Genomic DNA, 199,480 nt, shown 5'->3' with positions numbered 1-199,480 from the left:
GTATTTTCTGTACCATCAATTTCAAAAACATTATCACTATCAATACCCATTGCTACATAAGCATTAGTAATTGTTCCTGAATAAGCTTGATCAATATCGATTGCATCATCAATTTGATTATAAATTAAAATATTAGTTACATCTACATTTCCTCCAAATAATTCAATTCCATCATCATTATTAGATATAATTTCAATATTTTCTATAATTGTTCCATTACCAACTCCACCTAATGTAAGTCCGTTAATTTCATTTCCTGCAGCAACTGTTGCTCCTCCATGACGAATTGAAATATATTTTAAAACTCCTGAGTTGTCATCAGTTTTGTTACCTCCATATACAGCCCAATCATTTCCTGCTCCAATACCTTCTATTGTTGCTGTACCATCGTTTGCACCAACTACATTGTCTCCTAATAAAATAAGACCACCCCATTGACCTCTTAAATCTAAACTAAATGAAGAAGAAAAATAAGTTCCTGCTGCTACATCTGAAGCTTCTAAAGGATCTATAGACGTTGTAAAAATAATAGGCAACTTCGCAGTACCTTCTGCCATAAGTTTTCCTCCTTTTGCAACTACTAATGCAGATGCATTTGAAGGATCTGCTTTTGCAACAGCTTTTATTACTGTACCTGGCTCAATAGTTAATGTTACACCATTATCTACTACTACTTTTCCATCTATAGTAACATCTCCAGACCAATTGGTGTCTGATGTTAATACTTGAACTTGGCTAAATGCCATTGTGCTTAAAAATAAAGCACCTAAAAGTAAAATTTTTTTCATAATTTAAGAATAATATATTGATTATATTTTGAGGCAAAATTAACTTACAAGTAGAAACCTTGTGTTAACTGTTGGTTAAGCATTTGTATAAAAACTTTACTTTTATGTTAAATCAAAATCTTAAATAAATTTATCTTTTAAACTTTTATACTAACAGGTTTAGCAATTATATTCGCAAAATTATTGTGTGTATTATTAATTTCTTTTTTTTAACAAAACACTATATTTATCAATAATTTTAACATTAATTAAATAAAACATAATATGTCTAGTAACATCATTAAATTTATCTTTTAAAACATCAAATATTATTAATAAAATTGTTTTTTTTCTTTAAAAAAAGAACTGCTAATTTCATAACATTAAGATAACATTATCAATATGCTGTGTTTTTAACTTTGCTTTCTTAAATTTATAATATAAAATGGAAGATCCTTATATTTTAATGTTAATAGCTTTAGCTGTTTTAGCTATTGTTGATTTAGTTGTTGGTGTTAGTAACGACGCAGTAAATTTTTTAAATTCTGCAATTGGTTCTAAAGCAATATCTATTAGAAACATTATGATTATTGCTAGTGTGGGTGTTTTTTTTGGTGCAGTTTCCTCTAGTGGAATGATGGAAGTTGCTCGTAAAGGAATATTTAACCCTAACATGTTTGTGTTTCAAGATGTAATGTACATCTTTATGGCTGTTATGATTACTGACATCTTATTGTTAGATGTTTTTAACTCATTAGGTATGCCAACATCTACCACAGTTTCTATTGTTTTTGAGCTTTTAGGCTCTGCTGTTGTTATTGCAATGGTTAAAATTTCACAAAATGATGCAGAAAGTGTTTCTGCCATTTGGAACTATATAAATTACAATACAGCTACAGATATTATTTTAGGAATTTTACTTTCTGTTATTGTTGCTTTTACAGTTGGTGCCATTGTACAATACTTTTCTAGAATTATTTATTCTTTTAATTTTGAAAGTAGACCTATTTACATAAACTCTCTATTTGGTGGTTTTGCAATTACTGCAATTACTTATTTTATTATTATTAAAGGTTTAAAAGGAACTCAGTTTTACGATAGTTTAAAAGGATATTTAGAAGGGAACACACTACAAATTGTTGCTGCAAGTTTTGTGATTTGGTCTGCTATATCTTATTTAATTATAAAAATATTTAAGCAAAATATTTTAGTTATTATTATTGGTGTTGGTACGTTTTCTTTAGCTATGGCTTTTGCTGGTAATGATTTAGTTAATTTTATTGGAGTACCAATTGCAGCTTTAAACTCTTATGAAGCTTGGAATATTTCTGGTGTAAGCCCAGAAGTTTTCTCTATGGGTAGTTTGGCTAAAAAAGTACCTTCTAACATTTGGCTTTTACTTTTAGCTGGTGGAATAATGGTGGTTACTTTATGGACATCTTCTAAAGCAAAATCAGTTATAGAAACTGGTATTAATTTATCTAGACAAGGAGAAGGTCATGAAAAATTTCAACCAAACAATTTATCTAGAGTTGTGGTACGTTTTGCAATGGTTTTAAATACAGGTATAAATTATTTATTTCCACAAAAAACGCAAGATTTTATTAATGCTAAGTTTGAAAAACCAGTTATAAAACTACCAAAAGATAAAACTTTTGAAATGCCAGCTTTTGATTTAGTTCGTGCTTCTGTAAACCTTATTATGGCTAGTGTTTTAATATCTATAGCAACATCTATGAAATTACCATTGTCTACAACCTATGTAACTTTTATGGTTGCAATGGGTACTTCTTTAGCTGATAGAGCTTGGGGACGTGAAAGTGCTGTATATAGAGTTGCTGGAGTTTTAAATGTTATTGGTGGTTGGTTTTTAACAGCTCTAATTGCCTTTATTGCTGCAGGTATTGTAGCATATTTTATTAATTTACATATTGCATTTATTCCTGTTTTATTGCTTTTAGTTGCTTTTTTAATCACTAAAAACTCTATGGCACATAGAAAAAGAGCAAAAGAAGTAAAAAGAAAAAACCATATAGAAAGATCTGAATTAATTACTATTAATGGTGTTATAGAAGAAAGTTCTGATCATATTTCTGGTGTTGCAGACAGAATAAATAAATTGTACACAAATGTTGTAGATGATTTAGCTAATCACGATTTAAATAAACTTCGTAAAACAGATAAACACGTAGAAAAATTAAATGAAGAAATAGATGAACTAAAAGACAACGTTTTTTATTTTATTAAATCTTTAGATGAAACTTCTGTGCAAGCAAGTAGATTTTATATATCTGTTTTAGGCTATTTACAAGATGCTGCTCAGTCTATTAGTTATATTTCTAGAGCAAGTTTTAAACACGTAAATAACAATCATAAAAACTTAAAAAAGGGTCAATTAAAAGATTTAAAAGGTATTAACAACCAACTTACAGAAATTTTAAACAATGTAAGCGACGTTTTTAAATCTAGAGAATTTGATAGTTTAAATCCTATTTTAATAGAAAAACGTGAGTTGCTAAAGAACGTCTCATTATCTGTAGAAAAACAAGTTAGTAGAATTAGAACAGATGAAACTAGCCCTAAAAACTCTACACTTTACTTTAGTATTCTTCTAGAAACCAAAGATTTAATGAAAGCTTTAATGAATCTATTAGAAATTTACGAAGAGTTTTATTTGAGTACTAAATAAAAGTTTATCATTATTTAAAAATGATTAAAACCAGAATCCTAAATTAAACAACCAATAGCGATCTCTATGATCTGGAGACCAACTGTACTTTAATTCTATAGGACCTATTAGGCTATCAAAACTATAACCTAATGCATAACCAGATTTAATGTCTTTAAAAATATCTATATCTTTAAAGACATTATTATCTAAACGTGCATAATTAGCAATAAAACTTGCATAATGCTTATCTAAAAAAGCATATCTTAAATGGAACTCTGTTTTTAAGAACGAAACATCTGAAAGCTCACCAAAATCATAACCATAAAAAGGCACAAACGTGTTAATAAAGTTTTGGTTATAACCACCTAAATAAAATTCAAAAATACCAGTTTCATTAGTATTAAAAGTAAAACCAGCTTCATTAGTATTTTGAAAAGTTATTTTATCTGATAAAGGTGTTGCAAAACCTAAAGTACCTTGTGCTTGTGCAAAACTTTTAAAATTGTTATTAAAATCGGTTGAGTTTAAATACCATTTTAAATTTAAATCAGCAAAATATCCTTTTGTTACAAAATACTTTTTATCGTAAGTATCTAACTTTAAATAGGCAAAAGCGTTGTAATATTCGCTATTATCAATATTAGTTTCATTGTTATTATTAGTTATAGTTTCTGTACTAGCTTTTAAATATTTATGCTCAACACCTAGTCCTAAAGCAAATTTTCTATCGAAAGTTGTTTGTAAGTATAGCTGATTTGTAATATCTGTGTATTTAATATTTACACTGCTAATATTAGGAAATTGAGAAATAATAGGGCCGTATTTAGAATTTGCCCTAAAGTGATTATATCTAGATTTAAAACCCACACTCAAATAAAACCCATTATCTACAAAATAGTTTAAATCATATCTTAAATTATCGCCTAAAACTAAATCTAAAGAAAGTAAATCATTACTAAAAAAAGCGTGCTTGTGACTGTAATTTACTAAAACTCCAGATTTGTATAAATCATCATAATGTGCACCTAAACTTAAAGTAGCATTCTCTATAGATTCTTTTATAATAAAGTTTAAATGATAAGAATTATCCCTCTGCTTTATTAAAGCATAATCTATTCTATCATAGTTTTTAGTGGCAGATAATAGACCTATTCTTTTGGTAATTTCTTGCCTAGAAATACTATCTCCTTCTCTAATATCTAACTTACCTAAAACATAGGCAATTGTATAGTTTTCTGATCTTTTTACATCAATCTTAGAAATATATTTTTTTTGAGTATCTATCTTTAAAAATGTTCTCTTTTTATTATTGATCTGTTTTGCTGCTAATTCTTTAAAAACTTCTCTAAACTTTTTAGCTTCAATTTCTCCTTTTTCAATAATTTCATCCTTTTTATCAAAATCTACAACAGTGTAATTAAATATTTCTGGATGCAAATAAACATCTAACTTTTCTTTTTCTTCTTTACTTTGATCGTACATTTGATAACTAACAATCTGATTTAAAATAGCAATTGCAGAAGTTAACTTATCTCTATCAATTAACTTACCTTCTACATCTACACCAATAACAATATCTATTCCTTTTGATTTCATAAAAGTTACAGGAAAATTATTTGCTATACCTCCATCAACTAATAATTTATCGTTTAAAACAACTGGATTTAATAAGGTTGGGAAAGAGCCACTTGCTCTTAAAGCTGCTGGTAATGAACCGCTTTCTATCATAACTCCCTTACCTGTTTCTACATCTGTAGCAATACAAAAAAATGGAATTGTTAATCTGGAGAAATCTTCTATTTCTTCTGAAGAACCAATAAGTTCGTACAATAAATTTAATACATTCTGCCCTTTAGAAATACCTTTAGGCAAACCCAATTTACCTTTAGAAACAGGTAAAGTTAACTTGGTTTTTTCGGCATTTTCTTTATCAAAAAAAGGAGAAGAACTTCGTGGTAATTTATCTCTTAATAAAGACATAAAATCGGTATTTTTTACAATTTTTTCTATTTCAATACCAGAATAACCTAAAGCATACAAACCACCTACAATAGCTCCCATACTTGTACCACCAATATAATCTAACTGTATACCTGCTGCATCTATTTCTTTTAAAACACCTATATGCGCAAAACCTTTAGCCCCACCACCACTTAAAACTAAACCAATTTTTGGCTGCTTTTGTTGCCCAAAAACAAACAAAGGAAACATTAAAATTAGAAGAAAAATTTTACTTTTCATTTTTTATTTGTTTATGAAAATATTGATGCACTTTTACAGCTCTTGCATTACCAATTGCTTCTTTTAAATCTGTCAAAGAAGCTTCTTTAACTCGTTTTGCCGACTTAAATTTACGTAATAAAGTTGTAATTGTTTGTTTACCAACATCAGGAATTTGCTCTAACTCACTTTGTATGGCACTTTTACTACGCTTGTTTCTGTGAAATGTAATACCAAATCTATGTGCTTCGTTTCTTAAATATTGTGTAATCTTTAAAGTTTCTGACTTTTTATCTAAATACAAAGGTATAGGATCATCTGGATAATAGATTTCTTCTAAACGTTTTGCAATACCAATTATTGCAATTTTACCTCGTAAACCTAAAATATCTAAACTTTTTAATGCTGATGATAATTGCCCTTTACCACCATCAATAATTATTAATTGAGGTAAAGATTGGCCTTCAAAAAGTAGGCGTTTGTATCTTCTATACACTACTTCTTCCATAGACGCAAAATCATCTGGACCTTCTACAGTTTTAATGTTATAATGTCTGTAATCTTTTTTACTTGGCTTACCATCTTTAAAAACTACACAAGCTGCAACTGGGTTTGTACCTTGAATGTTAGAGTTATCAAAACACTCTATATGCCTTGGTTCTTCTTTTAAACGCAAATCTTTTTTCATTTGCGCCATAATTCGTTTTACATGCCTGTCTGGATCTACAATTTTTATTTGCTTAAACTGCTCTTGTCTGTAATACTTTGCATTTCTTTCAGAGAGTTCTACAATTCGTTTTTTATCACCTAATTTAGGAATGGTTACTTTTATATTCTCGCCAATATCAACTTTAAAAGGCACATAAATTTCTGGCGATTGCGAATCGAAACGTTGCCTAATTTCTACAATAAAAAGTTCTAGTAATTCTTTGTCTGTTTCATCTAACTTTTTCTTTATTTCTGTAGTGTGCGATTGAATAATAGATCCATTAGAAATTTTTAAGAAATTTGCATAACCATGTGTTTCATCAGAAATAATAGTAAACACGTCTACATTATTAATAGACGGATTTATAATGGTAGATTTTGCTTGATAATTACCTAATAAATCTAATTTTTCTTTAATTTTTTGCGCTTCTTCAAACTCCATTTTTGTTGCAAAATCCATCATCATTTTATTAAATTTCTCTAAACTTTCTTTAAAGTTTCCTTTAATAATATTTCGAATTTCTTTGATAGATTCGTTGTAATGTGCTTCAGTTTCTAAAGCTTCACAAGGCCCTTTACAGTTTTTTAAATGATATTCTAAACAGACTTTATATTTGCCTTCGCTAATATTTTGCGGACTTAAATCGTAATTGCAGGTTCTTAATTGGTAGAGTTCTTTAATTAAATCTAACAAAACCCTTACTGTTCTTACAGAAGTATAAGGTCCAAAATATTCTGAGCCATCTTTAATAACTCTTCTTGTCATAAAAATTCTCGGAAAACGTTCTTTTTTAATACACAACCAAGGATAACTTTTATCGTCTTTTAAAAGCACATTGTAACGTGGTTTGTATTTTTTAATAAGGTTATTTTCTAATAATAACGCGTCTGTTTCTGTATTTACAACAATGTGTTTTATACGAACTATTTTTTTTACTAAAACACGAGTTTTACCATTTTCATGTGTTTTTGTAAAATAAGAAGCAACTCTTTTTTTTAAGTTTTTAGCTTTACCAACATATATAATTACATCCTCTTTATCAAAATATTGATAAACTCCTGGTGAATTTGGTAAGGTTTTTATTTGAAGTTCTAAAGAAGTTGGCATTCTCAAAAATATTTTTTTTGTATGATTTTAGTTAATCTAATTGCTTGTCTAATGCCGATAAAAAATCAGATTTTGTATTATCTACAACTTGCCAACCATATATGGCTGATAACTGATAAATCTTAGAAATTTCTTCGAAAAAACGTGTTTTTGCATCTTTTTTTAAGTCAGTTAAACCAATGGTTTCTTTAATTTTATCGATACTTTTTTCGTTAATTTTATTCAACTCTTCTTTAGAGAATGTGTTAAATTGACTCTGTTTTAAATCGAAATACTTTACATCTGGTGCAATAGAAATGGTTTCTTTAGGTATTTTATTAATGATGACTTTTTTACCAACAGAATCTATTTGTATTTCTAATTTAGATAAATCATACCCAACCTCAACATTAGCGTTTACTGTAACAATTGCTTCTTTATCAAAAGAAACATAATCATAAAAATATTTTTTTGAATCTTTAAAATTGTAAACTTCAGAGAAACTAGCACTTGAAACAACCAGCTTACTCATGTTTTTAATGGAGTTTAAAACAACTTTTATTTCTTCTTTTTGCTGATGTTTATTGTCTTTTTGATACCAAAATTTGGCAATAAAAAAACCAATAAAAAAAATGAGAATATATCTTGAAATCTTCATACTTATGCAAGTTAGAAATTTAACTCTAAACCCAACACAAGTTAGTAAAAAATACGATAGTTTATTTTAAGAAATTTTAAAGTTCTGAAAAAGTTTCTGTTATTTTCTTGTCAGATTTTTTGTCTTCTTTAGGAAAAGCTTGTTTGCTAAAAATAAAAAGAATTGCTACACCAATGGTTATGTAAGAGTCTGCAGGGTTAAATATATATTGAAAAAAAGTAAATAAATCTCCACCTACAAACGGAATCCATTCTGGTAAATTACCAGACCAAATAGGAAAATAAAACATATCTACTACTTTACCATAAAACAGCTCTCCATAAGGTTTGTCTGCAAAAAGCGTGGCTACTTTATGCTCTGAAGAATCAAAAATAACTCCGTAAAAAATTGAATCTATAATATTACCAACAGCACCAGAAAAAATTAAAGAAATACCAATAATTACTGCATTGTGTACTTTACGTTTTATATTACCTGCCAACCAATAAATAATGGCGCCAACTGCAACAATTCTAAAAAGAGTTAAAAACAACTTACCAGCTTTACCACCAAATTCAAAACCCATTGCCATTCCGTTATTTTCTACAAAATGAATTTTAAACCAACTAAAAACCTCAAAACCATCACCTAAAATATAGTTTGTTTTAATGTATATTTTTATAACTTGATCTAAAATAATTGCTATTAAAATAGTAAGAATTGCAATGTTCTTTTTTGACATTTTTTTAATTTTGAAGTCACAAAAATAAGAATATTATTGTGTTTAATTACTTGATAGATAAATATTAGCTTTTATAGAGTTTATTGAGAGTTTTTTATTTGAATTTTCTAACTCTCTTTTATGTTTTTCTTCATAAAAATCATCATCAATTTTAATTTTACCATTTTTAGAAACTAAGTCTAAATTTGTGCCTTTTACAGATGCATATACATTACCAGAATACAGTTTTAAGATTGTATTTACCTGTATTTTATTTAGTTTTACAATTCCGTTTTCTATATAAATAGCCAATTCATTTTTAAGGTTTTTTGCTTCTAAATCTACATTTTCTCCAAAAACGAATACTTTTTTTCCTTTCGGAATTTTTACAATAACATTGGCTCTTTGTAGTCTTTTGGTAATAAATTTTCTAAACACAACTTCTCTTGTTTGTGTACCTTCGAACGCAAATTTTATGTTTACTTCTTTGCTTTTTTCATCAATAATAATCAATTGATCATCGTAACTTTCTGCATACAAATACACTTCTACAAAGTTAGAGTTTGAGTTTTCTAACACCAAATTATCTAAACCTGATGTAAAAATATTAACCTCATTTGCAAATGTTTGAAATTGCTTAGACACTTTTTTTTGAGCAAAAAGAACCACTGAATTCATTAAAAAAAATAAAACAAACTTATACTTCATTGTTCTTATTACTGAATAATTATTTTCTTTGTAAAAGTACTATTATCTTTCTCAACAACAACCACATAAACTCCTTTATAAAAATCATTTACAGCAACTTTATCTTGATTTTTGTTTAACTTTTTAAGTAATATTAATTTGCCATTTATATCATAAACCTTGATTAAACTTGGTACAGAATTCAAATTTTGAATCTTAATTTCATCATCTAAAACATATAAACCAATTTTATTAAAAACAGGATTTAATATACTTAGTACTTCTGATGATGTATGTAAAAAAAATCGGCCAGAACCGTTTAAAGATTCAGTTGTTGTTACTTGATAAGTACTGTTTTCATCATGTAAAAGTGTAAATGTGTCCAACTGTTTATCCTCTAAATAAACGTTTAAATCTGCAGGTATATTTTTGGTATTTACACTAATTTCTAAATCGGAATTTTTATCAGCAAAAATACCTACAGGAATAATTGTAGAAAAATCTGTTGGTATAGATTGTATGGCTAGTTTTTTATCATTATCGCCAGTGATAAGTTGTGTATAAACTTCAAAATTTGATGAGCTATCTGCATATAAAGAACTGTCATAACCATTATCAAAATTAGTTGTAGCAGAAGCTATGTAAAAAATATCTGTGTATTTTTCTTGCGTTCCGTTTTTACAAAAAAGTCTTATTTCTGGTCTCGATTGCTGCTTTAAAAAAGTTTCTGATTGATGTTTTTGTAAATTTTCTGTAAAAGTTGCAGAACCTCCTTCTGAATTAGAAATCACAAAAAATGCTTGACCTGGAGCTAAATTTACAGCAGAAGAAGCTTGGTTTTTGGTTTCATAATCGCTTCCATTCCAAACATAAATGGTCTTTTCTTCTAAAACAGTTTCATTTTCGTTTAAAAAGTTATTTGAAAAATCGGCAGTTTCATTTATTGCTAAATATGATGGAAATGGGTTTCCTAATAAATTGTAAGAAGTTGCTGAGCCTTTATCAATAGTAACATTTACAGTTTCTGTTGCTACATCACCCAAAAAGATATAATTTCCTGCAGTGGTTCTTTTTATAGAAAAACCTTTACCCACAGTAAAATTTTCTGAATCATTTACCTGCATATATTCCCAATTACCAGAATCATTATTATAAGTTCCAATAGCTCTAGAGTTTGGATTCACTGAACTAGATTGAATGGAGTTTTCAGCAACCCAATCATTATCATACACATCATTTAATAAAGGCGCACTTTTTAAATGCCAATTATTAGAAGCATACCTATTATAAGTAATTTTTCCTGTGGATGTTCCTTTAACTATTAAACTTCCTGAGGTTGCTAAAGTTGAGTTTATGGTAAACGCCCCTTGATTTGTACAATTCTCTTCGATTGTTAAGGCTCCAGATTCTGTAATTAATAAATTCGCATTTTCATCAATAGAAATATTTGCTACAGAAACAGTTGTGTTAATAATTGGATGATTTGAAGTTGTAGGTATTTTAACATCAACAGCATTTGTTGGTAAACCATTAGACCAATTATTTACATTTGTAAAGTCTGAATCTATAGTACCCAACCAAGTTGTTAAATCATTACCTTTAAATTGACCAGTATAAAAACCTCTACCAAAAGTACTTGCTAAAATGGTATTATCTGCAGTTCTTAAACTAAAAGAAGTAACCACAACATTAGACATGCCATTGTAAGATTGTTGCCAATTTGGTGATGGATCTTTAAAGTTTGAAGTATTCCAAACACCTAATTCTGAACCCACAATAACCTCATCATTATTTAAAGGATTCATTAAAATGCAGCGTACATTTATATCAGGAAAATTACCTTCTTTATTTGCCCAAGTTGTTCCTCCATTATCTGTATACCAAATACTTTCTACTCCAAAATTGTAAAAAGTAACCATAATTTCATTTTCTGATACTCCAAATTCTATGGATGAAATATTCCCTAAAAATGATGATGAAGAAATGTCTGTAATTGTAGGATTTTCTGTATTTGCGTTTTCAACTTTTATCAATTTACCAGATCTTGTACCTAAAAACACTTTTGAGGATGTTGTTGTAAAGGGCGATACTTTTAGAGCAGAAATATTGGTTATTAATGGATCTGAAATATCTGTTCTTGTAGATGATGCAGTTGTTATATTTGTAAATCTTGTTAAATAACCAATTTCATTTTCAGCATCGTAACCATTTGTATATAAAACATCTAAATAATCGTCTAAAGCCATGGCATTTACAAAAGTACCAGAATCACTATCTGATGAAATTGAAACGCCAGAACCAGTATAAGGTAAATTATACCTAGTGATGTTATTGTACAAATTAGAGATAATCATATAAGAACCTTCTTTGTCTATAAAACAATGTGTACCATCTCCTCTATTAGTTTTTATTGCTGAATTTATTCCACTTGAAGCTTCATCAAAAAATAGATTTCCATTATCTTGAGTACCACCAATAATATATTCTGGATCTGTAGTTTGACTAATTGCAGCATTGTAAAACTGAATTGTATTATAATCTTTGTTTCTTTCTTCTATTGCTGATGAACTTGAGGAAGCTGCTGACAGTGAGTTGGCATAAAACACACCTCCATCACAACCTAAAACTGCAATATTTGCATCTGTTGGATGAAAAGTCCAACTCTGTTGATCTGAATGCACATAAGAAACAGTTATGCCTGGCAAACTGCCTGTTGGTGAATTCTTTGAAATTTGCTGCCAAGAAACTCCACTATCTGTAGTTCTAAATAAATTTATACCTCCTACATAAGCAATTGCATCATTTGTCGGATCTACTTCTACTACTAAATCGTAAAATGCTTGACCTCTTGTAAAATCTTCTGCAGGAATACTACTTGTTGCATCATTTGGTAAAGAAAGTACTGTTGGTGTTGTTGTAAAAGCATCATCCGTTTTTAAAAGTGATATAAAAGGAGCCACTAAATTAGACCCACTTAATGTACCAATTTCTCCCAAAACATAAACTGTGTTTGCATTTGTTTTAGAAACTGCAATTTCTGTTCTTCTGCCATTTGTAATGGTATGTTTTAATGTAAACGATGTTCCATCTGAACTGCTATAAATTCTGCCTCCACCATCTGAATAAGCGTTTCTTGTTGTACTTAACCAAAGTGTATTGTCTGTACCTAATTCAAAATCATTTGGCGCTACTGAATTGCCATTAACATCTAAAGCTAATTTAGACCAGTTAGAACCTTCATCCGTAGATTTATAAATCCCATAATTATTTAAACCAATCCAAGTACTAATAGGGTTAGAACTGTAAAAACTACCCCCAATTGCTGCAAAAACTTCAGAATCGTTTGTTGTAGCTGAATTTCCATCTTTATCTCTAACAATTATATCTGTCATAAAATAGGTTCCAGGAACATTAATGTAACTTGTTACAGAAGTTGTACCTTTTATTTGATAAACATTATTCCAAGTTGCACCACCATCAGTAGATTTCCAGATTCCATTTCCTAAGGCTTGTTGTGGGCTATACAATTCTCCTGTACCTAAATACATTATTTGCGAATTGTTAGGATCTACTGCCATACAAGTTACAGCAAGATTATCTGATATACCAACTTGAATCCAAGATGAATTTTCATCAGTAATATCATCATTTACCCAAAGACCTCCACTTACTCCACCTGCAAAAACACGTTTGTGAGTAACATCATTTGGATCGAACATTACCATACGAGTTCTACCACCAACATTATTGGGGCCTCTTTCTACCCAATTATTATCAATTGCATCTCCAGGAGTTCTTTGTAGATTTGCTCTTTTTTTCTTTAATTCTTGCTGAAGGTTATAAATATTTTCAGGGTGTGTTCTTCCTGTATGTGGGTTTATATTTAGTAAGTATTGATCTGCAAAATATGCATTTGGTGGCAAATCAGCAGATATTCTTTCTTCTTTTGAAAGATGTTTTTTTGTATTAAATGGATGGTCTTTTACTAACTTAGAATGATGTTCTTGTATTTTCTCAATTTCAAGTTTCTTAAAAAAAGAATGGTAAATTAAAAAACCTAAAACAAAGAAAATAAACAAATAGTTAATCTTTTTCATAAAATCAAAAATAAGAAAATCATCTTGTTTAATAGAAGATAAGAAGTATAGAAAAAGAAAGTCCGAATTTTAATACTAAAAATATTAAAATCCGGACTCTTTATTTTGTTTGGGCAGAAGTTTATTGCTTACGCTTTGCTTCTATACTTAAAGTAGCATGAGGCACTAATTTTAAACGCTCTTTTTGAATTAACTTACCTGTAACTCTACAAACACCATACGTACCATTTTCTATACGCATTAAAGCATTTTTAAGATCTCTTATAAATTTTTCTTGTCTTATTGCTAATTGAACGTTTGCTTCTTTACTCATTACTTCAGAACCTTCATCAAAAGATTTAAAAGATGACAGAGTATCGTCTGTACCATTGTTTGCATCATTTTTATAAGATGCTTCCAATAAAGCTAAATCTTCTTTAGCTCTAGCTATTTTTTTTTCGATTATCGCTTTAAACTCTTGTAAATCTTCTTCTGTATATTTTACCTTAACTTCTGACATAGTACTACACTTTTTCTATAAATATTTTACTTTTAATGGTGTCGAATTCAATTTCTGTTCCATTGGTTAATTTATCAACAAAAACCAATTCTTTGGTTAATGTTTCACTCATTATGTAGTCTTTATTATCTGAGATAGATTGTTGTAAGTTCTCGAATTTTAAAACAGTTAACTTAATCTTGTCTGTTACTTCTAAGCCTGTGTCTTTACGTGCGTTCTGAATTCTGTTTACCAATTCTCTAGCAACACCTTCTTTACGTAAATCTTCAGTAATAGTAACATCTAAAGCAACTGTTATAGAACCCTCATTAGCCACTAACCAACCTTCTATATCCTTAGATGATATCTCTACATCTTCGAGCCCCAAAATAATATTTTTTCCATTAATTTCAACAGAAATGTTTTTATCTTTTTCTATTTTGTTAATATCTTCTTGATTAAACCCTTTAACTGCTGCTGCAATAAAACGCATATCTTTACCAAACTTAGGCCCTAAAGTTTTAAAATTAGGCTTAATTTGTTTAATTAATATGTCTGAAGCATCTTCCATTAATTGGATTTCTTTAATATTTACTTCATGCTTAATTAAATCTGACACTGCTAAAATTTCTTCTTTTTGCTGAGGATTATCAACAGGAATCATAATTTTTTGTAATGGCTGACGCACTTTTATCTTTTCTTTAGCCCTTAATGACAACACTAAAGATGATATGGTTTGTGCATTTTCCATTTTGCGTTCTAGACTCTGATCAACAAAACTTTTATCAAATTTTGGGAATTCTGATAAATGAATACTTTCTGATGTTTCTTTACCAGTTACAGCATTTAAATCTTGGTACAACCTGTCCATAAAAAATGGCGCAATTGGCGATGCTAACTTTGCAATGGTAACCATACACGTATACAAAGTTTGGTATGCAGAAATTTTATCAGTTTGATAATCTCCTTTCCAAAAACGTCTTCTACTTAAACGTACATACCAGTTACTTAAATACTCTTGTGTAAAATCTGATATGGCTCTTGCAGCTCTTGTTGGTTCATACTCTTCATAAAATTTATCTACTTTGTTGATTAAAGTATGTAATTCTGATAAAATCCATCTGTCTAATTCTGGTCTTTCGTTTTGAGGAATATCTGCTTCATCATAAGAAAAACCATCAATATTTGTATATAAACTAAAGAAAGAATACGTGTTGTATAGTGTACCAAAAAACTTACGTTTTACTTCTTCTATACCTTCTAAATCGAATTTTAAATTATCCCAAGGATTGGCATTAGAAATCATATACCATCTTGTGGCATCTGCTCCATACTTAGACAACGTTATAAAAGGATCTACAGCATTACCTAAACGTTTAGACATTTTATGTCCGTTTTTATCTAAAACTAAACCATTAGAAACTACGTTTTTATAGGCAACAGAATCAAAAACCATAGTTGCAATTGCATGTAAAGTATAAAACCAACCACGAGTTTGGTCTACTCCTTCTGCAATAAAATCTGCTGGATAAGATTCGTTTCCATCAATTTTCTGCTTATTTTCGAACGGATAATGCCATTGTGCATAAGGCATAGAACCAGAATCGAACCAAACATCAATTAAATCTGATTCACGTTTCATGGGTTGTCCTGTAGATGAAACTAAAGTAATTTCATCAACAATATTTTTATGCAAATCTAATTTTGCATAATTTTCATCAGAATTGTTATCAACCTCAAAATCTTCGAAAATATCTTTTGCTAAAACACCAGCTTCTACAGCTTTTGCCATTTCTTGCTTTAATTCTTTAACAGAACCAATGCAAATTTCTTCTTTACCATCTTCTGTTCTCCAGATTGGTAATGGAATTCCCCAATAACGTGAACGTGATAAATTCCAGTCGTTTGCATTTGCTAACCAGTTTCCAAAACGTCCAGTACCTGTAGATTCTGGTTTCCAGTTTATGGTTTTGTTTAAAGAATGCATTTTATCTTTTACATCAGTTACTTTAATAAACCAAGAATCTAATGGATAATATAAAATTGGTTTATCTGTTCTCCAACAATTTGGATAACTATGCTTGTATTTTTCTACTTTAAAAGCCTTGTTTTCTATTTTAAGTTTGATGGCAATTTCTACATCAACCGATTTTTCTGGAGCTTCACCATCAGCATAATATTCGTTCTTTACATATTTACCTGCAAACTCAGTAACTTCTGGTCTAAATTTACCTTGTAAATCTACTAAAGGCACTAAATTATCATTGGCATCTTTTACCAACATTGGCGGAATTTCTGGACTTGCTTGTTTTGCAACCAAAGCATCATCTGCTCCAAAAGTTGGTGCTGTATGTACGATTCCTGTTCCATCTTCTGTAGTTACAAAATCTCCAGAAATTACTCTAAAAGCATCTTGAGGATTATCGTTAGGTAAAACATAATCTAACAATTGCTCGTATTTAATACCAACTAAATCTGTTCCTTTACATTCTGTACAGATTAAATATGGTATTTTTTTATCACCTTTATTATAAGCACTTAATTCTTCTACAGATTCTGCTTGAACATTGTTTTTTCCACCAAATTGTTTACCAACTAAGTTTTTAGCTAAAATAACGTGAATTGGCTCAAAAGTATATTGATTATAAGTTGCTACAACAACATAATCTATTTTTGGTCCAACTGTTAAAGCTGTGTTACTTGGCAATGTCCAAGGTGTTGTTGTCCAAGCTATAAAGTTTAAATGATCAAATTTTTGTAAAAATTCTGGCAATGTACTTTCAATTGCTTTAAACTGAGCAACAATTGTAGTGTCTGTTACGTCTTGATAAGTACCTGGTTGATTAAGCTCGTGAGAACTTAAACCTGTACCTGCTTTTGGTGAATATGGCTGAATTGTATAGCCTTTGTAAATTAATTCTTTGTTATAAATCTGTTTTAATAACCACCAAACTGACTCCATATATTTTGGTTCGTAAGTAATATATGGATCATCCATATCTACCCAATAACCCATTTTCTGAGTTAAATCGTTCCAAATATCTGTATATCGCATTACCGCTTTTCTACAAGCTGCATTATAATCTTCTACAGAAATTGTTTTACCAATATCTTCTTTGGTTATACCTAATTCTTTTTCTACACCTAATTCTATTGGTAAACCATGAGTATCCCAACCAGCTTTACGTTTTACTTGGTATCCTTTCATCGTTTTATAACGAGGAAAAATATCTTTAATAGCTCTTGCTAAAACGTGGTGTACTCCTGGAAGTCCGTTTGCAGAAGGTGGGCCTTCGAAAAACACAAATGGTTTAGCACCTTCTCTAGAAGTTACACTTTTTTCGAAAATGTTATTTTCTTGCCAATAATTTAGAATTTCTTCTGCTACTTTTGGTAAATCAAGTCCTTTATATTCAGGAAATTTCATCTGGATTTTTTTAATTTAAATTAATGGTCAGATGTAAACTTTAACTTTTAAAAGAGTTTTTATTTTGCAATATATAATCCTCTAAAAATTAAAGTTTTCGCTTACATTTTATCACTTTTCTGATAAGATTGCGAAATTAAGGATTTTCTTGATTTTAGCCATAAAAAAAGTAATTTCAATTCTTTAAAGGATTTTCTCTTGTAAATAAATAGAAACTACCTATATCTTGTTGTTGCTTTTATTTCATCAATATTCTGAATTACAAAAGATGTTCTTCTATTGGCTTGGTGCTGGTTTTCTGAACAATACACTCTGTTAAAATGAAAATCGTTGTCTACACATTTATTGGTTAATCTAGATTCTCCATAACCTTTACCAGTAATTCTATCTGGACTTATACCTCTATAAATTATATAATCTACAGTAGCATCTGCCCTTTTTTGCGACAATGATTTATTATAAAAAGAGGTACCTCTTGCATCTGTATGAGAAGTAGAAGTAACTTTTAAACTCGGATACTTATTCATAACAGCAATAATATGATCTAGTTCTCTTGCTGCATCTGGTCTTATATTCCATTTATTGTAATCGAAATAAATATCATTTATTTTAATAATAATTTCTTTGTTTAGATTGTATACAAAATCGTCTACAATTTCTAAATTTAGATCTATAATTAAAGCTTCTTTGGTTTTAAAGTTCTTAGTATCTGGCTTGTAATATTCTTTAGAACCTGTAATTACATAACTTTGATTGCAAGGTAACTCTAACGAAAATTTACCAAATTCATCTGCTTTTGTGTTTTTTATGGTATTACCATTTACATCTTTTAAAACTAAATTAGCAAAAGAAATATATTTTTGAAATTTTAAATTTCTTACAGTTCCAGTAACGATTTCATTACATTTTTCTGGTACTTGTTCTGGCATATTTTCATAAACTCTTTCAAAACTATAAATATCATCATCTCCTTTACCTCCTACTCTATTAGATGATAAATACCCTCTTTGAGTGCTTTGATTGATAGAAAAAGCAAAATCGTCTGCCTTTGAATTTATTGGAGCTTCTAAATTTACTGGAGTTTGAAATTGTTGATACACCATCTTACTTTCAAAAACATCTAAATTTCCTGCTCCTTTGTGTCCATCAGAAGAAAAATATAAAGTATTATCATCTGCAATAAAAGGAAACATTTCTCTACCTTTTGTATTTATGGTATTTCCTAAATTTCTTGGCATACCAAAGCTACCATTTGCATTTATATTTACTACATAAAGGTCTGTTGCACCTATACTTCCTGGCATATCAGACACAAAATATAAAAGCTTACCATCTTTACTAACAGAGGGATGACCCACAGAATAATTATCACTACAAAAAGGTAATTCTACAATGTTTTGCCATCTACTATTTATAAATTCTGCTTTGTAAATCTTAAGGTTAATATAACCTCTACCATCAACTTTATAATTACCGTAATTATAATTATTTCTAGTAAAATACATCACCTTATAATTTGGTGAAAAAGAAATAGAAGATTCATGAAACTTCTCATTTACCAAGTTAGAAAAGCGTTGTTTTTTTCCTTCTGAAAAAATATCAGCTTTGTTAACTTGATAAATGTCTAAAAAATTGGCTTTGTTACTTTCGTCAACATCCGTAGAAATTGCTTTTAATTTTCTTGGTGATGAAAACAATATTGTATTTTGATATTCTGTAACTCCAAAATCTGAAAAAGGTGTATTTAAATAATATAAATTCTGTAAAGTAAATCTAGATGATCCACTAAAAACGCCAACATTTCTTGGGTTGTTTTGTGAAGCAATATTTTCTTTTGATGGTCTATTTTCACTTACAAATATTTCTTGAGCTGAATCTGTTAAGTTATTATCAGAATGGTTTGCTGGGTTAGCTTCTTTGTTTGTTTTCTGATATTTTTCCATCCAATACAAAGCATCTGCATACCTGCCAATACTTTTTAAAGATTGCGAATATTTAAAAATATATTCTTGGTCTTTAATGTTATATAGCGTAAAAAGCCTAGCATAAGTTACTGCTGCTTCTTTCATTCTTAAACTTGCATAATAACTATCTGCTAACCTTTTTAAAACATATTCATTTGGGTTTCTGTCTGCTAAAATTTTATATTCTTGAATTGCATTTACGTAAGATAAGTTCTCAAAATAGCTGTCTGCTAATCTTGTTTCATTAGATTGCCCAAAAAGAGTAATTGAGCTAAGCAAAAACAAAAAAGTTAATTGTTGTAATTTTTTCATAATCATCTTTTTTTTATGCTAGAAAAATCTAGGAGATTTAATTCTATTTCTTTCTGAATTAATATTAAATAGCAAGAAAATTTCGTGACTACCTGAATTAAAATCACCTAAACTGGTAAGTGTATGATCGTAAGCATACCCAATTCTTAAATTATCTCTAGCTTTAATGTTGATTAGGGCAGATAAAGATTCGCTTAATCTATAAGACAACCCAAATTCTACTTTTTCATTAACCAATGCATTTGCAGAAAAATCGACAGATAATGGGGCACCTTGTGTTCCTTTTACCATTATTGATGGTTTTAGTTTTACATTTCTAGAAACATCAAACACATAACCTGTGTTTAAAAAATAATGTGTTTTCTCTGAACCATTTGTTACTTGATTACCTGTTTTTTCGAAATGATACGTTTCTAATAAATTAGGCATTGCAAAACCTAAATAAAATGAGTCTGTATAATAGAAAAGACCTGCTCCAATATTTGGCAAAGTTTTATTTGCACTTCTATTTAAAAATTCTGAAGTTTCTGGGTCTGTAGAATTTAAACAAGACATACAAAGATTAAAAGCAGTAACACCACCTTTTAAACCAAATGCTAATTTTGAATTATTATTAAGATCTATTGTATAAGAAATATCTGCATAAATATTTTGTTCTTGTACTGGGCCAATTTTATCTACAATAACAGATAAACCTAAACCTAGATTATTTCTTAAAGCTTTATGGGCACCTACTGTAATAGTTTGTGGTGCGCCATCTATACCCACCCATTGTGTTCTTGCTAAAAAATTTAAAGTTAAACCATCTAAAGAACCAGCATAAGCAGGGTTTATAACATTCATGTTATACACATACTGTGTGTATTGAGGATTTTGTTGCGATTTTGCAGAAACTGTACATAAAATAACTGCAATAATTAGTATAATATTTTTCATCTTTTATTGCATTATCTATTTAAATATACCCAACCTTGTATTGGTTCTTTTACATCATCATTAAAATATATGATATAATAATAGGTGGCAATTGGTAAAGGTTTATCACTATTTAAAGTAAGTCTTCCATCAGAATAACCATCCCACCAAAGTGGATTTACATTACCATTATTACTATAATCATGTACTTTATTACCCCATCTATTAAATATTTCTATTTTAAAATTTGGATAATTTAATAAGGCAGGGATCTCAAATACATCATTTGTACCATCTCCATTTGGTGTAAATGTATTGGGGATAAAATCTGAAACTGGTGGTTCTATAATACCACAATCTGAACTATCTTGATAATCTGGTATATTATCTGAGTCGCAATCTAAACTATTAGAACAATCTTGACCTTCTATATCTGAAATTAACTCTAAAGGAATTACTCCAAAAACTTCGGATGTTGTAGCATCAAAAGTCTCTTTAACACCTTCTGAGTTTACTTCTATCTCAAAAGTTATATTATTAATAGCTATTTCTTTTATTGTTGATCCAGAAACTGGAATTTTATATTCTACTTCTATCCATTTACCAGCATCTAAATCTGTTGTTTGTGCTATTGATAATAATTGATCTACAGAAAAAGCACCAGCAGAAACCGTATTTATTGTAGCTCTAATGGGCAAATCATAATCACCAGAAAAATCTCTTCTATTATCAAATAAATAAGCTTTAAATGTTATAAATTCATATACATTTATAACATAAGGATCTCTAACATTAAACACCATTTTTGCTTGACCTCCTATAGGATCAAAACCTGTTAAAAACAATAAATTATCTGGTGATTCTTCTCCACCAATTCTATCTACATAATTAATGTTTGTAGAATATACTAAGTTTACATCTGTATCATCTGTAGTATCTATACCACCATCTGCAAAGTGTATTTTTTGATATGTATTAGAAACTTGTGCTGTACAGCCTTCGCTAACATCAGAAAAGCCATCATTATCATCATCATCATCACAACTATCAGGTATACCATCAGAATCGTTATCTAAAGTATCATCAAAATTATTACATATGTCATCAGAATCTAAAACTCCATCCCCATCACTATCTCCATTTACTACTATAATAATTAGTGCTTCTTCGCAATTTGCTGGTTCTCCATTTTCACATATTTGATAGGTTACTGTAAAAACTCTAGAAGGTGTACCTGCAGGTACATTTACATTTCCATTAGCAGAAATAGTTACACCTGCTAAATTACCATCTAAAACTATTGATGGAATTACTAAAGTTGATGTTGCAGTAGCTCCATCTGAAGTATCATTTGCAAAAACGTTACCTGGTACACCACCAATTAAACCATTAATTACTGTAGATGAAAAATCGTCGTTATTTGCTACTAAATTTACTGTTAATGAAGTGAATATACTTTCTTTTATAGAAGGCTTATTATGAACTGCAAAACTTGTAGTTGATATATTTATTAAAATTAAAAAAGTGAAAATTACTTTTCTAATTATATGTTTATTATAATTCTTATACATTTTTATTTTTTTTAATAAGTTTCACTTAATAGCTATTGCTAATTAAAAAATTAGCTTTCTAGATGAATACTATAAAATTACTTTAGAAAAATCTACCAATATTATTTAGGCTTTTTTCTAAAACCTTTTAGAGTTACTATTGGAATTAATAATTAAGTGAATATTTTTTTCCATAGTCAGTTCTTGTTACAATAACAGATAATGCAGTATTGTAAGAACTAACTAGTTTAAAAAATTGTTTGTTTACTAAAAAAGAATGAAAATGTTTTCTTTCTTGGAAGAAATGCAGGTATAAATCGTATGCAATACATAGCAACGAATTATGATTTTTTTGGGGGGACATCATAATAAGATTTTTATATTATGCTATAAATATAGAAGAAGTTTTATAATAATAAAATTTTTTAACAAAAAAATTACCCTAAATACTTAATTTTTAAGAATCAGCAGTAAAAAAAATGTTAAAACCTTATTAAAACCTAAAGATCTCTTTCGCTTTTTATTTTTTCGTAAGCGTCTTGAATGCTTTGAAATTTTTCTTTTGCACCTTTTAAATGCTCTTCACCTAGATCTCTTAATTTGTCTGGATGATATTTTTTTACCATTTTTCTATAAGCTGCTTTTACATCATCATTAGAAGCAGATTTATCTATTTCTAAGATTTTATATGCATTACCAGATGCATCATAAAACATGGCCTTTATAGATTCATAATCATTTTGATTAATGTATAAATAACCTGCTATTTTTTTAATTTCATCTACTTCACTTTGTGAAACAAATTCATCTGCTTTTGCTATGCCAAAAAGAAAATGTAGCAATTGTAAACGAGAAGCGTGAGACATATGTTCTCTAATCTGAATACAAACTTGACGTGCAGAAACATCTTTTTTTACAATACCTTTAAATAACTTAAAAGCATTATTAGCACGCTCTTTACCATACATACTTAAAAATTGAGAACGCACAAAGTTTAACTCACGTTGATCTATTTTACCATCTGATTTTATAACAACAGATGCCAAAACCAATAAACTCATTTCAAAATCGCCAGATTGTGTATTAGAATTCTCTGAATTATTATTAGTTCTATCTCTATTATAATCTATCTGTTCTTGTTTAAAAACATCTGCCTCAAATCCGTCTACAAAACTTCCAATGGCAAAACCAATTGCAGCACCTATTGGACCTCCGAATGTAAAACCCAAGCCTGCACCTAACCATTTGGTAAAATTCCCCATATAAAATATATAATTTAAGCTTCAAATATAAGAAATCATCGCGATTTTTAGCTGAATATAAAATATCAATTTTATTGATATATCTATCAATACTTGTATCTGTAATGAAATTGAAATTTGTATTATTATAGTTATATTTGCAACCTAAATAATAGATTATTATGTATCCAGAAGAATTAGTAAAACCAATGCGTAATCAGTTAATTGATGCTGGTTTTGAAGCATTATATACTGCAGAAGATGTAGAAAAAGCAATGGCTAAAGAAGGCACAACTTTAGTAATGGTAAATTCAGTTTGTGGTTGTGCTGCAGGTACTGCAAGACCAGGAGCAATTGCTTCTTTAGGTGCAGAGAAAACACCTACAAACTTAACCACTGTTTTTGCTGGTGTAGAAAAAGAATCTACACAAAAAGCAAGAGAGTTTATGATTCCTTTTCCACCTTCATCACCAGCAATAGCTTTATTTAAAGATGGAAATTTAGTACATATGTTAGAGCGTCATCATATTGAAGGTCGTTCTGCACAGATGATTGCACAGAACTTGGCTGCTGCTTATGATGAGCACTGTTAAAAAATTATCTAAAATCCTTTTAAAGTAAAAGACTTTTTAAAATCCACTTTTTAAGTGGATTTTTTTATATTTAATTTCTTTTGATTAAACTTAGAAATATTAAAAAGTGATAGAAATATTTATAAATCAGTAAACAAATATGGCATTTAAACCAACTCCTTATACAAAAGAAGAACTTATTAAAAAATTGAAAACACAACACAAACTATCTCTTTTTCATGGCTGTATAATTGTTTTACTATTTATAGTAGCATTTTATAAAACCTATCAAGAAGGCTTTTCTTTTGGGTCTTTATTACCTTTATTTTTTATTCCTATGCAAGTTTTTTTCTTTTTAGATATTAAAAAATTGAAAAAACAAATTGCCTCAAAAAAATAATTATGAATCCAGAAAAAATTATAGAGAATACAATTGCATTTGTAAAAGAAGAATTAAAAGGTGCAGAAGGTGGCCATGATTGGTTTCATATAGAGCGTGTTTTTAAAAACACTTTATTAATAGCTAAAGAAGAGCAAGTAGATCTATTTGTAGTTTCTTTAGCTGCTTTATTACATGATATTGCAGATCCTAAATTTAATAATGGTAATGAAAAGTTAGGCCCTAAAAAGGCAAGAGATTTTTTAATTGCTCAAAAAGTATCTAAAGAAATAGGCATACATGTTGTAAATATTATTAAACATCTTTCTTTTAAAAATTCTTTGGATAAAGATGGGAAAAAATTTACATCTAAAGAACTAGAGGTTGTACAAGATGCAGATCGTTTAGATGCTATTGGTGCTATTGGTATTGCTCGTTGTTTTAATTATGGTGGTTTTAAAAACAGGGCTTTGTATGACCCTGAAGTTTTACCCAATTTAAACATGACCAAAGAAGAATATAAAAGTTCTAAATCGCCTACTATAAATCACTTTTACGAAAAACTATTTTTATTAAAAGATAAAATGAATACTGAAACTGGTAAAAAAATTGCAGAAAGTAGACATCAATTTATGGAACTTTATTTAAAACAATTTTATGATGAGTGGAATGGTAAACTTTAAAATTACCTTTTAAAAAGGTGATATAAACAAAAACTCCTTAACAAATACAATAATTTGTTAAGGAGTTTTTTTGTGTTTAAATTTTGAGGTATGTTATTTAATATTGAGTCTATTGTATTAAATCTTTTAACTCACTCCTATATACAGATGCACTTTTACCTGTAAACTCTTTAAATAATTTATTAAAATGAGAAAAATTATTAAAACCGCACTCAAAACTAATTTCTGCAATATTCATATTGCTTTCTGCTAATAATTTTGTTGCATGTACAACTCTATATTCATTTACTAATTTAGTAAAAGTTTTACCTGTAGATTTTTTAAAATATCTACAAAAAGCGGGCACAGTCATACTCACTAACTCAGAAACTTCATCTAAACTAATATGATCTTTAAAATTCTCGTTAATATGTTTATATATAACCTCTATCTTATTACTATCTTGATGGGCACTTTCAAAAGCAAATCCGTTTGCATTTAACAACGTATAATCGTCTGTTGTAGCTAAATCATATAATATTTCTATAAAAGATGTTATTCTATGTGGGCCTTCTAATTCCACCAATCTTTCTATTTTAGCTCCAATTCTTTGCTTAATTTCTATATTAAAACGAATTCCTTTTTTAGCTCGCTCAAAAAGAGCATCTATAGCTGCCATTTCTGGAATTTTAAAAAATTGTTTTCCTAAAAAATCTGGTAAAAACTGAATTAATGTTTCTGAACCATTGGTTGTTAAACGATCTAAATAACCAATATGAGGTAAATTAGAACCTATTAATACCAATTGACTATTGTTAAAATAACTGATATGATTACCAATATGCCTTTTTCCCTTACCTTTATTAACGTACACCAATTCTATTTCTGGATGAAAATGCCAAAAAGGTCTGTTTGTTTTTAAAAACTCTACGTGCTTTTTTAATAAAAAAGAACTTCCAAAATTGGGGGTGATTTTTTCTAGAGTTGGTTTTTTCTGTATCATGGTGCAAAAATACGACATAGAAATAATACTATCTATATAAAATTATCATCTTTATATTCTAAATTAACCCTGCTAAAACACAAGCCCCCTCAAAGTGTTAATTTAGCACATAAATTAACCAATTCTGTTGTTTTTAAACCTTCTTTTCATGTATAACTTTGCAGTGTGCTAATAAAGTATTGATAAATAAAAAGCACACTTTATATTAAACAATTGATATAAAGTTTTTTACAAATAAATTTATCAATTTAGAAAAAAGTATATAAATAAAGAGTAATGAATATAATTAAAAAAACAGTATTAGTAGCAAGTTTAATGTTAGGTACATTTACAAACTATGCAAACAACACAACATCAGAAAACACATTAGATGCTAGCAAAGTAAAAGTAGTTTTTAATGAAGTAAAAAAAGGACAAAAACTAACTATTAAAAATATTAATGGTACTGTACTTTATTCTGAGAATGTTGCTCAAGCTGGTAAATTTATAAAAACTTTTGATTTTTCTTTACTTAAAGATGGTAACTATACTTTAGAATTAGAAAAAGATTTTCAAATTATAGTTAAGTCTTTAAAAATAGAAGATAATAAAGTAATTTTTGCTGAAGACACTAAAAAGGTAATATTAAAACCTGTAATAAGAAAAAAAGAAAACTTAATAATGATTACCAAAATTGCTTTTGATAACCAACCATTAGAAGTTGATCTTTATTACAATAATGAAATTATTTTATCTGAAACTTTAGAAGGAGAAGAAATTTTAAACAGAGTATATAAATTAGATATTAATGAAAAAGGTGACTATAAAGTTGTGGTAAAAAACAATGGTAGAAATTATAGTAATGAGTTTAAAATATAATAAAGTATTGTTTATAGTTAATTAATAGATTTTTATGTTTAAATCTATAAAACGAGTCTTAACAGACTCGTTTTTTTTTGCTCTAATTTTAAATATTGGTGAAAATTGATTTTTAGGAAGTATGTAAAATTGCTCTAAATATATACTAAATTAACACGCTAAATATTACCTTAATACATAACAGTTAAAATAACACATAAAGTTGCCAATTGTGTTGTTTTCAGAACATAACTTCTAACATACCTTTGCAGCATAAATCTTAAAGAGATTATATTATGATAACGATTAAAAGACAAGTATTAGTAGTGGTTTTTATGTTAGCAACTTTATTAAATTATGCTAACAATACAGATAGTAAAAATGTATTAAACACTAAAAATGTAAAAGTTGTTTTTAACGAGGTTAAGAAAGGACAACAGTTAACTATAAAAGATATTGATGGAGTTATACTTTATACTGAAAATGTAGACAAAGAAGGTAAACTTATTAAAACATTCGATTTCTCTCAGCTTTTAGATGGTAGTTATACTTTAGAATTAGAAAAAGATTTTCAAATTGTTGTAAAATCAATAAAAATTGAAGCAGGAAAAGTATTTTTAAATGATGCTTCTGAAAAAGTAATTTTAAAACCAGTGGTTAGAAATGAAGATAATTTATTAATGATTACAAAAATTGCTTTCGATAATGAACCTTTAGATGTTGCTTTATATTATAACAATGAAATCATTTATTCTGATACTATAGAAGGAGATACTATTTTAAACAGAGTTTATAAATTAGACGAAGAACTTAAAGGTAATTACAAAGTTGTTATACAAAACAATGGTAGAAGTTACAGTAACGAATTTAAAATATAAAAGATAGTTTTTAGTTAATTATCAGATTTAGAAATAAATCTAGAAAACGAACCTTAATTGGTTCGTTTTTTTTTGCGTTAAAAACTAAATTTAGAATAAATCACACTTTTTGAAAAGTATATAAAATTAGTATAAATATATACTATATTAACTCTATAAAAATTTAGTGTATTTTAACTTGATAATATAGAATATAAATGTGCCAATTATGTTGTTTTATAAACTAAAGTTCTGCTATAACTTTGCAGTATAAATCTTAAAAAATTTATATTATGAAAACAATTAAAAAAACAGTATTAGTAGTAGTTTTTATGTTCGGAACATTAGTAAACTACGCCAACAATTCAGAATTGAAAAATGTATTAAATGCTAACAAAACAAAAGTAGTATTTAAAGGAGCAAAGAAAGGACAACAATTAACAATAAAAGATGAAAACGGAGTTGTTCTTCATTTCGAAAATATAAACAAAGCAGGTAATCTTGTAAAGTTTTTTAATTTCTCTAAATTAAATGATGGTAATTATACTTTAGAATTAGAAAAGGATTTTGAAATTGTAATTAAAACATTAACTGTAAAAGGTGATTCTGTAACATTTAATGAAGATTCTAAGAAAGTAATTTTTAAGCCAGTTATTAGAAACAAAGAAAACAAATTAATGATTTCTAAAATTGCTTTTGATAAAAAACCATCAGAAATTTATATCTATTTTAATGATGAGATTATTTTTTCAGAAACTGTAAAAGGTGACGACATTCTAAATAGAGTTTACAGTTTAGACCAAGATGTAAAAGGAAGTTATACTGTTGTTTTACGCAATAATGGTAGAAGCTTTAGCAACGATTTTGAAATTTAAAAAAGTTTAACCCAATTAAGATTTAAATCTAAAAAGAAAACGAGCCTTAATAGGCTCGTTTTTTTATTTATTAATGTTTTTAATTACCTGGAAAATCTGGTCTTCTTTTTTCTAAAAAAGCTGTTGTTCCTTCACTAAAATCATCTGTACCAAAACAAGCTCCAAAACCTTTAACTTCTACATCAAAACCATTTACACCATCTTTAAAACTAGCATTTACAGCTTTTATTGCAGTAGCAATAGCCACAGATGAATTACGCATAATTTTACCTGCCAATTTTTCTGCTAAAGGCAATAAATCTTCTTGTTCTGTTACATGGTTTACCAAACCAAAACTTTTAGCTTCGTCTGCAGAAATCATTCCAGCAGTCATAATCATTTCCATTGCTTTACCTTTACCAACTAATTGTGGCAAACGTTGTGTGCCTCCATAACCAGGTATTACACCTAAAGAAACTTCTGGCAATCCCATTTTTGCATTGTTAGATGCTACTCTAAAATGGCAAGACATTGCTAATTCTAAACCACCACCTAAAGCAAAACCATTTACAGCAGCAATTACAGGGATAGATAAATTTTCTACTAAATCAAACAAAATTTCTTGGCCTTTTTTTGCTAAAGATTGGCCTTCATCAATAGAAAAATGAGCAAATTCAGAAATATCTGCACCAGCAACAAATGCTTTTTCTCCAGAACCTGTTAATATTATTACTTTAACAACTTCATCTTCTTCTAAAAGTTTAAAAGCATTACTTAATTCAGTAATAGTTTCTTTATTTAAAGCATTTAATTTTTTAGGTCTGTTGATCGTTATTTGTGCTAAAGCATCACTTTTTTCTACTAATATGTTATTAAATTTCATTTTTTATAATTTTAAATTCATGTTTTTTACTGATAAAAACAGCATAAAACATAAAACGTAATGTTCTATTCTTTTGGTAAAACTACAGTAAAAACAGTACCTATTCCTTCTTTAGAACTAAAAGAAATAATACCATCATAAGCCTCTATAATATTTTTTATCATTGGTAAACCTAAGCCCATTCCACTAGATTTTGTCGTAAATTTTGGTTCAAAGATTAAATCTTTTACTTCTTTAGATATTCCTTTACCATTATCAGAAACTGTAATTTTTATATTATTTTTTTCTGATACAACTTTAACATCAATTACAGGGTTTTCTTCTTTTTCTGTTGCTTGTAATGCATTTTTTACCAGATTTGTTACAATTCTAATCAATTGTGTTTTATCTAAAGTTGCAAATAGCTCTGCAGACTCTGTTGTGTAAGAAATAAAATCTTCATTAAAAATATCTAACGCTAATTTTACCACACTAATTACATCTATTTTTTCTCTTTTTTGGGTTGGCATTTTTGCAAAATCTGAAAAAGCAGAAGCAATAGAACTCATAACATCTATTTGCTGAATTAAAGTTTGACTATATTCTGCCAACTTTTCTTTAATTTTTTCATCCTCAGGATTAAATTTACGCTCAAAACTTTGTACTGTTAAACGCATTGGTGTTAGCGGATTTTTAATTTCATGCGCCACTTGTTTTGCCATTTCTCGCCAAGCTTGCTCACGTTCGCTTTTCGCTAATTTAACAGCACTTTCTTCTAGCTGATCTATCATACTATTGTAGGCTTCTACTAGAATTTCAATTTCAGAACTTGCAGAATTTAGCATAATTTTTTCATTACGCTCGTTAATTCTAGTTTGTTGCATTTTATCAGAAATTGTTTTTATAGAGCGTGTAATATAACTCGATAAAAAATACGCCATTGCAATTGCAATAAATAGCATTAACAAATACACTAAACCTAATCTAGAAATAAATTCTTTTAGCTCATGCTCTACTTCTGAATTGTCTTGCGTAAACTGTAGCTCTAAAATACCAATTCGTTTAAATTTAGGATCGTTTATATAGGTGTAAGAAGTTTGGTAACCCATTCCATTTTTTACAACCGGAATTAAAATTCTGTGATTAGAATTTTGTGCCAAATCATTTAAAATATCATAAGGCAAAGGCTCTATTTCTGTAGTTTCGAAAGCATTTGTTTTAGATGACACTAATAAGTTACCATGTAAATCAAAAATTGAAATATTTAATTTATTGATTGATGATATTTCATAAATACGTTCTTGAAATATTTTTGATAAATTATCTGTCTTTACAGGATATGTAGTTTTTATATTTAACTCTAAATCTATTGTTAATCTTGTGGTAGCTTCTTTACGCTCAAAACGCTGAATATTATAATCTTTAGTTTGCTCATCATATTGATAAACAGTAACCACTAAAATTAATATTGATGCTAAAATCACCAACACAATCATAGATAAAAAGATACGTATTCGTAAGGATATTTTTTTAAAGTTAACCAATTTTTAATCTAATTTAATACGTTTCGTTTTCATGGTTAAGGCATCATCAAATTCGCCATCATTATCCCAATCAAAATTGCTTTTACCAATAAAACCTTCATTGGTTTTTGTAATGTGATAACTTATTTTCATATTCCTACCAACATAAAAAAACTCTACAAAAAGAGAATCATTTTCTACATGCCATTTTCCTTCAGAATCAGAAATTCTTTTATTTTCTTTATTGATAAACCAAGCGTTAAAAGTACCATCTGCATTGTATTTAGACTGGGCAATTAACTCAGGGTTATTATCAAATTTATCTTCAAAAACTTCAAGAGAATCAGATTTTTCATAAGTTGGCATTTCTATTTTTAAATATGTAGTTTGCCAAGAATCTATCATATATTCTTGTAAAGTTTTTTCTTTTGTACAAGCAACAATAAGTATTCCAAAACAGCTAATAAAGAAAATATATTTTAATTTCATTTTTTTAGTGATTTAAGATTTACAAGATAAGTAAATAATAAAGCGTCTACAAAAGAGATGCTAAGAATTAGCAAGTGGCAAAAACTGATTTCTAAACTTAATAATTAACGGAATTCCTCTGGCTAAAATCCAAAGTGTAAAAGCAATCCAAATGGCAATTAACTTGTAATCTAACCAATCAAAAAATAGTAAGGTTGGTATAAAAACCAATCCAGTAGATAGAATTAATACGTTTCGCAAATACTTCATAAAACCCATACCTTTAAACATACCATCAAAAATAAAAGTAATCGCATTTATAGGTTGAGTAATAATAACGATCCAAAAAACTTGATAAAACTTTTCTAAAACCAAAGTTTCTTTTGTAAATATTGTGCCAATTGCATTGTAAAAAAGAAAACCAACAATTGCAATTATAACACCAGTAAACAAACCATATTTGGTTAATTTATTACTTAAAATTATTAGCTTTTTATATTCTTTTGCACCTAATAATTTACCCGCCAAAATATTACCTGCACTAGAATAACCATCTACCATAAAAGCGCCCAACAACCAAATATTTAAACAAATTGTATATGCAGCAATATAAGCAGCTCCATAATCTGTAGCATAAGAAGTAGCAAAATATAAAGCTGTATTTAATGCAATGGTTCTAATAAAAAGATTACCAATCATCCCTAATAATTTTGGTATTTCTGGATGTAATGGAAAGCTAATTTTTAATGATATATCTGTTTTTTTTATCAACAGAATTAAAGCTATTATGGCCATTGTAAATTGTGCAATTACACTTGCATAAGCAGCACCTTCAATATACATTGCTGGTATGTAACCATCAACTCCATAAACAAAAACATAGTCTAAGACAATATTAAGCAAGGCTCCAATTATGGCAATTATCATTGGATAATAAGTGTTTTGTAAACCCCTAAAAACTCCGAAAATGGCAAATACAAAAAGTGAAAATGGAAAACCAAAAATTCTAATTTTAAAATAAGCAATACAGTATTCTAAAACACTACCAGATGCATTATAAAACTGAAAAATCTGTTTTGCAAACGGATAAGAAATTGCCAAAACTAAAAAACTACCACCAACAACAATTGCAATAGCTTGTGCAGGTAACGATTTAATTTCGTCTATTTTATTTGCACCCACATATTGAGAAACAATAGAAGAAATTGCACTTCTTATTTGTCCAAAAACCCAAATTAACATAGAAATAAATGCGCCAACAATACCAACTGCTGCCAAACTTTCTGTTGCATTTTCGTTTATATTACCAATAATAGCAGTGTCTGTTATAGACAATAAAGGTTCTGCAATACCAGCAATTAAAGCAGGGATTGCTAATTTATTAATGTGCTTAAAACTGATGTCATTTTTCAATGAATTCTCTTTTTTACAAAGGTAAGTATCTTAACAAGCTCAACAATTATTACTTTATTAAAAAATAGTAACTTTGCAACTTAAATTTCACCTACTATGCAACACATTTTAGTACCAATTGGATCTACAGAAAGCGCAGCAAACACTTTACAATACGCTATTGATTTTGCTGATGAAATTAATGCAAAAGTTTTTGTTTTTAGAGCTTACAGTGCTCAATCTAAAGCAGGAACTATGATTAATATTAATAGGATTATTGAACGTGAAACAAATTTATATTTGCGTACAATTGTTAAGTCTGTAGATAATAAAAATGTAGATGTAAATTTAATCTCTGCAAAAGGTACTGTTGTAGATAGCGTTTTGGCAATTGATGAAGAATTAGGTATAGATTTAATTATTGTTGGTGCTAAAAGTAACTCTATTAAAGAAGAAGTGTTTTTAGGAAAAACTGCTGGTAGCTTAGTAAAACAAACAGATATTACTATTTTAACAGTACCTGAAAACTACAAATACAAACCCGTTAAAAGTATTTTAATGGCTTTTAAATCTGGAAATGTAAAAAGCAAAACTGCTTTAAAACCTTTAGAATTTATTGTTGATAAATTTGAAACAACTGTAAATTTACTTTTAGTAAAAACGCCTAGTTATTCTGAAGAAGATTTAGTAATAAATAAAGATTTAGAAAAATTAAAAAGCACTTTAACAGTAACCGAAAATGCAACTACTTTTCAAGGAGTTTTAGAACATTTTCAGACACACAACCCAGATATGTTATGTGTTTTTAGACGTAAACGAGGCTTTTTCAAAAAACTTTGGGAAAAAAACACAGTTCTTAAACAAGAATTCCATACAAGTTTACCTTTATTGATTTTAAAAGGGAAGTAATTTATTTTATTTCTTTGAAGGATAATGGGCCAGATGACCAGCCACCAATAAAACAAGTTGTTCTTGAATGGCTAGTTATGGTGTTATACTCTAAATCTGCAACTATTTCTGCTAAAGGAACTAAAGCAAAAATTAAAATAAGAAAAACACACATTATTCTAACGCTGTTAGATTCTTTGTCTGTTGCTGAATATTCAATATTAATTTGGTCGTGTTTGTACTCCATTTTATAAAGATAAAGAATAAATATTAAAAATTTCTCAACTCAATTTCTTTCTATTTGAAATGATATAAAACCTAATACTTCAAATCAGCAGGTTCTATAAAATCGATTTCTGGATTGTAAATCTCTTGAATGTATGTTTTTAATTCCTCAATAAATTCTTCTAATTTTTCTTGGGTAATATTGGTGTCAGGGTTTCTATAATTTGATGAAAAATTGATACTCAAAAAACCTGAGTTTAGATTCTTAAAAGAATAAATTCCGCCTTTTAAATTCTTAGAAAAATCGAACTTTTTACTTTTTGTGAATAGATAACCATACAATAAAACCTGAATGGCTTTGTATTGTTCTTTAGCTCTTAATTCTTCAAAATCTAATACTTTTAATTCAGAAGATTTTACCATTCCAGATTTGTAGTCAATAATTCTTAATTCTCCATTTAACTCATCAACCCTATCTACATTTCCGTGCAATTTTATGGGGAAATCAATTCCGTCGATTTCTATTTCTGCAGATAAATTTTCTTCTGTGGCAATAATTTTTAGTTGATTATTTTCATCCTTTAAAACTCTTTTTTCTGATGCTAAAAAATTAACCACAAAACGATTGGCAACTTCAAAAATTAAACGGTTTTTACCTGTAGAAATATCTCCATTTTTAAAATGGATTTTAAAATGTTTTACCACCAAATCTTTGGCAGATTTTTCCATTACTACAACATCATCAAACTTTAAAAATTTACCCATAAATGGCTTGTACAACTCATCTAAAGTTTCGTGAACTACAGTACCCAAAGTGTTGTAAGCAACTGTTTCTTCTACATCATCAAATTCTTTAATTCTTAAAATTTTCTGTTTATAAAACGAAACAGGGTTGTGCAAATAATTGGTTAATGATGATGGAGAAAAGCCTTGTTTTGCTAGCTCTTTTAACCGATCAAAAACCAAATCATTTTTTTCAATTTCTTTTAATTCAGTTTTTTGAGAAACAATTTTGGGCGATACTAATTTCTGCACAATATCTGTTTTCATCATTTCTAGTTGTGTTACAAATCGGCTTTTTTCTCCACTTCCAAAAACGTCATGTTCTGTATTGTATAAAATAAAAACGTTTTTTGCTCTTTGTAATAATCTAAAAAAGTGATACGAAAAAATAGCATCTTTTTCTCTATAAGTTGGTAAACCGAATTCAACTTTTACATCAAAAGGAATAAAAGAATTTTGCTGACTACTTGCAGGTAAAACACCTTCGTTTGCAGAAGCTAAAATAATGTTTTCAAAATCTAAAACACGTGTTTCTAACATCCCCATTAATTGTAAACCTTTTAAAGGTTCACCTTGAAAAGACAAACTTTCTGAAGAAATTAATTGTCTAAAAAACTGCGATAAAGTTTTTAAATCTGTAAAATATTCAAACTCATTTTGCAATGTTTTTAATTGTGTAAAAGCGGTATAAAAACGAAATAAATATTCTTTTTCTAGTGTATTAACTTCTTCTTTTAAAAGGTTAATTAAGTCTAAAATATAATCTATAAAAATAGCAACAGAACTAAAAGGTTTAAAGAAATTTAAGATTACAGTTTTAACTGCTTCTTTTTCTTCTTTTAAAAACTCTTGAATAAGACCTTCTGATATAAATGTCTGATTTTCTTTAGCAATTTGAGTTGTAAAAACATCAATATTATCTAATAATCCATAAATATTTTGGTGCTTTAAAAAGCGAATTACATCTTTATAATAAAACTCATTAACAATATTTTTTTGAAGTTTTTCTTGAGAAATATACAATTGAAAAACAGCAAATAACAAACTTGTTGTAGGCACATCTTTTAAAGGATAACCCATTGTAATATTAATTGCATTAATGTTTTTAGGCAAAGAATTTAAAGTTATTGGCAACAAAGTTTCGTCTGCTAAAACTAAAGCTGTATTTTTAAAATTGGTAGATTTTTCTAATATTTCACCAATATATTTTATTTGTGTTGTATTTTTTGCTGCACCAATTACCTCAATATTTTTAGGTTGGGTAAACGAATTTGTTAAAGATTTAAGTTGATTTTTTTCGTAATACTTCCATTCGCTTTTATACCTTCTAATAAATTTACCTGCTTGATGATTGGAGTTGTAAAAGGCCTCATCAATATCCCAATAAATTTCGGAATTGCCTCTTTCTAAAATTTTCTGAAACAATAATTCTTCTGCATTGTTTAACGCATTAAAGCCAATAAAAAAGAACTTTTTATTACTATTTTCATCTAAAAAATCATCTATTTTTTTAGAAGCTTCTTTATACATTAAACCCTGATAACCAATATTTTTATTCAATAAAAATTGATAAAAAGAATCGTAATAATTATTTAGTTTTTCTAAAAACGAATTATGATCTTTAATTAATTCTGTCTCTTTAAAAGTACCTTTTACAGACCATTTTCTTAAACGTTCTATATCTCTTAAATAGATAAAAATGTCTTTAGTGTTTACCAAATGTTGATCAATTTCATTAAAATCTTGCAAAACTGTTATTGCCCAAGAAGAAAAAATATCAAAAGAATCCGGATTTTTTTCTACGCTTTTATAAATTCCGTAAAAATGAAACAAAAGCTGGATGCTTTCTGCTTTTTGCACTCCAGAAATTCGCTGAATAAATTGCTCTATATTTAGCATTTCTGGTAAAAAACCAACGCTAATTTTATCTTTAAACTCTTGCTTTACAAAAACCTTTGCTCTTTGTGAAGGCAGTATAAAAACCACATTTTCAAATGATTTTGTGGTCTGTAAAATATCATCTAAAGTTTCTGAAATAAAAGATTGCATCGTTAATTTTTGGTTTTCTAAATTACAAAAACTTACATTTATACCTCTTTAATCTTTAATTTTATTTTGATGAAAAACGAATTGCGAGTTGTTGGTATTCAAGCAGATTTGGTTTGGGAAAATCCAACTAAAAATCTTGCCTTTTTTGATGAAAAAATTAGAAGTCTACCTAAAGAAACAGATCTAGTGGTTTTACCAGAAATGTTTACCACTGGTTTTACAATGGAACCCAAAAATGTAGCTGAAAAAATGAATGGGAAAACTATTTCTTGGATGCTAAAAATGGCTAAAGAAAATGATTTAGCTATTACTGGAAGCTTAGTAATTGAAGATGACTTAAAATATTATAATCGTTTAGTTTTTGTTAAACCTTCTGGTAAAATAGAAACTTATGATAAAAGACACTCTTTTTCTTTGGCTGGTGAAGATAAAGAATACACTTCTGGAAATAAAAAATTAATTGTAACATATAAAGGATGGAAAATCTGTCCTTTGATTTGTTATGATTTACGTTTTCCTGTTTGGACTAGAAACACAGAAAATTACGATGTTTTAATTTATGTGGCAAATTGGCCAATAAAAAGAATTAAAGCTTGGAATACGCTTTTAAAAGCACGTGCCATAGAAAATATAAGCTATACAATTGGTGTAAATAGAACTGGTACTGATGCCAATAATTATGCCTATTCTGGAAATTCTGTAATTATTGATTGTTTGGGTGATGAAATTTCTAATCTCCCTAAAAATGAAATCGGAATAATTGAAGCGACTTTAATAAAAAGCAATCAGCAAAAAATTAGAGAACAATTGGGATTTTTGAATGATAAAGATGATTTTAATATTCTTCTTTAAAATGATAGAATAACTTAAATAGTTTATAAAAAAAAGACCCTTCAGGTTTTGGAAACCTGAAGGGTCTTTAAATTTTTGTTTTTTTAATTCTTTCCTGACTAAAAAATAAATATTGTTTTCTGAGACTAACTAGGTTGTAACATCCATTTAAACTGAAAGTCTGTGTCTGGCACTTTAATTCTTTCTGTAATTCTATACATTCTGTCTGGAAGTTTCATTAAATAATCGCGTGCTTTTTCTGCTTCTGGAGTTAGATTTGTTATTTTATCAATCTCCCACATTGTGTTCAATTTCTTTAAAATATCTACATAATCGAAACCTGTATAAACGCCAATTCTTTGTGCAACTGTAGAGAAATCGTCGAACAAACTTCCTTTTTCGCCAAAAGATTCTCTTAAGTGCATGGCAGGCATTACAATTTTATGTTTCATCATATGTTGAAAAGCCAACATCATTTCACTGGCATCTATTTGAAAAATTTCTTTTACAAAATGTGCATAAGCTTGGTGATGACGCATTTCGTCTCCTGCAATAATTTTAGACATTTTTGCCAAGGCTTTGTGTCCTTTTTTACGTGCAATTTTAGCTACATTGTTATGAGAAACATAAGTAGCCAACTCTTGAAATGTAGTATATACAAAGTTTTTATATGGATCTGTAGATGTACCAATATCAAAACCATCTGCAATTAAATGCTGTGTAGAAATTTCTACTTCTCGCATATTTACACGCCCAGATAAATACAAGTATTTGTTTAAAACATCTCCATGTCTGTTTTCTTCGGCTGTCCAAGTTCTTACCCATTTTGCCCAACTATTGTCTGGGTCTTGAGTAACACCATCTAAATCTAACAACCAAGATTCGTAAGTTGGTAATGCTTCTTCTGTAATTGTATCTCCTACTAAAACCACCCAAAAATCGTCATGTAATTCTTTAGATATTTCTCTAATTTCTTCTACTTCTGTTATAAAAGAATTGCTCTGAGAATTAGGTAAAAAATCGGTTGGCTGCCAAATTTTTTCAGCAGGTATTAAATAGGTTTCCATGAAGCTCTGCATCTTTTGTTCTAAAGTTAGCATAACTTCTTTTCTTACATTTTTTATAGACATAATTTTATTTTATATGAGCTGTAATAACTGACTCTGTTTTTACTAACAATTCTTTAAATGGCATTGCATCTATCTTTATAGGTTCATGTACAGTTATTGTAATAGGACTGCCTAAACCTAATGGAAACTTACCATATTTAAAAACTTTCCAAGAATTATTGATGGTTAAAGGTACAACATATCCTTCTTTATTATACTTTGTAAGTATATTTAAGCCATTTGGTGCAAATTTTTTAGGTTTACCTGTTTTACTTCTTGTACCTTCTGGAAAAATTGTTGCAGACCAATTATTTTTATTGATGTTTTTTGCAAAATTAATCAATTCTGTTATGGCTTGTTTTGGATCTTTTCTATCAATTAATGCTGCACCACCATTTCTTAGATTAAATGAGATACTTGGTATGCCTTTACTGAGTTCCTTTTTTGACACAAATTTTGGAATATGTTTTCTAAAATACCAAATTATTGGTGAAATATCAAACATACTTTGATGATTAGATACAAAAATGATGGTTTTACCCTCTGGAATTTTATAATTATTATTAACTTTTACTGGTACACCTAATATTAGTAAGCTTTTTACTAAAAACCAATTCATAATATTTACTACACTTTGGTGGCCATTAAACCCACCTAATTTTAAACCTAACCATTGTATAGGATGAAAAATTAACAATAGTAAAAAGAATACTAAAGTAAATATTGATGATAAAAAATAACTTAAAATTTTCATTAATTAGATCCAGTTACTCCAAGGAATTCTTGAAAGAATTATTAATAATGCCAAACCATAAAATATTGCAAATGTTTTAAATTTAGCAGAATCTTCTGTTTTTTTCTTGTGTTTAGACCAACCTATGGTAATTAATACAATTGCAATAATCATCATTATAGGATGTTCTACTGCTAATAATCTTGCTGTTTTATCTGCCATAACTTCACCTGCATCGCTTTTTAACGCTTTGTACCAAGGAGACATAAAATACCACCCTAAACCTATTAATAATTGAATATGAGAAACAATTAAACTAAATAAACCAATTCGTAAATCTTTATCTGTAAATTGTTTTTTTTGTACTAAACCAATTATTGCGTTTAAAACAGCAAAAATTAAAATAAGTAACACTAAATAAGCCCAATAAGAGTGAACATTTTTCATCATAATACGTATCGTTTAATGCTGTAAAGTTACAATTTTATGTATAAAAAAACCACCTCTGTTGAGGTGGTTTTAAAATATTTATAATTTAAAGAATTAGTCGTTTCTTACGTAAACACCACCTTCTAAAATATAATTGATTACTATGTTATGAGAAGAACCATCATATACATAAACAGTAATTGCAAATTTTTGACCTTCTTCCATACCTGGATAATTGCTAACTATAACTGTATTTAATGCAGCATCTATTTGCTCTTCTGTCCAGTTAAAAGTACTAATATTACCATAAGCTTCAAGGTTTTGAACTGAAGTTTCATAACCTGCTACAGTTTTATAAGTACTTATAATTAATGCATAATCATCTGCATTTAATTCGTGTTTAATTGTATTATCTGGTACCCAAGAAGAACCATCATGTGCCAATTGTAAAGATGCAGTAATTGTAGATTCGAAACTAGACCAAACTCCTGATTCTTTTGTATATAAATCTCCACGAACTTGAGCTCCACTTGAACTTGAAACATAATCATAAACTACATCTAAAGTTGTACCTTCTTGTGCATAAGGAAATTTTAGATTTAAGAATGCTGGTAAATAGTCATCTGCAGAAGTAGAACTTCCAAAAGACGTAATTCCCATAGATGTAAAATCTGCTTCTGTAACAGCATAATAATCACTAGTTGGTAAAACCCAATCAGTACCATCAAATGTATATATTACATTAGATTCAACTTTACCTCCAACTACTTCATCAGCTAAAACATCATTAGTCATAAGTGCAGACCAAGTATTTGCAATACGTATTCCATCAAAAACACCAGTTGGTCCTCCACCACCTTGACGAATAGAAACACCAGAAACAATTGCTCCAGAAGTACCAGAACTTGAAGCCTCTGGAGTAACTGGTTGAGTTGTTTCTACTGATGGTAAAATATATAAGTTAGCTTCACCATTTTCAATATTATAAGATGATACTAAAAGATATGTAGTATTTAATGCGTAAGGCGTAGTTCCGTAAGTTAAAGTACTTGAACTTGCTCCAATACCAAACAAGATATTTCCAGAACCATCATCTTTAGCACCAACTCTTGCTACATATCCTACTGCGAAATCGCTATCTCTTAAATGAAAAGTATACGTTCCGTCATTTACTTCACTTAAATTAACTAAAGTACTTGCGTAAACAATTCCTGAAGATATTTCTGTGAAATATCTTGTTACATCTTCAGAACCAGAACTATCAACTGTTAAAGATCCTCCTATATCTGAAGAAGGATAATCTGTCATTGATAAACTAGTTGTATCAAATCCAATAGGACCATTTCCAGCACCTGAATGCGCTTCCCAATCACCACTACTTATAGTTGTTAAATCACCTGCTGTTGTTCCATAATCAAAATTTTCATCAAAAGAAATTGTAGGAGTAACTGTGTAAGTTGAACCAGTGAATTGGAAATATGAAGCTGCTACATAATCTCCTTCATTTGGAGAACTAAAATTATCGCTAATGATATCTGCTAGATAATCTGATGGAGTTGAAGTAGATTCAAAACCTAATAAATCACTTCCACTAAAAGTATAATCATCTTGATCTAAATTATAATTATCTAAATCAAAAGCGTTACCAATATATAATTGATATTCGATTAATGCAGAAGAACCTTTTCCCCAAACTGGGTATTTGTCTGCTAAGAACGCTGGTAAAGCTGCTTTAGCATCATCTTCTGAGCTAAAACTACCATAAGATAATTCTAATTCTTCGTAATCATCATCGGTTAATGTATAAACTACGTCTCCTACTACAGCATTAGATTCTGCATCTACTTCTGTATAGATATCTTCTAATGGATCACAAGAAGTGAAAACCATTGAAAAAACTGTTAATAATAAAAGTATTTTTTTCATTTTGTATATTATTTGTTATCTAAAATTTAACTTTTAATCCTAAACTAAATGTTCTTCCTGCACCATAATAAACTTGAGCAGTATCATAGCTTGAATTAGAACCGTTATTAGCATCTGAAATATATTCTACATTAAATATGTTGTTTACATTACCAGATACTGTAGATTGTAAACCTGCAATTTCGAAACCATGTCTAATACCAAAATCAAATAAGTGATAGTTAGGTAATTTCCAAGTATCAACACCTGCATCTTCTTCATCTGTTCTTGAAGTAACATTCATAGTAGCGTAGTTATCACCTGCATAGTTATAGTCTAAAGAAATATTTGTTCTTTCTAATAAATCATACTGAACACCAAATGCAAAAGTAGTTTGTGCAGCATCAGATACTTTTAAATCTTTAGCATATACTGTTGATGTTGCAATAATTTCACCTGTTGTCTCATTAAAAGTACTTGCAGACGCGTTATCTTTCCATCTCCAGTTACCTAAAGAAGCCATACCTGTAATAGATAATTTTTCTATTGGTTTAAACAAGAAGTCTATTTCTAAACCTTGGTGTAATGCATCTAATCCTGTAACGTTAGAAGTAATAAACTCACCATCTGCTCCTGGTAAAGAAAATGTCATAAATCTATCTATCCAAGCTGTGTGATATAAGTTAACATTTGCAGAAAATACTTGAGTTTTAAAACCATAACCTAACTCTACACTAAATACTTTTTCGTTTAAAGCTCCTTCGTATAAATCTACATCGTAATCGCTGTTAAATACGTTGTCTGCAATAGGTGCTCTTGAGAAGTAACCAATATTTGCAAATACGTTTTGTGTATCTGAGTAGTTGTAATTTGCCCCTCCTTTAATACTGTATCCATAAAAATTAGCAGTTTCTGATTCTCTTGTTTCATCACCAAAAGACATTCTGTCTACTTTGCTATATATTGAGTTTGACACAGAAGAAGAAACGAATAAAGATAAATCGTCTTTACTATATTCTAACTGACCAAATACACCATATCTACCAACTTTACCATCGTAATCTTTATTAAAACGATCTCCTACTTTTAAAGCTTGACCTCCTGTTCTTTCATCTAAATCTGAGTTATAGTAGTATTCACCACCTAAAAGATCTGTAACTTCATACCAGTGAGAACCTATATAATATCTTGCATCAAGACCACCTGAGAATGTTAAAGTTTCTGATAAATCAGTTTTTAATGTGGATAAAACACCATACCATTCGTGAGAGTTTTTAGAAGCTGCAAAAATATCTGTTGCACCATTTGCTCCATTTGCAATATTTTCATCAACTATTTGATCAAAATCAATTGGTTGATCAATATCTCCTAATCTGTAAGAATCATTTGCAAACTTAGTACCTTGAGTTCTTCTTCCTCCTCCTGATCCAAAAGAAACATATGCAGAAGTGGTTAAAAATGTAGCATCAGAAATAATCCAATCATGATTTAAAGAAATCTGTGGTTTATGATAAAAATTAAAAGAAGAGTTTTCTATCTTACCATTTCTAAAACCCCAATCTGGATTAAATCTCTGACCACCTTGTTCTGTTGCTCTATATTGTTCTATAGTTCTTCTATTAAACCTTTGACCATGTTCTTGTATTGTACCAATTGCATTGAAAGATAATTTATGACTATCGTTAACTTGGTTAGAAACATTTAAAAAATAGTTAAAACCTTCAAATTGTAATCCGTTTACATATCCTTCTCCAGAAATTTTTGAAGCAGAAGCAGTAACAGCAAATCCATTATCCATTAAACCTGTAGATAATGTCATACCATATTTTTGATAACCATCATTACCAGTACTCATCATTATAGAACCACCTTTAGTAGCATCTGTAGATTTAGAGATAATGTTAATTGTACCTCCAATAGATGGTACAGCAACTTTAGATGCTCCTAAACCTCTTTGTACTTGCATTGCAGAAGTTACATCTGATAAACCAGCCCAGTTAGACCAATAAACAGCTCCGTTTTCCATATCATTAACTGGAATACCGTTAATCATTACAGCAATATTCTGAGTTCTAAATCCACGTAAATTAATTTCTCCATCTCCATAACCACCACCAGATTTAGTAGCATATACACCAGGAGTTGATTTTAAAATTTCTGGAAATTCTTGAAGACCTAATTTAGCTTCAATATCTGCAGATTTTACAGTAGAAACTGCAACAGGAGTTTTTCTACCAATTGCAAAAGATGTAGCTGTTAAAACTATTTCATCTAAAATAGCATCTTCTACTAATTTAATAGTACCTAGCTCTGTTTTTGCTGAAGTAAACGATACTTCTTTTGTTTTGTAACCAATAAAAGAGATTACAAGAGTACCTGCATTAGATTTAGCGTTTAATGTAAAATTACCATCAAAATCTGTTGACACTCCATTTGTTGTTCCTTTTTCAAGAACACTTGCTCCAGGTAAAGGTTGGTTTGTTTCATCAACAATTACTCCTGTAATTTTAGTTTGTCCTAGAATTGTAGCAGACACTAAAAGTAAAGCTACGAATAATAAGTTTTTAAAATTTCTCATTGTTTAATTTGTTTATTAAATGTTTTGCAAAATTGAATTTTTCTTTGCATTCTAATGTTAATTTAAGATTAACATTTAACACAAATTTAAGGTATTATCTTAGTAAAAAAAAGCGATTAAGACACTAATAAACAGTGTTTTAATCGCTTTTTTAATTATTGGTAATTGTTAATTTTTTATGTTAAAAAATTAACAAAATCTTAAAAAGTATGCCCTCTTTTTATTTACCTAAAAGTTTTTTAGCTAATTCCTTACCTAATTCAACTCCAAACTGGTCATAACTATAGATATTCCATAAAATTCCTTGTGCGTAAATCTTATGTTCATATAAGGCAACTAACTTCCCTAAAGACTTAGGTGTAAGTTTATCGAAAAGTATTGCATTACTTGGTCTATTACCTTCAAAAACTTTAAAAGGAAGTAGTTTGTTAATTTTATCTTCATCACCAGAAAATTGCAATTCTAAATGCACCTCTTCTTTTGTTTTACCAAAAGCCAAAGCTTCCATTTGCCCATAGTAATTTGCCATTAATTTTTTATGATGATCAGACAAACCATATAATGACTCTTTATAACCAATAAAATCTGCAGGAATTAACTTTGTACCTTGGTGTACCAATTGCATAAATGCATGTTGCATATTTGTACCTGTACTACCCCAAACAATTGTACCTGTTTGGTAATCTATTTTATCGCCATTTCTATCTACACCTTTACCATTACTTTCCATAACTGCCTGCTGTAAATAATCTGGTAGTTTCTTTAAGTATTGAGAATATGGTAAAACTGCTTCTGTTTCTGCTAAATAAAAATTATTGTACCAAATGCTGATTAAAGCTAAAATTACAGGAACATTATTCTCAAATTCTTCATTTCTAAAATGAATATCCATTTCTTCTGCACCATCTAATAAAGCTCTGTAATTATCAAAACCAACAGATAAACTAATTGATAAACCTACTGCAGACCATAAAGAAAAACGACCACCAACCCAGTTCCACATTGGGAAAACATTATTTTTATCAATACCAAAACTATCTACTGCTTCTAAATTTGTAGAAACTGCTACAAAGTGTTTAGGAATATCAAAAATAGTAGCAGATTTTAAAAACCAATTCTTAATAGTTTCTGCATTAGATATTGTTTCTTGTGTTGTAAATGTTTTTGACACAATTACAAAAAGTGTAGTTTCTGGATTTAAGTTTTTTATAATTTCTGATACATGATCTCCATCTACATTAGATACAAAGTGTGTATTTAATTGATTTTTGTAGAACTTTAAAGATTCAACAATCATATCTGGGCCTAAATCAGAACCACCAATACCAATATTTACAACATCTGTAATAGATTTACCTGTATACCCTTTCCATTTACCAGAAATTACTTTGTTAGAAAAACTTTTAATTTTTCTTAATGCGGTTTGTATTTGTGGTTTTATATTTTTACCTTCAACCAAAACTGGTTCATCAGAAGTGCTTCTTAAAGCAGTATGCATAACTGCTCTACCCTCTGTAACATTGATTTCTTCTCCATTAAACTGACATTCGATTGCTTCTTTTAAACCAACTTCTTTAGCCAATTCTACTAATAAATCAATAGTTTCTTTTGTAATTCTATTTTTAGAAAAATCTACTAATAAATCATCGAATTCTAAAGAAAAATCTGATACTCTATTTTCATCTTTATACAAATCTTTTATGGTGATGTTTTTAATATCATTAAAATGATTTGTAAGTTTTTGCCACGAAACTGTCTTTGTTGGATTGTTGTTTGGTAAAGCCATTTTTTTAATTTTGTGCTATTATTTCTTTAACTACTTCTGGTTCTTGTACAGGAACCCTTTTATAATCTAATTGATATTTTAACATTTTTATGTAATCAAAAAAGGCTGGTTTCACCTCTTTTTTCATTGGTTCTGCTGCTGGTAATTTTTCTCTTAACGGATCTACTTGTTTACCATATTTCCAGAAACGATAGCAAACGTGTGGACCTCCAGTATTACCTGTCATACCTACATAACCAATAACATCACCTTGTTTTACATATTGCCCTTTTTTTACTGCTTGATTACTCATGTGTAAATACTGAGTAGAATAAGTGCTGTTGTGTTTAATTTTTACAAATTTTCCATTACCACCTCTTCTTGTAGATTCTACAACAGTACCACTTGCTGTAGCTATAATTGGTGTACCTATTTTTGCAGCAAAATCTGTACCTCTGTGTGGTTTTATTTTATTACCATAATAAGCAATTCTTCTTCTTAAGTTATATCTTGATGATATTCTGTATTGAAACTTTATAGGAGATTTTAAAAACTGACTTCTTAACATCTTTGCATTTTCATCATAATATTCGTGAATGTTTAATGTAGAATCTGCCAAGAATCGAAAAGCGTATAAATCTCTTCCATTGTGATTAAAAACCGCTGATTTTACTTTACCATAGCCAGCAAAAGTAGAATCGTCTATAAATTTTTCTTCGTAAACTATTTTAAACTTATCGCCTTTTTGTAATCTTAAAAAATCTAAGGTCCAAGCGTAAATATCTGCAACTTTATAAGTTAAATTTGGTTTTAAACCTAAACTATCCATAGAATACGTAAAATTAGCACTGATTACACCATTTGCTACTTTTTCTACTATTTTAATTGGTTTTTGGTATTGTTTTGCAGTAATTAACGAATCTTTAAAATCTAAAATTGTAGCGTTTATTTTATCGTGCTTATAAATAAATACCTGTGCTTTTTCTGTAGAATCTTTGCTTGCTAAAATTGTGTAAGGTTTGCCTGCACGCACTCTTCTTACATCAAAAGTGTCTTTTACAACAGCTGCAATTTGGTTAATTTTAGGATACATTACATGATGCCTGTCTAAAATTATCCCAAAACTTTCTCCACTTTTAATGGTATCATGAATCACTTTATAATCATCTACATTATAACCAAATTTAATAACTGGTTTTGGTTCTTCTTTTACAATTACAACTGGTTTTACTTCTTCTTTTTTACAAGATAAAAATGATATAATAAGGGCGAAAAGGATGAATACTTTTTTCAAGAAAAATATGCTGTTTTAGATAAGAATCAAAAGTACAAATAAAAATGATTCCTTTTTAATCTAAAAGAATAACTTCCGAAAACGATTTTTATTACTTTAGTAAAAAAATTACTAAAAATGAAATCAAAAAAAATATATCTTACTTTCCTTTGTTTTTTATGTTATAACTTTATTTTTTCTCAAAGTATTAGTTACAAAAGAAACGATGACAAATCCATTACATTTAATTATTCTTCTGATGTTCCTGGAAGTGTTTTAATAATTTTAACTTTTACGAACTTAGAAAATGCTTCTGCAAGTGTAATAAAGAAAACTTTAAAAGGTTATGGTGGTCAAATTTACACGCTAAACCCCTTAAATAGTGATGAAAACATTAATTTTTCTTATAGATCTAAAATATTTTATGGTGATGTAAAATCTGAACCAGAAGAAACTTTTAAGTATATTTTACCTTTTAAAAAAGGCGAAAAAGTTAAAGTACGTAATCTTAATTTTTTAGGGAAAAAATTCGGGAATTCAGCACCTAAAAACTGGAAACCATGGCAATTCTTAACAAAACTTAATGATACTGTTTTAGCTATAAGAAAAGGTGTAGTTCTTAGTGTTTCTGATGAAGAAAAATCAGATAATACAAAAAAATATGGCTATAAATCTAAATCCAATTCTATTAAAATAGAACATAAAGATGGAACTATAGCTACTTATAGTGTTTTAAAAGAAAATAGTATTATGGTAAATGTGGGAGATATCGTTTATCCTTCTACACCTATTGCACTAGCAGGTTCTTATGATTCTGCTGAAAACAGTCAAGTTAGATTATCAATTTATTATTTAGATAAAAAAATCTTGAATTATGACTTTAACAAAAGAAAAGACGAAAATTTAAAAAATAGAACACATTTATATTCCTATATAAATCCTTATTTCTACACTTTAGATGGTAACAGCACAAAACTTGAAGCAAATACATTTTACACAGGATCTTTTGACAATACAATTATTGAATTAGAAATGACAAAAAGAGAAAAAAGAAAATGGAAAAAGAATGGTTTGCTTATTAAAAAGAGGTAGATTTTCTAATTCTATTTTCCAAAATCATTGGCTAAACCTTTATATTGTTCTAATTCTGCTCTTAAAGATCCCACAGCTAAATCTGCTTTCATTTTAATAGGTATTTTATTAAAATCATCAGTAATCCAAATCGTTACACTTTCTTGAGCTTTAAAAACCCTACCTGATTGCACTAAAGGCCTAAAAATTAATGTTTTTACTTTACCAAACTTAGTTTTTAAAACCTCACGACCTAAAAAACGTAACTTAAAAGGATAAATTTGAGAATCCATAAACATATCCAATTTAATTTCATCTCCATTTTTTAATTTTGATACGTCTTTATTTCTTAAATAATAAAACGAAGACAGCATATCTTGTACTTTAGAAAATGCAACTGTAGTATCTTTTTGCAAAGAAAAATCCTGAATATAAGCAGTATTATAATCGTAATTAAAAGCAGTTATTCTGTGTTTTTTATAACCACCCTCATCAATTTTTCTTTTAAATAAATAGGGTTTAACAGAATCTTTATCAAAAAAAGATTCGTACTTATCATCTACTTCAAAAAACCATTTAATCATTCCAGAAGTCCAACCTGTACCTTTGGTATGAAATACTTTTTTACCATTAAATTCTTTTTCTTCTACTTCTAAAATTGCTGACCCCGCTCTTAGAAAACCACTGTAGCTCATTTTATAACGCAACCATTCTCCACTTTTAAAGGCAACAGGTTTTTCTTGACAAAAAGTTATTGTGGTAAAAAATAAAACGAATAATAAAAGAATATACTTTTTCATATAAATCAAACATATAAAAAAGTAATGACAATTACCGTTCCAAAATTAAAAAAAGTGATTCACTAACAATTTGTAAACACCTTTTTAACTATTTATTTAGATTACTGATACACAAAAAATTGGAAATAATATTCACATATTATAAAATCCATCAATCTAAAATTTTCAAATAAAAATATTGTTTTTCGATTTAAAATGTTCCCCAATTTTCTAATTCTTCTTTACTCCATAAATACGGATAAAAAATTCTTCTTTGATATTTTGGATGCATATATTTACGCCAATTGCTGCCTCCAGTAGCTTTTAATTCAGAATCGCTACCACCAATATATTTACTTGCAGCATTATAATGAGCCATTACCCATTTTACATTTACAGTATAATCGTAATGACGCATTGCTTTTACTAAAGCTTCATTTTGTTGATCTTCTATAGGCAATTGTTTAAATTTTAATGAAAGGTTTATATCATTATAATCTTCCATAAAATCAATGAATTCTCCTTTATATTTCTTCTCAAAAAGGTTTAATAAAGTTGATTTTTGACCTGTAGTATAATTTTTACCTGCTGCTTGCCAATACAAATGATTATAAGCATTTCTAAACGAAGAATGCCTATTGATGGTTTCTCTGTAATTCGCATCAATTAAATTAATAAGCTCTGTTGATGCAAATTCAATTTTACGATATTGAGCTGATTGAAAACCACTTGCAGGCGTTAATGTATTTCTAAATTTAAGATATTGCTCTCTTTCCATACCTTCTGTCATTACATTAAAAGAGTTACAAAGCATATCAAAATAACGACTGACTCTATTTAAATGCATTGAGAATTTTTCTGTGGATATTTCAATTGGTTTCGCAACTTGCTCAATTTCCCACAAAATCATTTTAAACAACAATTCATTTACTTGATGATACATAATAAACACCATTTCATCTGGCTGATTTGTTCTTGGAGTTTGTAAGCCCAACAATGCATCTGTCTGAATATAATCCCAATAAGTTATTGGTGTACTATGAAGTAAACCCTCTAACATAGCATCTACAGGAACACCTAATTTTTCGTATTTTTCTTCTATTGCTTTTAAAATTTCGTCTCTTTTCATTTTAATAAAATCTAAGTAAAAACAAAGAAACAAGATTTTTTTCAAAACCTTGTTTCTTTAATTTAATTTCTAAAATTCATTAACTTCTATTTTAAAAAGTAACAGAACTATTCTTTAATAATTTTAATAGTTTTTGTAGTATTTTCTATTAATATTTTCATCAAATAAATTCCTTTTGATAAATTTGAAATATCAACAACATCTTCTTTGAGTTCACTTTTATTAATAGTTGTAACCTTTTTACCTAAAAGATTATAAATTGTAACTTTAGTTGGTTTTTCATCAGATTTTATATTGATAAAACCTTTTGTAGGATTTGGAAAAATACTAACATTTTTCAACTCATTAGTTTCTATTGATAGTGCAGGGTTACTCTCTGTAGTAAAGCTCCAAGTTTCAGAACCTACTGCCTCACCTCCAACATTTTTAGCAACAATTTTCCAATAATAAGTGGTTGAATATGCCATACCTGTAATACCAACACTTAAATTACCTGTTGATCCTAATAAAGATAATGCATCTGAAGCGTCTCCTAAATACACATCATATGAAGTAGCAGCATCTCCTGTTGTTGCAGCCAACCAACTAAAATCTACTCTATTATCTGGATCAGTATCATCATCTGAACCATCTGTAGCATCTATTGAAATATCTACTGCTTTATTAGCTGGCATTGGTGTAATTACCGGATTTGGAGCAGTAGCATTTGGCACTAAATCTACAGTATCTAAAACCCATGCATCTCCATTATTATTAGTCATAACAAAAGCAACATAAACATCAGAACCAATATATTCAGATAAATCTACGCTGAAATTTTGAAATACACTTGCAGTTATTATATCACTTTCTAAAATAGTTGTTTTTGTGGTAAAATCTGAAATAGTTGTCTGACTTTCTTTAGTTGATACTCTTACTGATATATCAGAACCATATTCTCCTTCATTTAAATCAGTTAATAGAAATGTTAAAACTGAATTACTTGAACTAACATTAAATTTGGGTGTAACCAACCAGTTTTCTGCTGTACCTCCATTAGTATCCTCATCCCAAAGCACAAGCATATATTCGTAAGTACTATACTCCCAAGTTCTTGTAGCACCTAAGCCATTATCTCCAAGAAAAACTGCCCAAGATGTAGGTAACTCTTTATCAAAAGTTTCAGGAAATTGAGCAAATCCTGAAAATGCTGACAACATTAAAATTAAAAATGTAATTTTTTTCATATTTTTTCGTTTTTTATTAAAATATATTCAATGAATTACGAAAAATAGTAAAAAAAATTTAATGATTTAGCTAATTTAACAAAAAAACTACAAAGTTCCTCTTTTTGCTTGTTCTCTTTCTATAGATTCAAACAAAGCTTTAAAGTTTCCTGCTCCAAAACCTTTGGCTCCCATTCTTTGAATAATTTCAAAAAACAATGTAGGCCTGTCTTCTATTGGCTTTGTAAAAATTTGTAATAAATAACCTTCTTCATCTGCATCTATCATAATACCCAAACTTTTTAATTTTTCAATATCTTCTCTTAATTCATGGCTAAACTCCTCTAATCTTCCTGGAACAGCTTTGTAATATTCTTCTGGTGGAGTTGACAAAAATTCGATTCCATTAGAACGTAATTGAGTTACTGTTTTTATAATATTATCTGTTGCTACTGCAATATGCTGTACACCTGCACCTTCGTAAAAATCTAAATATTCTTCTATTTGAGAACGTTTTTTTCCTTCTGCTGGTTCGTTTATTGGGAATTTGATGCGTCCATTTCCATTAGACATTACTTTACTCATTAATGCTGAATATTCTGTATGGATTTGTTTGTCATCAAAAGACAAAAAGTTTTCGAACCCCATAACATCTTCATACCATTTTACCCAAACATCCATTTGATTCCAACCAACATTACCAACCATATGATCTATGTATTTTAAACCAGCAATTGGCGGATTGTAATCTGATTCCCATTTTTGAAAACCTGGTAAAAATGCACCATTGTAGTTTTTACGCTCTACAAACATGTGTACAGTTTCTCCATAGGTGTAAATTCCAGCTCTAACTACTTCTCCATGTTCATCTGTTTCTACTGTGGGCTCCATGTAAGATTTTGCGCCTCTAGAGGTTGTTTCTTTATAAGCTTGCCTTGCATCTTCTACCCAAAATGCTACTACTTTTACTCCATCTCCATGTTTTACTATATGATCGTTTACAGGTGATTTACTGTTTAGTGGAGTAGTTAACATTAACTTTATTTTATCTTGCGTTAATACATAACTCACAGCATCTTTTGCGCCAGTTTCTAATCCACGATAAGCATGTGACTGAAAACCAAATGCAGTTTTATAAAAATGTGCTGCTTGTTTTGCATTACCTACATAAAACTCCACATAATCTGTACCTAGCAATGGAAGGAAATCTTGTGCGCCTTCGAATATTTTTTCTAATCCGTAATTTACTGATTTTATATCTTTTGCCATCTTTTTGATGTTTTTTGTATTTTGTTATAGCTAATAGTTAGCAAATAAGTTTAGCCCTGATTGAAGCATTTGTTTGAGCTCTTTTTTGTTTTTCACAAAAAAAGCGAGTGCGAAAAGCAGGAAATAGCTTCTAATAATTCTTTTACTCCAACCAACTCTTATAATAATCTTCATCAGCAATTTTCATAGCTTCTTCTGTTACCATTAAAGGTTTAAAAGTGTCTACCATAACCGCTAATTCTTCGGTTTTTGTTTTACCTATACTTTTTTCTGTGGTTCCTGGATGTGGACCATGAGGAATACCTGCTGGATGCAAGGAAATATGACCTCGATCAATATCGTTTCTGCTCATAAAATCGCCATCTACATAATATAAAACCTCATCTGAATCTATATTACTATGGTTATAAGGTGCAGGAATTGAATTTGGATGATAATCGTATAAACGAGGTACAAAACTGCAAATTACAAAGGCATTGGTTTCGAAAGTTTGATGCACAGGAGGTGGTTGATGAATACGACCTGTAATTGGCTCAAAATCGTGAATTGAAAATGCATACGGAAAATTATAACCATCGTAACCAATCACATCAAAAGGATGAGAAGCATAGACCATTTCTATAATTTCGCCTTGTTTTTTAACTTTGATTAAAAATTCGCCTAACTCATTATAGGTTTCTAATTCGTGTGGTCTTCTTAAATCTCGTTCGCAAAAAGGTGCATGTTCTAATAATTGACCAAACCAGTTTCTGTAACGTTTTGGTGTATAAACTGGACTGTAAGATTCTACTATAAAAAGACGGTTATTCTCATCATCGAAATCTAATTTGTAGATAATTCCACGTGGAATTACTAAATAATCTCCGTATTTAAAATCGAGATTTCCAAGATGTGTTCTTAGTTTTCCTGATCCTTTATGGATAAAAATAACCTCATCTGCATCTGTATTTTTATAAAAATAATCTTTTGTTGATTGTTTTGGTGCTGATAAAATAATATTACAATCAGAATTTGTTAAAACAATTTTTCTACTTTGTAAATAATCGTTTTCTGACGGAACTTGAAATCCGCGAAAGCGATACGATTGAATATTATTTGCTTTGGCTATTTTTGGTTTTACAGAATATTGTTTTCTGATTTCTTTGACCATTGTTGGTCTGTGCTCATGATATGAGTTGGTAGACATACCATCAAAACCAATGGTACCAAACAATTGTTCGTAATATAAACTACCGTCTTTTTTACGGAATTGGGTGTGTCTTTTGGGTGGAATTTTTCCTAATTTATGATAAAAAGGCATATTTTTATTATTTATATTTCTTGCTTTTACCTATTAACGATAATAAACTATAGCAGAAATTTTGTTAATAATTATTCTTTTCTAATTTAAGATTACTGCATACGCAGGATTTACAAAAAGAAGCCTTATTCTGGATTGCGTTTTATTAAGAATTTTAAAAAAGTTAGTAAGTCTATATACATTTTAATCGATTTCGCAATAAACCAAAGATACAAAAATCGATTCATATTTTTTTTTAATAAAAACACTCTAATATAAAAAAGCCAAAACAAGTATTTGTTTTGGCTTTTTTATTTTGTTTTAGACTTATGTTACTCTGTAGGCAATCTTTCGTCTATCATTTTTAATGGCATACCTTCCATTAAATCGAATACATCTAGAATACTTCTAACAGTATCTTCTTCTTCTATTTGCTCATTTACAAACCATTGTAAAAACACTTCTGATGCAAAATCGTCTGCATTTCTTGCAGATTTAAAACATTTGTAAATAGATTGTGTTACTGCTATTTCTTGATCTAAAGATTTTTCGTAAATTTCTCTTAAACTTTCAAAATCGTTATTAACTTCTGGTATAGAAGGTGATATTGCTGCACCACCAGTTTCGTTTATAAAGTTGAAAATTTTCATTCCATGTGCTCTTTCCTCTTCAGCTTGCTTGTAAAAAAAAGCTTTACTATTTAGTAACTCTCTCTGATCACACCAAGAAGCCATTGCTAAATAAGAGGCAGAAGCGTGCATTTCTAATGCTATTTGACCATTTAAAGCATCCATTACATCAGGATTAATAGTCATTTGTCTTCTTATTGCTGTTTTCATAAATTGTGTATTTCTAATCAAAGATACAACAAATACAAAGCTGCATTACTGCAACAACTAAATTTAAAAGTAATCTAAATAAAAGGGAACTTAAATTAGTAACTATTAAAACAAAGAGAAATTTCTTGTTGTAAGTCTAATAATTTAGGTATTTCTAAAAAAACCAAGTGTTTTCTATCAGCAATAAATAACAACACAAAATTTTCGTTTTGAATAATTTGCTCTAGGTTTTCTGGAGAAGTAATTTCATTAATTTTATTACGTAATTGTAATAATTGAGGAAAAGTGAGTTGCATACTTTTATCATCTATCATTAACTGATAATTACAAAAAGTTATTTGCTGTAACTTTATATTAAATTGTATGTCTGTAAAAATACTCACGCAACAAAAATAAGTATTTATTTAGAATAAATAAAAATAAAATTACAAAAAATATCCTGTCCCTAATAATTTATAAACTGGTGTAAAGATAACAACTGCAATTATTAAGCATATCATTAAGCTTATACCCGTTGATGTTCTCTTTTCTGGAACTAAATAATTTGCTTCGTTTAGCTTAGCTTGAAATAAAACATCTTTTGATTGATAAATTGGATTTTGAAGATCAGATTTTATTCTATTACTTTCTGGAATTCTATTGTAGTAAAGGCCTAAAATTATAATTAAGATAAAAGACCCAAGGCCAAACATAAGTAAGTCGTAAGCGTCTGGGAATTGTTTATACCCCAAACAATTTATAACTATTAAAATATTCTTTAAAATCATAATTGTAAACTTTTAACCAAAATACAACAATCTTTGAATTAAATAATTGAAAATAACAACAAAAAACACAATTTCTGGTACTGTTTTAGAGTTTTTTAAAATAAAAAAAAAAGGTTAAAAAATTGAAAAACAATTAATTAACCCTTTATTATTGTACTCAAGGTGGGAATCGAACCCACACTCTCGAAAGAACTGGATTTTGAATCCAGCGCGTCTACCAATTCCGCCACTTGAGCAAAGCTTGAAAATGAGTTTGCAAATCTACTAAATATTTTTAGTTTTTAAATAGAAAAATTAATTTCAAACTCAACAAATAATATCTACTTTTGTATACTTACAACAACACAACAAAAAATCTTATTTCATGGTAAATAGTCAACTTGCACCAAAGCTATTTGGTTGTAGACAAAGTACAGTTTTAGCAGAAAAAATCGCAAAGGAATATAACACAGATTTAGGAAATGTAATCATTACACACTTTAGTGATGGAGAATTTCAACCCGCTTTTGAAGAATCAGTTCGTGGAAGACGTATTTTTATTATTGGTTCTACTTTTCCGAATGCAGACAACTTAATGGAAATGTTACTAATGTTAGATGCTGCAAAAAGAGCATCAGCAAGACATATTACTGCTGTTATGCCTTATTTTGGATGGGCAAGACAAGACAGAAAAGACAAACCAAGAGTTGCAATTGGTGCTAAATTAGTTGCAAAACTTTTAGAATCTGCAGGGGCAACAAGAATTATGACAATGGATTTACACGCAGATCAAATTCAGGGTTTCTTCGAAAAACCAGTAGATCATTTATTTGCATCTTCTATATTTCTACCTTACATAGAAAGCTTACAGTTAGACAACTTAACAATTGCTTCTCCAGATATGGGAGGTTCTAAAAGAGCTTACGCATATTCTAAACACTTATTGTCTGAAGTAGTAATCTGTTACAAACAACGTAAAAAGGCAAATGTAATTGGTCATATGGAATTAATTGGTGATGTAGAAGGTAAAAATGTTATTTTAATTGATGACATGATAGATACAGGAGGAACACTAGCTCATGCAGCCAATTTAATGAAAGAAAAAGGAGCTTTAAGCGTACGTGCTATTTGTACTCACCCAATTTTATCTGGTGGTGCTTATGAAAAAATAGAAAACTCTGCTTTAACAGAGTTAATTGTTTCTGACACAATACCGTTAAAAAAGGCTACATCTAAAATAAAAGTAGTATCTTGCGCCCCATTATTTGCGAATGTTATGCACAAAGTGCAAGATAACACTTCAATTAGTGGACAATTTTTAATGTAAATTTTTAATAAAAAGTAATGAAATCAATTACAATTAAAGGATCAAAAAGAGAAAGCGTGGGTAAAGTAGCTACTAAAGCCTTACGTAATGCTGGTATGGTTCCTTGCGTTATATACGGAGGAGAAACACCAATACACTTTTCAGCAGAAGAAAAAGCGTTTAAAAACTTGGTTTATACTCCAAATGTATACACTGCAAGTATTAATGTTGATGGACAAAAAATTAGCGCAATTTTACAAGACATTCAGTTTCACCCAGTAACTGATAAAATTTTACACATCGATTTCTATCAATTATTTGATGATAAAGAAATTACAATGAACATTCCTGTAAAATTAACAGGTACTTCTCCTGGTGTATTAAATGGTGGTGCTTTACGTTTTACAAACCGTAAATTAAAAGTAAAAGCTTTACCAGTAAACTTACCAGACTTTGTAACAGCAGATATTTCTAAATTAAAAATTGGAAATAAATTATTTGTAACGTCTTTAGCTAATGATGATTATACATTCATGCATCCAGACAACACAGTTATTGTACAAGTAAGAACTTCTCGTAACGCAACTGTTGGTGAAGATGAAGAAGAAGAAACTGAAGCAGCTGCAGAATAAATTTCTGTAAATAGAATATAATTTAAAGCGTTACAGAAATGTAACGCTTTTTTCTTGTCTTTAACTTATTTCAAGAACTTATACTATTTTTGTAAAATGAATTTTAAAAACTTCTTTTTTAAATTATTAAACTTTAAAAAAGAAACTAAAGAAGAATTAATGAAAAAGTTTTTAATTGTTGGTTTAGGAAATATTGGCGACAAATACACTAACACTCGTCATAATATTGGTTTTAAAATTGTTGATGAAGTTGCTGAAGAACATAATGTTACTTTCGAAACCGAAAAATTAGGCGATGTTGCTACATTTCGTTTTAAAGGCAGAACTTTTATACTACTAAAGCCTAGTACTTACATGAATTTAAGTGGTAAAGCACTTAAATATTGGATGCAAAAAGAAAAAATTGAAATCGATAATATATTAGTTGTTACTGATGATTTAAATATCGATTTTGGTACTATTAGAATTAAAGCAAAAGGTAGTGATGGTGGTCACAATGGCCTTAAAGACATCCAAGAGAAATTAGGTACCAATAAGTACCCTAGATTTCGTTTTGGTGTAGGTGCTAATTACTCTAAAGGAAGGCAAGTAGATTTTGTACTTGGTGAATGGGATAAAGAAGAAACAAGCCAATTGATAGAGCGTTTACCAACATCAGCCAAAGTAATTACTTCTTTTGGTACTGCTGGTTTAGTAAATACAATGAATACTTTTAACGGAAAATAATTGTCTAAAATCAACTAAAAATCAGAAAAACTATACAGATAACTTTTCTGATTTTTTATGTTATTTGTTACTCGTTTCTAGTAAAACCTATATTTAGCGTTTTATAAATAGTATTAGAACCTTCAGCTGTTTCGCTATCTTGTGTAATACTTATTATATTCTCGGTAAAGGTTTCAATATTAAATGTACCTTCTAAAAAATCTCCAGTAGTTGGAATAAAATTAATGGTATTGTTTAAAGTATTTATTTGATATGTACCTTCTGAATCTATAGTTAAAAGCTCTTCGTCTGTTGTGGTTGCTCCTCCATTTGGTGTGGTCGTTTTTATCTCTCTGAACAACCCACTAACTTCATAAGTTCCGCTTGCTGTAATATCAAAAGAAATTTGAAAGTTTGCACCAACAATTGTTGATGTAGCTAAATCTACAACAGCTCCAGAAGAGGAAGTTGCAGTTTCGCTTTCGTTACCAGTTAAACTACTTACTTCGTAAGTCCCTGCAATATTTGCATTCGATAATAAATATTGTGGTTCATTATCAGTATCACTACAACTTAAAATTGTTGCAGATAAAAAAAGTAATAAAATATATTTTACATTTTTCATAAGAATAAATTTTTGTCAAATATAACGTGTAAATCCTAACACTATTGTGTTATAATGTTACTAATATGCTAAAACTAGTTTTCGCTAGCAAACCATTCTGCAAAACTAGTATCTGTTTCTTGCAGTTTTATAGAATGTAATTTTATGTTTTCTGGCAATCGTTTCTTAATTTTCTTTGCAAAATCAATCACCATCATTTCACTAGTTGGCTGATAATCTACTAAAATAACATGATGCCCTCTCTTTTGCAATTCATGTGCTAATTCTACATGAGGTGTGTTTTTATTAAAAACAGTTGCATGATCAAAAAGATCTACAATTTCTTCATTTACAATCTTTTTTAAATCTCCAAAATCGATAACCATACCAAATTTTACATTTGTATTATCATCTATTGGTGTACCAGTAACAGTAACAGAAAGTTTATAAGAATGGCCATGCACGTTTTTACACTTTCCATCATAACCATATAATGCGTGCCCTGTTTCAAAATTAAACTGTTTTGTAATTCTAATTGTACTCATTAACGTCTGCTTCTAAATTTGTTGTAAAAATATGCAATAACTAGAAATACTGCTAATCCTATAAATAAATAATCTCCTCCCATTTTTTTAATTCTTTAAAAAACCTTGTAAAACATCAGCAATTTTTCTGTTATCAGATAATTGCGGAATCTTATTCTGGCCACCAAATTTACCAATAGATTTCATGTAATTATGAAAACCTCCTTTTTTTACTTTTCTAATGATTAAAGGACGTAATACTTTACCTTCAATCAAATCAAAATAATAAATATTTTGCTCTTGCATAGAAGCATCAACCTTTAATGCAAAATCTTCTATATCTTCTGGCTCATTTTCAAACTCAATAAACCATTCGTGAAAAGGCAAACCACTTTCTGGATTTACTTGTGGAGCCACAGTAAACTCACTAATATTAATGTTAGTTCCTAAAATAGAATCATTTAATGCTTTTTCTACTTCTTTACCTATAACGTGTTCGCCAAAGGCGGATATAAAATGCTTTATACGACCTGTAACTTTAATTCTATAAGGTTTTGTTGATGTAAATTCTACAGTATCACCAATATTATAACCCCACAAACCAGCAGTTGTATTTAAAATGATAACATAATTTACACCCATTTTTACATCTTTGATGGATATTCTTGTAGGGTTTTCATCAAAAAATTCAGTTGCAGGTATAAATTCGTAAAACATACCTGAGTTTAATTGCAGCAACATTCCTTTTTCTGTTTGCGAATCTTGATATGCAATAAAACCTTCTGATGCAGGATACAATTCTATATAATCGATCTTTTTACCAATTAAACTTTCAAACTTGTTTTTATAAGGTTCAAAATTTACGCCTCCATAAATAAAGAAGTTAAAATTCGGGAATAATTCAGAAACCTTTTTACCTGTTTTCTCAATCAGTTTTTCGAAATACATTTGTACCCAAGAAGGAATTCCACTAATTACAGACATATCTTCATTAATAGTTTCTTCTACAATTGCATTTACTTTGGTGTCCCAATCTTCAATACAGTTGGTTTCCCAACTTGGCAATCTATTTTTAAGCAAATATTTAGGCACATAATGTGCTACAATTCCACTAAGTCTACCTAATTTTACTCCATTTTTATCAGTTAAAACTGGGCTACCTTGTAAAAATATCATTTTACCATTTACAAAACTAGCATCATTTTTTTCTACGATATAAAACAACAAAGCGTTTCTTGCAGCTTTAATATGCGTTGGCATAGAATCTTTTGTAATAGGTATATATTTTGCCCCAGAAGTTGTACCTGAAGTTTTTGCAAAATATAAGGGTTTACCTGGCCAAAGCACATCAGGTTCACCTTCTACAATTCGATCTACATACCCTCTTAAACCTTCGTAATCTGAAACTTTTACACGTTTTTTAAAATCATCATAAGATGTAATATTTTCAAAATCGTGATCTTTACCAAAGGCTGTGTTCTTAGCTTTTGATATTAACTTTTTAAAAACTTTATCTTGAGTTTTATAAGGGTTATTTGCCCATTTATAAACTCTTTTTATAGAAATTTTAGCAAACGGAATTGCAAATACAGATTTTATACTCATTATCTAAAATCAATTAAATTTGTAGGATTTACTGCATAACCACCACTCCAAAGTTCAAAGTGTAAATGTGGACCAGTAGATAGTTCTCCTGTAGAACCCACGCTTGCGATTACCTCACCAGATTTTACAAAATCTCCTTGTTGTTTCAATAAATTTCCATTGTGTTTGTATACAGACATATAATCATGATCGTGTTTTAAGATAAGAACATAACCAGTTTCTGTGGTCCAACCAGAAAAAATTACAGTACCATCTGCAGTAGCTTTTACTGGTGCATTTTTTGGTGCAGTAATATCTACAGCTAAATGTTTAGTATTAGGGTCGAAACTTTGAGAAATAATACCATTCAATGGCGCAAAAAACACAATTTCTACGTTAGTATCTGCATTATTTTGAATAGGAAAACGATCTTGACTTTCTATTTTTTCTCTAAAAATAGAATCTTCTCTTGTAGCATGCAATAAGCTATCTTTAATTTCTACTTTACCTAAAGAAAAGGCAACAGAATCTATAATTTCTGGTTCAATTTCTCCATTTAAAATAGGTTGTAAAGCTTTTGTGTAGTCGTTTATAATATCTAGTTTTCTTTTTAAAGAATCTGTTTGAAAAGCCAATTTAGTAGCTTTAATTTTTAATTCTGTAGAAGAATAACCCGGAATATATTCTTTAATAGGCGTAAAAGTGATGATAAATGTAGTAACTAAAATCAATAAAAAAGATAAAACACCACCCAATACAAATACATTTAAACGAGATAGTTTTAAAGAAAAACGTTCTTCAAAAGTATTTTCGTTTAAAACTACTAATCTGTATTTGTCAGTTAGTTTTTGTTTTAGTTTCCCTTTTTTTTTGGCTTTTTTATCCACTAAAATATATTAGTATTTATGAGTTAAACGTAAAAATAACGAAACTATTTTTTATAAAAATTCATTTCATCTATATATTCCCAAACTTCTTTGGTTAACATTGGTTTTATGTTCTTTTTATCCTTAATTCCGTTTCTAATCATTGTTGATGACAATTGAATAATTGGTGCATCTACCTTATGAATTTTAGTACTATTTTTAAATTGATGATCTACTGTGCCTTCTGCAATTCTTGGATACACATAAATATGATGATGCTCTAAAATGGTTTCATAGTTTTTCCATTTATGGAAACTTTTTAAATTGTCTTCGCCCATAATTAAACAAAACTCTTTATCAGCATATTTGTCTGATATATGTGCTAAAGTATGCACTGTATAGTTGGGTTGTGGTAATTTAAACTCAATATCAGATGGTTTTATCTTCGAATAATTTTCGGTTGCTCTATACACCAACTCATATCTATGATAATTATCTAATAAAGAACTTTTCTTTTTAAATGGATTATGAGGTGTAACAACCATCCAAATTTCGTCTAAATCTGAATTTTCTACCATATAATTTGCAATAATCAAATGCCCAACATGTATAGGATTGAATGTACCAAAATATAAACCAATTTTCATTTTACTTAAGATGATAGAAAAAAAGCATTGAGAATAGATGCTCTTCTTTATTCTTGTTTTTTTATTTTAACTCTAAAAACTCGCCAACTAATTCTTCTGCTTCTTTTAAAGCAACATCTAGCTCATAGTTTTTAATAATTTTATCAAACTGAGGTGCTGTTGCCAACTCTACAGAAGCTTTTGCAATTCGCATATTAATCTTGTCTTCACTTTCTGTAGATCGTTTTTTTAAACGTATTTTAAGTTCATCTACACTTGGTGGTTTTACAAAAACAGATAAAGTTTCTTCTGGAAATTTCTTTTTAATTCTTAAGCCACCAACAACATCAATATCAAAAATAACATGTTTTTTTAAAGCCCAAATACGCTCTATTTCTGTTTTTAAAGTACCATAAAAATTATCTCTATAAACTTCTTCCCACTCTAAAAAATCATCATTTTTAATATGAGTTTTAAATTCTTTAAGGTCTATAAAATAATAGTCTACCCCGTCTTTTTCCTCACCTCTTGGCGCTCTAGAAGTTGCTGAAATAGAAAACTCTAAATTAAATTTTTCTTGTTTTAGTAAATGACGAACAATAGTAGTTTTACCAGAACCAGAAGGTGCTGAAAACACGAATAACTTTCCTTTAAAATCTGACATAAATTTTGTTTTTAGTTGCTAATTTTTGGTTGATGGGTTTTACTACTAACTAAAACCATCAACTAAAAACCAATTAAAGCACATTTAAAATTTGTTCTTTAATCTGTTCTAATTCATTTTTCATTTGAATTACCGCTTTTTGCATTGGTGCAAAATTAGCTTTAGAACCTGTTGTGTTTATTTCACGACCCATTTCTTGTACAATAAACCCTAATTTTTTTCCATTAGAATCTGGTGTAGCTAATGTTTCTAAAAAATAATCTAAATGATTTGCTAAACGCACTTTTTCTTCATTAATATCTAGTTTTTCTAGATAATAAATTAGTTCTTGCTCAAAACGATTTTCATCTGTATCTACTTTTAAATCGTTAATTGCTTTTTGTAAACGCGTTTTTACGTTTTCTATTCTATCTGCATCTAAAGCTTTAACTTCTTCTAAATATTTTTTAATATTATCAATCCTTTCTTTAAAATCTATTTCTAAAGAAGCAGCTTCATCAGTTCTATATTGTACAATTTCTTTAACAGCTTCGTCTATACTTGTATCAATCAGATTCCACTCATTTTCATCTAACTCTTCACGTTCAGTTTTTAAAGCATCTGGCATTGTAACTGCCATTTTTAGCAATTCTACATCATATTCAGAATCAATAACAAGTGTATTTCTTAACTGTTCTATGTATTTTTTAACAACGCTATTATTTACAGTTGTAGATGTTTCATCTGCAGTCATTTCAACAAAAATTGAAAAATCTACTTTACCTCTTATTAAAGATTTTGCTAATTTTTTACGAACAGCTAATTCTTTTTCTTTGTAGTAAGAAGGTATTCTAACGTTTAAATCTAAGTTTTTACTGTTTAAAGATTTTATTTCTATGGTTACTTTTTTAGTTGGCAATTGCAACACAGATTTCCCATAACCAGTCATAGATTGAATCATACAAACTTCATTTTAAATGAACTGCAAATATAAGTTTTATTTGGTTGCTTTATCAACCTCTTTTGTAACTAAAAACACACCTAAAAAGATAATAATTGTAGCTACTATTTTAACAAAATTTAAAGAATCACTACCAACAATTAATGCATAAATTGTTGCAATTACTGGCTGTAAGTATATAAAAACACTAACTGTTGTAGGTTTTAATTTTGATAAGCCATATAAATTAAAAAGATAGGTAATACAAGAGGTAAAGACAATTACAAAACCAATATTCCAATAAATATTTGTAGGTATATCTTGCCAAACTACCTCTTTTAGCTCATTAAAAGAAAAAGGAACTACAAAAAACAGCCCAAATAAATACAACCATTTTACAAATACTATTGGATGATATTTTAAAATTAAATCTTTTGCCAACACTAAATACAAACCATAAGATGCAGCATTTACAAAGACCAAAAAATTACCAAAATTACTATTGGCTGCATTTGCACTTGAAGAGTTACCATAAGTTATTAATAAAATAGCACCTGCTAAACCTATAAAAATTCCTAAAATTCTTTGTAAACCAATTGCTTTTTTTATTATAATACTCGAAAAAACAAGCACCATTATTGGTGAAGTTACCATTATTACAGAAGCACTAATTGGCGCTGTTAAACTTAGTCCTTTAAAAAAAGCTAGCATATTTAATGCTGTGCCAAAAAAGGCTGCTAAAACTATTTTTTTATAATCTGCTTTTTCTATTTTTTGTTGTTTAATAAACAAACCAGCAAACCAAAAAAGCAATGTACCACCAGCAACTCTTAATAAAATAAAAGCAAAAGGCTTTATATAAACAGGCATAACTTCTTTTGCAATTGTATAGTTTACACCATAAATTAATGTAGCTATAGAAACGGCTATTAATGCTAATATTCTTTTATTCATACAACAAATAAATTCATAAAAATTAAGTTTCAAAATTGAGGATAATAATATAAAAAAGCATTACAAATTACTTTAATAATTCAATTTTTAAAAGTTTTAGAGAAATACAAATATCAAAAGAAAACTTTAGTAGTAATAAATTATATTTGTTTTTAAGATTTACAAGAAATGCACATACATTATATTGGCGAAAATAATTCTGTATTAAACACTTTTATATCAGAATTAAGAGATAAAAAGATACAAAAAGATGCTTTACGTTTTCGTAGAAACATAGAAAGAGTAGGCGAAATTTTAGGTTATGAATTAAGTAAAAATCTTTCTTATTCTGGTGTTTATATAGAAACACCTTTAGGTAAAAAGAAGGTTCAATTATCTTATAATGATTTGGTTTTATGTTCAATTTTAAGAGCAGGATTACCTTTACATCAAGGTTTACTAAATTATTTTGATAAAGCAGAAAATGCTTTTATTTCTGCCTATAGACATCATCCAAAAAATGATGCTGATTTTGAAATTGTTGTTGAGTATTTTGCATCACCAGAAATAAAAAACAAAACATTATTACTAGCAGACCCAATGTTAGCAACTGGACAATCTTTAGTTGCAGTTTATGAAGCGATTAAAAAACATGGAATTCCTAAAGAGATTCATATTGTTGTTGTAATTGGCTCTAGAGAAGGTGTAGACTTTATTGAAAAACATTTTCCAGAAAACACTCATTTATGGATTGCTGCTATAGATGAAGAATTAAACAATAAAGGTTATATAGTACCAGGTTTAGGTGATGCTGGAGATTTGGCTTTTGGTGAAAAATTATAGTAAAAAACAAACAATACTACTCACTAGAAAAAAATAAAACACCATATTTTTAAATATGTTTTTCTGAATTAACTCAATACCATTTGCCAAAATAATTGCTGTAGGAAACAAGATAAATATTAGTTCAGAACCATTTTTTTCTGGTAGAAACATCAAGAAAAGAATTAAAACAAAGAAATTATAGATTAATAAAATCCAACTTCTTTTAAATTTATTGTTAACTGATAGCGTATTTATCGATTTTAAAAATATTGCAAAAACTGCAAATATTAAGGTGCTATATAAAATCCACAGATATTTTATTTTACTATAAAACTGAACATCAAAATTTATATTAAAATTAAAAAGGTCTGTAAACTCATCAATTTTATCAAACCAAAAAAAGTAAGCAAAATAAACTAATAATGGTGCTAAAAAACCAATAATTGGAGCTAAAAGTGTATGTATCGTAATTTTATTATGCACATAAATAGCTACATAAACCAAAATAAATAGTAAAGCTGAAAGTGGTTCTAAAACAAAAAAAACACCCAACCAAAACCCGCTATCAAAAAGCTTTTCTAATATTCTTTTAGCTGTATGTAAACTGTATATTTTTCTTAAAAAAAGTAAATAAATAACTGTTAAAATTAAAGTTTTATAACCAATTAATTCTGGTAAAATCATAACAATTAATCCTGTAAATAGAAAATAAGCATAAGAATTATCGAATGTTAAATTATTTTTAGAATTAATAAAATTGAAAAGAAAAAAAATTATTAAAAAGAAAAGAAGTATTGCTCCACTTTTTAATAAATTATCAAAAAGAAAAGCATTAGTAAAAAAAGCGGTATAAATACTAAAAACAAACCCAATAAAAAAGAAAATTAAGAAAACAATAAAATTGATTGGCTTAGATTTGTTTAAAAAATTGGCTAGCATTATTTCTTTTGTTATTTTTGCAGCGTAAAGATAATTAAGTTATGATAGCAAGCAATATATTTAGATGGATTGGTAGTTTATTTACTGATATTTTATTCTTACCTTTTAAAAAATTACGACTAGATGTTGCTACATCAGATTATGGTTGGTGGTTGTCTAATGGCATAAACTGGTTATTTTTAGTAGTACTTTTAGTTCTACTTTACTATTGGATGAGCCAATCTAGAAAGTTTTTAAAAGAAGGTACAGAAGACAGAGCATAATTCTACAACTTGGGAAGCAAAAATAAATTAAAACGTTTCAAAGAAAATGAAACGTTCAAAAATGTCATTCAGCCAACAAGAGAAGAAGTTTTAAATAACTTTTCTCATAAAGGTAAATGGCATTCTTTTTTTAACAACAATAATCCTATTGTTGTTGAAATGGGTTGTGGTAAAGGTGAATACACTATTGCTTTAGCTCGTAAAAACCCGAATAAAAACTACATTGGTATAGACATTAAAGGCGCTCGTTTTTGGAGAGGTGCCAAAACTGCTATCGAAGAAAATTTAGACAATGTAGCTTTTGTTAGAACACAAATTGAATTGGTCGATTTTATTTTTGCTGAAAATGAAATTTCAGAAATTTGGATTACTTTTCCAGATCCGCAAATAAAATTTCAACGTACCAAACATAGAATGACAAACACGAAGTTTTTAAAGAAATACCACACCATTTTAAACCAAGATGGTATTATGAATTTAAAAACTGATTCTGAGTTTATGCATGGTTATACTTTAGGTTTATTACATGGTGAAGGCCATGAAATTATATACGCAAACCATAATGTGTATAATAACGAAGGCGCACCAAAAGAAGTAACAGAAACGCAAACTTTTTACGAAAATCAATATTTAGAAGTTGGTAAAATGATAACTTATATCAAGTTTAAATTAAATTATTAGAGATTTATTTTTTGATTGATAAAATATCTGTACCTAAATATTTATTGTCTTTGTTATAATACCAAGCTCTAATTTTAGGCATTTTTACCTGATTAATTGTTTCTAAACCAGACAATAAAATATATTCGCCACTATCTTTTGCTTCTTTAAAAAACTGATATACTTCCATTGCATAAGTATCTGGATTAAAATAAAAATACCAAGTATCTTTACCCACTTCTTTATTATAAGTTGCTTTTAGCACCAAATAATCTTTTCCTTTAAACTGACGTTTTTCTACTTTTTGATGAATGACAGTACCATCATCTTTCAATTTCATTGGTAAACCATATAAATACGTGTAATAATTTTTATACAAATTTGCGCGCTCACAGTTTAAGCTAAACTTTTTCTTTATTTCTGCTGATAAATTTTGTTTTCCATTTAAGCTGAAACTACAGCTATCTTTATCAACAATAAATTCAGTGATAATTGTATCTCTTTTAGCTACAACAGAAAAATATTGTTTGGGTAAATCAATATTTATTTTACTCTTTCTTTCACCATTTTTAGGAGTTTCCATAATTACAAACAACTCGCCTTTAAAGGTTTCCCAATTTCCATTTGGGTCGTGAAATTGAATGGCTTTCGTTAATAATTCATCACCAGTAATTTCTTGAGAGAATAATGTTATCGAAACAAATAATACTAAAAATGTAAGTAGGTTTTTCATATTTTAAAAGTACTAAAAATTGTTAAACGAAAAAACCCTATAGTTTATAAATAACTATAGGGTTTTCTTTTATATTGAAATATTTTACTCTTGTATATCTAGTTTTAAACTCAACTCTTGCAATTGCTCATCATCAATAAAAGCAGGTGCATCAATCATAACATCTCTACCAGAATTATTTTTTGGGAAAGCAATAAAATCTCTAATAGTTTCTTGACCTCCTAAAATAGCAACCAATCTATCTAAACCAAAAGCCAAACCTCCATGAGGTGGTGCTCCATACTCAAAAGCATCCATTAAGAAACCAAATTGTGCTTTTGCTTCTTCTTCAGAAAAACCTAGGTGTTTTAACATTGTTGCCTGAATTTGTTTGTCATGAATTCTAATTGATCCACCACCAATTTCATTTCCGTTTAAAACTAAATCGTACGCATTTGCTTTAACATCTCCAGGGTTTGTATCTAATAATTCTAATTGACCAGGTTTTGGTGATGTAAATGGATGGTGCATTGCATGGTAATGACCAGTTTCTTCATCTAACTCTAATAAAGGGAAATCTATTACCCAAAGAGGAGCAAATACTTTAGGATCTCTTAACCCTAAACGTTCTGCTAATTCCATACGTAATGCAGACATTTGTGCTCTAACTTTATTCGTTTCTCCAGATAAAACACAAACTAAATCTCCAGGTTTTGCACCTGTAACTTCAACCCATTTTGCTAAATCTTCTTGATCGTAAAATTTATCTACAGATGATTTAAAAGTACCATCTTCGTTAACTCTACAATAAATCATTCCAAGAGCTCCAACTTGTGGTCTTTTTACCCATTTAATAATGTTGTCTATTTCTTTTCTTGTGTAAGCATTTCCACCAGGAACAGCAATTCCAATCACTAATTCAGCATTATTAAAAACTCCAAAATCTTTGTGTTGTGTAACTGCATTTAACTCGCCAAATTCCATTCCAAAACGGATATCTGGTTTGTCATTTCCATACAAACGCATGGCATCATCATACAACATTCTAGGGAATTTCTCCACCTCAACATTATTTACTTCTTTTAGTAAATGTCTGGTTAATCCTTCAAAAATATTTAAGATATCTTCTTGCTCTACAAATGCCATTTCACAGTCTATTTGTGTAAATTCTGGCTGTCTGTCTGCCCGTAAATCTTCGTCTCTAAAACACTTTACAATCTGAAAATATTTATCCATTCCACCAACCATCAGCAATTGCTTAAAAGTTTGAGGCGATTGTGGCAATGCATAAAACTGACCTTCATTCATTCTAGAAGGCACCACAAAATCTCTTGCGCCTTCTGGAGTAGATTTTATTAAATACGGAGTTTCTACTTCTATAAATTCTTGATCAGACAAGTATTTACGAACTTCCATAGCTACTTTATGACGAAAAATTAAACTGTCTTTTACAGGATTTCTTCTAATATCTAAGTATCTATATTTCATTCTGATGTCTTCTCCTCCATCAGTTTTGTCTTCTATTGTAAAAGGTGGCAATTTTGCTGCGTTTAAAATCTCTAACTCAGAAACTAAAACCTCAACCTCACCAGTTGCAATATTTTTGTTTTTAGATTCACGCTCAATAACAGTACCTTTTACTTGAATCACAAATTCTCTACCAAGAGATTTTGCTTTTTCAATCATTGCTGCTGGCGTGCGCTCTTCATCAAAAATTAACTGTGTAATTCCATATCTATCTCGCAAGTCTACCCAAACCATAAAACCTTTGTCTCTTGATTTTTGTACCCAACCTGCTAGTGTAACTTCTGTATTTATGTGTGATGCTCTTAACTCACCACAAGAATGACTTCTGTACATTTCTTTTGAAATTTTTATTTCTAACATTCTTACCTAAGCAAGAATCTTTATTTTGATGTGCAAAATTACACATTTTATCCATTAAAATCTTTGTAAATTTGTTTTTATGAGCGTAGTAAACATTCAAGAGAAATTCAATTTATTTGAAGATAAATGGACTCCTAAAAAAATAGGTGAATTAAATGGACAACAAATTTTATTAGCCAAAGTTAAAGGTGAGTTTGTATTTCATAAACACGACAATGAAGATGAATTATTTTTAGTGAAAAAAGGAGTTTTAGAAATGCATTTACGTGATAAAATTATCACCATAAATGAAGGCGAATTTTACATTGTGCCAAAAGGTATAGAACACAAACCTGTTGCCAAAGAAGAAGTACATATTTTACTTTTTGAACCTCTTTCTACAAATCATACAGGAAATGTTGTTGCAGACATTACTGTAGAAACTTATGAATCTATATAATAAGTTATGAATTATGTGTTTTGAATGATGAGTTAACTAAACACTAATCACTTAAAACTAAAAACTATAATCAATGAGTAAACTATTTTTAGTACCTACACCAATTGGTAATTTAGAGGATATGACTTTTAGAGCCATTCGTGTTTTAAAAGAAGCTGATTTTATTTTAGCAGAAGACACACGTACAAGTGGAAAATTGTTAAAACATTTTGAAATAGCCACTCAAATGCATAGTCATCATATGCACAATGAACATAAATCAATTGAAGGGATTTTAAATAGAATTAAAAGCGGAGAAACTTGCGCTGTTATTTCTGATGCTGGAACTCCTGCAATTTCAGATCCTGGGTTTTTATTAACTAGAGCTTGCGTAGAAAATGATATTGATGTAGAATGTTTACCAGGTGCAACTGCTTTTGTGCCAGCTTTGGTAAATTCTGGTTTACCTAATGATAAATTTGTTTTTGAAGGTTTTTTACCTGTAAAAAAAGGAAGACAAACACGTTTTTTACTCTTAGCTGAAGAAACAAGAACCATGATTTTTTACGAATCACCTCATAAATTGGTAAAAACTTTAGGACACTTTATTGAATATTTTGGTGCAGACAGAAAAGTTTCTGTTTCTAGAGAACTCACAAAAATGTTTGAAGAAACTGTAAGAGGAACTGCCACAGAAGTTTTGGCCCATTTTACTAAAAAACCACCAAAAGGTGAAATTGTTGTTGTTCTTGAGGGGAAAAAGTAAATAAAAACTCCCAATAAATAGATTATTACTTATTGGGAATTAAGTTTTTAAATTATTTACTATTTCTTAGTAGTAATTACAATTACTCCATGTTTCGCTTTGTATTTTTTCATTGCTTGTTCTCCTTTAAAAATTTCCATTTTTTCAATTTTTTCTGGAGTTAAAATATCTAAAGATTTTTTGGTTGAAACCTTTCCATCAATTATAATCATTGGTGCAGGGTTACCTTCTTTTAAATCTCCATTTTCTCTTATTTTCGCATCAGAAAAGTCTAATTTTTTTAAAGCTTTTGTTGTTATTAAAATAGCACCATTTGGTGCATTATATTTTTTTATTGCTTCTTTACCTTTAATCACATTAATAGACGCTATTTTACTTTGATCTATTAATTCCATTGGAAAATCAAACTTTTTACCATCAATAAAAATTACAGGTTTTTTGCCATCTTTTACTTTTACATAAATATTTTCTTCCGATTTTTTCTCTTCTTTATCTTGTGCATTAACTACAGAAATAGAGCACATTAATAAAAAAGCGGCAAATAATAATTTTTTCATTTTTATATATTTAATAGTTAATAATCTTATTTAGATTGAAATTTATTTAGTTTTAGAATAAACGACTACCAAATCACTTTCTAATATAATTCGATGTTGATTTTCTGATGAATTTACATCAGAAAACATATTTTTCGCTTCATTTAATAAAGCTTGTTTTTCGCTAATAGATAATTTATTTTGATGATCTATATTGATGTAAAAGGTAACCAATAATGCAATAGATGCTGCTGCAGAAAATATCCCAATTTTTAGTCTCTTTGATTTTGACCTTCTTTTTTCAAAGGATCCCCATAATTTATCATTTAGATTATTTGGAGCAGTAATTCTGTTATTTTGAATAAAAGTAGCCACTGATTTCATTTCAGGGTTTGACTCATCTACAGCATCAAATAAAAGTTTTTCTTCTTCTAAAGAACTTTCACCAGCCTTGTATCTTTTTATCAAGTTATTAATATGTTCCTCGCTCATAATCGTAATTTTTTTCTAATGCAATCCCTATTTGTTTTCTTGCTCTAGAGAGTAAAACTCTAACATGTTCTATTTTAAGACTCAAAGCTGCTGCTATTTCTGTAAATTCATAACCATCTACATCTCTCATTAAAAAAACCTCTTTTTGTTGTTTAGGCAATTGTTCTAAAATTTTAAAGATGATATTATTTAATTCTTTCCATTCAAGATTTTCAATATCACTTGTTGATTTTAAAACCTTTAATTCGGATGTTGAATCCTCTAAAACCAACGTTTTTTTTCTTAACAAATCAATACAATAATTACGTGCAGTTAAGATTACAAATCCGTTTATATTTGGATGATTTTCTATCTTTTTTCTTTTCTGCCACAATTTTAGCATAATTTCTTGTATAGCATCTTCTGCTTTAGAATTGCTACCCAACAAACGAGCAACCATAGGAAACAATCGTTCTGACAAAGAAAATACTTGAAGCTTAAAATCTTGTTTGGTCATTCTATTTATATAACGTAAAAACTGGAAGGTTTATAACAGAGAGTGTTACTTTTATTTTAAATTTGATTTAATTTGTGCAAATTACTCAAAAACATAATATGTCTATCTTAGAATTCAAAACCAAATTAAAAGAAAACCCAGAATCAATTTTATTTGCAGAAACCATGCAAATAATAGAAGAGAATTACAACTTTACACCAACTGCATTTACAAATGGTGAAATCAAAAATAAAGCCGAAGAAAATTCTGGTTCTTGTAAATTATTTGCTTTTGCTACACATCAACAATTATCAAAAGAAGAGACATTGGCTTGTTTTGGCGAACATTATAGAGGTGTTTTAGAGTATAAAGATGGAACATCACACCAAAATATTAGAAACTTTATGAAAACCGGTTTTAGTGGTTTGTCTTTTGATGGTGATGCTTTAGAACTAAAATAGTATATGCAAAACCTTTTATCAGAAATAAAAAAATGCACGCTTTGTGAACCGCATTTAGATTTAGGAGCAAATCCTGTAGTTTCTACTCACCTAAATTCTAAAATTGTAATTGTGGGGCAAGCTCCAGGTACAAAAGTTCACAAATCTAGCATTCCTTGGGATGATGCAAGTGGAAAACAATTACGTAAATGGCTCAATGTTTCTGATGAAAATTTTTACAATAAAGTAAAATTTGCAATTGTGCCTATGGGTTTTTGTTACCCAGGAAAAGGGAAAAGTGGAGACAAACCACCAAGAAAAGAATGCGCTCCTAAATGGCATCAGCAATTATTTGATAGAATGCCAAATTTAGAGTTAATCATTTTAATAGGAATGTATGCGCAAAACTATTACTTAAAAAACAAAGCAAAAAGAACACTTACAGAAACTGTAGATAATTATCCAGCATATTTACCTAAATATTTTACATTACCTCATCCATCACCAAGAAACCGTTTTTGGTTGACAGAAAAATCCATGGTTTGAAAAAAATGTAATTCCTGAATTACAGAAAAGAGTTGCAGAAATTTTGAATTAAAAAAACTACTTTTATAACTTCTAAAACCAGGTTATGTTCAAAAAATTAAGTTACTTTTTATGCATTACAATAGTATTTATCAACTGTACAAATAATAACCCAAAACTATTAAATACATCAAATTATGCTGATGTAATCAATGAAGAATTTACTGGAGATTTAGCTTATGAAACTACTTCTTTTGTAGAAAAATACTGGAGAGTTGTTGGTAATTCTGGTTTTAATAAAAGCATCTATAAAATTGAAGAAGCACTTGTAAAAGCGGGTTATGTTTTAGAAGAAAATGCCACAGAAAATGATGTTTTAACTTATAGAATTGAAAAACGACCGCTAAAAAAACCTACTTGGGAATCTGTGAATGCAATTGTTGAATTTGAAGGCAGTAAAGAAGAGCCACTTTTATCTCATACTGCAAACAGAAATATGATTGCTTTAAATTCTTACAGCACTCCAAAAGAAGGAATCTCTGCTGAAGTTGTACATATAAAAGATTTTAAAAACATAGCTAATATTGATGTGAAAGGCAAAATTGTTTTTGCAGAAACCAGTCCTTATCGAATTTATAAAACTGCAATTGTAGATGGTAAAGCAGCAGGAATTATCACATACAATAATCCAAAGTATTTACAGCCAGAAAAAAATTCAACCTCAATTCAGTTTCGATCAATTCCTCAAGATACGATCCACAAACCGTGGGCAATTGCATTGTCTTTTGCTGCAAAAGAACGGTTAAAAAAGGCTTTAGAAAAAGGCAAAGTTACTTTAAATGTAAAAATTGAAACCAACATTTATCCATCAGAAGAATTAACAATTATTGCAGAAGTTAAAGGAACAGAAAAACCAAAAGAACGTTTGGTTTTTAGTGCTCATGTGCAAGAACCTGGTGCAAACGATAATGCAACTGGAGTTGGTGTAGCATTAGAAATGGCTGCATTGACTGCAAAATTTATCCATCAAAAACAATATCAGCCTAAAAGAACATTAACCTTTTTATGGGGAGATGAAATTGTATCTACTAGAAGGTATGTGCAAGAAGATTCTATTAGAGCTAAAGATATTAAATGGGGAGTTTCTTTAGATATGGTTGGTGAAGACACTGAAAAAACAGGAGGAACTTTCTTGATAGAAAAAATGCCAGACCCAAGTGCCATTTGGACACGTGGAAAAGACCAACACACAGAATGGGGTGGTTCTAAAATGAACTTAAAACAAATGAAACCTCATTATTTAAACGATTTTTTAATTGATAAATTCAAAGCGCAAGGCAAAAGAGCAAATTGGGTTGTTAGCACAAATCCGTTTGAAGGAGGAAGTGATCACGTACCTTTTTTAAGGGAAAACATACCAAGTGTTTTGTTTTGGCATTTTACAGATCAGTTTTACCATACAGATAATGACAGAATAGATAAAGTGTCTAAAACAACTTTAAAAAATGTAGGAACAACTGCTTTAATTGCTGCATACACTTTATTAAATGCTGATAAAAATACTGCAAAAACTATTTTATCTGACTTAGAAAAAGCTGCTGTAAGTCGTTTAAACGATGAGTTAAAACAAAGTAAAATAGCTATTAATAAAGGAGACTCTTTAAACACTCAAATACAAATTATTGAGGCTTGGAAAGGTTGGTATCAAAAATCTTTTAAAACCGTAAATGATATGGTTTCTAACAAGAAAATAATTAACAAAGAGATTCAAAATTCTGAGAAATTAATTGATTCAATTTCTATAGACATCATAGAAAAACTTCAAAATAAAGATTAGTATTATGATAAAAGAGTCAGATAATTTTTTTGAAAAAGTGTATACAGTTGCTCGAAAAATTCCTTTTGGTAGAGTTACAAGCTATGGAGCTATTGCCATTTATTTAGGAGCAGCAAGATCTGCAAGAATGGTTGGTTGGGCTATGAATAAAGCCCATAATTTAGAAGATGTTCCTGCACACAGAGTAGTAAACAAAAAAGGATTATTAACAGGCAAACATCATTTTGATGGTACAAACTTAATGCAACAATTATTAGAAAACGAAGGCATTGTTGTAATTGATAATCAAATTCAAGATTTAGAAAAAGTTTTTTGGAATCCTTCAGAACATTTATCCTAATTTTTCAAAAATCAGGAAATTAGGTGCAAAAAACAGATCATCTCTTTTTATACTATTTACTTTATAATAGCAACCTATCAATCCATAGACAAACATAATTTATTTACTTTATTTTATAATTTGTAAGGCGTATCTTTGTATGGTAGACTAAGTAAAAACTAAAAGTTACTTATAACTTTAGTTATAAGCCAAAAGCGAAGAAATGAGTTTTAAAAAACAAGATATATACAACGCATTAGAAACAATTACAGCTCCTGGAGAGGGTAAAAGTTTAATAGAAAATAACAATGTAAAAAATGTTGTTATTTTTGGTGATGAAGTAAATGTAGATGTTACCATTAGCAACCCAACTTTACAAGCAAAAAAGAAAGTTGAAGCTGAAATTACCAAAGCCATTAAAACTAATGTTGATGAAAAAATTGACGTAAAAATCAATTTAAAAGTAGAGAAAACTGCGCCAAAAGAAGACCCGAATTTAATTCGTGGTAAAGAAATACCAAATATTAAAAACATTATTGCAATTGCTTCTGGTAAAGGAGGTGTTGGTAAATCTACAGTAACCTCTAATTTAGCAGTTTCTTTAGCTAAAATGGGCTTTAGTGTTGGTGTTTTAGATGCAGATGTTTATGGGCCATCGCAACATATTATGTTCGATGTAGAAAAAGAGAAACCACTTTCTGTAAATGTAGATGGTCGTTCTAAAATGAAACCAATTGAAAATTATGGAGTTAAATTATTGTCTTTAGGTTTTTTTACAAATCCAGATCAGGCTGTAATTTGGAGAGGACCAATGGCATCTAAAGCTTTAAAACAATTAATTTTTGATGCTGCTTGGGGCGAATTAGATTTTCTTTTAATAGATTTACCTCCAGGAACAGGAGATGTACATTTGTCTATTGTACAAGCCTTACCAATTAATGGAGCTGTTGTAGTTTCTACACCACAAAACATTGCATTGGCAGATGCTAAAAAAGGAGTTGCAATGTTTCAGCAAGACAGCATAAAAGTTCCTGTTTTAGGAATCATAGAAAATATGGCATATTTTACGCCAGAAGAATTACCTAACAATAAATATTATATCTTTGGTAAAGATGGTGCAAAAAACCTTGCAGAAGATATAAATACAACCTTTTTAGGAGAAATACCTTTAGTACAAAGTATTCGTGAAGCTGGAGATGTTGGGCATCCAGTAGCTTTACAAGAAGATACTGTTTTAGAAAAATCATTTAGCGATATTACCAAAGAAATGGTAGCTCAATTATTAAAAAGAAATGCAAATTTACCACCAACAGAAGTTGTTAGAATTACAACAATGAGTGGTTGCAGTTCAGTAAAAAACTAGATTTATGACAGCACAAGAAACACATAATAATGTAGAAAAGGCTTTAGATGAAATTCGTCCTTTTTTAATAAGCGATGGTGGTAACATAAAGTTACTTTCTATAGAAGACGCCATTGTAAAAGTACAATTAGAAGGCGCTTGCACAGGATGTTCTGTAAATCAAATGACCTTAAAAAATGGTGTAGAAGCCACTATTAAAAAGTACGCTCCAGAAATACAAGAAGTAATAAACGTTGCTTAAAAAAATATTTTGGGCGTTACTTTATGCAGCAAGCAAGCTGCATTAAAGTCAGGCTTTCAGCACTCGCTTTTTTGTTTTGCTGAATAAAAATTCAGCAAAACAAAAAGAGCTTAAACAAATGCTTCAATCCTTAACGCGCTTATCAAACTCAATAAAAAGCACGAAAAAGTATTTAAATTTATTAATAATAAACTTCTAAAACTTTAGCGTTTTCTGCTTTTAACTGAATCGTTTTTATAGCAGCTGGCAACAATAAAGTTTCACCAGTATTAATCGTGTAAGTTTTTTCTTCAGAAATTAAATCCACAGAACCCTCTACACACATATAAATTACAAAAGAATCTATTTCTGAGTAATCTTTATCTATTGTGGTATTAATATCTAAAATATTTGTTCTAAAATATGGAGAATACACCAATTTATTCGAAACATTTTTTTCTAAATTGTACTCTGTTTTATAATTCTCATGAACTTCATAATCTAAAACATCCATAGCCATATCACTATGCAACTCTCTTTTTTCTCCAGTTTTAGCATCTACTCTATCATAATCATAAATACGATACGTAATATTAGAGGTCTGCTGAATTTCGGCTAACAAAACTCCAGCTCCAATTGCATGCACACGACCTGTTGGTATGTAAAAAGTATCACCTTTATTTACAATTTCATGATGCATTACTTCTAAAATAGTATTATTCGCTAAATGCGATTTATAACCTTCTGCATCTATTTTTTCATCAAAACCAACAATTAGCTCAGCATCTTCATCAGCTTGCATTACGTACCACATTTCATTTTTACCAAATGAGTTATGGCGTTCTTTAGCAACTTCATTATTAGGATGCACCTGAATAGATAAAGGCGTTTTAGCATCTATAAACTTTATTAATAGCGGGAATTCTTCCCCGAATTTTTCATAAACTGCATTACCAACAAAATCACCTTTGAATTCATTTGTTAAATCTCTCAGAGATTTACCTTCTAAATCACCTTTAGCAACAACAGTTTCATCACCAGAAACATCAGAAATTTCCCAAGACTCACCAATATTCTCTTCTGTATAATTTTTATTTAATTCCGTTTTTAGTTTTTCTCCACCCCAAATTCTATACTTGTAAAGTGGTGCAAATTTTAAAGGATATAATTTCATAATATATTTTTTTAAAATCAAGTATCAAATTTAAATATATAATTTTAATTGATGTAAAACTAACATTAAATTGAAAATCGACCTCATAAAAACTAAGTGAAAAAGAGAAAACCTACATTTCTAAAATAAATTATAAAAAAAATGAAAAAGTATTTGCCAGATCTATAAAACTTACTATATTTGCACCGCTCTAATAATTTAGAGTTTATGTTCTTTAAAAAACAAGACTGCGAAAGTAGCTCAGGGGTAGAGCATCACCTTGCCAAGGTGAGGGTCGCGGGTTCAAATCCCGTCTTTCGCTCTAAACCTTTTATAAAATTTCATGCTGAAGTGGTGGAATTGGTAGACACGCTGGACTTAAAATCCAGTGAGCAGTAATGCTCGTATGGGTTCAAGTCCCATCTTCAGTACAAGAACCGTAACATTTATTTGTTACGGTTTTTTTGTTTTCTTTAAATTTTAACAAAACCTATAAGGTTTAACTTAAATTTTGATTTAATTCGCTTACAGTTTTTAATATCTTTGGTTTTCATTAATTCAAATTTTAAAAATGGAAGATTTTATTCTTTACTTTAAAATGGGTCTAAATCACGTTTTAGACTTCTCTGCTTACGATCATATTATATTTTTAATTGTTTTAGCTGTAGTTTTTACTTATTACGAAATAAAAAAAGTAATTTGGTTAGTTACATTATTTACACTTGGACACTCAATAACACTAGCGTTATCTGCTTATAAAATAGTAAACATCAGTATAGAATTAATAGAGTTTTTAATTCCATTAACCATTTTTATTACAGGTTTTGTAAATATTTTAAATTCTAAGAATTCATCCTCTAAAAAAAACAATACAAACTTAATTTTTGCTTTATTTTTTGGATTAATTCACGGTTTAGGGTTTTCTAATTATTTTAGAATGATGATTGGTCAAGAAGAAAATAAACTTATGCCTTTAGTTGAATTTGCTTTCGGAATTGAAGTTGCACAAATAATTATAGTTTTAGGTATTTTAATTCTAGGAACTATATTTCAACATCCATTAAAAGTAGATAAAAGAGATTGGATTTTAGTCTGTTCATCGATTGTAATTGGTTTTGCTATACAAATGATGGTAGACAGAGTGTTTTGGTAAAAAAATTGTCTAATTATTAACGGCTTAATCCTTTAAATCTTTTTAATTTCGTTTTTTATGAATGAAAAGAAGCAACTAAAATACGATATGGCCTATTTAAAGATGGCTCGTGAATGGGGGAAACTATCCCATTGTAAAAGAAAACAAGTTGGTGCTTTAATTGTAAAAGAAAGAATGATTATTTCTGATGGTTTTAACGGAACCCCAACTGGTTTTGATAATTGCTGCGAAGATGGAGAAGGAAAAACTAAATGGGAAGTTTTACACGCGGAAGCAAATGCTATTTTAAAAGTAGCATCCTCTACACAATCTGCAAAAAATGCTACTTTATACATAACTTTGTCTCCTTGTACAGATTGCAGCAAACTGATACATCAAGCAGGAATTAAAAGAGTTGTTTATGCAAATGCATACAAAGACCCAGCAGGATTAGAATTTTTAGAAAAAGCTGGTGTAGAAATTAAGTACTTACCTTATGAATAAAAATAATTTACCTATATATTTTGCAATTGCAGTGGTTTTAGGCATTTTAATTGGCGTGTTTTTCGGAGGAAATTCAGACAATTTATTATCGCTCTCTAAAAACCAATCGCAAGAACAAAAAATTAAAAAACTTATTAATTTTATTGAACAAGATTATGTAGATGATGTAAATACAGAAGATCTTTTAGATGGAGCAATTACACAAATGTTGGGTAAATTAGATCCACATTCTATATACATACCAAAAGAAAACCAGCAAGCCAACATAGAAAATATGCAAGGTAATTTTGTTGGTATTGGAGTTCAGTTTAGAATGATAAAAGACTCTATTACAGTAGTACAACCCATTAAAGGAGGGCCAAGTATAAAAGCTGGTATAAAAGCTGGAGACAGAATTTTAATGGCAGATAATGATACTTTATATGGTAAAAATTTTAAAACAGGTATTGTACCAAAATACTTAAAAGGGAAACCAGAAACCAAAGTAGCACTTCAAATTTATAGAAAAAGCAACGATTCTTTATTTACAGTAGATATTACTCGCGGAAAAGTAAATATTAAAAGTGTAGATTTAGCTTATATGATAAACGATTCTATTGGTTATATAAAATTAGATCGTTTTGCTAGAAATACGTACAGAGAATTTAAATCATCACTTAATAGTTTAATTGATGATGGAATGACAGATCTCGTTTTAGATCTACGTGGAAATGGTGGTGGTTTTATAGATATTGCTAACAGAATTATTGATGAGTTTTTAGAAGATGACAAACTAATGGTCTTCACTAAAAACAACAAAGAACAAATTGATGAGTTTTTTGCAACCTCAATTGGTTCTTTTGAAAAAGGTGGCTTATATGTTTTAATTGATGAAAACTCAGCTTCTGCTTCAGAAATTGTGGCTGGTGCTTTGCAAGACAATGACAAAGGTACAATTATAGGTCGTAGATCTTTTGGTAAAGGCTTAGTGCAAATAGAAATGGATTTAGGTGATGGCTCTGCTGTACGTTTAACAACTGCAAGATATTATACACCTACTGGACGTTCTATACAAAAACCATATGCTAAAAATGGTGATAAAGATTACAGAAAAGATTATCAAAATAGAATTGCAAACGGAGAATTATTAAGTAAAGACAGTATTAAAGTAATTGATTCTTTACAATTTAAAACACCAAAAGGTAAAATAGTTTATGGTGGTGGAGGTATAATTCCTGATGTTTTTGTGGCCATAGATACTACTTCTTATATGTCTAATTTCTATTACAACACTGTAAATAATTTTGCTTTTGATTATGTTGATAATAACAGAACTTTATTATCAAAATGGACAATTGATACTTTTTCTGAGGGTTTTGATACAAACGATGTTGTTTTTGATACTTATTTATCAAAAATAAAAGACAGAGCAAATCCTTCTTTTAAAACCAAAACAAGCTTAAAAAAATACTTAAACGCATCTATTGCAAATGTACTTTTTGGTGATGTTGGTTTTTATAGAATTATACATAAAGATGACAAAATGCTACAAAAAGTTTTGGAGTTGGAAAGTAAAGAGGAATAGCTTTTCTTTGCAAAGATGATTAAAATTAACACTACTAAAAATAAGAAAGTCTATTTTGCTTCAGACCAACATTTAGGTGCTCCTACTCCTGAAAAAAGTTTTCCTCGCGAAAAGAAATTTGTAGCTTGGTTAAACTTGATAAAAGAAGATGCAGAAGCCATTTTTTTAGTTGGTGATTTGTTCGATTTTTGGTTCGAATACGACACTGTAGTTCCTAAAGGATTTGTTAGAGTTTTAGGGAAATTAGCAGAAATTAGAGATTCTGGAATACCTATTTATTTTTTTGCAGGCAATCATGATCTTTGGATGAACGACTATTTTGAAAAAGAACTAAACATACCTGTTTATCATAAACCACAAATTTTTTTAATCAACAATAAAAAAGTATTTATTGGTCATGGTGATGGTTTAGGTCCAGGAGACAAAGGTTTTAAACGAATGAAAAAAGTGTTTACGTTTCCTTTATTTAAATGGATGTTTAAATGGTTACACCCAGATTTAGGTGTAAAACTAGGTCAATTTATGTCTGTTAAAAACAAAATGATTTCTGGAGATGAAGACTTTAAATTTTTGGGTGAAGAAAAAGAATGGTTAGTACAATATTGCAAACGCAAGTTAGAAACAAATCATTACGATTATTTTGTTTTTGGTCACAGACATTTGCCATTAGAAATTCAACTAAATGAAAATAGTAAATACATTAATCTTGGAGATTGGATTAACTACTTTACTTACGGCGAATTCAGTAACGAATTTAAATTATTAAAATATCAAAAATAAAAAAAGACGACTATATAAATAGTCGCCTTTTTTATAAAAAAATTTGTAATTATTTTAAGTTAAAACTTAGTCTAGCAAATAAAAATCTACCACTAATACCAAATTGTTGTGCTCTTCTAGACCAATCAAAACGTCCAGAACTTCTGTTACCATAAGCAGCATCTGCCATATCTGGATAAACATCTAACAAGTTATTTGCACCAATAGTTAAAGTTAAATCTTCTGACGCTTTATAACCAAAAGACAAATCAGTAACCACTTTAGAACTAAATACTTGTTGATTTGCAACAACTGTTGTAGCTTCTGTTACCTCACCAAAATATACATTTCTTAAAAAGATATTAAATTTACCAGAAGTAAAGTTATTTGTTAAGTTAAATTTAGTTCTAGGTACAGCTTCTTCTAAATAAACTCTACTATCTTCAGGAAAATAAGTGCTTTCTAAACCTGCATTCTTTAAAACTTCAGAAGATTTTATATCACCAACTTGCTCTGTTTTAGATAAAGTAGCAGATAAATCTGATGTTAATCTAGAGTTTGAACCAATATCAGCTTTATGTGTAATTACAAAATCTAAACCTTTAGACTGAGTATCTATTGCGTTTGCAAAGAAAGATGCTGCAGAAGCATTTGCTTGCGCTAAAAGATTATCTAATTCTGTTCCTGTTCCTGGACCTTGAAATTGCCCTGTATAAACAACTCTATCATCTATATTAACAACATAACCATCTAGAGTAAATGTAATATTTGACTCTGGTAATTTAGCAGTAAAACCTGCACTAAAACTACTAGATGTTTCTTCTTTTAACTGAGGGATACCCAATAATTTTGCTGCTCTACTATCATTAGCAAAAGTACCAACTTCTTGCGGATCTCCATTTTGATCGAAAATAGTAGAAGTTGCATTATAATTTAATTGATGTAAAGATGGCGCTCTAAAACCTGTATTAAAAGAAGCTCTAATTCTAAAATTATCAGAAACTTTATAAATTGATGCCAACTTAAAATTAACTGTAGATCCAAAATCTGAATAATTTTCAAAACGAGTAGCTGCAGTTAAAGAAAATTGCTCAGATAAAGTAGCATCTAAATCTACATAACCTGCAACACTATTTCTACCTCTATTTAACTCGTTACTTGGACTAAAACCAGGAAATACTTGAGAACCACCAGGTCTACTTGCTCCAAAGAAGTCTGTTAAAGGTACTTGTGTAGAAGTTGTTATAGCTTCACCATTAGCTGTATATTGTGAGTAAGAAGCTGTTTCACCAGCAATAATTTCGTAGTTTTCTAATCTATACTCAGCACCAAAAGCAACACCTAAACCTTCAAACGTATTTTCGAAAAATTTATTTAAATCTAAATTTACTGTGTTTTGAGAGAAAGCAAATCCACCTGCATCAAAAGTTGTTGGAGAAGAGTTACCCATAGATGCATTATAAGTGTTACCAATAATATAATCGAATGAATTTTTACCAAAAGTATTCGAAAAATCTACATTCCATTCACCGATTTTACCTTTAATACCTACAGCTAAAGACTTATCTGTAATTGTAGAATTAATTTCTGGTAAAAACCCATTAATATAAGCAGGTGTATATGTTCTACTTTGGTTTGGTAATCTGTAAAAACCAGCTGAGTTACCATCTCTAGAACCTAAACCAGCAAAAGAATAGATTTCAGTTCCATTATCATCTAAAGGTAATTTAAAGTTGGCAAAAAATCTACCTCCACGAACTTTAGATTGCCCTACTCTCATGTTAAAATCTTTACGCTCTAAACCCCTTGCTGCTAATTCTGCAGTAGTATTATCTGCAGATAAAACTGTTTGTAAGTCTGCTTTTGTAGAAGCTCCATTTAAATTAATACCAGCTGCATTTGCATACTGAATTACATCACTTACATCATCGTCTAATAATTGAGATAAATCATAACCATCATTACTAGCAAATCTTTCTACAGTATTGTAAAGGTTAAAAATATCTCCTTCCCATTCTTTCATTCTACTGTAATCTTCTCTAAAATCAAAATCTCCAGTAAAGTTTATAAAACCTCCATTTTCGCCAATAGGTAAACCATAATTTGCACTAATATTAATAGTTTCACCATCTACACCACCAGTTTGTCCGTTTGCATTTTTACTAAAATTAGCACCTGTGGTTACATTTAAAGAAAGTTCATTTACAGTTTCATTTAAAACAATATTTATAACCCCAGCAATTGCATCAGAACCATATTGTGCAGCAGCACCATCTCTTAAAACTTCAATTCTTTTAATTGATGCAGCAGGTATAGCATTTAAATCTGTACCTACACTACCTCTACCAAAAGTACCATTTACATTTACTAAAGAAGAAGTATGTCTTCTTTTTCCATTGATTAAAACTAATACTTGATCTGGCCCTAAACCTCTTAAAGATGCAGGATCTATATGATCTGTTCCATCAGAAATTGTTTGTGTATTTGATGTGAAAGATGGCGCTACAAAATTTAAAATTTGATTTAAATTTACTTGAGGTGAACTCAATGCTAATTCTTTTACATTTACAATATCTATAGGCACAGGTGAGTCTACAGCTGTTCTATTTGGGTTTCTTGAACCAATTACAACAACTTCTTCTAAAGCATTATCATCTTCAACAATAATGGTTAAGTATTTAGTTGATGTAACTTTTACAACCTTAGTTGCAAACCCCATAGAAGACACTACTAATGTTGTTGGTAAACTTTTAACGTTAACGCTAAACTCTCCATTATCGTCTGTTACAGTTCCATTTGTAGTTCCTTTTACTAATACATTCATGTAAGGTAAAACGCCTCCTGATGCATCAGTTACTTTCCCTTTTATAGTTTGTGCTATTAATCCAATAGGAAGCATAAACATAAAAGTAATCGTCATTAATTTTAAAAGATACTTTTGTTTCATAAATAAGTAATTTGATTGTTAAATAAAATTTAAACACCCCTAATTTGTAGATTACAAGATAAGAGCTGTTTTATTTAAGAAGACAAAAAAAGAAAAAGTATACTCTAAAAAAATTAATTTTTTTTAAAGAAATTAATAAAACTGTATTAACTATTTAATATTTATAGATTTATATTGAATTTTAAATAATAAAAAGCACCATTAGCTCCCATTTGTGTAGCATCCCATTTACCACCACTATCTGTAAAATTATCTTGCTCTGTTGGATAAACATTAAACAAGTTATTTGCACCTGCTTGCAGATTTAAAGCTTTATTTAATTGATATCCTAAATGCAAATCTGTAGTAACTTTAGCTTTATAAGTATCTGTAGCTGCAGTTAATCTTTCTGAAACTGAGTTATTGTAATCTGCTAAATCATTAGTTATTTGCCAATCAATTAGCTTAACCTCACTAAATCTGGTTATTTTTAAAGCGGTAGTTATTTTTTTAAGTTGATAATTAGCCCCAAAACTAAATTTATTTTTAGGAGCTGATGCTAATAAAAATTGTTGTTCTCTTTGCCCAAAGAAAATTTCTTCTGCTAACATTTTGTTATTAATTTCATCAATAACCATGTGATTTATATTACCAGCAAAATCAAAAGAAAGTAATCCTTTTGTTAATTTTTTTTGCCAATTTAAAACTAAATCTACTCCTTTAGTTTTAGTGTTTACACCATTTGCAAAAAATTGAACATTATCTATATTTCCTCCTAAAATACTTGCATCAAAATTACCACTTAATATAATTCTATCTTTAATTGCCACATAATAAGCATCTATAGCCATATTAAAATTTGAACTTAATTTTGATGTAAACCCTAAACTAAAATTCTTAGCTTTTTCTTCTTTTAATTTATCAATATTAAACCTTCTAGCAATTGCACTATTATTTGCAACTAGTAAAGATTCTGTTGCTGCATTACCAATAAAATTTGTAAAGGTTAAATTGTAATAAATTTGAGCTAAAGATGGCGCTCTAAACCCTGTACTAAAAGAGGTTCTTGCACTAAATTTATTATTTAGTTTTATTCTAGAAGCAAGTTTATAATTTAAAGTACTTCCAAAATCGCTGTAATACTCATATCGTAAAGCACCAGCAATCATAAATTTTTTAGAAAAATCAACTTCTGTATCTACATAAACACCAAGATTAGAACGCTCTCTATCTACTTCATTTTCTATAGCATAACCAGGAAAACCTTGAGAACCACCAGGTCTAATTACTCCATTAAACATTTGGTATTCTGAAAATTGAGTGTCTGGGGTTATAAAATTTCCATTAATATCATAAGACTCATAAGAAGCTTCTTCACCTGCAAATATTTTATATTTATCAAGCCTATGCTCTACTCCTAAAGCAATATTAAATCCATATTTATCCTTTAGGAAATATTTAGAAAAATCAATACTTGTTGTGTTTTGCATCAATTGATGACCACCAGCATCAAAATCTGTTGGGGAGTTTTCGACTAAAGTTGCGTTTAAAGTATTTTTAATAAAATATTGAAAATTGTTTCTACCAAAAGTGTTGTTGGCATCAATATTCCAATCTTTAAAACTTGTAATCAATCCAAAGGAAAAAGAATTATCTACAATTTGTGATGTTATTAATGGATTAAATCCATCAGGATAAATTTCGAGCACATTTCTTTCGCTATTAGCCTTGCGTGTAAATGCAAAAGCCTCTGTATTTTTATAGTTAAAACCGCCATTTGCATAAAACTTAGCGTTATTATGAATTGGTATTTCTGAATTAAAAAATAGACTTACATTTTTTATACCTGCTTGCCCATAATTCTCTCTAATTTCTGTACCTTTTCTATAAGTTTTTTCAGAAGAAAGTGCTTCTGCAGTAATATTTACAAAACCACCCTCATTTATTTTTGTTCCGTAATTTAAGGCTAATTTGTAGAGAAATCCATCTGTTTTATTTGGCAATATACTTTCTGTATCTGCATTGTAAAAACCAATTGTAGAACCAACATTTAATTCGTTGTCTGAATCTTTTAAAACAATATTTAAAACACCTGCAATAGCATCAGAACCATATTGTGCAGATGCTCCATCTCTTAAAAGCTCTATTCTTTTAATTGCAGAAATTGGTATTGTATTTAAATCTGTACCTGAATTCCCTCTACCTCTTGTACCATATAAATTTACTAATGATGCTTGATGTCTTCTTTTACCGTTAATTAAAACCAAGGTTTGGTCTGGCCCTAAACCTCTTATGGTTGCAGGATCTATATGATCTGCGCCATCTGCACCAGATTGTTTTGTTGCATTAAATGAAGGAATTACATATTGCAAAAATTGATTTACTTCTACTTGACTGTTCTTAGAAGCTGTTTTTTTTAAATCTATAAAATCTATGGCAAAAGGAGAGTCATTTGCTACTCTATTTTTATTTCTAGAACCAACAATCTGCACCTCTTCTAATTCTTGACCTGCTAATAATGTTATTGTATGAAACTTATTTGCGGTAAGTGTTAGCTTTTTAGATTCGTGTCCTAAAAAACTAACTTTAATTAAATTATTTTTTGGAATATCGAATTCAAAGATTCCGTCTTTATTAGTAGTAATACCAACTAAAGAATACTCTTCTTGCAAAGTTGCTCCAGTAAGTGGTGTATTATCCGAACTTAAAACAATGCCTTTTACTTTAATTTTTTGCTCTTTATAAATGGTATCTACAGATACATTTTTTCTTAAAATAAGTTTGTTTTTTTCTCTACTCTTTACACTTTCTGCATCTTTTTTGTAGTATACAACATAATAGTTATTACCTAAATCATCGATAACAAATGGAGTTATTTTTTCTAATAAAGAAATAGATTGTTCTAAAGAAAGATCTTTAAAACCCTCTTCATAAATGAATTTATTTAAAAGTAAGTTTACGTTATAAGTAAAAAATATTTTATGTTTATTACTAATTTTATTTAGTAATACAGATAAAGGAATTTGTTTTTGCTCTTGGTTTTGCCCAGTTATTTTAAAGCAGATAAATAGTATTAATAAAAATGATAAAAGAGTTTTATGAACATTTATTTTTATCATCTAATAAGATAAAGTTACACCTATTTTTTGCTAATAATTAAACTATTGTCTTTTTTAATAATAGTTACATCTACCGATTTTTCTATAGCCTCAATACAAATATCTATATTTGTTAAAGGCACAGCTCCTGTAATTAAAGTATTTTTAGCTTTATCATCTTTAAAAACTACAGAATAGCCATAAGATTCTTCTATTTTTTCCATAGCTTTTTCCAAAGATAACTTTTCAAAAAGCAAAGTACCATCTTTCCAGGAAGTTTTTAGCGAAGAATTATCTATATCCTTATCTTCTAAAACTCTATTTTCTTTGGCAGAATAAGAAATATAATTACCTGGAAGCATTTGTTTTGTCTCACCATTTTTAAGCGACAACCAAATATCGCCTTCTTCTAAAAAAACATCTGTTTTTTTCTTTTTGGTACTTACATTAAAAGCTGTACCATATACTTGTATAGATAAATCTTGGGTTATAACCCAAAACTTTGCGTTGGTAGCTTTCTTTTTATCAACCTTAAAAAAAGCTTCTCCAGATAACCAGACTTTTCTACTTTCATTTTTATAATAAGACAAACTAGAATTGGAGTTTAAAGTAACGTCACTACCATCTTGTAGTTTTACTTTTAAAATTTCTCCATAATGAGTTTTATGTGTAATCTTTGAGTTTCTATTTAAAAAATAGAACCCAGTTGTTACAATTATTAAGATTGTAGCAGCAACACTAAATTTTTTTAATAATATAACTTTTTGCTTAGGTTTTGCTTCTTTATCCTTAATTTTAGATTGTAACTTTTGCCATTCTAATGCTACTTTTTCTTCAGAAACATTATTATTTTTAAAAGATATACCCAAAATTAAATCTTTAGCAGAGTTTACTAAATCACTTTTATCTGGGTTATTGGCTATCCAAAATTCCCAAAAGTTAATATCTGTACCATTTTTTTGATATACCCAGTTTTCAAAAGACTCATCTTCTAAAAAATCATTTATATCATTGTATTTTCTTTTAGTCATCTTAATAACAATCCATTGTAACCATAATATCCTTCATAATTATAATAAGACTACTTTTGTTTTTTTATACTCTTTAATTTCTGTTAAAGGCTAGTTAAATAATTTTGCAATAGAAACATCCTCTTTTAAACTCTTAATACCTTTATGCAACAAATTTACTACACTTTGGTAATTTATATTCATAATTTCGGATATTTCTCTTGCTTTTAAACCACTATAATACTTTAAATAAATTGCTTCTTTTTGTCTTTTAGGCAAGTTGTTTAATAACTTCGTTAAATTTGCATTATTAAACGCTACAATTTCTTGATTTGTTATTAATTCATCAGCAGTAAACTCTAAATCAACAACATTTTCATTAGAAATATCTGAATATTTAAATCTTGATTTTTTTTTCATCATTCTCATTAAAAAGCGTTTATATGATAAAAAAAGGTAAGGTGCAATAGTTTCTAAATCGCTTAAATTCTCTCTATGTTCATAAACATACAAGAAAAAATCTTGTAAAGAATCTTCTGTAAGAGTCTCGTTTTTTGAAATTTTTAAGCCATAATTATAAAGTTTTGAATAATAACTTTCAAAAAGAACTGAAAACGCATTTAAATCTCCTTTTTTTAAGGATTTCCAAATATATTTATCAGTTAATTTTTTCATATCACGTTTAATAATAACCTCTAATGTAAAAAAAAATAACGAATTATCTTTAACCTTGTTTTAACAGATTAATTTTGTTAAAATTGTAGCTTTGTTTATCTGAAAAATTTAATATTAAATTATTACACACAATGGATGTAGATGTTAGAGCTATTAACGAGAAAATAGAGAGAGAAAGTGCTTTTATAGATATTCTTACTCTAGAAATGAGTAAGGTTATTGTTGGGCAAAAACAAATGATAGAAAGTTTGTTAATTGGTTTGTTAGGTAATGGACATATTTTATTAGAAGGTGTACCTGGTTTAGCAAAAACACTAGCTATCAACACCTTATCTAAAGCAGTACAAGGTTCTTTTAGTAGAGTTCAATTTACACCAGATTTATTACCTGCAGATGTTGTTGGAACAATGATTTACAATATGCAAAAAAATAGCTTCGAAATTAAAAAGGGGCCAATTTTTGCAAATTTTGTTTTGGCTGATGAGATTAACAGAGCACCAGCAAAAGTACAATCTGCACTTTTAGAAGCAATGCAAGAACGCCAAACCACAATTGGTGATACTACCTTTAAATTAGACGAACCATTTTTAGTAATGGCAACTCAAAACCCTGTAGAACAAGAAGGTACTTACCCTTTACCAGAAGCACAAGTAGATCGTTTTATGTTAAAGGTAATTATTGATTACCCTAAATTATTAGACGAGCAAATTATAATGCGTCAGAATTTATCTGGTAGTTTTGCTAAAGTAAATCCTGTAATTTCTGTTGAAGAAATTAATAGAGCAAGAGAAGTTGTAAATGAAGTTTATATGGATGAGAAAATCGAAAAATATATCTTAGATATTATTTTTGCAACTCGTTATCCAGAGAAATATAACTTAGCAGATTTAAAAGACTTAATTAGTTTTGGAGCTTCACCTAGGGGAAGTATCAATTTAGCTAAAGCTGCAAAATGTTATGCATTTATTAAAAGAAGAGGTTATGTAATTCCTGAGGATGTAAGAGCTGTTGTTTTTGATGTTTTACGTCATAGAATTGGTATTACTTATGAAGCTGAAGCAGAAAATGTAACTTCTGTAGAAATAATTAACTTAATTATAAACGAAGTAGAAGTACCATAGAAATTTTCAGTTAAATCCGTTTTTAAAAGGTAAAACCTGCTTAAAACTGATTTTTTTTGATTGTAAACTGAAGACTGCAAACTGCATACTTACAAAAATGGATACTAAAGAAATACTTAAAAAAGTTCGTAAAATAGAAATTAAGACAAAACGCTTGTCTAATGATATTTTTGGAGGTGAATATCATTCATCTTTCAAAGGACGAGGTATGACTTTTTCTGAAGTACGCCAATATCAATTTGGTGATGATATTAGAACTATAGACTGGAATGTTACAGCACGTTACAATGAACCTTATGTTAAGGTTTTTGAAGAAGAACGTGAATTAACTATGATGTTAATGGTAGATATTTCTGGGTCAGAATTATTTGGTACATCAACCCAATTTAAAAAAGATACTATTACAGAAATTGCTGCAACACTTGCTTTTTCTGCAACTCAAAATAACGATAAAGTAGGTTTAGTTTTATTTTCTGATGATGTAGAACTTTTTATTCCGCCAAAAAAAGGAAAAAGTCACGTTTTACGAATTATTAGAGAGTTAATTGAGTTTAAACCAAAAAGTAAAAAAACAAATATTGATGCTGCTTTAAAGTTTTTATCTAGTGTTTTAAAGAAAAGAGCAATCGTTTTTATGTTATCTGATTTTATGGATGATGATTACGAAAAAAGCGCAAAAATTGCAGGTAGTAAACACGATTTAACAGGAATTAGAGTCTATGACAAACACGATGAGGAAATTCCGAATTTAGGTGTAGTACCAATGTTAGATGCAGAAACTGGAGAAGTACAATTGATAAACACATCCTCTAAAACCATCAGAACAAATTATAAAGCCAACGCTTTACGATTAACAAATTATTACACCAGTACTTTTAGAAAAAGTGGTGCAGGTACCATAAACACAAGAGTAGACGAAAGTTACGTGAAAAAATTATTAGGATATTTTAAACATAAAGGAAGATAATGAGAAAATACATTTTACATATTTTTTTGTTGATTTCAGCAGTTGCCTTTGCCCAAGACCCAATTGTAAAAGCGCAAATAGAAACTTCTAATATTAGAATTGGTGAACAGTTTAATTTACGAATTACAGTTAAAGATGTAGATAACGTAATTCTACCAAAACTACAATTAAAAGGTTTAGAGGTAATAGACTCTGCAAAAGTAGATACGCTTAACTATATGTTAATTCAAAAATATGTTTTAACAGGTTTTGATAGTGGTGCATTTTACATACCTCAGCAACAAGTTTTTGTTAGAAATCAAGCCTATTTAACAGATTCTCTATTAGTAAATGTAGCTACAGTTGCTGTAGATACAACAGTTGTAAAAAAATATCCAATAAAATCGATTAAAAAAGAACCTTTAGTTTTCGATGATTATAAATTGTACATCTATTTATTAATTGCAGCTTTATTAATTATTGGTTTCTGGATTTACTGGTTTGTTATCAGAAAAAGAAAAGTTGAAGAAGAAGACCCAACTTATGTTGCATTGGCTCCTTATGAAGAAGCTATGTACAAATTGAATGAGTTAGACGAAAAATTACTTTGGCAAAACAATCAAGTAAAACAATATTATAGCGAATTAACAGACATTATTCGTGGTTATATAGAACGTGAATTAAAAGTACCTGCTTTAGAAAAAACTTCTGATGAAATTATAGAAGTATTAAATGATTTTCATGATGCAGATACCATAAATACAACTAAAGAAAACATTAAAAAACTTAAAGAATTATTTAAAGAAGCAGATTTAGTGAAATTTGCAAAATCTAAGCCTATGGCTTTAGAAATTGAAGAAGATAGAAAAGATGCAGAAGAAGTTGTACATAATTTAAAACCAAAACCAATAAGCAAAGATGAGGAATTGGAATAATTTTGAATTTTTAAATCCAGAGTTTCTTTGGTTGTTAGTGTTAATTCCACTTTTAGCCATTTGGTATTTTTTTGCCAGAAAAAAAGATGCTGCAATATTAACAGTGCCTAGCATAAAAGGTTTTAAAGCAAAGTCGTCGCTTTTATCAAAATTAAAACCAATTTTATATGTGTTAAGATTGTTAGCTTTAGCAGCAATTATAGTTGCACTAGCAAGACCTAGAAATGTTTCTGTTAGCAAAAGAACAAAAACCAATAAAGGTATAGATATTGTTATGGCAATTGATGTTTCTGCAAGTATGTTAGCTAGAGATTTAAAACCAAATAGATTAGAAGCACTAAAAAAAGTAGCAGTTACTTTTGTAAATAAAAGACCTAATGACAGAATTGGAATTGTAGTTTATGCAGGAGAAAGCTTTACACAAACACCAATTACTAGCGATAAAGGTATTGTAAAAAGAACTATAGATCGTTTGCAGTGGGGCCAATTAGATGGAGGAACAGCAATAGGAATGGGTTTAGGTTCTGGTGTAAACAGACTAAAAGAAAGTAAAGCCAAAAGTAAAATTATTATTTTATTGACTGATGGTGTAAACAATTCAGGAAATATAGACCCAAGAACTGCAACAGAATTAGCCAAAGAATTAGGTATAAAAGTATATACTATTGGAATTGGTACAAATGGAATGGCAGATTTTCCTTGGAGTAAAGACCCAAGAACAGGTCAGTTGAATTTTAGAAAACAACAAGTAGAAATTGATGAAGCTCTGTTAAAAGAGATTGCATCAGAAACTAATGGGAAATATTTTAGAGCAACCAATAACGATAAATTAGCAGAAATTTATGACGAAATTGACAAGCTCGAAAAAACTAAAATAGAAGAATTTAAATATTATAATTACCAAGAAATGTATAGAGATTTAGTCTTTTTAGCAATTGGTTTATTAATCTTAGAATTCTTGTTAAGAAATACGTTATTTAAGAGTTTTATTTAGATTGATAAATATCTAAAAACGCAAAATAAGTAGTTAAAAAAGTTACAAAATACAACAATTACACACTTTTATGTATCGTTTAGAAGAACCAATTTATTTTTATGCCTTAGCAATCATTCCTATAATGATTGTTATTTACTTGTTGGTTTTTTGGTGGAAGAAAAGAACACAACGTAAATTTTCTAATACTGAGTTATTAAAGAAAATAGCACCAAATTCATCAGTATTTAAAAACACCCTAAAACTGGTAATGCTAATTTTAGGTATCGCTTTTCTAGTTATTTCATTAGTAAACCCTAAAATGGGATCTAAACTAAAAACTGTTAAAAGAGAAGGTGTAGATGTTGTTTTTGCTTTAGACGTTTCTAAAAGTATGTTAGCAGAAGATATTGCACCTAACAGATTAGAAAAAGCAAAACAGATAATCTCTAAAATTATAGATCAATTAGGCTCAGATAGAGTTGGTGTAATTATTTATGCAGGTAATTCTTATCCGCTTTTACCAATTACTACAGATCATGCAGCAGCAAATATGTTTCTGCAGAACGCAAATCCAGATATGGTTTCTAGCCAAGGAACTGCCATAAATGAAGCTTTAGAATTAGCAAAAACCTATTATAATAATGATGAACAAACCAATCGTTTTTTAATTATTATTTCTGATGGAGAAGACCATCAAGAAGAAACAAAACAAGTGGCACAAAATTTGTCTAACGAAGGTGTAAAGATTTATACAATTGGTGTAGGTACTGAAAAAGGAGGGCCAATTCCTATGCGTGTAAATGGCTCTATGATTGGCTACAAAAAAGACAATAAAGGCGAAACCGTAATTACAAAACGTACACCAGAAGTTTTAGAAGATATTGCTGATGCCGCTAATGGAAGATATATTGATGGTAATATTACTGAAGAACCTGTAAAAAGGATTACAGAAATTATTGCCAATGCTCAAAAAAGTGAATTTGAAACAAAACAGTTTTCTGATTATAAAGATCAATTTCAATGGTTTTTAGCCATTGCTATACTGTTTTTACTCTTAGATGTTTTCTTGTTTGATAAAAAAACAAAATGGGTAAGAAAAGTAGATTTATTTAATGATGAAAAAACAAAAAAATAATTAAAATGAAAATATTTTTAAACATACTCGTTATTTGCTTAATGCTGTTTTCATCAAAAGAAATTACAGCACAAAAAGATTCAATTGCCCAGCAACGTAAGGCAAGAAAAATGGTAAGACAAGGCAATAAATTGTACGAACAAAAACAATTTACAGATGCTTCTGTTGCCTATCAAAAAGCGTTAGGTAATAATGCTAGTTACGATAAAGCAAGTTACAATTTAGGAAATGCTTTATATCAAAATAAAAACTTTAAAGAGGCTGCACCACAATACGAACTTTCTGCAAAAACTGCCGAGGATAAATCTTCTAAAGCAGAAGCTTACCATAATTTAGGTAATTCTATGATGGAAACCAAAAATTATCAGGCAGCAGTAGATGCTTATAAAAACTCGTTAAGAAACAACCCAAATGATGATGAAACTCGATATAATTTGGCAGTTGCTCAAAAATTGTTAGACAAACAAAACCAGGACAACAAAGACGATAATAAAGACAATAAGGACAACAAAGACAAGGATAATAAGGATAAAGACGACAAAAACAAAGATAAAGATAAGAAGGATGGTGATGATGATAAAGACAAAAAAGATAAAGACGACAAGGATAAAGATGGTAAAGGAGATAAGGATAAAGACAAAAACAAAGATCCTAATAAAGATGATAAAAAAGATCAGCAACAAAAGCCTAAACCACAACAAGGAAAAATGTCTCCTCAACAAATTAAGCAATTGTTAGAAAGCTTAAACAACGAGGAAAAAAAGACACAAAAGAAAATGAATGCCAAAAAAGCTAAAGGCAAAAAAATAAAACAAGAAAAAGATTGGTAACACCTTTCTTTAATTGTTAATTAAAGAGAAGAAAAATCATACTTTTGAGAATCTGTTATGAATTATAAAAATTATATTAAGAAGCTTTTTTTAAATAAAACTTTCTTCGCTTTTGGTGGAGTTAGAAAGGGCTTTTTACTCTTACTTTTTAGCTTACTAACCTTTTCTTTCTATGCCCAAAACACGGAATTAGAAGTAAATGTTAGTAAAAACAAACTAGGGTTAAACCAACGTTTAAGAATAGAATTTTCTGTAAATAAACAAGGTGCAGACGATTTTACGCCACCAAAATTTACCAATTTTAAAGTTATTCAAGGGCCTAGCCACCTTATTAATCAATCATGGGTAAATGGTAAAGTAAGTTTTTCTAAATCGTACACATACATCTTAAAACCCAAAAGAAAAGGAGAGCTTATTATTGGCCCAGCAAGTATAAAATACAATGGTGCTACTATTAATTCTAAAATGATGAAAATTATTGTTTTAGACCCAATAGATATACCAGAAAACCCAAATGACCCAGATTATATTGCGCAACAAAATATTCATTTAGTTGCAGAAATATCTAAATCTAGACCTTATGTAGGCGAAGGTATTTATGTAGAATACAGATTGTATGTTAGCGAAAACGTAAGTGTTTACGATACTTCTGTAACAGAAGCACCTCAATACAATGGTTTTTGGAATCAAGAAATAAAAGTAAATGGTTTTCCTGTAAAAATGGGAAAATACAATGGCGAAGATTATAGATATATTGTACTTCAAAAAGCGCTTTTAATACCTACTAAAACAGGTAAACTCTCCTTAGATCCAATGAAAATGGATATTGTAATTGGAGTTCCTACAGGTAGAGCCGATTTTTTTGGAAACGTAATTACAAAAAACATAAGAAAAGAATTTGCATCTGCTAAAAAAATAATAAGCCCTAAAAGTTTACCTTTAGAAGGCAAACCAGAGAATTTTACTGGCGCTGTTGGTCAATTTAATTTTGATGTTTCTTTAAGTAAAGAAGTATTAAAAGCAAATGAATCTTCTCAAATAAAAGTGGCAGTTTCTGGTAAAGGAAACCTTAAATTATTTGAATTACCAACTGTAGAAACACCTTCAGAATTAGAAAAATATCAACCAGAAAGAAAAGAAAATGTAAGAATTGCTACAGATGGTTTATCTGGTTCTGTAACTGACACCTATACTGTTGTACCACAATATAAAGGTAAATACAAATTGCCAAGTGTTGGTTTTTCTTATTTTAATCCTAAGTCTAAAAAATACGAAACAATAAATACAGATGATTTATATGTTGATGTTACAGAAGGCAAAGAACTAGTAACAAGTAACTCTAATTCTGTAAATAAAAAAGCAGTAGTTTCTACAGGTAAAAACTTTAGATACATACAAACACAGAGTGATTTTGTAACCAATGAAACCAAAGATTTTTATAAATCTTACTTGTTTTACATCTTACTTTTATTGCCTTTGTTAATGATTCCTATTGGTATTTTAATAGCCAGAAACAACGAAAAGCGTAATAGTGATGTTGTTGGAATTAAATTAAGAAAAGCAGAAAAATTAGCTAGAAAATATTTATCAGAAGCTCAAAAGCAGTTAGGTAAAAAAGAGGCTTTTTATGAAGCTTTAGAGCGTGCTTTACATAACTATTTAAAAGCAAAGTTAAATATTGAAACCAGTGACATCAGTAAAGAAAATATTACTAAAATTTTAGCAGAAAAAAATATAGATGAAACAACTATTAAGCAATTTATAGATGTTTTAAAAGCTTCTGATTTTGCACGTTATACACCTGTAACAGATACAGAAATGAAGCAAGAGTTTGAAAGAGCTAAACAAGTAATCGTTGAATTAGATAAACAGTTATAAGATGAAAAAAATCCTTTTTTTATTATTGATAATTGCCAATTCTGTGATTGCTCAAAACACAGAAGAACTTTTTAAAAGCGCAAACGAATTATACAAAAACGAGCAATTAGCAGAAGCTATTGAATTGTATAAAAAAATAGAAAACCAAGGTTTAGTGTCATCTGAATTATTTTATAATTTAGGAAACGCTTACTATAAACTTAACAAAGTTGGACCATCTATTTATTATTACGAAAAAGCTTTACTTTTAAACCCTTTAAATGAAGATGTACAGAACAATTTAGTTTTTGCAAAACGATTGGCTTTAGATAATATTGAAGAGCTTCCTAAAACTGTATTTCAGAAAATTAACATTAATATTTTGCAAAAACTGTCTTACAATCAATGGGCAATAGTTGCAATAATATTTTCTTTTTTAGGTGGTATTTTCTTTTTGTTCTTCTATTTTGCATCAACTCCATCAAAAAAACGTTTTTATTTTATAACGAGTTCATTGAGTTTTATCCTCTTAATATTTTCTTTTTTTATAACTTACAATCAATATACTTTTGCAAAAAACAATAAAGTAGCAATTGTTTTTGCTGAAAAAACAGAGGTAAGGAATGCACCCACTTTAAATTCTGAAGAAGTTTTTACTTTACACGAAGGCACAAAAGTTGTGGTTTTAGACGCTATAGATGATTGGAAAAAAATTAAAATAGCAGATGGTAAACTCGGTTGGATTATTGCAGACGAGGTAAAAGAACTCAACTAATTTTGTTCTTTATTTAACAATACATTTTATTTTTCTTACTATCTTGCATAAAAATAAAGGCTATTTCATTGAAATCTTTAATTGTATGTTTTTTTACAGCCATTCTTTTAGGCTATCTCATAGCACCATCTCTTATTTCTTTAATAGATGATAGTAAGGAGGTTGCTATATTTATTGATTTAAACGAAGAAGAAGAAAACAAAGAAGAAGCTACCAAAGATTTTGAAATTAAGATAAATACCTTTGAAAACAAACCTACGTTTTCAGAAAAAATTTACTTAAAAAGAAGCAAAACAATTGTTTCTTTTCATAAATATGCTTCTAAATACTTAGAAGTAAATACTCCACCACCAAAACAATTGTTTTAATTTCATAGAACAATTACATCATTATCTTTTTTTTAACAAATCTATCTAAATAATAAAATTTAGAAATAATATATTATACAATGTTTAAATATTTAAAAAATGACTTACCTGCAAGTATTGTAGTGTTTTTTGTAGCACTACCTTTATGTTTAGGTATAGCACTAGCAAGTGGAGCACCATTATTTTCTGGTTTAATTGCTGGAATTATTGGTGGTACTATAGTAGGTGCACTTTCTGGCTCTAAAATTGGCGTTAGTGGACCAGCAGCAGGTTTAGCTGCTATCGTATTTACTGCAATACAAAATTTAGGATACGAAAGTTTTTTAGTTGCTGTAGTTTTAGGTGGAGTAATTCAATTAATTTTTGGTCTTTTAAAAGCCGGAATTATTGGGTATTACTTTCCATCATCAGTGATAAAAGGAATGTTAACAGGTATTGGAATCATTATCATTTTAAAACAAATTCCTCACTTTTTTGGTATGGACAAAGATCCTCAAGGAGATTTTGCCTTTTTGCAAATAGATGGTGAAAACACCTTAACAGAACTATTAAAAGCAATAAACGCTTTAATTAGTGGTAATGTTAGTATTGGTGCAACAGTTATTGCTTTAATATCTATGTTAATATTACTTTTATGGTCTAATGTATTATCTAAAAAAGGAAAGATTTTTCAAATTATACAAGGACCTTTAGTTGCTGTTGCTGTGGGTATAATCTTCTATATTTTTACCAAAGACAGTAATATGAATATTTCTGCAGATCACTTAGTTGCTGTTCCTGTACCAGACGATTTTAACAGCTTTTTAGGTCAATTTAATTTTCCAGATTTCTCTGCAATTACAAATCCTACAATTTGGGTTACAGCCTTTACAATTGCTCTAGTAGCTAGTTTAGAAACTTTATTGTGTGTAGAAGCTACAGATAAATTAGATCCGCATAAAAATGTAACACCAACAAATAGAGAATTATTTGCTCAAGGTACAGGTAATATAATTTCTGGTCTTATTGGTGGTTTGCCAATAACACAAGTAATTGTTAGAAGTTCTGCTAACATACAATCTGGAGGTAGAACAAAATTAGCAGCGATTATTCATGGTCTTTTATTATTAATTTCCGTAATTTTAATTCCAACACTTTTAAATAAAATTCCTCTTTCTGTTTTAGCAGCAATTTTATTTATTGTTGGGTTTAAATTAGCAAAACCAGCATTATTTAAAAAAATGTACGATCTTGGATGGAAACAATTTATACCATTTACAATAACTGTTTTAGGTATTGTTTTTATAGATTTATTATACGGAATTGGTTTAGGTTTATTAGTTGGTATAATTGTTATTTTAATAAAGAGTTACCAAAACTCACACTTTTTACATATTGAAGATAAGAGTAATGGAAAACATAAAATTAAAATGACTCTTGCAGAAGAAGTTACCTTTTTTAACAAAGGTGCTATTTTAAAAGAATTAGATAGTTTACCAAAAGATACTTATCTAGAAATAAACTTAATAGCTACAAGATATTTGGATAATGATATTATAGAAATTTTAGATGATTTTCTTTTTAAAGCAAAAGAAAGAAATATTGATATTAAATTAGTGTCTAAAAGAGGTGTTTTAGAAAACCCAGAAAGCTTTTTTAAGTTTTTTAATGAAAACCCAAAGTCTAATATCAGTTTAAGTTAAAAGAAATTACGAATTAAATTAAAAAAACTTATTATGCCACATAGAAATTTAGCCATAACAAAAGAAGTACAAGATCAATTAACACCAATGAAAGTGTTACAAGATTTTATAGAAGGTAATGCTCGTTTTATTAGAGACGAAGTACATACTATAGACCATAAAGCATTAATCTCACAAACTGTAGAGGGGCAACATCCAAAAGCAATTGTACTTTCTTGTATAGATTCTAGAGTACCAGTAGAATTAATTTTCGATCAAACTATTGGAGACGTATTTGTAGCAAGAGTAGCAGGTAATTTCGAAAATACTGATATCTTAGGAAGCATGGAGTATTCTTGTAAAGTTGCAGGAAGCAAACTAGTTTTGGTTTTAGGTCATGAAAGTTGTGGAGCTGTAAAAGCAGCTTGCGATCATGTAGAACTAGGAAATATAACTTCTTTGTTAGACAATATTCAACCTGCAGTAAAACTATCAGAATCTCAAATTAAAGGAAAGCATGATTCTTCTAATTCTGATTTTGTAAACAAAACAATAGAAAACAATGTTAGTTTAACAATAGACAGAATAAGAGAAAAAAGCCCTATTCTTAAAGAAATGGAAGAAAATGGTGAAATTAAAATTATAGGAGGTGTTTATCACTTAAGTAGTGGAAAAGTTACTTTACTATAAATTTAATTTACAGTATAAAAAAGGCTTGCAATAATTGCAAGCCTTTTTTAGTATAGAAACTTATTTAATAAACTTTAAAGACGGATTATCGTCATCTAAAATTGCAGGAAACAAAGTAGGTACAATAGATTTTACAGGATGATACAGCACAGAACTATCTAACATTTCTTTATCTACAAATGGTATTGTTTTATTAAATTTATCGAACAATAAAAAAATAACACTTAGCAATAAAGACCATTTTAAAGCACCAAATATTGCTCCTAAAATTTTATTTAATAATCCTAGAGCAGTAATATCTGCTAACTTAGTAAGCAATTTACCCACAAAAATTATCGCCAAAACTACAAACAGAAAAGTAACTGCAAAGGCTACAATTTTATTAGTTTGGTGAGACCATTCTAAAACAGAATCATTCAATTCATATTCTACATAATAAGAAAAGTGTATAGCACAAAACACACCAGCTACAATAGCAACTAAAGATGCAATTGAAGAAAAAAGACCTGTCATAAAACCTCTTACAGCAGCAAAAATTAATATTACAGCAATTACAATGTCTATTACATTCATTCTAAATAATTTGTGTAAATCTACATCTAATTTTTACAAATTAAAAATGCAGATTGTATCTTTACACTTTAAATATTTATATGTCTAAAGAGAGTAATTTAAAAGAAAAATGGTCGTTTTTGGTTAATAAATTAACTACAGATTTTTCTGAAGGTGATGAGTTAAATGTAGATGGTATTATCTATTTAATTGGTGTTCAAGAATTAGGGCAAGGTCATAGAGCGTTTAAGAAAGACGAAAAAATGAATCTGATGCACATTGCCATTTGTAAATTATTAGAACCTTATGGTTATTATGAATTCGATTATTTTGATGATGATGGCTGGCCACATTATAAAACACTTACAGAATTACCTAATTTAAAACCTGGCGAACAAACTGTATTAATGAAAGAAGCTATTGTAACTTATTTTGAAAGTTTAGAATATTTTAGTTAGCCAAAATCCAATATTAAATTTATTGAAAAATAGAACTCTAAGAAATTGACAGAATTACAAAAATATATTACTTCTTATTTTGGGATTACAAATCAATATATGGATAATATAACATCCTTATTCAAAGAAAGTGAACTAAAAAAAGGAGAATATTTTATAAAATCTGGTCATTATTGTGAAAAACTGAGTTTTGTTCAAAGTGGTTTTATTAGAGTTTATGCCAATGCAAACAATAAAGAGATTACTCAATGGATTTCAACAAAAGGATATTTTATAACAGATTTGTACAGTTTTAATTTTAAACAACGTGCAAAATGGAATATTCAAGCTTTAACAGATTGTAAACTTTACACAATAGAAAAAGAAAATTATAAGCTTTTGAATAAGTTAGTACCTAATTGGCCAGAAATGGAAAAACAATTTATTGCTAGCTGTTTTGTTCAATTAGAAGATAGGGTATTTAGTCATTTATCTCTTAATTCAGAAGAACGTTATAACAAGCTTTTCGAGAATCATAAAGAACTTTTTAATCACGTTCCATTACAATATATTGCATCAATGCTAGGAATGTCTCCTGAAACTTTTAGTCGAATTAGAAATAAAAAAAAATCTTGATTTTTATCAAGAGTAATAATTTAATTTGACACGAACTTTGCCTGATAAATAAATTCTTATGGCAAAACAAATAAAAACTTCGATAACAATAAATGCAAGTAAAGAGAAAATCTGGAAAATACTTACAGATTTTGAGAATTACCGCGAATGGAATTCCTTTATTACATCAGTTACTGGAAAAGTAAAAGTTGGTGAACAAATTAAAATAAAACTACAAGGATTAAGTTTTAAACCTGTTGTATTAATATTTAATAAAAATACAGAATTAAAATGGCTTGGTTACCTTTGGTTTAAAGGTCTTTTTGATGGCGAGCATAAATTTAAACTAATTGATAATAAAAACGGAACTACAACTTTTGAGCAAAGTGAAAATTTTACAGGAATATTGGTTAATTTGTTTTCAAAAAATTTAGAAAAAACAAAAAAGCATTTTGAACAAATGAATAACGAGTTAAAAATTCGTTCAGAAAAACTTTAAAATGAAAATAAAGAAAGAAAATTGTGGGTAATAAATTACTTCAGAATATCAAACATAAACAAAAGTTATATAATTGGTTTTAACTTATAAATACAATTAATATACTCTAGATTAAGTAACACTCAATTTACGAACCATAACAGAGAATATTTTAGGCAAAAAACGTTTTACATAAACACCTAATTTCTCTTTTGCACCAGCAATATAAACTTCCTCTTTTTTATTTTTAATAGCTTTTACCATAAGTTTTGCAAAACGTTCTGGCTGAATTCCGTTTTCTGTAGCAACATCCATTTTTTGTTGAGGAGTTCCATTTCCTGTTAATGCATTTTTAGAAACATTGGTATTTACAAAACCTGGGCAAACCAAGGTTACATCAATTTTATTTTGATGTTGTTCTGCTCGTAAACTATCAAAAAAACCGTGTAAAGCATGTTTACTAGCAGCATAACTAGAACGTAAAGGAGTTCCTATTTTACCAACAATACTTGTAGTTACAACAAAATGACCCTTTTTATTTTTGATAAAATGTGGTAAAATAGCTTTTGTTAAAGCCACAGTTCCTAAATAATTAATATCCATTATACGTTTATCAACTTCTATATTTGTTTCTGAGACTAAAGAACGTTGACTAATACCTCCATTATTTACTAGAATATCAACCTTACCAAAAGCAGCAATAGCTTCATCAGCTTTTAGCTGTAAATTAGAATAATCTTCTAAATCTAGGATAACAATTTTTACATCCTCTTTATTTTTACATTGGTTTTTTACCAATTCTAAACCTTCTTTTTTTCTAGATGATAAAATCAGTTTTGCATTTTGGTTAGACAATTCAATAGCTAATGCTTTTCCTATTCCTGAGGAAGCACCAGTTATCCAGATAATTTTATCATTAAAAGACATAATCGTTTAATTTAACGTTACAATATACCCATTTTAATAGAGAAACTGTATTTTTGGTACACTTCTTGAAAAAGTGTTTATAGACAAAAATTGAATAAAATGACAAAAAAAATACTATTCCTGTTACTTTTAATTTCTTCAATTACATTTGGGCAACACATTGTAAAAGGTACAATGAGTCCGAAAATAAAAACAGATTGGCTTATTTTATACAAATTAGAAGGCACAAAACAAATTTTTGTAAATAACACTACAATTAAAACAGATTCAGTTTTAATTGGCGGTAAAAAAGAAGTTGTTAGTAGCTTTCAAATTAAATTACCTTCTTCTGCAAAACCAGGTGCTTATAGAGCAACTTATAACTTAGAAGGTGCAGGTTTTATAGACTTTTTTTACAATAAAGAAAATGTTTCTTTTATTTTTAATCCTGAGTATCCACAGCAATCTGTTGTTTTTTCTGAATCTTCAGAAAATATTTTTTATGCCAATTATTTAAATGATATTACTGCTGCACAACAAAAATTAGATTCTACACAAGTTGCGGTTTTACAAGACCCAAGTTTAGACTTAAAAGATTCTTATAAGCAAGCTTATAAAAATGTAGATTCTATTCAAAATAAATATGTTCAAGATGCTAAAGACATGTTTATTGCGCCATTTATAAAAGCGAGTTCTAGAAACAATCCTTCAGAAATTTTAACCTCAGTTACTGCTTATTTAGATAACATTAAAGGTACTTATTTTAACAAACTAGATTTTTCTAATAAGGCTTTGGTAAATTCATCATTTTTAACCAACAGAATTTTAGATTATATATTTTACATCAATTATTCAGAAGATTTACAGCAACAACAAATCTTACATAAAAATTCTATAGAAACAATACTTTCTAAAATTAAAAGTGAGTCTTATAAAAGAGATATTATAGAGTTTTTAATAGAACAGTTCGAATCTGCAAAAAATTTAGACATAATAGATTATTTATTTGAAAGCCAATACAACAAACTACCTCCTAGTTTACAAGACGCAAAATTTAAAGAAGAAAAACAAGCATTATTTGCTGCAGAAGTTGGCAGAATTGCTCCAGATTTTTCTTGGACAGAAAATGGCAAGAAATTTAAACTATCTACTTTAAACGATGCTGAATCTTATGTTTTGGTTTTTTGGAGCACAAGTTGTTCTCATTGTTTAAGAGAAATTCCTGAATTATATACTTATATGAAAACCAAACCTAATCTAAAAGTAATTGCTTTTGCCTTAGAAAAAGACACTTTTGTTTGGGATAATTATCAAAAAAGTAATTTAAGAGGTTGGCATAATGTTTTAGGTTTAAACAAATGGGAAAATGAAACCGCACAAACTTATCAAGTTTTTTCTACGCCTTCTTATTTTGTTCTAGATAAGAACAAAAAGATTATTGCAAAACCTAATGAAATTAACGATGTTAAAGAGTTTTTAAAAGATAAATAATTCTAAAATCTGGCAAAGAAAATATTATCTCTGTAAAGCATCTGATACGTATAGAGATGATATTAATCTTAATAAAACAAATTACACATTAATTACCATTTTTACCATTTTTAGCATTTTTAGCATTTTTAGCATTTTTAGCATTTTTAGCATTTTTAGCATTTTTAGCATTTTTAGCATTTTTAGCATTTAGAAATGTAAAAAAGCGTCTTCTAAATGCTCAATTTTTGTTTCTTTTTTATTGGTGATAATTGCAATAATATCAAAACGAACTTCTATATCTAAATCTCTTTCTACAACATAATTATCGATTGCAGAAATTAATAGTTTTATTTTCTTCGGATTTACAAACTCTTCTGGGTTTCCAAAATAAGCAGATGTTCTTGTTTTTACTTCAATAGCTGCTAAAACGTCGCCTTTTTGAGCAATAACATCAACCTCAGCTTTTAAATATCTGTAATTTTTTTCTAAGATTTTATAATCATTTTTAATTAAAAAATCGATGGCTAATTGTTCTCCTTTTTTACCAAGTTCATTGTGCTCTGCCATTTTAATCAGTTATTTAAACTTTAAAGCTGTCTGATTTCCATCAACATTTATTTGAGCATTTCTACCAAAAATTAAAGCTCTATTGTCTGCATTATGACCAGCAGGAAAATTAAAAATAACTGGAATATCTTCTGGAATAGCTTCTAAGATTAATTGCTCAATGGAACTCCCCCATTTTGTAGAATTCTTTTTAATTAAAGACATATCACCAACTACAACTGCATTTACTTTGGTAAAATAACGAGCGCGTTTTAAGCTTTGCAACATTCTGTCTATTGAGTATTTGTACTCGCCAATTTCTTCGATAAATAAAATTTTATTTTCTGTGTTTAACTGACTTTCAGAACCCAACATTGAAGTTAAAATTGCCAAATTACCACCAATAATTTGTCCTTCAATTACTTTAGATGACAAAACTCTATTCTCTTTTGATGTTGGAAAAGTATAAGAAATTTCATCACCAAAAACTGCCTTTTTAAAAGTTGCAATGGTTTGTTTAATTTCTTGAGGTTTTTCTTCTAAACTAGTTGCCATCATTGCGTGTAAAGATTCAACACCTAAATTATGAATGTGGTTGTGAAATGCAGTAATATCAGAATAACCAATAATCCATTTTGGGTATTGTTTAAAGGTTGTAAAATCTAATTTATCTAAAATTCTTACAGAACCATAACCACCTCTTGCAGCCCAAATTGCTTTAATGTTTTTATTATCTAAAGCCTCTTGAAAATCTTGACAACGTTCATCATCTGTACCAGAAAAATGATTCCCTTGATTAAACATATTTTTACCCAAAACAACTTTTAAACCCCAACTTTCTGCTAACTTTTTAGCTTGTAAAACCACAGCTTTTCTACCTGGTTTTAAAATACCTGCAGGCGCAACAATCGCAATTGTATCCCCCGTTTTTAAATAAGGTGGAGTTGTTAATTTTTCTTGAGCAATTGTTGATGAGAAAACCATCAACAATAATAAAAACACAATACTATTTTTCATTATCATAAATTTTATGCCAACCTAAACCAAAACTTAAACCCAAGCCAACATATGATTTTTTTGCAATATTTGCATATAATTTTAACCCCATAGAACGTGCAAATCCTGTGGGTTTTCCAACAGGAATTAACCCATAAAAAACGCCAAATCTCTCTTTCTTATTTTTAAACCAATTTAATCCAATTTCTAAAGGAAAACCTACATAAGATTCTTTTAGTATAAGTTCCTCATCAAAGATAAAGGTTCTATCTTTTTCTTGATATACGTTATAAGAAATTCCTCCAGAAAAATGATATGAAAAACCGTCTTCTATAAATCTTTTACCATACAAAAAAGCATACTCTTCTAAAGTTTTACTTATACCAGAAATAGGCACAATAATTCTATAATCTACCTCTCTATCATCAAATGTTGCAAAAGCTCTAAAAGAGTATAAATTATTTTTATTTTGATATTGCAAAGTACCACCAACTCCAAGACCTTTAACATAACCATTAGTATATCCTAAAAAAAAATCAGCAAAAACAATGGGATTCTTTTTTACCTTAATAGAATCTTGTTTTTCTTGTGAATTTATTGATGAGAACATCAACAATAGAAACATAATGAGAAGAGATTTCATTTTCAAAATAAGCAATTTTTTTATTTAAGTAAATGTATTAATTTCAATTCAATTTAAAAATTGCTTTTTCGTACTTTTGCACTTCAAAAATAAGTACTTAAAATTAAGAAATATAGGATGAATACTCCAAAAAGATATACAATTACAGCAGCTTTACCTTATACAAATGGGCCAATTCATATTGGTCATTTAGCAGGTGTGTATGTACCTGCAGATATTTATGCACGTTATTTGCGTTTAACTGGCAAAGATGTTGCGTACATCTGTGGTTCTGACGAGCATGGAGTTGCTATACCAATGAGAGCTAAAAAAGAAGGTGTTTCTCCTCAAGATATTATTGATAAATACCACACAATAATTAAAAAATCGTTTGCAGATTTTGGTATTTCTTTTGATAATTATTCTAGAACATCATCTAAAATTCATCATGAAACTGCCTCAGAGTTTTTTACAAAAATGTATAATGATGGTGAGTTTGTAGAAGAAGTTACAGCACAATTGTACGATGCTGAAGCCAATCAGTTTTTAGCAGATCGTTTTGTAATTGGTACTTGTCCAAAATGCGGTTTTGAGGAAAGTTATGGAGATCAATGTGAAAACTGTGGTACAAGCCATAATGCAACAGATTTAATCAACCCAAAATCTGCAATTACAGGAAATGTGCCTACAGTTAAAGAAACAAAACACTGGTTTTTACCTTTAGATAAACACGAAGATTTTTTAAGAAAATGGATTTTAGAAGGGCATAAAAATGATTGGAAACCTAACGTTTACGGACAAGTAAAATCTTGGGTAGAAGATGGTTTAAGACCAAGAGCTGTAACAAGAGATTTAGATTGGGGAATTCCTGTACCAGTAGAAGGTGCAGAAGGTAAAGTGTTATATGTTTGGTTTGATGCACCTATTGGATATATTTCATCTACCAAAGAATGGGCTGAAAGAGAAGGAAAAAACTGGGAAGATTATTGGAAAAAAGATGATACAAAATTGGTTCATTTTATAGGAAAAGACAATATTGTTTTTCACTGTATCATTTTTCCAAGTATGTTAAAAGCACATGGAGATTATATTTTACCTGATAATGTACCTGCTAACGAGTTTTTGAATTTAGAAGGTAATAAATTATCAACTTCTAAAAATTGGGCAGTTTGGTTGCATGAGTATTTAGAAGAATTTCCAGATCAGCAAGATGTTTTACGTTATACTTTAACTGCAAATGCACCAGAAAGTAAAGACAACGATTTTACTTGGAAAGATTTCCAAACTAAAAATAATAGTGAATTGGTTGCCATTTTCGGTAATTTCATTAACAGAGTTGTGGTTTTAACCAACAAATATTATCAAGGAATTGTACCAACTCCAAACGATTTTACAGAAGTAGATGAAGATGTTTTAGCTGCTGTTAAAGAGTTTCCAAATGTAATTGGAAAATCTATAGAAAGATACAGATTTAGAGAAGCTAGCCAAGAATTAATGAATTTAGCAAGACTTGGAAACAAGTATTTAGCTGATGAAGAACCTTGGAAAGTGATAAAAGTTGATGCTGAACGTGTACAAACAATTATGTACGTTGCTTTACAAATTTCTGCAGCTTTAGCTGTTGTTTCTGAACCATTTTTACCATTTACATCAACAAAATTAAAAGGAATTTTAAATCTTGATGAAAATATTTCTTGGGAAAATGTAACTGAACAAGATGTTTTAATTCCTGCTAATCATCAAATTAATAAAGCTGAATTATTATTCTCTAAAATTGAAGACAAAACAATTGAAATTCAATTAGAAAAATTAGAGGCTACAAAATTGGCTAATGAACAAGAAAATAAAGTTGTAGAACCACAAAAAGAAACGATTGAGTTTGATGATTTTACAAAATTAGATATTAGAATTGGAACCATTTTAGAAGCAGAAAAGGTTGCTAAAACTAAAAAGCTTTTAAAACTTAAGGTTGATGTTGGTATAGATACAAGAACTATTGTTTCTGGTATTGCAGAAAGCTTTTCTCCTGAAGCCATTATTGGTCAACAGGTTTCTGTTTTAGTAAATTTAGCACCAAGAAAAATTAGAGGTGTAGAAAGCCAAGGAATGATTCTAATGACAGATACTCCTGATGGAAAACTAGCATTTGTTGAGCCTGAAAAGGCAGTGAAAAATGGGCAAGCTGTTAGTTAGAAAATAAATTTTTATACTTTTTTGATGATGATTTTCTTGTTATAGTTTTAGCAAGAAAATCATTGTGAAAATTGATTTTATATTTGTAATTAAAATTCTTTATGCTAAAAATAGCATATCATCCTATTTACAATCATCCTTTAAAAGAAGGGCATCGTTTTCCTATGGAAAAATACGATTTGCTACCTCAACAATTATTGTATGAGGGAACTTGCACACCAGAAAACTTTTTTGAACCTGAAATACCAAATAACAAACATTTTTTTACAGTACACGAACCCGAATATTTTTTTGATTTATTAAACATTACCTTAAATCAAAAAGCGGCTAGAAAAATTGGTTTTCCTTTATCAGAAGTACTCATAGAACGCGAAATGATAATAGCTGATGGCACAATGAAAGCTTCTGAATTTGCAATAAAAAATGGAATTGCTATGAATATTGCTGGTGGTACACATCATGCATTTTCGAACAGAGGTGAAGCTTTTTGTTTGTTAAACGACCAAGCAATTGGCGCAAAATACCTTCAAAATAAAGGTTTAATAGATAAAATCTTGATTGTTGATTTAGATGTACATCAAGGAAATGGAACTGCAGAAATCTTTAGAAATGACACTTCTGTTTTTACATTTTCTATGCATGGAAAAGGCAATTATCCTTTTGAAAAAGAAAAATCAGATTTAGATATTGCTTTAGAAAATGATACAAAAGATGGTATTTATTTATCGATATTAAAAGACACTTTACCAAAACTAATCCAACAAGAAAAACCAGATTTTATCTATTATTTATGTGGTGTAGATATTTTAGAATCTGATAAACTAGGTAAATTATCTTTAACTATTAAAGGTTGTAAAGAAAGAGATCGTTTTGTTTTACAAACCTGTTTCGACTTAAAAACACCTGTAATGTGCTCTATGGGTGGTGGTTACTCAAAAGACATTAATATAATTGTTGATGCACATTCTAATACTTTTAGACTGGCTCAAGAAATTTTCTTTTAACGATTATTTTTTTCAAATTAAAGAGTTTATGCTTCAATTTAACGAAAATAGAAAATTCAAAATCAACTATCCAACTATATTTGTACGCCTAACAAAGAAACAATATTGCTTCCCCCAAAGTAATTCAATTAAAATTGTCAAAGTTTAATTATTTTGGCAATTTTATATTTTAAATCAAAAACTACTTTTTACCCTAAAACAGTACTCTTTTTTAATTCTTTTATAAAAGGTTGGCTATATAAACGTTTACCTAAAGCATTATGAATAGCATTTGCAACTGCACCACCTGCAGGTGGTAAACCTGGTTCTCCTAAACCTGTTGGCGATAAATTATTTTGCACAAAATGAACTTCAACTTTTGGTGTTTCTTGCATCCTTATCAACCTATATTTATCGAAGTTTTTATATTCTGGTTTGCCATCTTTAAAAGAAAAATCAGAAAACATTGCATGGCCAATTCCGTCTAAAACACCACCTTCTACTTGATTTTTTGCACCTGTTGGGTTTACTAAAATTCCGCAATCTACTGCAGCAGTAACTTTTTTAATAACTGGTAAACCTTCTTGTAAAACAATTTCTGCAATTTCTGCAACATGAGTATTATGACTATAATAAGCTGAAAAACCTTGGTAAACTCCTTCTTCAGTTTTACCCCAATTCCCTTTTTCTTTTACTAGTTTAATAGTGTCTTCCATTCTTTGACCAGAATATTGAATTTTATTATCTGTTGTATTTTTTACATTTTGTAATAATTCTAATAATAATTCTGGATGATCTTTACCCATTTCTTGTGCTAACTCACTAAAAAAGCTTTGCTCTGCATAGGCTAAAAAATTTGTATAAGGAGCTCTCCAAGCACCTGTTGTAATGTTACTTTTATAATTTGCAGTTTCTACTTTGTAATTTGGTATACAACCTGCAGGAAAAAAGTTAGGAATTAAACCATACATATTTCCATTAATGGCAGCTTCTTTTAAATGATAAGCAGTTACTTTACCATCTTTTACAGCTGCTTTTATTCTATATTTAATTGCTGGCCTATAAACACCAGTTGTCATATCATCTTCTCTGGTAGATACTAATTTTACAGGTTTTTTAATAGCATTAGATATTTCTGCAGCTTCATAAACAAAATCGCCATACAAACGTCTACCAAAACCACCTCCCATTCTTGTCATTTCTACATGAATATTTTCTTTATCTACACCAAACATATCTGCAACAACACCTTCTGCAGCTTCTGGTGTTTGTACTGGCCCTGCTAAATGAATCTTTTCTGATCTAACATCAGCATAAAAATTCATTGGTTCCATACAATTATGAGGTAAAAATGGGGAGTGATAGGTTTTCTCAACTATTTTATCTGCTTTAGCAAAAGCACTTTTAATATTACCATCTTCTCTTCTTGTATTTAATTTATTGCCATCTAAAATTTTAGTCAAAATTTTATCATGCTTTTCTGTACTTTCAACTTCAGAATCTGTTTTCCATTTTGCAGAAAGTGCTTTTTTACCTTTTATGGCAGCCCAAGTATTTTTTGCAATTACAACAACTTTATCAGATTCAGACATTTGAAAAGTCCAACTATTTTTACCTGAATTATTAAACTCTCTAACTTTATCACCTATTGTTATAACATCTATTACACCTGTTACTTGTTTTGCTTTTTCTGCATCAAAAGAAACCAATTTTTGACCAAATGCTGGTGGTCTTAAAACAGAAGCAATCATCATATTTTCTGTTTTATAATCTAAGCCAAACAAAGGTTTACCAGTTATAATTTTATGAATATCTACGTTTATGGCATCTTTACCAATTATGGTATAATCTTTTGTTTCTTTTAACTTTACATTTTCTGGCACTTCTAATAAAGCTGCTTCTTTTACAACATCTCCATAAGTTAATTGTGCTCCTTTTGCATTGGTAATTACTCCTTTTGATGTTTTTAATGATGCTGCATCTACATTCCATTTTATAGCAGCAGCATTAATTAACATTTGCTTTGCTGTTGCACCTGTTTGTCTTAAGGCATCCCAACCAAAACGAATGGATTGACTACCCCCTGCAAGTTGTCTGCTAAAATTTTTAGTATCTAGAGCGCCTTGTGTTACGTTTACTTTACTCCAATCTGCATCTAATTCTTCTGCAATAATCATTGGCATAGCCGTTTTTACACCTTGCCCAATTTCTGGATTTGGAGAAAAAATAGTTACATAACCTTCATCAGAAATTTTAATAAAAGCATTAAAATCATTAAAATTAAGGTTATTAATATCTACAGGCATTTTGGCTTCTGGCTTACATGCTGTTAAAAAATTAAAACCTATTAATAAACCTCCACTTGCTAAAGCTGATGTTTTTAAAAAATTTCTTCTACTAAAATTTGTATTCAATTGAGATTTCATTTTTTTCAGATTTAGATGGTTTATGATAATTTATCAGCAGCCACTTTTACTGCTTTTTCAATTCTATTATAAGATGCACATCTACAAATGTTACCATGCATTGCTTCTCTAATTTCTTCTGAAGAAGGGTTTTTATTTTCGCTTAAAAATGCACTTACTGTCATTATTTGCCCAGCTTGACAATAACCACATTGTGGAACATCAATCTCTGCCCAAGCTTCTTGTACAGGGTGTTTACCATCATCAGACAAACCTTCTATTGTAGTGATTTTTACATCTTCTAAAATAGAAACCTGCATTTGGCAACTTCTTGTTGCAATACCATCTATATGTACAGTACATGCACCACATTGTGCAATACCACAACCAAATTTTGTACCTACCAAATTAAGTTCGTCTCTTAAAACCCAAAGTAAAGGTGTGTCTTCATCAGCTGTTACAGAACGTTGTTTTCCGTTAATATGTAGCTTATAATTTGGCATAGAAAGTGATTTTTTTAAATTGATGTTGTAAGTTACTAAAAATTATTTTTTGAATATGATACTAAAGTTAAATCAAAAAAAATTAAGATGTTTTTAACAAATTATTGCTGCAAACCAAAGCTTTTAAAACAACGAAATACAACTTATAAGAATTTATTACAATGATTTTTATCAGATTAAAAAAGAAAAAAACAGATTAATTTTAAACTATTAAAACAACAGCTTATTAGTGTATAAGCAGTATTAAAGTTTATTATTATGATGAAACCAGCAAAAAATACAATTATCTCTTTTTATGAAAACTTAGGTAAATTATTTTATGCTATTGCAGCAGCAGATAATGTAGTTGAAGAGATTGAATTTAAGGCATTAAAGAAAATTGTAAAAAATAAATGGACAAAAGTTGATGCTGTAAATGATGATTATCATTCTGATGCAGCCTATCAAATAGAAACTGTTTTTGATTGGTTAAATAATGAAGGTTTTTTTGATTCTAATTCTTGTTATCAAGAATTTTTAGATTTTAAAAATGAGCATCCTTCTTTATTTACTGAGAGTATTAAAAGTTTAATTTTAAAAACTGCTCTTAAAATTGCCAATTCTGTAACTTATTTTGATGAATCTGAATTGTTAATGGTAATTAAACTTGAATTAGAATTAGAAAAAGTGAGTTAAAAAAAAGCCTTGATGTTACTATCAAGGCTTTTATAAAAACATTAATTACTACCTAACATTAACAGCTCATTCACTAAAACTTCTGTTATATATCTTTTTTCACCTTGTTTAGTTTCATAAGATCTATTTGTTAATTTACCTTCTATAGCTATTTCTTTTCCTTTTGTTACATAGTTTTCTACAACTTTTACTAAACCTCCTTTTACAACCAAATTGTGCCAATAAGAGCGTTCTACTTTATTACCAGATTTATCTTTGTAACTATCATCTGTAGCTAAAGAGAATTTTGCAATTTTATTACCATCTTGAAAAGTAATTATTTCCGGGTCTTGACCTAGTCTACCAATTAACTGTACTTTGTTTCTTAACGTATTCATAAGATAAGTTTTAAATTATGTCGAATTTCATTAGTTCCATTCAACACTGCAAAGGTGCAATAGATCACAAATTTTATTCGGTTACAAAGCAATTACTTTCGGTTGTAAACGATTGTAGTCGTTTAAAAATGATTATAAGTATTATCATATGCATATAGCTTAAAAAAATCTCAGTAAAAATGGAGAATTTATAGAAACATATGTTTAGTTAGAGATTACAAATGAACGTAAAGCAATAGAAATCGTTAGTATATGTAAAAAGTTAGTTTTTTAAAAGCTGTCTTTTCTCATAAAATCAAAATTAAATATCCGTAATTTTGTATTTAAATTAAAGCACATTAGCTCTAACAACAATGCCAACCAAAAACAAATACCTAAAACGAATTTTACTTTGGAGATATAAAAATATCTCAGAGCGTAGGTTTGTATATATCTTAAGTATTTTAGTTGGCTTTTTAGCTGGTTTGGGTACAGTAACTTTAAAAAATTTAACGCATTATATTCAACTGCTTTTATCTATAGATTTTTTAAAAAGTTACAAAAGTTCACTGTATTTTATTTTTCCAATTATTGGTTTATTTATAGTTGCCATCATCAAAAAAACGTGGCTTAAAAAACATATTGGTCATGGAATTTCTACAACACTATATGCCATTTCTAAAAGAAAAGGAATTATACCAAAATATAACATTTTTGCCTCTTTAATAACTGCGCCTATTACAGTAGGTTTTGGGGGTTCTGTAGGTTTGCAAGGCCCTGCAGTTAGTGCTGGTACAGCTTTAGCTTCTTATACTTCTAGGCTGTTTCACATGAACACCAAAACAAGAATGTTGTTAATTGGTTGTGCAACTGCTGGTGCTATGTCTTCTATGTTCAAAGCCCCAATTGCAGGTATTGTTTTTGCTTTAGAGGTTTTTAGTTTAGATATTGCTTTTGTTTCTTTAGTCCCTTTATTACTAGCATCTGTTTCTGCTATTATAACATCATATTTCTTTTTAGGTTCTGATGTTTTATTAGGCTTTGAACTAAATGATGAATTTGATATTAGTGAAATAGGTTTTTATGCCATTTTCGGAATTTTTACAGGCATTATTTCTGTGTATTTCTCTAAAGTATATTTTCTAATTAGAAAGTTTTTTTATCAGTTTGATAATCGTTTTAAAAGATTAATTATTGGTAGTTTAATTATCGGTTTTATTTTATTTCTGATGCCTTCTTTATATGGTGAGGGTTATGGTTTAATCAATAATTTATTAAAAGGCAATCACATTGCTGCTATTGGTAACACACCTTTTTCTTTTGATGAAAGCAATATTTGGATTGTTATAATTCTATTATTACTAATTACTTTTTTTAAGGCAATAGCCATGAGTACCACTTTTGCAGCTGGTGGAGTTGGAGGAATTTTTATCCCAACTTTGGTTATGGGAAGTGCACTTGGTAATGCCTTTGCTAAAATTATAAATAATATGGGTTTAGGCTTTCACGTTTCTGAAGCCAATTTTACCTTAATTGGTATGACAGGTTTAATGGCTGGAGTTTTACATGCACCTTTAACAGCCATTTTCTTAATTGCAGAAATTACTGGAGGTTATGATTTGTTTGTACCCTTAATGTTAGTTGCAGCCATCTCTTTTGCCTTTACCAAATACTTTATCTCTAATTCAATTTACACTTACAAATTAGCACAAAGAGGAGAACTCATTACACACAACAAAGACAAAAATGTAATGATGATGATGCAAATTGACGACCTAATTGAAACCAATTTTAAAAAGGTATATCCTGATATGCTATTAGGTGATATGCTAAAAAAAGCGGTTGCAAAATCTACACGAAATCTTTTTCCGGTGATAAACGAAGAAAATCAGTTTTTAGGTATTGTTTTAATGGACGATATTAGACCCATTATGTTCGATAAAGAAATGTACACAACAACAACTGTGCAAACCTTTATGAAAGCTGCTCCAGAAATTATTCATCATACAGATTCTGTAGAAAAAGTAATGAAAAAGTTTAAAGTTAGTGGCGCTTGGAATTTACCCGTAATTAAAGGCAATACTTATGTTGGGTTTATTTCTAAATCGAAATTATTAACTGCTTACAGAAATAAATTAGTTGAAGTTACAGGATAAAAAAACTTATGAAAAAGAATAATTTCTCATTAAAAATGAGTAAAAAATCTAATGCTGAATTAGAACACATCTTAGAAAACAAATACAAATATACAGATGCAGCAATCCAAGCAGTAATTTGGGAACTCGAAAAAAGAGAAATAATCTCTGAAAACGCTGGTGCTATCAACGAAGCAGTTGTTGATCAAAAGTCACAAGAAAATATTGTAGTAGCAAAAGAAGAAAACATTAGAACTGATAGTGTTTTTGATGAATTTGAACTACCTGTTTTGTATTCTAAAAATGCAATAAAAGGGTTTTCGATATTTTTTAGTGTAATATTTGGTGCAGTTTTAATGATGTACAATTTAAAACTAATGAATAAACCAAAGGCAAGAATTCAAGTGCTTATTTTTGGAATTCTATACACAATTGCAATCTACATTATTGTAAACACTATACACATACAATTCTTTTTGTCTTTAACTTTAAATCTTTTTGGAGCTTCTATTTTAACAGGTTTATTTTGGAATAAAAACTTAAACAAAGATTTGAATTATAAATCAAAAAGTATTACAAAACCTTTAATTATCTCTTTAATAATTACAAGTTTTATCATTTTATTAGCCTTCTTGCCCTTAATTTTAGAAGAATAATTATTTTTTAATTAAATTAAATCCTAAACATGCTGATCTATCAAAATTGCATTTCCATCAGGATCTAAAACTACGAAACTTGCTGGTCCTGAAGTTGTTTCATCTGCTTCAGTTTCTAAAGTTACACCTTCTTGTTTTAAGTGTTTTTGAATAGTTCTTACATCATCAAATTCAGCTAATTTGTTGGCATTTTCATCCCAACCAGGATTAAACGTCATAATATTGTTTTCGAACATTCCTTGAAAAAGACCAATTAAAGCATTGCCGTTTTTCATAATTAAATAGTTCTTTTCGATTTCGCCTGCAAAAACAGAAAAGCCTAATTTTTCGTAAAACGCTTTCGATTTATGAATGTCTTTTACAGCTAAACTGTTTGAGAATGCTCCTAATTTCATAATGATAGTTTTTGGGTTGATGTTTTAAAGTTAAGAAAATCTTTTGTAATTGCTATTGCCTTTAGCAAAACAAATAGTTTGCAAACAAGTTTAGCCCTGATTGAAATGGCATCCTTTTTTTGTTTTTCATAAAAAAAGATATAATGAAAAGCAGGAAATAGCTACTAATAACTCTAATTCTCCATAGACAACAAAACCATCCTTAACTCCATAAAGGTAAAAGAGTTATCTACTTTTTCTTTGAGTTCTGTGAGGTTTTTAAACTCAGTTTCTTCAATTGCTTTCAAGATTTTTTTATACTTTTTAATATCTATCAATTCTAAAATATCAACATCGCCAGAAGGTATAAAACTTGCCAAATGACTCTCTATGGTACCTGCTGTTAAACTGCGCTCTTTGGCAATTTCTTTTATAGATAAGCCAGATTTAAAAAGCTCTAAACTAATTTGTTTGGTTGGTTTTTTATCTTCTTTTTTCTGTTCATTAAATTTATTAATTCCGTTTTCTTTACAATATTGTTCTATAACTTCTAAGATTTCTTCTCCGTATTTAGATACACGAGTTTTACCCATTCCTTTAACTTTTAGCAATTCTTGTTCTGTTCTTGGTAAAGCATCACACATTGCATACAGGGTTTCTTGGGTAAAAATTTGAAAAGCGGGTATGTTTTCATTTATTCGAATTTCATCACGCAATTCACGTAATTTTAAAGCTAACAAAGGATCTTTTCTGGTAGATAATTTTTTCTTTTTAGCTGTTGGTGCAGATTTTTGTAAAACAGCTTTTGCTCTAACTTTTAAATATTCTTGAACCTTAAATCCATTTGTCATTTTATTTAAAGCAAATAACTTTTCGAGTAATTTTTCTTGCAAAGAATCAAACTGAGTGGTAAAATCTTTTTTTACAGCTTTATTATCCGAAGAAAATTCAATTGTATTTAATGGTTTTAAAATGTTATTTTTAGTCTGATTTAAAAAATAATCTACAGCTTTTGTAAATCGTTCTTGAATTTGAGAACTATTTTCTGGTAGGACATTGTCTTCCGAAATTTTATTTAATTGATTTTTAAATCCGTTAGAAACTTTCATTAAAGCTACAACTCCATCATCTTTTATGGTTTGTAAATGATCAATAACATCACCTTTAATACTGGTTTGATTTTTATAAAAAATGTCTATTAACCTAGTTGAAGGATATAAAAATGGTTGAAAATCGAATAATTCTGAAATTAAATTGAGTTGAAAATCTTTTTCTGAAGCATTTAAAACTGTTTCATCAGGATGATTTTCTTCTACACTTTCATTAAAAACACTCACAGTTTGGTCGTTAATAATTGCGTTGCTAGTAATTGGTGTTTTTAAAATCAAACCTTCTAAAGAAGTACACCTACTTAAAGCCACGTACGTTTGTCCGTGAGCAAATGAAGCTTCTGCATCTATAATGGCTTTTTCGAAAGTTAAACCCTGACTTTTATGAATGGTAATTGCCCAAGCCAAACGCAAAGGAATTTGAGAAAAAGAACCAATAACATCTTCTTTAATCTCTTTGGTTTCTTCGTTAATTGAGTAATTTACGTTGTCCCAATTTTCTCTTTCTGTAACAATTTCATCTATTTCGTTGGCACATTGTACAGTAACATTTTCTCTAGAAATATCGGTTACAATTCCTATTTTACCATTAAAATATCTTTTTTCTTGTGATGAATCATTTTTGATAAACATTACTTGAGCACCAACTTTTAACTCTAATTTCTCGTCATTTGGATAAGCGTTTTCATTGAATTTACCTGAAACCTCTGCATCAAAAAAATGGCTTTGGTATTTAATTTTATTCAGCTCAGAATTGTTGATTAAATTGGCTCTTTTATTATGTGTTGTTAAGGTGATGTAACCATCATCTTTGGTTGGTGAAAATTCTGGATTGTATCTTTCATATAAAATTTTAGCAGATTTTGCTGATAAATTACTATTTCTGACTTCATTTAAAATGGTAATAAAATCATCGTTTTTCTGACGATAAATATGCTTTAATTCTATAGAAACTACATTGGCTTCTTGAAAAGCTTTAGAGCTAAAAAAATAGACAGTTTCGTAATGATTTCTTAGTAAACTCCATTCATTTGGTCTTACAACAGGAGCTAATTGTTGCAAATCTCCAATCATTAAAACTTGTGCGCCACCAAAAACTTTATTTCGGTTTTTATAACGCCTCATTACTTGATCTATACCGTCTAATAAATCTGCACGCACCATAGAAATTTCGTCTATAATTACTAAATCTAAGGATTTTATAATATCAATTTTTGTTTTAGAAAACTTACGCTGCTGATTTGTATTTGCAATCTGATCTGGTAAAATTGGTCCAAAAGGCATTTGAAAAAACGAATGCACAGTAACACCTTTTGCGTTAATTGCTGCAACACCTGTTGGTGCAACAATTACCATTCTTTTTAATGAATCACTTTTTATTTTGTGTAAAAAAGTAGTTTTTCCTGTACCTGCTTTACCAGTAATAAACAGATTTCTGTCTGTTTTATCAATAAAATTTAACGCAAGTTCTAATTCAGGATTTTTTGGCATTTTTTACTTTTTGATGCAAGGTAAATAAAATCAAGAAAAAATCTATCTAATATTTAAGAACGTAAAATCTTTTCCATTTTACGACCTTTTGCTAATTCATCAATTAGCTTTTCCATTTGTCTACACTTTTTATAAACTTCAAATTCATCTTCAATTTCTTCAATTCTGTAACCACAAACCACTCCTTTAATCATATTTGCATTGGGATGCATTTTTGCTTGCTCAAAAAATGTTCTAAAGGTTACTTTTTCTTCGATTAAAGATTGTAATTTATCTTGATTAAAACCTGTTAGCCACTCTAATACTTGATGAAACTCTTCTTTTGTTCTTCCGTGTTTTTCTAATCTATTCCAATAATGAGGATAAATAGATGCAAAAATCATATTGGCAACTTTTTCGTTTTTTTCTGCAGTAACTTTCATTTTTTTAGAATTTAAAGTGAATTAAAGATAACGATTTTATTCTTTTTCATAATCGTGTATAAAAGTGATATAAGAACTGCTAGCCATTAAATTAGGATTTGTACCTTCTATTCCTTCAGGAATTGGATGATTACGTGTTTTGTAATACTTTACCCAACTTGCCATTGGTTTTCCTGTACTGTCATTAAACGTCATTGGATGTGTAAGAAAAGGAATAGCTTCTTTAGACAAATTTTGAGAAGAAAACATTTTATAAACTAATTCTGAGCAATAATATGAACTGTTATCCCATAAAAAAATATCATCATAAGGTGTATTTATTCTTTCAAGTCCGTATGCAATTGCTTTAGAAATATAAGGTTGATAAACGCTATCTATTCTTGCAACTGTAGTTTGCGATTTGTTGTGTTTGTTTTTATGTCTGTTTAAGAACTTATCTAAAGGTGTTTGACTAATTCCTATTTTCGGAATTGCTTCTACCACATACCATTTTCCATTCTCTTTCATTGCTATACCAACATGCGAATAGTTTTTGGCAATTGAAGTTGCTGTTACGTTTTTAATGGCATTATCTATGTCGTCTGTTCCTGTATTTTGAAATAGTAAATCTCCTTCTTTTAGTTTAAAAGTGTTGTTTTTAGAATTGCTATTACAGCTAAATAAAAAAAAAGTGAATATTAGAATTACACTTATTTGATTTAGTTTTTTAATCATAATTATTTTAGTTTGATATTCACAAAGTTCGTGATTTTTTGTTGAATACTTAATAAACTAGCAATCTGCCTTAAAATCAAGATGATAAACAACAAACAAGTTTAGCCCTGATTGAGTGGTTTGTCTGAGCTCTTTTTTGAGGTACGAAAAAAAAGCGAGTAACGAAAGCAGGAAATAGCTACAAATAAAAAAACTCCAACTTTTCAGTTGGAGTTTTGTAGTTAATTAATTCAAATTTTAACTAGCTTTTTAAATCTTTTATAATGTTTAATGCTTCTCTAGTTTTTTCTTCAATTTTTGCTAAATCGAAATTACCATCAGCATCTTTAGCCATTAATTTAGAGCCCATACCTACACAAGTAACTCCTGCAGCAAACCAAGCTGATAAGTTTTCTTTTGTTGGTGCAACACCACCTGTTGGCATAATAGAGGTCCATTGTTGTGGGCCTTTAATACCTTTTACAAATTGTGGTCCGTAAATATCACCAGGGAAAAGTTTTACGATTTCGCATCCTAATTCTTCTGCTCTTGTAATTTCTGTTAAAGTTCCACAACCAGGAGACCAAAGTACTTTTCTTCTGTTACAAGCTATTGCAATGTCTTCTCTTAATACTGGAGTTACAATAAAATTTGCTCCTAAAGCCATGTATAAAGATGCTTGCCCAGCATCTGTTACAGAACCTACACCCATTACCATACCTGGTAATTCTGCAATAGCATATTTTGTTAACTCACCAAAAACTTCGTGAGCAAAATCACCACGTGCTGTAAACTCTAAAAGTCTTGCTCCACCATCGTAACAAGCTTTTAAAACTTTTTTACTTACTTCTATATCTTTATGAAAAAACAAAGGAACCATCCCTGTGTCTTTCATTATTTGTGCTACTTCTATTCTTGTAAACTGTGCCATAATTATCTTGCTACTCTACCAGAAGCATCACCTCCCATTAATTTTTCTACTTCTGCAACTGTTGCTAAGTTAGCATCACCTTTAATAGTGTGTTTTAAACAAGATGCAGCTACTGCAAAGTCTAATGCATTTTGATCATCTTCTGGGTATTTTAATAATCCGTAGATTAAACCTCCCATAAATGAATCTCCACCACCAACTCTATCTACAATATCTGTAATTTGGTATTGACGTGTTTGGTATAAAGTTGTTCCATCATATAAAACACCTGCCCAAGTATTGTGAGATGCAGAAATTGAACCTCTTAAAGTAGTAATTACTTTTTTAGCTCTTGGGAATTTTTTCATCATTTGCTCACAAACTGATAAAAATGCTTCTGCTTTTACGTTATGACCTTCTGTTTGTACAGAGATTCCTTCTGGTTTAATACCAAAGTGCATTTCTGCATCTTCTTCGTTTCCTAAAACGATATCACAGTAAGAAGTTAATTCTGTCATTATTTTTTCTCTGTGAGCATCGTCACAGAATTTCCAAAGCTTAGCTCTGTAGTTTAAATCTGTAGAAATAGTAATTCCTTTAGCACTTGCAGCTTTTAAAGCTTCTAAAGTTACATCTGCAGCCCCTTGAGAAATTGCAGGGATAATACCTGTCCAATGAAACCATTCACAACCTTCAAAAACAGCATCCCAATCTATCATACCAGATTCTATTTCTGCAATTGCAGAATGAGCTCTATCATAAACTACTTTAGAACCACGAGATACAGCACCAGTTTCTAAGAAATAGATACCTAATCTGTCTCCACCATAAACAATTTTATCAACTCCAACTCCACGTTTTCTCATTTCCATCATTGCACACTCACCAATATCATTCTTTGGTAAACGAGTTACGAAATCTACATCTACACCATAGTTTGCTAATGAAACTGCTACGTTAGATTCTCCTCCACCATAAATAGCGTCAAAATTATTTGCTTGTGAAAATCTTAAAAATCCTTGAGGAGCTAATCTTAACATGATCTCTCCAAATGTTACTACTTTACCCATTTCTTAGTATTAATTAATTATAAATCTTATTGGTTAAACGTTTAAACAATAATTAAAAATAAAATCAAAACACATAATCTGTTATTAGTTTTGATTGTATGAAATAAACTGTATATTTGTTTAAACGATTAAGCAAAGATATAAAATTTTGGTAAAAAAAAACAAAACTACTATAAAAGATATTGCTAATGTGCTAAATATCTCTGCTGCTGCTGTTTCTAAAGCATTACATAACGACTCTAGAATCAGTGAAAAAACTAAAAAAGCGGTTAGACAAGTTGCCAAAAACTTGAATTATCAACCTAATCATTTAGCTAGTGCCTTAAGAAGTGGAAAAAGTAAATTAGTGGGTGTAATTGTACCTAAAACCAATAGCAATTTCTTTTCTGCAACTATACATAATATAGAAGAGGTTTTAAATGAAGAAGGCTATAACATTATTATAACTCAATCTAATGAGTCTTTTGAAAAAGAATGTAAAAATATTGATGCCTTACTTTATACTCAGGTTGATGGTATTATTGCATCTATGGCTAATGAAACTGTAAATTTAGAGTTTTACGAAAAAATTAAAGCTGCTGGCATACCATTAATTACTTTTGATCGTGGTGAAAATGATTTAAATGTAGATTATATTGGTATTGATGATTATAATAGTAGCCATATTATTGTAAATCATTTGGTTGAACAAGGTTGCCAAAGAATTGCACATATTGGTGGTTTTAAAAGAACTAGAATATTTAATAATAGAATTAGAGGTTATATTGATGCTTTAAAAAAACATAATCTGCCTTTAGATGAAGAACTATTAATAGAAAGTGATTTAACTGTAAAAGATGGTAGAAAAAAAATGGAACAACTTTTAGCTTTAGATAATAGACCAGATGCAGTATATGTAGCTGGTGATTATGCAGCTTTAGGTGCTTTGCAAGTTTTACAAGAAAAAGAAGTTAAAATACCAGACGAAATTGCTTTAGTTGGTTTTGGTGATGAGCCTTTTTCTGCAATGGTTACACCAAGCATAACAAGTGTAAATCAGCATAGTTATAAAATAGGTAGAATTGCTGCTGAAACTTTTTTAGAATACGCTAAAAAACCAAAAATAGAACAGTCATTAAATAAAATTATTCTTGATTCTGATTTAATTATTAGAGCTTCTTCTTTAAAAAAGAAATAGTTTTATGAGTCTTTATTAAATAAAATCTAGTTTACTAAAAGATTTATTTAAAATTGATGCATCATCTACTTGCAGCCATCTGTCTAAAATTGTGGCGTACACAGACCTAAAATCTATGGTGTGTATTAAATCTCGGTTTTTGTCTAGGTTTAATAAATCTGGAGCATCATTATAAAAACCTTTTTTCTTTAAATTTTCGCCAATTAGAAAGATGTTATTTGCTGCTCCATGATCTGTACCACCTGCAGCATTTTGTTGCACTCGCCTACCAAATTCAGAAAAAGTGAGAATTAAAGTATCTTTAAAATTATCATTTTTCTTTAAATCTTTTACAAAAACTTCTACTGCTTCACTATAGGTTTTTAATAATTTACTATGCTTAATATTTTGATTTGCATGGGTATCAAAACCACCCATAGAAACATAATATACTTTACTATCTAAATCAGAATTAATAAATTCTGCTGTTGTTTTTAATTGTTTGGCAAAAGGATTATTTGGGTAATCTAAATTACTTTTATAGGTTTTAGAAGTCTCGTAAATATATTTAGCAGACGATTTAGCTTCTATCATTGTTTTGTACAAATAACCCAAGTTATGCTCGCTTAAATGGGCTTCTGTTTGTTGTTTTAATATTTTATTAAAAAATGGAGTTTGTGTATTACCAAATAAAACTCTTGGATTTTTTGTTGCAATTCCGTTCATATTTTCTCCTTTCATAATTAAAGAAAGACTATCATCTAACTCAATTGCAGCATATGGATTTTTACCATATTTATCTATAAATCTACCCACCCAACCCGAATTTAAATATTCGTCTGAATTACTAGCTGTTTGCCAAATATCTGTGGATCTAAAGTGAGATCTATTAGGGTTTGGATACCCAACATTATTAATTATAGAAAGATAACCTTGATCATATAAATTTTTTAGCGGAGCTAAACTTTCATGAAAACCTAATTCATCTGTGGTTTTTATAATCTTATTTTTGGGAATAGAAAGTTTTGGTCTATTTCTAAAATAAACATCGTTTGTATAAGGCACAATTGTATTTAAACCATCATTACCACCTGATAATTGAATAATAACCAACTTTTTATGTTTAAATGTATCTTTAGAAACATTCTCAAAAGCTTTTACAAAATTCGGAACAAAAAATAAGCTACTTGCTAACGTACTTTGTTTTAAAAAATCTCTTCTTTCCATAGTTTTAGTTTAACAAAGTTGATATTCTGGAATTGACATTAATTGTATACAGAAATTTCGGTTTGATTTAACTTGTAGTGATTCAAGAAAACTTACTGTGTCTGTATCTATTTTTGATAGAATTAACAAATCAGTTAATTCTTTGGGGTATAAATCTTTGTGTTTAGCATCAAACTGACCCCAGTTTTTGGTTGTTTTTAAGTATTTACTTCTTTGTTTTACTTTCTTATAGTACTTATCAAATGTATCTTCGAAATCTCCTTTTTCATCTAAATCAATTATTGCATTGTTAAGTAATAAAGCAGATAATTTCATTCTAAACATTAAGGTGTTAGAATCTATCCAACTTTTACCTCCTTGCCAACCAGAAACATTATCTGGGTAAAGTAATACTTGTCCCATCATTTTTTGTAAATAGATTAATTGTTGTTTTTTATCAAAAGAAACAGGTACAATTTTTTGAATACCTACTAATAATTCTACAGGAGATTTTATTTTAACTCCAATATTAACATCTTCATAAAACCATTTCGATTTAAAAATATAGCTCATTAAATTACTGATATTATAATCTTTATAAAAGACATCTGTAATTTCGTTTAGTCTTTTTTTATCAACAATAGGATTAATAAAATATTTGTAAACCTTTGTACAAATATATTTTGCACATTGTTTTTGTTCTAAAATTATGTCTATAATATCATCACCATTGAAATTACCTGTTTTACCAAAAAATCTTTTTTCTGCATAATCATGTTGTTTTTCTCTAAGATAATAATCTCCATTATTTTTAAAAGACCAACCTGTAAATGCCTTTGCTGCTTCTTTAATGTCTTGTTCTGTATAATTGCCAACACCTAACGTAAACAGCTCCATTAACTCTCTGGCAAAATTTTCGTTAGGTTTAATCTTTATATTCTGTTTATTATTTAAATACTTGCTCATAGAAGGTTCTTTTGCAATTACTTTTACAAATTGCCTAAAGTCTCCTAAAGCATGTTTTCTTAAGGTATTATTATATCTTTGGATAAAAAAAATATTATTATCTCTACACACAAAAACATTTGCCCAAAACAAGGTCATTTTTTCTCTTAAAATGGCATTTGATTCTGCTAATCTTTTTAACCAAGCACTATTTAATTCTCTTACTTTTTGTTGTTGTTGTTTTCTTAAATTTCTAATTTCTTGATCAGTAAATTTATTTTTAAGCTCTCTTATAGTTTTAAATTTAATGTCATCAAATTCAGAAAGATCTAATTCGAGTGGTTTATAATCGTTTGATGTTTCAAAAATTTCTGCAACAATTTTAGATTTTGATTTAGACTTTAATTTTAAGAGTTCTTTATAATCAATTCCAAAACCTGATCGCCAATGTAAATGAAGAATATGTTTTTGTTTCATAATTTTATACGATTATTTTCTTTAGACTGACAAGTTCATAAAAAGTTTAAACATAAATTAAATAATTGATTAAAAATTAGTTAATTTATAAAATTAATCTTAAAAAAACAGCAAATTAGTTTAACTGGTAAAATAATGTAGAGCTAAAATTAAAGCATAAAAAAAAGGACTGATTTATATATCAGTCCTTTATTAGTTACAATTTATAAATCCCCCAACTTATAATTGTCATAATTATACTACAAATATAAGTTGGTATTTAAATTTTATTAGCTAAAGTTCGTTTATTGGGAGTTAATCTTCGACGAATGGTGAAAAAGTTACGTTAAACGAAAAACTTATAACAAATTTAACTTTTTCATAAGTTCGCTTTTATTAGACCTGCTTACAGGAACTACATCTTTTTTAATTAAAACAGTATTATCTTCTATGTCTATTATTTCAGAAATATTAATAATAAAAGATCTATGTACTTTAAAAAAGGTGTCTGTAGGTAATTTGTCTTCTATTTTCTTTAAGGTAGAGTGTACAATATAATTTTTTTCTTCTGTTTTTATATTAATATAATCTCCTTTAGCCTCTATTAAATAGATACTAGGTATACTAACTTTTACAAGTCTTCTATCTACATTTACGTAGATAAAATTCGATTTTGGTTTCTTCTTTGGTTTTGGTTTTTCTATAACCGTAAACGATTCTAGTTTTTCTAAAGATTTATTAAAACGCTCTCTAGTAATTGGTTTTACTAAATAATCTACCACACTTTTATATTCAAAAGCTTCAAGCGCCAAATTTTTATCGCTAGTAGTTAAAATGATTTTTGGTGGATTTTTTAGAGTTTTAATAAAATCAAAACCAGAAAAAGTAGGCATATGTATATCTAGATAAACTAAATCTACACTTGCTGTATTTAAAAACTTTATAGCATCTATTGCAGAAGAAAATTCATCAATAACATTTATTTGTTCTGTCTTTAAGCAAAGTTGTTTTGTTATTAACCTTGCAGTTGCATCATCATCAATTATTATACAATTCATATATACAATGTGGGGAAAACTTTTAATCGTATAAATATACGTGAATTTTGTCTAAAATTTCAAGAAAATTGTGATGCAATTCTATATTATCTTTTTTTAAAGCTATTTCATATTCAGTTGCTGTTTTTAAACCTTTTTTTAAACCTAACAAACTTATTTTATGCTTTAGTTTATGAACGTTATTAGAAGTTTCTATATATTTTTTTGCTTTAAAATTTTGTTTAAACAAATTAACCTCTTCAGTAAATTCTTCTTTTATAATACCTAAAATACTATTTTGAAACTCAATATCATCTCCAGATATTTCTTTAATTACTGATAAATTCGGTAGCTCCATGAAAATTCTTTTTTAATTTGGGTATGAACAAAAATATAAATAATTACGAATTTGATAAGCTTGCCCTGTTCCAATATTCTAATAAAGAAGTTACTTTATTTGTATAATCAGCAAACTTTAAAGGCTTAGAAAAATAACCAGAAATTCCTATATCATAACCTTTTTCTAGATCTATCTTACTCTCTGAAGTAGACATAATTACAACTGGTATAGGTTTAAGTTTTGAATTGCTTTTTATAGCTGATAAAAACTCAAAGCCATCCATTTTTGGCATATTTATATCTGTAATGATTAAATCGAAAGAATTATTTTTATCATTTAAAAGCGCAAATGCTTCTTCTCCATTAACGGCTTCTAAAACAGTACAATAAGAATTTAATTTCTGACATACTTTTCTAAATTTTAGTCTTTCTATTCTATCATCATCTACTAAAAGTATTGAGAGGGACTTCATTTAAGATTATTTAATTGACAACAAAAGTGAAACAAAAAATAACTTTATTTTTTTTTATTTGACAAGCTGCTTACAAACTTCCTTAAATGGTTACCAAAGATAGTTGAAATGTTGATAAATTAAATACTTATCTGTCTTTCAATCTGTTGATCTAAAGAAATAAAAGTTTCTGTTCTAGAAACCCCTTTTATATTCTGAATATTTTTATTCAAAAGATTCATTAAATCTTCATTATTTTTACATAAAATTTTTATAAAAATAGCATAATTACCAGTTGTATAGTGGCTTTCTACCACTTCTGGAATTTCTTTTAATCTTTTTATTGCAGAAGAATAAAGACTTGCAGAATCTAAAAAAATACCAACATAAGCTGTTGTAGTATATCCTAAAGATTTGGGGTTAATAATCATTCTATAACCATCTATAAGCTTAGACTTTTCTAATTTTCTTAAACGTTGATGAATTGCGGCACCAGAAATACCTACTTCTCTTGCAATACTTAAAACAGGAGTTCTTGCATCTTTTACCAATCTTTTAATAATTATCTTATCAATTCCGTCAATTTTCATATTTTTCCTATTTTTAGCATAAATATAAAAAAAATAGAGAATACAAGGCTGTATTCTCTATTTTATATCAAATTAAAACGAACTTAAGTTAAGCTTTCATTTCAAAATCTTCCATAAACTTCGTTGTATAGTTACCAGCAACATAATCTGGATGGTCCATTAACTGTCTATGAAAAGGTATTGTAGTTTTTACGCCTTCTATTACAAATTCATCTAGTGCTCTTTTCATTTTATTAATTGCTTCTTCTCTTGTTTGAGCAGTTACAATTAATTTAGCGATCATAGAATCGTAATTTGGTGGTATCATATAACCTGCATACACATGTGTATCCATTCTAACTCCATGACCACCAGGTGTATGTAAAGTTGTTATTTTACCAGGTGCTGGTCTAAAATTATTATGTGGATCTTCTGCATTAATTCTACATTCTATAGAATGTAATTGAGGATAATAGTTTTTACCAGAAATTGGCACTCCTGCTGCTACTAAAATCTGCTCACGAATTAAATCATAATTTACAACTTCTTCTGTAATTGGGTGTTCTACTTGAATTCTGGTATTCATTTCCATAAAATAGAAATTTCTGTGTTTGTCTACCAAAAACTCTACAGTACCTGCACCTTCATAACCTATAAACTCTGCAGCTTTAACAGCAGCATTACCCATATTTTCTCTTAATTCATCAGTCATAAAAGGAGAAGGTGTTTCTTCTGTTAACTTTTGATGACGTCTTTGAACTGAACAATCTCTTTCTGATAAATGACAAGCTTTACCATAAGAATCTCCTACAATTTGAATTTCGATATGTCTTGGCTCTTCTATAAGCTTTTCCATATACATATCATCATTACCAAAAGCAGCTTTAGATTCTTGTCTTGCAGAATCCCAAGCATCTTTTAAATCTTCTGGTTTCCAAACTGCACGCATTCCTTTACCTCCACCACCTGCAGAAGCTTTTAACATTACAGGGTAACCTGTTTCTACAGCTAACTTTTCGCATTCTTCAAAATCTTGAATAACTCCCTCAGAACCTGGCACACAAGGTACACCAGCTGCAATCATTGTAGATTTTGCATTTGCTTTATCTCCCATTTGGTCAATCATTCTTCCAGAAGCACCAATAAATTTAATATTATGCTCTTCGCATAAATTAGAAAATTTAGCATTTTCTGATAAAAAACCATAACCAGGATGAATGGCATCTGCATTTGTAATTTCTGCAGCAGCTATAATGTTAGGCATTTTTAAATAAGATTCGCTACTTGGAGCTGGGCCAATACAAACTGCTTCATCTGCAAAACGAACGTGTAAACTTTCTTCATCTGCTTTAGAATATACAGCAACAGTTTTTATACCCATTTCTTTACACGTTCTAATAACACGTAAAGCAATTTCGCCTCTATTGGCTATCAATATTTTTTTAAACATAGTATAAGAGTTTTAGGTTATGAGTTTTGAGTTATGAGTTAGAAAATCTACTATCTAAACCCCAAAATATAAACTCTTTCTATTATGATGGATCTACTAAAAATAATGGCTGATCAAATTCTACTGGAGAAGAATCATCTACTAAAACTTTAACGATTTTACCTGAAACTTCAGATTCTATTTCGTTGAATAATTTCATTGCTTCAATTACACAAACTGTATCACCAGAATTAATTGAAGTACCAACTTCAACAAAATTTGGTTTGTCTGGAGCAGGCTTTCTGTAAAAAGTACCAATTATTGGCGATTTTACTGTTATAAATTTAGATTCGTCATTGTCTGCAGCAGCAGGTACACTAGGATCTATTATTTGAGTTGTTATTGGTGCTGGAGCAGCTGGTTGTGCTAATGCTGCTACTGGTGCAGCTTGTACAATTGTAGTTTCAGTTTTTTCTGCACCTGTTCTAATTGTAATTTTAATATCTTCCATTTCTAACTTTACCTCGCTAGCGCCAGATTTTGCTACAAATTTTATAAGATTTTGAATTTCTTTAATATCCATATTTCTTATTATTTAGTTAATTAGTTTTTAAGAATTATACGCCCATTTTAGATAAATAGCTCCCCATGTGAAACCACCTCCAAATGCTGCAAAAATTAAATTATCTCCTTTTTTTAATTGATTTTCATAATCTGCTAATAAAAGTGGTAAAGTACCTGATGTTGTATTACCATACTTCTGTATGTTCATCATTACTTTTTCTGAACCTACACCAACTCTATTGGCTGTAGCTTCTATAATTCTTTTATTTGCTTGATGTGGTACTAACCATTGAATATCTTTTTCTGTAAGATTGTTTCTAGTTAACATTTTTTCAGAAACCTCAGCCATATTAGAAACAGCATATTTAAAAACCGTTTTACCTTCTTGATAAACAAAGTGTTTATTTGCCTGTACAGTTTCTAAAGTTGTTGGCATTAATGAACCACCTGCTTCTATTCTTAAAAAGTCTCTTCCTACACCATCACTTCTTAGGTACTCATCTTGTAAACCCAAACCTTCTTCATTGGGTTCAAATAAAGCAGCACCTGCTCCATCTCCAAAAATAATACAAGTTGCTCTGTCTTTATAATCTATAATTGATGACATTTTATCTGCACCAATTAAAAGTACTTTTTTATACCTACCAGACTCTATGTAACTAGCTGCTGTAGACATACCGTATAAAAAACTTGAACAAGCTGCCTGTAAATCGTAAGCAAAAGCATTAACAGCTCCAATTTCTGAAGCTACATATGCTGCTGTAGATGCTACTGGTAAATCTGGAGTAGCTGTACCCACTATTACCATATCTATTTCTGCAGGATCAATGTTTCCTTTAGCAATTAAATCTTCTGCAGATTTTATTGCTAAATATGAAGTACCTAAACCTTCACCTTTAAGAATTCTTCTTTCCTTTATTCCTGTTCTAGATGTAATCCACTCATCATTAGTGTCTACATAAGTCTCTAACTCTTTATTTGTTAGAATGTAATCAGGAACATATTTTCCTACTGCTGTAATTGCTGCAGAGATTTTTGCCATAATTAAAGTTTAATTTCTAAAGTTTAGAATGCTCAAAAGTAGTGAAAATTATTTCACTTTTTTAAGAGAAAAACATCTAAAGGGATTCATTTTAACTAAAAAACGAAAAAAAACTCTCAAAATTTGAGAGTTTTCGTATTTTTTAAAAATCTAGTTTCTAAGCTTCTGCTGCTGCAGATTCTAAAACAACTTGACCTCTGTAATATAATTTACCTTCATGCCAGTGAGCTCTGTGATATAAGTGTGCTTCACCTGTTGTTGGGTCTGTAGCAATTTGCTGATCAGATGCTTTATAATGTGTTCTCCTTTTATCTCTTCTTGTTTTAGATATTTTTCTTTTAGGATGTGCCATTTTATGTCTTTTTTTCTGTTATTAAATTCTTTAATTTATCCCACCTTGGGTCTGTAGTTTCTACAGTTTTTTCTTCTTTAATTTCTAGTTCTTTTAATTTATCTAATGCTTCAGATTCCATTGTGCCATCTATTACTTTTGGATGCACTCTTTTATTAGGAACTGCTAAAACAATCATTTCATAAATAAACTGAGCTACGTTAAACTCATAAGCTTCATGAGGTAAAATTAAAATCTCCTCATTATCATCATTATATTCTAGTCCAAACTTTACTACTAAAGGTAATTCTGAATCTATTTCTTGATCATATAACTCATTTGTTACATCACAAGGAACTTCTACAGTACCTTCTGTTAAAAAATTAAGCTCAAATAATGTGCTTTTTTTCACGAAATCTAAAGAAACTTTAATCGATGAACTTGTAAAATCATCGTAATTAAAAGCTTCAAAGAACTTGTTATCAATTGAATAATCAAACTTGTGTTTTCCTTCTTTTAATCCTACAAACTGTATGTTGAATTGCTTTAAGTCTTTCATTGTCAAACATCAATTGAGCGTGCAAAGATACAAAAAAATGTATTTCTGCCATATTTTTATAAAAAAAAAGATTATTTTTTAAATTTACCTTACTACCAAAGGTTTTTCTGTTAATTCGTTATATTCTTTTCTACTTTTAAAAATTTGAATAGCTGTAAACAAAGCTTCTTGAAACGAAGAAGGGTTAGCTAAGTTTTTACCAGCAATATCATAACCTGTTCCATGATCTGGTGAGGTTCTTATTTTACTTAACCCTGCTGTAAAATTAACTCCTTTACCAAAAGACAGTGCTTTAAAAGGCGCTAATCCTTGATCATGATAGGTTGCCAAAACTCCATCAAACTGCTTATAACTTTCTGAACCAAAAAAACCATCTGCTGCATAAGGGCCAAATACTAACTTACCTGTTGCAGCAATTTTATTTACAGTAGGTTTTATAACCTCATCATCTTCTTTACCAATTACGCCATGATCTCCACAATGCGGATTTAATCCTAAAACAGCAATTTTAGGTTTGCTAATTCCGAAATCTTGTTTTAAAGATTTATGCATGGTTTCTACCTTACTTTTTATCAATTCTGGTGTAATAGATTCAGCAACTTTAGATATTGGAATATGACCTGTTATTAAACCAATTCGTAATTCATCCGTCATTAAAATCATTAAAGATTTACCTTCTAAATTGGCTTCTAAATATTCTGTATGTCCAGGGAAATTAAATTCTTCTGATTGTATATTTTCTTTGTTGATTGGTGCTGTTAATAAAACATCTACCTTACCTTCTTTTAAATGTTTAGTTGCAGACGCTAAAGATCTTGCAGCATATTCTCCAGAAACTTTAGTTGCTGTACCCAATTCTATTTTTACATCTTCTTTCCAGATGTTTAAAACATTTATTTTAGAATGATTTACTTGATTTAAAGAATTGATTCCCTGCACAGGCACTTCAATACCCAAAGCCTTTTTATGAAAAGAAATAGCTTTTGTAGCTCCAAATAAAACAGGTGTACAAAAATCTAACATTCTCTTATCTTGAAACGTCTTTAAAATTACCTCAATGCCAATTCCGTTTAAATCTCCAATTGAAATTCCTACGATTATTTTATCAGTTTTATCCATAGTAAACCTTGTAATATGCTTATTTTTGTAAGTACAAAAGTAACCAATTTTTAACGATATGTTTACAGGAATCATAGAAACACTTGGCACAGTAACAAACGTAGTAAAAGAACAAGAAAATGTTCATTTAACTATTCAAAGTACAATTACAAATGAATTAAAAATAGATCAAAGTGTAGCTCATAATGGAGTTTGTTTAACTGTAGTTGCCATTAATAATGATGAATATACTGTAACTGCCATTAAAGAAACCTTAGATAAAACAAATATTGGAAAACTAAAAATTTCTGATATTGTAAATCTAGAACGTGGTATGAAATTAGGTGACAGGCTTGATGGACATATTGTACAAGGTCATGTAGATGAAACTGGTATTTGTAAAATCATTAAAGATGAACAAGGAAGCACTGTCTATACTTTTGAGTATAATTCTGATAAAAATAACGTAACCATAGAAAAAGGTTCTATTACTATAAATGGCGTGAGTTTAACTGTGGTAAACTCTACCAAAAACGGATTTTCAGTTGCCATAATTCCTTATACTTGGGAAAACACAACTTTTAAAACATTACAAGTTGGTGATTCTGTTAATTTAGAGTTTGATGTAATTGGAAAATATGTTGCTCGTTTAACTACTTTGTAAACATTATGATTTATAAAACTAATTCACAGTAACATAAATAGTGTCCATAACTTTTCCTTTATTGTCTAATTTTATTTTTTGAATATATTTATTTTCAAATGAAATTTCATTTTTTTTTTGATTTCCAGGTATGAATTTCACTTTATAATAAATATTTTTTTCGAAATTACCAGCGTAACTTTTTGTTGTTTTACCCAAAAAGTCTTTCCCTTTATATCTAAATTTGTATTTATATAATAATCCATTATACCTTACTATTCTTAAAGAAGTTACTCCGTAAACTATACCATAAGCTTCATCTTTATTAGAAAAAAATTCTGTTTTATCATTTAGATAAATATATAAACCATAAACTAAGAGTAAAGAGCCGAGAATCCAAGAATATTTTCTAAAAAAATCAAAAAGATGAATACTAGTAAACTTCATTAAACCTTAGCCTCTTTTTTATGCAGAAATCGTGTTAATTTCATAGAAAGATCTAACAAAATAATTTTTGCATTTCCATTTCTTTCTATATGATACATAGCTTCGCTAATTTCTTTTTCGATATCTAAAATGTTTCCAGAATGTACAAAAGGTGCAAATTTAGACAATTGAAAACCCGTTTTAGATTCCATAAAAACCAAATTATCTGACTTGTAATTTAGCAAAAGTGCTTGTCTAAAAAACTGCAAACAATATTCTAAAAAACGTTTTTGAGTTTCTCTACCCGATTTTGCAATAGCTTCTGACCAACCAATTAATTGTTGTACAACAGCTGCATTCCCTTTTGCCTTAAATGCTGTTCTAATCCAAGTTACAAACCATTCTTCAAAAACCAAATCAGAAGAATCGTTATGCAAAAGATGCAAAGCTTTATTAAAATTTCCTTCTGCTTGGTGTGCAATATTTGCAGCTTTGTTATCATCTACTTGATGATTAACTACTAAAGTATTTGCAATATCTTGTTCTGATAAAGCTGGAAAATGTAAAGCCTGACAACGCGATTTTATGGTATTTATAATCTGTTCTTCGTTTTCGGTTATCAACAAAAAAACAGTTTTTTCTGGTGGTTCTTCTATCAGTTTTAATAATTTATTTGCTGCAGCAATGTTCATTTTTTCTGCCATCCAAATAATCATCACCTTAAAACCACCTTCGTAACTTTTTAATTTTAGCTTTTTTACAACAGCCTCAGCTTCATCAACACCAATTAAACCTTGCTTATTTTCTACTCCAATATGTTGCAACCAATTAAACAAACTTCCATAAGGTTGCGTATCTATAAATTCGCGCCAATCTTCTAAAAACAAATTACTAACTGGGTGTTTTTTAACAGAATCGTTAGTAGTTACAGGGAAAGCAAAATGCAAATCTGGGTGCTGCAATTTGTTACATTTTAGGTTACAAGCATCTACATTATCAGAAAAATTACACAACAAAAACTGAGCATAAGCAATTGCCATTGGCAAAGTACCACAACCTTCTTTACCTACAAATAATTGTGCGTGAGGAATTCTGCCATTTTCAGCAGAAGTTTGCAAATGTTTTTTTATGTGTTCTTGACCTATAATTTGGTTGAAAAGCATAGGCAAATATAAAAATTTGTTCGCCACTAAATCATAATTTATAATTATAAATAGAGCGTAGTTTCTTAAAGTTTAAATTAGTGATTTAAGAACTAAAATCTAAACAATTATTTTACGCAAACGTTATCTTAACTTTTAAGTTATCAATTTTAGTAAACGTAAATAAAAAAGTATTTTTGTTAAAAATACTTTCAAACAATGAAAACATTAAACGATTTTAATTTTAAGAATAAAAAAGCAATTATACGTGTAGATTTTAATGTGCCTTTAAATGATAAATTTGAAGTTACTGATGCAACTAGAATTCAGGCTGCAAAACCTACAATTATTAAGATTTTAGAAGATGGAGGAAGCTGTGTTTTAATGTCGCATTTAGGAAGACCAAAAGGTAAGCAAGATGAGTTTTCTTTACAACACATTGTTGCTAAAGTAAAAGAGATTATTGGCGTTAATGTAAAATTTGTTGATGATTGTATAGGTGAAAAAGTAGAAGAAGCTGTTGCCAATTTAGAAGATGGAGAAATTCTTTTATTAGAAAACTTACGTTTTTACGAAGAAGAGAAAAAAGGCGATGTTGCTTTTGCAGAAAAACTATCTAAATTAGGTGATATTTATGTAAATGATGCTTTTGGTACTGCACACAGAGCACATGCATCAACAACTATTATTGCTCAATTTTTTGAAGAAAACAAATGTTTTGGTAGCTTATTAGCAAGAGAAATTGAAAGTATAGATAAAGTTTTAAACAATTCAGAAAAACCAGTTTTAGCAATTTTAGGTGGTGCAAAAGTATCATCAAAAATTACTGTAATCGAAAATATTTTAGACAAAGTAGATCATTTAATTATTGGTGGTGGTATGACTTTTACTTTTGTAAAAGCACAAGGTGGTTCTGTAGGTGATTCTATTTGTGAAGATGATAAAATGGAATTAGCTCTAGATATTTTAAAACAAGCCAAAGAAAAAGGTGTACAAATACATATACCTGTTGATGTTATTGCTGCTGATGATTTTAGCAATACTGCAAATACTCAAGTTTTAGATGTAACAGAAATTCCTGATGGATGGCAAGGTTTAGATGCTGGACCAAAGTCTTTAGCAATTTTTGATGAAGTAGTTAACAAATCGAAAACTATTTTATGGAATGGTCCTTTAGGTGTTTTTGAAATGGAATCTTTTGCAAAAGGTACTATTGCTCTTGGGCATTCTATTGATAAATCTACACAAAATGGAGCATTTTCTTTAGTTGGTGGTGGAGATTCTGTTGCTGCTGTTAAACAATTTGGTTTTGCTGATAAAGTAAGTTATGTTTCTACTGGTGGTGGAGCAATGTTAGAAATGTTAGAAGGTAAATCTTTACCTGGTATAGAAGCGATTTTAAAGTAAACGTTTAGTACGTTTTTTGTTTATAAATTTAAGCGTGTAATTTTAAAAAATTACACGCTTATTGTTTTATCATACTTTAAGTTATAATTTAGCTACTTCATTTACATTTTATAAAAAAGGCACGAATAAATATTACATAATGAAATACACTAAATTACCAAATACAGATATTAAAGTTTCTAAAATTTGCTTAGGAACAATGACTTGGGGTAAACAAAATACACAAGAAGAAGGTTTTGAACAGATGGATTATGCCTTAGAACAAGGTGTTAATTTTTTTGATACTGCAGAATTATATGCTGTACCTGCAAAACCTGAAACTTATGGTGCTACAGAAAAAATTATTGGAAATTGGTTTAAAAAAACAGGCAATAGAGACAAAGTAGTTTTAGCAAGCAAAATTGCTGGTGCTGGGCCTTATACTGCTCATATAAGAGAAAATGGTTTTGCAAAAGAAGCTTTAATAGAAGCTGTTGATGGTAGTTTAAAAAGGTTACAAACAGATTATATAGACTTATATCAATTACATTGGCCAACAAGAGGTGTAAATACTTTTGGGCTTAGAGATTACCCATATAAAACCTCTGCAAAAGAAGCAGAAAATCATTTAGAAATTTTAGAAACTTTACAAGGTTTTATAAAACAAGGGAAACTAAAACACATTGGCTTGTCTAATGAAACGCCTTGGGGAACAATGAAATATTTACAAACTTCTGAAAGTAATAATTTACCTAGACCTGTAACCATTCAGAATTCGTATTCTTTGGTGCATAGAGGTTATGAATTTGGTATGAGCGAGGTTTCTTTAAGAGAAAACATTGGTTTATTAGCATACTCTCCTTTAGCACAAGGTGTTTTAACTGGTAAATATTTAAGAGGAAAAAAACCTGCTGATGCAAGAGGAATTTTATTTCCAAATTATATTTTAAGATATCAAACAGATTTGGTGGAATCTGCTGTTTTAAAATATGAAGAATTGGCTAAAAAAAACGGATTAACTTTAGCAGAAATGTCTTTGGCTTATATAAATCAATTGCCATTTGTAACCGCAAATATTATTGGTGCTACCAAAATGAATCAGTTAAAGGAAAACATTAATTCTATAAATATCGATTTATCTGATGACGTTTTAGAAGAGATAGAAGCAATTCATAAATTAATACCAAATCCTGCGCCTTAAGATTGGATCTATTTTTGAGAGTTTAATTTAAAAAAAATCCAAAGTAATGTTACTTTGGATTTTTTTTTGACATATTTTATTTAGATCTAAATTTAAAAACCCTACCATCTTTTAAACCATAAACTTCTTTACTTTCTTTACAAGTTGCAAAACCATCTTCATCAAATTCTAGTGTGTGCCCATATTCGCTTACCCAACCAATTTGTTTTGATGGATTGCCAACTACTAAAGCGTAAGGTAAAACTTCTTTTGTAACAACAGAACCTGCACCTATAAAAGCATATTCTCCAATATGATTACCGCAAATTATAGTTGCATTTGCACCAATACTTGCACCTTTTTTTACAATTGTTTTTAAGTATCTATTTTTTCTATTGATAGCACTTCTTGGGTTTATCACATTTGTAAAAACCATTGATGGCCCTAAAAAAACATCATCTTCGCAAGTAACACCAGAGTAAATAGACACATTATTTTGCACTTTTACATTTTTACCCAAAACCACATTAGGAGAAACCACAATGTTTTGACCAAGATTACAATTTTCCCCAATTTTACTATTAGACATAATATGACTAAAATGCCAAATTTTAGTTCCTTTTCCTATTTTACAATTATTATCTACAACAGCTGTTTCGTGTGCAAAGTATTCCATAACAAAATATTAGGTTAATTTTTAGTTCTGTAAATGTACTAAATATAAAAACCCAACTATATAGTTGGGTTTATTTTTTAAATGTACTAATTTTTACTCTATTATAAAAGAAATTGGCAGATTATACTTGACTTTTACAGCTCTATTGTGCTGTATTCCTGGAGAAAATTTTGGTAGTTTTTGAATTAACTCTTTGGTTTCTAACTTTAATTTAGCGTGTGGAGCTCTAATTTTAATATCAACTACATTACCTTTATCATCAATAATAAATTGTGTGCTAATTCTGTATTTACCAGAATTTAGACCTAAATCATTTGCTAAACCAACATCGAAATTACGTTGTACAAATTTCTTCATTTTTTTATCAAAACAAATTCTATTTTCTTCTTTTGATAATCCTTCACAACCTTTAAAAACAGGTGCATTTTGTACAAAATCGTAAGGTACATCTTCAATAACTGTTTCTGGTATATCTACTTCAATGATATCACCTTCGTTTAATTCTACAGTTTCTTCTTCTGTAGGGTCAAGATTAACAATAGTTTCAGTAATAATATCATTATCTCCTTTTTCTACAGGTTCATCCTCTAGAAAAACAGATTTCTGATCTACTTTAATCTTTGGTTCATTTTTGGGTTCTCGTTTAAAAACGGGGACTTCATCTGGATTAAGATACACTGTTTCTGGCTGATGAAATTGTTTAGCCACTACAGGTTTTTGCTCGGTTTTGTGCTCTAATGTTAGGTAGACAATAAAAAGCACTAATACAAGTCCTAACTGGGTAAAAATGGTTGAGAACTTTTCTAATTGTTTGGTTGGTAGTTTTTTCACGTTTTTCATAATTAGAAAGTTTTAAAATGTTAAGTTTTTGTTAAACCAAATAACGTGCCAAAAAAAATAATTCAATTGATATTCAAAATATTATGTTCAAAATCGGTTTATACTTATTTTTACAAAGTGAAAAAGATTAAAAGAATTATATTAATAATAATATCGAGCAGTGTTCTTTTTTTTGGAAGTTGGGTTTTAATTCAAGAATTTAATTTCTACACTATTGTTCCTAAAATTCAAAAAGACCCCAGTTTATTAATTCCTGTTTTTATAACCGTTTTTTCAGTTTTTAGTGTGCTATTTGGCATCTACAAAATTCAAAAAAACACTGTCTTTAACTCAAACATCTACAAAATTTTAAGAATAGGAGATTTTATTTATTCAACTTCTTTTTTAGTATTCTTAATTGTTGGAGTATACTTTATTTTTAAAAATTTAAACATAATTAAAATTGATAAAAGCTTAATTATTTTTGGGATTATTTTTATCCTTTTTTTATACAACTTTTTTCTAATAATAGACAATGTTCAATATCAAAAAGAGCAAAAAGATTTATCTAAAAAAGATGACATTGCTGATATAGGTACATAAAAAAACAGCATCAAAAAAAATTTTGATGCTGCAACACAATTAGGTTAAAATAACCTTTATCTATCAATTGCGATTTTCTTATTTAATAATTAATTTTTTAGATATTATTCCTATTTCTGATTTTACTCTTATAAAATAGATTCCTGTTGATAAATTAGCAACGTTAATATCTAATTCAGATTTGTTTAATCCATTTTGGCTGAAAATTTTATCGCCTAAAATACTATAAACATCTACTTTTTGAAGTTTAGTATTATTAGTTAATGAGACTGATACTTTTGATTTTGCTGGATTTGGATACACCAATAATTTTACATTTTGCTCTGTAAAATTTTCTATTGATAGCACACTAGATTCACTTGCTGTTAAGGTAAATGTTCCTAAATCATTCTGATTTACTGAGCTTTTATTTGAAGAAGCTTCTAGCCAAACTTTTAAATAAAATTTAGTACCTACACTCAAGTTTTTTAATGAAATTGATGTTCCGCAAGTAATTGGAACTAAACTTGAACAGGATTGATACACTGCAAATTTTAACTGACCTCCAAAACCTGAACCTTCTATACTAAACTCGCCAGTATTTGGTACAATTACAGAAAACCAAACGTCTGCAATTACATTACCTACAGCACAAGTTGGGTTGTTATTAGAAGTTCCGCTATTTACATCTCCTGGTGTTTGCTGCCCAAATGTTAGCGGAATTGCTTTTGCACAATCGTCATTTGCTGGTGCACAATCTGTAGAATAATTAGCTGTTGCGTCTTTATTTGTCCAATTAGAGTTACTAAAAGAAACATCATCTACTTCTATACAGGTTAAATTTGGGTTGCCAGTAATACTAAAATTTGTAATATTAGTATTATTGCCATTTTTAAGCATTAAATCTTCTAAAAGATTATCATCTAAATCAAGCCAAAATAAATTGTTGTTTTGTCTAATATCTACATATTTTAGTTGATTTTCATTTGCTATAAAGGCTAGTAAATCTATGTTAGAAATTAAATTAATTGTAGTTATTTGATTTTTGTAAACCGATAAACTTTCTAAATTTATTAATTGACTTACTTCTAAAAAGGTTAAATTATTTTCGCCAACATCTAAGCTTTTTAAAGCTAAATTGTTTGATAAATCTAGCTGAGATATTTGATTATTTGCAATAAGTAATACTTCTAAATTTGTGTTTTTACTAAAATCTACTTGGGTAATTGCGTTATTTTTAGCATTTAAATCTACTAGATTTGTAAAATCTTCTATACCTGTTAAATCAGAAATATTTTTTGATTCTATGTTTAATGTAGTTAATGCTTCTATTAACTCTGTACTTACCAAATTATCATCAGCAACTCCATTACCAACATTTATAGACTCTAAATAAGCCTCAAAATTTGCATCAGTTATAGATGTAAATTTTGGACAACTAGTATTAAATGATGTATGTGCATCAATAGCGTTCCAAGTTGCATTTGCGTCTCGCCAAGTTGTTTCGCTAAAAGTTTCATCATCAACTTTAATACAGTTTAAATTAGGATTATCAGTAGTAAAAAAAAGTGTAATATTTGTGTTGTTTCCATTTTTTACATCCAAAGAAATTAGCTCATTATTTGTTATGGTTAACTGAGTTAATTTATTGTTATTACTGGTATCAAGATTTCTAATTTTATTATAATCAGCATATAAAAAAGCAAGTTCTAAATTATTACTAACATCTAAATTATTAAGATTGTTGGTATTACATTCTAATGATGTTAACAAAATATTTTTTGATAAATCTAGTGCTGATATTAAATTATTACCAATATTTAACACTTCTAATTTTGTATTGCTTGCTATGTTTAAAGAAGAAATTTGATTATTAAAACACCATAAACTAGTTAAATCTGGCAACATAGAAACATCTAAATTTGTAAGCTGATTTGTACCTACATGTAACTCTTTTAATTTTACATTTTTACTTGCATCTACTGTTGTTAATGCATTTGTAAAAAGGTCTAAAATTTCTAAGTTTGTGTTTTTAGAAAGATCAATAGTTGTAATTGTATTGTCTCTTGCAACCAACTCTGTTAAAGCTATAAACTCATCTATTCCTGTTAAATCTGTAATACTTTTATCACCAATATCTAAAGTTGTTAAGGCAGCAATTTTTGCAGTTTCTACATAACCATCGTTATTTATTCCATTTCCTAGTCCTAAAGATTCTATGTGCAATTCAAAATTATCATCTGGAATATAAGTGTAATCAACACATTCTTCTACAAATAAACTAGTTGTGTCTTTATACCAAGAAATATGATTCTTACTATAATCTTCATCATCAACTAAAATACACATTAAACTTGGGTTTAATTTGCTAGAAAAATAGATGATGTTTATGTTGTACCCATTTTTTAGGTTTAGTTCTGTGAGTTCGTTTTTTTCACAATTTATTCTCTCTAGAAGTGTATTTTCTGTAAAATTTAAGCTGGTTAATTTATTATCATCAGCATTAAATCTTTTTATTTTTATATTTTTAGAAAGATCTATTTGAGTAATTGTATTTCCTTCTAAATCTACATCTTCTACATCTACTAATTTTGTAATATCTATAGCTGTTAGTTGGTTAGAAGAAAGATTTAATTCTGTTAACTTTGTATTATTAGATACATCTATTGTAGTTAATTGAGTTTCTTCTATTGATAATTCTGTTAAATTGATGTTGTTTGAAACGTCTAATGAAGAAAACAGTGCATCAGTAACATATAATGATGTTAAGTTTACATTGTTGGAAACATCTAATGAAGTTAAAGAATTACCTGTGTTAAAAATAGAAATTTCAGTAAGATTTACATTTTTAGAAGTATCTATGGATGAAATTTCTGTATTACTTAAAGATAGTATTTCTAAATTAGTGTTTTGAGTAATATTTAAACTCTTTAATGGATTATCTTGAAAATATAAATGCGTAAGTGCAGCAAAATCTTCTATACCTGTTAAGTCTATAATATTATCTACAATACCAATGTGTAATTGGGTAACATCTTTAATATCATCTGTTAATACTTTTCCGTTTATGGTATTATCTGAGTCATAACCCTTGTCTATTAAAAATTGTTCAAAGTATGGATCTGGGATTGCAGTGTAATCTTCTCCAACAATATCACCTTCTGTAATGGTTCCAAAATCTTTCCAAACATCAGCTGCTTGATAATCTGGAACTTTGCCTTGAGGAACTTCTAAACCAACATTAGACAAAGTTACACCTCCAAATAAATCTGATTGAACAGTTAATGGTGTTAACCAGTTTACTTTTACCTTCTCTAAGGCTGTACAATTTATAAAAACACCTAATCCAAAATTAGTAATAGAATCAGGAAGTTCAATTTCTTTTAAGCTTGTACAATTATAAAATGCTAACTCACTAATTTCTATAACCGAATTTGGGATTGTTATTTCTGACAAAGTTGTACACTCATAAAATGCTGACTCATCAATTTCTAAAACTGAATCTGGAATTACTATTTCTGACAAACTTGTGCAACTTCTAAATGTACCTTTATCTATATGTTTTAATCCAATTGGTATATTAATATTGGTTAAACTTGTACACTCATAAAATGCACCTCCTCCAATTTCTAAAACTGAATCTGGGATTGTTATTTCTAACAAACTTGTACAACCTGAGAAAGTTTGCTCTCCAATTTCTGTGAAATCACTATTAATATTTACAGTATTTAAATTTGTACAAAAGGCAAAAGCTCTTAAATCTGTAATTTTATTACTAGCTGAAAATGTTATACTTTCTAATGATGAACAACTAGAAAAAGCACTTTTGGGTATTGTTTCTACATTTGGCATTGTAACATCTGTTAAACTATTACATTGAAAAAATGAAAACTCTCCAATACTTATTACAGATTCTGGGAAATTTATTTCTTCTAAATTTACACAATAACTAAAAGCACTAATACCTATACTTTTTAGGTTTTCTTTTAAAGTGATATTTTTTAAATTCTCACAATTATTAAATATTCCAGAAGGCAATACTATTATAGATTCTGGTATTGTAATATTTTGTAAAGCAGTACAACTATCAAACATATTTTCTCCTAAACTAGAAAGTCCATTTGATAGGTTTACTGTTGTTAAGTTTTCGCAGCCATTAAATATTCCAGAATCAAAATCAGTAATTGTATTTGGTATTGTTACACTTGTTAAAGCACTCCTATCAAAAGATAACCAACCTAAACTAGTTAATGAACTTGGAAAGTTTATTGATGTTAAATTTGCACACTCTGCAAACGCACTTTTACCTATAGAAGTCAATGAATTTGGTAAAACTATATTTTGTAAACCAGTTTTTCTAAATGTTCTTTCTTCAATAGTAGTAATTGAGTTTGGCAACTCAATACTTAATAAACTTTCATTTTCTTCAAAAACTTGATTTTTAATAGAAGTTACAGTATTTGGTATAGTTACATTGCTTAATTTTGTACAACCGTCAAATGCTCTTTGCTCTATAGTTTTAATGTGAGGTGGAATAACTATTGTTTCTAAAGCAGTACAACCTTCAAACATTTGTTCTGGTATTTTATCAATTTGATTGGGTAGATTTACAATATCAATCAAAGAAGAACAAAAACTAAAAACTTCTTTACCAAGTGAAGTTATAGTATTTGGTAAATTTACTTCTGTTAAAGTACTACAACCATTAAAAGCATAATCTCCAACAATAGATACATTTGGTAATATAAAATTTTGTAAACTATTACAAGATTTAAAAGCACCTGATTTAATTTCACTTAATTTAGAAGAACTATTAAAAGTAATTGTTTCTAATGCACTACAATTTTCAAAAGCATCTTCCCCTATAGAAGTCATATTATCTGGAATATTTATGTTTTTTAACTTTTTACAAAATCGAAAAACAGCTTCATCAATAATTTCTAAATTTCCAGAAAGGGTAACATCAGTTAAGTTTTCACAACTTTGAAATGCTCTTTCTTTAATTGTTGTTACAGAATTTGGTATTACTATCTCTGTAAGACTATCACACCCAGAAAATGAAAATGTACTTATAGACTCTAAACTACTGGGTAAAACCAAATTTGTTAAATTAATACAGCCCGAAAATGCAGATGGACCAATTTGTTTTAAAGAATTAGGTAAGGTTATTTGAGTAAGAGTTGTACAGTTTTTAAATACATCTATGTTTATTCTAGTAACCTTGAAAGTATCTCCTTGATAAGTAACTGCAGCCGGTATTGTAACAATATCTTTACAAACAGCATTTGTAATTTGTACAGATTTTGGATCAGTCCCAAGAGATTTGTAAGTGAAATCACCAATAGTAAATGTTTGTGCTTGTATAGTTCCTACAGAAATAATAAAAGCGAATATTAATAGTAATCTTGTTTTCATAGTATTTAGTTTTTAAAATCCCATTTTTTTGTAATCGTTGGTATTAATATTTACTGATTTATCAGAAATATTTACAACTTGCATTGTAAATTCTTTTCCTTGATGATGGCTGTTCATTTCTAAAACAAAACCAGAGAAATAGGGATTATTCATTTTCATACCCAACATTGGCAATGCTTTATTCTGAATAGGAAAATCTTCTGAAACCCAAAAAGTAACACTTCCTTTAGAGTTAGTATAATCATAATCTACCTTAACTTCTTCGCATAAATAGCCAATAATTGTTTTGGTATTTCCTGTTTTTATATATTCAAAATCTCCTTCTTCTGGTAACTTATCTTCCATATCAAATTGATTACCCATCTGTGCTAAAGAAGTAGATTTTTTAATTTTCATACCAGCCATATTCATAAACATCGTAGATGATTTTGGTGTATTTACAACCAACATTTCTTGACCTTGCATTTCTTTTGAATTTAAAGAGATTCCATAAATATCTGGGTAACTACCTGTTAAAAAAACAATGTTTTGAGAATCGCCTCTATCATCTGTCATTTTAAGTTCTATACTTTTATTAAAACTGAATGTAGAAGGAATGTTTACAGTGGGTACTACTTTACTAAACATTGCCATTTTTTCATCTTCAGAAAGAGCATCTACAGGATCTTTTTCTTCTGATTTTAATTCTTTTGTTATGGTGTATTCTGGTTCTGTAGTGTTAATCATTCCGTTTATAGAAACAGAAGTATTGTTGGTAAAACCCTCATTATCTTTATGATTATCTATTTTTGCATCCCCAGAAAAATTGAGGCTAACATTTTTATCTTTATTAAAAGTTATTGTAGCAGTACCAGAAATTAATTCGAAATTTTGAGGTGCATGTTCTTGCCCTCTCTCATAAGTATATTTTCCTTTTACTAAAGCATTGTATGCTAATTTTAAAGTAGCTTCTTCAGGAATTTTAAAAGTTTTATTATTTAAATCTGCTATATTTTCTAAGTTAATAATCGTTAAAATATAGCCATCAAAAACATCTGCATCAGAGGTTCTCCAAGAACCTTCTATTTTAATTTTATTAGCTTCTTTATTTACTTTGGTTTTTGATACGTCGTTTACACTAAAACTGCCATAAAGTGAAGTGTGATTTATAGAAGCAGAACCATAAGATTTTAGTCTATCATCAACAATATTTGTTTTCGGTTCTTCTGTTTTGCTTGTTTTCTTTTTTCCATAAAGAATACTATCTACTTTTTTATCAGCTTCTTTTTCAATTTTATTTTCAAGTTTTTGTTGTGCTTTCTTTTTTAGTTTTTTCCAAAGTTGTGCATTTGTAGAAAGTGCTAGAGATAAAAACAAAAAACTTAATATTATTTTTTTTGAAATTTTCATAATCAATATAATTTTTGGTTGATATTATATAACCACAAATATTCTTTTTATATCAACCAAAAAAAAGAGAAAATGTATAACCTGTAGTATTTACTGTATGCTTTGGTGCTTCATAAATAAATGAATTTACATACCAATTATCATTAAAACAGTACTAAAAACAAGTAAAACTCTGCCATTTGCACAACTGTAAAACTTAATTGAGAAATATATTTTAACTTTGAGAAAATTGACTAAGATGATTAAAGCTGTAATTATAGATGATGAGCCAAAAGCCATACAAGGTTTAAATTGGGAATTGTCTAATTTTAACAATGAACTAGAAGTTGTTGCTACTTTTACTGAGCCAGAAAAAGCAATTCCTTATTTAAAAAACGCTAAAATAGATTGCCTTTTTTTAGATATAGAAATGCCAACTATGGATGGTTTTCAGTTTCTAGAAAAGTTAGAGAATAAAGATTTTGCTGTAGTTATTACTACTGCTTATAATGAATATGCCATAACTGCATTAAAAAAAGAAGCCATAGATTATTTGCTAAAACCAATAGATACTGATGATTTGGCTGATACCATTCAAAAAATAAAAAAATACAATTCTAAAAGCTATAATGCAGACAAGTTTGAAGATATTTTACTAAAATTCAACAACAAATTACATCACAAAAAAATAACCATAAATACAGATGGTAAATTGGTTTTTTTAGAACCAAAAGACATTTTTTATGTAGAATCTGATGGTAATTATTCTACTTTACATTTGTCTGATAACAAGAAAATTGTAGTTACAAAAAAACTAAAAGAAATTAACGAACTTTTACCTTCTGATCATTTTTTTAGAATACATAATTCTTACATCATCAATCTAAATAAAATTAAAGAATTTTTAAAGTCTGATGGTTATATTGTTTTAGAAAACAATGCTAAAATTCCTGTTTCTAGACAAAGAAAATCAGAATTTTTAGAAAAATTATAAGCTAATATATTATGCTCAAAATACTCCTGTTTCTTATTTGCTTTTTCTTTTTTACTACTACAAATGCGCAGAAAAAAAAGATAGATTTTAATACTCAAATAGACAGTATTTTAAAAAAAAGACCCACAACTTATAAAAGTATTAATCTTTATTTAAGACCATTTAGAAGAGATACTGTCAAATTAAAAACATTAGCAAATAGGTTCGAAAAATCGAATTATTTAGATGGTAAGGCCTATGTAGAAAACCTTTTAGGTATACAATACAGAAATTATTCTTTATACCCAAAAGCAATTACTGCACATACATCTGCGTTAAAAACTGCTCAAAAAGCAAATAGTATAGAGTTTGAGGTATTTAGCTTAAATATGTTAGGTGTAGATTATAGAAAAATGGATGCAAACAGAACTGCTTTAGATTATAATCATGAGGCTTTAAAGTTAGCAGAAACTGTTGCTGAACCCAGCCTTGGCTTAAGAAGAAGTATTGCTGTTTCTTTAAATAGTATGGGTAATATTTACCTACTTTTAAAACAGTACGATTTAGCTATTGAGCGTTTTAAAAAATCTCAAGAAATAGAAAAAAGTATTAATAACGAGCTTGGTTTAGCTATTAATTATCAAAATATAGGTTATGCAAAAGATGCACAAGGCAAAACCGAAGAAGCTTTAGGTTATTTCGAAAAATCTTTAGCTATTAACAATAAAATAAATAACACTTTTGGGCAAATTATTTGTAAAAGTAGCATTGCAAATATGTACATAAAACAGGGTAACCCAAACAAAGCTATAGCATTATTAAAAGTAAATTTAGTAACCGCAGAAAAGTTAGGTAACAAAAAATATTTATCTTATGAATACTTAAATTTAGGATGGGCTCAATCCAAATTAGGGTTATATTTAGAGGCAGAAAAAAACTTAAACATAGGTTTAAATATTGCTAAAAAATATGACCTTTCTTCTTCTTTATCTTATGCTTACAGCCATCTTTCTGAGCTCTATGAAAGTAAAAATGATTATGAAACTGCTTTAAAATTTTATAAACTATCAGACGAATTTGAAAAGAAGATTTCTAACGAAAGAACTATACAATATGTAAATGATTTAATTATAAAATACGATAGCGAAAGACAAAATAATGAGATAAAAAACCTTGCCAAACAAAATGAAATTGCACAATTACAATTAGTAAAAAACCGAAATATTTGGGTAATTGTTTTGGTTAGTTTTATTTCTGTAATTAGTCTTTTATATTTCTTGTACAGACAACGTTTATTAAAAAATCAGAAAAGGATTTTAACCTTAGAACAAGACGTTTTACGCACACAAATGAATCCTCATTTTATTTTTAATGCCTTAAATTCTATTAAGCATTACATTATAAATAACGAGCAAAAAAATGCAGTGCATTATTTAAATAAGTTCTCTAAATTAGTACGTAAAATATTAGAATCATCTACCTTAAAAGAGGTTTCTTTACAAGAGGAATTAGAAACTATGGACTTGTATATGAACATAGAAAACATTCGTTTTTCTAATGAAATCGATTATGTTATTAATGTTGATGAAAGCTTAGATTTATCAAAAATAAAAGTACCTCCTTTAGTTTTACAACCCTTTTTAGAAAATGCTTTATGGCATGGATTATCATCTAAAAAAGGAAATAAAAAAATAACATTATCTGTTTTTAAACCTTCTAAAGATTTCATTCAGATTGATATAGAAGATAATGGAATTGGACGAACAGCCTCTGCTAAAATAAAATCTGAAAAAGTAATTAATAGAAAATCTATAGGAATTAATTTAACCAAAGAACGCTTACAGAACTTTATTAAAGATTTTCAAAACCCTTTTAGTCTTATTTTTAATGATTTATTTGATGATGAGAAAAAACCAAAAGGAACCAAAGTTGCTCTGAAAATACCTATAAGTTAAAAAATGTATGAGCCTATTTTTTCAAGATTTTTCCTCTTGGTTACAAGGGATGCTTTTTATTTTAATTGCATACCATACAACATCTTATTTTTTTACAAGAGATAAGAGTTTTGCTATTTATGCAGCTTTTTTATTATTGGTTACTATTTATTTAATTCCGAAAACAAATAATGCTACTTCTTATTATTTAGCAGAAAAATTTAGTTATTTTTTTAATGCATTTAACTGGATTATTCAGATTTGGTATTGGATGTTATACAGTTGGTTTTGTATACATTTCTTAAACTTAAAAGAAAAAGATATACGTTTAGCTGTACAAATAATGCTGTATATTTTAGTAACAACTGTTTTTTGTACACTGTTTTTTATTGTAGATTATTACTTGTTTCATCAACAATATATGACTCGCTTTTTCTTATTCGTTTACACACCAGTAACCTTATTAATTATTTCATTTTTTATAAAAGCTATTTATCAATTTAAAGATAAAGTGAATAATTTTTTTGTAGTTGGCTTAATCTTTTTTGTTGGTTTTTCTGTATTAGCTCTTTGTTTATCTTTTGTAAAAAATTACCCATTTAAAAACATAGATCCAATAGATTTTTTTATGATTGGTGTTTTATTAGAAGCCATAATTCTTTCTATTGGCTTGGCTTATAAATACCATAATTACAGAAAAGAAAGAGATAATTATAATGCTCTCTTAATTGCTGAACTGCAAAAAAATGATACTTTAAAAGATCAATTAAATGAAAAATTATCAGAAAAAGTTGAGAGTCATAAATTAGCAGAAGTAGAGGCTTTGTACGAAAAACAGATAAACGAACTCAAGCTAACAAGTTTATTAAGTCAAATGAATCCGCATTTTATATTTAATGCATTAAACTCAATTAAGCTTTATATTATAAATCACGAACCCAAAATTGCTGCTTATTATTTAAATAAATTCTCTAAGTTAATTCGTAAAATATTAGAAGCTTCAACCAATAAAGAAGTAACATTACAAGAAGAGTTAGAAACTATGGATTTGTATATGACTATAGAAAACATCCGTTTTTCTAATGAGATAAATTTTAATATCAACGTAAACGAAAACATCAATTTAAAAGGTATATCAGTGCCTCCATTAGTTTTACAACCTTTTTTAGAAAATGCGATTTGGCATGGTTTATCCTCTAAAAAAGAGGATAAAAAAATTAACCTATCTATAATTAAATCATCTAAAAAACACATTTTAATTATTATAGAAGATAATGGAATTGGTCGTAAAGCTTCTGCTAAAATTAAAGCAGATAAATCTATCAATAGAAAATCTATAGGTATTAGTATTACAAAAGATCGATTATCTAATTTTGTAAAAAACTTAAATAATGATTACACAATTATTTATGATGATTTATTTGATGAAAACAAAAAACCTATTGGAACTAAAGTAGTATTAAGCATACCTTTAGCTTAAAAAAATGAAAAACATTACAAGTAGTTTTTTTAACGAATCGCCTCATACAAATGGAGTATTATTGTTTGTACTTGGTATTGTTTTTTTATTAACTATTTATAATTATTTATCTTATTATCAGCATAAAAGTAAAACCTACCTTTATTATGCAACCTATACATTTTTACTGTTTTTAGCGTACTTTACTTTTACCAAAAACGATTTTTTAGATCAACTAACCACACCTTTACAAAACTTTTTTTCTCTTACGCATGAGTTTTGGGTTTGGTTATACAACATTGCTTATTATCTTTTTGCTTTCAGGTTTTTAAACTTTAAAACACATTATAAAAAACAAACAAAAATTATAAAATACATTCTTTTATTTTTATTCATTTTGGGCTTTATTGGCTTTACAACTACGCTAGTTTTAAACGATAAAAACTTACTAATTACCTTGTATTTATTTGCGTACATACCTATAATCATATTACTTACTCTATATTGTTTTTATCTGGTTTATAAAACTCCAGAAAAAACGAAAAACTATATTTTAATAGGTTCTTTTATATTATTTATCTCATCTCTATTAACAATTTTAATTATTGAATTTCAGATTTTTACCAATAACTCAGCAACTGGTTTTCTTATCTTTTATTTAGGTATTGTTTTAGAAAACATCTTCTTTTCTTTAGGCTTAGGCTTAAGGCAAAAAATTCTTTTAAACGAAAGAAATGAAGCCAAAAATCAACTAATTTTAAAGCTACAAGAAAACAAAGAATTAAAAGAAGAAATGAATTTTCAATTAACTGAAAAATTGAATGTTTTAAAAGAACAAATTACCCTAAAAGAAGAAATAGACGATTTAAAATTAATAACACTTAAAAATCAAATGAATCCTCATTTTATTTTTAATGCTTTAAACTCTATAAAACTGTATATTATAAATAATGAAAGAAAAAATGCTACTTACTATTTAAATAAATTCTCTAAACTAATTCGTAAAATTTTAGAGGCTTCTAGCCAAAAAGAAACCACTTTAAACAACGAATTAAAAACGATGGATTTGTATATGAATATAGAAAATATTCGGTTTTCTAACGAAATAGATTTTGAAATTATAAGTGATGAAAACCTAAATTTAGAAACCATAAAAGTACCTCCCCTTGTATTTCAGCCATTTTTAGAAAATGCTTTGTGGCATGGATTATCATCTAAAAAAGGAGATAAAAAAATACGATTATCTGTTTCTAAAATTGATGAAAATTATATAAAAATAATTATTGAAGACAATGGAATTGGTAGAGATGCTTCTGCTAAAATTAAATCAGAAAAATCGATTAATAGAAAATCTGTTGGTATTTATTTAACCGAAAAAAGGTTAAATAATTTTGTTAAAAATTACAACAACAATTTTTCTATAAATTACGAAGATTTAAAAGATAATAAAAAGAATTCTCTAGGCACAAGAGTAATTATAGCACTGCCTCTATTCTAAGTGTTTGACTGCTACTTTTTCTAATTCATCATACCAATTTTGCCCAAACTTTCTAATTAAAGCTTGCTTTACAAATTTATAAATTGGCACTTGTAATTCTTTACCTAAAGTACAAGCGTCATCGCAAATTTCCCATTTATGGTAATTTACTGCAGAAAATTCACTGTAATCTTTAACTCTTACTGGGTATAAATGACAAGAAACTGGCTTTTTCCAACCAATTTCTCCTTGGTTATATGCTTCTTCAATTGCACAAAGTGCTGTGTTTTTTTCATCAAAAATAACATAAGCACAATCTGCACCATTAATTAAAGGTGTTTCTAGTTCACCCCATTCACTTGTAGTCCAAGCTCCTTGTTTCTCAATTGCTTCTATACCTTCTTTTCTTAAAAAAGGTTTTACTTTCGGATAAATTTCGTCTAAAATTTGGGCTTCTTCTTTTTCTAATGGTGCACCAGCCTCACCATCTACACAGCAAGCACCTTTACATGCAGATAAGTTACAGACAAAATCTTTTTCTATAATATCTTCTGAAACAATCGTTTTTCCTAGTTGAAACATATCCGCAAAAATAAGTATATTTTTTTCTGTTTTATTGTGATTTACTAAATTTTAGTTAACTAATTTTGCAAAAAATTTAAAAATTAAAATGGATTTTAATATCAAAGAAATAATAACTGCTTTTATGGTATTATTTGCGGTTATCGATATTATTGGAAACATACCAATAATCATAGATTTACGTAAAAAAGTTGGTCATATTCAATCTGAAAAAGCATCTTTAATTGCTGGTTTTATTATGATACTTTTTCTTTTTGTAGGGCAAAGTTTATTGGGTTTAATAGGTATAGATGTAAACTCTTTTGCTGTTGCTGGTGCTTTTGTACTATTTTTTATAGCTTTAGAAATGGTTTTAGGTATAACTTTATATAAAGATGATGATAGTAACCCTTCTTTAACAGCTACTGTTTTTCCTTTAGCTTTCCCTCTAATTGCAGGGCCAGGTAGTTTAACAACTTTATTATCTTTAAGAGCAGAATTTGCTATAGAAAATATTATTATTGCTGTGCTTTTAAACATTATTTTTCTTTATATTGTTTTAAAAACCTCAACAAAAATAGAGCGCTTGTTAGGTGCAGCTGGTATCCAAATTATTCGTAAAGTTTTTGGAGTAATTTTACTAGCAATTTCTGTAAAATTATTTGCTCAGAATATTAAAATGTTATTTATATAATATGATTTATGATTGTTTAATTATTGGTGGTGGTGTTTCTGGAATGCAGTGTGCTTTAGTTTTAGGTTCTGCTAAAAACAAACCTTTTGCTGCCAATAAAAACATCGGAATTATTTTACATCAAAGAGCGTCTCATTTAGAAAATGCTCTTTTTAATAACGTTTTAGGTTTATCAGCAAAAACATTAGGTAAAGATATTTTAACTAATGGTAAAACACAATTAAACAATTTGTATCCTCAAATAAATCAAATAGAAAATGAAAAAGTAATTTCTGTTGATAAAAATGATGATACTTATAGTATAACTACAAATAAAGATACTTATTACTCTAAAATTGTAGTACTAGCCTTAAACTATTCTAAACCATTTGCTATAGATGGTTTAGATGAGTTTATTATACCTCATAAAAAAGCGAATGCTCAAAAAGACAGAGTTCAGTTAAAAAACAATGACCATTTTATAAAGAAAGGTTTGTATTGTTGTGGTACAATTGCTGGTCATAGAAGTCAATTTGCAATTGCAGCTGGTAGTGGAGCCTCTTTAGCTACAGATATTCTTACACTTTGGAACGATGGTAACCACACCAAAGTTCATGATAAAATATGATGGAAATCATATTTTAACCTTTAATTTATTTATAATTTTATAATCAGAAATCAAATAATTAAGAATTTGATAATTCTGGAAATATTTTATAAATTAAAAAAGGTTATAAGATGGACATCAAAAAAAACCCACGTAAAGAGCTAGAGAATTTTAGTAAAATTTTCTTCCAAATAGGTATTGTACTTTCATTGTTTATTATTTATGCATTTATGGAGCATAAAACATACGAAAAAACCTATGATGAACTAGGACAAGTAGTTATGGTTGAAGAAATGAAGGAAGATATTCCTATTGTACAAATTCAAAAACCAACACCTCCGCCTAAAAACATTCCGAAAGTTGTAGAAATTATTAAGATTGTAGAAGATGATGAAAAAATAGAGGAAACAATTATAGAATCTACTGAAACAGATGAATCTGAATCTGTTGTGGTAATTGATACTGATGATATAGAAGAAGTTCATGAAGCTGAAGAAGTAATAGAAGATATACCTTTTATGCTTATCGAAGATGTACCTATTTACCCTGGATGTAAAGGTAATAACACTCAACTTAAAAAATGCTTTACGAAAGGAGTTACAAAACACTTTAGTAAAAAGTTTGATGTAAATTTAGCTACAGAGTTAGGTTTAAGTAAAGGAAAAAAACGTTTATATGTTCTTTTTACTATTGGTAATGATGGTAAAATAGTAAATGTAAAAACTAGAGGACCTCATCCTGTTTTAGAAAAAGAGGTTACAGAAATTATTAATGCTTTACCAAAAATGACACCTGGTAAACAAAGAGGAGTGCCTGTAAGAGTTAGTTTTAGTATTCCTATTACTTTTGAAGTTAGATAGTATAAAGTTATAATTTTAACAAAATTTTATAATTTAAGAAAATTACCTATTGGGTAACTCTAACTTCTAAAATATATTTGCTGTATAATTATCGTATTTAACAACACAAATGCTTTAATAAAAAAATTAAAATATTTTTACCCTATTTATAAGTATAAGAAGCTAAACTAACCCCCAAGTTTAGCTTTTTTTTATTTTTAAGTACTTCTATTATAAAAAATAAGAAAATTGCCTATTTGTTTATACTCTAATTTAAAATATATTTGATGTATAATTATTAAGATAACTTTTAAATTTCCCCCCAAATGAAAAAAGCTCAAGAAATTCCACAAAACAACGATAATAATATTATCGATTCTGTTACTACTACATTTAGTTTTATTGCTTTCTTATCAAGTTTATTTATGTTTTGTCAGCTGTTTATATAGTATAGAAGCTATATAAAGTACTGATTAAGATATTTGAATAAAAAAACCTTATTCAAAATAATTTACTTCTACTATTTAAGTGATTGTAAAAAAAAATTAAAACAAAACCCCTTGTAAAGTACCCCTAAAAAGTTTCTTATAAATATAACAAAACCCCTTGTAAGTACCCCTAATGTATTTATGAATGAATAGCTAAGCTTTCCCTAAAGTTTAGCTATTTTTTTTAGTCATAAATTAATTTTTATCAAAATAAGAAAATTGCCTATTTGTTTATACTCTAATTTAAAATATATTTGAAGTATAATTATTAAGATAACTTTTAAATTTCCCCCCAAATGAAAAAAGCTCAAGAAATTCCACAAAACAACGATAATAATATTATCGATTCTGTTACCACTACATTTAGTTTTATTGCTTTCTTATCAAGTTTATTTATGTTTTGTCAGCTGTTTATATAGTATATAAACTATAAAAATTACTGCTTAATATAATTGAATAAAAAACCTTATTCAAAAAATTTACTTCTACTATTTAAGTGATTGTAAAAAAAATTAAAACAAAACCCCTTATAAAGTACCCCTAAAAAGTTTCTTATAAATATAACAATACCCCTTATAAGTACCCCTAATGTATTTATAAATGAATAGCTAAGCTTTCCCTAAAGTTTAGCTATTTTTTTTAAATCATAAATTAATTTTTTTCAAAATAAGGAAATTGCCTATTCGTTTATAATCTAATTTAAAATATATTTGATGTATAATTATTAAGATAACTTTTAAATTTCCCCCAAATGAAAAAAGCTCAAGAAATTCCACAAAACAACGATAATAATATTATCGATTCTGTTACTACTACATTTAGTTTTATTGCATTTATTACAAGTTTATTTATTTTTATAGGTTCTTTTATCTAATCTTCTTTAGATTAAAAAAAGCTATAAAAATAAAGAAAAACTCCCCCCATTTTTTCTTTTTAAACTTAAATATAAAATCTTATTCCATAAAAACTACTCAATTTAAAGCACAAATTTCATCAATTTAAATATTATTGACCCCTTATTAGTCCCCCAATTAATATATAAAAGCCAAACTTTACTAAAGTTTGGCTTTTACTTTTTTATAAATTGTATGTAATAAAAATTAGATTTGTTTAACGCTAAATTAATTTTGAGTAAAGGTTTAGTTTTCTGCTCTAATTGTTTCAATTAATTTATCAAAATCATTTGCTTTGTCAAAAAAAGCAAACGCACCGTATTTTAAACAAACTCTTTTTAAGTGTGTGTTTGTAGAAAAGACTAAAACTTTATTTTTTGCGTCTTTTTCTTTTAATAGTTTTAATAATTCTACTCCATTACCATCTGGTAAACTTAAATCGAGTATAATTAACTTAAAGTTTATGGTAGTTATTAAAGAAATTGCTTCTTTTAAATTATCTATTAAATGAAGGTTTTCTATACCTACAATTTCTTTTGTAGCATTTACAATATTCTTACCTATAAGAGTATTATCTTCTACAATTAGTAAATTTTTTAGTTTAGATTTCAAAGTGTGTTTTTGAGTGTTTGGCTACTGCTAATTTAGTAAATAACCATAAGATTTACCATAAGCAAGATGCTTACTTATTGATAAAAATTAAATAACCTTAAGTCTTTTTATTCAAAAAAAATACTTCTTATAGAACTTATTTAAAACTTTACAATAATTCGTTTTAAAACACATTTAAGCCATTAAAAACCTAGAACTAACCTATTTTATTCTTTTATGGGTATAAAAATAGTAACTGTTGTACCCTCACCTATTTTAGATTCTATTTTAAATTCTCCTTTAATATTTTTAATTCTTTCTTTAACAGAAAATAGACCAAAACCAGATCCTTTTTCGTCTTTAGAATAGAAACCGTTTAAATTTTCTGTATTAAAACCTTTACCATTATCTTTTATTATAATATTTACACCTAAATTGGTTTTATTAAAATCTACACTAATTAATGTTGCTTGTGCATATTTTATAATGTTATTAAACAGTTCTTGTATACATCTATAGAGTAAAATAGATTGTACATCATCGAGTTCTATTTCTTCTATAGTATCGTCAACTTTATATTTTATTTTATGCTTAGACTCAATATTCTCTAACAACCAATACAAAGCTTCTATAATACCTAATTGATATAATACAGGTGGCGAAAGTTCTGACGTAATTTTACGGCTATTTACTAAAGCATCATTAATGTGATCGTAAACAAACTCTAAGTCATTATCTATTATTTTTAAATCAGGCACCTTTCTAAGTTCCTTAATTTTCATATTAGAAATTACTAAAGATTGACTTAAATGATCGTGTATATTAGTTGCAATTTCTTTTTTCTGTTTTTCTTCTACTAGAGTAATTTCTGTTGTTAATTCCTGTAAAGATTCTTGGTATTTTTCTATTTTCTGTTTTGCTAATACTTTTTCAGTAACATCTCTAGATGATGTAAGAACAGCATCTATTTTATCGTCTAAATAAATAATAGAAACAGAGCATTCTAACCAAACAACATGTCCTTTTTTATGAATAGCTCTCGAGAAAAAAGTATCATTTGGTGTTTTTTTATTAATTCTATTTTCTAGAGATGTTTTAAAATAATCTAAATCTTCTTCATGTATTATATTAAAACCAGGTGTTTCTATTAGGTCAGATTGCTTATAACCTAACAAACTTTTAATGGATGGACTAATATATTTAAAAGTACTGTCTAAATTATGAAGGCAAATAAGATCGTTAGAATTATCTGTTAATAAACGATACATTTCTTCTGCCTTTGCTATATTATCTCTAATTTGTTTCTGTTCTGTAACATCTTGTACTGTTCCATAACAACCAATTATCTTTTTGTTTTTATCTCTTAAAACTAACCCCCTAGATATTATATGTTTAATACTTCCATTAGGGGCACAAACATCTAATTCTAATTTAAATGGCTTTTGATGATGAACACACTTAAAAATTGCTTCTTTAAGTTTTATAAAACTCTTTTCTGTGTAAAGTGATATATGTTGTGAAAAATTTGGGGCTCCTAATTCTTCTGGAATTTCAAATATTTTAAATACTTCTTTAGACCATGTTACTTTATTAGAATCTATTATAAATTCCCAGTTACCTAACTGCGCTAATTCTTGTGCTTCGTTTAAAACTTTGTTTAATTCAATTAATTTTTCATTTTGTTCATCTAACTTAATTTGTTTGTTTTTTTGCTCTGTTATGTCTTGAAAAACCCCTATTAAACTAGTTATTTCTCCATCTTTATTGGTTAAAGGGTAACCAATAGATTTTACCCATAACTTTTCATTTTTTTTGTTATTAAATCTTAAAACAAGGTCAAATTTTTTATTTTCTGCTATACTCTCTTCTATTGCTTTGGATAAAATTTCTGCAGAACCATCAATATAAAAATCTACACACTCTTCATATGGAGGAATTTTACCAACAGGAAGCCCATGAATTTCAAATACTTGATTAGACCAACGTATTTCTTCTGAAGGTAACTTAAGCTCCCAAGCACCAATTTTTGCTAACCTACCAGATTCATTTAAAAGGAATTCACTTCTTTCTACTTCTTTTAATGCATGTTTAATTTCGTCTTTACTTCTTTTTAAATTATTTTCTATTAATTTTTGTTTGGTTACATCTGTCATTACTACCAATGCTCCTAAAATATTATTATTGGTATCTGAAAAACAAGTAGCATTACAAACAACAATTCTTGGTTCTTGATTTTTTGCTTTTATAACAAGCTCACTATTAATAATTTTTTTTCCTCGAAATGCTTGTATTAATGGTATTTCTTCTGCTTCGATTAATGTTTCACCATCAACTTTATATAAACCATAGTTCTTTGCCCATTCTTCTTTTGGCACTTTTAGTATATCAATTCCATGCCATTGTTTTGCCGTTTTATTAAATAAAACTAATTCGCCTTTAGCATTACAAGCTACAATTCCTGCAGATTGATTTTCTGTAATAGCCGTAACAAACTCACTTTGTTTTTTTAATTCTTCTTGCGCTTTTTTAATCTCTGTAATATCTTCAATAATACTTAAAGCATATTCTTCATCTGTAATTTTTATAATTTGAGATGATGCTTTCCATGTTCTTATAGCGCCTGATTTTGTAATAAATTCGGTTACAAAATTAGATATTTGTTTATTTTCTTTTAATTTATTGAAATATTTAGGGCGTTGATTTGGAGTTTGCCAAATATCACTAGCATCTATATCTCCACCTGTAAGCTCTGCTGATGTATAACCTGTAGCTTTTAAAGCTGTTTCATTTGCATCTGTAATTTTATAATCTTTTAAGCGAGTAAGAGTAATTAAATTAGGGCTACTTTTAAAAATATTAAAGAACTTTTCTTCATTTTCTTTTAATTTAAGTTCTGTAATTTTCTTATCTGTAATATCTTGTAAAACACCTCTTCTACCAATAATTTTAGTTGTATTTTTACAATAAATTGGTTGTACAACATTCCGTATCCAAACTGTTTTGTTTTTTAAATTAACTAAACTAAGCTCTAAGTCATAAGGTTTACCTTTAGACTTAAGTTTTACATTTGCTCTAATTAATTTCTTACGAGATTCTTTATCAAAGCTATTTATTATTTCTTCTGTTAATGGTAATGGTTCTCTTGGATCTGAACCGTAAATAACATGTATATAATCAGACCAAGTATAGTTCTTAGTTTCTATATTGTATTCCCAATAACCAATTTTAGCCATTTTACTAGCCTCACTTAAAGAGTGTTCTTTTTCTTCTAAAAGCTTAATAGTATCTTCAATATTTTGATGGTCGAAAACTCTTTGTGTTACATCTCTACCAGAGGTAACAAAATAATTTATTTTACCTGCCTTATAAACAATAGATGTTAAAAACTCTAACCAAACATAATGACCATTATTATGACAAAACCTGTAAGTAAATGTTAAATTATCAGTGTTGTTTTTAAAAAAAATTTGATCTATTTTTTGTTTAAAATCCTCAATATCATCTGGATGAACAATATCTAAAAATGTTTTACCTATAAAGTAAGAGTTTTCATAACCCAATATTCTTTTTAAAGAGGGGCTTATATATTTAAAAGTGCTATCAACTTCTTGTAAGCATACAATATCATTAGAATTATTAGCCAATAAGCCATACATTTCTTCTACTTTTTTTATACTGTCTGCAGCAGACTCATATTTTTGCTTGTAAGTTAATGGCTGAAAAAAGTCCTTTATTTTAAAAAAATTTTTAACCTGTAATTTTCGATCAAAATACCTTAAATAGAAGTAAAACGGAATACTATAGAAAAGTGCAAAAACTGCTTTAGAAATTAATCCTGAAATTAAAACAGATAATAAGTTATCTGATGCCCAAAAGACTAAAAGAGAAAAACTAATAGCATCAAAACATACAACCAGTAGCATTGTTATACATATTTGCAAGAATAGAAACCGTGTTTTTTTTGATATAAATTCGAATATTTTAATTATTATTAATGAGTCTATAAACAACAATATTGTACCCACAAATAAAACCCAAGCACTAGTATCAAAAAGTTGAGTTGACACGTTAAAGGGGTTGTGTGTGGTTTCTTTAAGGCTCCATCCAAATATTGGTAAGTAAACAGAAATTAATATATTTACAATAAATAAAGCATAAATTATTTTTTTTGTTTCACTGGCACCTTCTTTAATGTAAATAATTAGCAAAGCAAAAAGGGTTGCAGTAAACAACACTGTAGAACCTGGTGAAACAATTAAATTGTTTGTAACAGAAACATAAACAGTGCTAGACAAAAACACTTGCATAAATTGGAATAGACCCAAACATGCAAATAGAACTCCTATGCCTAATTTTCTTCGTAACCTAAATAATAAAAGTATTACAAAGGTTATTAAAGATGCTTGAAAAAATAAAATTCCTATTTGACTATAATTCATAATTTAAATAAAGAAAAAAATCTACTGAATTTTTAATGTCAATTTTTTCTAAAAATAGTAAGTATATTCTTAATTTTCATAAAAATTAACTGAAAAATAAATAAATAAATTTTAACTTTTAAGGTTTTGTTTAAATGTAATTGACTGTTTTTTAACAAAGTAGTAGACATTTCTTTTTCTGTATAAGAAAAGTTGTAGTTATTAGCTAATCTGTCTTAAAAAAAAATCCAGCTAATTTATAGCTGGATTTTCATTAATAATTAAAATAAAAACTTTTACTATTCTACAGTTACTGATTTTGCTAAATTTCTTGGTTGATCTACATTTTTATCTAACATAACAGCAATATGATAAGACAATAACTGAAGAGGAATTGTAGATAACAATGGTGTTAATGCCTCTTCTGTATCAGGTATTTCTATAGTATGGTCTGCAATCTCTTTAACTTGTGTATCTCCTTCTGTTACAATTGCAATAATTTTACCTGCTCTAGATTTAATTTCTTGAATATTACTAACTACTTTTTCATAATGCCCTCTGTTCGTTGCAATTACAAAAATCGGCATATTTTCATCAATCAAAGCAATTGGCCCATGTTTCATTTCTGCAGCAGGATAACCTTCTGCATGTATATAAGAAATCTCTTTTAACTTTAAAGCACCTTCTAAAGCAACAGGAAAGTTAAAGCCTCTACCTAAATATAAACAGTTTTTAGCGTCTTTATAAACAGCAGCAATACTCTTTACATGATCATCTATCTTTAACAATTCTTCTACCTGCTTAGGTATTAATTGCATTTTCTGAATATAATCTTTAAATGTATGATCTGCTAAAGATCCATTTGCTCTACCTAACTTTAAAGCAATTAGTGTTAAAACAGTAATTTGTGTTGTAAATGCTTTTGTAGATGCTACACCAATTTCTGGACCTGCATGTGTATATGCGCCTGAATGTGTTTCTCTTGCTATAGAAGAACCTACAACATTACAAACACCATAAACAAATGCTCCTTTAGATTTTGCTAATTTTATAGCAGCAAGTGTATCTGCAGTTTCACCTGATTGAGAAATAGCAATAACTATATCTTTATTTGTAATAATAGGATTTCTATATCTAAATTCTGATGCATATTCTACCTCAACTGGTATTCTAGCCATATCTTCAAATAGATACTCTGCAACTAAACCTGCATGCCAAGAAGTACCACAGGCAATAATTATTATTCTGTTCGCATTTAAAAAAGTATCAAGATTCTCTTCTATACTAGACATCTTAATCATATTCTTTTCAGCTAACATTCTTCCTCTAAAAGTATCAGTAATAGCTTTTGGCTGTTCATGAATTTCTTTTAACATAAAATGTTCAAAACCTCCTTTTTCAATTTGGTCTAAACTCATTTGTAGCTTTTGTACAATAGGGTCTACTAAAGAATCATCATTAATTTTATGAACTTTTACACTTTTACCAAGTTTAATAATAGCCATTTCTTCATCTTCTAAATAAATAGCATTCTTAGTATATTCTACAAAAGGTGATGCATCTGAAGCAACAAAAAATTCTTTTTTACCTTCTCCAACACCAATTGCAATTGGGCTTCCTAAACGTGCAACAATAATTTCGTCTGGATTATTTTTATCAAAAACAGTAATAGCATATGCACCTACTACATTTGTTAACGCTAATTGTACTGCTTTACCTAATTTGCAACCTTCTGTAACTTTAACTTCTTCTATAAGGTTTATTAAAACTTCTGTATCTGTATCACTCTTAAAAGTATATCCTCTAGATAGTAGTTCTTTTTTAATAGTATCATAATTTTCAATGATTCCATTGTGAACAATAACTAAATTTTCTGAGTTTGATAAATGTGGATGAGAATTTACATCATTAGGAACTCCATGTGTAGCCCATCTTGTATGGCCCATACCTATGGTTCCTTTTTTTCTTTCTGTTTCTTTATCAGTAATTTCCTCTAAATCAGAAACTTTCCCTTTGGTTTTTGACAAATGTAATGTTTCATTATCATAAATCATTACACCTGCACTATCATAACCTCTGTATTCTAGTCTTTTTAAACCATTTATTACAATTGGGTAGGCTTCTCTATAACCTATGTAAGCTGATATTCCACACATAAATAATTTTTTTTGGGGATAAGTTAATTATTTTTTTTCAGTATATGATATTTTTAAAACTGCTTTTTTATCCTCATTAGAAGTTGTATTATTAAAAAGTGTAACTGCTTTAGGATTCCAACTAAAATTATTAAAAATAGTATCTATAGTTGACAATGGTAAATCTGTTGGATTATAAGCTTTTATTTTTAAAGTAGGATTATATGTTATTTCTCCATTCAAAATATCAGAAATATAATCTGTGATTCTAAAAGTATATTTTTCCTTTTTACCATCTGAATCTCTTTCTAATTCACCTTGAATACCTCCAAAAGAAGACTCACTAGTAGCATCTTTTATTTGACTAAACTTAGGGTTTGTTAGATCTTCATCACTTTTATACAAATATAGTCTTTCTGGTGTATTAATAGTATCTGCAGACTGATTAATATAAAAAGTTAATGAAGCGTCATTAATTAACCAATCTTTTTGACTTAATTCATCTATTTTAGCTTGATCGAATAAAGTAATATTAGCTTCACTACCTGCAGTACCTTGAATTATAATTTCATCATTTACAGGGTAGGTTTTATCTTCCATTTTAAAGGTATTAACTCTAAAACCAGATAAAGGATAACTATCATTTTTAGTGATAGTATCTAAAATTGTACTACCTGATTTTAATACAGTATTTGTATAATAAATCTCTAAAGAAGGTGATAAATCTGTACTTGCAGCATTAAAATCAAAGGAAATTAAAGAACCTTCTGTACCTGTAGCTTCTAAAATTAATCCTCTAAAATAATCATTAAACAAAGCTTGAGAATCAAACTCTCCTGTATCATATTTATCTAAGAACAACTCTTTAATTACATCTTCATCTAAAGGTATTCTTGCAAAAGGAACAGGTAATGTACTTGCTGTAGAATTGTATATTTTTATAGTATCTTGGGTTGCAACACTATCATCAAACAACCTTCTTTTAACCACTAGCATAGTATCTACAGGTATTAATTCTCCATCAACAGTTTCGTAATTAGGTTTAAATTGGTAGTTTAATTCGCTGTTTAATGCTGTTCCAGATTTTTCAAAAACATCATCAGAATAAAAACTATTAATTTTTGTAGGGTCTAATGGGTTATAAAGGTTTAAGTAAGTATTAGATCTATAAACGTTAAACGTAAAAGCTTCTGATTGATCTCCAATAATTGAATCTAAATCGTAAGTTAAATCATCACTATCTAAAATAACTTGATAAGGTAATTTTAAAAATACAGTATCAATTTTTGTTACAACAGTTGTATCTGCACCATAAATATTTTCATCATCTACAACTTGTACTCCTGTTGTTATTGTAAGTTGAGATACAATTGAGGCTTCTAATTTTTCGTAATCTGAACTATTATATACACCTAATAAATATTGCCCCAGTTGTCTAGAAATGTTATCTGATTGAATTCTTTCTAAAGGACTATTTTCTGCAACAATATCTAATGTTTCAGAACTTGTGTTAAATTTTGTATTGTTAAGTACGTTAGAGTTTATGTTGGTAAAATCTTCTTCACAAGACACAATAGCAATTGATAAGCATACTAACACGCATACTGTAACACTTCTTCGTATAATTTTTCTCACTTTAAAACAATTTACTAAACTGATAAAACATCAGTATAAAAATTCAAATAAGATTCTTTTAAATTCTCTGCTTGATATTCTAAAACAGGCTTTTCTTTTTCTTCTATAAAAGAAGTTAATTCTTCATCAATAGTTTCACTACCGTGAATAATTGCATCAGAATTTTCGATGGCACTTTTTAAAATATTTATATGATTTGGTGTTTTTATTGTTGCAATCTTATCAGAATCATCAAAGTCGAATTTTACCTTTTCTGATAATTCTGAATTTAAGCTACCTTCAAAACCACTATTATACAAAGAAGTAACTATTTTACTCTCTGTAAACAAAGGCTCTTCTTTATAAAATTCTCTTAAATAAAGAGGTAGTAAAGAAGCCATCCAACCATGAATATGAATAATATCTGGTGCCCAGTTTAATTTTTTTACAGTTTCAACAACTCCTTTTGCAAAGAAAATTGCTCTCTCATCATTGTCAGAAAATAATTTATCATCTTCGTCTGTAAAAACCGCTTTTCTTTTAAAATATTCTTCATTATCAATAAAATAAACCTGCATTCTTTCTTTAGGAATAGAAGCTACTTTAATGATTAATGGCATATCTAAATCATTCACAACCAAGTTCATACCAGACAAACGAATTACTTCGTGCAACTGATGTCTTCTTTCGTTTATTACTCCATACCTAGGCATAAATATACGGGTTTGTACACCCTTAGAATGTGCGTTTTTAGCTGAGCTAAAAGCCGTAGAAGAAAGTTCTGTTTCTGGTAAATACGGAACAACTTCAGACGATACAAATAAAATTCTCTTGTCCTTCATTAAAATCAATCTCTTTTATAAGGATGCAAAAATACAAATTATTATGCAAATATGGTGTTAAAATGGTAAGTTTGCATACATTATATCCTTTTTACAATGAACGTTTTTAAAGAAAAGCAAGCCTTAAAAGTTTATTTATCAAAATTAAAAGCTCAAAATAAAACTGTTGGTTTTGTACCAACAATGGGGGCTTTACACGAAGGTCATTTATCGCTAATTAAAAAAGCAAAGAAAAAAAACGACCTAGTTGTTGTTAGCATTTTTGTGAACCCTACCCAGTTTGATAATCAAGAAGATTTAGTAAAATATCCTAAAACATTAGACAATGATGTAAAGCTATTAAATAGTGTTTTTTGCGATGTACTTTTTACCCCTTCAGTAAAAGAAATTTATAACGAAAACATTGTCTCTCAAAAATTTGATTTTGATGGTTTAGAACATCAAATGGAAGGTAAATTTAGAGATGGGCATTTTAATGGTGTAGGTACAATTGTAAAAACATTCTTCGAAATTGTAGAACCAGACAAAGCATATTTTGGACAAAAAGATTTTCAGCAGTTACAGATCATCAAAAAAATGGTGAAAAAAAATCGCATCAATATTAAAATTAAAGGCTGTAAAATTTTTAGAGAAAAAAATGGTTTAGCAATGAGTTCTAGAAATACCAGGCTTTCTAAAGTACACAGAGAAGCTGCTCCTTTTATTTACAAAACGCTTAAAAAAACCAGAAAAAAGTTTGGCACAGAAAATGCATCAATTATAACTGAATGGGTAGAAAATCAGTTTAAAAACCACCCTTTATTAAACTTAGAGTATTTTACAATTGCTGAAGAAAAAACATTAAAAACTATAAAAAACAAAGAATCTGGTAAAAAATACAGAGCTTTTATAGCAGTTTTTGCAGGCGATATTAGATTGATTGATAACATTCGTTTAAAAAATAATTAACCAAAAAAAGCTTATTTTTGCAGCATGTTAGTACAAGTAGTAAAATCAAAAATCCACCGTGTAAAAGTTACAGGTGCAGATTTAAATTATATAGGAAGCATTACCATTGATGAAGATTTAATGGATGCAGCCAACATTATAGAAGGAGAACGCGTTCAAATTGTTAACAATAATAATGGCGAACGTTTAGAAACTTATGCAATACCTGGTCCACGTAAAAGCGGAGAAATCACATTAAATGGTGCAGCTGCAAGAAGAGTTGCAGTTGGCGATGTTTTAATCTTAATTGTTTACGGTTTTATGGATTTTGAAGAAGCAAAAACATTTAAACCATCTTTAGTTTTTCCTAACGAAAAAGACAATACACTTACGTAATCGTGGACATCAAAAAAATTTTAAAAATTATAATTCCTCTCGTTTTGGGAGGTTTTTTAGTTTGGTATTCTCTCTCTAAAATATCTATAGATGTTTTACTTGGGTATTTTAAAGAAGCAAATTATAGCTGGATTTTTCTTGGCTTATTTTTCGGAATTTTAAGTCATCTTTCTAGAGCATATAGATGGAAGTTTATGTTAGAACCTTTAGGTTTTAAACCCAAATTTACCAATAGTGTTTTAGCTGTTTTAGTAGGGTATTTGGTAAATTTAGCCTTGCCAAGAGCAGGTGAAATTTCTAGAGCAACTGTAATGACAAATTACGAGAAAATACCTTTCGAAAAAGGTTTTGGAACCATTGTAGCAGAAAGAATAGCAGATTTAATAATGATGCTAAGCATTGTTGCAATTACGCTTTTTGTTCAGTTCGATTTTATTTACGAGCTATTAACCAAAAACTTTAACCCAACAAAAATTGCAATTGGTATTGTAATTTTAATAATCGGTTTTTTTATTTTTTCTTCTTTTGTAAAAAAAGCAGAATCTGGTTTTTTACTAAAAATTAAAACCTTTGTAACTGGTTTAATAGAAGGTGTTACAAGCATCTTTAAAATGAAAAACAAGTGGGCATTTATCTTTCATACCGTTTTTATTTGGGTAATGTATGTAGCCATGTTTTGGGCAACAATACCTGCAATAAATGGTTTAGAAGTACCTTTTGGTGGTATTTTAATTGGTTTTATTGCTGGCGGATTTTCTATTGCAGCTACAAATGGCGGAATTGGTTTATACCCAATTGCTGTAGCTGGAGCTCTAGCACTTTTTAATATTGCAACAGAACCTGCAACCGCTTTTGGTTGGATTATGTGGACAGCTCAAACAGCCATGATTATTGTTTTTGGTGGTTTAGCATTCTTACTTTTACCTATTGTAAACAAGAAATAGAATTTTTAGGGCGTTACCTAAAGGTCGTGCTTTCATTACTCGCTTTTTTGTAAAAAACAAAAAGAGCTCAAACACGCCATTCAATCACTAACGCAATTGTTTGCTAACTTGTAGAAAATCCGAATTATTATTTAAAGTTTAATTTCATTTTACTTTGTAACTTTGATTCTTTAAAAACTTTGCAACTCTATATAAATGGCCAAAACCAAAACAACTTTTTTCTGTCAGAATTGTGGAACACAACATGCAAAATGGGTTGGGCAATGTGGTGCTTGTAAAGAATGGAATACTATTGTTGAAGAAGTAATACAAAAAGAAGAGAAACGAATCTGGAAACAATCTACAACTGCTAAACAAACAGTAAATAAACCACTAAAAATTGCGGATATTCAGTTAAATCCTGAAGAAAGAATTGTTACCAACAATAACGAATTGGATACAGTTTTAGGTGGTGGTTTAGTAAAAGGTTCTGTAACACTTTTAGGTGGTGAACCTGGTATTGGTAAATCTACTTTATTGTTACAAGTTGCCTTAAACATTAGCCAGAAAGTATTATATGTTTCTGGAGAAGAAAGTCAATCTCAAATAAAAATGCGAGCAGAACGTTTAGAAGCCAACAATTCTAATTGCTTAATTTTAACTGAAACTAGCACACAACAAATTTTTAAAAATATAGAAGAAACTGAACCAGATGTTTTGGTAATTGATTCCATACAAACATTACACACAAACTCTATAGAAGCTTCTCCTGGAACTATTTCTCAAATACGAGAAACCAGTGCTGAATTGATAAAATTTGCCAAAGAAACTGCAACTCCTGTTTTATTAATTGGGCACATAAACAAAGAAGGAAATATTGCTGGGCCAAAAATTTTAGAACACATGGTAGATGTTGTTTTACAATTTGAAGGCGATAGAAATCATACCTATAGAATTTTAAGAAGTCAGAAAAACAGATTTGGTTCTACCTCTGAATTAGGGATTTACGAAATGCTTTCTAATGGTTTAAGAGAAATATCAAATCCGTCAGAAATTTTAATTTCTAAAAAAGATGCAGATTTAAGTGGAACTGCAATTGCATCTACATTAGAAGGCATTAGACCTTTAATGATAGAAATACAAGCCTTAGTTTCTACAGCAGTTTATGGAACACCACAAAGATCTACTACTGGTTACAACCTAAAAAGATTAAATATGATTTTGGCAGTTCTCGAAAAAAGAGCTGGTTTTAAATTGGGTGCAAAAGATGTTTTTTTAAACATTACTGGTGGTATAAATGTAGATGACCCTGCAATAGATTTGGCAGTTGTAGCTGCAATTTTATCTAGCAATCAAGACATTGCTATTAACCCAAATGTATGTTTTGCTGCAGAAGTTGGTTTGGCTGGTGAAATTAGACCTGTTTCTAAAATAGATCAACGAATTTTAGAAGCAGAAAAATTGGGTTACAAAACAATTGTTACTTCTAAATACAATAAGATATCTTCTAAAAATCATTCTATAAGATTGGTTTTAGTTGGTAAAATAGAAGAGGCTTTTGCAACTTTATTTGCTTAAAATTTAATTTTATTGGTCAAAAAAAAAGCTTCTCTAGGCTTTATAAAACCCAAAGAAGCTTAAAATATTTTATTTTTAGATAATTACTAAATTCAATTAAAGGCTACTTGCTGGCAAATAAACTTAGCCCTGATTGTAGTGGCATCCTTTTTGTTTTTCACAAAAAGATATAACGAAAAGCAGGAAATAGCTACTAAGAAAGCTTTTTTAAAGCATCAATAATTTCTTCTGGTTCAGAACGTGTTCTGTAATCTACATTCACATAATTCCATTTAACAAATCCGTCTGTACCTAATATAAACGTAGCCGGAATTGGTAATATACTTGCATTACCGTTATTAATTTTCTTTAAATCTAAATTGCGATCTACGCGCATATGTTCCATTAAAAACTCTGGCACTTCCCAAGCTACTCCATATTCTGATGCTACTTTTGCATCTTGATCTGATAACACAATAAAATCCATTTCGTTAATTTCATTTGTTGTTAAAGAACCATCTGGCACTTCTGGACTAATAGCAACCAATGTAGCTCCTAATGCATGAATTTCGCTTAACTTAGCTTGCAATGCTCTTAATTGTAAATTACAATAAGGACACCAACTTCCACGATAAAAGGTAACAACAAGTGGTCCTTTTTTTAACAAAGAGGATAAAGATATTGCTGTTCCTTTTGGGTTTGGCAACTCAAAATCTGGTGCTTTTTCTCCTATTTTTAAAGCATCTTTTCCTTCTTGAAAAGATTTTGCTTTTTCAATAATATCATCAACACCTTTCATAAAGTTAGGGTTGTTTTTTCTTCCTGCTGCTATTTTTGCATCAGTTTGTTCTTTTAATGTTTTCATTTAATTATATATTATTAAATCTGCTTAGATTAAATTCTATTTTTTCTTTTTGTACTATATTTTATAATAGAAGTTAACGAATTTAGTTCTTTACAATTAAATAGAAAAGCAGCTGTTTCTAAATAACAAATAGTTAACAATAAATAGCTTCTTTAAAAAATTATCTTTTTATTTTACCAGAAGTATCACCTTTCATTAAGCTTAAAACATTGTCTAAAGAAACCATATTTACATCACCTACAACTGTATGCTTTAAAGCACATGCTGCAGTTGCAAAATTTATTGCTTGTAAATCATCGTCTTCGTAATAAAGTAAACCATAAATAATACCAGAAGCAAAAGCATCTCCAGTTCCTACACGATCTATAACATGTGTAATATCTAATTTATCTGCTTTTATATATTTTTTGCCTGTCCACATTTTACCTTGTATTTGTTGATGCGAAGCACTTATGGATTTTCTTGTTTTACCTACAACTTTTTCAATTCTAGGAAAGGTATTCATTAATTCTTTTGCTGCTTCACTAAACCCTACTCCCACTTCTCCAAGCCCAAACATTTCTTTAATTCCACGACTACTGGTAATTACAATATCTGTGTTTTTTACTAATTCTGGCATTACTTCTTGCATGGTTTTACCATATTTCCACATATTTTGTCTAGAATTAATATCGCCAGAAACTTTAATTCCCATTTTATTTGCAGTTTTAATGGCTTCTAAACAACACATTGCAGCTCCTTCTGAAATTGCTGGTGTAATACCTGTCCAATGAAACCAATCTGCACCTTCTAAGACTTCTTCCCAATTAATCATGTCTGGTTTTATTAAAGAAAATGCAGAGCCTTCTCTTTCGTAAATTACTTCACTAGATCTATGTACAGCACCTTTTTGAAGAAAATATTTTCCTAACATATTATCGCCATAAATAACATTTATAGTTCCTAACCAGTGTTTTCTTAAAAATTGAGTTGCTGCTCTACCAAGAGCATTGTCTGGAAAACGAGTTACATGAGCAGCTTTCATACCTAAATAACTACAAGAAATTGCAACATTTGCTTCTCCTCCTCCATAAACAAGATCGAAAGAACTTGCTTGAGAAAACATAGTATATCCTGGAGGTGATAAACGCATCATAACTTCTCCAAATGTTATTAGTTTTTTATCCATAATTGTTAAGAATTACTAAGTAATTGTTTATGGATGAAGATATTGAAAATATACAATAATTACAAATGATAAAAATTAATAAACCTGTAATAAAGTAGTTCAATAAATTATAAAACACAAAAAGCCGAACATTTCTGTTCGGCTTTTTGTGTTTTATAATTTAAGAGCAATAAAAACTATTTCTTATTAGCTTCTTTAATATACTTATCTAATGCCATTGTCATAGATGGGTTTTCTGGTGAAGGTGCAACAATATCGCACTTTAAACCAGCTTCTGTAACAGCTTTTACTGTAGAATTACCAAAGGCAGCAATTCTAGTTTCGTTTTGTTTAAAATTCGGAAAATTTTTGAATAATGATTCAATTCCAGAAGGGCTAAAGAAAACTAAAACATCGTAAAACACATTTTCTAAATCAGATAAATCACTTACTACAGTTCTATATAAATCTACTCTTTTCCATGTAATACCTAACTTATCTAATTCAGTAGGAATTAATGGTTTTAATTTATCTGAAGATGGTAGTAAAAACTTCTCAGTTTTATGCTTTTTAATTAGTTTTGTTAATTCTAGAAACGTTCTGTTACCCACATAAATTTTACGTTTTCTGTAAACCACATACTTCTGTAAATAATAAGCAACAGCTTCTGATTGACAGAAATATTTCATAGAATCTGGCACTTTAAATCTCATTTCTTCTGCAATTCTAAAAAAATGATCTACTGCATTTCTACTTGTTAAAATAATTGCGCTAAAATTATGTAAGTCTAACTTCTCTGCTCTTACTTCTTTTACAGATATGCCTTCTACATGAATAAAAGATCTAAAATCAATTTTCACTTTTTGTTTATCAGACAAATCAAAGTAGGGAGATGTTTCTGTCTTAGGTGCTGGTTGCGAAACCAATATCGTTTTCACTTTCATATGCTTTCGATTTTGTATTTAAAACATCAATTTATAAAGTACAAATAGCGTCGCTATTTCGAAGGCGCAAATGTACAAAATAAAATAAAACAACTGATTAAAAATCAGCTTTTTATTTCTTGCAACTAAAAATATAAACCTCATAATAAATAAAAAGGATGCAAAATAGAATAAGTAAACTCTATTTAAGTTAGCATATTCATTTAAAACTAGAGCTATATATAAGAAAAATGAAATACTATGCAGTGTATTGATTTTAGAATTTATAAATGGCCTTACATTCTTTTTTATCATAAATAATAAAGATAATCCATATTCTAACATCCTTTTTAAAAATAAATAAAGTAAAACACATCCAAAAATGGTAGAAAAAACAACAAAATTAGTAGCTGTTTCTGGTAATTTATAAATTTTAAAGGTGTGTGTTAATAAAGATAATACTGTTACTGTAAATAAAAAAATGATAATTTGAAACGGTTTTGTATAATTTAAACCATCTACATCAGAGTCGTCTAATAAGCTATTATTAAAAAAAGCAATAACGTTTTGTTTTAATTTTTTTGCGTTTAATAATTTTAAAAAAACAACGCCTACAAGCAATACAAATAAAAGTATTGTTACCCAGTTATTAGAATAATCTATTTTATCTAGTGCTTGCAATTAACTTTCATTTAAGAATTATTGACGCAAAATTAGTGATTAAAAAATGTATATTTGCCTACTTACTACATGAAAATTAATTTATGTCAGACGCGTTAGTCATCATTCCTACTTACAACGAAAAAGAGAATATAGAAGCTATAATTAGAACTACATTCAATCAAGAAAAAACATTTCATATTTTAATTGTTGATGATAATTCACCTGATGGAACTGCAGCAATTGTTGAGCAATTAATTACAGAATTTCCTAATCAACTTTTTATCGAAAAAAGGATTGGAAAAAGTGGTTTAGGTACTGCCTACATTCACGGTTTTAAATGGGCTTTATCAAAAAAATATGAGTATATTATAGAAATGGATGCCGATTTTTCTCATAATCCAGAAGATTTAATTCGTTTATACAACGCATGTTCTGTTGATAAAAATGATGTTTCTGTTGGCTCTAGATATGTAAAAAACCAAGTAAATGTTGTAAATTGGGATATTAAGCGTTTACTACTCTCGTATTTTGCATCTAGATACGTTCGTTTTATTACTAGAATACCTTTGTTTGATACCACTGCTGGTTTTGTTTGTTGGAAACGTAAGGTTTTAGAAACTATAAATCTTGATAAAATTAAATTTGTTGGTTATGCCTTTCAAATTGAAATGAAATTTAAAGCTTGGAAACATAAATTTAAAATAAAAGAAGTGTCTGTAATTTTTACTGACAGAGATTTAGGAACATCAAAAATGAGTGGTAATATTATTTCTGAAGCTTTATTTGGAGTTATCAGAATGAGATTGAAAGGTTTAAAATAAAATAATTATGAGCTCTTTTCTAATTAAAAATGCAACTATTGTTAATGAAAACAAAACTTTTAAAGCAGATGTATTCATTAAAAATGAAATAATTCAAAAAATTTCATCAGAAATTAATGTTGATGAAAACACCGAAATTATAAATGCCGAAGGCAAGTATCTAATTCCTGGTTTTATCGATGATCAAGTACATTTTAGAGAACCTGGTTTAACACACAAAGCAAATATTGCTACAGAAAGTAGAGCTGCTGTTGCTGGCGGAATTACTACTTTTATAGAAATGCCAAACACAGTACCACAAGCTACAACACAAGATTTATTAGAAGATAAATTTAAAATTGCAGCTAAAGATTCTTATGCAAATTATTCTTTTATGTTTGGTGGTACCAATGACAATTTAGAAGAATTATTAAAAACAGATCCTAAAAAAGTTGCCGGAATTAAATTGTTTTTAGGTTCTTCTACAGGAAATATGTTGGTTGATAATGAGGCTGTTTTAGAAAAAATATTTTCATCAACAAAAATGATTATTTCTGTTCATTGTGAAGACGAAGCAACTATCAGAAAAAATACACAAGACTATAAAGAGAAATATGGTGATGATATTCCTGTAAAATACCATCCAATTATTAGAAGTGAAGAAGCTTGTTATTTATCTTCATCAAAAGCAATTGAGTTAGCAAAAAAAACTGGTGCACGTTTGCATATTTTTCATTTGTCAACAGAAAAAGAAACACACCTTTTTAGAAACGATATTCCTTTAGAAGAAAAGCAAATTACAGCAGAAGTTTGCATTCATCATTTATGGTTTTCAGATAAAGATTATGCAGAAAAAGGAACACATATTAAATGGAATCCTGCTGTAAAATCAGAAAAAGACAGACAAGGTTTATGGAAAGCATTGTTAGACGATAGAATTGATGTTTTAGCAACAGACCACGCACCACATACTTTAGAAGAAAAAGATAATGTATACACAAAAGCACCAAGTGGAGGCCCACTAGTACAACATGCAGTAACTGCCATTTTAGAAAAAGTAAAAGAAGGTGTTATTCCTATTGAAAAGGCCGTTGAAAAAATGAGTCATAACCCTGCAAAATTATTTCAAATAGAAAAACGTGGCTTTATCAAAGAAGGTTTTTATGCAGATTTAGTTTTAATTGATACAAACAAACCACAAACCGTTTCTAAAGACAATATTTTATACAAATGTGGTTGGTCTCCTTTCGAAGGCACAACATTTTCATCAACCATAACTCAAACTTTTGTAAACGGAAACTTAGTGTATAATAATGGTGTTTTTAATAATGATATAAAAGGAAAACGTTTGACATTTAATCGTTAGTAATGAAAAAATTAAGTTACATTTTTCTATTAATATTCTTGGGTTCCTGTACAAGTAATACCATTTTTAAAAAACCAGAAGACCTAATTCCTAGAGATACAATGAGTCTTTTAGTTCAAGAAATGATGATTGCCTCTTCTTCTAAATTTGTTAAAAACAAGAACCAAGAAAAAAACATAAACTACATGCCTTTTGTGTATGATCGTTTTAAAATAGATAGTATTCGTTTTAATGGTAGTAACTTATATTATATGTCTAAAATAGATTTGTATAAAGAAATTTTTTCTGATGCTAAAGCCAATCTAGACAAGCAAGTTGCTTATTATAATGTCATTAAAAAAGAAATGGATTCAATTAGAAAAGACTCTATTTCTAAAGTAAAAATGATAAAAAAGAAAGAAGATTCAATTAAAAAACAGACAATAATAGAAAAAGATAAAGAAGCTAGCTTAAGAGGTTTAAGACCTAATTAAGGTAATTTTTACAAACTTTTTGTATAGATATATCTATAGGTTTAAACTTATAATCTAAAGTTTTTACTATTTTTTCTGATGAATATTCTGAAATAGAATGTGCAGATTTTGCTGAATATTTACTCAACAAAGGTTCTTTACCTGTAAATTTTGAAATTAACCAAGCAATTCGCCAAGAAATAGCAGTTTGCCAAGGCTTTATTTTTATTGATGGTCGTTTTTTATGAAAAGCAGCAGCAATAGCATCAAAGATTTCTTTATACGTTTTGTTTTCGGCAACCAGAATAAAACGTTCGTTTTTAACATCTGCGTTCATTAGTAAAATCATAGGTTTTACAACATCTTGTACAGACACAAAACCTGTTTTACCCTCTGTATAATACTTAAACCCATTATAAACTTGACTAAAAAATTTACCTGAACCTGCATTAAAAAAACCACTTCCTAAAATTACACCTGGGTTTACAATTACAACATCAACACCTTCTTGGCTAGCTCTCCAAACTTCCATTTCTGCACCAAATTTGGTAATAGAATAGCCGCTATTATCTTGTTCTTTATTCCACTCATTTTCTTCGTTAATTAAACCTCCGTTTAAAGAATCTCCAACTGCAGCTATAGAACTTACAAAACAGAGTTTATCAACTTTTACATGTATACAAAGGTTTACAATAATAGCAGTTCCATGAATATTTACTTTTCTCATTCTTCTGTAATCCTCAGGATTAAAAGAAATAAATGCTGCACAATGATATACTTGTTTAACATTAACAAAAGCAGGAATCATAGAAGGTACATCAGTAATATCTGCCTTAAACCATTCTATTTTTGTATAAAGAGTTTCATCAGCAGTATAAAAAGAAAAGATTTTTTTCACATTTTCTAAAGAAGATTCTGTTCTGTAAATTGCTCTAATTTTATCATTCTTTAAACATAAATGATATAACAAATGCGACCCCACTAAACCTGTACCTCCAGTAACTAAAATCATAGAACGAATTTAGTATATTTTGGTTGATAAACTTATATTTGCCAACTGATAAATTGATTAGAATGACAAACTTTGTAGAAGAATTACGTTGGCGTGGCTTATTACATGATTTAATGCCAGACACAGAAGAATATTTATTAAAAAATAAAACAGCTGGTTATATTGGCTTTGATCCTACTGCAGATTCTTTACATATTGGTAGTTTGGTTCAGATTTTTATTTTAAAACATTTTCAAAATGCAGGGCATAACCCAATTGCTTTAATTGGTGGTGCAACTGGTATGGTTGGTGATCCTTCAGGTAAATCTGCAGAAAGAAATTTACTTGATGAGGAAACTTTGGCTAAAAACATTGCAGGTGTTAAAGAAAATTTAGAGCGCTTTTTAGATTTTGATGCAAATGCAGATAACAAAGCAGAATTAGTTAACAATTACGATTGGATGAAAGATATTTCTCTAATCGATTTTGTTAGAGATACAGGTAAACATATTACTGTAAATTATATGATGGCTAAAGATTCTGTAAAAAAGCGCTTAAGCTCAGAATCTTCTGTAGGTATGAGTTTTACAGAATTTACATACCAACTTTTTCAAGGTTATGATTTTTACCATTTATACCAAGAAAAAAATTGTAGACTACAAATGGGTGGTTCTGATCAGTGGGGAAATATTACTACAGGTACAGAATTAATTCGTAGAAAAGCGCAAGGTAAAGCTTACGCAATTACAGTGCCTTTGGTTACTAAAGCAGATGGTACTAAATTCGGAAAAACAGAAGGTGGTAATGTTTGGTTAAATGCAGACAGAACATCGCCTTATAAATTTTATCAGTATTGGTTAAATTCTTCTGATGAAGATGCAGAAAACTTTATCAAAAAATTTACTTTTTTAGACAAAGAAACTATAGAAAGTTTAATTGCTGAGCATAAAGAAAATCCGCATTTGCGTTTATTACAAAAGAAATTAGGTGAAGAAGTTACAATCATGACACATGGCAAAGAAGCTTATGAAAATGCTTTAAAAGCTTCATCTATACTTTTTGGTAAATCTACTTCTAATGATTTAAAATCGTTAGACGAACAAACATTTTTAGATGTTTTTGATGGTGTACCACAAGCAACAGTTTCTACGGATGATGTTGCAAGTGGTTTAGATATGATTGGTGCTTTAGCTGCAAAAACAAACTTCTTAAAATCGAATGGAGATGCAAGAAGAGCGCTTAAAGAAAATGCCATTTCTGTAAATAAAGAAAAAGTAAACGATAGTTTTACAATTACTAAAAACGATTTAATTGCTAATAAATATGTGCTTTTACAAAGAGGTAAAAAAACGTATTTCTTATTAATTGTTGAATAACTGTTTCCTTTAAAAACAGTACTTTTATTAAAATAAAATATTTCATTTGTCATTTCGACTTTATGGAGAAATCTCATTTTGATTGATGCATAAAAATTGGCTTTACATATTTATCTTTTTTCTTCTGATGAATTGCACATCAAAAGAAGAAGACATTTACGTGCCAATTCCCTATAGTTTAGAAATTCCTGAATTATTTGCAGATAAATTAATTGCACCAATAATACCAACCAACAACCCTTTAACAGAAGAAGGGGTTGCTTTAGGTAAAAAACTTTTTTTTGATAAAATTCTTTCTGGTGATGAAACCCAATCTTGCGCAAGTTGCCATAATCCGCAGAAAGCATTTACAGATGGCTTGCAGTTTAGTATTGGTATAGATAATATTTCAGGAACAAGAAATGCAATGCCTTTATTTAATTTGGCTTGGAATTTCGATGAACTTTTTACTTGGGATGGAGCAGAATTTGGTATTGAAAACCAAGCTTTAGAACCCGTTTCTAACCCTATAGAATTACATGCAAACTGGGTTAATATTGCTCAAAAACTGCAAAACAACTCAGAATATGTAACTCTTTTTAATCAAGCATTTGGTACAACAACAATAGATTCTTTGTTAGTTGTAAAAGCTATTGCACAATTTGAAAGAACTTTAATTTCTGGTAATTCTAAATTCGATGAATTTTTAATTGGTGAAGCTACTTTAACAACTGAAGAACAAAATGGTTTTGATGTTTTTATGGATGAAGCTAGAGGAGATTGTTTTCATTGTCATGGAAGCAACAACAATCCTTTATGGACAGATAATCAATTTCATAACAATGGTTTAGATACTGTTTTTTCTGATTTAGGTTTAGGAGCAATTACTGGAGATCCTGCTGATAATGGAAAATTTAAATCGCCATCAATTAGAAATCTAATATTTACAGCACCCTATATGCATGATGGTCGATTTTCTACTTTAGAAGAAGTTATCAACCATTATTCAGAGGGTTTACAAAGCTCGTCTACCATAGATCCATTAATGAAAAAAGTTAGTGAAGGTGGAGTTGGTTTATCAGATAAAGACAAAGCAGATTTAAAAGCTTTTTTATTATCACTTACTGATTACGAATTTGTTAACAACTCTAACTTCCAAGAATAATCAATAAAACCAATTACTTCATTAGGTTTCATAATGAAAGTTTGTACTAATTTCTACGACTTATATCGTATATTTGTAGGCAATTTAGATTAATCTATTATAATTATGATAAAAGTTTCAGACACAGCAAAAAAGAAAGTCATTGAACTAATGACGGATGATGGTTTTGACGCACAAAAAGATTTTGTGAGAGTTGGTGTTAAAAGTGGTGGTTGTTCAGGTTTATCTTACGATCTAACTTTTGATAAAACACAGCAAGAAAACGATAAAATTTTTGAAGAAAATAACGTAAAACTTATTGTTGACAAAAAAAGTTTTTTATACTTAGTAGGCACAACTTTAGAATATTCTGGAGGTTTAAACGGAAAAGGTTTTGTATTTAACAACCCAAATGCAAATAGAACTTGTGGTTGTGGAGAAAGTTTTTCACTTTAAAAAGCCCATACCAACCTTCTCAAAGAGAAGGAGTAAAAAAGAAAAATTATGAGTAAGTATACTGAAGACGATTTAGAATTAGAATTAAAAACCAAAGAATACGAATATGGTTTTTATACAGATATAGAAAGTGAAACCTTTGCAAAAGGGTTAAATGAAGACGTAGTTCGTGCAATTTCTAAAAAGAAAAACGAGCCAGAATGGATGACTGAATGGAGACTTGAAGCTTTTAGAGTATGGGAAAAAATGACTGAACCAGATTGGGCAAACGTTAAATACCCTAAACCTAATTTTCAAGAAATTGCTTACTATTCTGCACCAAAAAAGAAACCAAAATTAAACTCTTTAGACGAAGTTGATCCTGATTTATTAGAAACTTTTAAAAAATTAGGTATTTCTATAGATGAACAAAAGAAACTAGCAAACGTTGCAGTAGATATTGTTATGGATTCTGTTTCTGTAGCTACTACTTTTAAGAAAACATTAGGCGAAAAAGGAATAATTTTTATGCCAATTTCAGAAGCTATTCAAGAGCATCCAGAATTGGTGAAAAAATATTTAGGAACTGTTGTACCAACAACAGACAACTTTTACGCAGCTTTAAATTCAGCTGTTTTTTCTGATGGATCTTTCTGTTACATTCCTAAAGGCGTTAAATGTCCTATGGAGCTATCTACTTATTTTAGAATCAATGAAGGAGGAACAGGACAATTTGAAAGAACTTTAGTAGTTGCAGACAAAGGTAGTTACGTTTCTTACTTAGAAGGATGTACAGCTCCTCAAAGAGATGAAAACCAATTACATGCAGCTGTTGTAGAATTAATTGCAATGGATGATGCTGAAATTAAATATTCTACGGTTCAGAACTGGTTTCCTGGTGATGAAAATGGTAAAGGTGGAGTTTTTAACTTTGTAACCAAAAGAGGTTTATGCGAAACTAATGCAAAAATTTCTTGGACACAAGTAGAAACAGGTTCTGCTGTAACTTGGAAATATCCTTCTTGTATTTTAAAAGGAAACAATTCTGTAGGTGAGTTTTATTCTATTGCTGTTACCAATCATTATCAGCAAGCAGATACAGGAACTAAGATGATTCATCTTGGTAAAAACACAAAATCTACCATTATTTCTAAAGGAATTTCTGCTGGAAAATCTCAAAATTCATATAGAGGTTTAGTGCAAATAAATTCTAGAGCAGAAAATGCACGTAATTTTTCTCAGTGCGATTCTTTATTAATGGGTAATGCTTGTGGTGCACACACATTTCCTTATATAGAAGTTAAAAATAAATCAGCTCAAATAGAACACGAAGCTACTACAAGTAAAATTGGTGAAGACCAATTATTTTACTGTAACCAAAGAGGAATTGATACAGAAAAAGCAATCGCTTTAATTGTAAACGGATTTAGTAAAGAGGTGTTAAATAAATTACCAATGGAATTTGCTGTAGAAGCTCAAAAATTATTGGAAATTTCTTTAGAAGGTTCTGTAGGATAAAAAATTAGAAGAATTATTAAACAGCTTAAGGCATAAAGCTTAAAGCAAATAGCATAAAAAAGATGTTAAAAATCAACAATTTACACGCTTCAATAGAAGAAAAATCAATTTTAAAAGGATTGAATTTAGAAGTAAAAGCTGGTGAAGTTCACGCAATTATGGGGCCAAATGGTGCAGGTAAAAGTACTATGGCAAATGTAATTGCAGGTAAAGAAGAATATGAGGTAACAGATGGTGTTATTGAGTTAAATGGAGAAGATATTAGTGAGTTAGCTCCTGAAGAAAGAGCTCATAATGGTGTATTTTTATCATTTCAATACCCAGTAGAAATTCCTGGAGTTTCTGTAACCAACTTTATAAAAACTGCCATTAACGAAACAAGAAAAGCAAAAGGTTTAGAAGACATGCCTGCAAAAGACATGTTAAAAATGATCAGAGAAAAATCTGAATTGTTAGAAATAGACCGTAAATTTTTATCGCGTTCTTTAAACGAAGGTTTTTCTGGTGGAGAAAAGAAACGTAACGAAATATTTCAGATGGCAATGTTAGAGCCAAAATTAGCCATTTTAGATGAAACTGATTCTGGTTTAGATATTGATGCTTTACGTATTGTTGCAAATGGTGTTAACAAACTAAAATCTAAAGACAATGCTGTAGTTGTAATAACACACTACCAACGTTTATTAGATTATATAGTACCAGATTTTGTACACGTTTTACACGATGGTAAAATTGTAAAAACAGGTGATGCTTCTTTAGCTTTAGAACTAGAAGCAAAAGGTTATGACTGGATTAAGAAAGAATTAGTATAACTAACTCTTATTCAAAATTCAAAAATTTTAAATTCAAAGTTAGTCAATCTTGAATTTTAAACTTAAAACTTTGAACAACAATGGAATTATTAAAAGATAAAATACTATCATCATATGTAGCTTTTGAGAATGACATAAACATCAATTCTGATGTTCATGATATTAGAACAGAAGCACTAGAAAATTTCGAAAAATTAGGTTTCCCAACCAAAAAGTTGGAAGCTTGGAAATACACTTCTTTAAACTCAATTTTAAAAGAAGATTACAGTATTTTTCCTAATAAATGTACAGCTGTAGAATTAGCGGATGTTAAAAAGTATTTTATACATGACATAGACACATATAAAGTTGTTTTTATTGATGGTAAATACAGTCCGTTTTTATCAGAAACTACACACGACACTATAGATGTTTGCTTAATGTCTGCTGCTTTTGCAAAGCCAAAGTACAAACCTGTTATAGAAAAGTACTTTAATAAAGTTGCAAATCAAGACAATTTAACATCTTTAAATACAGCATTTGCAAAAGAAGGTGCTTACATTCACATTCCAAGAAATGTAGAAGTAGAAAAGCCAATACAAATCATTAATTTTTCTACATGTGCAGATATTACAACTATGGTACAGCCAAGAAATTTAATTGTTGTAGAAGAAAATGCACATGTTCAAATTATAGAACGTCATCAAAGTTTAACATCAAACGCAGTTTTATCTAACGTAGTTACAGAAATTTTTGTTGATAAAAGTGCTACTGTAGATGTTTATAAAATTCAGAATGATGATATAAACGCTTCTTTGGTTGATAATACTTACATTAATCAAAAATCAAATAGTGTTGCTTCTGTGCATACTTTTTCTTTTGGTGGTAACATCACCAGAAATAATTTAAACTTTTATCAAAATGGAGAACATATAGATTCTATTTTAAAAGGAGTTACAATTATTGAGGGTAAACAACATGTGGATCATCATACTTTAGTGGATCATATAGAGCCAAATTGCGAATCTCATCAAGATTATAAAGGTATTTATGATGAACGTTCTACAGGTGTTTTTAACGGAAAAGTAATCGTTAATAAAGAAGCTCAGAAAACCAATGCTTATCAACAAAACAACAATGTTTTGGTAAGTGATAAAGCTACAATTAACGCAAAACCTCAACTAGAAATTTTTGCTGATGATGTAAAATGTTCTCATGGTTGTACCATTGGTCAATTAGATGATGATGCTTTATTTTATATGCAACAAAGAGGGATTCCGCAAAAAGAAGGTAAAGGATTATTAATGTTTGCTTTTGCAAATACAGTTTTAGAAAGCGTAAAAATACCAGAAGTAAAATCTAGAATTACAAAGTTAATTGCAGAGAAATTGAATGTAAATATTGGTTTCGATTTGTAAGCAAATCAGTTAACTTTTATTGTAAAAGCGCTAAAGTAAACTGGCTTTATGTAATAGTTTTGTAATGAATTAATTAAACCATTACATTATGAACAAGACAATAAAATCAGTTTTACTTATTATAGGAATTATTTTATGTGCTTATGGAGTTTACACCATAGTACAACCAGAAACACAAGTTTCTATTGGAGATTTAGACTTAATAGAAGCTCAAGATAACACAAATGCTTATGTGATTTTAGCACTTGGTGTTGTTGCAGTAGCTTTAAGTTTGATAAAAGGAAAAAGCTAAAATCAAAAAATAATATATATTAAAAACCACTCATATTCAGGGTGGTTTTTTGGTTTAGCTTAAATTATTTTTTTGATAACTAAACTCAAAGACTTTGTCTTACACCATAAAGTTAATTTACCTTTTGTTTTATCACTTAACTCAAAATCTTTAAAAGCTTGTTTTAATTCAAATAGAATATCAACTAATTTTTTAGTGTTTCTTAAAGGCTTTTCATTCATATTTGTAATCATAGCATTCAATAAAACTAGCAAGTTTCTATTATGATTTTTCGAGATATTTAATAGATTTAAAGTTAATAAATCTGTAAAACGCTTAAAAGAGCCATATTCATTATACTGTAACTTGCCTAAAACACTACCAAATAACTCAGTTTTAAAATTATTTTCTGACACAGCTTTAATCCAAATTTCTGCTGCTAATTCTCTAGAAACTTTATCGCTACATAAAAAACTAGCTGCTAAAAATAAATATACACTTTCTTGATAATCTTTTCTACACCAAATATCAAATAAACCTTTTAAAATATTTACCATATTTTTCTTGTTCGTTTCACTTGAAAAAGTAGATTCATTCAAAATATATTTTACAACCTGCTGTAAAAAAACTTCAGGATTATTAGGCGCTAAATTCAAAAATTTCACATCATCTTTTGGTGTGATTACTGTTTCGTATTGTCTTTTATTAAAGCGAATATAACTGTACATACTTATAATACTGTTTTCCTTTTTAGGATTTAAGTACGATTTTATTTGCTGTATAAAAGTCTCTTTTATTTTTTCTTTTGTAGTAAAAAATCGAATCTCTTTTTTCTGAATAGTTTTATCTACATATTTTCTTTTTTCAAAATCATATACATTATAAATATGATCTTGTAATTTACAATCCCATTTATAGTCTGTAGTTTCTTTTTTTAACTTATACTCAAAAGTCTCTTTAAAGTAGTTTATATCGTCGGAATTCTTCTTACATAATACTGCTTGAATCCAAACATCTTTTCTTAAAATATTAGCTTCTTTTAACGGTAAAAAATTATAGAAGTACTTAAGTGTTTCTTGAATCTCTTTGTTTCTAATTTCGTTTATCTTATAAAGTAAAGAATCATCAAATTCAATTAAAGGTAATCTTGCAATTGCAATTTGTATATCATAAGGGTTAATTTTTATAGTACTATTTTCATATCTTTTAATTCTATCAATCAAAATTTCTGGAGCTACCCAACAAGGATAATGAGTAGGTGTTGATAAAAACTCTAATGCTATTTTTGCTTTAATAAGCTTTTTTGATGCTATAAATAAAGATTGATGTAAATGATAAACTCTATTATTGATTGATTGATATTCAATCTCTTTTAAATTTCCTTTATAATGCCTAAAAAAGTTCTCCTTTTTTAACTTTTGAATTTTATTGGTTTTGTAAGTTTTAAAGTTTTGAAGCTCATTAGCATATTTTTCCATCAAAATTTCTGAAAAGTCATTTAAAAAGTATGCTGCCTTAAATTCAAGTTCTCCTATTTGACTATTCCAATTCTCAAAACTAAAAGTTAAGTCTAATGCTCTCTTAAAGATTGGTTCTAATTTAGAGACGTTTTCTCTATTTATTAATAAATTTAATTTTGGAGCATAAGACAAAAACATATCAATATGATGTACATCATTGTTATCTAATACTTGACTTACAAAAAACAATAACTCATCAAAAGTAGAGTATACTTCTACTCTATTAGATTCCGTTAGTATTTGAGTACTCAATTCTTCTTCTATAGCTAATTCCTCTTCTTCAGAATCTTCAATAAAAGCATTCAAAACTTCTTTAGAAGAATAAAACAAAGAATCTTGATATAGGTTTACTTCAGCTTTTAACTCAACAGAATCAATATTTCCATATTTAGAAATGATTTTTGAGGCTCTTAATTGAATCTTATCATCAACATTTAACAAAGCTTCTGTAGTTTTAAAACAAATCTCATCAACTAGTTTAGTGTTAGACTTTGCAATTTTATCTAATAAAATTAAAGTAGAATTGATTACAGATTTTGTTTCTGAATTCAATAAAATAGAACTATTTTCTATAAAATTTAGTTGCTGAAATTTTTTTAAATTCCCTACTTTTTTAAAAAATCTTAAAACTGTATTGACAACTTTTGAATGTGGAGAGTTTAATGCTGAAAAAAGTTCGTTTTGTAAAGCTAAAATTTCATCATTTGTTGGGGCTAGTTTTATAAATAGATCAAAAAACCAACCTGTTAAATTTTGATTAAAACTTTTTGTTGATGTTAATATGGATGCTTCTAAAGCTTTATTTCTATCCAATTTTTTAGCTTCTACTAAATCAACAAAAGTATCTATCCAGACATCATTTTTTTTATTATAATTATTTAATCTATAATTAATGTAATTATTATTTATGGATGAATCTTCTTCAAAAATCAACCAAATATGTTCATTTAAAGTTACTGAATATTTTTCTAAAACCTCTGGGGTATAACTATTTACATTAACACCATTTATAGTTTCACTATCTATAATTGCATTTGGTAATTTACTAACTATTAAAGCATTAGAAGGTTCTATCCAACCTTTACTCATTAAAAACATTGTTTTTAAATAATTTAAAGACCAGGAATTTTCTTCATTTATTAGATTGCTATACCAATTAGGAACATACCAAGGAATTATATCATTTATATACTCATCACTTGTAATTATATTAACCGAGTTCCAAAATGCTTTCTTAAAATCAGTTTTATTATAACAAACAAAACATACTTTTGTTATTAAATCTCTTTTTTCTGCTGAATGTTTATCCTTATGAGAAAAAGATAAACCCCATTTCGATTTTTCTTCTACAGTGTATGTTTCAAAAATTTGTTCTTTGTATTTTTTTAGAAAAGGAACTAATGCCTTTTTCTCTTTAAAAGTTAATTTTTTTAAAAAAGGGATTATTTCTTTTTCTTTCTCTTGATGGATTATCTGTTGTAACTCTTTTTTTAATTCATCAATCATTCTTCACCTTTTTCTTAACTGCTAAAATATGTTTACAAACCCCTCTTTCTCCTTGATTCTTACTATACCAAGTGCAGGTACATTTTTGAATATCATCTTTTAAAATAACATAATGTAAAACTCCTGAGCCTTCTACTTTAGCTTCTATTTCATTATCATTTTGTAAGGTAATTTCTACTTTTTTCTCTTGTAGTAATTTTTCAGCACCTTTTAACCTTGGGTTTAAGGATAAGATTCTTTCTAATTTAAATGGTAATCTTCTGTAGAAAAATCCATTTTTAGCCAAATCATAACCCAACAATCCCATTGCTGAAAGTTTTGTAGATAAATTTTCGATTTTAGCAACATCAATATTTTCTTCAAAAGCCATTAAAGTAGGGTTGAATTCTTGATTGGTAAATGAATAATTATCAAATGCTTTTACTAAAGAATCAGGCAAATCCTCAATTAAATTCTCTAAAGCAGCTCCTTCTCCAGAAAAACCACGCCAAAAATCTCTAGAAACTGAAAACACAAAATTCAATTCTTTAAAACCTAGAATAAAAGTTACAGACTGTAAATCTTTATGAGGATAAATATCTAAAGTATTTATCAAAGGCATTAAAGGTTGCAACAATTTTAATCGGTGAATACCACCAATACAAATTGCAGTTTTAGATTTTAAAGGTGAAAACAAATATTTATTCCCTCTTTTAATCAAAAAATAATCTGTTTTAACTTTACCAGGAGGAATTGTTTTAAATAATTGAATGGCTTGAATTCTATTCAATTTTAGACCATATTCAGATTCAGAAAAATAATGCTGAACAGTTGTTAATCCTTTAATCCATTTACTAGGTAAAGGTACTTTTCGTTCTATAAAACTTTCGCCTTCTTTATGAAAACCAACTTCTTTTTGACCAACAGAAAGTACTAAATCATCATTCTTTCTGATTTTTCCTAATTCAGAAATAAGTGGTGTGTTAAAATCGACATTTGTTGTTCCGTTTTCAATAAACTCTCCCTCTTGTCCGTTTTCTAGAATATCAACTCTTGCATAAACACCTGCACAATGAGAAAATCCTTCAAAACGAATCTGATTATTACCCGCTGTTACAATTGGATCTTTTAGCAAAGCCATTTGAAATGGAGATAAATTAAAACTAGATTGCACAACGTTTGACAAGGTTATTAAACACCTAGATAATTCATAAGGATTGTTTAATTTGCCCCAAAAAAAGCAAGGTGAATTCCCTTTTTCAACTTCATTAAATTTAGATAAAAGTAAGTTCTCATTACCATTTTTATTCTTAATAGTTGATGCTGAATTGTATTTATAACTTAAAGATTCTGTTGCCAATTTTTTTTGTTAAATGTAACAAAATCTCTTTAAAATATTGTTTTATTGATCATAAAATTCAGTTCTAATGCTTATAAGAAGTTTATTTACAACTTCTAAATTTGGAACCTCTTGAAGCCTAAAACCCTTATAAACAGCATCTAAATCATTTTTTATTCTTTCAGCTTTTTCAACTAAATCTTCATATTCAAATTCTGCATTTTTTATAGATAGCAAGAAATCTCTATCATTTCTTTTTACGTTAATTAGATTTTCTTCACCAATTTCTTTTGCCATATGTAACAATCTAAATGTGTGCATCATATTTTTAGCATCGTAATTCTTATTGTTAGAAATGTTATTTTTATAGCGTTCATTATTCCTTTTATCTACCCAAGACCAGTATTCTTTATATTTCTTGCAATAAGAAGAATATCCATCTAAATTAAAATATAATAAGCCAATTGGTTCTTCTTCTTTTGGTATCGAACTCAAACAAACTTCATTTGCACTTTCTTTAGAAACACCTTTATAATTCAATTTTTTGTTATAAAATAAATTATAACAATCCTTGATATGGGTGATTTTTGCCAAACCACAAAACTCTTTTTTTAAATCATTTTCTGATAAAAATTGATTTAAATAAATTGATTTTTTTCCAAAATTTATAATACAGAAATCGTCAACTGATTTTCTTTTTTTATCAACAGGATTTGTAATCTTTTTATTTAACCCTCTTGCTTTTTTAATTTGAGTGAACGCATAATTTACAAAAGTATTTTTACATAGTTTAGATAAGAAAATTTCCTTTTTTATTTCATCAAATAAAGGATGTTTGTACAAAATACATTCATCAGGAATATTTAACATCTCTAAAATATTCGGATTATTTTTAGCACATAATTCTATAAATTTTCTCAATTCGTAATAGGCTTGGTCATTAGTTTCATTATTTATTTGACCAACATAACTTAAAGAATAAAATTGCTCTTTTGGTAAAATAAAAACACCTCTAATATCTGTATCAGAATTAGGAGTAGCAAGACCATAAGCCTTACTACCACTAATACATTCAAAAATAATGCTTCCTGATTTTTTAAGTTCTTCAATTGTTTTCATTAATTAAAATTTTATACAAAAAGTTGTTTATTCTTTCTGTATTTGGTTTTTCTGAAGGTAATGTTTTAGCATATTTATTATTTTCAAATATCAGTTCTGAAACTAAATTTACAACTTTTGTGTTCTTTGTATGTATATAACTTTCTCCCTTTTCACTTTTAATTTTCATTAAATTTCTAATTTCTTTTTCCATATCCTCATCAACTAAATGCAACATTTTCTCAAAAATTACTGGTGGTAAAGAATTGTTTTCTAAAATCCATTTTCCTGCCAAAGATGTTCTTAAAGCATAAAATAAATCCTTTAATTTAATATCATCTTTGTGTAATTTCTCTTCGTATTTTTTACTCATACTTAAATAATGAAACATCGATTTTATAGGCGAAAAACAATCTATACCAATTGCTCTCATTTCATTGATGATATTATCATTTCCTTTATAAACTATTGGTGAGAATAAATGCTCTAAAGCTGGTATGTTTGATTTCATCATCAATTTTAAATGCTTTTTAAGCTCCCAACCTACAGCATCAAAATCTCCATTCATTATATCAATCGAATCTTTTTTCTCTGTTACTGATAAATACCAATCTAAAGGTTTTGTGTATATAAAACGTACATCGTAATCTGAATCTGGAGAAGCAAAGCCCCAAGCTCTGCTTCCAGATTCACAAGCAAAGAGTATTTTTACTTCTCTCCTTTTTTCTATTTCTTTTAATTTCTTATTTATTTCCATTTCTTTTATCCTGTCTCCTTCGATTTCTCCAAGGAGCATTTTTTTGCCAATTACCAGCCATAATACAGCCATAAGGCATAACCTCATCAATAACTTCTCCTAAGCCAAACTCTTCCATTTGATTTCTTACAGTTTCAGCATTTTTATATGCTGATGGTAATTCAGTAATATCAATTTCTTTTGAGAAAAAACGGACATCTAAACCTTTTGTTTCTTCTTTAAAAATATCATTAACAGTACCTGTTTTGCTTTTTCTATGTTGTGTTCTGCTCACATTTCTTCCAGCTCCATGAGGTGCAAAACCTAAATTATTTTCAGTAGTTTTTCCTTCTACTATCAATACAGGCTCAGACATATTTAACGGAATTAATCTTGGCCCAGTAATATCTGGCATAAACTTGGCATCTAAAGGAGTTGCTCCTTTTGCATGATAAAACAAATCTCCATCTTTAAACACAAAATTATGTTCATTCCAAAACCTATTTTCTTGCTGAATTCCTAATTTATGCAAAGTAGCATCATGTAAAACTTCGTGGTTTTTCTTTGTCCATTTTCTAATGATTTGCAAAGCTTCCCAGTAATTTTTACCCTCTTCTGTATCAAAAGGAATCCATGCATTTTGTTTTAAAGTTTGTGGAGACAATTCTTTTCGAAATTGTTCTGCAATTTTCATTCCTCTGCTATATAAATTAGCTCCAAAACCTCTAGAACCATGATGTGTAATCAACATGGTATTTCCTGTTTTTTTAGAAGTACCCACAAACAAAAAATGATTACCATCTCCTTGTGTTCCAAGATGTGATCTCGCAGCAGAAATACATTTTTGATTATTCAAAAACGGATTTGCTTCAATTTCTGCTAACAAATCCGAAGGAAAACGAAATTGCGAATTTCTATCTCTACCTCCAGGACCAAAATGTGTAACAGAATGTGCTGCATCTAAAACTTTTTTAGGATCAGCTTTTCCAAAATCGGTTAACATTACAGAACAACAAATATCTGCAGAATGCATTCCTGGATGAATGGCATTTTTTGCAACTGCTACTCCACCAACAGGAATTACCCCTTCAGATCCTGTTGGACAAGCATCAGGCATTACTGCTCCACCAACAATTGTCGGTGTTTTCATTAAGGTTTGCATTGATGTAATAACAGCATCCACATTAATATCTTCTAGTTCATTTTCTGCTTTTATATTGATTTTTAAATCAGCAATTTCTTCTAACAAATCTATTGTTGGAGCTGGTTTAAATTGCTCTAAATACACAATAATTTCAGCTTCTGATAATTCATTTGCATTGATAAATTCTATAGCTTCCGGAAACCATTTTCCTGGTTTAAAACCTAAGGCAATAATTTCTTTTCCTGTGATTTTCATTTTATTTTCCATTTTCTTTTTTACCTTTTTTATTTGTTTTTTCTTTCTTTTTCTTAGGCATTTTCACCTTAATACGTTCTTTTTCTATATTGATATCAGACATAAAATCTGAATTATAAGTATGCTCTTTTGCTTTTTTTATACAACTTAAAGCTTCTTTATATTCTTTTAATTGCTCTTTTAAAATTGCCTTTTTTAAGTATAAAACTGCTTTATCTGAACCCTTTATAGTTAAAGCAAAATCGATAAATTCTACAACTTCCTTATAATCTTCATTCCATAAAAGTGTGTTTATATAAGGTGCGTAAACTTCAAAAGCATATATATTTTCTGCCAAAGCTTGTTTAAAATAAACTTTTGCTTCATCGTATTTTAATAATTTTTCTGCATAAACTCTTCCCATTAAAGTTAATGCCATTGTATTTTTATCATCATAAGACAACGCATAATTTAAAGCTTCCATTACTTCTTCTAAATCGTAAGGATAATTTTCTAATGCTTTAAACACATAATTATTTACTAATGTTCCCATTTTATTCTAATTGTTTTCTTAAATCATTTTTTAACTGATTTCTTTTGGTCTTAAATGATTTACTTTTCTGAATTGATTTAAAATCGCTTCCTTTAAAAATCTTTACAGGATTTCCTCTTTCTAATTGCTGATGATTTTCCCATTCATTTTTAATTTGCTCTTTCAATTGATCCTTATTAAACTCAACTACTTTTTCTTGCAGACGTTTTATGGCTGTTTTTTTATTTTGATGCTGAGATCTGCTGTCCATCACTAAAACTTGCAACCCTGTTTTTGTATGTTTTGCTCTAATTGCAGAACTTACTTTATTAACATGCTGACCTCCTGCTCCAGAACTTCTAATCGCTTGAAAACTGATTTCATTTTCATTGATTTCTATTGTTGATGAATTATCAATCTCAAAACAGCCAACAAACCAATTTTTACGTTTGTGAAACTTTCTAAAGGTTGATGTTCCTATCCATTGAATTGTACCCAACCAATTTGTAGTAAAATCGGCAAGATAATTTCCCGTAATTTGAATGTTTACAGATTGTATTGTGCCATTTTCAATTCCTGTTTCTCTATTTAAAATTGCATAATCAATCTTATTGCTTACCAATTCTTTAAGGAATATTTTTAACACTTTTGCTACAACATATGTACATTCTACAGGTCCTTTTCCTGCGGATATTTGTATTATTTTTGTTTTCATTTTTAATTCTCTTTTAAAAGAGAAGATGATTTTTTAACCTACCATCTTCCCTTTTTATTAACTAAACAGTAATACTTTTGCTATAAGATAAAGTATCCAAAAGATTACTTTTACAACTGTTGTTGTATCATAACTTTCATCAGCAACATAAACACCATTATTATCAACTCTAACATTGTTATTTGGTTGATAAACTTCATGTTCAACCTCTTCCATTTGCTTAATTTGTGCGTTATTAATCCACAAATCAATTAATTCTAAAGATTTTACATTTGGCTTTTCATTGTATTTTGCTTTTGCTTCAAAAATTTGTCTTGCTTTAAGACCAACTTCAATAGTTGCTAAACGTGTAATAGACTCACCTATACTTTCTTTTTGTAAAGAAAAGATGGCAATATCATTATATTTACAATCTTCATCATATTCAGCAACACAGTGATGCATAGCATTACCTTCATCAAAAAGTGCTATAGAATTTAATAGTTCTACAGTTTTATAAACTACTGGTTTTCCATTTTCTGTTTGTTCTAAATTCAATGGTTTTATTCCAGAAGCTTTCCAACTTAAAACCTCTACAATTTCATCTCTATAAACTCTTTTTTTCCATTCATTCGCTTGAAAAAGAAGCGATTTTTGTGTTCTACCTTTCACAGAAAAACTTTTGTTTTCTCTATATTTATAGCCTAAATAATCAAACATTTCGTTTACATCAACAGTTTTTAAACTTGTTTCTTTTGCAAAAAACTGAACTACTGTTGCCCAAAATATTTCTTCTCTTTTATTAATAACTGATAAACTAGAGAAAGCAATTACTTTTGCTGTTTTTATAGAGGCACCAAAACCTAATGCTTGTGTATATCTTAACGCTTCATTTGCATCAAAATAAGCTGGCGCATTTTTAAAACCGTGAGCCATTTTTTTAGTAAGGTTTATTGGCATTTGGGTTAAAGATTTTACACTTTTACCTTTGCCTATTTGAATGTACCAAAGCATATCTCTTTTATTACATCCAAAGAATGAATTTTCTAAAAAAACGGGTGTTTCATAATTTGCAAAACAGTGTCTAATTAATGCTCTTAACTGTTCTTCTTTATCAAAATTATTACATTCCCAGTCTTCTATATTTCTAACCAATTTATTACCAAAAGCACTTATGTTATGCAAAACCTCAACACTTTTATAATCTCTTAGTAACGCATAACATTTTTGATGATATGCATGGATAAGTAGTGTTTTAAAAACCTCTCTCTTCCAAATATTTCTGGTTTTACTTGTTTTCCCAAAAAACTCAAGAAGCATTGTTTCTATGGTTTTTTTATAACGTGTTGGCTTGTTCTTTGCTTTATAAATTTTTTCTACAAGCTTTATGTAACTATTTTTACGGTACGTTGTTTTTTGTGTTTTCCAATTCGTTTTCATTTTAAAGTTCTTTACTAGATTAATGCCTCTGTAAAGCCACTTAACTCATTAGCCAATAGTTTTAATTGCTAGAGGTTATTTAATTTTGGCAAATACTTTCTCTTTCAGAAAACTTCGGATAAAATTTTATCTGAGTATTCTGTTAATACATCCTTATTTAAAAAAGAAGGTATCTTATTGTTCTAGTTTCGAACTTTGGATAAACTAATTTTGGATAGACAAAAAAAGTCCGAAACTTTAATTAGGCTTCGGACTTTTCATATTAAATAGTGATTGCTATTTATAATTGTAAAAGTCGCGAAGTAAATCATAAAAAGAACTCTGTTCTCTTTGTATGTTTTTGTGAAATCTGTTATTTAACATATACTTCGTATTTATTCTGAAATGAATCAGTTGTTATAATTGTTTTTGCTTTATCAAATTTTATTTTTGATTGCGGTGCAAACCTAAAACGTATTTTTGATTTACACAAGAAAAAATTGAGTTTATTTAACTGATTATCAGTGCTTTAATTAAGCTTTAAGCAATAGATTTCCTGTCCGAATTAAATCGGAAATGGTGAGTTTAGATAACTCTTTGAAGTTGTGATATGTAGTTAAGACTTACACTTTTTATCAGCATCTAAATTAATTTCAAAAAAAAACGTCCAAAAAATGAATTTTGGACGTTTTTACAATATTATTTAAAATTTCTATCTAGAATATACCTTTAAATAGTCGCAAAAAGCGTCCTTTTTTATGTTGATTAAATATATTCATAAGCTAAAAATTGATTTATTTCTACTATTTTGAGTTGCAAATATGCAAAAAATTAAAGAAACTATTGTTCAATACTTTCTAAAACACCTTTTAAAAACTTGTTTTCTTCCATCCAAGAAAGTGCCATTCTAACAATTACTATGTCTTGATCTGGTAAAACATAGACTCTTTGTCCTTGATATCCATCAGCATAAAACATGTTTTTTGGTACATCTTTAAAGCCACCATTTGCATTTAACCAGAACTGAGCACCGTAAATTCCGTTTGATGTTGGTGTAGGTGTTGCAACATAATCTGCCCAATCTTTTGCAAAAATTTGAGTTCCATTCCAGTTACCTTTATGCAAGTATAATAAACCGAATTTACCCCAATCTCTTGGAGTTGCCCAAGCATAAGAAGATGCTACATAATTACCTGCTAAATCCGTTTCTAAAACCATGGAATTCATTCCAATTTTATCAATTAAATCCGAATACCAATAATCTAGGTATTCTTGATGCGTTTTAAACTGATTTCTAACAATGCCAGATAACAAGTTCGAAGTTCCAGAAGAATAGTTCCAAGATGCATTTATTTTACCTGTTAAGGGCTTTTCTGCTTGCATTTTAGTCATATCTCTTTCTAAAAAGAGCATTTTAGTAACATCAGAAATTTCGTTGTAGTTTTCATCCCATTCTAAACCAGAATTCATCTGTAATAAATTATGAATGCTTATGTTTTTACGCTCATCATTTTGCCAAGAATCAATTGGTGCCTTATCTGTAATTTTTAATTTATTTTGATGTTGCATAACTCCGAAAACTGTACTCATAATACTTTTGGTCATAGACCATCCTAAAATTCTAGAATCTATGGTAAAGCCATCTGCATATTTTTCTGCAATAATTTGATCTTTATAAATAACAACTACAGCTCTAGATTGATTTTTACCAAAAACAGACGCCACAGTTTCGTTTAATTTATCATAATTAATATTTGCAAAAACGGTGTCTTTCTGTTCAGCATTTCCATAAGGATAAGGCGTAATATTATCTGATTTTGCTCTTTTAGGCACTAAATAAGCTGCAGTTTCATCTTCTTTAGTTAACGTTAAAACAGCTCCTAATCCCTCTCTGTAAATTGCTTTTCTTGTTAATAAGTTAAAAACAGATGAACTTGCGATATTTTTATCTTTTTTAACTAAATCTGTGGCCAAGTTTATTGGCGAAAAATTATTATCTGTTTTATCTGTAAATTCTAAAGATCGATTGGCTAAAAACACTGATGAAGCTGTGTTTTTTGCTGAATATCCTGCAATTATATTCAATTTTGGGTAATTAAAAAAAACAGCAATAATAACTACAATGCATAATAAAAGTAGAATTCGTTTAAAAATTTTCATATTTAGAAGAGTTTAGTGATGTAAAAATAAGAAAATCATATTGCCTTTTTTAGAGGTTTAAAAAATAGAGGTTTATCTTTGTAACTTAAATTGATTTTTATGTTTAATGTAGATAAAATTAGAGAAGATTTCCCAATTCTAAAAAGAACTGTTCACGGAAAACCTTTGGTTTATTTTGATAATGCTGCTACTTCACAAACACCACAAATAGTAATTGATACTATTGTAGATTATTACAGTAATTATAATTCTAACATCCACAGAGGTGTGCATACTTTAAGTCAAGAAGCAACAGACAAATACGAAGAAGCACGCATTAAAG

Annotated in this window: 180 protein-coding genes, 3 tRNA genes and 2 pseudogenes (1 of these 185 running past the window's edge); 78 read left to right on the top strand and 107 right to left on the bottom strand. The window is 28.7% G+C overall.

Annotation, left to right across the window (positions count from 1 at the left end):
• Positions 1 to 788, bottom strand: a pseudogene (locus KO506_RS09675) (hypothetical protein); the annotation flags it as partial.
• Between the two features lie 424 nt (positions 789 to 1,212).
• Here KO506_RS09675 and KO506_RS09670 point away from each other — a divergent pair.
• Positions 1,213 to 3,456, top strand: coding sequence for an inorganic phosphate transporter (locus KO506_RS09670; protein WP_215994694.1), 2,244 nt, complete (start codon positions 1,213 to 1,215; stop codon positions 3,454 to 3,456).
• 24 nt (positions 3,457 to 3,480) lie between these two features.
• Here the strand turns inward: KO506_RS09670 and KO506_RS09665 are convergent, their stop codons facing one another.
• From KO506_RS09665 to KO506_RS09610, 12 genes are all read right to left on the bottom strand, one after another.
• Positions 3,481 to 5,679 (bottom strand): patatin-like phospholipase family protein, encoded by a 2,199-nt coding sequence (locus tag KO506_RS09665; protein ID WP_215994693.1) that lies wholly within the window; start codon positions 5,677 to 5,679, stop codon positions 3,481 to 3,483.
• A complete protein-coding gene (uvrC, locus tag KO506_RS09660) occupies positions 5,669 to 7,474 on the bottom strand; it encodes an excinuclease ABC subunit UvrC (protein ID WP_215994692.1) in 1,806 nt (601 codons plus the stop codon). Before uvrC ends, KO506_RS09665 begins: the two co-directional genes overlap by 11 nt.
• A gap of 31 nt (positions 7,475 to 7,505) precedes the next feature.
• On the bottom strand, positions 7,506 to 8,111 hold the full coding sequence (locus tag KO506_RS09655) for a DUF4230 domain-containing protein (RefSeq protein ID WP_215994691.1): 606 nt from the start codon (positions 8,109 to 8,111) through the stop codon (positions 7,506 to 7,508).
• Positions 8,112 to 8,187: 76 nt separating this feature from the next.
• Positions 8,188 to 8,832, bottom strand: a complete 645-nt coding sequence (locus KO506_RS09650; RefSeq protein WP_215994690.1) for a lipoprotein signal peptidase — start codon at positions 8,830 to 8,832, stop codon at positions 8,188 to 8,190.
• Between the two features lie 42 nt (positions 8,833 to 8,874).
• A complete protein-coding gene (locus KO506_RS09645; protein ID WP_215994689.1) occupies positions 8,875 to 9,519 on the bottom strand; it encodes a hypothetical protein in 645 nt (214 codons plus the stop codon).
• An 8-nt stretch (positions 9,520 to 9,527) separates the two neighbouring features.
• Positions 9,528 to 13,595 carry a T9SS type A sorting domain-containing protein gene (locus tag KO506_RS09640; RefSeq protein ID WP_215994688.1) on the bottom strand — a complete coding sequence of 1,356 codons (4,068 nt, stop codon included), beginning with the start codon at positions 13,593 to 13,595 and terminating at the stop codon, positions 9,528 to 9,530.
• 121 nt (positions 13,596 to 13,716) lie between these two features.
• Entirely contained in the window at positions 13,717 to 14,094 is a 378-nt protein-coding gene (locus KO506_RS09635; RefSeq protein WP_068357189.1) for a TraR/DksA family transcriptional regulator, read from the bottom strand.
• A 4-nt stretch (positions 14,095 to 14,098) separates the two neighbouring features.
• Complete coding sequence (gene ileS / locus KO506_RS09630) at positions 14,099 to 17,506, bottom strand: isoleucine--tRNA ligase (protein WP_215994708.1); 3,408 nt, start codon at positions 17,504 to 17,506, stop codon at positions 14,099 to 14,101.
• Between the two features lie 209 nt (positions 17,507 to 17,715).
• Positions 17,716 to 19,776: an OmpA family protein gene (locus KO506_RS09625; protein WP_215994687.1), complete on the bottom strand. Its 2,061-nt coding sequence runs from the start codon at positions 19,774 to 19,776 to the stop codon at positions 17,716 to 17,718.
• 18 nt (positions 19,777 to 19,794) lie between these two features.
• Positions 19,795 to 20,712 (bottom strand): PorP/SprF family type IX secretion system membrane protein, encoded by a 918-nt coding sequence (locus tag KO506_RS09620; protein WP_215994686.1) that lies wholly within the window; start codon positions 20,710 to 20,712, stop codon positions 19,795 to 19,797.
• Positions 20,713 to 20,723: 11 nt separating this feature from the next.
• On the bottom strand, positions 20,724 to 22,262 hold the full coding sequence (locus tag KO506_RS09615) for a gliding motility-associated C-terminal domain-containing protein (protein WP_215994685.1): 1,539 nt from the start codon (positions 22,260 to 22,262) through the stop codon (positions 20,724 to 20,726).
• A gap of 479 nt (positions 22,263 to 22,741) precedes the next feature.
• Positions 22,742 to 23,503 carry a TerB family tellurite resistance protein gene (locus KO506_RS09610; RefSeq protein ID WP_215994684.1) on the bottom strand — a complete coding sequence of 254 codons (762 nt, stop codon included), beginning with the start codon at positions 23,501 to 23,503 and terminating at the stop codon, positions 22,742 to 22,744.
• A gap of 161 nt (positions 23,504 to 23,664) precedes the next feature.
• On the opposite strand from KO506_RS09610, the gene KO506_RS09605 reads away from it, so the two are divergent.
• From KO506_RS09605 to KO506_RS09595, 3 genes are all read left to right on the top strand, one after another.
• Positions 23,665 to 24,075, top strand: coding sequence for a BrxA/BrxB family bacilliredoxin (locus KO506_RS09605; RefSeq protein ID WP_068357205.1), 411 nt, complete (start codon positions 23,665 to 23,667; stop codon positions 24,073 to 24,075).
• A gap of 139 nt (positions 24,076 to 24,214) precedes the next feature.
• Positions 24,215 to 24,454, top strand: coding sequence for a hypothetical protein (locus tag KO506_RS09600; protein ID WP_215994683.1), 240 nt, complete (start codon positions 24,215 to 24,217; stop codon positions 24,452 to 24,454).
• A gap of 2 nt (positions 24,455 to 24,456) precedes the next feature.
• Positions 24,457 to 25,116 (top strand): HD domain-containing protein, encoded by a 660-nt coding sequence (locus KO506_RS09595; protein ID WP_215994682.1) that lies wholly within the window; start codon positions 24,457 to 24,459, stop codon positions 25,114 to 25,116.
• A gap of 109 nt (positions 25,117 to 25,225) precedes the next feature.
• On the opposite strand, the gene KO506_RS09590 is transcribed toward KO506_RS09595, so the two are convergent.
• Entirely contained in the window at positions 25,226 to 26,098 is an 873-nt protein-coding gene (locus KO506_RS09590; RefSeq protein ID WP_215994681.1) for an AraC family transcriptional regulator, read from the bottom strand.
• A gap of 276 nt (positions 26,099 to 26,374) precedes the next feature.
• Here KO506_RS09590 and KO506_RS09585 point away from each other — a divergent pair, with 276 nt between their 5' ends.
• The 3 genes from KO506_RS09585 (at position 26,375) to KO506_RS09575 (ending at position 28,667) form a co-directional block, all read left to right on the top strand.
• Complete coding sequence (locus KO506_RS09585) at positions 26,375 to 26,956, top strand: hypothetical protein (protein WP_215994680.1); 582 nt, start codon at positions 26,375 to 26,377, stop codon at positions 26,954 to 26,956.
• A gap of 275 nt (positions 26,957 to 27,231) precedes the next feature.
• Complete coding sequence (locus tag KO506_RS09580; protein WP_215994679.1) at positions 27,232 to 27,813, top strand: hypothetical protein; 582 nt, start codon at positions 27,232 to 27,234, stop codon at positions 27,811 to 27,813.
• Between the two features lie 272 nt (positions 27,814 to 28,085).
• Positions 28,086 to 28,667 carry a hypothetical protein gene (locus tag KO506_RS09575; protein WP_215994678.1) on the top strand — a complete coding sequence of 194 codons (582 nt, stop codon included), beginning with the start codon at positions 28,086 to 28,088 and terminating at the stop codon, positions 28,665 to 28,667.
• Between the two features lie 79 nt (positions 28,668 to 28,746).
• Here the strand turns inward: KO506_RS09575 and KO506_RS09570 are convergent, their stop codons facing one another.
• From KO506_RS09570 to KO506_RS09555, 4 genes are all read right to left on the bottom strand, one after another.
• Entirely contained in the window at positions 28,747 to 29,529 is a 783-nt protein-coding gene (locus KO506_RS09570; protein ID WP_215994677.1) for an enoyl-CoA hydratase/isomerase family protein, read from the bottom strand.
• Between the two features lie 65 nt (positions 29,530 to 29,594).
• The gene (locus tag KO506_RS09565; protein WP_215994707.1) at positions 29,595 to 31,004 is read right to left on the bottom strand and encodes a sensor histidine kinase; all 1,410 of its coding nucleotides are present in this window, start codon (positions 31,002 to 31,004) and stop codon (positions 29,595 to 29,597) included.
• A 51-nt stretch (positions 31,005 to 31,055) separates the two neighbouring features.
• Positions 31,056 to 31,520, bottom strand: a complete 465-nt coding sequence (locus KO506_RS09560) for a hypothetical protein (RefSeq protein ID WP_215994676.1) — start codon at positions 31,518 to 31,520, stop codon at positions 31,056 to 31,058.
• A 60-nt stretch (positions 31,521 to 31,580) separates the two neighbouring features.
• On the bottom strand, positions 31,581 to 32,912 hold the full coding sequence (locus tag KO506_RS09555) for an MATE family efflux transporter (RefSeq protein WP_215994675.1): 1,332 nt from the start codon (positions 32,910 to 32,912) through the stop codon (positions 31,581 to 31,583).
• A 96-nt stretch (positions 32,913 to 33,008) separates the two neighbouring features.
• On the opposite strand from KO506_RS09555, the gene KO506_RS09550 reads away from it, so the two are divergent.
• Positions 33,009 to 33,800 (top strand): universal stress protein, encoded by a 792-nt coding sequence (locus tag KO506_RS09550; RefSeq protein WP_215994674.1) that lies wholly within the window; start codon positions 33,009 to 33,011, stop codon positions 33,798 to 33,800.
• 1 nt (position 33,801) lies between these two features.
• On the opposite strand, the gene KO506_RS09545 is transcribed toward KO506_RS09550, so the two are convergent.
• Together KO506_RS09545 and KO506_RS09540 are read right to left on the bottom strand one after the other, a co-directional pair.
• Positions 33,802 to 34,026: a hypothetical protein gene (locus tag KO506_RS09545; RefSeq protein ID WP_215994673.1), complete on the bottom strand. Its 225-nt coding sequence runs from the start codon at positions 34,024 to 34,026 to the stop codon at positions 33,802 to 33,804.
• 71 nt (positions 34,027 to 34,097) lie between these two features.
• Positions 34,098 to 36,836: a PD-(D/E)XK nuclease family protein gene (locus KO506_RS09540; RefSeq protein ID WP_215994672.1), complete on the bottom strand. Its 2,739-nt coding sequence runs from the start codon at positions 36,834 to 36,836 to the stop codon at positions 34,098 to 34,100.
• A gap of 69 nt (positions 36,837 to 36,905) precedes the next feature.
• Between KO506_RS09540 and KO506_RS09535 the strand changes: the two genes are divergently transcribed.
• Positions 36,906 to 37,688 (top strand): amidohydrolase, encoded by a 783-nt coding sequence (locus KO506_RS09535; RefSeq protein ID WP_215994671.1) that lies wholly within the window; start codon positions 36,906 to 36,908, stop codon positions 37,686 to 37,688.
• Positions 37,689 to 37,813: 125 nt separating this feature from the next.
• Here the strand turns inward: KO506_RS09535 and KO506_RS09530 are convergent, their stop codons facing one another.
• From KO506_RS09530 to KO506_RS09500, 7 genes are all read right to left on the bottom strand, one after another.
• Positions 37,814 to 38,797: an acyl-ACP desaturase gene (locus KO506_RS09530; protein WP_215994670.1), complete on the bottom strand. Its 984-nt coding sequence runs from the start codon at positions 38,795 to 38,797 to the stop codon at positions 37,814 to 37,816.
• Positions 38,798 to 38,801: 4 nt separating this feature from the next.
• Positions 38,802 to 39,530, bottom strand: a complete 729-nt coding sequence (locus tag KO506_RS09525; protein ID WP_215994669.1) for a lysophospholipid acyltransferase family protein — start codon at positions 39,528 to 39,530, stop codon at positions 38,802 to 38,804.
• Positions 39,531 to 39,533: 3 nt separating this feature from the next.
• Positions 39,534 to 39,956 (bottom strand): hypothetical protein, encoded by a 423-nt coding sequence (locus KO506_RS09520; RefSeq protein ID WP_215994706.1) that lies wholly within the window; start codon positions 39,954 to 39,956, stop codon positions 39,534 to 39,536.
• Positions 39,957 to 40,052: 96 nt separating this feature from the next.
• Entirely contained in the window at positions 40,053 to 41,864 is a 1,812-nt protein-coding gene (locus tag KO506_RS09515; RefSeq protein WP_215994668.1) for a hypothetical protein, read from the bottom strand.
• Positions 41,865 to 41,883: 19 nt separating this feature from the next.
• Positions 41,884 to 44,421 (bottom strand): TonB-dependent receptor, encoded by a 2,538-nt coding sequence (locus tag KO506_RS09510; protein ID WP_215994667.1) that lies wholly within the window; start codon positions 44,419 to 44,421, stop codon positions 41,884 to 41,886.
• 220 nt (positions 44,422 to 44,641) lie between these two features.
• On the bottom strand, positions 44,642 to 46,207 hold the full coding sequence (pgi, locus tag KO506_RS09505) for a glucose-6-phosphate isomerase (RefSeq protein ID WP_215994666.1): 1,566 nt from the start codon (positions 46,205 to 46,207) through the stop codon (positions 44,642 to 44,644).
• A gap of 4 nt (positions 46,208 to 46,211) precedes the next feature.
• Positions 46,212 to 47,480, bottom strand: a complete 1,269-nt coding sequence (locus KO506_RS09500) for a peptidoglycan DD-metalloendopeptidase family protein (RefSeq protein ID WP_215994665.1) — start codon at positions 47,478 to 47,480, stop codon at positions 46,212 to 46,214.
• Positions 47,481 to 47,597: 117 nt separating this feature from the next.
• On the opposite strand from KO506_RS09500, the gene KO506_RS09495 reads away from it, so the two are divergent.
• A complete protein-coding gene (locus tag KO506_RS09495; protein WP_215994664.1) occupies positions 47,598 to 48,551 on the top strand; it encodes a M23 family metallopeptidase in 954 nt (317 codons plus the stop codon).
• An 11-nt stretch (positions 48,552 to 48,562) separates the two neighbouring features.
• Here the strand turns inward: KO506_RS09495 and KO506_RS09490 are convergent, their stop codons facing one another.
• The 9 genes from KO506_RS09490 to KO506_RS09450 form a co-directional block, all read right to left on the bottom strand.
• The gene (locus KO506_RS09490; protein ID WP_215994663.1) at positions 48,563 to 49,330 is read right to left on the bottom strand and encodes a DUF3108 domain-containing protein; all 768 of its coding nucleotides are present in this window, start codon (positions 49,328 to 49,330) and stop codon (positions 48,563 to 48,565) included.
• 190 nt (positions 49,331 to 49,520) lie between these two features.
• Positions 49,521 to 50,438: a tryptophan 2,3-dioxygenase family protein gene (locus tag KO506_RS09485; RefSeq protein WP_215994662.1), complete on the bottom strand. Its 918-nt coding sequence runs from the start codon at positions 50,436 to 50,438 to the stop codon at positions 49,521 to 49,523.
• Between the two features lie 107 nt (positions 50,439 to 50,545).
• On the bottom strand, positions 50,546 to 51,664 hold the full coding sequence (locus tag KO506_RS09480) for a T9SS-dependent choice-of-anchor J family protein (protein WP_215994661.1): 1,119 nt from the start codon (positions 51,662 to 51,664) through the stop codon (positions 50,546 to 50,548).
• 87 nt (positions 51,665 to 51,751) lie between these two features.
• Entirely contained in the window at positions 51,752 to 52,912 is a 1,161-nt protein-coding gene (gene hppD / locus KO506_RS09475; RefSeq protein WP_215994660.1) for a 4-hydroxyphenylpyruvate dioxygenase, read from the bottom strand.
• 142 nt (positions 52,913 to 53,054) lie between these two features.
• Positions 53,055 to 54,212, bottom strand: a complete 1,158-nt coding sequence (locus KO506_RS09470) for a homogentisate 1,2-dioxygenase (RefSeq protein WP_215994659.1) — start codon at positions 54,210 to 54,212, stop codon at positions 53,055 to 53,057.
• A 311-nt stretch (positions 54,213 to 54,523) separates the two neighbouring features.
• A complete protein-coding gene (locus KO506_RS09465) occupies positions 54,524 to 55,030 on the bottom strand; it encodes a ferritin (RefSeq protein WP_215994658.1) in 507 nt (168 codons plus the stop codon).
• A gap of 95 nt (positions 55,031 to 55,125) precedes the next feature.
• Positions 55,126 to 55,344 (bottom strand): hypothetical protein, encoded by a 219-nt coding sequence (locus KO506_RS09460; protein ID WP_252726829.1) that lies wholly within the window; start codon positions 55,342 to 55,344, stop codon positions 55,126 to 55,128.
• Between the two features lie 111 nt (positions 55,345 to 55,455).
• Complete coding sequence (locus KO506_RS09455; RefSeq protein WP_215994656.1) at positions 55,456 to 55,797, bottom strand: hypothetical protein; 342 nt, start codon at positions 55,795 to 55,797, stop codon at positions 55,456 to 55,458.
• A 154-nt stretch (positions 55,798 to 55,951) separates the two neighbouring features.
• Positions 55,952 to 56,033 (bottom strand) — tRNA-Leu (locus KO506_RS09450).
• A 128-nt stretch (positions 56,034 to 56,161) separates the two neighbouring features.
• Here KO506_RS09450 and KO506_RS09445 point away from each other — a divergent pair.
• From KO506_RS09445 to pth, 3 genes are all read left to right on the top strand, one after another.
• Positions 56,162 to 57,103: a ribose-phosphate pyrophosphokinase gene (locus KO506_RS09445; RefSeq protein WP_215994655.1), complete on the top strand. Its 942-nt coding sequence runs from the start codon at positions 56,162 to 56,164 to the stop codon at positions 57,101 to 57,103.
• A gap of 17 nt (positions 57,104 to 57,120) precedes the next feature.
• On the top strand, positions 57,121 to 57,714 hold the full coding sequence (locus tag KO506_RS09440; RefSeq protein WP_215994654.1) for a 50S ribosomal protein L25/general stress protein Ctc: 594 nt from the start codon (positions 57,121 to 57,123) through the stop codon (positions 57,712 to 57,714).
• A 96-nt stretch (positions 57,715 to 57,810) separates the two neighbouring features.
• On the top strand, positions 57,811 to 58,440 hold the full coding sequence (gene pth / locus KO506_RS09435) for an aminoacyl-tRNA hydrolase (protein WP_215994653.1): 630 nt from the start codon (positions 57,811 to 57,813) through the stop codon (positions 58,438 to 58,440).
• Positions 58,441 to 58,507: 67 nt separating this feature from the next.
• Here the strand turns inward: pth and KO506_RS09430 are convergent, their stop codons facing one another.
• From KO506_RS09430 to KO506_RS09395, 8 genes are all read right to left on the bottom strand, one after another.
• On the bottom strand, positions 58,508 to 59,044 hold the full coding sequence (locus tag KO506_RS09430; protein WP_215994652.1) for a hypothetical protein: 537 nt from the start codon (positions 59,042 to 59,044) through the stop codon (positions 58,508 to 58,510).
• Positions 59,045 to 59,118: 74 nt separating this feature from the next.
• Positions 59,119 to 59,568: a 6-pyruvoyl trahydropterin synthase family protein gene (locus KO506_RS09425; protein ID WP_215994651.1), complete on the bottom strand. Its 450-nt coding sequence runs from the start codon at positions 59,566 to 59,568 to the stop codon at positions 59,119 to 59,121.
• An 87-nt stretch (positions 59,569 to 59,655) separates the two neighbouring features.
• Complete coding sequence (locus KO506_RS09420; RefSeq protein ID WP_215994650.1) at positions 59,656 to 61,152, bottom strand: GH3 auxin-responsive promoter family protein; 1,497 nt, start codon at positions 61,150 to 61,152, stop codon at positions 59,656 to 59,658.
• A complete protein-coding gene (locus KO506_RS17170; RefSeq protein WP_215994649.1) occupies positions 61,152 to 62,018 on the bottom strand; it encodes a M23 family metallopeptidase in 867 nt (288 codons plus the stop codon). The genes KO506_RS09420 and KO506_RS17170 overlap by 1 nt, the downstream gene beginning before the upstream one ends.
• A gap of 44 nt (positions 62,019 to 62,062) precedes the next feature.
• Complete coding sequence (gene nadD / locus KO506_RS09410) at positions 62,063 to 62,644, bottom strand: nicotinate (nicotinamide) nucleotide adenylyltransferase (RefSeq protein WP_215994648.1); 582 nt, start codon at positions 62,642 to 62,644, stop codon at positions 62,063 to 62,065.
• Positions 62,645 to 62,705: 61 nt separating this feature from the next.
• Positions 62,706 to 63,287, bottom strand: coding sequence for a guanylate kinase (gmk, locus tag KO506_RS09405; protein WP_215994647.1), 582 nt, complete (start codon positions 63,285 to 63,287; stop codon positions 62,706 to 62,708).
• A gap of 73 nt (positions 63,288 to 63,360) precedes the next feature.
• Positions 63,361 to 64,215, bottom strand: coding sequence for a YicC family protein (locus KO506_RS09400; RefSeq protein WP_215994705.1), 855 nt, complete (start codon positions 64,213 to 64,215; stop codon positions 63,361 to 63,363).
• Between the two features lie 48 nt (positions 64,216 to 64,263).
• Positions 64,264 to 65,160: a DMT family transporter gene (locus tag KO506_RS09395; protein WP_215994646.1), complete on the bottom strand. Its 897-nt coding sequence runs from the start codon at positions 65,158 to 65,160 to the stop codon at positions 64,264 to 64,266.
• Between the two features lie 168 nt (positions 65,161 to 65,328).
• On the opposite strand from KO506_RS09395, the gene upp reads away from it, so the two are divergent.
• Complete coding sequence (gene upp / locus KO506_RS09390; RefSeq protein WP_215994645.1) at positions 65,329 to 65,982, top strand: uracil phosphoribosyltransferase; 654 nt, start codon at positions 65,329 to 65,331, stop codon at positions 65,980 to 65,982.
• Here upp and KO506_RS09385 read toward each other — a convergent pair.
• Positions 65,977 to 66,903, bottom strand: a complete 927-nt coding sequence (locus tag KO506_RS09385; protein WP_215994644.1) for a DUF6427 family protein — start codon at positions 66,901 to 66,903, stop codon at positions 65,977 to 65,979. The two genes, upp and KO506_RS09385, sit on opposite strands and share 6 nt — an antisense overlap.
• A 41-nt stretch (positions 66,904 to 66,944) precedes the next feature.
• Here KO506_RS09385 and KO506_RS09380 point away from each other — a divergent pair, with 41 nt between their 5' ends.
• Both KO506_RS09380 and trmB read left to right on the top strand, forming a co-directional pair.
• A complete protein-coding gene (locus tag KO506_RS09380) occupies positions 66,945 to 67,166 on the top strand; it encodes a DUF6341 family protein (RefSeq protein WP_215994643.1) in 222 nt (73 codons plus the stop codon).
• Between the two features lie 9 nt (positions 67,167 to 67,175).
• The gene (gene trmB / locus KO506_RS09375; protein ID WP_215994642.1) at positions 67,176 to 67,847 is read left to right on the top strand and encodes a tRNA (guanosine(46)-N7)-methyltransferase TrmB; all 672 of its coding nucleotides are present in this window, start codon (positions 67,176 to 67,178) and stop codon (positions 67,845 to 67,847) included.
• Positions 67,848 to 67,851: 4 nt separating this feature from the next.
• Here trmB and KO506_RS09370 read toward each other — a convergent pair whose 3' ends face one another.
• Both KO506_RS09370 and aspS read right to left on the bottom strand, forming a co-directional pair.
• Positions 67,852 to 68,559 (bottom strand): DUF6503 family protein, encoded by a 708-nt coding sequence (locus KO506_RS09370; RefSeq protein WP_215994641.1) that lies wholly within the window; start codon positions 68,557 to 68,559, stop codon positions 67,852 to 67,854.
• Between the two features lie 84 nt (positions 68,560 to 68,643).
• Positions 68,644 to 70,398: an aspartate--tRNA ligase gene (aspS, locus tag KO506_RS09365; protein WP_215994704.1), complete on the bottom strand. Its 1,755-nt coding sequence runs from the start codon at positions 70,396 to 70,398 to the stop codon at positions 68,644 to 68,646.
• Between the two features lie 106 nt (positions 70,399 to 70,504).
• Here aspS and KO506_RS09360 point away from each other — a divergent pair, with 106 nt between their 5' ends.
• Positions 70,505 to 70,864 (top strand): cupin domain-containing protein, encoded by a 360-nt coding sequence (locus KO506_RS09360; RefSeq protein ID WP_215994640.1) that lies wholly within the window; start codon positions 70,505 to 70,507, stop codon positions 70,862 to 70,864.
• A 73-nt stretch (positions 70,865 to 70,937) separates the two neighbouring features.
• Positions 70,938 to 71,609, top strand: a complete 672-nt coding sequence (gene rsmI, locus KO506_RS09355) for a 16S rRNA (cytidine(1402)-2'-O)-methyltransferase (RefSeq protein WP_215994639.1) — start codon at positions 70,938 to 70,940, stop codon at positions 71,607 to 71,609.
• 59 nt (positions 71,610 to 71,668) lie between these two features.
• Here rsmI and KO506_RS09350 read toward each other — a convergent pair whose 3' ends face one another.
• The 3 genes from KO506_RS09350 to KO506_RS09340 are packed head-to-tail and all read right to left on the bottom strand — an operon-like array spanning position 71,669 to position 73,133.
• Positions 71,669 to 72,166: a hypothetical protein gene (locus tag KO506_RS09350; protein WP_215994638.1), complete on the bottom strand. Its 498-nt coding sequence runs from the start codon at positions 72,164 to 72,166 to the stop codon at positions 71,669 to 71,671.
• Between the two features lie 42 nt (positions 72,167 to 72,208).
• Complete coding sequence (locus KO506_RS09345; protein WP_215994637.1) at positions 72,209 to 72,637, bottom strand: hypothetical protein; 429 nt, start codon at positions 72,635 to 72,637, stop codon at positions 72,209 to 72,211.
• Positions 72,618 to 73,133: an RNA polymerase sigma factor gene (locus KO506_RS09340; protein ID WP_215994636.1), complete on the bottom strand. Its 516-nt coding sequence runs from the start codon at positions 73,131 to 73,133 to the stop codon at positions 72,618 to 72,620. The genes KO506_RS09345 and KO506_RS09340 overlap by 20 nt, the downstream gene beginning before the upstream one ends.
• A 98-nt stretch (positions 73,134 to 73,231) precedes the next feature.
• On the opposite strand from KO506_RS09340, the gene KO506_RS09335 reads away from it, so the two are divergent.
• The 6 genes and pseudogenes from KO506_RS09335 to KO506_RS09310 all read left to right on the top strand — a co-directional run bounded on the left by KO506_RS09335 (position 73,232) and on the right by KO506_RS09310 (position 77,837).
• Entirely contained in the window at positions 73,232 to 73,573 is a 342-nt protein-coding gene (locus tag KO506_RS09335; protein WP_215994635.1) for a HopJ type III effector protein, read from the top strand.
• Between the two features lie 3 nt (positions 73,574 to 73,576).
• A pseudogene (locus KO506_RS09330) lies at positions 73,577 to 74,150 on the top strand (uracil-DNA glycosylase family protein).
• Between the two features lie 33 nt (positions 74,151 to 74,183).
• On the top strand, positions 74,184 to 75,914 hold the full coding sequence (locus KO506_RS09325) for a M28 family peptidase (RefSeq protein WP_215994634.1): 1,731 nt from the start codon (positions 74,184 to 74,186) through the stop codon (positions 75,912 to 75,914).
• A gap of 4 nt (positions 75,915 to 75,918) precedes the next feature.
• Complete coding sequence (locus KO506_RS09320; RefSeq protein WP_215994633.1) at positions 75,919 to 76,254, top strand: MGMT family protein; 336 nt, start codon at positions 75,919 to 75,921, stop codon at positions 76,252 to 76,254.
• 202 nt (positions 76,255 to 76,456) lie between these two features.
• Positions 76,457 to 77,596, top strand: a complete 1,140-nt coding sequence (locus KO506_RS09315; RefSeq protein ID WP_215994632.1) for an Mrp/NBP35 family ATP-binding protein — start codon at positions 76,457 to 76,459, stop codon at positions 77,594 to 77,596.
• Positions 77,597 to 77,600: 4 nt separating this feature from the next.
• Entirely contained in the window at positions 77,601 to 77,837 is a 237-nt protein-coding gene (locus KO506_RS09310; protein WP_215994631.1) for a NifU family protein, read from the top strand.
• Between the two features lie 181 nt (positions 77,838 to 78,018).
• Here KO506_RS09310 and KO506_RS09305 read toward each other — a convergent pair whose 3' ends face one another.
• Positions 78,019 to 78,990: a type I phosphomannose isomerase catalytic subunit gene (locus KO506_RS09305; RefSeq protein ID WP_215994630.1), complete on the bottom strand. Its 972-nt coding sequence runs from the start codon at positions 78,988 to 78,990 to the stop codon at positions 78,019 to 78,021.
• A 229-nt stretch (positions 78,991 to 79,219) separates the two neighbouring features.
• On the opposite strand from KO506_RS09305, the gene KO506_RS09300 reads away from it, so the two are divergent.
• From KO506_RS09300 to KO506_RS09275, 6 genes are all read left to right on the top strand, one after another.
• Positions 79,220 to 79,291, top strand: a tRNA-Gly gene (locus KO506_RS09300).
• 23 nt (positions 79,292 to 79,314) lie between these two features.
• Positions 79,315 to 79,400 (top strand) — tRNA-Leu (locus KO506_RS09295).
• A 140-nt stretch (positions 79,401 to 79,540) separates the two neighbouring features.
• Complete coding sequence (locus tag KO506_RS09290; RefSeq protein WP_215994629.1) at positions 79,541 to 80,122, top strand: HupE/UreJ family protein; 582 nt, start codon at positions 79,541 to 79,543, stop codon at positions 80,120 to 80,122.
• 57 nt (positions 80,123 to 80,179) lie between these two features.
• On the top strand, positions 80,180 to 80,605 hold the full coding sequence (locus KO506_RS09285) for a deoxycytidylate deaminase (RefSeq protein WP_215994628.1): 426 nt from the start codon (positions 80,180 to 80,182) through the stop codon (positions 80,603 to 80,605).
• On the top strand, positions 80,598 to 82,169 hold the full coding sequence (locus KO506_RS09280; protein WP_215994627.1) for a S41 family peptidase: 1,572 nt from the start codon (positions 80,598 to 80,600) through the stop codon (positions 82,167 to 82,169). Before KO506_RS09285 ends, KO506_RS09280 begins: the two co-directional genes overlap by 8 nt.
• Positions 82,170 to 82,184: 15 nt before the next feature.
• The gene (locus KO506_RS09275) at positions 82,185 to 82,949 is read left to right on the top strand and encodes a UDP-2,3-diacylglucosamine diphosphatase (protein ID WP_215994626.1); all 765 of its coding nucleotides are present in this window, start codon (positions 82,185 to 82,187) and stop codon (positions 82,947 to 82,949) included.
• Between the two features lie 49 nt (positions 82,950 to 82,998).
• On the opposite strand, the gene KO506_RS09270 is transcribed toward KO506_RS09275, so the two are convergent.
• From KO506_RS09270 to KO506_RS09255, 4 genes are all read right to left on the bottom strand, one after another.
• Entirely contained in the window at positions 82,999 to 85,875 is a 2,877-nt protein-coding gene (locus tag KO506_RS09270) for a TonB-dependent receptor (protein WP_215994625.1), read from the bottom strand.
• 161 nt (positions 85,876 to 86,036) lie between these two features.
• Positions 86,037 to 88,973, bottom strand: coding sequence for a TonB-dependent receptor (locus KO506_RS09265; RefSeq protein WP_215994624.1), 2,937 nt, complete (start codon positions 88,971 to 88,973; stop codon positions 86,037 to 86,039).
• A 20-nt stretch (positions 88,974 to 88,993) separates the two neighbouring features.
• Positions 88,994 to 89,983: a FecR family protein gene (locus KO506_RS09260; RefSeq protein WP_215994623.1), complete on the bottom strand. Its 990-nt coding sequence runs from the start codon at positions 89,981 to 89,983 to the stop codon at positions 88,994 to 88,996.
• A 90-nt stretch (positions 89,984 to 90,073) separates the two neighbouring features.
• Positions 90,074 to 90,637, bottom strand: coding sequence for an RNA polymerase sigma factor (locus KO506_RS09255; protein WP_215994622.1), 564 nt, complete (start codon positions 90,635 to 90,637; stop codon positions 90,074 to 90,076).
• A 131-nt stretch (positions 90,638 to 90,768) separates the two neighbouring features.
• On the opposite strand from KO506_RS09255, the gene KO506_RS09250 reads away from it, so the two are divergent.
• From KO506_RS09250 to KO506_RS09200, 11 genes are all read left to right on the top strand, one after another.
• Entirely contained in the window at positions 90,769 to 91,758 is a 990-nt protein-coding gene (locus tag KO506_RS09250; protein WP_215994621.1) for an AAA family ATPase, read from the top strand.
• Between the two features lie 97 nt (positions 91,759 to 91,855).
• On the top strand, positions 91,856 to 92,725 hold the full coding sequence (locus tag KO506_RS09245; protein WP_215994620.1) for a DUF58 domain-containing protein: 870 nt from the start codon (positions 91,856 to 91,858) through the stop codon (positions 92,723 to 92,725).
• Positions 92,725 to 93,639: a BatD family protein gene (locus KO506_RS09240; RefSeq protein WP_215994619.1), complete on the top strand. Its 915-nt coding sequence runs from the start codon at positions 92,725 to 92,727 to the stop codon at positions 93,637 to 93,639. The genes KO506_RS09245 and KO506_RS09240 overlap by 1 nt, the downstream gene beginning before the upstream one ends.
• The gene (locus KO506_RS09235; RefSeq protein ID WP_215994618.1) at positions 93,623 to 94,633 is read left to right on the top strand and encodes a vWA domain-containing protein; all 1,011 of its coding nucleotides are present in this window, start codon (positions 93,623 to 93,625) and stop codon (positions 94,631 to 94,633) included. Before KO506_RS09240 ends, KO506_RS09235 begins: the two co-directional genes overlap by 17 nt.
• Before the next feature lie 70 nt (positions 94,634 to 94,703).
• Complete coding sequence (locus KO506_RS09230; protein ID WP_215994617.1) at positions 94,704 to 95,750, top strand: vWA domain-containing protein; 1,047 nt, start codon at positions 94,704 to 94,706, stop codon at positions 95,748 to 95,750.
• Between the two features lie 5 nt (positions 95,751 to 95,755).
• Positions 95,756 to 96,580, top strand: a complete 825-nt coding sequence (locus KO506_RS09225) for a tetratricopeptide repeat protein (RefSeq protein ID WP_252726828.1) — start codon at positions 95,756 to 95,758, stop codon at positions 96,578 to 96,580.
• Between the two features lie 57 nt (positions 96,581 to 96,637).
• The gene (locus KO506_RS09220; RefSeq protein WP_215994616.1) at positions 96,638 to 98,458 is read left to right on the top strand and encodes a BatD family protein; all 1,821 of its coding nucleotides are present in this window, start codon (positions 96,638 to 96,640) and stop codon (positions 98,456 to 98,458) included.
• Between the two features lies 1 nt (position 98,459).
• A complete protein-coding gene (locus tag KO506_RS09215; protein ID WP_215994615.1) occupies positions 98,460 to 99,212 on the top strand; it encodes an SH3 domain-containing protein in 753 nt (250 codons plus the stop codon).
• 68 nt (positions 99,213 to 99,280) lie between these two features.
• Positions 99,281 to 99,580, top strand: a complete 300-nt coding sequence (locus KO506_RS09210) for a hypothetical protein (protein ID WP_215994614.1) — start codon at positions 99,281 to 99,283, stop codon at positions 99,578 to 99,580.
• A gap of 80 nt (positions 99,581 to 99,660) precedes the next feature.
• Positions 99,661 to 101,262 (top strand): SulP family inorganic anion transporter, encoded by a 1,602-nt coding sequence (locus KO506_RS09205; protein WP_215994613.1) that lies wholly within the window; start codon positions 99,661 to 99,663, stop codon positions 101,260 to 101,262.
• Positions 101,263 to 101,295: 33 nt separating this feature from the next.
• On the top strand, positions 101,296 to 101,931 hold the full coding sequence (locus KO506_RS09200; protein WP_215994612.1) for a carbonic anhydrase family protein: 636 nt from the start codon (positions 101,296 to 101,298) through the stop codon (positions 101,929 to 101,931).
• A 60-nt stretch (positions 101,932 to 101,991) separates the two neighbouring features.
• On the opposite strand, the gene KO506_RS09195 is transcribed toward KO506_RS09200, so the two are convergent.
• A complete protein-coding gene (locus KO506_RS09195) occupies positions 101,992 to 102,504 on the bottom strand; it encodes a CvpA family protein (RefSeq protein WP_215994611.1) in 513 nt (170 codons plus the stop codon).
• Between the two features lie 80 nt (positions 102,505 to 102,584).
• Between KO506_RS09195 and KO506_RS09190 the strand changes: the two genes are divergently transcribed.
• From KO506_RS09190 to KO506_RS09180, 3 genes are read left to right on the top strand one after another with little or no spacing between them, the layout of a single operon-like run.
• Positions 102,585 to 102,941, top strand: coding sequence for a hypothetical protein (locus tag KO506_RS09190; protein ID WP_215994610.1), 357 nt, complete (start codon positions 102,585 to 102,587; stop codon positions 102,939 to 102,941).
• 45 nt (positions 102,942 to 102,986) lie between these two features.
• The gene (locus KO506_RS09185) at positions 102,987 to 103,556 is read left to right on the top strand and encodes a Crp/Fnr family transcriptional regulator (protein WP_252726827.1); all 570 of its coding nucleotides are present in this window, start codon (positions 102,987 to 102,989) and stop codon (positions 103,554 to 103,556) included.
• Positions 103,557 to 103,614: 58 nt separating this feature from the next.
• Entirely contained in the window at positions 103,615 to 104,034 is a 420-nt protein-coding gene (locus KO506_RS09180; protein ID WP_215994609.1) for an SRPBCC domain-containing protein, read from the top strand.
• 111 nt (positions 104,035 to 104,145) lie between these two features.
• On the opposite strand, the gene KO506_RS09175 is transcribed toward KO506_RS09180, so the two are convergent.
• Positions 104,146 to 104,940 carry an SDR family oxidoreductase gene (locus tag KO506_RS09175; protein WP_215994608.1) on the bottom strand — a complete coding sequence of 265 codons (795 nt, stop codon included), beginning with the start codon at positions 104,938 to 104,940 and terminating at the stop codon, positions 104,146 to 104,148.
• 99 nt (positions 104,941 to 105,039) lie between these two features.
• On the opposite strand from KO506_RS09175, the gene KO506_RS09170 reads away from it, so the two are divergent.
• On the top strand, positions 105,040 to 106,410 hold the full coding sequence (locus KO506_RS09170; protein WP_215994607.1) for a TlpA family protein disulfide reductase: 1,371 nt from the start codon (positions 105,040 to 105,042) through the stop codon (positions 106,408 to 106,410).
• Positions 106,411 to 106,599: 189 nt separating this feature from the next.
• Here the strand turns inward: KO506_RS09170 and KO506_RS09165 are convergent, their stop codons facing one another.
• Genes KO506_RS09165 through KO506_RS09155 form a run of 3 tightly spaced genes read right to left on the bottom strand, consistent with a single transcriptional unit; the run spans position 106,600 to position 108,577 of the window.
• Positions 106,600 to 106,959 (bottom strand): YraN family protein, encoded by a 360-nt coding sequence (locus KO506_RS09165; protein ID WP_215994606.1) that lies wholly within the window; start codon positions 106,957 to 106,959, stop codon positions 106,600 to 106,602.
• Positions 106,960 to 106,968: 9 nt separating this feature from the next.
• A complete protein-coding gene (locus tag KO506_RS09160) occupies positions 106,969 to 107,955 on the bottom strand; it encodes a S66 peptidase family protein (protein WP_215994605.1) in 987 nt (328 codons plus the stop codon).
• A complete protein-coding gene (locus tag KO506_RS09155; protein ID WP_215994604.1) occupies positions 107,945 to 108,577 on the bottom strand; it encodes a hypothetical protein in 633 nt (210 codons plus the stop codon). The genes KO506_RS09160 and KO506_RS09155 overlap by 11 nt, the downstream gene beginning before the upstream one ends.
• A gap of 117 nt (positions 108,578 to 108,694) precedes the next feature.
• On the opposite strand from KO506_RS09155, the gene metG reads away from it, so the two are divergent.
• Together metG and KO506_RS09145 are read left to right on the top strand one after the other, a co-directional pair.
• Positions 108,695 to 110,749, top strand: coding sequence for a methionine--tRNA ligase (gene metG / locus KO506_RS09150; protein WP_215994603.1), 2,055 nt, complete (start codon positions 108,695 to 108,697; stop codon positions 110,747 to 110,749).
• A 101-nt stretch (positions 110,750 to 110,850) separates the two neighbouring features.
• Positions 110,851 to 111,753, top strand: coding sequence for a histone deacetylase family protein (locus tag KO506_RS09145; protein ID WP_215994602.1), 903 nt, complete (start codon positions 110,851 to 110,853; stop codon positions 111,751 to 111,753).
• Positions 111,754 to 111,941: 188 nt separating this feature from the next.
• Here KO506_RS09145 and KO506_RS09140 read toward each other — a convergent pair whose 3' ends face one another.
• Positions 111,942 to 114,158 (bottom strand): xanthine dehydrogenase family protein molybdopterin-binding subunit, encoded by a 2,217-nt coding sequence (locus KO506_RS09140; RefSeq protein ID WP_215994601.1) that lies wholly within the window; start codon positions 114,156 to 114,158, stop codon positions 111,942 to 111,944.
• Positions 114,159 to 114,178: 20 nt separating this feature from the next.
• Positions 114,179 to 114,640, bottom strand: coding sequence for a (2Fe-2S)-binding protein (locus KO506_RS09135; protein WP_215994600.1), 462 nt, complete (start codon positions 114,638 to 114,640; stop codon positions 114,179 to 114,181).
• A 258-nt stretch (positions 114,641 to 114,898) separates the two neighbouring features.
• On the opposite strand from KO506_RS09135, the gene KO506_RS09130 reads away from it, so the two are divergent.
• Complete coding sequence (locus tag KO506_RS09130; protein ID WP_252726826.1) at positions 114,899 to 115,315, top strand: hypothetical protein; 417 nt, start codon at positions 114,899 to 114,901, stop codon at positions 115,313 to 115,315.
• Positions 115,316 to 115,356: 41 nt separating this feature from the next.
• On the opposite strand, the gene KO506_RS09125 is transcribed toward KO506_RS09130, so the two are convergent.
• Positions 115,357 to 115,692: a single-stranded DNA-binding protein gene (locus tag KO506_RS09125; RefSeq protein ID WP_215994599.1), complete on the bottom strand. Its 336-nt coding sequence runs from the start codon at positions 115,690 to 115,692 to the stop codon at positions 115,357 to 115,359.
• A gap of 353 nt (positions 115,693 to 116,045) precedes the next feature.
• Between KO506_RS09125 and KO506_RS09120 the strand changes: the two genes are divergently transcribed.
• Both KO506_RS09120 and KO506_RS09115 read left to right on the top strand, forming a co-directional pair.
• Positions 116,046 to 117,827, top strand: coding sequence for a chloride channel protein (locus KO506_RS09120; RefSeq protein WP_215994598.1), 1,782 nt, complete (start codon positions 116,046 to 116,048; stop codon positions 117,825 to 117,827).
• Positions 117,828 to 117,862: 35 nt separating this feature from the next.
• A complete protein-coding gene (locus KO506_RS09115) occupies positions 117,863 to 118,462 on the top strand; it encodes a hypothetical protein (RefSeq protein WP_215994597.1) in 600 nt (199 codons plus the stop codon).
• A 23-nt stretch (positions 118,463 to 118,485) separates the two neighbouring features.
• Here the strand turns inward: KO506_RS09115 and KO506_RS09110 are convergent, their stop codons facing one another.
• The 6 genes from KO506_RS09110 to KO506_RS09085 all read right to left on the bottom strand — a co-directional run bounded on the left by KO506_RS09110 (position 118,486) and on the right by KO506_RS09085 (position 124,531).
• Positions 118,486 to 118,857: a VOC family protein gene (locus tag KO506_RS09110; RefSeq protein WP_215994596.1), complete on the bottom strand. Its 372-nt coding sequence runs from the start codon at positions 118,855 to 118,857 to the stop codon at positions 118,486 to 118,488.
• 173 nt (positions 118,858 to 119,030) lie between these two features.
• Entirely contained in the window at positions 119,031 to 121,436 is a 2,406-nt protein-coding gene (locus KO506_RS09105) for a helix-turn-helix domain-containing protein (protein WP_215994595.1), read from the bottom strand.
• Between the two features lie 53 nt (positions 121,437 to 121,489).
• Positions 121,490 to 121,858: a DUF2200 domain-containing protein gene (locus KO506_RS09100; RefSeq protein ID WP_215994594.1), complete on the bottom strand. Its 369-nt coding sequence runs from the start codon at positions 121,856 to 121,858 to the stop codon at positions 121,490 to 121,492.
• A 36-nt stretch (positions 121,859 to 121,894) separates the two neighbouring features.
• The gene (locus KO506_RS09095; protein ID WP_215994593.1) at positions 121,895 to 122,572 is read right to left on the bottom strand and encodes a YiiX/YebB-like N1pC/P60 family cysteine hydrolase; all 678 of its coding nucleotides are present in this window, start codon (positions 122,570 to 122,572) and stop codon (positions 121,895 to 121,897) included.
• Positions 122,573 to 122,813: 241 nt separating this feature from the next.
• Positions 122,814 to 123,482, bottom strand: coding sequence for a bifunctional 4-hydroxy-2-oxoglutarate aldolase/2-dehydro-3-deoxy-phosphogluconate aldolase (locus KO506_RS09090; protein ID WP_215994592.1), 669 nt, complete (start codon positions 123,480 to 123,482; stop codon positions 122,814 to 122,816).
• A 2-nt stretch (positions 123,483 to 123,484) separates the two neighbouring features.
• A complete protein-coding gene (locus KO506_RS09085) occupies positions 123,485 to 124,531 on the bottom strand; it encodes a sugar kinase (protein WP_215994591.1) in 1,047 nt (348 codons plus the stop codon).
• Between the two features lie 148 nt (positions 124,532 to 124,679).
• Between KO506_RS09085 and KO506_RS09080 the strand changes: the two genes are divergently transcribed.
• Positions 124,680 to 125,708, top strand: coding sequence for a LacI family DNA-binding transcriptional regulator (locus tag KO506_RS09080; protein ID WP_215994590.1), 1,029 nt, complete (start codon positions 124,680 to 124,682; stop codon positions 125,706 to 125,708).
• A 15-nt stretch (positions 125,709 to 125,723) separates the two neighbouring features.
• Here KO506_RS09080 and KO506_RS09075 read toward each other — a convergent pair whose 3' ends face one another.
• The 12 genes from KO506_RS09075 to pdxA form a co-directional block, all read right to left on the bottom strand.
• Complete coding sequence (locus tag KO506_RS09075; RefSeq protein ID WP_215994589.1) at positions 125,724 to 126,914, bottom strand: DUF1501 domain-containing protein; 1,191 nt, start codon at positions 126,912 to 126,914, stop codon at positions 125,724 to 125,726.
• Between the two features lie 9 nt (positions 126,915 to 126,923).
• A complete protein-coding gene (locus KO506_RS09070; RefSeq protein ID WP_215994588.1) occupies positions 126,924 to 128,315 on the bottom strand; it encodes a DUF1800 domain-containing protein in 1,392 nt (463 codons plus the stop codon).
• A 338-nt stretch (positions 128,316 to 128,653) separates the two neighbouring features.
• Positions 128,654 to 129,352, bottom strand: a complete 699-nt coding sequence (locus KO506_RS09065) for a LytR/AlgR family response regulator transcription factor (RefSeq protein ID WP_215994587.1) — start codon at positions 129,350 to 129,352, stop codon at positions 128,654 to 128,656.
• A gap of 22 nt (positions 129,353 to 129,374) precedes the next feature.
• Positions 129,375 to 129,689, bottom strand: coding sequence for an Hpt domain-containing protein (locus tag KO506_RS09060; RefSeq protein ID WP_215994586.1), 315 nt, complete (start codon positions 129,687 to 129,689; stop codon positions 129,375 to 129,377).
• A 43-nt stretch (positions 129,690 to 129,732) separates the two neighbouring features.
• On the bottom strand, positions 129,733 to 130,143 hold the full coding sequence (locus KO506_RS09055; protein WP_215994585.1) for a response regulator: 411 nt from the start codon (positions 130,141 to 130,143) through the stop codon (positions 129,733 to 129,735).
• Positions 130,144 to 130,262: 119 nt separating this feature from the next.
• Positions 130,263 to 130,712: an Lrp/AsnC ligand binding domain-containing protein gene (locus tag KO506_RS09050; RefSeq protein ID WP_215994584.1), complete on the bottom strand. Its 450-nt coding sequence runs from the start codon at positions 130,710 to 130,712 to the stop codon at positions 130,263 to 130,265.
• 88 nt (positions 130,713 to 130,800) lie between these two features.
• Positions 130,801 to 132,141, bottom strand: a complete 1,341-nt coding sequence (gene accC, locus KO506_RS09045; protein ID WP_215994583.1) for an acetyl-CoA carboxylase biotin carboxylase subunit — start codon at positions 132,139 to 132,141, stop codon at positions 130,801 to 130,803.
• 82 nt (positions 132,142 to 132,223) lie between these two features.
• Entirely contained in the window at positions 132,224 to 132,703 is a 480-nt protein-coding gene (gene accB / locus KO506_RS09040; RefSeq protein WP_215994582.1) for an acetyl-CoA carboxylase biotin carboxyl carrier protein, read from the bottom strand.
• 27 nt (positions 132,704 to 132,730) lie between these two features.
• Entirely contained in the window at positions 132,731 to 133,726 is a 996-nt protein-coding gene (locus KO506_RS09035; protein WP_215994581.1) for a beta-ketoacyl-ACP synthase III, read from the bottom strand.
• Positions 133,727 to 133,883: 157 nt separating this feature from the next.
• Complete coding sequence (gene rpmF, locus KO506_RS09030) at positions 133,884 to 134,078, bottom strand: 50S ribosomal protein L32 (protein ID WP_215994580.1); 195 nt, start codon at positions 134,076 to 134,078, stop codon at positions 133,884 to 133,886.
• Position 134,079: 1 nt separating this feature from the next.
• Positions 134,080 to 134,616 (bottom strand): YceD family protein, encoded by a 537-nt coding sequence (locus tag KO506_RS09025; protein WP_215994579.1) that lies wholly within the window; start codon positions 134,614 to 134,616, stop codon positions 134,080 to 134,082.
• A gap of 84 nt (positions 134,617 to 134,700) precedes the next feature.
• On the bottom strand, positions 134,701 to 135,735 hold the full coding sequence (gene pdxA, locus KO506_RS09020; RefSeq protein WP_215994578.1) for a 4-hydroxythreonine-4-phosphate dehydrogenase PdxA: 1,035 nt from the start codon (positions 135,733 to 135,735) through the stop codon (positions 134,701 to 134,703).
• A 58-nt stretch (positions 135,736 to 135,793) separates the two neighbouring features.
• On the opposite strand from pdxA, the gene KO506_RS09015 reads away from it, so the two are divergent.
• A complete protein-coding gene (locus tag KO506_RS09015; RefSeq protein WP_215994577.1) occupies positions 135,794 to 136,378 on the top strand; it encodes a riboflavin synthase in 585 nt (194 codons plus the stop codon).
• Positions 136,379 to 136,396: 18 nt separating this feature from the next.
• Here KO506_RS09015 and KO506_RS09010 read toward each other — a convergent pair whose 3' ends face one another.
• Positions 136,397 to 136,804, bottom strand: coding sequence for a hypothetical protein (locus KO506_RS09010; protein WP_215994576.1), 408 nt, complete (start codon positions 136,802 to 136,804; stop codon positions 136,397 to 136,399).
• Positions 136,804 to 137,946 carry an ATP-binding protein gene (locus KO506_RS09005; protein WP_215994575.1) on the bottom strand — a complete coding sequence of 381 codons (1,143 nt, stop codon included), beginning with the start codon at positions 137,944 to 137,946 and terminating at the stop codon, positions 136,804 to 136,806. The genes KO506_RS09010 and KO506_RS09005 overlap by 1 nt, the downstream gene beginning before the upstream one ends.
• A gap of 198 nt (positions 137,947 to 138,144) precedes the next feature.
• Here KO506_RS09005 and KO506_RS09000 point away from each other — a divergent pair, with 198 nt between their 5' ends.
• Together KO506_RS09000 and KO506_RS08995 are read left to right on the top strand one after the other, a co-directional pair.
• Positions 138,145 to 139,332 carry a phosphoglycerate kinase gene (locus KO506_RS09000; RefSeq protein WP_215994574.1) on the top strand — a complete coding sequence of 396 codons (1,188 nt, stop codon included), beginning with the start codon at positions 138,145 to 138,147 and terminating at the stop codon, positions 139,330 to 139,332.
• Between the two features lie 139 nt (positions 139,333 to 139,471).
• Positions 139,472 to 140,512, top strand: a complete 1,041-nt coding sequence (locus tag KO506_RS08995; protein ID WP_215994573.1) for an aldo/keto reductase — start codon at positions 139,472 to 139,474, stop codon at positions 140,510 to 140,512.
• Positions 140,513 to 140,588: 76 nt separating this feature from the next.
• Here the strand turns inward: KO506_RS08995 and KO506_RS08990 are convergent, their stop codons facing one another.
• The gene (locus KO506_RS08990; protein WP_215994572.1) at positions 140,589 to 141,167 is read right to left on the bottom strand and encodes an acyltransferase; all 579 of its coding nucleotides are present in this window, start codon (positions 141,165 to 141,167) and stop codon (positions 140,589 to 140,591) included.
• A gap of 93 nt (positions 141,168 to 141,260) precedes the next feature.
• On the bottom strand, positions 141,261 to 142,007 hold the full coding sequence (locus tag KO506_RS08985) for an energy transducer TonB (RefSeq protein ID WP_215994571.1): 747 nt from the start codon (positions 142,005 to 142,007) through the stop codon (positions 141,261 to 141,263).
• Between the two features lie 117 nt (positions 142,008 to 142,124).
• Between KO506_RS08985 and KO506_RS08980 the strand changes: the two genes are divergently transcribed.
• Positions 142,125 to 142,589 carry a hypothetical protein gene (locus tag KO506_RS08980; protein WP_215994570.1) on the top strand — a complete coding sequence of 155 codons (465 nt, stop codon included), beginning with the start codon at positions 142,125 to 142,127 and terminating at the stop codon, positions 142,587 to 142,589.
• A gap of 78 nt (positions 142,590 to 142,667) precedes the next feature.
• On the opposite strand, the gene KO506_RS08975 is transcribed toward KO506_RS08980, so the two are convergent.
• Both KO506_RS08975 and KO506_RS08970 read right to left on the bottom strand, forming a co-directional pair.
• A complete protein-coding gene (locus KO506_RS08975) occupies positions 142,668 to 147,983 on the bottom strand; it encodes a leucine-rich repeat protein (protein ID WP_215994569.1) in 5,316 nt (1,771 codons plus the stop codon).
• 12 nt (positions 147,984 to 147,995) lie between these two features.
• Positions 147,996 to 149,372 (bottom strand): DUF4412 domain-containing protein, encoded by a 1,377-nt coding sequence (locus KO506_RS08970; protein ID WP_215994568.1) that lies wholly within the window; start codon positions 149,370 to 149,372, stop codon positions 147,996 to 147,998.
• 238 nt (positions 149,373 to 149,610) lie between these two features.
• Here KO506_RS08970 and KO506_RS08965 point away from each other — a divergent pair, with 238 nt between their 5' ends.
• The 4 genes from KO506_RS08965 to KO506_RS08950 are packed head-to-tail and all read left to right on the top strand — an operon-like array spanning position 149,611 to position 155,215.
• Positions 149,611 to 150,345, top strand: a complete 735-nt coding sequence (locus KO506_RS08965) for a LytR/AlgR family response regulator transcription factor (protein WP_215994567.1) — start codon at positions 149,611 to 149,613, stop codon at positions 150,343 to 150,345.
• An 11-nt stretch (positions 150,346 to 150,356) separates the two neighbouring features.
• A complete protein-coding gene (locus KO506_RS08960) occupies positions 150,357 to 152,279 on the top strand; it encodes a tetratricopeptide repeat protein (RefSeq protein WP_215994566.1) in 1,923 nt (640 codons plus the stop codon).
• A gap of 7 nt (positions 152,280 to 152,286) precedes the next feature.
• A complete protein-coding gene (locus tag KO506_RS17095; protein WP_252726825.1) occupies positions 152,287 to 153,738 on the top strand; it encodes a sensor histidine kinase in 1,452 nt (483 codons plus the stop codon).
• A gap of 4 nt (positions 153,739 to 153,742) precedes the next feature.
• Complete coding sequence (locus KO506_RS08950; RefSeq protein WP_215994565.1) at positions 153,743 to 155,215, top strand: sensor histidine kinase; 1,473 nt, start codon at positions 153,743 to 153,745, stop codon at positions 155,213 to 155,215.
• Here KO506_RS08950 and KO506_RS08945 read toward each other — a convergent pair.
• Positions 155,207 to 155,776, bottom strand: coding sequence for a DUF3109 family protein (locus KO506_RS08945; RefSeq protein WP_215994564.1), 570 nt, complete (start codon positions 155,774 to 155,776; stop codon positions 155,207 to 155,209). The genes KO506_RS08950 and KO506_RS08945 overlap by 9 nt on opposite strands.
• A gap of 88 nt (positions 155,777 to 155,864) precedes the next feature.
• Between KO506_RS08945 and KO506_RS08940 the strand changes: the two genes are divergently transcribed.
• The 4 genes from KO506_RS08940 (at position 155,865) to KO506_RS17165 (ending at position 159,236) form a co-directional block, all read left to right on the top strand.
• The gene (locus tag KO506_RS08940; protein ID WP_215994563.1) at positions 155,865 to 156,449 is read left to right on the top strand and encodes a MarC family protein; all 585 of its coding nucleotides are present in this window, start codon (positions 155,865 to 155,867) and stop codon (positions 156,447 to 156,449) included.
• Position 156,450: 1 nt separating this feature from the next.
• Entirely contained in the window at positions 156,451 to 157,056 is a 606-nt protein-coding gene (locus KO506_RS08935; protein ID WP_215994562.1) for an FAD-dependent oxidoreductase, read from the top strand.
• A 110-nt stretch (positions 157,057 to 157,166) separates the two neighbouring features.
• Entirely contained in the window at positions 157,167 to 157,895 is a 729-nt protein-coding gene (locus tag KO506_RS08930; protein ID WP_215994561.1) for an energy transducer TonB, read from the top strand.
• 1,218 nt (positions 157,896 to 159,113) lie between these two features.
• Positions 159,114 to 159,236, top strand: coding sequence for a hypothetical protein (locus tag KO506_RS17165; protein ID WP_289851795.1), 123 nt, complete (start codon positions 159,114 to 159,116; stop codon positions 159,234 to 159,236).
• A 265-nt stretch (positions 159,237 to 159,501) separates the two neighbouring features.
• Here the strand turns inward: KO506_RS17165 and KO506_RS08925 are convergent, their stop codons facing one another.
• From KO506_RS08925 to KO506_RS08905, 5 genes are all read right to left on the bottom strand, one after another.
• A complete protein-coding gene (locus tag KO506_RS08925) occupies positions 159,502 to 159,867 on the bottom strand; it encodes a response regulator (RefSeq protein ID WP_215994560.1) in 366 nt (121 codons plus the stop codon).
• A 206-nt stretch (positions 159,868 to 160,073) separates the two neighbouring features.
• The gene (locus KO506_RS08920) at positions 160,074 to 164,285 is read right to left on the bottom strand and encodes a PAS domain S-box protein (protein WP_215994559.1); all 4,212 of its coding nucleotides are present in this window, start codon (positions 164,283 to 164,285) and stop codon (positions 160,074 to 160,076) included.
• A gap of 278 nt (positions 164,286 to 164,563) precedes the next feature.
• Positions 164,564 to 166,420: a glutamine--fructose-6-phosphate transaminase (isomerizing) gene (gene glmS / locus KO506_RS08915; RefSeq protein WP_215994558.1), complete on the bottom strand. Its 1,857-nt coding sequence runs from the start codon at positions 166,418 to 166,420 to the stop codon at positions 164,564 to 164,566.
• A 27-nt stretch (positions 166,421 to 166,447) separates the two neighbouring features.
• A complete protein-coding gene (locus KO506_RS08910; protein WP_215994557.1) occupies positions 166,448 to 168,034 on the bottom strand; it encodes a DUF4270 domain-containing protein in 1,587 nt (528 codons plus the stop codon).
• A gap of 14 nt (positions 168,035 to 168,048) precedes the next feature.
• Positions 168,049 to 168,855, bottom strand: a complete 807-nt coding sequence (locus tag KO506_RS08905; RefSeq protein ID WP_215994556.1) for a glycogen/starch synthase — start codon at positions 168,853 to 168,855, stop codon at positions 168,049 to 168,051.
• A gap of 96 nt (positions 168,856 to 168,951) precedes the next feature.
• Between KO506_RS08905 and panC the strand changes: the two genes are divergently transcribed.
• The 4 genes from panC (at position 168,952) to radA (ending at position 172,679) form a co-directional block, all read left to right on the top strand.
• Positions 168,952 to 169,803: a pantoate--beta-alanine ligase gene (panC, locus tag KO506_RS08900; RefSeq protein WP_215994555.1), complete on the top strand. Its 852-nt coding sequence runs from the start codon at positions 168,952 to 168,954 to the stop codon at positions 169,801 to 169,803.
• Between the two features lie 24 nt (positions 169,804 to 169,827).
• Positions 169,828 to 170,178 carry an aspartate 1-decarboxylase gene (gene panD / locus KO506_RS08895; RefSeq protein WP_215994554.1) on the top strand — a complete coding sequence of 117 codons (351 nt, stop codon included), beginning with the start codon at positions 169,828 to 169,830 and terminating at the stop codon, positions 170,176 to 170,178.
• Between the two features lie 2 nt (positions 170,179 to 170,180).
• Positions 170,181 to 171,122, top strand: a complete 942-nt coding sequence (locus tag KO506_RS08890) for a lysylphosphatidylglycerol synthase transmembrane domain-containing protein (protein ID WP_215994553.1) — start codon at positions 170,181 to 170,183, stop codon at positions 171,120 to 171,122.
• 195 nt (positions 171,123 to 171,317) lie between these two features.
• Positions 171,318 to 172,679, top strand: a complete 1,362-nt coding sequence (gene radA, locus KO506_RS08885; protein ID WP_215994552.1) for a DNA repair protein RadA — start codon at positions 171,318 to 171,320, stop codon at positions 172,677 to 172,679.
• 193 nt (positions 172,680 to 172,872) lie between these two features.
• Here the strand turns inward: radA and KO506_RS08880 are convergent, their stop codons facing one another.
• The 4 genes from KO506_RS08880 to KO506_RS08865 form a co-directional block, all read right to left on the bottom strand.
• On the bottom strand, positions 172,873 to 173,523 hold the full coding sequence (locus tag KO506_RS08880; RefSeq protein WP_215994551.1) for a peroxiredoxin-like family protein: 651 nt from the start codon (positions 173,521 to 173,523) through the stop codon (positions 172,873 to 172,875).
• Between the two features lie 160 nt (positions 173,524 to 173,683).
• Complete coding sequence (locus tag KO506_RS08875) at positions 173,684 to 174,691, bottom strand: sugar kinase (RefSeq protein ID WP_215994550.1); 1,008 nt, start codon at positions 174,689 to 174,691, stop codon at positions 173,684 to 173,686.
• A gap of 176 nt (positions 174,692 to 174,867) precedes the next feature.
• Positions 174,868 to 175,614 (bottom strand): uroporphyrinogen-III synthase, encoded by a 747-nt coding sequence (locus tag KO506_RS08870; protein ID WP_215994549.1) that lies wholly within the window; start codon positions 175,612 to 175,614, stop codon positions 174,868 to 174,870.
• An 18-nt stretch (positions 175,615 to 175,632) separates the two neighbouring features.
• Positions 175,633 to 176,274, bottom strand: a complete 642-nt coding sequence (locus KO506_RS08865; RefSeq protein ID WP_215994548.1) for a DUF4271 domain-containing protein — start codon at positions 176,272 to 176,274, stop codon at positions 175,633 to 175,635.
• Between the two features lie 83 nt (positions 176,275 to 176,357).
• Here KO506_RS08865 and KO506_RS08860 point away from each other — a divergent pair, with 83 nt between their 5' ends.
• From KO506_RS08860 to KO506_RS08850, 3 genes are read left to right on the top strand one after another with little or no spacing between them, the layout of a single operon-like run.
• Entirely contained in the window at positions 176,358 to 177,077 is a 720-nt protein-coding gene (locus tag KO506_RS08860; protein WP_215994547.1) for a polyprenol monophosphomannose synthase, read from the top strand.
• Between the two features lie 7 nt (positions 177,078 to 177,084).
• Entirely contained in the window at positions 177,085 to 178,422 is a 1,338-nt protein-coding gene (locus KO506_RS08855) for a dihydroorotase (RefSeq protein WP_215994546.1), read from the top strand.
• A 2-nt stretch (positions 178,423 to 178,424) separates the two neighbouring features.
• Positions 178,425 to 178,895: a DUF4296 domain-containing protein gene (locus KO506_RS08850; protein ID WP_215994545.1), complete on the top strand. Its 471-nt coding sequence runs from the start codon at positions 178,425 to 178,427 to the stop codon at positions 178,893 to 178,895.
• Here KO506_RS08850 and KO506_RS08845 read toward each other — a convergent pair.
• The gene (locus tag KO506_RS08845; protein ID WP_215994544.1) at positions 178,888 to 179,886 is read right to left on the bottom strand and encodes an NAD-dependent epimerase/dehydratase family protein; all 999 of its coding nucleotides are present in this window, start codon (positions 179,884 to 179,886) and stop codon (positions 178,888 to 178,890) included. The genes KO506_RS08850 and KO506_RS08845 overlap by 8 nt on opposite strands.
• Positions 179,887 to 179,948: 62 nt before the next feature.
• Between KO506_RS08845 and tyrS the strand changes: the two genes are divergently transcribed.
• The 7 genes from tyrS (at position 179,949) to KO506_RS08810 (ending at position 186,818) form a co-directional block, all read left to right on the top strand.
• A complete protein-coding gene (tyrS, locus tag KO506_RS08840; RefSeq protein ID WP_215994543.1) occupies positions 179,949 to 181,241 on the top strand; it encodes a tyrosine--tRNA ligase in 1,293 nt (430 codons plus the stop codon).
• A gap of 127 nt (positions 181,242 to 181,368) precedes the next feature.
• A complete protein-coding gene (locus KO506_RS08835; protein WP_215994542.1) occupies positions 181,369 to 182,385 on the top strand; it encodes a cytochrome-c peroxidase in 1,017 nt (338 codons plus the stop codon).
• Between the two features lie 105 nt (positions 182,386 to 182,490).
• Positions 182,491 to 182,820, top strand: coding sequence for a HesB/IscA family protein (locus KO506_RS08830; RefSeq protein ID WP_215994541.1), 330 nt, complete (start codon positions 182,491 to 182,493; stop codon positions 182,818 to 182,820).
• Positions 182,821 to 182,868: 48 nt separating this feature from the next.
• Complete coding sequence (gene sufB / locus KO506_RS08825; RefSeq protein WP_215994540.1) at positions 182,869 to 184,317, top strand: Fe-S cluster assembly protein SufB; 1,449 nt, start codon at positions 182,869 to 182,871, stop codon at positions 184,315 to 184,317.
• Between the two features lie 62 nt (positions 184,318 to 184,379).
• Positions 184,380 to 185,129, top strand: coding sequence for a Fe-S cluster assembly ATPase SufC (sufC, locus tag KO506_RS08820; protein WP_215994539.1), 750 nt, complete (start codon positions 184,380 to 184,382; stop codon positions 185,127 to 185,129).
• A gap of 80 nt (positions 185,130 to 185,209) precedes the next feature.
• The gene (sufD, locus tag KO506_RS08815; protein WP_215994538.1) at positions 185,210 to 186,526 is read left to right on the top strand and encodes a Fe-S cluster assembly protein SufD; all 1,317 of its coding nucleotides are present in this window, start codon (positions 185,210 to 185,212) and stop codon (positions 186,524 to 186,526) included.
• An 88-nt stretch (positions 186,527 to 186,614) separates the two neighbouring features.
• Entirely contained in the window at positions 186,615 to 186,818 is a 204-nt protein-coding gene (locus KO506_RS08810) for a hypothetical protein (protein ID WP_215994537.1), read from the top strand.
• Positions 186,819 to 186,877: 59 nt separating this feature from the next.
• Here KO506_RS08810 and KO506_RS08805 read toward each other — a convergent pair whose 3' ends face one another.
• The 9 genes from KO506_RS08805 to KO506_RS08765 form a co-directional block, all read right to left on the bottom strand.
• A complete protein-coding gene (locus tag KO506_RS08805; RefSeq protein ID WP_215994536.1) occupies positions 186,878 to 189,823 on the bottom strand; it encodes a DUF6493 family protein in 2,946 nt (981 codons plus the stop codon).
• Positions 189,816 to 191,162: an SWIM zinc finger family protein gene (locus KO506_RS08800; protein WP_215994535.1), complete on the bottom strand. Its 1,347-nt coding sequence runs from the start codon at positions 191,160 to 191,162 to the stop codon at positions 189,816 to 189,818. The genes KO506_RS08805 and KO506_RS08800 overlap by 8 nt, the downstream gene beginning before the upstream one ends.
• Before the next feature lie 42 nt (positions 191,163 to 191,204).
• Positions 191,205 to 192,260 carry a nucleotidyltransferase domain-containing protein gene (locus KO506_RS08795; RefSeq protein ID WP_215994534.1) on the bottom strand — a complete coding sequence of 352 codons (1,056 nt, stop codon included), beginning with the start codon at positions 192,258 to 192,260 and terminating at the stop codon, positions 191,205 to 191,207.
• Complete coding sequence (locus tag KO506_RS08790; protein ID WP_215994533.1) at positions 192,247 to 193,035, bottom strand: nucleotidyltransferase domain-containing protein; 789 nt, start codon at positions 193,033 to 193,035, stop codon at positions 192,247 to 192,249. The genes KO506_RS08795 and KO506_RS08790 overlap by 14 nt, the downstream gene beginning before the upstream one ends.
• Positions 192,983 to 194,374, bottom strand: coding sequence for an RtcB family protein (locus tag KO506_RS08785; RefSeq protein WP_215994532.1), 1,392 nt, complete (start codon positions 194,372 to 194,374; stop codon positions 192,983 to 192,985). Before KO506_RS08785 ends, KO506_RS08790 begins: the two co-directional genes overlap by 53 nt.
• A gap of 1 nt (position 194,375) precedes the next feature.
• The gene (locus tag KO506_RS08780; protein ID WP_215994531.1) at positions 194,376 to 194,906 is read right to left on the bottom strand and encodes a tetratricopeptide repeat protein; all 531 of its coding nucleotides are present in this window, start codon (positions 194,904 to 194,906) and stop codon (positions 194,376 to 194,378) included.
• 1 nt (position 194,907) lies between these two features.
• Positions 194,908 to 195,600 (bottom strand): peptide chain release factor H, encoded by a 693-nt coding sequence (gene prfH, locus KO506_RS08775; protein WP_215994530.1) that lies wholly within the window; start codon positions 195,598 to 195,600, stop codon positions 194,908 to 194,910.
• Positions 195,601 to 195,657: 57 nt separating this feature from the next.
• Positions 195,658 to 197,019 (bottom strand): PcfJ domain-containing protein, encoded by a 1,362-nt coding sequence (locus tag KO506_RS08770; protein WP_215994529.1) that lies wholly within the window; start codon positions 197,017 to 197,019, stop codon positions 195,658 to 195,660.
• Between the two features lie 819 nt (positions 197,020 to 197,838).
• Complete coding sequence (locus tag KO506_RS08765; protein ID WP_215994528.1) at positions 197,839 to 199,158, bottom strand: serine hydrolase domain-containing protein; 1,320 nt, start codon at positions 199,156 to 199,158, stop codon at positions 197,839 to 197,841.
• 99 nt (positions 199,159 to 199,257) lie between these two features.
• Between KO506_RS08765 and KO506_RS08760 the strand changes: the two genes are divergently transcribed.
• Positions 199,258 to 199,480 carry the beginning of an aminotransferase class V-fold PLP-dependent enzyme gene (locus tag KO506_RS08760; RefSeq protein WP_215994527.1) on the top strand. Its footprint extends 992 nt past the window's final position, so only the first 223 of its 1,215 coding nucleotides appear in the window; it begins with the start codon at positions 199,258 to 199,260; the stop codon falls past the right edge of the window.

Origin of the sequence: Polaribacter vadi (assembly GCF_018861005.1) — a bacterium.
Taxonomy (GTDB): Bacteria; Bacteroidota; Bacteroidia; order Flavobacteriales; family Flavobacteriaceae; genus Polaribacter; species Polaribacter vadi_A.
This window is presented reverse-complemented; position numbering and strand designations above follow the sequence as displayed.

What these genes read in the sequence shown, in the direction of transcription:
- KO506_RS08770 (WP_215994529.1), bottom strand. Translation starts at nt 197,019, where the DNA reads ATGAAAACGAATTGGAAAACACAAAAAACAACGTACCGTAAAAATAGT.
- KO506_RS09070 (WP_215994588.1), bottom strand. Translation starts at nt 128,315, where the DNA reads ATGAAACAAAAACATATTCTTCATTTACATTGGCGATCAGGTTTTGGA.
- KO506_RS09610 (WP_215994684.1), bottom strand. Translation starts at nt 23,503, where the DNA reads ATGGGGAATTTTACCAAATGGTTAGGTGCAGGCTTGGGTTTTACATTC.
- KO506_RS09560 (WP_215994676.1), bottom strand. Translation starts at nt 31,520, where the DNA reads ATGAAATTAAAATATATTTTCTTTATTAGCTGTTTTGGAATACTTATT.
- KO506_RS09075 (WP_215994589.1), bottom strand. Translation starts at nt 126,914, where the DNA reads ATGGAAAGAAGAGATTTTTTAAAACAAAGTACGTTAGCAAGTAGCTTA.
- pdxA (WP_215994578.1), bottom strand. Translation starts at nt 135,735, where the DNA reads ATGGATAAAACTGATAAAATAATCGTAGGAATTTCAATTGGAGATTTA.
- KO506_RS17095 (WP_252726825.1), top strand. Translation starts at nt 152,287, where the DNA reads ATGAGCCTATTTTTTCAAGATTTTTCCTCTTGGTTACAAGGGATGCTT.
- KO506_RS09085 (WP_215994591.1), bottom strand. Translation starts at nt 124,531, where the DNA reads ATGGGTAAAGTAGTAACATTTGGAGAGATCATGTTAAGATTAGCTCCT.
- KO506_RS09485 (WP_215994662.1), bottom strand. Translation starts at nt 50,438, where the DNA reads ATGAAAAGAGACGAAATTTTAAAAGCAATAGAAGAAAAATACGAAAAA.
- KO506_RS09540 (WP_215994672.1), bottom strand. Translation starts at nt 36,836, where the DNA reads ATGCAATCTTTTATTTCAGAAACTTTAGATGATATTTTACAGACCACA.
- KO506_RS09135 (WP_215994600.1), bottom strand. Translation starts at nt 114,640, where the DNA reads ATGCCAAATTATAAGCTACATATTAACGGAAAACAACGTTCTGTAACA.
- KO506_RS09460 (WP_252726829.1), bottom strand. Translation starts at nt 55,344, where the DNA reads ATGATAGATGATAAAAGTATGCAACTCACTTTTCCTCAATTATTACAA.
- KO506_RS08920 (WP_215994559.1), bottom strand. Translation starts at nt 164,285, where the DNA reads ATGAATTATAGTCAAATAGGAATTTTATTTTTTCAAGCATCTTTAATA.
- KO506_RS09240 (WP_215994619.1), top strand. Translation starts at nt 92,725, where the DNA reads ATGAGAAAATACATTTTACATATTTTTTTGTTGATTTCAGCAGTTGCC.
- KO506_RS09010 (WP_215994576.1), bottom strand. Translation starts at nt 136,804, where the DNA reads ATGAAGTTTACTAGTATTCATCTTTTTGATTTTTTTAGAAAATATTCT.
- KO506_RS09200 (WP_215994612.1), top strand. Translation starts at nt 101,296, where the DNA reads ATGCCACATAGAAATTTAGCCATAACAAAAGAAGTACAAGATCAATTA.
- KO506_RS09455 (WP_215994656.1), bottom strand. Translation starts at nt 55,797, where the DNA reads ATGATTTTAAAGAATATTTTAATAGTTATAAATTGTTTGGGGTATAAA.
- KO506_RS09590 (WP_215994681.1), bottom strand. Translation starts at nt 26,098, where the DNA reads ATGATACAGAAAAAACCAACTCTAGAAAAAATCACCCCCAATTTTGGA.
- KO506_RS09655 (WP_215994691.1), bottom strand. Translation starts at nt 8,111, where the DNA reads ATGAAGATTTCAAGATATATTCTCATTTTTTTTATTGGTTTTTTTATT.
- sufD (WP_215994538.1), top strand. Translation starts at nt 185,210, where the DNA reads ATGGAATTATTAAAAGATAAAATACTATCATCATATGTAGCTTTTGAG.
- KO506_RS09015 (WP_215994577.1), top strand. Translation starts at nt 135,794, where the DNA reads ATGTTTACAGGAATCATAGAAACACTTGGCACAGTAACAAACGTAGTA.
- KO506_RS09515 (WP_215994668.1), bottom strand. Translation starts at nt 41,864, where the DNA reads ATGAAAAAAATACTTTTATTATTAACAGTTTTTTCAATGGTTTTCACT.
- KO506_RS09580 (WP_215994679.1), top strand. Translation starts at nt 27,232, where the DNA reads ATGATAACGATTAAAAGACAAGTATTAGTAGTGGTTTTTATGTTAGCA.
- KO506_RS09360 (WP_215994640.1), top strand. Translation starts at nt 70,505, where the DNA reads ATGAGCGTAGTAAACATTCAAGAGAAATTCAATTTATTTGAAGATAAA.
- KO506_RS09255 (WP_215994622.1), bottom strand. Translation starts at nt 90,637, where the DNA reads ATGAAAAAATTAACTGATAAATATATTTGGAAATCCTTAAAAAAAGGA.
- KO506_RS09290 (WP_215994629.1), top strand. Translation starts at nt 79,541, where the DNA reads ATGGAAGATTTTATTCTTTACTTTAAAATGGGTCTAAATCACGTTTTA.
- KO506_RS09305 (WP_215994630.1), bottom strand. Translation starts at nt 78,990, where the DNA reads ATGAAATTATATCCTTTAAAATTTGCACCACTTTACAAGTATAGAATT.
- KO506_RS08855 (WP_215994546.1), top strand. Translation starts at nt 177,085, where the DNA reads ATGAGCTCTTTTCTAATTAAAAATGCAACTATTGTTAATGAAAACAAA.
- glmS (WP_215994558.1), bottom strand. Translation starts at nt 166,420, where the DNA reads ATGTGTGGAATATCAGCTTACATAGGTTATAGAGAAGCCTACCCAATT.
- KO506_RS09425 (WP_215994651.1), bottom strand. Translation starts at nt 59,568, where the DNA reads ATGAGTACAATTAGAATTACAAAACAGTTTAATTTTGAAACAGGGCAC.
- KO506_RS08790 (WP_215994533.1), bottom strand. Translation starts at nt 193,035, where the DNA reads ATGCTCCTTGGAGAAATCGAAGGAGACAGGATAAAAGAAATGGAAATA.
- upp (WP_215994645.1), top strand. Translation starts at nt 65,329, where the DNA reads ATGCACATACATTATATTGGCGAAAATAATTCTGTATTAAACACTTTT.
- KO506_RS09050 (WP_215994584.1), bottom strand. Translation starts at nt 130,712, where the DNA reads ATGAAAATTGACGGAATTGATAAGATAATTATTAAAAGATTGGTAAAA.
- KO506_RS09260 (WP_215994623.1), bottom strand. Translation starts at nt 89,983, where the DNA reads ATGACTAAAAGAAAATACAATGATATAAATGATTTTTTAGAAGATGAG.
- KO506_RS09215 (WP_215994615.1), top strand. Translation starts at nt 98,460, where the DNA reads ATGAAAAAAATCCTTTTTTTATTATTGATAATTGCCAATTCTGTGATT.
- KO506_RS09140 (WP_215994601.1), bottom strand. Translation starts at nt 114,158, where the DNA reads ATGAAATCTCAATTGAATACAAATTTTAGTAGAAGAAATTTTTTAAAA.
- KO506_RS09090 (WP_215994592.1), bottom strand. Translation starts at nt 123,482, where the DNA reads ATGGCACAGTTTACAAGAATAGAAGTAGCACAAATAATGAAAGACACA.
- KO506_RS09665 (WP_215994693.1), bottom strand. Translation starts at nt 5,679, where the DNA reads ATGAAAAGTAAAATTTTTCTTCTAATTTTAATGTTTCCTTTGTTTGTT.
- KO506_RS08985 (WP_215994571.1), bottom strand. Translation starts at nt 142,007, where the DNA reads ATGAAAAACGTGAAAAAACTACCAACCAAACAATTAGAAAAGTTCTCA.
- KO506_RS09195 (WP_215994611.1), bottom strand. Translation starts at nt 102,504, where the DNA reads ATGAATGTAATAGACATTGTAATTGCTGTAATATTAATTTTTGCTGCT.
- KO506_RS09645 (WP_215994689.1), bottom strand. Translation starts at nt 9,519, where the DNA reads ATGAAGTATAAGTTTGTTTTATTTTTTTTAATGAATTCAGTGGTTCTT.
- KO506_RS09055 (WP_215994585.1), bottom strand. Translation starts at nt 130,143, where the DNA reads ATGAAGTCCCTCTCAATACTTTTAGTAGATGATGATAGAATAGAAAGA.
- KO506_RS08990 (WP_215994572.1), bottom strand. Translation starts at nt 141,167, where the DNA reads ATGGAATACTTTGCACACGAAACAGCTGTTGTAGATAATAATTGTAAA.
- KO506_RS09065 (WP_215994587.1), bottom strand. Translation starts at nt 129,352, where the DNA reads ATGAATTGTATAATAATTGATGATGATGCAACTGCAAGGTTAATAACA.
- KO506_RS09430 (WP_215994652.1), bottom strand. Translation starts at nt 59,044, where the DNA reads ATGAAAAATGTAAAATATATTTTATTACTTTTTTTATCTGCAACAATT.
- pgi (WP_215994666.1), bottom strand. Translation starts at nt 46,207, where the DNA reads ATGGCTTTACCAAACAACAATCCAACAAAGACAGTTTCGTGGCAAAAA.
- KO506_RS09275 (WP_215994626.1), top strand. Translation starts at nt 82,185, where the DNA reads ATGATTAAAATTAACACTACTAAAAATAAGAAAGTCTATTTTGCTTCA.
- KO506_RS09165 (WP_215994606.1), bottom strand. Translation starts at nt 106,959, where the DNA reads ATGGCAGAGCACAATGAACTTGGTAAAAAAGGAGAACAATTAGCCATC.
- KO506_RS09170 (WP_215994607.1), top strand. Translation starts at nt 105,040, where the DNA reads ATGACAAAAAAAATACTATTCCTGTTACTTTTAATTTCTTCAATTACA.
- KO506_RS09595 (WP_215994682.1), top strand. Translation starts at nt 24,457, where the DNA reads ATGAATCCAGAAAAAATTATAGAGAATACAATTGCATTTGTAAAAGAA.
- KO506_RS09315 (WP_215994632.1), top strand. Translation starts at nt 76,457, where the DNA reads ATGAGTTTTAAAAAACAAGATATATACAACGCATTAGAAACAATTACA.
- KO506_RS08950 (WP_215994565.1), top strand. Translation starts at nt 153,743, where the DNA reads ATGAAAAACATTACAAGTAGTTTTTTTAACGAATCGCCTCATACAAAT.
- KO506_RS09570 (WP_215994677.1), bottom strand. Translation starts at nt 29,529, where the DNA reads ATGAAATTTAATAACATATTAGTAGAAAAAAGTGATGCTTTAGCACAA.
- KO506_RS08875 (WP_215994550.1), bottom strand. Translation starts at nt 174,691, where the DNA reads ATGGATAAAAAACTAATAACATTTGGAGAAGTTATGATGCGTTTATCA.
- KO506_RS09600 (WP_215994683.1), top strand. Translation starts at nt 24,215, where the DNA reads ATGGCATTTAAACCAACTCCTTATACAAAAGAAGAACTTATTAAAAAA.
- KO506_RS09525 (WP_215994669.1), bottom strand. Translation starts at nt 39,530, where the DNA reads ATGAAAATTTTAAGTTATTTTTTATCATCAATATTTACTTTAGTATTC.
- gmk (WP_215994647.1), bottom strand. Translation starts at nt 63,287, where the DNA reads ATGTCAGATTTTAAAGGAAAGTTATTCGTGTTTTCAGCACCTTCTGGT.
- KO506_RS09400 (WP_215994705.1), bottom strand. Translation starts at nt 64,215, where the DNA reads ATGACTGGTTATGGGAAATCTGTGTTGCAATTGCCAACTAAAAAAGTA.
- hppD (WP_215994660.1), bottom strand. Translation starts at nt 52,912, where the DNA reads ATGGCAAAAGATATAAAATCAGTAAATTACGGATTAGAAAAAATATTC.
- KO506_RS09380 (WP_215994643.1), top strand. Translation starts at nt 66,945, where the DNA reads ATGATAGCAAGCAATATATTTAGATGGATTGGTAGTTTATTTACTGAT.
- KO506_RS09000 (WP_215994574.1), top strand. Translation starts at nt 138,145, where the DNA reads ATGAAAACATTAAACGATTTTAATTTTAAGAATAAAAAAGCAATTATA.
- KO506_RS09250 (WP_215994621.1), top strand. Translation starts at nt 90,769, where the DNA reads ATGGATGTAGATGTTAGAGCTATTAACGAGAAAATAGAGAGAGAAAGT.
- KO506_RS09230 (WP_215994617.1), top strand. Translation starts at nt 94,704, where the DNA reads ATGTATCGTTTAGAAGAACCAATTTATTTTTATGCCTTAGCAATCATT.
- KO506_RS09335 (WP_215994635.1), top strand. Translation starts at nt 73,232, where the DNA reads ATGTCTATCTTAGAATTCAAAACCAAATTAAAAGAAAACCCAGAATCA.
- KO506_RS09235 (WP_215994618.1), top strand. Translation starts at nt 93,623, where the DNA reads ATGAGGAATTGGAATAATTTTGAATTTTTAAATCCAGAGTTTCTTTGG.
- KO506_RS08940 (WP_215994563.1), top strand. Translation starts at nt 155,865, where the DNA reads ATGGATTTTAATATCAAAGAAATAATAACTGCTTTTATGGTATTATTT.
- KO506_RS08880 (WP_215994551.1), bottom strand. Translation starts at nt 173,523, where the DNA reads ATGAAAACATTAAAAGAACAAACTGATGCAAAAATAGCAGCAGGAAGA.
- accB (WP_215994582.1), bottom strand. Translation starts at nt 132,703, where the DNA reads ATGGATATTAAAGAAATTCAAAATCTTATAAAATTTGTAGCAAAATCT.
- KO506_RS09635 (WP_068357189.1), bottom strand. Translation starts at nt 14,094, where the DNA reads ATGTCAGAAGTTAAGGTAAAATATACAGAAGAAGATTTACAAGAGTTT.
- rpmF (WP_215994580.1), bottom strand. Translation starts at nt 134,078, where the DNA reads ATGGCACATCCTAAAAGAAAAATATCTAAAACAAGAAGAGATAAAAGG.
- KO506_RS09445 (WP_215994655.1), top strand. Translation starts at nt 56,162, where the DNA reads ATGGTAAATAGTCAACTTGCACCAAAGCTATTTGGTTGTAGACAAAGT.
- KO506_RS08905 (WP_215994556.1), bottom strand. Translation starts at nt 168,855, where the DNA reads ATGAAGGACAAGAGAATTTTATTTGTATCGTCTGAAGTTGTTCCGTAT.
- KO506_RS09545 (WP_215994673.1), bottom strand. Translation starts at nt 34,026, where the DNA reads ATGGAGTACAAACACGACCAAATTAATATTGAATATTCAGCAACAGAC.
- KO506_RS08780 (WP_215994531.1), bottom strand. Translation starts at nt 194,906, where the DNA reads ATGGGAACATTAGTAAATAATTATGTGTTTAAAGCATTAGAAAATTAT.
- KO506_RS09180 (WP_215994609.1), top strand. Translation starts at nt 103,615, where the DNA reads ATGGCAAAACAAATAAAAACTTCGATAACAATAAATGCAAGTAAAGAG.
- KO506_RS09605 (WP_068357205.1), top strand. Translation starts at nt 23,665, where the DNA reads ATGTATCCAGAAGAATTAGTAAAACCAATGCGTAATCAGTTAATTGAT.
- KO506_RS09130 (WP_252726826.1), top strand. Translation starts at nt 114,899, where the DNA reads ATGATGAAACCAGCAAAAAATACAATTATCTCTTTTTATGAAAACTTA.
- KO506_RS09385 (WP_215994644.1), bottom strand. Translation starts at nt 66,903, where the DNA reads ATGCTAGCCAATTTTTTAAACAAATCTAAGCCAATCAATTTTATTGTT.
- KO506_RS09115 (WP_215994597.1), top strand. Translation starts at nt 117,863, where the DNA reads ATGAGTAAAAAATCTAATGCTGAATTAGAACACATCTTAGAAAACAAA.
- KO506_RS08765 (WP_215994528.1), bottom strand. Translation starts at nt 199,158, where the DNA reads ATGAAAATTTTTAAACGAATTCTACTTTTATTATGCATTGTAGTTATT.
- KO506_RS09510 (WP_215994667.1), bottom strand. Translation starts at nt 44,421, where the DNA reads ATGAGAAATTTTAAAAACTTATTATTCGTAGCTTTACTTTTAGTGTCT.
- KO506_RS08935 (WP_215994562.1), top strand. Translation starts at nt 156,451, where the DNA reads ATGATTTATGATTGTTTAATTATTGGTGGTGGTGTTTCTGGAATGCAG.
- KO506_RS09345 (WP_215994637.1), bottom strand. Translation starts at nt 72,637, where the DNA reads ATGAGCGAGGAACATATTAATAACTTGATAAAAAGATACAAGGCTGGT.
- KO506_RS09265 (WP_215994624.1), bottom strand. Translation starts at nt 88,973, where the DNA reads ATGATAAAAATAAATGTTCATAAAACTCTTTTATCATTTTTATTAATA.
- KO506_RS09440 (WP_215994654.1), top strand. Translation starts at nt 57,121, where the DNA reads ATGAAATCAATTACAATTAAAGGATCAAAAAGAGAAAGCGTGGGTAAA.
- uvrC (WP_215994692.1), bottom strand. Translation starts at nt 7,474, where the DNA reads ATGCCAACTTCTTTAGAACTTCAAATAAAAACCTTACCAAATTCACCA.
- KO506_RS09100 (WP_215994594.1), bottom strand. Translation starts at nt 121,858, where the DNA reads ATGAAAGTTACTGCAGAAAAAAACGAAAAAGTTGCCAATATGATTTTT.
- KO506_RS08975 (WP_215994569.1), bottom strand. Translation starts at nt 147,983, where the DNA reads ATGAAAACAAGATTACTATTAATATTCGCTTTTATTATTTCTGTAGGA.
- KO506_RS09550 (WP_215994674.1), top strand. Translation starts at nt 33,009, where the DNA reads ATGCAACACATTTTAGTACCAATTGGATCTACAGAAAGCGCAGCAAAC.
- KO506_RS09035 (WP_215994581.1), bottom strand. Translation starts at nt 133,726, where the DNA reads ATGGCAAAAATCTCTGCAGCAATTACAGCAGTAGGAAAATATGTTCCT.
- KO506_RS09145 (WP_215994602.1), top strand. Translation starts at nt 110,851, where the DNA reads ATGCTAAAAATAGCATATCATCCTATTTACAATCATCCTTTAAAAGAA.
- metG (WP_215994603.1), top strand. Translation starts at nt 108,695, where the DNA reads ATGAATACTCCAAAAAGATATACAATTACAGCAGCTTTACCTTATACA.
- KO506_RS17165 (WP_289851795.1), top strand. Translation starts at nt 159,114, where the DNA reads ATGAAAAAAGCTCAAGAAATTCCACAAAACAACGATAATAATATTATC.
- KO506_RS08970 (WP_215994568.1), bottom strand. Translation starts at nt 149,372, where the DNA reads ATGAAAATTTCAAAAAAAATAATATTAAGTTTTTTGTTTTTATCTCTA.
- KO506_RS09620 (WP_215994686.1), bottom strand. Translation starts at nt 20,712, where the DNA reads ATGAAAAATATTATACTAATTATTGCAGTTATTTTATGTACAGTTTCT.
- KO506_RS09535 (WP_215994671.1), top strand. Translation starts at nt 36,906, where the DNA reads ATGAAAAACGAATTGCGAGTTGTTGGTATTCAAGCAGATTTGGTTTGG.
- KO506_RS09565 (WP_215994707.1), bottom strand. Translation starts at nt 31,004, where the DNA reads ATGATTGTGTTGGTGATTTTAGCATCAATATTAATTTTAGTGGTTACT.
- KO506_RS09640 (WP_215994688.1), bottom strand. Translation starts at nt 13,595, where the DNA reads ATGAAAAAGATTAACTATTTGTTTATTTTCTTTGTTTTAGGTTTTTTA.
- KO506_RS09465 (WP_215994658.1), bottom strand. Translation starts at nt 55,030, where the DNA reads ATGAAAACAGCAATAAGAAGACAAATGACTATTAATCCTGATGTAATG.
- KO506_RS09310 (WP_215994631.1), top strand. Translation starts at nt 77,601, where the DNA reads ATGACAGCACAAGAAACACATAATAATGTAGAAAAGGCTTTAGATGAA.
- tyrS (WP_215994543.1), top strand. Translation starts at nt 179,949, where the DNA reads ATGACAAACTTTGTAGAAGAATTACGTTGGCGTGGCTTATTACATGAT.
- KO506_RS08965 (WP_215994567.1), top strand. Translation starts at nt 149,611, where the DNA reads ATGATTAAAGCTGTAATTATAGATGATGAGCCAAAAGCCATACAAGGT.
- KO506_RS09280 (WP_215994627.1), top strand. Translation starts at nt 80,598, where the DNA reads ATGAATAAAAATAATTTACCTATATATTTTGCAATTGCAGTGGTTTTA.
- KO506_RS09520 (WP_215994706.1), bottom strand. Translation starts at nt 39,956, where the DNA reads ATGAAAAATGTTCACTCTTATTGGGCTTATTTAGTGTTACTTATTTTA.
- nadD (WP_215994648.1), bottom strand. Translation starts at nt 62,644, where the DNA reads ATGAAAATTGGTTTATATTTTGGTACATTCAATCCTATACATGTTGGG.
- KO506_RS08945 (WP_215994564.1), bottom strand. Translation starts at nt 155,776, where the DNA reads ATGTTTCAACTAGGAAAAACGATTGTTTCAGAAGATATTATAGAAAAA.
- KO506_RS09350 (WP_215994638.1), bottom strand. Translation starts at nt 72,166, where the DNA reads ATGAAAAAATTATTATTTGCCGCTTTTTTATTAATGTGCTCTATTTCT.
- KO506_RS09340 (WP_215994636.1), bottom strand. Translation starts at nt 73,133, where the DNA reads ATGACCAAACAAGATTTTAAGCTTCAAGTATTTTCTTTGTCAGAACGA.
- KO506_RS08785 (WP_215994532.1), bottom strand. Translation starts at nt 194,374, where the DNA reads ATGAAAATCACAGGAAAAGAAATTATTGCCTTAGGTTTTAAACCAGGA.
- KO506_RS09225 (WP_252726828.1), top strand. Translation starts at nt 95,756, where the DNA reads ATGAAAATATTTTTAAACATACTCGTTATTTGCTTAATGCTGTTTTCA.
- KO506_RS09585 (WP_215994680.1), top strand. Translation starts at nt 26,375, where the DNA reads ATGAATATAATTAAAAAAACAGTATTAGTAGCAAGTTTAATGTTAGGT.
- KO506_RS08795 (WP_215994534.1), bottom strand. Translation starts at nt 192,260, where the DNA reads ATGAAAACAATTGAAGAACTTAAAAAATCAGGAAGCATTATTTTTGAA.
- KO506_RS08960 (WP_215994566.1), top strand. Translation starts at nt 150,357, where the DNA reads ATGCTCAAAATACTCCTGTTTCTTATTTGCTTTTTCTTTTTTACTACT.
- KO506_RS08830 (WP_215994541.1), top strand. Translation starts at nt 182,491, where the DNA reads ATGATAAAAGTTTCAGACACAGCAAAAAAGAAAGTCATTGAACTAATG.
- KO506_RS08930 (WP_215994561.1), top strand. Translation starts at nt 157,167, where the DNA reads ATGGACATCAAAAAAAACCCACGTAAAGAGCTAGAGAATTTTAGTAAA.
- KO506_RS09120 (WP_215994598.1), top strand. Translation starts at nt 116,046, where the DNA reads ATGCCAACCAAAAACAAATACCTAAAACGAATTTTACTTTGGAGATAT.
- KO506_RS09270 (WP_215994625.1), bottom strand. Translation starts at nt 85,875, where the DNA reads ATGAAACAAAAGTATCTTTTAAAATTAATGACGATTACTTTTATGTTT.
- KO506_RS09650 (WP_215994690.1), bottom strand. Translation starts at nt 8,832, where the DNA reads ATGTCAAAAAAGAACATTGCAATTCTTACTATTTTAATAGCAATTATT.
- KO506_RS08995 (WP_215994573.1), top strand. Translation starts at nt 139,472, where the DNA reads ATGAAATACACTAAATTACCAAATACAGATATTAAAGTTTCTAAAATT.
- KO506_RS09005 (WP_215994575.1), bottom strand. Translation starts at nt 137,946, where the DNA reads ATGCTTTTCAACCAAATTATAGGTCAAGAACACATAAAAAAACATTTG.
- KO506_RS09060 (WP_215994586.1), bottom strand. Translation starts at nt 129,689, where the DNA reads ATGGAGCTACCGAATTTATCAGTAATTAAAGAAATATCTGGAGATGAT.
- KO506_RS09105 (WP_215994595.1), bottom strand. Translation starts at nt 121,436, where the DNA reads ATGCCAAAAAATCCTGAATTAGAACTTGCGTTAAATTTTATTGATAAA.
- prfH (WP_215994530.1), bottom strand. Translation starts at nt 195,600, where the DNA reads ATGAAAACAAAAATAATACAAATATCCGCAGGAAAAGGACCTGTAGAA.
- KO506_RS09490 (WP_215994663.1), bottom strand. Translation starts at nt 49,330, where the DNA reads ATGAAAAAGTATATTCTTTTATTATTCGTTTTATTTTTTACCACAATA.
- KO506_RS09495 (WP_215994664.1), top strand. Translation starts at nt 47,598, where the DNA reads ATGAAATCAAAAAAAATATATCTTACTTTCCTTTGTTTTTTATGTTAT.
- KO506_RS08850 (WP_215994545.1), top strand. Translation starts at nt 178,425, where the DNA reads ATGAAAAAATTAAGTTACATTTTTCTATTAATATTCTTGGGTTCCTGT.
- KO506_RS08810 (WP_215994537.1), top strand. Translation starts at nt 186,615, where the DNA reads ATGAACAAGACAATAAAATCAGTTTTACTTATTATAGGAATTATTTTA.
- rsmI (WP_215994639.1), top strand. Translation starts at nt 70,938, where the DNA reads ATGAGTAAACTATTTTTAGTACCTACACCAATTGGTAATTTAGAGGAT.
- KO506_RS09575 (WP_215994678.1), top strand. Translation starts at nt 28,086, where the DNA reads ATGAAAACAATTAAAAAAACAGTATTAGTAGTAGTTTTTATGTTCGGA.
- KO506_RS09025 (WP_215994579.1), bottom strand. Translation starts at nt 134,616, where the DNA reads ATGAAAGACTTAAAGCAATTCAACATACAGTTTGTAGGATTAAAAGAA.
- KO506_RS09670 (WP_215994694.1), top strand. Translation starts at nt 1,213, where the DNA reads ATGGAAGATCCTTATATTTTAATGTTAATAGCTTTAGCTGTTTTAGCT.
- aspS (WP_215994704.1), bottom strand. Translation starts at nt 70,398, where the DNA reads ATGTACAGAAGTCATTCTTGTGGTGAGTTAAGAGCATCACACATAAAT.
- radA (WP_215994552.1), top strand. Translation starts at nt 171,318, where the DNA reads ATGGCCAAAACCAAAACAACTTTTTTCTGTCAGAATTGTGGAACACAA.
- KO506_RS09110 (WP_215994596.1), bottom strand. Translation starts at nt 118,857, where the DNA reads ATGAAATTAGGAGCATTCTCAAACAGTTTAGCTGTAAAAGACATTCAT.
- sufB (WP_215994540.1), top strand. Translation starts at nt 182,869, where the DNA reads ATGAGTAAGTATACTGAAGACGATTTAGAATTAGAATTAAAAACCAAA.
- KO506_RS09095 (WP_215994593.1), bottom strand. Translation starts at nt 122,572, where the DNA reads ATGATTAAAAAACTAAATCAAATAAGTGTAATTCTAATATTCACTTTT.
- KO506_RS09370 (WP_215994641.1), bottom strand. Translation starts at nt 68,559, where the DNA reads ATGAAAAACCTACTTACATTTTTAGTATTATTTGTTTCGATAACATTA.
- KO506_RS09480 (WP_215994661.1), bottom strand. Translation starts at nt 51,664, where the DNA reads ATGAAAAAAATTACATTTTTAATTTTAATGTTGTCAGCATTTTCAGGA.
- KO506_RS09155 (WP_215994604.1), bottom strand. Translation starts at nt 108,577, where the DNA reads ATGAAATCTCTTCTCATTATGTTTCTATTGTTGATGTTCTCATCAATA.
- KO506_RS09615 (WP_215994685.1), bottom strand. Translation starts at nt 22,262, where the DNA reads ATGTATAAGAATTATAATAAACATATAATTAGAAAAGTAATTTTCACT.
- panD (WP_215994554.1), top strand. Translation starts at nt 169,828, where the DNA reads ATGTTAGTACAAGTAGTAAAATCAAAAATCCACCGTGTAAAAGTTACA.
- KO506_RS09625 (WP_215994687.1), bottom strand. Translation starts at nt 19,776, where the DNA reads ATGAAAAAATTACAACAATTAACTTTTTTGTTTTTGCTTAGCTCAATT.
- pth (WP_215994653.1), top strand. Translation starts at nt 57,811, where the DNA reads ATGAATTTTAAAAACTTCTTTTTTAAATTATTAAACTTTAAAAAAGAA.
- KO506_RS08835 (WP_215994542.1), top strand. Translation starts at nt 181,369, where the DNA reads ATGAATTGCACATCAAAAGAAGAAGACATTTACGTGCCAATTCCCTAT.
- KO506_RS08860 (WP_215994547.1), top strand. Translation starts at nt 176,358, where the DNA reads ATGTCAGACGCGTTAGTCATCATTCCTACTTACAACGAAAAAGAGAAT.
- KO506_RS09205 (WP_215994613.1), top strand. Translation starts at nt 99,661, where the DNA reads ATGTTTAAATATTTAAAAAATGACTTACCTGCAAGTATTGTAGTGTTT.
- KO506_RS09320 (WP_215994633.1), top strand. Translation starts at nt 75,919, where the DNA reads ATGATAAAAGAGTCAGATAATTTTTTTGAAAAAGTGTATACAGTTGCT.
- accC (WP_215994583.1), bottom strand. Translation starts at nt 132,141, where the DNA reads ATGTTTAAAAAAATATTGATAGCCAATAGAGGCGAAATTGCTTTACGT.
- KO506_RS09395 (WP_215994646.1), bottom strand. Translation starts at nt 65,160, where the DNA reads ATGAATAAAAGAATATTAGCATTAATAGCCGTTTCTATAGCTACATTA.
- KO506_RS09470 (WP_215994659.1), bottom strand. Translation starts at nt 54,212, where the DNA reads ATGCCTTTTTATCATAAATTAGGAAAAATTCCACCCAAAAGACACACC.
- KO506_RS09125 (WP_215994599.1), bottom strand. Translation starts at nt 115,692, where the DNA reads ATGAATACGTTAAGAAACAAAGTACAGTTAATTGGTAGACTAGGTCAA.
- KO506_RS09325 (WP_215994634.1), top strand. Translation starts at nt 74,184, where the DNA reads ATGTTCAAAAAATTAAGTTACTTTTTATGCATTACAATAGTATTTATC.
- panC (WP_215994555.1), top strand. Translation starts at nt 168,952, where the DNA reads ATGAACGTTTTTAAAGAAAAGCAAGCCTTAAAAGTTTATTTATCAAAA.
- KO506_RS09220 (WP_215994616.1), top strand. Translation starts at nt 96,638, where the DNA reads ATGAATTATAAAAATTATATTAAGAAGCTTTTTTTAAATAAAACTTTC.
- sufC (WP_215994539.1), top strand. Translation starts at nt 184,380, where the DNA reads ATGTTAAAAATCAACAATTTACACGCTTCAATAGAAGAAAAATCAATT.
- KO506_RS08805 (WP_215994536.1), bottom strand. Translation starts at nt 189,823, where the DNA reads ATGATTGATGAATTAAAAAAAGAGTTACAACAGATAATCCATCAAGAG.
- KO506_RS09420 (WP_215994650.1), bottom strand. Translation starts at nt 61,152, where the DNA reads ATGAGTATAAAATCTGTATTTGCAATTCCGTTTGCTAAAATTTCTATA.
- KO506_RS09175 (WP_215994608.1), bottom strand. Translation starts at nt 104,940, where the DNA reads ATGTCTTTTAATGATAAAATTATCTGGATAACTGGTGCTTCCTCAGGA.
- KO506_RS08870 (WP_215994549.1), bottom strand. Translation starts at nt 175,614, where the DNA reads ATGAAAGTGAAAACGATATTGGTTTCGCAACCAGCACCTAAGACAGAA.
- KO506_RS09160 (WP_215994605.1), bottom strand. Translation starts at nt 107,955, where the DNA reads ATGAAAAATAGTATTGTGTTTTTATTATTGTTGATGGTTTTCTCATCA.
- KO506_RS09530 (WP_215994670.1), bottom strand. Translation starts at nt 38,797, where the DNA reads ATGTCTATAAAAAATGTAAGAAAAGAAGTTATGCTAACTTTAGAACAA.
- KO506_RS09245 (WP_215994620.1), top strand. Translation starts at nt 91,856, where the DNA reads ATGGATACTAAAGAAATACTTAAAAAAGTTCGTAAAATAGAAATTAAG.
- KO506_RS08845 (WP_215994544.1), bottom strand. Translation starts at nt 179,886, where the DNA reads ATGATTTTAGTTACTGGAGGTACAGGTTTAGTGGGGTCGCATTTGTTA.
- KO506_RS09190 (WP_215994610.1), top strand. Translation starts at nt 102,585, where the DNA reads ATGTCTAAAGAGAGTAATTTAAAAGAAAAATGGTCGTTTTTGGTTAAT.
- KO506_RS09285 (WP_215994628.1), top strand. Translation starts at nt 80,180, where the DNA reads ATGAATGAAAAGAAGCAACTAAAATACGATATGGCCTATTTAAAGATG.